General features: G+C 53.5%; 192 protein-coding genes, 8 pseudogenes and 1 riboswitch. Of the genes and pseudogenes, 84 read left to right on the plus strand and 116 right to left on the minus strand.

Annotated features, from left to right (window positions below):
- Positions 1–419 precede the first annotated feature (419 nt).
- Positions 420–986 (minus strand): D-glycero-beta-D-manno-heptose 1,7-bisphosphate 7-phosphatase, encoded by a 567-nt coding sequence (gmhB, locus tag J4685_RS15085; RefSeq protein ID WP_001140158.1) that lies wholly within the window; start codon positions 984–986, stop codon positions 420–422.
- A 189-nt stretch (positions 987–1,175) separates the two neighbouring features.
- Between gmhB and metN the strand changes: the two genes are divergently transcribed.
- The 6 genes from metN (at position 1,176) to proS (ending at position 6,763) form a co-directional block, all read left to right on the plus strand.
- A complete protein-coding gene (gene metN, locus J4685_RS15090) occupies positions 1,176–2,207 on the plus strand; it encodes a methionine ABC transporter ATP-binding protein MetN (protein ID WP_000594015.1) in 1,032 nt (343 codons plus the stop codon).
- Positions 2,200–2,853 (plus strand): methionine ABC transporter permease MetI, encoded by a 654-nt coding sequence (locus tag J4685_RS15095; RefSeq protein ID WP_001287486.1) that lies wholly within the window; start codon positions 2,200–2,202, stop codon positions 2,851–2,853. The genes metN and J4685_RS15095 overlap by 8 nt, the downstream gene beginning before the upstream one ends.
- A 38-nt stretch (positions 2,854–2,891) precedes the next feature.
- On the plus strand, positions 2,892–3,707 hold the full coding sequence (gene metQ, locus J4685_RS15100; protein WP_000874214.1) for a methionine ABC transporter substrate-binding lipoprotein MetQ: 816 nt from the start codon (positions 2,892–2,894) through the stop codon (positions 3,705–3,707).
- 118 nt (positions 3,708–3,825) lie between these two features.
- The gene (rcsF, locus tag J4685_RS15105; RefSeq protein WP_001202315.1) at positions 3,826–4,230 is read left to right on the plus strand and encodes an Rcs stress response system protein RcsF; all 405 of its coding nucleotides are present in this window, start codon (positions 3,826–3,828) and stop codon (positions 4,228–4,230) included.
- A complete protein-coding gene (gene tsaA / locus J4685_RS15110) occupies positions 4,227–4,934 on the plus strand; it encodes a tRNA (N6-threonylcarbamoyladenosine(37)-N6)-methyltransferase TrmO (protein WP_000093991.1) in 708 nt (235 codons plus the stop codon). The genes rcsF and tsaA overlap by 4 nt, the downstream gene beginning before the upstream one ends.
- 110 nt (positions 4,935–5,044) lie before the next feature.
- Positions 5,045–6,763: a proline--tRNA ligase gene (gene proS, locus J4685_RS15115; RefSeq protein ID WP_001260683.1), complete on the plus strand. Its 1,719-nt coding sequence runs from the start codon at positions 5,045–5,047 to the stop codon at positions 6,761–6,763.
- A gap of 73 nt (positions 6,764–6,836) precedes the next feature.
- Here proS and nlpE read toward each other — a convergent pair whose 3' ends face one another.
- The 3 genes from nlpE to J4685_RS15130 are packed head-to-tail and all read right to left on the minus strand — an operon-like array spanning position 6,837 to position 8,534.
- A complete protein-coding gene (gene nlpE, locus J4685_RS15120; protein ID WP_000252574.1) occupies positions 6,837–7,538 on the minus strand; it encodes an envelope stress response activation lipoprotein NlpE in 702 nt (233 codons plus the stop codon).
- 31 nt (positions 7,539–7,569) lie between these two features.
- Positions 7,570–7,992: an alternative ribosome rescue aminoacyl-tRNA hydrolase ArfB gene (gene arfB, locus J4685_RS15125; protein ID WP_000560522.1), complete on the minus strand. Its 423-nt coding sequence runs from the start codon at positions 7,990–7,992 to the stop codon at positions 7,570–7,572.
- The gene (locus J4685_RS15130) at positions 7,989–8,534 is read right to left on the minus strand and encodes a YaeQ family protein (protein WP_001185326.1); all 546 of its coding nucleotides are present in this window, start codon (positions 8,532–8,534) and stop codon (positions 7,989–7,991) included. The genes arfB and J4685_RS15130 overlap by 4 nt, the downstream gene beginning before the upstream one ends.
- A 197-nt stretch (positions 8,535–8,731) precedes the next feature.
- Here J4685_RS15130 and J4685_RS15135 point away from each other — a divergent pair, with 197 nt between their 5' ends.
- Complete coding sequence (locus J4685_RS15135) at positions 8,732–8,932, plus strand: YaeP family protein (RefSeq protein ID WP_001518678.1); 201 nt, start codon at positions 8,732–8,734, stop codon at positions 8,930–8,932.
- On the plus strand, positions 8,919–9,179 hold the full coding sequence (gene rof, locus J4685_RS15140; RefSeq protein WP_000062332.1) for a Rho-binding antiterminator: 261 nt from the start codon (positions 8,919–8,921) through the stop codon (positions 9,177–9,179). The genes J4685_RS15135 and rof overlap by 14 nt, the downstream gene beginning before the upstream one ends.
- An 83-nt stretch (positions 9,180–9,262) precedes the next feature.
- Here rof and tilS read toward each other — a convergent pair whose 3' ends face one another.
- The 21 genes from tilS to rpsB all read right to left on the minus strand — a co-directional run bounded on the left by tilS (position 9,263) and on the right by rpsB (position 34,925).
- Positions 9,263–10,555 carry a tRNA lysidine(34) synthetase TilS gene (gene tilS / locus J4685_RS15145; RefSeq protein ID WP_000210035.1) on the minus strand — a complete coding sequence of 431 codons (1,293 nt, stop codon included), beginning with the start codon at positions 10,553–10,555 and terminating at the stop codon, positions 9,263–9,265.
- A 62-nt stretch (positions 10,556–10,617) separates the two neighbouring features.
- Positions 10,618–11,007 carry a VOC family protein gene (locus tag J4685_RS15150; protein WP_000901088.1) on the minus strand — a complete coding sequence of 130 codons (390 nt, stop codon included), beginning with the start codon at positions 11,005–11,007 and terminating at the stop codon, positions 10,618–10,620.
- A 55-nt stretch (positions 11,008–11,062) separates the two neighbouring features.
- Complete coding sequence (ldcC, locus tag J4685_RS15155; RefSeq protein WP_001021039.1) at positions 11,063–13,204, minus strand: lysine decarboxylase LdcC; 2,142 nt, start codon at positions 13,202–13,204, stop codon at positions 11,063–11,065.
- 75 nt (positions 13,205–13,279) lie between these two features.
- Positions 13,280–15,043, minus strand: coding sequence for a chitinase (locus tag J4685_RS15160; RefSeq protein ID WP_000524182.1), 1,764 nt, complete (start codon positions 15,041–15,043; stop codon positions 13,280–13,282).
- 178 nt (positions 15,044–15,221) lie between these two features.
- Complete coding sequence (gene accA / locus J4685_RS15165; RefSeq protein WP_000055753.1) at positions 15,222–16,181, minus strand: acetyl-CoA carboxylase carboxyl transferase subunit alpha; 960 nt, start codon at positions 16,179–16,181, stop codon at positions 15,222–15,224.
- A 12-nt stretch (positions 16,182–16,193) separates the two neighbouring features.
- Positions 16,194–19,676, minus strand: coding sequence for a DNA polymerase III subunit alpha (gene dnaE, locus J4685_RS15170; protein WP_001294813.1), 3,483 nt, complete (start codon positions 19,674–19,676; stop codon positions 16,194–16,196).
- Between the two features lie 23 nt (positions 19,677–19,699).
- On the minus strand, positions 19,700–20,296 hold the full coding sequence (rnhB, locus tag J4685_RS15175; protein ID WP_000569412.1) for a ribonuclease HII: 597 nt from the start codon (positions 20,294–20,296) through the stop codon (positions 19,700–19,702).
- On the minus strand, positions 20,293–21,441 hold the full coding sequence (lpxB, locus tag J4685_RS15180) for a lipid-A-disaccharide synthase (RefSeq protein ID WP_000741218.1): 1,149 nt from the start codon (positions 21,439–21,441) through the stop codon (positions 20,293–20,295). Before lpxB ends, rnhB begins: the two co-directional genes overlap by 4 nt.
- Positions 21,441–22,229 (minus strand): acyl-ACP--UDP-N-acetylglucosamine O-acyltransferase, encoded by a 789-nt coding sequence (gene lpxA, locus J4685_RS15185; protein WP_000565950.1) that lies wholly within the window; start codon positions 22,227–22,229, stop codon positions 21,441–21,443. Before lpxA ends, lpxB begins: the two co-directional genes overlap by 1 nt.
- A gap of 3 nt (positions 22,230–22,232) precedes the next feature.
- Positions 22,233–22,688, minus strand: coding sequence for a 3-hydroxyacyl-ACP dehydratase FabZ (fabZ, locus tag J4685_RS15190; RefSeq protein ID WP_000210741.1), 456 nt, complete (start codon positions 22,686–22,688; stop codon positions 22,233–22,235).
- Positions 22,689–22,793: 105 nt separating this feature from the next.
- A complete protein-coding gene (gene lpxD / locus J4685_RS15195; RefSeq protein ID WP_001139265.1) occupies positions 22,794–23,819 on the minus strand; it encodes a UDP-3-O-(3-hydroxymyristoyl)glucosamine N-acyltransferase in 1,026 nt (341 codons plus the stop codon).
- A gap of 3 nt (positions 23,820–23,822) precedes the next feature.
- Positions 23,823–24,308, minus strand: a complete 486-nt coding sequence (gene skp / locus J4685_RS15200) for a molecular chaperone Skp (RefSeq protein ID WP_000758966.1) — start codon at positions 24,306–24,308, stop codon at positions 23,823–23,825.
- 122 nt (positions 24,309–24,430) lie between these two features.
- Entirely contained in the window at positions 24,431–26,842 is a 2,412-nt protein-coding gene (gene bamA / locus J4685_RS15205) for an outer membrane protein assembly factor BamA (protein WP_001240922.1), read from the minus strand.
- A gap of 31 nt (positions 26,843–26,873) precedes the next feature.
- A complete protein-coding gene (gene rseP / locus J4685_RS15210; protein ID WP_000949017.1) occupies positions 26,874–28,226 on the minus strand; it encodes a sigma E protease regulator RseP in 1,353 nt (450 codons plus the stop codon).
- Positions 28,227–28,237: 11 nt separating this feature from the next.
- Positions 28,238–29,095, minus strand: a complete 858-nt coding sequence (gene cdsA, locus J4685_RS15215) for a phosphatidate cytidylyltransferase (RefSeq protein ID WP_000922424.1) — start codon at positions 29,093–29,095, stop codon at positions 28,238–28,240.
- A gap of 12 nt (positions 29,096–29,107) precedes the next feature.
- Positions 29,108–29,866: a (2E,6E)-farnesyl-diphosphate-specific ditrans,polycis-undecaprenyl-diphosphate synthase gene (gene ispU / locus J4685_RS15220; RefSeq protein ID WP_000947413.1), complete on the minus strand. Its 759-nt coding sequence runs from the start codon at positions 29,864–29,866 to the stop codon at positions 29,108–29,110.
- 312 nt (positions 29,867–30,178) lie between these two features.
- Complete coding sequence (gene ispC, locus J4685_RS15225) at positions 30,179–31,375, minus strand: 1-deoxy-D-xylulose-5-phosphate reductoisomerase (RefSeq protein ID WP_000811905.1); 1,197 nt, start codon at positions 31,373–31,375, stop codon at positions 30,179–30,181.
- A 141-nt stretch (positions 31,376–31,516) separates the two neighbouring features.
- Positions 31,517–32,074, minus strand: coding sequence for a ribosome recycling factor (gene frr / locus J4685_RS15230; protein ID WP_000622421.1), 558 nt, complete (start codon positions 32,072–32,074; stop codon positions 31,517–31,519).
- A 146-nt stretch (positions 32,075–32,220) separates the two neighbouring features.
- On the minus strand, positions 32,221–32,946 hold the full coding sequence (gene pyrH, locus J4685_RS15235) for a UMP kinase (protein WP_000224567.1): 726 nt from the start codon (positions 32,944–32,946) through the stop codon (positions 32,221–32,223).
- Between the two features lie 144 nt (positions 32,947–33,090).
- The gene (gene tsf, locus J4685_RS15240) at positions 33,091–33,942 is read right to left on the minus strand and encodes a translation elongation factor Ts (RefSeq protein WP_000808107.1); all 852 of its coding nucleotides are present in this window, start codon (positions 33,940–33,942) and stop codon (positions 33,091–33,093) included.
- 257 nt (positions 33,943–34,199) lie between these two features.
- Positions 34,200–34,925 (minus strand): 30S ribosomal protein S2, encoded by a 726-nt coding sequence (gene rpsB / locus J4685_RS15245; protein ID WP_000246886.1) that lies wholly within the window; start codon positions 34,923–34,925, stop codon positions 34,200–34,202.
- A gap of 450 nt (positions 34,926–35,375) precedes the next feature.
- On the opposite strand from rpsB, the gene map reads away from it, so the two are divergent.
- The 3 genes from map (at position 35,376) to dapD (ending at position 39,809) form a co-directional block, all read left to right on the plus strand.
- Entirely contained in the window at positions 35,376–36,170 is a 795-nt protein-coding gene (gene map / locus J4685_RS15250; RefSeq protein WP_001018214.1) for a type I methionyl aminopeptidase, read from the plus strand.
- A 112-nt stretch (positions 36,171–36,282) separates the two neighbouring features.
- Positions 36,283–38,955, plus strand: coding sequence for a bifunctional uridylyltransferase/uridylyl-removing protein GlnD (gene glnD, locus J4685_RS15255; protein WP_001094520.1), 2,673 nt, complete (start codon positions 36,283–36,285; stop codon positions 38,953–38,955).
- 29 nt (positions 38,956–38,984) lie between these two features.
- Complete coding sequence (gene dapD, locus J4685_RS15260; RefSeq protein ID WP_001186673.1) at positions 38,985–39,809, plus strand: 2,3,4,5-tetrahydropyridine-2,6-dicarboxylate N-succinyltransferase; 825 nt, start codon at positions 38,985–38,987, stop codon at positions 39,807–39,809.
- Between the two features lie 36 nt (positions 39,810–39,845).
- Here dapD and J4685_RS15265 read toward each other — a convergent pair whose 3' ends face one another.
- Positions 39,846–41,147 (minus strand): MFS transporter, encoded by a 1,302-nt coding sequence (locus tag J4685_RS15265; RefSeq protein WP_000017190.1) that lies wholly within the window; start codon positions 41,145–41,147, stop codon positions 39,846–39,848.
- 246 nt (positions 41,148–41,393) lie between these two features.
- On the opposite strand from J4685_RS15265, the gene J4685_RS15270 reads away from it, so the two are divergent.
- Positions 41,394–41,780 (plus strand): DUF3461 family protein, encoded by a 387-nt coding sequence (locus J4685_RS15270; protein ID WP_000272193.1) that lies wholly within the window; start codon positions 41,394–41,396, stop codon positions 41,778–41,780.
- Between the two features lie 88 nt (positions 41,781–41,868).
- On the opposite strand, the gene cdaR is transcribed toward J4685_RS15270, so the two are convergent.
- The 3 genes from cdaR to dgt all read right to left on the minus strand — a co-directional run bounded on the left by cdaR (position 41,869) and on the right by dgt (position 46,253).
- Positions 41,869–43,026 carry a DNA-binding transcriptional regulator CdaR gene (gene cdaR, locus J4685_RS15275; RefSeq protein WP_000929465.1) on the minus strand — a complete coding sequence of 386 codons (1,158 nt, stop codon included), beginning with the start codon at positions 43,024–43,026 and terminating at the stop codon, positions 41,869–41,871.
- Between the two features lie 152 nt (positions 43,027–43,178).
- Positions 43,179–44,606 carry a serine endoprotease DegP gene (gene degP, locus J4685_RS15280; protein ID WP_000753958.1) on the minus strand — a complete coding sequence of 476 codons (1,428 nt, stop codon included), beginning with the start codon at positions 44,604–44,606 and terminating at the stop codon, positions 43,179–43,181.
- 129 nt (positions 44,607–44,735) lie between these two features.
- The gene (dgt, locus tag J4685_RS15285; protein WP_000146453.1) at positions 44,736–46,253 is read right to left on the minus strand and encodes a dGTPase; all 1,518 of its coding nucleotides are present in this window, start codon (positions 46,251–46,253) and stop codon (positions 44,736–44,738) included.
- Positions 46,254–46,337: 84 nt separating this feature from the next.
- On the opposite strand from dgt, the gene mtnN reads away from it, so the two are divergent.
- Genes mtnN through J4685_RS15300 form a run of 3 tightly spaced genes read left to right on the plus strand, consistent with a single transcriptional unit; the run spans position 46,338 to position 48,489 of the window.
- The gene (mtnN, locus tag J4685_RS15290) at positions 46,338–47,036 is read left to right on the plus strand and encodes a 5'-methylthioadenosine/S-adenosylhomocysteine nucleosidase (protein ID WP_000689821.1); all 699 of its coding nucleotides are present in this window, start codon (positions 46,338–46,340) and stop codon (positions 47,034–47,036) included.
- Positions 47,029–47,829, plus strand: a complete 801-nt coding sequence (gene btuF, locus J4685_RS15295) for a vitamin B12 ABC transporter substrate-binding protein BtuF (protein WP_001118837.1) — start codon at positions 47,029–47,031, stop codon at positions 47,827–47,829. Before mtnN ends, btuF begins: the two co-directional genes overlap by 8 nt.
- Positions 47,830–47,865: 36 nt before the next feature.
- Entirely contained in the window at positions 47,866–48,489 is a 624-nt protein-coding gene (locus J4685_RS15300; protein ID WP_000964233.1) for a TRIC cation channel family protein, read from the plus strand.
- A gap of 100 nt (positions 48,490–48,589) precedes the next feature.
- On the opposite strand, the gene erpA is transcribed toward J4685_RS15300, so the two are convergent.
- On the minus strand, positions 48,590–48,934 hold the full coding sequence (erpA, locus tag J4685_RS15305; RefSeq protein ID WP_001278668.1) for an iron-sulfur cluster insertion protein ErpA: 345 nt from the start codon (positions 48,932–48,934) through the stop codon (positions 48,590–48,592).
- A gap of 81 nt (positions 48,935–49,015) precedes the next feature.
- On the minus strand, positions 49,016–50,437 hold the full coding sequence (clcA, locus tag J4685_RS15310) for a H(+)/Cl(-) exchange transporter ClcA (protein WP_000845434.1): 1,422 nt from the start codon (positions 50,435–50,437) through the stop codon (positions 49,016–49,018).
- A gap of 169 nt (positions 50,438–50,606) precedes the next feature.
- Here clcA and hemL point away from each other — a divergent pair, with 169 nt between their 5' ends.
- Positions 50,607–51,887, plus strand: coding sequence for a glutamate-1-semialdehyde 2,1-aminomutase (gene hemL, locus J4685_RS15315; RefSeq protein ID WP_000045258.1), 1,281 nt, complete (start codon positions 50,607–50,609; stop codon positions 51,885–51,887).
- Between the two features lie 107 nt (positions 51,888–51,994).
- Here the strand turns inward: hemL and stfH are convergent, their stop codons facing one another.
- The 13 genes and pseudogenes from stfH to hrpB form a co-directional block, all read right to left on the minus strand.
- On the minus strand, positions 51,995–52,840 hold the full coding sequence (gene stfH, locus J4685_RS15320) for a fimbrial adhesin StfH (RefSeq protein ID WP_000691862.1): 846 nt from the start codon (positions 52,838–52,840) through the stop codon (positions 51,995–51,997).
- Positions 52,840–53,370: a fimbrial protein gene (locus J4685_RS15325; RefSeq protein WP_000239533.1), complete on the minus strand. Its 531-nt coding sequence runs from the start codon at positions 53,368–53,370 to the stop codon at positions 52,840–52,842. Before J4685_RS15325 ends, stfH begins: the two co-directional genes overlap by 1 nt.
- Positions 53,370–53,846, minus strand: a pseudogene (gene stfF, locus J4685_RS15330) (fimbrial minor subunit StfF). Before stfF ends, J4685_RS15325 begins: the two are co-directional and overlap by 1 nt.
- Positions 53,843–54,355, minus strand: a complete 513-nt coding sequence (locus J4685_RS15335) for a fimbrial protein (protein WP_001250308.1) — start codon at positions 54,353–54,355, stop codon at positions 53,843–53,845. The pseudogene stfF and the gene J4685_RS15335 overlap by 4 nt, the downstream one beginning before the upstream one ends.
- Positions 54,356–54,373: 18 nt before the next feature.
- A complete protein-coding gene (gene stfD / locus J4685_RS15340) occupies positions 54,374–55,126 on the minus strand; it encodes a fimbrial chaperone StfD (RefSeq protein ID WP_000982724.1) in 753 nt (250 codons plus the stop codon).
- A gap of 17 nt (positions 55,127–55,143) precedes the next feature.
- Positions 55,144–57,801: pseudogene (locus J4685_RS15345) on the minus strand (outer membrane usher protein).
- 85 nt (positions 57,802–57,886) lie between these two features.
- Positions 57,887–58,447: a fimbrial major subunit StfA gene (locus J4685_RS15350; RefSeq protein WP_001090554.1), complete on the minus strand. Its 561-nt coding sequence runs from the start codon at positions 58,445–58,447 to the stop codon at positions 57,887–57,889.
- 940 nt (positions 58,448–59,387) lie between these two features.
- Positions 59,388–61,427 (minus strand): Fe(3+)-hydroxamate ABC transporter permease FhuB, encoded by a 2,040-nt coding sequence (gene fhuB, locus J4685_RS15355; RefSeq protein WP_016504759.1) that lies wholly within the window; start codon positions 61,425–61,427, stop codon positions 59,388–59,390.
- 14 nt (positions 61,428–61,441) lie between these two features.
- A complete protein-coding gene (gene fhuD / locus J4685_RS15360) occupies positions 61,442–62,332 on the minus strand; it encodes a Fe(3+)-hydroxamate ABC transporter substrate-binding protein FhuD (protein ID WP_001208783.1) in 891 nt (296 codons plus the stop codon).
- Entirely contained in the window at positions 62,332–63,129 is a 798-nt protein-coding gene (fhuC, locus tag J4685_RS15365) for a Fe3+-hydroxamate ABC transporter ATP-binding protein FhuC (RefSeq protein WP_001157201.1), read from the minus strand. The genes fhuD and fhuC overlap by 1 nt, the downstream gene beginning before the upstream one ends.
- 48 nt (positions 63,130–63,177) lie before the next feature.
- Positions 63,178–65,405: pseudogene (gene fhuA, locus J4685_RS15370) on the minus strand (ferrichrome porin FhuA).
- Positions 65,406–65,697: 292 nt separating this feature from the next.
- The gene (gene mrcB / locus J4685_RS15375; protein WP_000918207.1) at positions 65,698–68,220 is read right to left on the minus strand and encodes a bifunctional glycosyl transferase/transpeptidase; all 2,523 of its coding nucleotides are present in this window, start codon (positions 68,218–68,220) and stop codon (positions 65,698–65,700) included.
- 140 nt (positions 68,221–68,360) lie between these two features.
- Positions 68,361–70,790: an ATP-dependent helicase HrpB gene (hrpB, locus tag J4685_RS15380; protein ID WP_024131528.1), complete on the minus strand. Its 2,430-nt coding sequence runs from the start codon at positions 70,788–70,790 to the stop codon at positions 68,361–68,363.
- A 72-nt stretch (positions 70,791–70,862) separates the two neighbouring features.
- On the opposite strand from hrpB, the gene thpR reads away from it, so the two are divergent.
- From thpR to J4685_RS15460, 16 genes are all read left to right on the plus strand, one after another.
- Positions 70,863–71,393 carry an RNA 2',3'-cyclic phosphodiesterase gene (gene thpR, locus J4685_RS15385; protein WP_001294173.1) on the plus strand — a complete coding sequence of 177 codons (531 nt, stop codon included), beginning with the start codon at positions 70,863–70,865 and terminating at the stop codon, positions 71,391–71,393.
- Between the two features lie 16 nt (positions 71,394–71,409).
- Positions 71,410–72,114: a DNA/RNA nuclease SfsA gene (gene sfsA / locus J4685_RS15390; protein ID WP_000899408.1), complete on the plus strand. Its 705-nt coding sequence runs from the start codon at positions 71,410–71,412 to the stop codon at positions 72,112–72,114.
- Between the two features lie 176 nt (positions 72,115–72,290).
- A complete protein-coding gene (gene dksA, locus J4685_RS15395; protein ID WP_001155232.1) occupies positions 72,291–72,746 on the plus strand; it encodes an RNA polymerase-binding protein DksA in 456 nt (151 codons plus the stop codon).
- A gap of 68 nt (positions 72,747–72,814) precedes the next feature.
- Positions 72,815–73,711 (plus strand): tRNA glutamyl-Q(34) synthetase GluQRS, encoded by an 897-nt coding sequence (gene gluQRS / locus J4685_RS15400; RefSeq protein WP_001667835.1) that lies wholly within the window; start codon positions 72,815–72,817, stop codon positions 73,709–73,711.
- 161 nt (positions 73,712–73,872) lie between these two features.
- Positions 73,873–75,270, plus strand: a complete 1,398-nt coding sequence (pcnB, locus tag J4685_RS15405; protein ID WP_203225359.1) for a polynucleotide adenylyltransferase PcnB — start codon at positions 73,873–73,875, stop codon at positions 75,268–75,270.
- Entirely contained in the window at positions 75,267–75,746 is a 480-nt protein-coding gene (gene folK / locus J4685_RS15410) for a 2-amino-4-hydroxy-6-hydroxymethyldihydropteridine diphosphokinase (protein ID WP_000150774.1), read from the plus strand. Before pcnB ends, folK begins: the two co-directional genes overlap by 4 nt.
- Before the next feature lie 120 nt (positions 75,747–75,866).
- Positions 75,867–76,658: a 3-methyl-2-oxobutanoate hydroxymethyltransferase gene (panB, locus tag J4685_RS15415; protein ID WP_000805487.1), complete on the plus strand. Its 792-nt coding sequence runs from the start codon at positions 75,867–75,869 to the stop codon at positions 76,656–76,658.
- A gap of 125 nt (positions 76,659–76,783) precedes the next feature.
- Entirely contained in the window at positions 76,784–77,638 is an 855-nt protein-coding gene (gene panC, locus J4685_RS15420) for a pantoate--beta-alanine ligase (RefSeq protein ID WP_000905347.1), read from the plus strand.
- Positions 77,639–77,732: 94 nt separating this feature from the next.
- A complete protein-coding gene (gene panD / locus J4685_RS15425) occupies positions 77,733–78,113 on the plus strand; it encodes an aspartate 1-decarboxylase (protein ID WP_000621526.1) in 381 nt (126 codons plus the stop codon).
- A gap of 276 nt (positions 78,114–78,389) precedes the next feature.
- On the plus strand, positions 78,390–78,995 hold the full coding sequence (locus tag J4685_RS15430; RefSeq protein ID WP_000466117.1) for a fimbrial protein: 606 nt from the start codon (positions 78,390–78,392) through the stop codon (positions 78,993–78,995).
- Positions 78,996–79,081: 86 nt separating this feature from the next.
- On the plus strand, positions 79,082–79,834 hold the full coding sequence (locus J4685_RS15435; protein ID WP_000248433.1) for a fimbrial chaperone: 753 nt from the start codon (positions 79,082–79,084) through the stop codon (positions 79,832–79,834).
- A 67-nt stretch (positions 79,835–79,901) separates the two neighbouring features.
- Positions 79,902–82,499: an outer membrane usher protein gene (locus J4685_RS15440; RefSeq protein ID WP_000898830.1), complete on the plus strand. Its 2,598-nt coding sequence runs from the start codon at positions 79,902–79,904 to the stop codon at positions 82,497–82,499.
- A gap of 22 nt (positions 82,500–82,521) precedes the next feature.
- The gene (locus J4685_RS15445) at positions 82,522–83,106 is read left to right on the plus strand and encodes a fimbrial protein (RefSeq protein WP_001267118.1); all 585 of its coding nucleotides are present in this window, start codon (positions 82,522–82,524) and stop codon (positions 83,104–83,106) included.
- Between the two features lie 26 nt (positions 83,107–83,132).
- Positions 83,133–83,690 carry a fimbrial protein gene (locus tag J4685_RS15450; RefSeq protein WP_000673423.1) on the plus strand — a complete coding sequence of 186 codons (558 nt, stop codon included), beginning with the start codon at positions 83,133–83,135 and terminating at the stop codon, positions 83,688–83,690.
- 18 nt (positions 83,691–83,708) lie between these two features.
- Positions 83,709–84,308, plus strand: a complete 600-nt coding sequence (locus tag J4685_RS15455; protein ID WP_001186617.1) for a fimbrial-like protein — start codon at positions 83,709–83,711, stop codon at positions 84,306–84,308.
- Between the two features lie 11 nt (positions 84,309–84,319).
- Complete coding sequence (locus J4685_RS15460) at positions 84,320–85,381, plus strand: fimbrial protein StkG (RefSeq protein ID WP_000765500.1); 1,062 nt, start codon at positions 84,320–84,322, stop codon at positions 85,379–85,381.
- 1 nt (position 85,382) lies between these two features.
- Here the strand turns inward: J4685_RS15460 and J4685_RS15465 are convergent, their stop codons facing one another.
- The 4 genes from J4685_RS15465 to J4685_RS15480 all read right to left on the minus strand — a co-directional run bounded on the left by J4685_RS15465 (position 85,383) and on the right by J4685_RS15480 (position 88,912).
- Positions 85,383–86,612 (minus strand): polysaccharide deacetylase family protein, encoded by a 1,230-nt coding sequence (locus J4685_RS15465; RefSeq protein ID WP_000245322.1) that lies wholly within the window; start codon positions 86,610–86,612, stop codon positions 85,383–85,385.
- A 61-nt stretch (positions 86,613–86,673) separates the two neighbouring features.
- Positions 86,674–87,114, minus strand: coding sequence for a PTS sugar transporter subunit IIA (locus tag J4685_RS15470; protein WP_000901968.1), 441 nt, complete (start codon positions 87,112–87,114; stop codon positions 86,674–86,676).
- Positions 87,115–87,218: 104 nt separating this feature from the next.
- Positions 87,219–87,989 carry an ABC transporter permease gene (locus J4685_RS15475; protein ID WP_000983418.1) on the minus strand — a complete coding sequence of 257 codons (771 nt, stop codon included), beginning with the start codon at positions 87,987–87,989 and terminating at the stop codon, positions 87,219–87,221.
- Positions 87,986–88,912, minus strand: coding sequence for an ABC transporter ATP-binding protein (locus J4685_RS15480; RefSeq protein ID WP_000150616.1), 927 nt, complete (start codon positions 88,910–88,912; stop codon positions 87,986–87,988). Before J4685_RS15480 ends, J4685_RS15475 begins: the two co-directional genes overlap by 4 nt.
- Before the next feature lie 108 nt (positions 88,913–89,020).
- Here J4685_RS15480 and can point away from each other — a divergent pair, with 108 nt between their 5' ends.
- Positions 89,021–89,683 carry a carbonate dehydratase gene (can, locus tag J4685_RS15485; protein WP_000651590.1) on the plus strand — a complete coding sequence of 221 codons (663 nt, stop codon included), beginning with the start codon at positions 89,021–89,023 and terminating at the stop codon, positions 89,681–89,683.
- 57 nt (positions 89,684–89,740) lie between these two features.
- Here the strand turns inward: can and hpt are convergent, their stop codons facing one another.
- The gene (gene hpt, locus J4685_RS15490) at positions 89,741–90,277 is read right to left on the minus strand and encodes a hypoxanthine phosphoribosyltransferase (RefSeq protein WP_000683338.1); all 537 of its coding nucleotides are present in this window, start codon (positions 90,275–90,277) and stop codon (positions 89,741–89,743) included.
- A 205-nt stretch (positions 90,278–90,482) separates the two neighbouring features.
- On the opposite strand from hpt, the gene J4685_RS15495 reads away from it, so the two are divergent.
- Positions 90,483–92,873 carry a glucose/quinate/shikimate family membrane-bound PQQ-dependent dehydrogenase gene (locus J4685_RS15495; protein ID WP_000829740.1) on the plus strand — a complete coding sequence of 797 codons (2,391 nt, stop codon included), beginning with the start codon at positions 90,483–90,485 and terminating at the stop codon, positions 92,871–92,873.
- A gap of 77 nt (positions 92,874–92,950) precedes the next feature.
- Here the strand turns inward: J4685_RS15495 and cueO are convergent, their stop codons facing one another.
- Complete coding sequence (gene cueO / locus J4685_RS15500; RefSeq protein WP_000946054.1) at positions 92,951–94,561, minus strand: multicopper oxidase CueO; 1,611 nt, start codon at positions 94,559–94,561, stop codon at positions 92,951–92,953.
- Between the two features lie 201 nt (positions 94,562–94,762).
- Here cueO and J4685_RS15505 point away from each other — a divergent pair, with 201 nt between their 5' ends.
- From J4685_RS15505 to speD, 3 genes are all read left to right on the plus strand, one after another.
- Positions 94,763–95,110, plus strand: coding sequence for a YacC family pilotin-like protein (locus tag J4685_RS15505; protein WP_000846613.1), 348 nt, complete (start codon positions 94,763–94,765; stop codon positions 95,108–95,110).
- Positions 95,111–95,216: 106 nt separating this feature from the next.
- A complete protein-coding gene (speE, locus tag J4685_RS15510; RefSeq protein WP_000829966.1) occupies positions 95,217–96,077 on the plus strand; it encodes a polyamine aminopropyltransferase in 861 nt (286 codons plus the stop codon).
- 20 nt (positions 96,078–96,097) lie between these two features.
- The gene (speD, locus tag J4685_RS15515; protein WP_000734294.1) at positions 96,098–96,892 is read left to right on the plus strand and encodes an adenosylmethionine decarboxylase; all 795 of its coding nucleotides are present in this window, start codon (positions 96,098–96,100) and stop codon (positions 96,890–96,892) included.
- 29 nt (positions 96,893–96,921) lie between these two features.
- On the opposite strand, the gene J4685_RS15520 is transcribed toward speD, so the two are convergent.
- The 6 genes from J4685_RS15520 to acnB all read right to left on the minus strand — a co-directional run bounded on the left by J4685_RS15520 (position 96,922) and on the right by acnB (position 104,275).
- Entirely contained in the window at positions 96,922–97,689 is a 768-nt protein-coding gene (locus tag J4685_RS15520) for a DeoR/GlpR family DNA-binding transcription regulator (RefSeq protein ID WP_000678254.1), read from the minus strand.
- A 9-nt stretch (positions 97,690–97,698) separates the two neighbouring features.
- Positions 97,699–98,682, minus strand: coding sequence for a D-threonate 4-phosphate dehydrogenase (locus tag J4685_RS15525; protein WP_000448745.1), 984 nt, complete (start codon positions 98,680–98,682; stop codon positions 97,699–97,701).
- The gene (dtnK, locus tag J4685_RS15530) at positions 98,672–99,943 is read right to left on the minus strand and encodes a D-threonate kinase (RefSeq protein WP_000782192.1); all 1,272 of its coding nucleotides are present in this window, start codon (positions 99,941–99,943) and stop codon (positions 98,672–98,674) included. The genes J4685_RS15525 and dtnK overlap by 11 nt, the downstream gene beginning before the upstream one ends.
- Complete coding sequence (locus tag J4685_RS15535; RefSeq protein ID WP_001022089.1) at positions 99,940–100,893, minus strand: 2-keto-3-deoxygluconate permease 1; 954 nt, start codon at positions 100,891–100,893, stop codon at positions 99,940–99,942. The genes dtnK and J4685_RS15535 overlap by 4 nt, the downstream gene beginning before the upstream one ends.
- A gap of 234 nt (positions 100,894–101,127) precedes the next feature.
- Positions 101,128–101,490 (minus strand): protein YacL, encoded by a 363-nt coding sequence (gene yacL, locus J4685_RS15540; protein WP_000384313.1) that lies wholly within the window; start codon positions 101,488–101,490, stop codon positions 101,128–101,130.
- 187 nt (positions 101,491–101,677) lie between these two features.
- Positions 101,678–104,275, minus strand: coding sequence for a bifunctional aconitate hydratase 2/2-methylisocitrate dehydratase (gene acnB, locus J4685_RS15545; RefSeq protein ID WP_000888968.1), 2,598 nt, complete (start codon positions 104,273–104,275; stop codon positions 101,678–101,680).
- A 388-nt stretch (positions 104,276–104,663) separates the two neighbouring features.
- Here acnB and J4685_RS15550 point away from each other — a divergent pair, with 388 nt between their 5' ends.
- Both J4685_RS15550 and J4685_RS15555 read left to right on the plus strand, forming a co-directional pair.
- On the plus strand, positions 104,664–106,292 hold the full coding sequence (locus tag J4685_RS15550; RefSeq protein ID WP_000174540.1) for a DUF3300 domain-containing protein: 1,629 nt from the start codon (positions 104,664–104,666) through the stop codon (positions 106,290–106,292).
- 12 nt (positions 106,293–106,304) lie between these two features.
- Positions 106,305–107,096 carry a DUF2950 family protein gene (locus tag J4685_RS15555; RefSeq protein ID WP_000757452.1) on the plus strand — a complete coding sequence of 264 codons (792 nt, stop codon included), beginning with the start codon at positions 106,305–106,307 and terminating at the stop codon, positions 107,094–107,096.
- A gap of 37 nt (positions 107,097–107,133) precedes the next feature.
- Here the strand turns inward: J4685_RS15555 and J4685_RS15560 are convergent, their stop codons facing one another.
- The 5 genes from J4685_RS15560 to pdhR all read right to left on the minus strand — a co-directional run bounded on the left by J4685_RS15560 (position 107,134) and on the right by pdhR (position 114,824).
- Positions 107,134–107,418, minus strand: a complete 285-nt coding sequence (locus J4685_RS15560) for an outer membrane protein (protein WP_000765363.1) — start codon at positions 107,416–107,418, stop codon at positions 107,134–107,136.
- Between the two features lie 288 nt (positions 107,419–107,706).
- Positions 107,707–109,131, minus strand: coding sequence for a dihydrolipoyl dehydrogenase (gene lpdA, locus J4685_RS15565; protein WP_011232969.1), 1,425 nt, complete (start codon positions 109,129–109,131; stop codon positions 107,707–107,709).
- A 201-nt stretch (positions 109,132–109,332) separates the two neighbouring features.
- Complete coding sequence (aceF, locus tag J4685_RS15570) at positions 109,333–111,222, minus strand: pyruvate dehydrogenase complex dihydrolipoyllysine-residue acetyltransferase (protein ID WP_000963594.1); 1,890 nt, start codon at positions 111,220–111,222, stop codon at positions 109,333–109,335.
- Between the two features lie 14 nt (positions 111,223–111,236).
- Positions 111,237–113,900: a pyruvate dehydrogenase (acetyl-transferring), homodimeric type gene (aceE, locus tag J4685_RS15575; protein ID WP_000003857.1), complete on the minus strand. Its 2,664-nt coding sequence runs from the start codon at positions 113,898–113,900 to the stop codon at positions 111,237–111,239.
- 159 nt (positions 113,901–114,059) lie between these two features.
- On the minus strand, positions 114,060–114,824 hold the full coding sequence (pdhR, locus tag J4685_RS15580) for a pyruvate dehydrogenase complex transcriptional repressor PdhR (RefSeq protein WP_000331771.1): 765 nt from the start codon (positions 114,822–114,824) through the stop codon (positions 114,060–114,062).
- A gap of 562 nt (positions 114,825–115,386) precedes the next feature.
- Between pdhR and aroP the strand changes: the two genes are divergently transcribed.
- From aroP to J4685_RS15595, 3 genes are all read left to right on the plus strand, one after another.
- Positions 115,387–116,760, plus strand: a complete 1,374-nt coding sequence (gene aroP, locus J4685_RS15585) for an aromatic amino acid transporter AroP (RefSeq protein ID WP_162467022.1) — start codon at positions 115,387–115,389, stop codon at positions 116,758–116,760.
- 163 nt (positions 116,761–116,923) lie between these two features.
- A complete protein-coding gene (locus J4685_RS15590) occupies positions 116,924–118,330 on the plus strand; it encodes a glycoside-pentoside-hexuronide (GPH):cation symporter (protein ID WP_000357547.1) in 1,407 nt (468 codons plus the stop codon).
- Complete coding sequence (locus J4685_RS15595) at positions 118,330–119,280, plus strand: family 43 glycosylhydrolase (RefSeq protein WP_000024787.1); 951 nt, start codon at positions 118,330–118,332, stop codon at positions 119,278–119,280. Before J4685_RS15590 ends, J4685_RS15595 begins: the two co-directional genes overlap by 1 nt.
- A 91-nt stretch (positions 119,281–119,371) precedes the next feature.
- On the opposite strand, the gene ampE is transcribed toward J4685_RS15595, so the two are convergent.
- The gene (gene ampE, locus J4685_RS15600) at positions 119,372–120,226 is read right to left on the minus strand and encodes a beta-lactamase regulator AmpE (protein WP_000172037.1); all 855 of its coding nucleotides are present in this window, start codon (positions 120,224–120,226) and stop codon (positions 119,372–119,374) included.
- Positions 120,223–120,786 (minus strand): 1,6-anhydro-N-acetylmuramyl-L-alanine amidase AmpD, encoded by a 564-nt coding sequence (gene ampD / locus J4685_RS15605; RefSeq protein ID WP_000936329.1) that lies wholly within the window; start codon positions 120,784–120,786, stop codon positions 120,223–120,225. Before ampD ends, ampE begins: the two co-directional genes overlap by 4 nt.
- 87 nt (positions 120,787–120,873) lie before the next feature.
- On the opposite strand from ampD, the gene nadC reads away from it, so the two are divergent.
- From nadC to hofC, 4 genes are all read left to right on the plus strand, one after another.
- On the plus strand, positions 120,874–121,767 hold the full coding sequence (gene nadC, locus J4685_RS15610; RefSeq protein ID WP_001135136.1) for a carboxylating nicotinate-nucleotide diphosphorylase: 894 nt from the start codon (positions 120,874–120,876) through the stop codon (positions 121,765–121,767).
- A gap of 221 nt (positions 121,768–121,988) precedes the next feature.
- Positions 121,989–122,426, plus strand: a complete 438-nt coding sequence (gene ppdD / locus J4685_RS15615; protein WP_000414987.1) for a prepilin peptidase-dependent pilin — start codon at positions 121,989–121,991, stop codon at positions 122,424–122,426.
- Between the two features lie 9 nt (positions 122,427–122,435).
- On the plus strand, positions 122,436–123,821 hold the full coding sequence (gene gspE, locus J4685_RS15620) for a type II secretion system protein GspE (RefSeq protein ID WP_016506155.1): 1,386 nt from the start codon (positions 122,436–122,438) through the stop codon (positions 123,819–123,821).
- Positions 123,811–125,013: a protein transport protein HofC gene (gene hofC, locus J4685_RS15625; protein WP_000114083.1), complete on the plus strand. Its 1,203-nt coding sequence runs from the start codon at positions 123,811–123,813 to the stop codon at positions 125,011–125,013. Before gspE ends, hofC begins: the two co-directional genes overlap by 11 nt.
- 30 nt (positions 125,014–125,043) lie before the next feature.
- Here the strand turns inward: hofC and J4685_RS15630 are convergent, their stop codons facing one another.
- Complete coding sequence (locus J4685_RS15630) at positions 125,044–126,087, minus strand: GMP reductase (RefSeq protein ID WP_001217365.1); 1,044 nt, start codon at positions 126,085–126,087, stop codon at positions 125,044–125,046.
- Positions 126,088–126,312: 225 nt separating this feature from the next.
- Between J4685_RS15630 and coaE the strand changes: the two genes are divergently transcribed.
- Genes coaE through yacG form a run of 3 tightly spaced genes read left to right on the plus strand, consistent with a single transcriptional unit; the run spans position 126,313 to position 127,877 of the window.
- A complete protein-coding gene (gene coaE / locus J4685_RS15635) occupies positions 126,313–126,933 on the plus strand; it encodes a dephospho-CoA kinase (protein ID WP_001270909.1) in 621 nt (206 codons plus the stop codon).
- Complete coding sequence (gene zapD / locus J4685_RS15640; RefSeq protein ID WP_000557441.1) at positions 126,933–127,676, plus strand: cell division protein ZapD; 744 nt, start codon at positions 126,933–126,935, stop codon at positions 127,674–127,676. The genes coaE and zapD overlap by 1 nt, the downstream gene beginning before the upstream one ends.
- A 9-nt stretch (positions 127,677–127,685) precedes the next feature.
- The gene (yacG, locus tag J4685_RS15645) at positions 127,686–127,877 is read left to right on the plus strand and encodes a DNA gyrase inhibitor YacG (RefSeq protein ID WP_001286418.1); all 192 of its coding nucleotides are present in this window, start codon (positions 127,686–127,688) and stop codon (positions 127,875–127,877) included.
- Here yacG and J4685_RS15650 read toward each other — a convergent pair.
- Positions 127,874–128,815: a LysR family transcriptional regulator gene (locus tag J4685_RS15650; RefSeq protein WP_011232968.1), complete on the minus strand. Its 942-nt coding sequence runs from the start codon at positions 128,813–128,815 to the stop codon at positions 127,874–127,876. The genes yacG and J4685_RS15650 overlap by 4 nt on opposite strands.
- An 85-nt stretch (positions 128,816–128,900) precedes the next feature.
- Between J4685_RS15650 and J4685_RS15655 the strand changes: the two genes are divergently transcribed.
- Positions 128,901–129,890 (plus strand): aldo/keto reductase, encoded by a 990-nt coding sequence (locus tag J4685_RS15655; protein WP_001200032.1) that lies wholly within the window; start codon positions 128,901–128,903, stop codon positions 129,888–129,890.
- A gap of 33 nt (positions 129,891–129,923) precedes the next feature.
- Here the strand turns inward: J4685_RS15655 and mutT are convergent, their stop codons facing one another.
- From mutT to leuO, 23 genes are all read right to left on the minus strand, one after another.
- A complete protein-coding gene (gene mutT, locus J4685_RS15660; protein ID WP_000736054.1) occupies positions 129,924–130,319 on the minus strand; it encodes an 8-oxo-dGTP diphosphatase MutT in 396 nt (131 codons plus the stop codon).
- 151 nt (positions 130,320–130,470) lie between these two features.
- Positions 130,471–133,176, minus strand: a complete 2,706-nt coding sequence (gene secA / locus J4685_RS15665; protein ID WP_000905752.1) for a preprotein translocase subunit SecA — start codon at positions 133,174–133,176, stop codon at positions 130,471–130,473.
- A gap of 61 nt (positions 133,177–133,237) precedes the next feature.
- Positions 133,238–133,735 carry a secA translation cis-regulator SecM gene (secM, locus tag J4685_RS15670; RefSeq protein WP_000014336.1) on the minus strand — a complete coding sequence of 166 codons (498 nt, stop codon included), beginning with the start codon at positions 133,733–133,735 and terminating at the stop codon, positions 133,238–133,240.
- Between the two features lie 278 nt (positions 133,736–134,013).
- Positions 134,014–134,931, minus strand: coding sequence for a UDP-3-O-acyl-N-acetylglucosamine deacetylase (lpxC, locus tag J4685_RS15675; RefSeq protein ID WP_000595490.1), 918 nt, complete (start codon positions 134,929–134,931; stop codon positions 134,014–134,016).
- A gap of 100 nt (positions 134,932–135,031) precedes the next feature.
- On the minus strand, positions 135,032–136,183 hold the full coding sequence (ftsZ, locus tag J4685_RS15680; RefSeq protein ID WP_000462785.1) for a cell division protein FtsZ: 1,152 nt from the start codon (positions 136,181–136,183) through the stop codon (positions 135,032–135,034).
- Positions 136,184–136,243: 60 nt separating this feature from the next.
- A complete protein-coding gene (ftsA, locus tag J4685_RS15685) occupies positions 136,244–137,506 on the minus strand; it encodes a cell division protein FtsA (protein WP_000588463.1) in 1,263 nt (420 codons plus the stop codon).
- Positions 137,503–138,333, minus strand: a complete 831-nt coding sequence (ftsQ, locus tag J4685_RS15690; RefSeq protein ID WP_000075728.1) for a cell division protein FtsQ — start codon at positions 138,331–138,333, stop codon at positions 137,503–137,505. Before ftsQ ends, ftsA begins: the two co-directional genes overlap by 4 nt.
- Position 138,334: 1 nt before the next feature.
- Positions 138,335–139,255, minus strand: a complete 921-nt coding sequence (locus J4685_RS15695) for a D-alanine--D-alanine ligase (protein ID WP_000763895.1) — start codon at positions 139,253–139,255, stop codon at positions 138,335–138,337.
- Entirely contained in the window at positions 139,248–140,723 is a 1,476-nt protein-coding gene (murC, locus tag J4685_RS15700; protein WP_001096078.1) for a UDP-N-acetylmuramate--L-alanine ligase, read from the minus strand. The genes J4685_RS15695 and murC overlap by 8 nt, the downstream gene beginning before the upstream one ends.
- A gap of 118 nt (positions 140,724–140,841) precedes the next feature.
- Positions 140,842–141,909 carry an undecaprenyldiphospho-muramoylpentapeptide beta-N-acetylglucosaminyltransferase gene (gene murG, locus J4685_RS15705; protein ID WP_000016620.1) on the minus strand — a complete coding sequence of 356 codons (1,068 nt, stop codon included), beginning with the start codon at positions 141,907–141,909 and terminating at the stop codon, positions 140,842–140,844.
- The gene (gene ftsW, locus J4685_RS15710) at positions 141,906–143,150 is read right to left on the minus strand and encodes a cell division protein FtsW (protein ID WP_001239801.1); all 1,245 of its coding nucleotides are present in this window, start codon (positions 143,148–143,150) and stop codon (positions 141,906–141,908) included. The genes murG and ftsW overlap by 4 nt, the downstream gene beginning before the upstream one ends.
- Positions 143,150–144,466: a UDP-N-acetylmuramoyl-L-alanine--D-glutamate ligase gene (gene murD, locus J4685_RS15715; RefSeq protein ID WP_000796443.1), complete on the minus strand. Its 1,317-nt coding sequence runs from the start codon at positions 144,464–144,466 to the stop codon at positions 143,150–143,152. Before murD ends, ftsW begins: the two co-directional genes overlap by 1 nt.
- A gap of 2 nt (positions 144,467–144,468) precedes the next feature.
- A complete protein-coding gene (mraY, locus tag J4685_RS15720; protein ID WP_000964137.1) occupies positions 144,469–145,551 on the minus strand; it encodes a phospho-N-acetylmuramoyl-pentapeptide-transferase in 1,083 nt (360 codons plus the stop codon).
- Positions 145,545–146,903, minus strand: a complete 1,359-nt coding sequence (murF, locus tag J4685_RS15725) for a UDP-N-acetylmuramoyl-tripeptide--D-alanyl-D-alanine ligase (RefSeq protein WP_000626636.1) — start codon at positions 146,901–146,903, stop codon at positions 145,545–145,547. Before murF ends, mraY begins: the two co-directional genes overlap by 7 nt.
- The gene (gene murE, locus J4685_RS15730) at positions 146,900–148,387 is read right to left on the minus strand and encodes a UDP-N-acetylmuramoyl-L-alanyl-D-glutamate--2,6-diaminopimelate ligase (RefSeq protein ID WP_000775086.1); all 1,488 of its coding nucleotides are present in this window, start codon (positions 148,385–148,387) and stop codon (positions 146,900–146,902) included. Before murE ends, murF begins: the two co-directional genes overlap by 4 nt.
- The gene (gene ftsI / locus J4685_RS15735; protein WP_000642233.1) at positions 148,374–150,140 is read right to left on the minus strand and encodes a peptidoglycan glycosyltransferase FtsI; all 1,767 of its coding nucleotides are present in this window, start codon (positions 150,138–150,140) and stop codon (positions 148,374–148,376) included. The genes murE and ftsI overlap by 14 nt, the downstream gene beginning before the upstream one ends.
- A 15-nt stretch (positions 150,141–150,155) precedes the next feature.
- A complete protein-coding gene (gene ftsL, locus J4685_RS15740; RefSeq protein ID WP_000625651.1) occupies positions 150,156–150,521 on the minus strand; it encodes a cell division protein FtsL in 366 nt (121 codons plus the stop codon).
- Positions 150,518–151,459 carry a 16S rRNA (cytosine(1402)-N(4))-methyltransferase RsmH gene (gene rsmH / locus J4685_RS15745; RefSeq protein WP_000970435.1) on the minus strand — a complete coding sequence of 314 codons (942 nt, stop codon included), beginning with the start codon at positions 151,457–151,459 and terminating at the stop codon, positions 150,518–150,520. The genes ftsL and rsmH overlap by 4 nt, the downstream gene beginning before the upstream one ends.
- 1 nt (position 151,460) lies before the next feature.
- A complete protein-coding gene (gene mraZ, locus J4685_RS15750; RefSeq protein ID WP_000488297.1) occupies positions 151,461–151,919 on the minus strand; it encodes a division/cell wall cluster transcriptional repressor MraZ in 459 nt (152 codons plus the stop codon).
- A 605-nt stretch (positions 151,920–152,524) separates the two neighbouring features.
- Positions 152,525–153,529, minus strand: a complete 1,005-nt coding sequence (gene cra / locus J4685_RS15755) for a catabolite repressor/activator (RefSeq protein ID WP_000762406.1) — start codon at positions 153,527–153,529, stop codon at positions 152,525–152,527.
- A gap of 283 nt (positions 153,530–153,812) precedes the next feature.
- Positions 153,813–154,304 (minus strand): acetolactate synthase small subunit, encoded by a 492-nt coding sequence (gene ilvN / locus J4685_RS15760; protein ID WP_001563086.1) that lies wholly within the window; start codon positions 154,302–154,304, stop codon positions 153,813–153,815.
- Positions 154,305–154,306: 2 nt separating this feature from the next.
- Complete coding sequence (ilvI, locus tag J4685_RS15765; protein ID WP_000425600.1) at positions 154,307–156,031, minus strand: acetolactate synthase 3 large subunit; 1,725 nt, start codon at positions 156,029–156,031, stop codon at positions 154,307–154,309.
- Positions 156,032–156,352: 321 nt separating this feature from the next.
- Positions 156,353–157,297 carry a transcriptional regulator LeuO gene (gene leuO / locus J4685_RS15770; protein WP_001115421.1) on the minus strand — a complete coding sequence of 315 codons (945 nt, stop codon included), beginning with the start codon at positions 157,295–157,297 and terminating at the stop codon, positions 156,353–156,355.
- A gap of 656 nt (positions 157,298–157,953) precedes the next feature.
- On the opposite strand from leuO, the gene leuL reads away from it, so the two are divergent.
- The 5 genes from leuL to leuD all read left to right on the plus strand — a co-directional run bounded on the left by leuL (position 157,954) and on the right by leuD (position 162,809).
- Complete coding sequence (leuL, locus tag J4685_RS15775; RefSeq protein ID WP_001575587.1) at positions 157,954–158,040, plus strand: leu operon leader peptide; 87 nt, start codon at positions 157,954–157,956, stop codon at positions 158,038–158,040.
- Positions 158,041–158,127: 87 nt separating this feature from the next.
- The gene (gene leuA / locus J4685_RS15780) at positions 158,128–159,699 is read left to right on the plus strand and encodes a 2-isopropylmalate synthase (protein WP_000082817.1); all 1,572 of its coding nucleotides are present in this window, start codon (positions 158,128–158,130) and stop codon (positions 159,697–159,699) included.
- Positions 159,699–160,790 (plus strand): 3-isopropylmalate dehydrogenase, encoded by a 1,092-nt coding sequence (leuB, locus tag J4685_RS15785; RefSeq protein WP_000042336.1) that lies wholly within the window; start codon positions 159,699–159,701, stop codon positions 160,788–160,790. Before leuA ends, leuB begins: the two co-directional genes overlap by 1 nt.
- A gap of 2 nt (positions 160,791–160,792) precedes the next feature.
- A complete protein-coding gene (gene leuC, locus J4685_RS15790) occupies positions 160,793–162,193 on the plus strand; it encodes a 3-isopropylmalate dehydratase large subunit (protein ID WP_001140636.1) in 1,401 nt (466 codons plus the stop codon).
- Positions 162,194–162,203: 10 nt separating this feature from the next.
- A complete protein-coding gene (leuD, locus tag J4685_RS15795) occupies positions 162,204–162,809 on the plus strand; it encodes a 3-isopropylmalate dehydratase small subunit (protein WP_000818262.1) in 606 nt (201 codons plus the stop codon).
- A gap of 335 nt (positions 162,810–163,144) precedes the next feature.
- Here leuD and sgrT read toward each other — a convergent pair whose 3' ends face one another.
- Positions 163,145–163,267, minus strand: coding sequence for a glucose uptake inhibitor SgrT (gene sgrT, locus J4685_RS15800; RefSeq protein WP_001248756.1), 123 nt, complete (start codon positions 163,265–163,267; stop codon positions 163,145–163,147).
- Between the two features lie 92 nt (positions 163,268–163,359).
- Between sgrT and sgrR the strand changes: the two genes are divergently transcribed.
- From sgrR to thiQ, 4 genes are all read left to right on the plus strand, one after another.
- Positions 163,360–165,018, plus strand: a complete 1,659-nt coding sequence (gene sgrR, locus J4685_RS15805) for an HTH-type transcriptional regulator SgrR (protein ID WP_001139028.1) — start codon at positions 163,360–163,362, stop codon at positions 165,016–165,018.
- 46 nt (positions 165,019–165,064) lie between these two features.
- Positions 165,065–165,164, plus strand: a riboswitch (TPP riboswitch).
- Positions 165,165–165,195: 31 nt separating this feature from the next.
- Positions 165,196–166,179 (plus strand): thiamine ABC transporter substrate binding subunit, encoded by a 984-nt coding sequence (thiB, locus tag J4685_RS15810; protein WP_000915342.1) that lies wholly within the window; start codon positions 165,196–165,198, stop codon positions 166,177–166,179.
- A complete protein-coding gene (gene thiP / locus J4685_RS15815) occupies positions 166,155–167,762 on the plus strand; it encodes a thiamine/thiamine pyrophosphate ABC transporter permease ThiP (RefSeq protein ID WP_000235647.1) in 1,608 nt (535 codons plus the stop codon). Before thiB ends, thiP begins: the two co-directional genes overlap by 25 nt.
- The gene (gene thiQ / locus J4685_RS15820; RefSeq protein WP_000915976.1) at positions 167,746–168,453 is read left to right on the plus strand and encodes a thiamine ABC transporter ATP-binding protein ThiQ; all 708 of its coding nucleotides are present in this window, start codon (positions 167,746–167,748) and stop codon (positions 168,451–168,453) included. The genes thiP and thiQ overlap by 17 nt, the downstream gene beginning before the upstream one ends.
- Positions 168,454–168,491: 38 nt before the next feature.
- On the opposite strand, the gene J4685_RS15825 is transcribed toward thiQ, so the two are convergent.
- Together J4685_RS15825 and araC are read right to left on the minus strand one after the other, a co-directional pair.
- The gene (locus tag J4685_RS15825) at positions 168,492–169,259 is read right to left on the minus strand and encodes a DedA family protein (protein WP_001148369.1); all 768 of its coding nucleotides are present in this window, start codon (positions 169,257–169,259) and stop codon (positions 168,492–168,494) included.
- A 118-nt stretch (positions 169,260–169,377) separates the two neighbouring features.
- Complete coding sequence (araC, locus tag J4685_RS15830) at positions 169,378–170,223, minus strand: arabinose operon transcriptional regulator AraC (protein ID WP_000852387.1); 846 nt, start codon at positions 170,221–170,223, stop codon at positions 169,378–169,380.
- Between the two features lie 340 nt (positions 170,224–170,563).
- On the opposite strand from araC, the gene araB reads away from it, so the two are divergent.
- The 3 genes from araB (at position 170,564) to araD (ending at position 174,622) form a co-directional block, all read left to right on the plus strand.
- Complete coding sequence (gene araB, locus J4685_RS15835) at positions 170,564–172,273, plus strand: ribulokinase (RefSeq protein WP_000951819.1); 1,710 nt, start codon at positions 170,564–170,566, stop codon at positions 172,271–172,273.
- Between the two features lie 10 nt (positions 172,274–172,283).
- The gene (gene araA, locus J4685_RS15840; protein WP_000151699.1) at positions 172,284–173,786 is read left to right on the plus strand and encodes an L-arabinose isomerase; all 1,503 of its coding nucleotides are present in this window, start codon (positions 172,284–172,286) and stop codon (positions 173,784–173,786) included.
- 140 nt (positions 173,787–173,926) lie between these two features.
- Positions 173,927–174,622: an L-ribulose-5-phosphate 4-epimerase gene (gene araD / locus J4685_RS15845; protein WP_000888638.1), complete on the plus strand. Its 696-nt coding sequence runs from the start codon at positions 173,927–173,929 to the stop codon at positions 174,620–174,622.
- Between the two features lie 5 nt (positions 174,623–174,627).
- On the opposite strand, the gene J4685_RS15850 is transcribed toward araD, so the two are convergent.
- Positions 174,628–175,047, minus strand: coding sequence for a DUF4751 family protein (locus J4685_RS15850; RefSeq protein WP_001103153.1), 420 nt, complete (start codon positions 175,045–175,047; stop codon positions 174,628–174,630).
- Between the two features lie 517 nt (positions 175,048–175,564).
- On the opposite strand from J4685_RS15850, the pseudogene J4685_RS15860 reads away from it, so the two are divergent.
- Positions 175,565–175,963, plus strand: a pseudogene (locus J4685_RS15860) (YdcF family protein); the annotation flags it as partial.
- Between the two features lie 75 nt (positions 175,964–176,038).
- Here the strand turns inward: J4685_RS15860 and J4685_RS15865 are convergent.
- Positions 176,039–177,244 carry an RNA-guided endonuclease InsQ/TnpB family protein gene (locus J4685_RS15865; protein ID WP_014341280.1) on the minus strand — a complete coding sequence of 402 codons (1,206 nt, stop codon included), beginning with the start codon at positions 177,242–177,244 and terminating at the stop codon, positions 176,039–176,041.
- A gap of 22 nt (positions 177,245–177,266) precedes the next feature.
- Between J4685_RS15865 and tnpA the strand changes: the two genes are divergently transcribed.
- From tnpA to rluA, 5 genes and pseudogenes are all read left to right on the plus strand, one after another.
- On the plus strand, positions 177,267–177,707 hold the full coding sequence (gene tnpA / locus J4685_RS15870; RefSeq protein ID WP_000458342.1) for an IS200/IS605-like element ISSen6 family transposase: 441 nt from the start codon (positions 177,267–177,269) through the stop codon (positions 177,705–177,707).
- A 74-nt stretch (positions 177,708–177,781) separates the two neighbouring features.
- Positions 177,782–178,003, plus strand: a pseudogene (locus J4685_RS15875) (YdcF family protein); the annotation flags it as partial.
- Positions 178,004–178,046: 43 nt separating this feature from the next.
- On the plus strand, positions 178,047–180,398 hold the full coding sequence (gene polB, locus J4685_RS15880) for a DNA polymerase II (RefSeq protein ID WP_000035597.1): 2,352 nt from the start codon (positions 178,047–178,049) through the stop codon (positions 180,396–180,398).
- A 173-nt stretch (positions 180,399–180,571) separates the two neighbouring features.
- The gene (gene rapA, locus J4685_RS15885) at positions 180,572–183,478 is read left to right on the plus strand and encodes an RNA polymerase-associated protein RapA (protein WP_001116900.1); all 2,907 of its coding nucleotides are present in this window, start codon (positions 180,572–180,574) and stop codon (positions 183,476–183,478) included.
- A gap of 11 nt (positions 183,479–183,489) precedes the next feature.
- Entirely contained in the window at positions 183,490–184,149 is a 660-nt protein-coding gene (gene rluA, locus J4685_RS15890; RefSeq protein WP_000525201.1) for a bifunctional tRNA pseudouridine(32) synthase/23S rRNA pseudouridine(746) synthase RluA, read from the plus strand.
- 94 nt (positions 184,150–184,243) lie between these two features.
- Here the strand turns inward: rluA and djlA are convergent, their stop codons facing one another.
- Entirely contained in the window at positions 184,244–185,056 is an 813-nt protein-coding gene (djlA, locus tag J4685_RS15895; protein ID WP_001200595.1) for a co-chaperone DjlA, read from the minus strand.
- Positions 185,057–185,309: 253 nt separating this feature from the next.
- Here djlA and lptD point away from each other — a divergent pair, with 253 nt between their 5' ends.
- From lptD to apaH, 6 genes are read left to right on the plus strand one after another with little or no spacing between them, the layout of a single operon-like run.
- Positions 185,310–187,664, plus strand: coding sequence for an LPS assembly protein LptD (gene lptD / locus J4685_RS15900; RefSeq protein ID WP_000746111.1), 2,355 nt, complete (start codon positions 185,310–185,312; stop codon positions 187,662–187,664).
- Positions 187,665–187,717: 53 nt separating this feature from the next.
- Positions 187,718–189,004: a peptidylprolyl isomerase SurA gene (gene surA, locus J4685_RS15905; RefSeq protein WP_000800482.1), complete on the plus strand. Its 1,287-nt coding sequence runs from the start codon at positions 187,718–187,720 to the stop codon at positions 189,002–189,004.
- The gene (gene pdxA, locus J4685_RS15910; protein WP_000093001.1) at positions 189,004–189,993 is read left to right on the plus strand and encodes a 4-hydroxythreonine-4-phosphate dehydrogenase PdxA; all 990 of its coding nucleotides are present in this window, start codon (positions 189,004–189,006) and stop codon (positions 189,991–189,993) included. The genes surA and pdxA overlap by 1 nt, the downstream gene beginning before the upstream one ends.
- On the plus strand, positions 189,990–190,811 hold the full coding sequence (gene rsmA, locus J4685_RS15915) for a 16S rRNA (adenine(1518)-N(6)/adenine(1519)-N(6))-dimethyltransferase RsmA (RefSeq protein WP_001065397.1): 822 nt from the start codon (positions 189,990–189,992) through the stop codon (positions 190,809–190,811). The genes pdxA and rsmA overlap by 4 nt, the downstream gene beginning before the upstream one ends.
- A 2-nt stretch (positions 190,812–190,813) precedes the next feature.
- The gene (apaG, locus tag J4685_RS15920) at positions 190,814–191,191 is read left to right on the plus strand and encodes a Co2+/Mg2+ efflux protein ApaG (RefSeq protein ID WP_000610894.1); all 378 of its coding nucleotides are present in this window, start codon (positions 190,814–190,816) and stop codon (positions 191,189–191,191) included.
- A 10-nt stretch (positions 191,192–191,201) separates the two neighbouring features.
- Positions 191,202–192,050, plus strand: a complete 849-nt coding sequence (apaH, locus tag J4685_RS15925) for a bis(5'-nucleosyl)-tetraphosphatase (symmetrical) ApaH (protein ID WP_000257207.1) — start codon at positions 191,202–191,204, stop codon at positions 192,048–192,050.
- A gap of 105 nt (positions 192,051–192,155) precedes the next feature.
- Here the strand turns inward: apaH and folA are convergent, their stop codons facing one another.
- The 3 genes and pseudogenes from folA to kefF form a co-directional block, all read right to left on the minus strand.
- Complete coding sequence (folA, locus tag J4685_RS15930) at positions 192,156–192,635, minus strand: type 3 dihydrofolate reductase (protein WP_000624382.1); 480 nt, start codon at positions 192,633–192,635, stop codon at positions 192,156–192,158.
- Between the two features lie 198 nt (positions 192,636–192,833).
- Entirely contained in the window at positions 192,834–194,696 is a 1,863-nt protein-coding gene (kefC, locus tag J4685_RS15935) for a glutathione-regulated potassium-efflux system protein KefC (protein WP_000377163.1), read from the minus strand.
- Positions 194,689–195,220 (minus strand): annotated as a pseudogene (gene kefF / locus J4685_RS15940) (glutathione-regulated potassium-efflux system oxidoreductase KefF). Before kefF ends, kefC begins: the two are co-directional and overlap by 8 nt.
- Before the next feature lie 121 nt (positions 195,221–195,341).
- Between kefF and J4685_RS22780 the strand changes: the two are divergent.
- Positions 195,342–195,422: pseudogene (locus J4685_RS22780) on the plus strand (hypothetical protein); the annotation flags it as partial.
- Positions 195,423–195,773: 351 nt separating this feature from the next.
- On the opposite strand, the gene J4685_RS15945 reads toward J4685_RS22780, so the two are convergent.
- Positions 195,774–197,663, minus strand: a complete 1,890-nt coding sequence (locus J4685_RS15945) for a sulfatase-like hydrolase/transferase (RefSeq protein ID WP_000066321.1) — start codon at positions 197,661–197,663, stop codon at positions 195,774–195,776.
- Positions 197,664–198,560: 897 nt separating this feature from the next.
- Between J4685_RS15945 and srfN the strand changes: the two genes are divergently transcribed.
- On the plus strand, positions 198,561–198,851 hold the full coding sequence (srfN, locus tag J4685_RS15950; RefSeq protein ID WP_000710533.1) for a DUF1471 family virulence protein SrfN: 291 nt from the start codon (positions 198,561–198,563) through the stop codon (positions 198,849–198,851).
- Between the two features lie 223 nt (positions 198,852–199,074).
- On the opposite strand, the gene J4685_RS15955 is transcribed toward srfN, so the two are convergent.
- From J4685_RS15955 to J4685_RS15985, 8 genes and pseudogenes are all read right to left on the minus strand, one after another.
- Complete coding sequence (locus tag J4685_RS15955) at positions 199,075–199,491, minus strand: hypothetical protein (protein WP_000767274.1); 417 nt, start codon at positions 199,489–199,491, stop codon at positions 199,075–199,077.
- A gap of 156 nt (positions 199,492–199,647) precedes the next feature.
- Positions 199,648–199,742, minus strand: a pseudogene (locus tag J4685_RS22785) (glutathione-regulated potassium-efflux system ancillary protein KefF); the annotation flags it as partial.
- A 26-nt stretch (positions 199,743–199,768) separates the two neighbouring features.
- A complete protein-coding gene (locus tag J4685_RS15960; RefSeq protein WP_001172089.1) occupies positions 199,769–199,999 on the minus strand; it encodes a YgdI/YgdR family lipoprotein in 231 nt (76 codons plus the stop codon).
- 88 nt (positions 200,000–200,087) lie between these two features.
- Positions 200,088–201,428: an MFS transporter gene (locus J4685_RS15965; RefSeq protein ID WP_001136169.1), complete on the minus strand. Its 1,341-nt coding sequence runs from the start codon at positions 201,426–201,428 to the stop codon at positions 200,088–200,090.
- A 147-nt stretch (positions 201,429–201,575) separates the two neighbouring features.
- Positions 201,576–201,863, minus strand: a complete 288-nt coding sequence (gene fixX, locus J4685_RS15970; protein ID WP_000203737.1) for a ferredoxin-like protein FixX — start codon at positions 201,861–201,863, stop codon at positions 201,576–201,578.
- Positions 201,860–203,146 carry an FAD-dependent oxidoreductase gene (locus J4685_RS15975; protein ID WP_001287786.1) on the minus strand — a complete coding sequence of 429 codons (1,287 nt, stop codon included), beginning with the start codon at positions 203,144–203,146 and terminating at the stop codon, positions 201,860–201,862. Before J4685_RS15975 ends, fixX begins: the two co-directional genes overlap by 4 nt.
- Positions 203,147–203,195: 49 nt before the next feature.
- Entirely contained in the window at positions 203,196–204,137 is a 942-nt protein-coding gene (locus J4685_RS15980) for an electron transfer flavoprotein subunit alpha/FixB family protein (RefSeq protein ID WP_001032189.1), read from the minus strand.
- A gap of 15 nt (positions 204,138–204,152) precedes the next feature.
- A complete protein-coding gene (locus J4685_RS15985) occupies positions 204,153–204,923 on the minus strand; it encodes an electron transfer flavoprotein FixA (protein WP_000692187.1) in 771 nt (256 codons plus the stop codon).
- Between the two features lie 489 nt (positions 204,924–205,412).
- Here J4685_RS15985 and caiT point away from each other — a divergent pair, with 489 nt between their 5' ends.
- From caiT to caiE, 6 genes are all read left to right on the plus strand, one after another.
- Entirely contained in the window at positions 205,413–206,930 is a 1,518-nt protein-coding gene (gene caiT / locus J4685_RS15990) for an L-carnitine/gamma-butyrobetaine antiporter (protein ID WP_000787067.1), read from the plus strand.
- Positions 206,931–206,964: 34 nt separating this feature from the next.
- Positions 206,965–208,107 carry a crotonobetainyl-CoA dehydrogenase gene (gene caiA / locus J4685_RS15995; protein ID WP_000347134.1) on the plus strand — a complete coding sequence of 381 codons (1,143 nt, stop codon included), beginning with the start codon at positions 206,965–206,967 and terminating at the stop codon, positions 208,105–208,107.
- A gap of 111 nt (positions 208,108–208,218) precedes the next feature.
- Positions 208,219–209,436 (plus strand): L-carnitine CoA-transferase, encoded by a 1,218-nt coding sequence (gene caiB / locus J4685_RS16000; RefSeq protein ID WP_001016213.1) that lies wholly within the window; start codon positions 208,219–208,221, stop codon positions 209,434–209,436.
- Positions 209,437–209,498: 62 nt separating this feature from the next.
- Positions 209,499–211,052: a crotonobetaine/carnitine-CoA ligase gene (caiC, locus tag J4685_RS16005; protein ID WP_000355788.1), complete on the plus strand. Its 1,554-nt coding sequence runs from the start codon at positions 209,499–209,501 to the stop codon at positions 211,050–211,052.
- Positions 211,053–211,105: 53 nt separating this feature from the next.
- Positions 211,106–211,891 carry a crotonobetainyl-CoA hydratase gene (gene caiD / locus J4685_RS16010; RefSeq protein ID WP_000004376.1) on the plus strand — a complete coding sequence of 262 codons (786 nt, stop codon included), beginning with the start codon at positions 211,106–211,108 and terminating at the stop codon, positions 211,889–211,891.
- Positions 211,892–212,001: 110 nt separating this feature from the next.
- Entirely contained in the window at positions 212,002–212,598 is a 597-nt protein-coding gene (gene caiE / locus J4685_RS16015; protein ID WP_000122863.1) for a carnitine operon protein CaiE, read from the plus strand.
- Positions 212,599–212,675: 77 nt separating this feature from the next.
- Here the strand turns inward: caiE and caiF are convergent, their stop codons facing one another.
- From caiF to citC, 10 genes are all read right to left on the minus strand, one after another.
- A complete protein-coding gene (gene caiF, locus J4685_RS16020) occupies positions 212,676–213,071 on the minus strand; it encodes a carnitine metabolism transcriptional regulator CaiF (RefSeq protein WP_000333327.1) in 396 nt (131 codons plus the stop codon).
- A 273-nt stretch (positions 213,072–213,344) separates the two neighbouring features.
- Positions 213,345–216,572 (minus strand): carbamoyl-phosphate synthase large subunit, encoded by a 3,228-nt coding sequence (gene carB / locus J4685_RS16025; protein ID WP_001126314.1) that lies wholly within the window; start codon positions 216,570–216,572, stop codon positions 213,345–213,347.
- 18 nt (positions 216,573–216,590) lie between these two features.
- Entirely contained in the window at positions 216,591–217,739 is a 1,149-nt protein-coding gene (carA, locus tag J4685_RS16030; protein WP_000597283.1) for a glutamine-hydrolyzing carbamoyl-phosphate synthase small subunit, read from the minus strand.
- Between the two features lie 860 nt (positions 217,740–218,599).
- Positions 218,600–219,421: a 4-hydroxy-tetrahydrodipicolinate reductase gene (gene dapB / locus J4685_RS16040; RefSeq protein ID WP_000544033.1), complete on the minus strand. Its 822-nt coding sequence runs from the start codon at positions 219,419–219,421 to the stop codon at positions 218,600–218,602.
- 179 nt (positions 219,422–219,600) lie between these two features.
- Positions 219,601–220,509, minus strand: coding sequence for a triphosphoribosyl-dephospho-CoA synthase CitG (gene citG / locus J4685_RS16045; RefSeq protein WP_001103244.1), 909 nt, complete (start codon positions 220,507–220,509; stop codon positions 219,601–219,603).
- Positions 220,487–221,038, minus strand: a complete 552-nt coding sequence (gene citX, locus J4685_RS16050; RefSeq protein ID WP_000679055.1) for a citrate lyase holo-[acyl-carrier protein] synthase — start codon at positions 221,036–221,038, stop codon at positions 220,487–220,489. The genes citG and citX overlap by 23 nt, the downstream gene beginning before the upstream one ends.
- Positions 221,038–222,558 (minus strand): citrate lyase subunit alpha, encoded by a 1,521-nt coding sequence (citF, locus tag J4685_RS16055; protein WP_000665574.1) that lies wholly within the window; start codon positions 222,556–222,558, stop codon positions 221,038–221,040. Before citF ends, citX begins: the two co-directional genes overlap by 1 nt.
- A gap of 10 nt (positions 222,559–222,568) precedes the next feature.
- A complete protein-coding gene (gene citE, locus J4685_RS16060) occupies positions 222,569–223,438 on the minus strand; it encodes a citrate (pro-3S)-lyase subunit beta (protein WP_001247802.1) in 870 nt (289 codons plus the stop codon).
- Complete coding sequence (citD, locus tag J4685_RS16065) at positions 223,435–223,728, minus strand: citrate lyase acyl carrier protein (protein WP_000691461.1); 294 nt, start codon at positions 223,726–223,728, stop codon at positions 223,435–223,437. Before citD ends, citE begins: the two co-directional genes overlap by 4 nt.
- Before the next feature lie 29 nt (positions 223,729–223,757).
- The gene (citC, locus tag J4685_RS16070) at positions 223,758–224,801 is read right to left on the minus strand and encodes a [citrate (pro-3S)-lyase] ligase (protein WP_001181443.1); all 1,044 of its coding nucleotides are present in this window, start codon (positions 224,799–224,801) and stop codon (positions 223,758–223,760) included.
- 244 nt (positions 224,802–225,045) lie between these two features.
- Between citC and citS the strand changes: the two genes are divergently transcribed.
- Both citS and J4685_RS16080 read left to right on the plus strand, forming a co-directional pair.
- The gene (citS, locus tag J4685_RS16075; protein WP_000183598.1) at positions 225,046–226,386 is read left to right on the plus strand and encodes a citrate/sodium symporter CitS; all 1,341 of its coding nucleotides are present in this window, start codon (positions 225,046–225,048) and stop codon (positions 226,384–226,386) included.
- A 158-nt stretch (positions 226,387–226,544) separates the two neighbouring features.
- The coding region (locus tag J4685_RS16080) for an oxaloacetate decarboxylase subunit gamma (RefSeq protein ID WP_061873869.1) at positions 226,545–226,773 on the plus strand (229 nt) is incomplete at its 3' end.

A 226,773-nucleotide genomic window follows, 5' to 3' on the forward strand; every position in this document is an offset into this window, starting at 1 on the left:
AGGCCTGCCGCCAGCGTTCAATCTGAGCCATGATCAAACTCTTCAATTTAAAAGTTTGATGCTCAATGAATTAAACTTCGTAATGAATTACGTGTTCACTCTTGAGACTTGGTATTCATTTTTCGTCCGAGGACGTCAAGAATCCGTATCTTCGAGTGCCCACACAGATTGTCTGATAAATTGTTAAAGAGCAGGTGCGACGCGGCTTTCAGCTCACCGTCGCGAGGTGGCGTATATTACGCTTTCCTCTTTCAGAGTCAACCCTGATTTTCAGGATTTTTCTCTTCAACCGACCGGCTGTTTGTGTGAAGTGATTCACATCCGCCGTGTCGATGGAGGCGCATTATAGGGAGTCGGTTCAGGAAGACAAGCGGAAAAATGCATTTTTGTTTTAACCGCTCATCTTTTATCCATAACGCTTATTTTTGCTGCTTTTTTATCGCTGATGGCAGGTCAGCAAGGCTGTTTAACACCCAGTCCGCCGCGTTTTCTGCTTCTGCCGTGACCGGTTTGCCCGTACGCACCAGCACTTTTGTCCCGACATTTGCCGCCGCTGCCGCCTGCATATCTTCCAGCTTGTCCCCCACCATATAAGAAGCCGCCATATCGATATGCAGGAAATCACGCGCCGAGATAAGCATTCCTGGATGCGGCTTGCGACAATCACATACCTGACGGAACTCTTCTATACTGCCCTGCGGATGGTGAGGACAATAATAGATGCCGTCCAAATCAACATCGCGATCCGCCAACGACCAGTCCATCCATTCGGTTAACGTTTCAAACTGCGCCTCAGTGAATTTGCCGCGCGCGATTCCGGACTGGTTCGTCACCACCACCAGCGCATAGCCCATTTTTTTTAGCTCGCGCATAGCGTCAATAACGCCGTCTATAAACTCAAATGCATCGATTTCATGTACGTAGCCGTGATCCACATTAATGGTGCCGTCACGGTCGAGAAAAATTGCGGGTACAGACTTTGCCACCTTTTATAGCTCCTGAGTAAAGCAAGTGGCGCTAGTATCGCATGTTTCAGCAGGCAAGAAAGTGCTCATCGTATAAAGCCTGATTGATTTAGACGTCTGGATGCCTTAACATCCATTCTGTTGACGGCGTTGACCGTATTAGGCAGACGAAAATGCCTCCGCTCATTTCATTACGATAATAAAGAATCAATGATTAAACTTTCGAATATTACCAAAGTGTTCCAGCAGGGGGCGCGCACCATTCAGGCGCTGAACAATGTCAGCCTGCACGTGCCTGCCGGACAAATTTACGGCGTCATTGGCGCCTCCGGCGCCGGTAAAAGTACGCTCATTCGCTGCGTAAACTTACTTGAACGTCCTACTGAAGGAAGCGTAATGGTAGGCGGTCAGGAGCTGACAACGCTTTCAGAGTCTGAGTTGACCAAAGCTCGCCGTCAAATCGGCATGATTTTCCAACATTTTAACCTGCTCTCTTCCCGTACCGTGTTTGGCAACGTCGCGTTGCCGCTGGAACTGGATAACACACCAAAGGAAGAGATCAAACGCCGTGTCACAGAGCTGCTGGATTTAGTCGGTCTTGGCGACAAGCACGACAGCTATCCGGCAAATCTTTCCGGCGGTCAGAAACAGCGTGTCGCGATTGCCCGCGCGTTAGCCAGTAATCCAAAAGTGTTGCTGTGCGATGAAGCCACCAGCGCGCTTGATCCCGCGACGACCCGTTCGATTCTGGAATTGCTGAAAGATATCAACCGTCGTCTGGGGTTGACGATTCTGCTTATCACTCATGAAATGGATGTCGTAAAACGTATCTGCGACTGCGTTGCCGTCATCAGTAATGGCGAGCTTATTGAGCAGGATACGGTCAGCGAAGTCTTCTCGCATCCTAAAACGCCGCTGGCGCAGAAGTTTATTCAGTCCACTCTGCACCTGGACATTCCGGAAGATTACCAGGCGCGTTTGAAAGCGTCGCCGGAAACTGACAGCGTGCCGATGCTGCGCATGGAGTTCACCGGACAGTCTGTGGATGCCCCGCTGCTTTCTGAAACCGCGCGTCGTTTCAACGTGAACAATAATATTATTAGCGCGCAGATGGATTACGCGGGCGGTGTGAAGTTCGGCATTATGCTAACGGAAATGCACGGCACACAAGAAGAGACGCAAGCCGCAATTGCCTGGCTGCAGGATCACCATGTGAAAGTAGAGGTACTGGGTTATGTCTGAGGCAATGATGTGGTTACTGGTTCGTGGCGTTTGGGAAACGTTGGCGATGACCTTTGTCTCCGGTTTCTTCGGTTTCGTGATTGGCCTGCCGGTTGGCGTATTGCTGTATGTTACGCGCCCGGGGCAGATTATGGAGAACGCCAGGCTGTATCGCTCCCTCTCTGCGGTGGTCAATATTTTCCGCTCGATTCCCTTTATCATCCTGCTGGTGTGGATGATTCCTTTTACCCGAATAATTGTCGGCACCTCCATTGGTTTGCAGGCCGCGATTGTACCGCTGACCGTCGGCGCCGCGCCTTTTATCGCCCGTATGGTGGAAAATGCGTTGTTAGAGATCCCTGCCGGGCTGATTGAAGCCTCGCGAGCGATGGGCGCCACGCCGCTGCAAATTGTACGTAAAATCCTTTTACCGGAAGCGCTGCCTGGTCTGGTAAATGCGGCAACCATTACACTGATCACCCTGGTCGGTTACTCCGCAATGGGCGGCGCCGTCGGCGCAGGCGGCCTCGGTCAAATCGGCTATCAGTACGGTTATATTGGATACAATGCTACCGTGATGAATACGGTGCTGGTATTACTTGTCGTTCTGGTTTATTTAATTCAGTTATCCGGCGATCGCATCGTCAGGGCTGTCACGCATAAGTAACGTTAAACACAACACAAATACTCATTAAGGAAATAAGCATGGCGTTCAAATTCAAAACCTTTGCGGCAGTGGGTGCTCTGATTGGTTCTCTGGCACTTGCGGGTTGCGGTCAGGATGAAAAAGATCCAAATCATATTAAAGTCGGCGTAATCGTTGGCGCAGAGCAGCAAGTTGCCGAAGTTGCGCAGAAAGTCGCGAAAGAAAAATACGGCCTGGACGTGGAATTGGTGACCTTTAATGATTATGTTCTGCCTAATGAAGCGCTGAGCAAAGGCGACATCGATGCCAATGCCTTCCAGCACAAACCGTATCTGGATCAGCAAATCAAAGATCGAGGCTACAAACTGGTTTCCGTTGGTAAGACTTTTGTCTATCCCATTGCAGGATATTCCAAAAAAATCAAATCTCTGGATGAGCTCAAGGACGGTTCCCAGGTCGCTGTGCCTAACGACCCGACCAACCTTGGTCGTTCCCTGTTGCTGCTGCAAAAAGTAGGGCTGATTAAACTGAAAGACGGCGTCGGTCTGCTTCCTACCTCGCTGGATATCGTCGAAAACCCGAAAAATCTGAAAATTGTTGAGCTGGAAGCGCCGCAGTTGCCGCGTTCGCTGGATGACGCGCAGATCGCGTTAGCAGTCATCAATACGACATACGCCAGCCAGATTGGCCTGACGCCAGCGAAAGACGGTATCTTCGTTGAAGATAAAGATTCTCCGTACGTTAACCTGATCGTGACACGTGAAGATAACAAAGACGCCGAGAATGTGAAAAAATTCGTTCAGGCTTACCAGTCTGATGAAGTGTACGAAGCCGCAAATAAAATTTTTAATGGCGGCGCGGTGAAAGGCTGGTAAGTTTTAGGCTGATTCCACAATCTGTAATATTATTCAGGACGGGCTATTGCCCGTCTTGTCATTTATGCAAGCTCCTGATTCAATATCTGGCAATTAGAACATTCATTGAGGAAATATTATGCGTGCTTTACCGATCTGTTTATTGGCACTCATGCTGGGCGGTTGTTCCATGCTAAGCAGATCCCCTGTTGAACCCGTTCAAAGCACCGCAACCCCGCCAAAAGCGGAGCCGGAGAAACCTAAAGCGCCGCGTGCCGCTCCCGTCAGGATTTACACCAATGCTGAAGACTTAGTCGGCAAACCTTTCCGCGATCTTGGCGAGGTTAGCGGCGAATCCTGCCAGGCGACAAATCAAGACTCTCCGCCTAACATTCCAACTGCGCGCAAGCGTATGCAGATTAATGCATCTAAAATGAAAGCCAACGCCGTCCTGCTGCACAGCTGTGAAATTACCAGCGGCACGCCAGGCTGCTATCGTCAGGCGGTTTGTATCGGGTCCGCCCTGAATATTTCGGCGAAATGAGCAGCTTTCAGTTTGAACAAATCGGCGTTATTCGCTCCCCCTATAAAGAAAAATTCGCCGTTCCGCGCCAGCCTGGTCTGGTCAAAAGCGCCTGCGGCGAACTGCATCTGATAGCGCCTTACAACCAGGCCGATGCCGTTCGCGGCCTGGAAGCGTTCAGCCATTTGTGGGTACTTTTCGTTTTTCATCAGACGATGGACGGCGGCTGGCGGCCAACAGTTCGCCCGCCCCGTCTTGGCGGTAACGCCAGAATGGGCGTTTTTGCCACGCGCTCCACGTTCCGCCCCAATCCGATTGGCATGTCGCTCGTTGCGCTAAAAAGTATCGAGTGCCGGAAAGAGAGCGTAATTCTGAAATTAGGCAGTCTGGATCTGGTGGATGGCACGCCGGTGGTGGATATCAAACCGTATTTACCGTTTGCCGAGGCCTTACCGGACGCCGCCGCCAGCTATGCGCAACAGGCGCCGATAGCTGAAATGCCTGTGAGTTTTACCGCTGAAGTGGCTCAACAGCTTACGACGCTGGAAAGGCGTTATCCGCAGCTACGGACATTTATTTGCGATGTGCTGGCGCAAGATCCTCGCCCGGCTTATCGTAAGGGTGAAGAGACGGGCAAAACCTATGCCGTCTGGCTGCATGATTTTAACGTGCGCTGGCGTGTGGTTAACACCGGATTTGAAGTGTTTGCGCTGGAACCACGGTAATTTCACGCCCTTCTCTTTTGACATCTCTTGCACGCTGGTAAACTAAATCACTTTTTTTGTATCAGGCTCACATTGAGCCTGTTCGATCGTTCAACTGGAACCGTAACAACATGCGTACTAGCCAATACCTGCTCTCCACTCTGAAGGAGACACCTGCCGACGCCGAGGTTATCAGCCACCAGCTGATGCTGCGCGCCGGGATGATCCGCAAGCTCGCCTCCGGGTTATATACCTGGCTGCCGACCGGCCTGCGCGTCCTGAAAAAAGTCGAAAACATCGTGCGTGAAGAGATGAACAACGCCGGTGCTATCGAGGTGTCGATGCCAGTCGTTCAGCCAGCCGACCTGTGGCAAGAGAGTGGTCGTTGGGAACAGTACGGTCCGGAACTGCTGCGTTTTGTCGACCGTGGCGAGCGTCCGTTCGTACTCGGCCCGACCCACGAAGAAGTTATCACCGACCTGGTGCGTAATGAACTCAGCTCTTATAAGCAGTTGCCGCTGAACTTCTTCCAAATCCAGACCAAATTCCGTGATGAAGTGCGTCCGCGCTTTGGCGTGATGCGTTCGCGCGAATTCCTGATGAAAGATGCTTACTCTTTCCATACCTCTCAGGAATCGTTGCAGGAAACCTATGACGCCATGTACGCCGCGTATAGCCGTATCTTCAGCCGTATGGGGCTGGATTTCCGCGCGGTACAGGCCGATACCGGTTCTATCGGCGGCAACGCCTCGCATGAATTCCAGGTGCTGGCGCAAAGCGGCGAAGACGATATCGTTTTCTCTGATGTTTCTGATTACGCGGCTAACATTGAACTGGCAGAAGCTATCGCGCCGCAAACGCCGCGCGCAGCGGCGACGCAGGAAATGACTCTGGTCGATACGCCAAATGCCAAAACCATCGCGGAGCTGGTGGAACAATTCAACCTGCCAATTGAAAAAACGGTAAAAACGCTGCTGGTGAAAGCGGTGAAAGACAGCAAGTCTCCGCTGGTGGCTCTGCTGGTTCGCGGCGATCATGAACTGAATGAAGTTAAAGCGGAAAAACTGCCGCACGTTGCCAGCCCGCTGACCTTCGCTACTGAAGAAGAGATTCGCGCCGTAATTAATGCCGGCCCTGGCTCCCTCGGCCCGGTCAATATGCCGATTCCGGTCATCATCGATCGTACCGTTGCCGCCATGAGCGATTTTGCCGCTGGCGCTAACATCGACGGTAAACACTACTTTGGTATTAACTGGGATCGCGATGTGGCGACGCCTGTTGTTGCCGACATCCGTAACGTAGTCGCCGGCGATCCGAGTCCGGATGGTCAGGGAACGTTGCTTATCAAACGCGGTATCGAAGTGGGTCACATCTTCCAGTTAGGTACCAAGTACTCAGAAGCGCTGAAAGCCTCCGTTCAGGGTGAAGATGGCCGTAACCAGATCCTGACAATGGGCTGCTATGGTATCGGCGTAACACGTGTCGTTGCCGCGGCTATCGAGCAGAACTTTGACGAGCGCGGCATTGTATGGCCTGACGCCATTGCACCTTTCCAGGTCGCTATTCTGCCGATGAATATGCACAAATCCTTCCGTGTGCAGGAGCTGGCGGAAAAGCTGTACAGCGAATTGCGCGCGCAGGGTATTGAAGTGCTGATGGACGATCGTAAAGAGCGCCCGGGCGTGATGTTTGCCGATATGGAGCTGATTGGTATTCCACATACTATCGTGATTGGCGATCGCAACCTGGATAACGACGATATTGAGTATAAATACCGTCGTAGCGGTGAAAAATCGCTGATTAAAACCGGCGATATCGTTGATTATCTGGTCAAGGCGATTAAAGGCTAAACGACATTTTGTTGGGATTGCCCGGCGCCATCCGGCAGATATGTAAAGGCCTCGCACCCTGCGAGGCCTTTTATTAGTGAGTGCAATCTTTACCCGGCGCAAACTTCACATTTTTATCAGCTATTAGCGTTTTTACCGGCTCGCCCGTGTCCGGATTCGCGGCAAACACAAAATGCCCTTCGACCGTCAGCAGCACCGGTTTTTCCGCTTCACCTTTCGCCGCCAGATAGCCGCGCTCAAGCTGGGCGTTACTGGCGACCGGCAGCCGTTTTCCGGTCGCGCAATCGGTAAAGGTCGCCGCATCGGCCCTGTATACATACATACCACGCAGCGGCATTGGCGTTACCGGCAGGCTGGCGGTAACAGGCACCAGCGTATAATTAAGCTGCGAAGCCACCGGATTGCCTTCTCTGTCGAGCATCTCCAGCGCATTGCCTTTCGCGCGATAATACGATTTCTCGCCATTGCTGTCGGTTAACACCAGTTTATCCGCCGTCCGCGCCCAGGTACCGTATGACGCAAAAGAGGAAGGTTCTTCGCGCACGCCCTGATAGCGCTCGTTCATCACCCATGTGCCGTCTTTTTCCAGAAACAGTGACGTTTCAATACCTTCACAATCCGCACAGGGCAGCACGCCGCGCCAGCTTTGCTGCATGGGTTTTAATTCCGCCGCCTGCGCAGGTTGCAGGGCGTCAACTTCCGCACGGTTATTACACCCTATCAATGCAAATAGCGTACAGGCTGCCGCTACTGACAATATTGCTGTTCTCACCATAAAATCCTTATGAAATTGCTATTCCTGCCCGTCAATCCAGTGGACGACGAACTTTGCCGCGAAGCACCTTTACAGAAGATTTTTGCGCCTTTGAGGACAAGCGGCGCTCTTTCGAGGCACGCGTCGGACGGGTTGCGCGACGGCTTTTCTGCTCCGCGGTTAATTCTTTTATGACGGCAACCAGCCTGGCGATAGCCGCTTCCCGGTTGAGCTCCTGGCTCCGGAACTCCTGCGCCTTAATGATAATGACGCCATCATCGCTTATCAGATGGTGGCTGGCCGTCAGCAAACGCTGTTTATAATACTCTGGCAGGCCAGAGGCCCGAATGTCAAAGCGCAAATGAATCGCGCCAGAGGTCTTATTTACGTGCTGACCACCCGCGCCCTGCGCGCGAATGGCCGTAATTTCCAGCTCATTATCGGCTATGGAGACCGTCCGGGAGATGGCAATCATGAGGGCTGTTGCCAGGCGGTTAGCTGTATTTCCAGATTATTCCGAGCATCAGAAAGCCAGATTGCGCCGTCCTGAATCGTCGCCTGTAGCGTCATGGTACGATCGGCAAATTCACTGAGCTGCGCCAGCTGCCCGTCATCCAGATACCAGACGGACAGGTTAGCGAACTGCGCGCACTTGCTTTGATGCTGCTGCCACCAGATTTGCGCCGCCCGGGAGTTATAAGCAAAGAGCGCGACGTCGCTCGCCTGAGTACAGGCTTTCTTAATACGGCGCTCATCCGGCAGCCCCAGCTCTATCCAGAGATCGATGCCCAGATGATCGTTACGCAGCCAGGCCTCCGGCTCATCTTCCGCGCTGGGCCCACGTGTAAACTGCAACCGTTCATCAGCATATTTTATCCATGCCAACAGGCGCAGCATCATGCGCTCCTGCGTTTCAGAAGGGTGACGCGCCAGCGTCAATGCCGCATCCAGAAACCGGTTGCGATCAAGGTCAGCCACATTGACGACGGCTTTATAAATTGTCGCTTTAAGCGCCATGAGAAAACTCCTTTCGAATCAGGCGCCCATTGTAGCGAAAACCGCGCTAAAAGGCTGTTAACGAATCTTTTATCCACTCGCGTCAGGCGCTGATATTGCGCAAATGAGTATGGTATAGTCACCTTGCTAAACAAGATTTAACTTCGTAGGCTTAGACTTGCATCCACGGTTAAGTCAGAATGCTGACAGGAGGGCATGTGGAAAAATATTGTGAGTTAGTACGCAAGCGGTATGCGGAAATCGCCAGCGGAGACTTAGGGTATGTCCCGGATGCGCTGGGTTGTGTATTGAAAGTGCTTAATGAAGTGGCGGCAGATAGCGCCCTTTCAGAGTCGGTCAGGGAAAAGGCAGCTTATGCTGCCGCGAACTTACTGGTGAGCGATTATGTCAATGAATGAAACGTATCAACCCATTAATTGCGATGACTACGATAGTCTTGAGCTTGCCTGCATGCATCATTTAATACTGACGCTAACGTTAAAAAATGGCGAGGTTTTGCAGGCAAAAGCGAACGATTTGATCTTACGTAAAAACGTAGAATATCTGCTTGCCGAAGTTTCCGGCGAGTCTTGTGAGCTTCGTCTCGATAAAATCGCCAGTTTCAGCCACCCGGAAATTGGTACCGTGGTAGTTAGCGAATCCTGAGTATTTTGTTGCCGGATGGTGGTGCAAGCACCTTATCCGGCCTACGTTCCATGCGATACGCAGGCCTGATAAGCGCAGCGCCATCAGGCATGCCAAACCAGACTCACCCCTTCTTTATCTTCTGCTGCTCCCTCACGCGTCACAAAAACACCCGCAGCCGCAATCAGCGTTTCGCCGTAAAACAACAACGGCGTGGTATCTCGTCGCCAGGGCGGGATCCCCTGCTCCTGCCAGATTTTCTTTAACTTACGTCCACCGTTACGCCCGACAATATGTAATACGCCTGGCGCTTTAAACCGAATGCTGACGGATTCTTCCTCTCGCGGTCGGCGCAGTTCGCCGCCAGGAACGAGCTGTACCGTCCCTAAGCCGGCAGGCAGCGCCAGCGGTGTTTGCCAGACGGGCCAGACGACCGTCGTTTCGTGTTGTCCGGCCACGGATTTAATCCACCACAGTTGCGACTGATAACGGCGAATCTCGTGATCGCCAAAGCGTAAACAGGGAGAGGCATCGTCGCGCGCCAGCGCCACTTCCTGCCAGATACGTTCCAGCGCGTCGCGAGAGGGCATCGGCGCATTACGCATCGCCAGCCAGCGACGCAAAATCGCTGCCCGCCGTACATCGCTCATCAACATCAATGGAGAGAGCCGCAATGTTCCCTCCGCCGTGATACAGTCCGTAAGATCGCTGGCCAGAAGCTCATCCAGCAGCCTTTCTTGCTCGGCGCAGAGCGTCGCGCTACGGGCTACCGCCGCAGGAAAATGCGGCCAGCGCCGCTGTAAGAGCGGAAGCGCGCGCAGGCGTAAAAAATTGCGATCGTAGGCGTCATCCTGATTGCTTTCATCTTCAATCCAGCATAAGCCATGACGCACAGCCCACTGTTCCAGCGTCTTCCGCGTTTCTCTCAACAGCGGGCGAAGAAGCAGAGTTCCGGCAAAAGGCGAGCGTTCTCCCATCGCGGAAAGTCCGGCCGGACCGCTGCCACGCTTTAACGCCAGCAGGAATGTTTCACACTGATCGTCAAGGTGCTGCGCGGTTGCCAGCACTTCGCCAGGCAATAGCGTCTGTGCGAACGCCCGGTAGCGCGCTTCACGCGCATGGGCCTCGATACCCAGGCCATTATCTGCCAGCGTCATCCGCTCCACTACCAGCGGAACCTGCCAGCGTTCGCATACGGTTTCGCAATGCCGCACCCAGCTATCAGCATGAGGGCTTAAACCGTGATGAATATGGATAGCACGCAGCGTGACGTCAGGATGGCGTTCTCGCCACAACACCAGTTGATGCAGAAGCACCGTAGAATCCAGGCCGCCGCTAAAGGCAGCCAGAATACGGCAAGAAGAGAGTAACGAGGTATTCAACGTGAGAGTGGTCATGATCCATGCTTATAGTGACTTAGCCCGGCAACGTTACCTGGCGAGCGTCTTAATGACAAGCCTTACTGCTCATACAGCTCAAGCGGTAAACCGTCCGGATCGTTGAAAAAAGTAAAGCGCTTCCCGGTATACGGATCGATGCGTATCGGTTCGCACTTAACCTGATGCTTTTCCAGATGCGCAACGGCGTTTTCCACATTTTCCACGCTGAAAGCCAGATGGCGCAGGCCACAGGCTTCAGGTCGGCTTGGACGCGCCGGAGGGAAGGGAAAAGAGAAAAGCTCAATCACATACTGCCCGTTTAGCGCCAAATCGCCCTTCCACGAGTCACGCTCTTCCCGCCAGACTTCGCTTAGCAGATCGAACCCCAGAATATCGCAATAAAACGCCTTGCTCACCGCATAGTCTGTCGCAATGATCGCGATGTGATGAACCTGTTTTAATCCCAGCATAGCGTCTCCTTTATTGATTATCAGTACGTTACTCGTCACATTCCCGTCAGGCAAGCTAGCAGGCGTGTTTTAAGACTCGTACCTGGTACACCCCGTCTTCATTCCGTTTCGCGCCGTGAATATCCGTTTCAAAACCGGGATAATGCTGGCCAATCGAGCAGAGCATCAGCAGAAAATCGAGCACGGCCCGACTCTGTTGCGTGATCCTCTCGCCGGGCATCAACAGCGGAACGCCTGGCGGATAAGGCAGGATCATATTCGCGGAAACGCGCCCTGGCAGTTGATCGAGCGCCACGGTTTCCACCTCGCCTTTGATCTGACGCTGCCAGGCCTGGTGCGGGGTCATGATCATCTCCGGTAAAACCTCGAACGCCCGCGACATCAGCCCCGGAAGATCGTGCTGGCGGATCAGTTTATGGATCCCCTGCGCCAGATCCTGAATGCGCATATTGCGATAAAAATCCGGATCTTCCGCATACAGATCCGGCAACATATTTTTGACGCGCAGGTTAAGATCATAGGCGCGTTTAAATTCCGTCAGTCCGCGCAGCAGCCCCATCGCACGGGTCTTATCAATCCCTATGCTGAACAAAAACAGCAGATTATACGGCCCGGTTTTTTCCACCACCACGCCTCGCTCATCGAGGAACTTCGCCACCAGCGCGGCGGGTATCCCCTCTTCGCTCATGTTGCCCTGTTCATCCATCCCCAGCGTCAGGATTGTCACCTTAACCGGATCGAGGAACATATGATCGTCATCGGCATCGGTGAAGCCATGCCAGGTTTCTCCCGGCGTGACCGGCCAGCATTCGGCCTCATCAACCTCTTCCGGCTGCCAGATATCAAAGAACCAGCTATCGGACTCTTCACGTAACCGCTGTACTTCTTTACGAAAATGGAGCGCCCGTTCCACCGAACGATTAATCAATCTTTTCCCTGGATTGCCGCGCAGCATCGCCGCCGCGGTCTCGATAGAGGCGACAATGGGATAGCTCGGCGATGTGGAAGTGTGCATCATAAACGCTTCGTTAAACGTCTCTTCGTCATATTCCCCTTTGATATGAATAAGCGACGCCTGCGAAAAAGCCGCCAGCATTTTATGGGTGGATTGCGTTTCGAAAATCACTTTTCCGGGCACCCGATCGCCGCTCATCCCGCTTTTCCCCTGGTAGATCGGATGGAAATGGGTATAGGGTACCCAGGCGGAATCAAAATGGATCGAGGGAACGTCCAGCATCTGCTTGATCCAGTTAGTGTTATACAGCAGACCATCGTAAGTCGAATTGGTGATAACCGCATGAACCGGCCATTGCGCCTGAGGGGTCTCCTCTATCTTGCTTTCGATGCTTGCACGGGTAAATTCCCTTCGGGGAATACCGCCGAGAATGCCGAGCGCATTGCGCGTCGGCTTCAACCAGAGAGGCACCACATCGCTCATCATCAGCAAATGCGCCAGCGATTTATGACAATTACGATCAATGAGTAGCGTACTTCCCGCAGGCGCGGCATACATACCGACAATTTTATTCGAAGTCGACGTACCGTTCGTCACCATATAGCTCTGCTCGGCGCCAAAAGTACGGGCGATATACTCTTCCGCTTCCAGATGCGGCCCGGTGTGATCCAGCAGCGATCCCAGCTCAGTCACCGAAATCGACACATCAGCTTTTAAGGTATTGCCGCCAAAAAAGTCATAAAACAGGCAGCCTGGCGGGCTTTTCTGATACGCCGTTCCCGCCATATGACCCGGCGTACAAAAGGTATATTTTCCTTCTTTGGCGTAGGTAAACAGCGCTTTGGTAAACGGCGGCGTAATATTATCGAGATATTCGTTTGTATATTGATGAATGCGCGTCGCGATATCTTCAGCCAGCCCCAACGCATACTCAAAAAACCACAGCGCCATGCGCATATCGTGAACGCTAACGTCCAGCGTGGAGTTGGTATTGATAAAGGCGTAGAGAGGAAGGTGTTCATTTAGCTGGTTGATTTCGCTACAAAGGTCGAGACTGTATTCATCCCAGTCAAAAATAACGCCGCAGATGCGCGGGTTATGTTCAATAAACTTCAACAAGTCAACGCTATTTTGCGGCCAGATAATTTGAAATCCCAGGGATTGTAATGCACGCTCAAGCTCCTTGATGGGTTCATCTTTATAATAAACCCCGTGCGGCCCCATAATGGCGATGATGTTCATGCTTTCTCCTGAAAAAACCTGAGATAAGCATAGTAACAATCCTGCCGATGCAAAGCACCGACAGGATTTATCTTATTACAATGCGTTCCATGCATCGGCCCAGGCAATCCCTACACCGGGCTCATAATAGGCAGGCGCAACATTACACCATGAGCCTTCCGGGAACGGTTTGCACTGGTACAACGCGCCATTACTGTTGACGATGTCGCCCGGATTCCATTTCTGGCTGCTGCTCCAGGCAGGATAGCTGGTGGTCTTATCTTCGTCATCCGCAGCGGCGGCCTTCGCTTTCACATTCAGCGTATAAACCGCTGTACTGGAGAGCGTACCGTCGCTAACGGTCAGATTCACCACATACTGGGTGTTCTGAGCGACATCCGGCGCGTTGAAAATGACAACGGCTTTATCCTGGCCGCTCAGCGTTTTGCCATCCTGAGACATCCAGGTACAGGTGAGCTTGTCGCCATTCGCGTCGGTCGATCCTTCCGCGCTGAGTGAAACCGGGCTACCGGCTTCCACTGCCCCGACCGGCCCGGCAATGCGCGCGACTGGCGCCACGTTTTCATCCGTCACTGGCGCCGGAGTTGGCGTGACATCCGGTTCAGTGGTTCCGTTATCATCGACGACATTAACGTTGAAATAATGCTGTACACATTTCGTGTAGTCGCCCTCTTTAAAGGCGGTATACGGCGTCTGATATCCAACTAACTGGCAGGAATAGGTTTTACCGTCCGCAGTATCGGCGCTCCAGCCCCAGTCTTGTTCCCAATAGATCGGTAACGCGCCAGCGCCGCCTTCATCGAACTGCTTCATCTTTTTACAGCCCAACACTTCGTCAGCCGGCACCGGCACTTTCAGGTAGTTGGCAAACTCTTTGTAGTAGGCGATACGGTTAAGCGACTGCGCATTCTCATCTGCGCCGCCGCACTCCACGCCGCCATTGATGATCTGAATAGTGACGCCGAAACCTGATACCAGGCCGTTTGCTTTATCGCGATCGTTTGGCTGCCAGGTACCGTCAATCACATGTAGCATAGACGGCTTCGGCGGCTGCGGATACACAAAGAAGAAGACGGCGCTCGCCAGGTTCATCCAGGTATCCGCCACCAGCTCGGGTTTATCCAGCAGAGGGCGAACGTCGCCATACATCGCGTCAGAGAAAGGCCCATAGTTGTAGTTATAAGAAAGCTGTTTTGCCCCGCGACCAAAATAGCTGAGGAAATCGCCGTCCTTATCTTTACCGCACGGCCAGGTCTGGCCCTGCCATACATCCGGGTTACATTCGCCGTTGTAGCCGCCTTTCTGCCCTTCAGTCCAGCCGACTTCGCGCAGATAGACCAGCGCCTGACGCCATTCCGGAATGTCACGCCAGCTTTCGTGACCGCCCGTCTCCTGAGCAAAATGCGCAAACATAGTAGCCAGGGTTTTACGGCAGATAGCGTCGCTATCGCGTCCATCGGTGTAGGTACCACAAACCGCCGGGAATTTACCTATCGCTTTCAGGAAGTTAGAGTAAGTGTATTCCGGCGCGCGCATCGGGAACAGATAATCCCAGTCGGCCTCCTTCAGAATACTTTCAACGCGTTTTACGTTTGCCGGGTTAGCGGCGCGCCCCGGTTCGATTTGTTCAACCGCGCTGTTATCCAACGTCTGAATAGAGGATTTCACGGCCTCCATTAACGGAAAATCCGTTAGCGCTTTCTCTTTCACCGCCAGATCGCTGGCGTTAATGGTCATTGGCTCACTACTGCTAAGCAGCGGCGCGGCCTGCGCACCGGATAAGCTCAACATGATCCCTGCCGCTACGGCGCTGAGCGCCAGTGTTTTTTGCAATCCCATAATTTTCTCCTTGAAGGGTAGTTCACTGCCTGCCCTGGCCACACGCCTGGCAGTTGATACAGTGTCAGGGAGAACATGCCGTTGCGTTTAATCACATCAACTCATCGGCATCTCATTTTTCCTCGTCCAAAAAAAGAGGCCGGATTATCCGGCCTCCTGGGAAAAATGAGGTAAATGATTAGGCGTAACCGTAGCTCATCAAACGCTGGTAACGACGGTTTTTTAAATCATCGGTGCTTAACACATCGAGATCGGCTAAATCTTCCAGCAACTGCGCTTTTAGCGATGCCGCCATCGCTTCCGGATTACGGTGCGCGCCGCCCAGCGGCTCCGGAATGATGGAATCGATTAGCTTCAGCTCTTTCAGACGCGGCGCGATGATGCCCATTGCTTCAGCAGCCAATGGCGCTTTGTCGGCGCTCTTCCACAAAATAGAGGCGCAACCTTCCGGGGAGATAACGGAATAGGTGCTGTATTGCAGCATATTCACTTTATCACCCACGCCAATCGCCAATGCGCCGCCGGAGCCGCCTTCGCCAATCACGGTGCAGATGACCGGTACGTTCAGACGAGACATCTCACGCAGGTTGCGGGCGATGGCTTCAGACTGACCACGCTCTTCCGCGCCCACGCCAGGGTAAGCGCCCGGGGTGTCGATGAAGGTGATAATCGGCATGTTGAAGCGTTCAGCCATTTCCATCAGGCGCAGCGCTTTGCGGTAGCCTTCCGGCGCTGGCATGCCAAAGTTACGACGAATTTTTTCTTTGGTTTCACGACCTTTCTGATGACCAATGATCATCACCGGTCGCCCTTCCAGACGCGCGATACCGCCGACGATGGCTTTGTCATCAGCATAGGCGCGATCGCCCGCCAGCTCATCAAACTCATCAAACGCCAGACGGACATAATCCAGGGTGTACGGACGCTGCGGATGGCGCGCCAGTTGGGCTACCTGCCATGCGCCGAGATCGGCGAAGATTTTGCGCGTCAGTTCTACGCTTTTTTCGCGCAGGCGATGGACTTCTTCATCGATATTAATATCCAGTTTCTCATCCTGGCGGCTTACCGCAGTCAGAGAATCGATTTTCGCTTCCAGCTCTGCTATCGGCTGTTCAAAATCAAGGAAATTCAGACTCATAGTATTCCTGTATTAGTCAAACTCCAGTTCCACCTGCTCCGAACCAATGAGGCCACGCAGATCGTTAAGTAAACGATCGCTCGGAGAGACACGCCACGTTGCGCCAAAACGCAGCCGCGCACGCGCATCCGCCCTCTGATAGTAGAGATGTACTGGAATGGTCCCCGAGCGGTGGGGTTCCAGAGACTGACGGAGTCGGTTTAAAAGCTGGTCATCAATTTGCCTGTCCGTCAGCGAGATAGCAAGCCCGCGAGCGTATTTTTCGCGAGCTTCGTCAATATCCATCACTTCGCGGGCGGTCATTTTAAGCCCCCCGCTGAAGTCATCAAAGCTGACCTGTCCGCTGACGATAAGTATGCGGTCTTTTTCCAGCAACTGCTGGTATTTATCCAGCGCGTCGGTAAATAACATCACTTCCAGACGCCCGGAACGGTCATCCAGCGTACAGATGCCGATACGATTGCCGCGCTTGGTGACCATAACCCTTGCGGCAATCACGAGCCCCGCAGCCGTGGTGACTTTACCACGTTCTGTCGGATGCATGTCTTTGAGCCTTACCCCGCCGACATAGCGCTCAATTTCTTTTAAATACTGATTGATGGGGTGGCCCGTCAGGTACAGCCCCAACGTTTCACGTTCCCCATCTAACACCACCTGCTCCGGCCACGGCTGGCAGCTGGCATAGGATTGCTCGATTTGCTCCGGCTCTTCCGCCAGTACGCCGAACATATCCGCCTGACCGATAGCTTCCGCTTTGGCGTGCTGGTCGGCGGCTTTCAGCGCATCGCCCAATGAGTTCATCAGCGCGGCGCGGTGCGGCCCCAGGCGGTCGAACGCCCCGGACATGATCAGCTTTTCCAGCACCCGGCGGTTGAGCCTTTTGGTGTCGGTCCGCGCGCACAGATCAAACAGTTCGCGGAAATAGCCGCCCTGATTACGCGCGTCGATGATCGCTTCGATCGGCCCTTCGCCGACGCCTTTGATCGCGCCGATACCGTAGACGATCTCGCCCTCATCGTTAACGTGGAAATGGTACAATCCGGAGTTAATATCCGGCGGCAGAATTTTCAGTCCCATCCGCCAGCACTCGTCCACCAGGCCGACGACCTTCTCGGTGTTGTCCATATCGGCGGTCATTACCGCCGCCATAAATTCAGCCGGATAGTGCGCCTTTAGCCATAGCGTCTGGTAAGAAACCAGCGCATAAGCGGCGGAGTGCGATTTGTTAAACCCGTAACCGGCGAATTTCTCCACCAGGTCAAAGATTTTCATCGCCAGTTCGCCGTCGATACCGTTCTTTTTCGCGCCCTCTTCAAAAACGGAACGCTGTTTGGCCATCTCCTCCGGCTTTTTCTTACCCATCGCACGACGCAGCATATCCGCGCCGCCGAGAGTATACCCGGAAAGTACCTGGGCAATCTGCATCACCTGTTCCTGATACAGAATGATGCCGTAGGTCGGCTCCAGTACCGGCTTCAGGCTTTCATGCTGCCACTGAACGTCCGGGTAAGAGAGTTCTTCACGACCGTGCTTACGGTCGATAAAGTTATCTACCATCCCTGACTGCAACGGGCCGGGACGGAACAGGGCCACCAGCGCGATCATATCTTCAAAGCAGTCAGGTTGCAGACGCTTGATCAGGTCTTTCATACCGCGCGATTCAAGCTGGAAGACCGCCGTGGTTTCCGAGCGTTGCAGCATGTCGAAGCTTTTTTTATCGTCCAGCGGAATGGCGGCGATATCCAGCGGTGGCTCGCCATTCTTCGCCCGCCGCTTGTTGATCATCTCCAGCGCCCAGTTGATGATAGTCAGCGTACGCAAACCGAGGAAGTCGAACTTCACCAGCCCGGCATATTCCACGTCGCTTTTATCAAACTGGGTAACCGGATGCTTGCCCTCTTCATCGCAGTATAGCGGCGCAAAGTCGGTAATTTTGGTCGGCGCGATGACCACGCCGCCAGCGTGCTTACCGGCGTTACGCGTGACACCTTCGAGCTTACGCGCCATATCGATCAGCGCTTTGACCTCTTCGTCCGCCTCGTAAATTTCCGGTAGTTGCGGTTCCGCTTCAAAGGCTTTTGCCAGCGTCATGCCCGGATCGGGCGGCACCAGCTTCGAGATACGATCGACAAAACCGTACGGATGCCCCAGCACGCGGCCCACATCGCGGATAACGGCTTTCGCCGCCATCGTACCGAAGGTGATAATCTGCGATACCGCATCACGCCCGTACATGTCTGCGACGTGCTCAATCACCTGGTCGCGTTTCTCCATACAGAAGTCAACGTCGAAGTCAGGCATCGAGACACGTTCCGGGTTCAGGAAACGTTCGAACAGCAGGTCAAATTCCAGCGGATCAAGGTCGGTAATTTTCAGCGCGTAGGCCACCAGCGAACCGGCCCCGGAACCACGTCCCGGCCCTACCGGCACGCCGTTATCTTTTGACCACTGGATAAACTCCATCACGATGAGGAAGTAGCCAGGGAACCCCATCTGGTTGATAACCTGTAGTTCAATATCCAGACGCTCGTCATATTCCGGGCGACGCTTTTTGCGCTCTTCTTCGTCCGGAAACAGGAAAGCCAGACGTTCTTCCAGCCCCTCTTTCGATTTTTTGACCAGATAATCTTCGGTGGTCATATCGCCGGTCGGGAACTGCGGCAGGAAATATTCACCCAGACGCACCGTTACGTTGCAGCGTTTGGCAATCTCCACCGTATTTTCCAGCGCCTCCGGAATATCGGAGAACAGCTCGCACATTTCTTCTTCACTGCGCATATACTGCTGCGGTGAATAATTGCGTGGACGTTTAGGATCGTCGAGCGTGAAACCGTCGTGGATCGCGACACGAATCTCATGGGCGTCAAAATCATCGCTTTCAAGAAAACGGACATCGTTTGTCGCGACAACCGGCAAACCACGTGCCTCAGCCAGTTCAACCGCAGCATGGAGATAGGTCTCTTCATCCTGTCTGCCGGTACGGATCAGTTCCAGGAAGTAGCGATCGGGAAAATGCGCTTCATAGAAAGCAACGCACTCCTCCACCAGCGCCTGGTTGCCGCGTAGCAGACAGCGGCCTACGTCGCCCATGCGCCCGCCGGAAAGCAGGATCAAACCATCTTTAAGCTCTACCAGCCAGTCGCGCTCGATAATCGGGCCTGCCGCGCCGTAGCCGCGCTGATACGCTTTCGAGATCAGCAACGTCAGGTTCTGGTATCCCGTATTATTCGCCGCCAGTACCGTCAGATGAGTCAGCTCATCTCCCAGCAGTTCGTTGTGAACGTTAAAGTCCGCCCCGACGATGGGTTTAATGCCCGCGCCATGACCCGCTCCGTAGAACTTCACCAGACCGCAGAGGTTGGTAAAATCGGTGATCGCCAGCGCAGGCATACCTAATGAGGCCGCCTTTTTCACCAGCGGCCCGGTCTTCGCCAGCCCATCGATCATAGAGTAGTCGCTGTGCACCCGCAGGTGAACGAAACGTGGTTCAGACATCTTCAGATTTCTCGATACAAGAATCAGGACACAAGTCCCAGAGCGCGTTTAACAGGCGCAAAACTGCGTCGGTGGTGCGCCGTCGCGCCATACTGTGCCAACTTTTCCAGATGAAAAGCGGTTGGATAGCCTTTGTGCTGCGCAAAGCCATACTGAGGAAAAACGATATCCAGCGCCGCCATTTCTGCATCGCGGGTGACTTTCGCCAGAATAGACGCCGCACTAATCTCCGCCACGCGGCTGTCGCCTTTCACCACGGCCATTGACGGCACAGGCAGTTCCGGACAGCGATTGCCGTCGATCAGCACATATTCTGGCGCAATATGCAGACCAGCGACAGCGCGCTGCATGGCGAGCATGGTGGCGTGCAAAATATTCAGCTCATCAATTTCATGCGCTTCCGCGCGTCCCAGACTCCAGCTTAACGCCTTTTCTTTAATCTCGTCATACAATGACAGACGACGCTTTTCAGACAATTTTTTGGAATCATTCAGACCGACGATCGGACGAGCCGGATCGAGGATCACGGCGGCGGTCACTACGGCGCCCACCAGCGGGCCACGGCCCACTTCATCCACACCCGCCACTAAATGGGTGTGTGGATAAACAAATTCGATCATTGTGCTAACTCCAGGACGGCATCTGCCGCCTGCTCATCGGCATTACAGCGGATCTGCTGATGCAGCTCACGGAAGGTGTCGTGCATCGCATGGCTGGTTTTACCGTTCGCCAGTAGCGGCAACAGCGCTTCGGCGAGTTTTTGCGGTTCGCACTCTTCCTGCAACAGCTCTTTGACTAATTCTCTTCCCGCCAGCAGGTTAGGCAAAGACACATACTCCGTTTTCACCAGACGTTTCGCCAGCCAGAAAGTGAAGGACTTCATACGATATCCCACTACCATCGGGCATTTTGCCAGCATACACTCCAGTGCCGCCGTACCCGAGGCCAGCAGAGCCGCGTCGCTGGCGATCATCGCCTCGCGCGCCATGCCGTCCAGCAAATGAACGGCGAGATCCGGCGCAACCTCCGCTTTAATTTTTTCAAACTGCTCGCGGCGTTTCGCGTTCACCAGCGGCACTACCACTTCCAGATCGGGATAGCGCTGTCGCAGCAATTGTGCGGTTTTCAGGAAATCGGCGCTGAGCATTTCCACTTCCGCGCCACGGCTGCCTGGCAGTAGCGCCAGACAATGGGCGTCATGCGGGATACCCAGCACGTCGCGCGCCGCATTTTTATCCGGGTCCAGCGGCATGGCATCCGCCATGGTGTGACCGATAAAGCGGCACGGGACGTTAAATTTATCGTAAAACGCTTTTTCGAAAGGCAGAAAAGCCAACACCATATGGGTGGATCTGCCTATTTTGAAAACGCGTTTCTGTCGCCAGGCCCAAACGGACGGGCTGACATAATGAATGGTCTTAATCCCTTGTTTTTTCAGATTACCTTCGAGGGTAATATTGAAATCAGGGGCATCAATCCCGACAAAGACATCGGGCTTGAGTTCGGTAAAACGGCGGGTCAGATCGGCGCGGATATGCAACAAACGGCGTAAACGTCCGAGCACTTCAACAATGCCCATGACCGCCAGCTCTTCCATTTCGTACCAAGCTTCACACCCTTCGGCCTGCATACGCGGCCCCGCAACGCCCACAAAACGGGCGTTGGGTACGCGCGCTTTCAGCGCACGAATTAAGCCTGCGCCAAGAATATCGCCGGACGTTTCACCGGCGACCAGGGCAATCGTTAAAGGACGCTGTGCCGCCATTAACGAATCGGACCGCGCGTTGAACGCTCAAAGAACTCGGTAAACGCCTTCACTTCCGGATGCTTTTCAGCAAGTTCAGCGATTTCCAGCTTCGCTTCGTCGAGCGTTTTACCACTGCGGTACAACAGTTTGTAGGCATTACGAATCGCCACCAGCCCTTCACGGCTAAAGCCGCGACGCTTCAGCCCTTCGATATTTACCCCGAACGGCGTCGCATGGTTACCCTGCGCAATCACATACGGAGGGACATCCTGCGCCACGCCGGAGCAGCCGCCGACCATCACATGCGCACCGATAATGCAGAATTGATGAACTGCCGTCATACCGCCGATAATCGCAAAATCATCGACTGATACGTGCCCCGCCAGCGTGGCGTTGTTGGCGAGGATACAGCGATTACCTACCGTACAATCATGTGCGACATGCGCATTGATCATCAGCAGGTTATCGCTACCCACCTTCGTCAACCCACCGCCCTGCACTGTACCACGATGAATGGTGACGCTTTCGCGGATGCGGTTACGATCGCCAATTTCCACACGGGTCGGCTCACCCGCATATTTCAGATCCTGGTTCACTTCACCGATGGAGGCAAACTGATAAATCTCGTTGTCGCGGCCGATTTTGGTTTGACCATTCACGACCACATGAGACTTCAGTACGGTTCCCTCACCAATTTCGACCTGCGGCCCAACAATACAAAAGGGACCAATGTGGGCATTAGCGCCAATTACAGCGCCGTCTTCCACAATGGCGGTAGGATGAATAAAGGCGGATTTATCAATCACGAATCAGGCCTCCCGGCTACGAGCACACATCATGGTTGCTTCGCACACGACTTTACCGTCGACCAGCGCAACCCCTTTAAAGCGGGTCAGGCCACGGCGCGTTTTCTCGAAAGTGACTTCCATGATCATCTGATCGCCTGGCACCACCGGACGCTTAAAGCGCGCTTCATCAATACCCGCGAAATAATACAGTTCGCCAGGTTCCAGTTTACCAACGCTTTTAAACGCCAGAATACCGGTTGCCTGCGCCATCGCTTCCAGAATCAGCACGCCTGGCAAAATCGGTTTGCCCGGGAAATGCCCCTGGAAAAACGGCTCGTTGACGGAGACATTTTTCACTGCACGCAGAAAACGACCTTCTTCAAAGTCCAGCACGCGATCGACCAGTAAAAACGGAAAACGGTGCGGCAGAAGCTCTAAAATCTCTTCAATCTGCAGAGTATGAGTGTTAGTAGTCAAAATACTCTTCCTGTCCAAATATACAAAAAGGCAATAATAACACGGCCTGCCGCAATCGTATGAATGTGACAGGCCGGAAAAGAATGGCAACTACAAGGCGGAACGTTAGTCTTGTTGATTAACCTTGCGCTCAATCGCTTTGAGACGCTTGCTCATATCATCAATGTTCATCACCAGTGCAGCAGTTTTACGCCATACTTTGTTGGGTTGCAGCGGAATGCCTGAGGAGTAGACGCCCGGTTCCGTGATGGGACGCATCACCATACCCATGCCAGTTACCGTGACTTTGTCGCATATTTCCATATGCCCATTGATCACGCTGGCGCCGCCAATCATGCAGTAACGGCCAATCTTCAGGCTACCCGCCATAATGACGCCACCGGCAACTGCCGTATTGTCGCCAATCACGACGTTATGTGCAATCTGGCACTGATTATCAATAATCACGCCATTGCCAATAACAGTATCATCCAACGCGCCACGGTCAATGGTGGTACAAGCGCCGATCTCGACACGATCGCCAATAATGACCCGGCCCAGTTGTGGGATCTTCACCCAGTTGCCACGATCGTTAGCGTAGCCAAAACCGTCCGCGCCGATCACCGTACTGGACTGGATCAGGCAATTCTCACCGATCTGAATGTCGTGGTAAATCGTTACGTTCGCCCACAAGCGTGAACCCGCCCCGATTTTGCTATTTTTTCCGACGAAACAGCCTGCGCCGATAACCACGTTATCGCCCAGTTGTACGCCAGATTCAATCACCGCATTCGCGCCGACTGAAACATTGCTACCCAGCGTTGCCGTCGCATCAATCACGGCGCTTGGCGCGATATTCTGCGCGGGCTGCGGCGTAGTATCTAAAATTTGCGCCATGCGCGCGTAGGTCAGGTAGGGATTTTTAACTACCAGCGCCGCGCTCTTGGCAAAAGGAAGATCGTCCTGCGTCATGACAACCGCAGAAGCCTGGCATAAACCTAAGTGTTCACGGTACTTAGGATTTACCATAAACGTAATGTGGCCTGTTGTTGCAGATTGCATGGACGCAACGCCGGTGATGACGATATCGCCATCACCGTGTAATTCTGCATCCAACTGTTCTGCTAAGTCAGCCAGTCGAATTGAAGGCATTACTTATTTAACCTGTTTCAGTACGTCAGCGGTGATGTCTTTCACATCGCTGCTGTTGTAAGCAACGGTGTTTGCGTCTACCACCAGATCGATGCTCTGGTCGTTAGCCACTTTTTTCACCGCAGTCTGGATACGAGTCACCAGTTTGTTGCGTTCTTCGTTGGAACGACGAGCGCGATCTTTCTCAAAAGCCTGCGCTTTTTGTGCGAAAGTCTGGCGCTGAGACATCACGTCTTTTTCCAGCTTAGTACGATCGCTACCTGCTTTCATGGATTGCAGACGCTGCATTTTAGATTGCAGATCGGTTTCCATTTTTTGCAGTTCAGCCGCACGGCCTTTAAATTCGTTTTCCAGTGTATTGGATACACCCGTCTTCTGCGCAACCTGTTGGAACAGATTGCCCATGTTGACGATTGCAATTTTGTCAGCAGCCTGTGCGGACGTTACCATCGCCAAACCAAGACCTGCAGCTAATAACCACTTTTTCACAATAAACTCCTTACCATCCCATTTGCACCCGAAGGTACAGCTCTTTGCGTGGCCTGGCGATCCCTGGGGGCATCGCCAAAAGTCATCGCTACACTACCAATGCATTCCTTTGCAGTGAACAATTACCAGGTTTTACCAATGTTAAACTGGAACTGCTCGGCTTTGTCTCCATCGTACTTTTTAAACGGCTGGGCGTAGGAGAAGACCAACGGCCCCAATGGGGACATCCATTGTAATGCGATACCCGCGGACATACGGATGTTGCCTGGATCGCTGTAATCCGGTACATCTGACGGCGCAGATGACGGATCCCAGTTCGTATCCCAAACGGTACCCATATCCCAGAAGAAGGAGGTACGAACCGAGTTGGCATACTTTTCGCTGATGAACGGCGTCGGGGTAATAAATTCCAGGCTGGCGACAGCCATGGCATTACCACCTACCGCATCATCTGATTTACAGCCTGATTCCTGAGTACAATCTTCGTAATCATCATTATCGTCCCAACTAGTGTGGGCGCCATTTTTATAGACCGCTTTCGGGCCGATAGTATTCGACTGGAAACCACGCACGGTACTGGAACCACCGGCATAGAAGTTCTCATAGAACGGCATTTCCTTGCCGCCTAAACCATCGCCATAACCCCAACGAGTACGCCCCAAAACCACCCACTTGTGATCGTTATCGATAGGCACATAGGTCGCGGTATCCAGCGACACTTTGTAGTATTCGTTGTCGGAACCTGGAATCGTCACCTTACCCGTCAGGTTGACTCGCGAGCCGTCCGTCGGGAAATACCCACGGTCAAGCTTGTTATAGGTCCAGCCGTAGTTAAAGGTGAAGTCGTCGGCAGCAAAATCGCTGGCATCAGGGTCGCCCATCGATTCAAGATAACGATCCATCGCGATCTGCGGCTGCATGTTGGACAGTTTGTTATGGACATAACCCAGACCAGCACGCAACGTGTTGTACTCGTTGATGGGGAAGCCAAGCGTCACATCCGTACCGTAACTCTTGTTGGTATAGTCGGACAGGTCGGCATCATCCGCTTCAAAGTCGTTATAGAAGATACGACCACCGAGGCTCACGCCGTCAACGGTAAAGTATGGGTTAGTAACGGACAGTTCGCTGTAGGTCTGGTAGTCGTTTTTGGTACCGTTAATCCCCACGGAATAACCGGTACCTAACCAGTTGTCCTGCTGAACGCCGGCCTGGAAGCTAACGCCGCTTTCTGTACCGTAACCGATACCGAAGTTAAAGCTACCGGTGTTGCGCTCTTTCACCTTGTACACAACATCAACCTGATCCGGGCTACCCGGAACACGCTGCGTGTCGGTGTCGACGGTTTCAAAGAAGCCGAGACGGTTCAAACGCTCTTTCCCCTGGTCAACCAGGTCGCTGCCCAGCCACGCCCCTTCCATCTGGCGCATTTCACGGCGCAGAACGGAATCTTTTGAGGTGTCGTTGCCTTCAAAGCGGATCTTACGCACGTAGAAACGGTTGCCCGCATCGACGTTTACGCGCAGTTTTACGGTTTTGTCAGCATCGTTAATTTCAGGCTGTGACTGCACGCGCGGATAGGCGTAACCATAGCGACCCAGAAGCTTTTTGATGTCATCTTCCATTTTGGTCACTTTGGTGCCGTTATAGAGCTCGCCCGGTTCAATTTTCGTCAGTTTCTCAATTTCAGCGGAATGTCCGGCCAGGTTACCGCTCACCTGAACCCCGGAAAGCTTGTACTGATCGCCTTCGGTGATATTGACGGTGATGTAGATCCCTTTCTTATCCGGCGTCAGACTCACTTGCGTGGAGTCAATATTGAAACGCGCGTAGCCGCGATCCAGATAGTAGCTGCGCAAGGTTTCAAGGTCGCCCGCCAGCTTCTGTTTCTGGTATTTACGATCGCCGACGACGTTCCACCACGGCACTTCGTCACGCAACTGGAAATGAGAAATGAGTTCTTCGGTGCTAAAGGCATGGTTACCGACGATGTTGATCTGTTGGATCTTCGCCGATACGCCCTCCTGGAACACCAGTTTAAGATCAACACGGTTGCGCGGTAGCGGCGTGACGACCGCCTTAACGCTGGCGCTGTATTTACCTACGCTATAGTAAAAGTCTTCCAGACCTTTTTCGATATCAGACAACGTGGTGCGATCCAGAGACTCGCCAACACGTACGCCAGACGCTTCGAGGTTTTGCTTGAGCATGTCATCTTTCACCGACTTGTTCCCGGAGAAAGTGATGCTGGCAATGGTCGGACGTTCTTTTACCTGAACCAGAAGGGTATTACCATCGCGCAGGACGCGGACGTCCTCAAAGTTGCCGGTGGCGAACAGAGCGCGAATGGTGTTACTGATATCTTCATCATTAACCGTGTCGCCTGTGCGCACCGGCATACTGAGGAGAGCCGCACCAACGGCGACTCGCTGCAGGCCTTCGAAATGAATGTCCTTCACTACGAACCCTTCAGCACCGTATACGGTGGCGCTGCTGAACAGCAGCGACGCTATGAGCAACTTTTTCATCGCCATCGTTATTATGCGTTCTTCCTAACTAACTCTCTTACAACCGAGAGAAATCATTGAAAAGTGCAAGCCCCATTAACAACACCAGCAAAATCGAGCCAATGCGATAACTAAAGTCTTGAACCCGCTCGGATACCGGCCCGCCCTTAAGCTTTTCAATCGCCAGGAACAGCAGATGACCCCCGTCAAGAACGGGCAGCGGAAACAGGTTAATTATCCCTAAGTTCACGCTGATTAGCGCAAGGAACATCAGGTAATAAATCACCCCGAACTCCGCTGACATCCCAGCCCCCTGAGCGATAGAAATCGGCCCACTGAGGTTGTTCAGTTTCACATCACCGGTTATCAATTTACCCAGCATACTGACCGTCAGCTTCATCAACTGCCACGTCTTATCCGTGGCTTCGAGGATGGCGCTAAAAGGCCCATACTGGCGTATAGTCTTGTACTCTTCCGGCAGAGGAATAATTTTAGGCACCACGCCTGCAAACCCTTCCGCCTTTCCGTTAACCGATTTCGTATCCGGCGTTAACGTCAACGACAAGGCGCTCCCCTGCCTTTCAATCTCTAACGCTAACGGCTTACCGGGATTATCACGTACAAACGTCACGAATTTCATCCACTGCGTTAACGGCTGACCATCGACTTTAACGATCCTGTCGCCTGCTTGCAAACCCGCTTTACTGGCTGCGGAATTCGCCTGCACTTCTGACAGTACCGGTTCAATCTGTGGCCCGCGGGGCCGAATCCCTAAAGAAGATACAGGATCTTGCTTATCAGGCTCAAATGCCCAGTGACGTAAATCAAGCGTTTTGTCCTGCCGCTGGTCGCTGCCAAACGGCGCGACGCTCACCGTCGTCTGCTGATCGCCAATTTTGGACACCAGTTGTAAACGCACGGCATCCCAATCAGGGGTTTCGATACCATCAACGGCTTTAAGTTCCGTACCAGGCGCAATTTGCGCCTGCGCAGCAATCGAGTTGGGCGTTATTTCGCCAATGACCGGACGAACGCCAGGGACGCCGATGATAAAGACCAGCCAGTAAGCAAAGATAGCAAAAATGAAGTTCGCAACCGGACCTGCGGCAATAATTGCGGCACGCTGGCCCACCGTTTTGTTATTGAAGGCGTGACGACGCAATTCCGGCGCTACCGGTTCGGCGCGCTCATCCAGCATTTTGACGTAGCCGCCCAGCGGGATCAGGGCGATGACATACTCGGTGCCGTACCGATCGGTACGACGCCAGAGCGCTTTGCCAAAACCGATGGAAAAGCGCTCAACTCGCACACCGCAGCGCCGGGCAACCCAGAAATGACCAAATTCATGCACAGTGATCAGCACGCCCAGTGCGATGATGAATGCAGCCAGATTCCAGAGAATACTCAGCATAAAACCTTCCGTTAGAGCGTCCTGAACACCAGTAACAACAGGCAAGCAAAGACCGGTACGGCAGCCGTCAGACTGTCAATTCGGTCCAGAATGCCGCCATGGCCTGGAATCAAGTGGCCGCTATCCTTAATTCCTGCTTCGCGCTTAAACATACTCTCGGTGAGGTCGCCCAGTACAGAAGCCAGAGCCGCCACCACAGAGCAAATCAGCAAGATAACAGGCGCAACATTCAGATTCGCCCACATACCGTAACCCCATGAGATCACGGCAGCCGTAACAAGCCCGCCGATAAACCCTTGCCAGGTTTTACCCGGGGAAACTTTCGGCGCCAGCTTATGTTTGCCAAACAATTTACCAAACATATACGCGCCAGAGTCCGCTCCCCAGACCAGGATCATGACATAGAGTAACCATATTGCGCCACTGTAATGATTCTCGTCATAGTGCCAGGCGCGCAGCGCCAGCATGCCCCAGAAAAATGGCACAATAGTTAACAAACCGAAAATGAGACGCAATGTTTTTGAGTTGCGCCAGATTGCCGCCGAACCGGGATAAAATAGCACCAGCAGTAGCGCGACAACCCACCATCCTAACGATGCCCAAAGCGACATCTCAACCAGCGGTTGACGAATGTTGTGATGATACTCAGGCAACAAAAATAACATCAGCGCCAATAACAGACCACACAGCACCGCCAGCCAAACCCGCTGTGAACGCGCGGCGAAACCGCTTAACTGCCCCCATTCCCACGCGGCCAGCATACAGACAACCAGCGTAATAATGGCGAACCCCACCGGCGGCAATAAAAAAAGCGCAGCGATGACCGCGGGTATTAACACAAAAGCAGAAATCAGGCGATACTTCAGCAAAAGCGACCCCCATCAGGCTTTGTCATCACCAGGCTCGGTACCGCCGAAACGACGCTCTCGATTAGCAAAGGCATGCAGCGCACCTTCAAAGTCTTGTTCATCGAAATCGGGCCAGAGAACATCCGTAAAGTAAAGTTCGGCATAGGCAATTTGCCAAAGCAAAAAGTTACTAATGCGATGCTCTCCCCCAGTCCTAATTACTAAATCCACAGGCGCCAGCTCATGCATACAGATTTGCTGGCCTAGTCTCTCTTCATCAATCTGATCGGGGCGCAGCACTCCAGCCTGCACCTGCTCCGCCAGTTGTCGGACTCCCTGGACAATATCCCAACGTCCGCCGTAATTCGCAGCGATATTCAGCGTTAGACCCGTATTATGGGCGGTAAGCGCTTCTGATTTGCGAATACGTTCTTGTAAACGTGAGTTAAATCGGCTGATATCGCCGATAATACGCAGGCGAACGTTATGGCGGTGCAGGCTTTTGACTTCGCTATCCAGCGCCCACACAAACAGCTCCATTAACGCGCTCACTTCCTGCGCCGGTCGGTTCCAGTTTTCACTACTAAAGGCATACAGCGTTAACGCATCAATACCGTTATTGGCAGCAAAAGAGACCGCTCGCCGGACAGACTTCGCCCCGGCTTTATGCCCAAAGGCCCGGATCTTCCCTTGCTTTTTCGCCCAGCGACCATTGCCATCCATAATTATGGCAACATGACGGCAGCCATGTGCTGGCAAATTTTCGCTTACTGGTTGAGTTGCAGACAACATAACGCGTTTTTTGTCCCTGAAAGGATTTAGCGGTACTCAGGAATACTGAAGCCTTTATACACATTCTCTTCGCTCCGCTTCGCGGATGACTGCGCGTCATCGCCCCTGTCGTGCGCTGTCTGCGCACGCCGGGAACGTATCCGCCTGCCGTCCCGATGCGTCCTGAATGATTTTGTGTATCCACAAAAAAGCCGTGTAAAACCACGGCTAACCTGACCGAAAAAAGCCAAAAACCTGCGATCAGGTGGCGCAGACTATATCACCGAAGCCCAACGCTAACAAATAGCACGATCTTCTGTCGCGGGATAATCGTCAGCGTGAGAGCCGTATCACTTGTTTTCTGGCTACTTCACGCGCGATGGCGTCAACCTGCAATACGTCCTCAACGCTTGCCGGTTCCTGTAAATCCATCCTCTCCAGCACCGCTAAATTGAGCCCGGCGATATCGGTAAAACGAATCTGTTGCGCCAGAAACGCGGCAACGGTGATTTCGTTTGCCGCATTGAGCGCCGTCGTTGCCGCCTGACCTTGCTCAAACGCCTCCATCGCCAGCTTCAGGCACGGATAACGCTGATAATCTGGCGCGCTAAACGTCAGCGCGCTGAGTTTGCAAAAATCAAGCGGCTGCGCGCCGGACGTGACGCGATTCGGCCATGCCATCGTATGCGCAATAGGCGTACGCATGTCAGGTTCTCCAAGCTGCGCCAGGACGCTGCCGTCCTGATAACGCACCATCGAATGAATGACCGATTGCGGATGGATCAACACTTCCATCTGACGTGCGCTGGCATTAAATAACCAACGCGCTTCAATGTATTCCAGACCTTTATTCATCATGGTGGCGGAGTCGACGGAGATTTTTCGCCCCATCGACCAGTTCGGATGACGACATGCCTGATCCGGCGTCATCGCTGCCAGATCGCACATGGGCGTTTCACGAAACGGGCCACCAGACCCGGTAAGCAAAATCGACGTTACGCCATTTTGCTCAAGGTCAGCGTATCCCAGATTATGCTGAATAGATTGCGGCAAACTCTGAAAAATCGCGTTATGTTCGCTATCGACGGGTAAAAGCCGGGCGTTGCTGCGTTTTACTTCGTCCATAAACAGCCGCCCGCAGGTCACCAGCGATTCTTTATTCGCCAGCAGAATCGTCTTCCCTGCGCGAATCGCCGCCAGGGTCGGCAGTAAACCAGCCGCGCCCACAATGGCCGCCATCACATGCCCGACCTCATCAAGCGCCGCCATCTCACAGGCAGCCTGCTGACCGCTCAGAACCTCGGTGCGGCTGCCATGCTGCTGAAGCATTATTTTGAGCTGTTCTGCGCTCGACGTATCGTCCATCACGGCATAACGCGGCGAGAACTCCAGGCACTGCTCCGCCATGCGGGCAACATTTTTACCCGCCACCAGCGCGATAACGCGGAAGCTATCAGGATTATGGCGCACCACGTCCAGTGTGCTGCAACCAATAGAGCCGGTCGAGCCCAGAATGGTTAATTGCTTCATGAAACGTCCAGAAGTGTTGAAACGGAATAAAAAGCAAAACGCCGCACAGGAGACCTGATAATGTCTTTTGCGCGGCGCTTTGTACACCACTCATCCGCCAGGTTTAGCGGTGGAATGAGTTTATATCTGCGTACAGATCAATCAGAACTGCATCAGTTCTGCTTCTTTATCTGCCAACGCCGCATCAACTTTCTTAATTGCCGCGTCGGTCATTTTCTGTACTTCTTCCTGAGAGCGACGATCGTCATCTTCACTGATCGCTTTATCTTTCAGCAGAGCTTTTACTTTATCGTTCGCATCACGGCGGACGTTACGAACGGCGACACGCGCCTGCTCCGCTTCGCCACGGACAATTTTCGTCAGATCTTTACGACGTTCTTCGGTCAGCGGCGGCAGCGGAACGCAAATGTCGGTGCCCGCAGAGCTTGGATTCAAACCGAGGTCTGACGCCATGATCGCTTTTTCAACGGCTGGCCCCATAGAACGGTCAAACACGTTAATTTTTAAGGTACGGGAGTCTTCTACCGTTACGCTTGCCAACTGGCGCAGCGGGGTCAGAGTGCCATAGTATTCTACGACAATACCATCCAGCAGGCTGGGAGAAGCACGACCCGTGCGCACTTTGCTGATTTGGGTTTTGAACGCTTCAACGCATTTTTCCATGCGTACTTCAGCATCTTTTCTGATATCGCTAATCACGTTACGAATCCTTGAAAACTAGTCTCAGTCAGACCAGACGGTCACACAATATAAAGATGTGCTAAGTATAGTCTCGTTTAATTTCTGCCAGGTAATAAGACCCGTCAATAGAACAGAATCTTACCCGTATTTGGCGCTCACGGGAATTATTCCGTGATTAACGTCCCTTCTTTTTCGCCCATCACCACACGACGCAGCGCGCCCGGTTTGTTCATGTTGAAAACACGAATCGGCAGTTTGTGGTCACGAGCCAGCGTGAACGCCGCCAGATCCATCACTTTCAGCTCTTTATCCAGCACTTCGCTGTAGGTCAGCTGATCGTACATGGTCGCGGAAGGATCTTTTGCCGGATCGGCAGTGAATACGCCATCCACTTTGGTCGCTTTCAGTACGACATCCGCTTCAATTTCGATCCCGCGCAGACAGGCCGCAGAGTCGGTAGTGAAGAACGGGTTACCCGTACCTGCAGACAGAATCACAACACGGTTATTACGCAGCAGGCTAATCGCCTCGGCCCAACTGTAGTTGTCGCACACGCCGTTTAAAGGAATTGCCGACATCAGGCGGGCGTTCACATAGGCGCGGTGAAGCGCATCACGCATTGCCAGGCCGTTCATGACGGTGGCCAACATGCCCATGTGGTCGCCCACAACGCGGTTCATCCCCGCTTTTGCCAGACCCGCGCCACGGAACAGGTTACCACCGCCAATCACCACACCAACCTGAATACCCAGTTCAACCAGTTCTTTGATTTCCTGAGCCATACGATCCAGTATGCTTGCATCAATACCGAAGCCTTCCGTACCCTGCAGAGCTTCGCCGCTTAATTTAAGCAGAATGCGTTTATAGACGGGTTTTGCATTGGTAGCCATGTTTCTTTCCTGAGACTGTCAACGATTGATATGAGTTAATTCCGGCGACATTGTACGTCGCATTTCAGCGCAGACGCCAGGCGTCGGCTGATTTTACAAGAGAGGCGCCAAAAGAAGCCGCCCTCAGGCGGCTCCTCAGGAAAATCAGGACTGCTTAGACATCGCAGCAACTTCTGCTGCAAAGTCAGTCTCGACTTTCTCAATGCCTTCGCCCACTTCAAAGCGGATGAAGCCAGTCACGTCAGCGTTGTGCTCTTTCAGCAGTTGGCCAACAGATTTGCTCGGTTCCATGACGAAAGGCTGACCAGTCAGGGAAACTTCGCCGGTGAATTTCTTCATGCGGCCTTCAACCATTTTCTCTGCGATTTCTTTCGGCTTACCGGACTGCATCGCGATGTCCAGCTGTACCTGGTACTCTTTCTCTACCACGTCAACAGACACGTCTTCCGGCTTAACGAATTCCGGCTTGCTTGCCGCAACGTGCATCGCCAGCTGTTTAACCAGCTCTTCGTCAGCGCCTTTAGCGGCAACCAGAACGCCAATGCGCGCACCGTGCTGGTAAGAACCCAGAACGTCGCCTTCCAGGGAAGCTACGCGACGAATGTTGATGTTCTCGCCGATTTTCGCAACCAGAGCAACGCGCTCTTCTTCGAACTGCGCTTTCAGGACTTCTACGTCAGTGATTTTGCCAGCAACAGCGGCATCCAGCACTTTGTCAGCAAATGCCTGGAAGCCAGCATCTTTAGCCACGAAGTCAGTCTGGCAGTTAACTTCCAGAATGAAAGCGACGTTGCCGTCGATTTTGGTTTTGATTACGCCGTCAGCAGCCACGTTGCCTGCTTTTTTCGCTGCTTTGATAGCGCCGGACTTACGCATGTTTTCGATTGCCAGCTCAATGTCGCCATTCGCTTCAGTCAGCGCTTTTTTGCAATCCATCATGCCTGCGCCAGTACGCTCACGCAGCTCTTTTACCAGGGATGCGGTAATTTCAGCCATTCTAAAATCCTCGAAAGATTTGATCTGCCCGGCATCAAACCGCACAGATATAAAAGTGAAAAAGGGGGCCATATACAGGCCCCCTAACCAAACGTGATACTACCTGGTCTATAAGGGCTCTCCCCTTCATATTTCGAGCCGCAGGCGCGTTGCCTTCACTCGCTCATCCCGGTCACTTACTGATGTAAGCTCCCGGGAATTCTCGAGCTTGCCGCCTTCCTGCAACTCGAACTATTTTAGGGAGTTATCAAGCCTTATTACTCGGCTTCTACGAAGCTTTCTTCCGCCTGGGAAGCCAGATCCTGAGAACGGCCTTCACGAACGGTTGCAGCGACAGCGCCCAGGTACAGGCTAACAGCACGGATTGCGTCATCGTTACCCGGGATAACGAAGTCAACGCCGTCCGGATCAGAGTTGGTATCAACGATAGCAAATACCGGGATACCCAGGTTGTTCGCTTCTTTGATAGCAATGTGCTCGTGGTCAGCATCGATAACGAACAGAGCGTCCGGCAGACCGCCCATGTCTTTGATACCGCCCAGGCTGTTTTCCAGTTTCTCAAGCTCACGAGTACGCATCAGCGCTTCTTTCTTGGTCAGCTTTTCGAAAGTACCGTCCTGAGACTGAGTTTCCAGGTCTTTCAGACGTTTGATGGACTGACGAACTGTTTTCCAGTTAGTCAGCATACCGCCCAGCCAGCGATGGTTCACGAAGAACTGGTCGCAGCTGTTAGCAGCTTCTTTCACCGCTTCGCTTGCAGCGCGTTTAGTACCAACGAAAAGGATTTTACCTTTACGAGCAGAGATCTTGTTCAGTTCAGCCAGAGCTTCGTTGAACATCGGTACAGTTTTCTCAAGGTTGATGATGTGAACTTTGTTACGCGCGCCGAAGATGAAAGGCTTCATTTTCGGGTTCCAGTAACGGGTCTGGTGACCAAAGTGAACACCAGCCTTGAGCATGTCGCGCATGGAAACAGTTGCCATGATTTAAAACCTCTATAGATTAAGTTGGGGTTATGCCTCCACGTATCCCATATTACCGACCCCAAAGGGCACCCCGGAATATGTGCCGATACGTGTGTGTTGTTACACAAAGTGAGATTTGTCGCTCCCGTCCATCGTGTGTAGTCTTCGAATGGATCGGAAGTCCGGCGCGCTTTATACCACAAATACGCCACCGACACCAATAATTGTTGGCACTCAGTGCTGAATTGAACGATGAATTTCGTGTTACAGGCAGGCGGCAAATTTTTGCATCCCCGGGAGCTTACGGCCAGTAAGTGACTGGGGTGAAAAAATGTCGCCAACGCACCTGTGGCACGAAAGGCGAAGTTCAGAATGATTCTCAATTTGGCAGGGTACACCCCTGACTGATACCATTGTCAGCACTTACACAATTATTGCCGAAATCATCGGCACTGATGGACAGAATTCATGGCTATCTCTATCAAGACATCTGAAGACATCGAAAAAATGCGCGTCGCGGGCCGTCTGGCAGCCGAAGTGCTGGAAATGATCGAACCGTATATCAAACCGGGCGTCACCACCGGCGAACTGGACCGTATCTGTAACGATTACATCGTTAACGAACAACACGCGATCTCCGCCTGCCTCGGCTACCACGGCTATCCGAAATCCGTCTGTATCTCTATTAATGAAGTGGTGTGCCACGGCATTCCGGATGACGCTAAACATCTGAAAGATGGTGATATCGTCAACATCGACGTGACCGTGATTAAAGATGAATTCCACGGCGATACCTCAAAGATGTTTATCGTCGGCAAACCGACTATTCTGGGCGAGCGTCTGTGCCGCGTCACGCAAGAGAGCCTGTATCTGGGCATCAAAATGGTGAAACCGGGCATCCGCCTGCGCACCATTGGCGCCGCCATCCAGAAATATGCCGAAGGCGAAGGTTTCTCCGTGGTACGTGAATACTGCGGACACGGTATTGGTCGCGGCTTCCATGAAGAACCGCAGGTGCTGCATTATGATGCAGACGATGGTGGCGTCGTGTTGCAGCCTGGCATGACCTTTACCATTGAACCGATGCTGAATGCCGGGGATTACCGTATCCGCACCATGAAAGACGGCTGGACGGTAAAAACCAAAGACCGCAGCTTGTCTGCTCAGTACGAGCATACTATTGTGGTAACGGAAAACGGCTGTGAAATTCTGACGCTGCGTAAAGATGACACCATCCCGGCGATCATCACACACGACGAATAATGTTTTGCCTGATGGCGATGCCTTCGCATCTTATCAGGCCTACAAATTGTACTACTTCGTAGGCCGGATAAGGCGTTCACGCCACCATCCGGCTTTTTAATGGGTGGCGCATATGAATACTCTTCCTGAACAGCACGCGAATACCGCACTCCCCACCCTCCCTGACCAGCCGCAAAACCCTGGCGTCTGGCCGCGCGCTGAACTGACCGTCGCCGGTATCAAAGCCCGCATCGACATCTTTCAACACTGGCTGGGAGAGGCATTTGACAGCGGCATTTGTGCTGAACAGCTTATTGAAGCCCGAACCGAATTTATCGACCAGTTGTTGCAACGCCTGTGGATTGAGGCCGGTTTCGGTCAGATTGCCGATCTGGCGCTGGTCGCCGTCGGCGGCTATGGACGCGGCGAACTGCATCCGCTTTCCGATATTGATCTGCTCATTTTAAGCCGCAAAAAGCTGCCCGATGAACAGGCGCAAAAGGTCGGCGAGCTGCTGACTTTACTTTGGGACGTCAAGCTGGATGTCGGGCATAGCGTACGTACGCTGGAAGAGTGTCTGCTGGAAGGTCTGTCTGATTTAACCGTTGCAACAAACCTCATCGAAACGCGCCTGCTGATCGGTGATGTCGCTCTGTTTCTGGCACTACAAAAACATATTTTCAGCGAAGGTTTTTGGCCGTCCGACAAATTTTACGCCGCCAAAGTAGAAGAGCAGAACCAGCGCCACCAGCGCTATCACGGTACCAGCTATAATCTGGAGCCGGATATTAAAAGCAGCCCCGGCGGCCTGCGCGATATCCATACATTGCAGTGGGTCGCCCGACGTCACTTCGGCGCCACCTCGCTCGATGAGATGGTGGGATTCGGCTTTTTAACCCCGGCTGAGCGCGCGGAGCTCAACGAGTGCCTGCATATCCTGTGGCGCATTCGCTTTGCGCTACATCTGGTGGTCAGCCGCTACGATAACCGCCTGCTGTTCGACCGCCAGTTAAGCGTCGCTCAACGCCTTAACTACAGCGGCGAGGGCAATGATCCGGTTGAGCGGATGATGAAAGACTACTTCCGGGTTACGCGTCGGGTGAGCGAACTTAATCAGATGCTGCTTCAGCTATTTGACGAGGCGATTCTGGCGCTGCCTGCGGATGAAAAACCACGTCCTGTTGACGATGAGTTTCAACTGCGCGGCACGCTCATTGATCTGCGTGACGACACGCTGTTTATCCGCGAACCGCAAGCGATCCTGCGGATGTTTTATATGATGGTGCGCAATAGCGCGATCACCGGCATCTACTCTACGACGTTACGCCACTTGCGCCACGCCCGCCGCCACCTGAGCCAACCGCTGTGTTACATCCCGGAGGCGCGCACTCTGTTTCTGAGTATGCTACGCCATCCCGGCGCGGTCAGCCGCGGCCTGCTGCCCATGCATCGCCACAGCGTACTGTGGGCTTATATGCCGCAGTGGTCGCACATCGTCGGACAAATGCAGTTTGACCTGTTCCACGCATACACGGTGGATGAACACACCATCCGCGTAATGCTCAAACTGGAGAGCTTTGCGAAAGAAGAGACACGCCAGCGCCATCCGCTATGCGTCGATCTCTGGCCGCGGCTTCCCCATCCGGAACTGATCCTGATCGCCGCGCTGTTCCACGATATTGCGAAAGGACGCGGCGGCGACCATTCGGTACTGGGCGCGCAGGATGTACTCACCTTCGCCGAACTGCACGGTTTGAACTCACGCGAAACGCAACTGGTCGCCTGGCTGGTGCGCCAACACCTGCTGATGTCAGTCACCGCCCAGCGCCGCGACATCCAGGATCCGGAAGTCATTAAGCAGTTTGCCGAAGAGGTGCAAACCGAAACACGGCTGCGTTTTCTGGTCTGCCTGACCGTCGCAGACATCTGCGCGACCAACGAAACCTTGTGGAATAGCTGGAAACAGAGCCTGCTGCGCGAGCTGTACTTCGCCACTGAAAAACAGCTCAGGCGTGGAATGCAAAATACGCCGGATATGCGTGAGCGCGTGCGTCACCATCAGCTTCAGGCGCTGGCGCTGCTGCGAATGGACAATATTGATGAAGCCGCGCTGCACAAAATCTGGACCCGCTGTCGCGCTAACTATTTTGTTCGTCATAGTCCAAATCAGCTCGCCTGGCACGCACGCCATTTATTGCAGCACGATCTGCGCCAACCGTTAGTGTTGCTCAGTCCGCAGGCCACGCGCGGCGGAACCGAAATTTTTATCTGGAGTCCGGACAGACCCTATCTGTTTGCCGCCGTCTGCGCCGAGCTGGACAGGCGTAATTTAAGCGTCCATGACGCGCAGATCTTTACCACCCGCGACGGCATGGCAATGGATACGTTTATTGTACTGGAACCAGACGGCAGCCCGCTGGCGGCAGATCGCCATGAAGTCATTCGCACCGGTCTTGAACAGACCATTACGCAGCGTAGCTGGCAGCCGCCGCAGCCGCGTCGGCAACCGGCAAAGTTACGGCACTTTACGGTCGAAACGGAAGTCAATTTTCTGCCCACCCATACCGACAGAAAATCATTCATGGAATTGATCGCGCTCGATCAGCCTGGTCTGCTGGCCAGGGTCGGACAAATTTTTGCCGATCTGGGAATTTCGCTTCATGGCGCCCGAATTACAACCATTGGTGAACGAGTAGAAGATTTATTCATAATCGCCACAGCGGATCGGCGCGCGCTTAATAATGTGCTGCAACTTGAGGTACAACAACGGTTGACAGCGGCCCTCAATCCAAACGATAAAGGGTAGTGTGTTTATTTATATGAAAGAGTTTAACAATGCAGCAGTTACAGAACGTTATTGAGACCGCTTTTGAGCGCCGCGCCGATATTACGCCGGCTAATGTAGATACCGTGACCCGAGAGGCGGTAAACCAGGTCATTTCTCTACTTGATTCCGGCGCGCTGCGTGTCGCAGAAAAAATCGACGGTCAGTGGGTCACTCACCAGTGGTTGAAGAAAGCGGTTCTGCTCTCTTTCCGTATTAACGATAACCAGGTTATCGACGGTGCGGAAAGCCGCTACTTCGATAAAGTCCCGATGAAATTCGCTGATTACGACGAAGCGCGTTTTCAGAAAGAAGGCTTCCGCGTCGTTCCGCCTGCGGCCGTTCGTCAGGGCGCATTTATCGCCCGCAACACCGTGTTGATGCCGTCTTACGTTAACATCGGCGCCTACGTTGACGAAGGCACCATGGTTGACACCTGGGCGACTGTGGGTTCCTGTGCGCAGATTGGTAAAAATGTTCACCTTTCCGGCGGCGTGGGTATCGGCGGCGTACTGGAGCCGCTGCAGGCTAACCCGACCATCATTGAAGACAACTGCTTTATTGGCGCGCGTTCTGAAGTCGTGGAAGGCGTCATTGTCGAAGAAGGTTCCGTCATTTCCATGGGGGTATACCTCGGCCAGAGCACCAAAATCTACGATCGCGAGACCGGTGAAGTTCACTATGGCCGCGTACCGGCGGGCTCCGTGGTCGTTTCCGGCAACCTGCCGTCAAAAGACGGCAAGTACAGTCTGTACTGCGCGGTGATCGTGAAAAAAGTCGACGCCAAAACGCGTGGTAAAGTGGGCATTAACGAATTATTGCGCACTATTGATTAAGCGAGTGAAAAGCGGGGGCGACAGCCCCCCTTTGCATTACGGCGAATGCGGTAAAACGGTTTCCGGCGCAATCTTTGCCGCAAACGCCGAAGCCAACGCAGTCAAAACGACATAACCGGCAACCAAAGTCCAACTGTTATCATAGACTGCGCTTAACGCTTTAGCGATAAACGGCGTGAATCCCCCTGCCACAACCGCCCCCAACTGAGCGCCAATTGATGAACCGCTGTAGCATACAGGCGGATGAAACAGTCCGGCGAAAAAAGAAGGTTGCACGGCATTCAGTGAATTATGACCAATGTTAATAAGCAGAACGTAGCCCATTGTCATCAGTATGAGCGAACGGCTTTCCAGCAGCCAGAAAAAGGGAAAAGCCATTGCCGCGACAAAAAGCGCGCCGAAAATATACACCTGACGGCAGCCACGCCGATCCGACATGATGCCAAATAGCACGTGCATGGGATACGCCAGCAGACAGGTGAACATTACAATGTACAGAATAGTCAGGCTGGCAATCCCAAGCTGCGTCGTCGCCCAGGAAACCGCGAAGACGGTAGCAAGAAAAAAGGGAACGCTTTCCGCAAAACGCAGAATTATAATCAGCAAAATGCTACGCCATTGTTCTCGTACTACTTTGACCACCGGCCTTTCTTCTCTTTGCTGCCTATGATTAATGGCCTGCTGCTTTTTAAACGCACGGAAGACAGGCGTCTCATCCAGACGATGACGCATATATAATCCCGGCAACACCAAAAGCGCACTGAGCAGAAAAGGAATACGCCATCCCCACGATAACAACGCCTCCTTCGGTAATTGGGTCACGACTATAAATACGCCTGTCGCCAATAATTGTCCCGTGAGTCCTCCTGTTTGCGATAGCGCGCTTAACCGCCCCCGGTGCTTTCCAGCAGCATATTCCACGACCATCAACATGGCGCCTCCCCATTCGCCTCCAACCATAAATCCCTGTAGAAAACGCAGAATAACCAGTAAAGCAGGCGCCAGCGCGCCAATACTGGCGTAAGAAGGCAGGCAACCGATGAGAAACGTGACCGCGCCCATCCCCCCTAACGTGATTAATAACGTGTTTTTACGCCCAAGCGTATCTCCCCTGTTGCCAAAAAATAGCGCGCCCAGCGGTCGGGAGATAAATCCCACGCCGAAACTGGCAAAAGAAGATAACGTTGCAGTCAATGGGCTGGCGCCAGGAAAAAAAAGCGGGCCAAATACCAGCGCGCTTGCCAGGCCGTATAATAGAAAATCATAATATTCAATGGAGTTTCCTATCCAGGCGGAAACCACCACCCGGCGAATAGTAGCATTATACGTTCCGGACATAGACTCCGCCTCTCAAGGTTATCGACCACTGCCTCCGGTCAATTTCCCACACTGACTTCAAACGCTTTCTCTATAAACGGAATATCGCGTTGAATTACTTAAGCTATCAATAACCGCCGCCCTTTTGCTCATGACGTTGCCGAGACGTCTTCTGCGATCAACCGCGCTTTTTTTGTATACATTGGTGGCGAAAAACCAATTTTTCGTTAATTATTCAAAAGTTATAGTGTGATGAAGGATACCGCTATGTATGACAATCTAAAAAGTCTGGGCATTACCAATCCTGAGGAAATCGATCGTTACAGCCTGCGGCAAGAAGCCAATAACGATATCCTGAAAATCTATTTTCAAAAGGATAGAGGTGAATTCTTTGCTAAAAGCGTGAAGTTTAAGTATCCACGCCAGCGTAAAACAGTGGTGGCCGATGGCATCGGTCAGGGTTATAAAGAAGTACAGGAGATTAGCCCCAACCTACGCTATGTGATTGACGAGCTGGACCAAATCTGCCAGCGCGACCGCTCAGAACTCGATCTCAAACGTAAGATCCTCGACGACTTGCGCCATCTGGAAAGCGTCGTCGCGAATAAGATCAGTGAAATCGAAGCCGATCTGGACAAGCTTACCCGTAAGTAAGCTGTGTGTTGCCGGATGGCGACGTGTTACGCCTTATCCGGCCTACAGGTATATCCCCGTAGGCCTGGTAAGCGAAGCGCCGCCGGGCTTAACGCTGTTCATCCAATTGTAGCGCCACATACAGCAACAGCCGATCGTCAAAATTTCCCAAATCCAGCCCGGTCAGTTCCGAAATACGATTTAGCCGATATTCCAGCGTGTTACGATGAATAAACAGCGCCTTAGAGGTCGCCAGCGGCTGGACATTATGGCGAAACCACGCCGTCAGCGTCCGACGTAATAACCCGTTGTTATCCATCGCTTTGAGTTTTACCAGCGGGCGCGCCAGCTCATTGGCCTGCCAGCCGCCACGCAGGCTATCTAACAGAACCGGCAGCATCAAATCCTGATAAAAATAGCTGCGGCTTTCTGGCATCCGCTGTTTGCCGACCATCATCGTGGTGCGCGCCGTGCGGTATGAGCGTGCAATACTGCCCGGCCCGGTAAAGTAATTGCCCAGCGCCACGCGAAAACGTAGCTGACCATTCTCTTTCATGCGCGAGATAAGCTGCTCTACGCGCTTACGATGATCTTCAGCATCCCAACGACCAAACGGGTTTAAGGCGGGTTTGAGTACCACCATCTCGGTGAGAGAAACAATGGCTATCAGGTTGTTACGCTCCGGCGTGGTAAGCGCATTCTGCAACTGCTGAAGTTCCGCCATTGCGCTATCGACGCCAAGCTGGCCGCTGTCGACTTCCACCACCGCCGCCACACGCGGCTGGTTCAAATCGATCCCCAAACGCTGCGCCCATTCCACCAGCGCCGGCGTATTTTCTTCGGCCTGAATCAGGTTCATCACCAGCTCTTCGCGCAAACGGCTATCCTGCGCCAAAAGGTGCATTAACCGCGACTGTTCCAGCATCATCTCGGCAGTCATACACACCAGTTCGCCATATTTACGCAGATGCTCTGGTTCGCCGGTGAGGCCGATCACGCCGACAATTTCGCCCTCAAGGCGTAAGGGAAGATTAATCCCCTGACGCACCCCGTGCAGGTGTCGCGCCACGGCGTCGTCGATATCCACAACCCGGCCCTGCGACAGCACTAACAGCACGCCTTCGTGCAATTCACCAATACGTTCCCGATCGCCGCTGCCGATAATACGCCCGCGGGCATCCATTACGTTGATATTGGTATCGATGATGCGCATAGTGCGCGCCACGATATCCTGCGCCATTTTGGTATCAAGATGCCAGCCAGCCATAAATCCCTCCTGTGAGCAGAGCACAAGCATAAGGAAGATGACAGGTCTCGACATTGTGCAAATGCACAAAACGGTGCAAATAAGTATGGAGTTGTGGGGGGTTTCACAGAAAAGTGTTGCCCCCTTCCATGATGGAAGGGGGACAAAGGTGATTACTGCATCAGCAAATAAATAGAACTATCACCACGCTGAATATTCAGCGCCAGCACCGACGGTTTGCTGTCGAGAATCTTACGCAGCTCGGCGATATTTTTCACCGGCTGCTGGTTAGCGCCGATAATGACATCGCCTTTTTTGAGGCCAATTTGCGCGGCGGGTGAGTTCGCTTTCACGCTGCTCACCACAACGCCTTTATCCTGGCCTTTATTGCTCATTTCAGCGCCTTCAATCCCGCTGAAGATGGTGCTGGAATCAACCTGACTCTGGCTGCTCTGCTGCAATTCCAGATTAACCGTAATCGCTTTACCTTCACGCAGCAGACCGAGGCTGATTTTGCTGCCGACCGGCATAGTGCCGACCTGAGCGCGCAGCGCCGCAAAGCTGCTGATCGGTTTACCGTTCAGCGAGGTAATGACATCCCCGGCTTTGATACCCGCTTTCGCCGCGGACGAATTCGGCATCACCTGGCTGACGAACGCGCCACGCTGGGCATCGACTTTCATCGCTTTCGCCAATTCGGAATTCAGCTCAGTCCCCATGATCCCCAGTTCGCCGCGTTTCACCTGGCCGTATTCCACCATCTGCGACGTCAGGTTTTTCACCATGTTACTGGGGATAGCGAAGCCGATACCGATGTTACCGCCGTCCGGCGCCAGAATCGCGGTGTTAATACCGATCAGCTCACCGTTCAGGTTCACCAGCGCGCCGCCGGAGTTACCACGGTTAATCGCGGCGTCGGTCTGAATAAAGTTCTCGTAATTTTCTACGTTCAGGCCGCTACGCCCCAGCGCCGAAACGATACCTGACGTCACCGTTTCGCCCAGACCAAACGGGTTACCAATAGCGACGGTATAATCCCCCACGCGCAGCGCGTCGGAGTCCGCCAGCTTAATCGCCGTCAGGTTCTTCGGATTCTGAATTTGAATCAGCGCGATATCAGAACGCGGATCTTTGCCCACTACTTTAGCATCGAATTTACGCCCATCGCTAAGCTGTACTTTAATCACGCTGGCGTTATCAACCACGTGGTTGTTGGTGACGACGTAGCCCTTCGCGGCGTCAATAATTACGCCGGAGCCCAGCGCCATGAATTTCTGTTGTTGACCGCCGTTGCCGCCGTTACCGCCGCCCTGGCAGAACGGAGAATTCTGGAACGGAGAACCGTCCTGGCAGAACGGGGAGTCATCGCCAAAGAACTGCTGGAAATTACGCGGCATACGCGGCGTATTCACCGTGGTGCTACCTTCTACATTAATACTGACCACCGATGGCATCACTTTTTCGAGCATCGGTGCCAGGCTTGGCATCTGCTGGGCAGTCATTGCTGAAGAGGACGTTTCAGCCGCCGTGGCAGACAGAGGCGACAATGCCAAACCTAAACTCAGAGCCAGTGCACTCATTGCTAATGTGGTTTTTTTCATGTGTTTCAATCTCGATTAACAGGTAACGCAAAATTGCTGTGTACGTCAGATTCATTTTATAACGCGAAGTTCCGGAATAAAGTTTCTGGAAAAAGTAAAAATTTATTGTCCATCTTTACAAAAGTCCATTTACTGTTCGACCGCCATCAAACGCCGATATTCATCCCATGCGTAAAGGTCAGTCATCCCGCTGATATAATCCTGAATCAACCGACAGCGATAATAATATTCCAGTACCGGGTACTCCGCCGAATCCGTGGGTAATTTACTGACGACTTCCACGTAGGCCAAACGATGGCGCGTAGAAAGTTTCTGAAATAAGCGCGATTCTATAGGGAAGCGTTTCAACCGTTCTTTTTCCACCAGCTCGCGAAAGTCGTTAAGCGACAAGCTTAATAGCGGCTGATAGATATCTAATAACCCGCTGATCACCCGGTATCCCTGTAGTTCAAGCTGTTCTACATCCGGATGGCTAAACACATGTTCAACCGCCACATTCTTATAGAGTTCAAGCAGGCGGCTAAAACCGCTGGCATCTTCCAGTAACGCCTGATTGAAGGTACCGGCAAAAATCTGCGGCAAATTATCAATAAAACGCTGAGCGGCATAGGACACCAGTTTATTTAATGTATTTACCCGTAAATACATAAAAAACTGATCTTCGGTACTGCGGCTTAATGTATTGGCGCGTGATTTTTCCCACGCATTTCCTACCACCAGCTCAAACAGCGAATCCTTCTCATGGTGGCCCCACGCGTGATATAAATGGTGATAAAGCTGCTCAACGCTAAAGATTCTTTTCTCTACCGCGTCTTCAAGATCGGCGACACAATAAGAAATATCATCTGCGGCTTCCATAATCCACGTTAATGGAAAGCGACTGTAAGGCGCTAACTGAAGTTCTTTACGTAACCTCGCAATATACTTCTCTTCAGAAAGATAATAGCCCGGTTTCTTCATTAAATAGCGATGGGAATCCGGCACCGGCCCTCGCCACCATGCCGGACGGGTATATTTTAAAATTCCGCCAACCTGCGCCCAGGTAAGGTTCATCCGCATGAGCGTATGTACCAGACGAATTCCCTGTGCATTGCCTTCAAAATGGCAGATATCCTGACGTACCTTGCGGCGAATATCGTTCAGATTTTCTTCACCTTCCTGTAACCGTAGCGAGGAAACCACACAGCGATCATGCGTGAGCGGCTGGCTTTCCGCATCTTCCGGATGCAGCCACTGACGAAACCAGTCATTGATCGCCGCCTCGCCAAAATGACCGAACGGCGGATTACCGATGTCGTGCATCAGGCAGGCCATTTCCACAATACTTTCAAAGGGACCGGTCAGCGCATCCAGACCGTACTCCTCCAGCCGGTTTTGCTCTTTCAGGCGGCTTAAAATCTCTTTCGCGATATAACGCCCTACCTGTTGCACCTCCATTGAATGCGTCAGGCGAGTACGCACCGCGGCATTGCGCTCCAGCGGGAAAACCTGCGTTTTTTGCTGCAAACGGCGTATAGCCGGAGAGTTGATAATCCGCCCGCGATCGCTTTCAAAAATCCGCAGGATCTCATGTTCCGTCTTTACGCCCTGCGGTGAACGATAACGACGATGCCAGTTAATTTTATTTCGGAAATCGATCGATGCCATATCCTCTCCCCGCCTGAGAAATGCGCTTCCCCATAAGCGCATGATAAACTATGCCCCCAAAACTGACTTATCGCGAGTAAATCTATGAAAATCGGCATCATTGGCGCAATGGAAGAAGAAGTTACGCTGCTGCGTGACAAAATTGACAACCGTCAGACGATTACGCTGGGCGGCTGCGAAATTTACACTGGCCAGTTGAACGGCACCGAAGTGGCGTTGCTGAAATCCGGTATCGGTAAAGTCGCGGCGGCGCTGGGCGCAACGTTGCTTCTGGAGCACTGCAAGCCGGACGTGATCATCAATACCGGTTCCGCAGGCGGTCTGGCGTCCACGCTGAAGGTCGGCGATATCGTCGTCTCTGACGAAGCACGTTACCACGACGCTGATGTGACCGCTTTCGGCTATGAATACGGGCAATTACCGGGCTGTCCGGCCGGATTTAAGGCCGATGATAAGCTGATCGCCGCCGCGGAATCCTGCATCAGGGAGCTGAATCTGAACGCGGTACGCGGCCTTATTGTTAGCGGCGACGCGTTTATTAACGGTTCCGTCGGGCTGGCGAAAATCCGGCATAACTTCCCCGACGCGGTCGCCGTAGAGATGGAAGCCACCGCTATCGCCCACGTCTGCCATAACTTCAACGTGCCGTTCGTGGTGGTACGCGCTATTTCTGACGTGGCCGATCAGCAATCGCACCTCAGCTTTGACGAATTCCTCGCGGTGGCGGCGAAACAGTCGACTTTGATGGTCGAAACGCTGGTACAGAAACTGGCGCATGGCTAAGCAAATGTTCAGGGCGCTGGTCGCCCTGCTGCTTACGCTCCCGGTGTGGCTTTACGCTGCGCCGCGCGTCATTACCCTCTCTCCCGCCAATACGGAGCTTGCTTTTGCCGCCGGGATTACGCCCGTTGGCGTCAGCAGCTATTCCGACTACCCGCCCGAAGCGCAAAAAATAGAACAGGTCTCTACCTGGCAGGGAATGAATCTGGAACGCATTGTGGCGCTGAAGCCGGATCTGGTCGTCGCCTGGCGCGGCGGTAATGCGGAACGCCAGGTAAACCAACTGACGTCATTAGGTATTAAGGTCATGTGGGTGGACGCGGTAAGCATCGAACAGATCGCCGACGCGCTCCGCCAACTGGCCGTCTGGAGCCCGCAGCCGGAAAAGGCTCAGCAGGCAGCGCAGACATTGCTAAATGAGTACGCCGCGCTCAAAGTCGAGTATGCCGGTAAAGCTAAAAAGCGCGTCTTTCTTCAGTTTGGCATGAATCCTTTGTTTACCAGTGGTAAAGGGTCTATTCAACATCAGGTTTTGACCACCTGCGGCGGAGAAAACATCTTTGCTGACAGCCGCGTGCCGTGGCCGCAAGTCAGCCGTGAGCAGGTGCTGGCAAGGCATCCCCAGGCCATTATCGTGGCCGGAAAAGCGGGCGAAATTCTCAAAATTGAACAATACTGGGGAAACCTGTTAAAAATTCCGGTTATTCCGCTTAACAGCGACTGGTTTGAACGCGCAAGCCCGCGTATTATCCTCGCCGCAAAACAACTCTGTAATGCGCTTTCACAGGTGAATTAGAGCCTGTCTTACCAGGCTCCCAGTGGGGATTCGACAATGCTCGTCTATTGGCTGGATATTGTAGGCACGGCTGTATTTGCTATCTCTGGCGTGTTGCTGGCCGGGAAATTACGTATGGACCCGTTCGGCGTCCTGGTGCTCGGCGTCGTTACTGCCGTCGGCGGCGGGACAATCCGCGATATGGCGCTGGATAACGGCCCGGTATTCTGGGTTAAAGATCCTACCGATTTGGTCGTCGCCATGGTCACCAGTATGCTGACCATCCTGCTGGTTCGCCAGCCAAGACGTCTGCCGAAATGGATGTTGCCGGTACTGGATGCGGTCGGGCTGGCGGTGTTTGTCGGCATTGGGGTGAATAAAGCCTTCCTCGCTGAAACAGGGCCATTAGTGGCCGTCTGTATGGGCGTGATTACCGGCGTCGGCGGCGGGATTATTCGCGATGTTCTGGCACGCGAGATTCCCATGATCCTACGCACCGAAATCTATGCCACGGCCTGTATTATCGGCGGGATTGTTCACGCCACCGCGTTTTATACGTTTTCAGTACCGCTGGAAAGCGCCAGCATGATGGGTATGGTCGTCACGCTGTTTATTCGGCTGGCGGCCATTCGCTGGCATTTGAAATTGCCGACGTTTGCCCTGGATGAAAACGGACTTTGATATTGTTTTGCCCGATGGCGCTACGCTTATCGGGCCTGGAACATCTTTCCTGTAGGCCGGATAAGACGCTCGCGTCGCCATCCGGCACAACGAACAGCGATCAAATGCTGAAGGAAGAGCCACACCCGCAGGTACTTTTCGCATTCGGGTTGGTTACAATGAAGCGGGAACCTTCCAGACCTTCGGTATAATCTACCGAACCACCCACCAGATACTGCAAACTCATCGGATCAACCACCAGGCCAACGCCCTGTTTTTCGATGGTCATATCCCCTTCGTTAACCTGATCGTCAAAGGTAAAACCATACTGGAAGCCGCTGCAACCACCGCCGGTGATATACACGCGCAGTTTCAGATTCGGGTTATCTTCGTCAGCGATAAGACTTTTTACTTTATTCGCTGCTGCGTCGGTAAACTGCAGCGGCAGCGCTACGTCATCACTCATATTTTGCTCCAAACGACATCGGTAATTGGATAAATTTTCACCCAATATTGGCAGTCATTATCTAATACCCTGGTAATTCGTTCAAGTATTCTCGCCCGCAGGCGCATTCTGGTTTTTCGCCGCCTGTTCCGCATCCTGCTTCGCCAGAGTGCGCGCCAGGATGGTTGAGTATAACGGTTTCCCGCCCAAAAACTGGGCTAATAGTGTCGCGCCAAGACAGGTGATAATCATTGGCAAAATGAGCTGATAGTTATCGGTCATCTCCAGCACCAGCACAATCCCTGTCAACGGGGCGCGCACCGACGCCGCCATCAGCGCCCCCATCCCGGCAATCGCAAAGGTACCGGCCTCCGGGTGATACTGCGGGAAAAGCACTGCCGCCGCCATACCGAAGGCCGTACCAAGCAGCGTTCCCAGCGCCAGCATCGGGGCGAAAATGCCCCCCGGCGCGCCGGAAGAAAAGCAAAGCAGCGTCGTGACAACCCGGGTAATAAAGATGAACAGCAGTAGCCCGACGCTAAAATTACCTGCCGCGGCGATAGGAATAAGGTTAAATCCGCCGCCTGCCGCGGCCGGCTCAATCAACCCCAGAATACCGCACAGGCCGCCGATCGCGCCGCCCATAAGCACCCATTTTTTAATTTCGCCGCCATGAAAGCGCTGAAACATATCCTGGGTACGCAGCACCAACGAATTAAATACCGGCCCGACGCAGCCAAAAATAATACCGAGGATAAGGTATAACCACAGCGTGTTAACCGGCGCATCAGACAGTTTGCCGACTTCAATAATCGGCGCTTCGCCGTTAAATATGCGGAACACAATGCTCGACATGATGACGCCGGTAAACACCGCTTTAATCGAAATCAGGTTGTAGCGAAACTGCGGGCGCATCTCTTCAATAATAAACAGGATACCCGCCAGCGGCGCGTTAAACGCCGCAGAGAGCCCCGCCGCCGCGCCGGTCGCCAGCAACGTATGCCGCGCTTCGGCGCTGCGCATACGAAAAACATCCAGCACCATGCGCCCCAGGTTGCCCCCGATTTGCACCGTTGGCCCTTCGCGCCCTAATACCATTCCTGCGCCCAACGTTCCCATCCCGCCGATAAACTTCACCGGCAACACGCGCCACCAGCGCACCGGACGTAACTCCTCCAGCGCGCCTTCAATTTCCGGGATACCCGAGCCGCCGGCTTCCGGCGCAAATTTTCGCACCAAAAAGTAGCCGACCATCGCCAGTAACGCCGAAAGGATAAAGGCCAGCGGCCAAAGCAAAAACGCATGGTCCGCGACCTGAACCAGCGCGCCAATGCGCATGTTTTGTACCCAGGAAACCGTCTTTTCAAAGGCGACGCCAACCAGTCCGGTAAGCGTGCCGACAACGGCCGCCATGAACAGAATGGCCAGCGGCGTTTTATCCCGCTGCATTAACCGGCGAATCTGATCTCTGCGCCGTAAGCGCACAATTTGCTGAGCTAAAAAGGTGGAAGTGTCTGTTTTCATCAGAAGATCATTAATTGGTAATACAAATCTAAAGTCGGCATTCTACTCGCCAACGCCGTGAAAATCCCCTGCAAATAGTATTGTTTCAAATGCGTAAAACTTTCATAACCTTCTCTGAATAACTTAGAATAGCGGGTATTCACTTTTTCTACGAACCAGGAATCTTTCCATGAGTAAGTCTGAAAATCTCTATAGCGCGGCCCGCGAGCTGATCCCCGGCGGCGTGAACTCCCCTGTTCGCGCCTTCACTGGCGTGGGCGGCACCCCGCTGTTTATCGAAAAAGCGGACGGCGCGTATCTTTATGATGTCGATGGCAAAGCATATATCGACTATGTCGGTTCCTGGGGGCCAATGGTACTGGGGCATAACCATCCGGCTATCCGCAATGCGGTGATCGAAGCTGCGGAGCGTGGTTTAAGCTTCGGCGCGCCAACCGAAATGGAAGTAAAAATGGCGGAACTGGTGACCAACCTGGTGCCGACCATGGACATGGTGCGCATGGTAAACTCCGGCACCGAAGCGACGATGAGCGCTATTCGCCTGGCGCGTGGTTTTACTGGCCGCGATAAGATTATCAAATTCGAAGGCTGCTACCACGGCCACGCAGACTGTCTGCTGGTCAAAGCCGGTTCTGGCGCGCTGACGCTCGGTCAGCCGAACTCGCCGGGCGTGCCGGCGGATTTCGCGAAACATACGCTGACCTGCACTTATAACGATCTGACGTCAGTGCGCGCGGCGTTTGAACAATATCCGCAGGAAATCGCCTGTATCATCGTCGAACCCGTGGCAGGTAATATGAACTGCGTCCCGCCGCTGCCGGAATTTCTGCCAGGTCTGCGCGCCTTGTGCGATGAGTTCGGCGCGCTGCTGATTATCGACGAAGTAATGACCGGTTTTCGCGTAGCGCTGGCCGGAGCCCAGGATTACTACGGCGTCGTGCCGGACCTGACCTGTCTGGGTAAAATCATCGGCGGCGGGATGCCGGTAGGCGCGTTTGGCGGTCGTCGCGATGTAATGGATGCGCTGGCGCCGACGGGCCCGGTTTACCAGGCGGGCACTCTTTCCGGCAACCCGATTGCGATGGCGGCCGGTTTCGCCTGCCTGAATGAAGTCGCCCAGCCCGGCATTCATGAAACGCTGGATGAGCTCACCACCCGTCTGGCGGAAGGGTTGTGCGAAGCGGCGCAGGAAGCGGGGATCCCACTGGTCGTCAACCATGTCGGCGGCATGTTCGGGATTTTCTTCACCGATGCAGAAACCGTAACCTGCTATCAGGATGTGATGGCGTGTGACGTGGAACGCTTTAAGCGTTTCTTCCACCTGATGCTGGAGGAAGGCGTATATCTGGCGCCGTCCGCGTTCGAAGCAGGCTTTATGTCCGTGGCGCACAGTGAAGAAGATATCAATAACACCATCGACGCCGCGCGTCGGGTGTTTGCGAAACTGTAAAAGAGAACGTCCAGAAACAACGTAGGCCGGGTAAGGCGAAGCCGCCACCCGGCTTTTTTTTGGTTCATACCAGGTTAGCGAGAATCTTCGCTAAACACTCAGACAACCTAAATCTCATCAATAATATACTGGAAGCTACAGGTCGACGTGAACTGCCCTGAGCCGATGTTGCTGGTGTTCACCGACACATTAATATCATGAAGTTCAACATCGGTTATCGGATGAACAACGGCGCTCGTCTTGACGAGTGACCGATCGCAGCCCAGCACATTCAACGTAATCCCCGATGAGACAAAACGACAATAACTGCCACGCTTGTCAAACTTACTACCATCGCAAAGTTTTCCACCTTCCATCAAATAGGTATGTAGCGTGCTGTTAACCGTGCCACCGGTGGCATCAAACATGAGCGTTGTTTTCTGTTTAGATACGTTCGGATCCCAGGAGATATCAAAAGTTTCGACTGGCACCTTCGGACAAGCCGAGCTACGCGTGTCCGGCGCGCTATAGGTTTCCCCAGAAACCAGATCCTCAGCGGTGCTATGAGTGGCGGCCAGCCACGGGCAACCATAATTGTCGCTTTGTACGGTAATATCAACGGTATAATAACCGCAGCCATTCCAACTTGAGGGGAGGTTTTTACAGTTGGATTTCGAAATGCTGTTATCAAAATCCCGCAGAACAATAGTCGGTGCGGGGTCAGGCCCGGTCCAGGAGAGTAAGGTCGCAGTAGCTCCTTTTCTTGCCATTCCTGAGAATTTCCAGGAACCATAGTACACGCCATCAGGCGTGGTTACTGTAGAGTTCAGTATAACCGCTCTATCCGCATAACTAGGGCCAATACCATAATATAGCGTGGTGCTCCCAAACGTCGCTTTCAGCATGGGTCTGGCCGATACCGAACCACCATAAACGGCAATCAGCAGCAAAAATAAAGTCCGTATTATTTTCATTATAAATACTCAAATGTGGCTAGCGCACTTGCAGAGAACCTTCCCGGAATCAGGTCCTCGCCGGGAAGACGTTGTACCCAGGCATTCAGGCTTAGCGTATTTTTCCCCGTCACCAGCGTAAATACCGCACCGCTTTCGTTATTAATGCCCACGGGAACGCCGGATAATGTTTCAATGCCAATCCCGATCCCGGAAGCGCCTGAATAGCTATCGATGGCCAGGATACCGCGCATTCCGGTCGCTTCGGTTCCAGTGAAAATTACCTGCACTCCGTTACTCAGCGCCGAATCGCAATCCGTTAGTTCAAACACCACAGGTTTGCGGGCAGACTGGCCGCCGGGAATAAAGTCAGAAGCATCAAGCGATGAAAAATCGACTTCAGCAATATCGGCTCCCTGCATTGTTAAGGTACACGGACTGGCGACCAGACTACCGGAAAAATGCAGATTATCTGCCGCTGAGACCGGCAATATCAGCGTCCCCCAGAGGATGAAGGCCACGCCGTGTAATAACGTCTGTTTTTTAACCATTACTGATAATCCACCTGTAATGTTGCCGTCGCATCGAAGTCACCTTCTGTCAGCGAGGCTCCGCCCTTTTTAACCGGTATGGCTTTCAGAACAGGTGCCGACTACTCATTTACAGTAATGGTGGACCCCAACGTAAACGGTTGGTCGTTCTGCCGAAGTTCAATCCCCAGCCCCGCCACACTGGTGTTTATCGCCGCCTGATTAAAATCAGTCACAGAGCCGCTTAGTGTCAGGGTCATTGTCATCGTATCGTCGCGCACCGCTGAATCACAGGTGATCTCATACGGAACATTCTGTGCGTAACGCGCACCATCTATTTTACTAATCAGCATGTTACCGAACTTAACTTCGATCGTCTGATTATGGCTAATCGTGCAATTCGGCGGTGATATTAACGTACCGTGAAACTTAAGATTCTCAGCCGACTGCGCGGCAAAACTGCTGCTTATTAACACCATCAAAGCCATTTTTTTCATTGGTAATCCACCACCAGCGTAGCACCTGCGTTAAACGCGCCACCTGTTAACGTTACGCCATTATCTTTGACAGGAATCGCCTCGATGGCCGGACCGCTGCCACCGCTGTATTGAAATGACAACCATTGCGTATTGCCGGGTGAAACCAGCGCGCCATCCGTGGCGGTTTGCAGACGGATACCCAATCCATCGACATCGGTTTGCAATACCGACTCACCATTGATAGTCACCGCATTCCCCTGAATCTGTAACTTCAGGTAATCGCTCACTCTGCCGTTACAGCTCAGGCGATAGCCCACCGCCTGCCGGTAATTCACCCCATCCACTTTCGTCGTCAACACATTGCCAAATTCCACCTCACCACCAGTCACAGTACAGGGCGGCGCGGCATTAACGACTATCGTCAGCGTCATGTTGACCGTCTTACTTTCCGCTGCCAGCGGCATACTGACCGCACTCAGCATGGCCGCACACGTTACCGTGCCCAGCCGTAACCGCCATTGCCTCATCTTGCGTCTCCTTGTCGGTTACGACTTTCTGCTTTTTGCTTCATCTACCGCACAACTGTTGCCAGTACAGTTAAAAATCAGCGGTAACCGCGCGCCATAATCGTTGACGTAAGTCAGCACAGGCGAGCGACCTAATTCACTGGCGTCCCCTCCCAGCGTCACGTTGCTTTTTGGTGCAATCACTAATGGGCTAAAGCCTCTGGCTGGTGTGCCGTCCATGCGGTTACTGGCGTTACTTAACACCACGTAGTAGCCGGTTGTGTTGCTCACCTGATAGCCATTGCCCTGACGCTGAAGGGTGATTTTGTATTGCCATGGATGCTGCATATCGATTTTCGACAGCGCCTGCGGGCGATAAAAAACTTTGATGCGCGTTTGCAGGGCGATTTGCAGTGTATTGGGCTTGTCGCTTTGCGGCGGAATTTCGCGCACGTTGTAATAAAAAAGGGTTTCCCGATCCTTAGGGAGCGACGCCAGCGCCGGCATCCCCTGAATTTTGACCTGTCCGATTGCCGACGGCTCAATGCGCTGGACCGGTGGGACGACGATTAAAGGCGAGGTGATTTTGACGCCCTTCTCATCTTCCACCCAGGACTGCGCCAGATAGGGCAGTTTGCTGTTGGCGTTTTTCAGATCGACGCTTATCGATTTATCTTCGCCGCGAAACACCAGGCGGGTGCGATCGGGCGCGATGGCAGCCTGGGCGCTACCGTAGCCGCCCAGCAAAAGCAGCAAAACAGCGGCCAGGTTATAACGTTTTAATGGCATCATGAATGCGGTTTCCTGAATCAATGTGTTGGATAACGAGAAGAGAGCGCTTCGGGTTGCGTCGAAGACGTCCGCCGCTGCGTATGAAGCTGGAGTAATGGTTTCTCTTCGGGCTGCGTTGCCTCAGGTGATGAAGCGTCGCCGATGCACGGCAGCAACAGGCCGCTAAACAGATCGCCCGGCAGCGGATCGGGCAACGCCGCTTCACACTGCGTTTTACCTTCCCATGTCACCTGCAACCGCTCGCCGGGGTTAATGCCGATCAGATAAACGCTGCCGCCTTCGCCGACGATCCCTAACTGTTGCTGGCGGCTGTTGTAAACTTCCGCACCGAAGGGGGGTGTGCCGCCATCGCGCAGGCGGATACTGGCCATGGCTTTTTTACTGCTGAGCACCTCCATGCGGCGATAACCGATTGCCCCTTCCGTCAGGGTCGCCTGAGCAACAGAGAGGATTGCTTCCGCGTCTTCCGGCAACTGGGTAATGTCGATTTTCACCTGGTTGCGGTAGTAGTCGTTGACGTCGACAATGACGGCTTTACCAAACACGTTGGTATATACTGGCGTGCTGTAGCCGGAGATGGGTACGTTCGCTTCATCGCCGACATCCACCAGCAGCCGCGAGCCGCCGTTGACGCTGGTGCGGTGCAGCGCCCCGCCTTTAGCAGTCAGCGTCGCGCCGCCCTGGATGTTCAGCCCGCCGGAGGTATAGTCGCCTTCCTGATAGTTCGCACTGACGTCAATGTCGGCATAGCTCGCTTGATGACGGTAGTAGCCGTCGAGAGTCGCGCCGTTATCCGCACGCCCTGCATTAATCTGGTAGTTATTGCGATCGTCAATGCGCTCGTAATAGCCGACCTGATTGCTGTTGTTGTCATCGCTAAAGGAGCCGTTGTAGCTTAGCGTGCGATCGTTGCCCCACGGAATACTGAGCGAGACGTACACGCCGTCATCTCGCTCATCATCATATTCATTGCGAAAACCGTTCACCGACAGACTGATCCCGCGCACTTCACCGACATCGAAATAGTGCGACAGCGTCAGGTTATAGCTGTCCTGGTTGGGTTGATTCCAGTAGGTGCGATGGGTGTAGTTGATATAGGCGTTAACGTTTATTGCCGAAAAGTTCTGGCTGTACGTCAGGGTATACATCTCTTTATCATGGCCGGTGCGCTGACGATCGTTATCGTCATTATGCGTATCGATAAACTCGTCCATCGTCATGTAGTTTTCTTCGGAAAAGCGATAACCAGCAAACGTCAGACGGCTGTCTATATCATCAAAATCTTTAGCGTAGCTGGCACGGAACGAGTTACCCTGAATGGTGCCGTCGCCGTAGGCGCTACCCTCTGGCAGCGTCGCACGGGAATGGGTGACATCGACGGAAAACGCGCCCAGCAGCGCCAGATCGCGCCCCAGTCCTAACGCCAGCGCCTGATAATCCTACTCACCGATGGCACCGCCGTACAGCGACCAGCCGTTAGCGATCCCCCAGGAGGCTTCGGCTGAGGTGAAAAAGCCGCCTTCCATATTGTGATCCCAGTCCTGCGGTCGCCCGGCTGCCAACTTGTAGCGCACCTGGCCGGGACGGGTCAGAAACGGAATGGAGGCGGTGCTGACGTCATATTCCTGTACCTGACCGCTTTGTTCTTCAATTTTGACGTGTAGATCGCCGGATACCGTTTCATTAATATCCTGAATGCGAAACGGCCCAGCCGGGACTTGCGACTCATAAATCACCCGCCCGCGCTGGGTCACGGTGACTTTGGCGTTGGTGCGCGCCACGCCTGATATATCCGGGGCGTAGCCGCGCAGATTAGGCGGTAACATCTGATCGTCGGTGATAAGGCTGCCGCCAACATAGTTAAAGCCATCGAAAATATCGGACTCCAGCGATCCTTCGCCCAGCGTTAGCTGCGCCCGGAGCTGCGGGATCGCCCGCCAGGCGTAATAGCGGTTCCAGTCCCAGTTCTGTTCGGAACTGGAGCCAAAGTTGTCTTTATCTTCGCTGTCATTTTCGTGACGATAGTTAGCCTGCCAGTCCGCGCGCAAACGCCACGCGCCGAGGTTGGCACCCACCATGCCGTTGCCGCTGATGTCATATTCATCGCCGTCATCATGTTCAGCATGTCGCCACTGGCTGTTAACGTTGTAGTCAAATAATACGCCGGGAATCCCTTCATCCCAGCGGGAAGGTGGATCCCACTCTTCATCGCTGTATTCCAGATAGGCCTGCGGAATAATCACCGTCAGCGTTGACTGGCTTAAATCCGTTTGGGTTTCCATCCCTTCCAGTTGATCTGGTTGCAGACACTGACCGGCATTTATCCAGATCATTTTATCTGCTATTTCAGGTTTTAACCCCAGCAGTGATACCAGTTCAGGCGGTAAACAGGGATATGTGTTATCAGGATCGTTATTATCAACGGAATACGTAATAACATTATCCTGGGCAATTTGACTCTGGTTGACCAACACCTGGAGATTATAGCTCCCCGGCATAATGTAGCCTTTACGGGAAAAACGGGAGAGATCCAGGCTGGCATCATCTTTAACATCAAGAAATCGGGTATTAAATTGAATGAGCGCTTCCGCATAGCTATTCCCCTGGCCAACAGTCAGAATAATACCCACCACGGATGCAAGCGTGCTCAGACGAAATTTTTTATAGTGAGCCATCAGACAATCTATCCCTGAAATATATAATCTATTTTTTTATTTTGAGCCTTATCCTGCGGCAGACTGCCGCAGGATGATATTTCACTTACAGATAGCTGATCGTGAAGTTTACGGTGCTGCTGAATTCGCCGGTATCGATAGTGGTGGCAGCAGAATCGCCTTTCACCCAGGCTTTGAAGTTAAGAGTCTGTTTCGCCGCCGCAACGCTGCCGTTCATCGTCAGATTTTCGCTGTAAGCGTCGCCCAATTTGATCGCGGAACCCAGGTGGTTGCCGATGACAATGCTGGAACCCGCCATTTCGCCGCCGCCGATACGCATCAGCGCAACGCTGCCCGGATTAGCGCTGGATTCGTTACCGATGGCAGAGAAAACGGTAGACGCTTCTTTCTCAGTGGTGAATGCGCAGTTTTCCAGACCGATATGGAAATCGACTTTTGAAGATTCTTTACCGCCCATCAGAGAACCGGTACCGATATGGCCCAGGTTAACGGTCTGGTGTTCGTCGCCAACCACGATTGAACACGGTGAATCTTCAATAGTACCGGTAAAAGTCACCGTACCAGTATTACTGCCTGCAGCATTGGCAAAGCTGGAAACACCCATAACCAGTGCGGCAGCAACCGCAGCTTTTACTGCTGTATTCATTTTTCATCCTTATTAAAAGTTGGTGAGTATTTTTACGCTATTCACACGGAGCTATACTCAACACCCCATGTTTATATGGGTAGATATATATTATATGACGAGTTATGAAATTCCTGATGCAACATTCAAAAGAAGCAAACAACACGTTAATAAATAACATCCCTTAGGCGCGGTGAAGTATTTTCCATTAAAAACCCAAAGACAAGTATTTTTTATTTAAAGGATCATCAGAATTAAATAATAAATATTTTTTACCGTTCAAAAAACAAACAAAGCAAGCAAGACGGGAGAGCCCAAAAAGCAATAAACATGTCAAAATGAATAAAAAAGATCAGAATTACAGTACTGAGTGTATAGCAATGATGCATAAGATTTATTTTTGGTATAAATTCCATTAAAAAAATCAAAAAATGCTAAGTTACATTTTTTTTGTTTACTCGTGGCAATTAATTTATTTTAATAGAGTTGTTTTTTATTACTTCGATGAAAAAACAATATTCTATTATCGAAGTTTTATAATGGAAACTTATTATTAAATTAAAATTGATTTACGAGATGCATTAAAGATGCGGCATCCACATCTTAATATTTAAAAAGGATTTAATACCGAAACCGGTAATTCTTATTATTGGAGAGATCATGCCGCAATTTATCATCAACGTTTCGGGCCTGGATATGTTGAAATTAGTCACCCTGTTCAGGAGACAGCGGCGCGCCACTGAAATAGCTCATGACTTATCGATACAAAAATAACACCTGCTTCTTGCTGAAAATAAAAGCAGAGTTCCCTCGATAAAACGTGATAGGACAGCTCTCGCACCTGATAGCGTTCAGCTATTTTTAGGCCTACAAAATATTATCACAACATATTGATATTGTGTAATTTGTAGGTCGGGTTGAGCATGGCTGCCACCCGACATAAATGTGGCACAGCTTTTTTTTACCGGCTCTGTTTACGTAGCAAATAGATAAAGTACGGCGCGCCAATAAAGCTTGAAAGCAGTCCCGCCGGGATCTGATACGGAAATAGCGCCATCCTGCCGCACCAGTCGGCAAAGACCAGTAAAACGCCCCCTGCCAGCGCCGAGATGACCATATGCGGCATCGTCCGGCGAAAACCGAGCATCCGCGCAATATGCGGCGCCATCAGTCCAACGAAACTCAGCGGCCCAATGGTCATCGTCGCGGTTGCCGTCAAACACGCTGCCAGCGCCAGCAGCGCGATACGCGACGGCGTAAGCGCCATGCCCACCGCGCGCGCGGCATCGCCGCCCAGTGGCAAAATCGTTAACCAGCGGCGACACAACGGCACAATGGCCAGCAAAATCACCATTACGATCGCGGTTCGCGTAACCTGCCCGCCAGTGGCGTTATAGGTAGATCCTGAGATCCAGGTCAACACATCCGCCATCCGCGGATCGCCGCTCGCCTGGAGCATCATTAGCAGCATGGTAAACGCAGTGCTGAGCGCCATCCCCGCCAGCAACATCCGTTGCGGCGAGAAACCGCCGCGCCCGGCGGCTATCATAATAATCAGCAGTGTCGCCGCCGCGCCCAGGCTTCCGGCAGGCAGTAGCCAACCGAAAGCATTCCCCGGCACCAAAAACAGCATCAACACCACGCTAAACGCGGCTCCGGAACTGATCCCCAGCACTTCCGGGCTGGCCATTGGGTTACCGGTCAGACGCTGAATAATGCAGCCCGCCACCGACAGCATGACGCCCGCCATTAACGCCGCCAGTATCCGCGGCCAGCGCCACGGCATCAGTTCTTCAAGCAGCGTTCCGCTCGCCCACGTCCAGCCGTGCGCGTCGCGACCAAAAGAGAGCGCGACCCATGTTGCCAGCAGCAGGAGCGCGCCACCGGCAACGGCAAAAGCGAGGACATGCCGACGCTCCGCCGCCACACGATCGCTGGCGTTCATATCCGGCGCGCTCATGCTTTTAAGCCGCGGCAGCAGCCACAGGAGCAGCGGCGCGCCGATTAACGCCGTCACTGACCCGGTGGAGACTTCCATCCATACGCGGGTTAGCCAAAGGATAATCTGATCGGATAGCCATAAAATAAGCGCCCCAATGAGCGGCGCCAGCATCAGGCGCGCCAGCAGACGTCTTGCGCCAAGCATTTTCGCCAGCAGCGGCGCAAACAGGCCGATAAAACCGATAATGCCCACCGCGTTGACCAGCAGCGCGCTCAACACAATCGCCAGCGACAACGCCGCCAGACGCGCTAACGACAGCGCCAGACCCAGATTACGCGCAACGCCGTCATCCAGCCCCATCAGCGTCATCGGGCGTAACAACAATAACGTGAGCATCACGCCGCCCAGCAACTGCGGCCACAGACGCTGCACGCCGCTCCAGTCGGTTTGCGTTAGCGTTCCAGTGCTCCATAAAAACATGCTTTGCAACTGATCGTGGTGGAAAATCACCAGTAACTGGTTGATTGCGCCACAATAGAGGCTGACCACCAGCCCGGCGAGGATCAGGGTCACTGGCGACAGACGTTTGCCCCACGCCACGCCGAACACCAGCGCGCCGACGATGCAGGCTCCCGTCAGGGCGGCAAACTGCGTGGTCAGCGCGCCGGGAATCGCCCAAAGCGTAGTCACCGTGATCCCCAATTGCGCGCCGGTCGCCACGCCCAGCGTGGTCGGTTCCGCCAGCGGGTTACGTAATACTTGCTGGAACAGGACGCCTACCAGCCCAAGCCCCGCGCCCACCAGCAGCGAAATCGCCAGTCTTGGCAGCAGGCTGTAATGAAAAATCATCTGCTCAATGATGTCGATATCCGGTGACCAGATAGCCTGTTGCCACTGACTGCGCGGTAGCGCAACGGAGAAGTTAACCCATGTCAGCCAGCAGGCGGCAACCAACAGCGCCAATAACAGCAACGCCGGATGGCGGCTTCGCCTTATCCGGCCTACAAAGCGCCCGAACCGTAGGTCGGTTAAGGCGTTTTTCGCGCCGCCATCCGGCATTTCACGTTTTCTGCTCACGCTTTGCCTCCCAACACGTTATTCAGGATGCGGACAAAATGCATCGTGGAGAGGGTCGCGCCATAGAACCAAACGGCGGGCACCCGATGAAAACGCCCGGCGCGGACAAACGGCATGGCCTGCCACAGCGGCGTTGCCATCAGCGCGTTCATATCGGTGTTATTCCCGTGATCGAAGCAGATTACATCCGCTTCTTTATACATCGCCAGCCGATCGATGCTGACCGCCGTACTGCCCCAAAAGTTGGTTTCACCCTGCCAGGCATTGACAATGCCATACTCGTCCAGCACCTCCTGGAACAGGCAATTCGGGCCGAGCACCAGCATATGCCGCGGATCGATAAGCGTCGTCATCAGTAACGGACGTCCCCCGCGGCGGATAAAACGTGGCTTCTGGCTGGCGATGAAGCGATCGTATTGCGCCAGATGTTTTTCTGCCGCAGCTTCCAGATTCAGCGTCTGCGCCAGTTCAACCAGCGAGCGTCGGGCCACCGCCAGCGGCTTTTTGCCGTCGCTAAAATCGAACCCGCGCCCCGGCGCGATCCGCGCCAGTTTCTCCGGCGAGGGTCCGTAACCTGCCGACCAGACCATAAACGACGGCTTCATCTCCGTCAGCAGTTCGAGATTGGGTTCAGTGCGAAGCCCCACATCAATCACCGAATCCGGCAACGGCGGTTCGCTAACCCACAGCTTATAATTTGGCACGTCCGCCACGCCATACGGCGTAATACCGAGCGCCAGCAGCAGCTCAACCGGCAGCCACTCCAGCGCCACAATCCGGCGGGGATCGATAGCGGCAGCCTGCGCCGTATTCATTTGCCACAGCAGCGGCGAGAGCGCCATCGCCGTTAATAAACGGCGGCGAGTAAGAGGATATAACTCACGCATTAATACACAAAACTCACAGGTGCGGCGCCCGCCGGATGCGGAAGGATACCCATCGGGATACCGTAAATCTGTTCCAGCGTGTCACTGCGCATCAGTTCCGCAGGCGTTCCTTGCGCAATCATTTCACCGCCGCGTAGCGCGACTAAATAATCACAGTAGCGGGCCGCCATGTTGATATCGTGCAGCACCGCAACCACCGTCAGCCCGCGCTGTTGGCTTAAACGATGCACCAGCGCCAGCACGTCAACCTGATGGGCGATATCCAGCGCTGACGTCGGCTCATCCAGCAGCAGACAACGGCTGTCCTGCGCGACCAGCATGGCAATCCACGCTCGCTGGCGTTCACCGCCGGACAGGCTATCGACCAGACGATGCGCCAGCGGTTTTAAGCCGACCAGCGTAATCGCCTCGTCTACTTTTTCCCGGTCCGCGACGCCAAAGCGTCCCAGCGCGCCGTGCCACGGATAGCGGCCAATCGCCACCAGTTCGCGCACCGTCATTCCTTCCGCTTGCGGCAATTGTTGAGGCAGATAGGCAACTTTGCGGGCAAACGCCTTGCCGCTCCAGCTCGCCAGCGGCTGATTGTCGAGCAGAATATCCCCTTCGGAAGGCGGCTGATGGCGGCCCAGCATTTTTAACAGCGTGGATTTACCGGAACCATTATGGCCGATAAGTCCGGTGACGCGACCTGCGGGAAACGTTAACGAGAGGGGGTGTAAAAGCGTGCGGCCCGGCACACGAAAGGCGACGCTTCGCAGCGCAAAGGTGGTATCGGAATGAATGTGGTTTTCCTGCATAGCAGCCAACTTGTAAAACGGGCACGGCAAGCCGTGCCCAAAAAGAAATTAGAAACGGAAGGTTGCCGTTGCAACGACCTGACGTTCTGCGCCCCAGAAACAGCCGTACGTCTGGAAGCAGCTGGCGACGTATTCGCGATCAAACAGATTATTGACATGGAGAGCAACGTTGGAGCCTGCCATGCCTACGCGCGCAAGGTCATAACGTACCAATGCATCGACAACCGTATAACTTCCTACTTTAAAGGAGTTTGCCGGATCGCCATAGCTTGACCCCGTGAAACGCCCGCCGGTCCCCAGCGTTAAACCGGACAATGGGCCATCAAAGAAAGTGTAATCGCCCCACAACGACGCCATATGCTTTGGCACCTGTGCAGGAGTATTACCTTTATAGGTCGTATCCGTCGTGTATTCGGCGTCAGTATAGGTGTAAGAACCCACGACGTTAATGCTTGCAGAAAGCGCCGCTTTCGCTTCTAATTCCACGCCGCGGGCGCGAATTTCACCGCCTTCAACCGAGAAGAAAGACCCCGCAGGATCAGCCATCAGGTTGTTGGTTTTGGTCAACTGATAGACCGCACCGGTAATGACTATCGGCCGATCATTCGGTACATATTTAACCCCCGCTTCATACTGCTTACCTTTCGAAGGTGCGAATATTTTACCGTTCTCTCCCGTCTGTGAAGCTGGCTCAAACGATTCACTATAACTGAAGTAAGGCGTTATTCCATTATCAAACAGGTAGTTAACGCCACCACGCCAGGTAAACTGCTTATCATCACGTTTAGATGTGATGCCAGTAGTGCGGTTAAGAGACTCTTGATCGGCCCAGTCGTAACGCCCCCCCAATGTTACCAGGACTTTATCCCACTGTGCCTGGTCCTGGACGTACAGACCCGTTTGCTTTTGCTTATTCAAAATCTGGTACGGGCCGGATGTTGCCGGATCTCGTGAAGCAAAGTCGAAATCAGTGTACACCGGGTTATAGAGGTCAAGCAGAGGTACGGAGTCGTCGTAGCCAAACCAGGCATTGATATCGTTACGCATACGCATAAAGTCGACGCCGGTCAGCAGCGTGTGATCCACCTCACCGGTGGCAAATTTACTTTGCAACTGAGTATCAACGGAGAAGTTTTGCAGTTTCTCGTCGTCAACAACATATTTACGCGCCAGATAATGACCTTTGTCCGCTGGCGCTAACGCCGCGCACTGCTTGCTGTAACCGTTTGCCGGATCGGAACAAACGCCATAACCATAGACGCTATTTTGCGAGACTTTATTCTCGGCATAACGCAAATTCTGGCGCACGGTAAAGATGTCGTTGAATTCATGATCGAAACTGTACCCTACCATCTTCTCATTTCGAGAATAGGTATTGTTTTTCGCCCCTTCGTTGAAATCTGTTGGCAGACGTTTACCGTTTGGCAGCGGCTCAACCGTTCCCTCTTTCGGCAGCCAGCCGTAGTAACCCGTCTCTGGTTCATTCTGGAAATAAGAGAGAAACGTAAAGTTCGTCTTGTCATCCGGACGCCAGGTGAACGCTGGCGCAATCGCATAGCGCTGCTCTTCCGCTCGATCCTGCTGCGCATTGGCGGAACGCGCCAGACCGGTCAAACGATAAGAATATACGCCCTCTTCATCCAGCGCGTCGCTGAAGTCAAAACCAGTCTGGAACAGGCTGTCAGTACCCATCTTGAACTGAATTTCTTTCAGCGGCTCCGTCGTCGGGCGCTTGCTAACCATATTCAGCAAACCGCCAGGGCTACTTTTCCCGTACAGAACGGAAACCGGACCACGCATCACTTCCGCGCGTTCCAGCATATAAGGGTCTATCACCGCATCATTATAGAAGTTGCCCTGCATTTTCAGGCCATTCAGATAATTATTCTGGCTTTGGCCATCAGCGGCGAAACCGCGTAAGTATTGGACGCGCCACGAGTGCCCACGGCAACGCCAGGGGTATAACTCAACGCTTCTTTAACCGACTTTGGCTGATGCAACGCCATCTCTTCGGCGGTAACAACGGAAATAGACTGCGGCACCTTTTGAATCGGCGTGTCCGTTTTGGTTGCCGTGGCGGATTGTCTTGCAGCGATGGTTGCCGCCGGTCCCCAGGCACTTTCCTGCGGCGCGGGCGCTGCGGTTACGGTAATGGTTTCTTCTTTCGGTTGAACCGCCGCCTGTGCATAGACAGACATGCCGCTAACCGCTGTGGCTACTACAACTGCGATTTTACGCAGTGAGGAGTTTGGCTGAGCAGTTTTAAGACGCGCCATTGGTATATCTCTGATGAAAGTGAATGATAACGTAAACGATAATTATTATTGTAACCGCAGCATGATAGGCGAAATATCGTCGCAATGGCAAGCGATACGCGGCCCTACGAAAACTAAGGGGTTAAGAAATAACCAGATGAAAAGGAAGGGTTAATAAATTAGACTGAAATGTTATTTATGGAGGATTTGCCGGATGGCGACGTAAGCGTCTTATTCGGCCTACGTCGCACATAATGGGGTCGTAACGGTGTAGACCGGGTAAGCACAGCGCCACCCGGTACTATTACCGTGATTAATTGCCGCCGAACATCTCCTTAATCCAGCCGGCAACGCCGTCGCTCTTCTCTTCTTTCGGCGGCTGTTGCTGCGCTGGCTGCTGCGGCTGAGACGACTGATCGAACGGATTGCCTGACGGCTGCTGTTGCTGCTGCATCATCTCGCCCTGCTGGCACAGCGTATTTGGATCGTCCGTCCAGACCGGCAGAGTGCGCATACCGCCGCTACAGACAAAATTACCGTCGTAATCAACGCCCATATCCACCACATCTTCCGGCGGCGTCAGAACTAAAGGCGTCGGCGTCTGGTTCGCCAGATAGCGCTGGTAAATCGCCATCGCGCCGCTGGCGCCGTACAATTTCGTCGGCTGGTTGTTATCACGGCCTACCCAGGTGATAGTCACCTGGCTGCCGTCGATACCGGCAAACCAGGTATCGACATTGTTGTTTGTCGTCCCGGTTTTACCCGCCAGATGCAGACCCGGATATTTCGCGCCAAGCTGACGCCCCGTACCACGCTGGACGACCTGCTGCATTGTCCAGAGCGTCAGGTAAGCCGCCTGTGCCGGTACGGCGCGTTCAGCTTGCGGATAACTTTGGTACAGCACTTTACCATCTTCCGCAATAACCGAACGCAGCGCTGATAACGGAGCGCGATTTCCGCCGCTGGCGATAGTCTGGAACGCTTGCGCCACTTCGATCGGCGTCAGGTTCAGCGCCCCTAACAGCATCGCCGGAACCGGATTGAGCTGATCTTTCGGCACGCCGAGCTTCGTCCAGGTATCGGTTACCGCCGGTAAACCTAGCGCCATCCCCAGATTGACCGTCGGTACGTTCATTGAGCGAGTTAACGCATCCACCAGCATCACTTTCCCGCTTTCGCTGTAGCGACGATCGTCGTTCTGCGGCGACCAGACCTGACCATTCGGCTGGCGCAGAGAAATCGGCGCATCGGCAATCCAGGTGTTCAGACGGTATAAGTTCGGCTGACTTAACGCGGTCAGATAGGTCGCCGGTTTCGCCAGCGACCCGATGGAACGGCGCGCCTGCATGGCACGGTTATAGCCGGCATACTGCGGCTCCGCCCCGCCAACCATCGCGCGTACCTCGCCGCTAAAGCGATCCACTACCACCATCGCAGTTTCCAGATCGCTCAATTTACGCTGCTTCTTCAACGCCGGAATGCCTTCGACAACGGCTTTTTCTACGGCATCCTGCGCCACGGAGTCAAAGGTGGTGAAGATCTTCACGCCGGAGAGATCTTTAATTTTATCCCCCAGCTTCGCCTGCAGTTCCTGACGAACCATCTGCATAAACGCTGGCTGCGGTGAAATAACGCCGCCGCGCGGCTGTACGCCAAGCGGACGCGCGCTCAGCATGTCATAGAGTTCCTGATCGATGATTTTCTGCTGCTGTAACAGGCGTAACACCAGGTTACGACGCTCCAACGCCAGTTTCGGGTTACGCCACGGGTTATAAATCGACGCCCCTTTTACCATCCCCACCAGTAACGCCTGCTGATCGAGGCTCAGTTCCTCTACCGGACGGCCAAAGTAATACAGGCTCGCCAGCGGAAAACCGCGAATTTCATTGTCCCCGCTTTGACCGAGGTAGACCTCGTTCATGTACAGCTCAAGAATACGATCTTTACTGTAACGGGCATCCATGATCAGCGCCATGTAGGCTTCATTCGCTTTACGCCAGTATGATCTTTCGCTGGAGAGGAACAGGTTCTTCACCAGCTGCTGGGTCAGCGTACTGGCCCCCTGCACCGTGCGTCCCGCCGTCAGGTTGGCCAGCACCGCACGCCCGATAGAGTAAAGACTAATGCCATCATGCTCATAGAAATGACGGTCTTCTGTCGCCAACAGCGTATCGACCAGCAGATCCAGGAAACCGCTGCGCGGGACGAATAAACGCTGCTCGCCATTTGGCGAAGAAAGCATGGTGATAAGCCGCGGATCGAGACGGAAGAAGCCAAACTGGCGGTTGTTATCCAGATTGACGATGGTTTCCAGACGCCCGTCACTGAACGTCAGCCGCGCGCGCACCTGCCCTTCTTTGCTGTCCGGGAAGTCAAACGGACGACGGATCATCTCAATGCTATTGGCCTGCACGGTAAATTCGCCGGGACGGGTCATCTTCGTCACCAGACGATACTGCGTCGCTTCCAGCAATTTCACCATCTCGTTTTTGCTGACAGGCATGTCTGGCTCAAGGTTCACCATCCTGCCATATACCGCCGCCGGAAGCTGCCAGACCTTGCCATCAATACGGCTGCGGATTTTTTGATCCAGATAGACGCCGTAAATGGCGAACAGCACCACAAAAACGATAAACAGTTTTAGCAATAGCCACAGCCAGCCGCGCTTGCCACGAGGCTTACGCCCTTTGCCCTTACCTTTACGCGGCATCGGTTCTTCATCCTCATAGTCATCATCATAATCGTCGTCATGCTGCCGACGACGGCTCACCTTTTGTTTCACAGGACGTGACGATTTCCCCTTACGTCCAATCGGCTCGCGGTCATTCCCCGCCATGCTTTTTCTCCGCAACATACAGGCGCAAAGGCCCGATTCTCTATTCTTCCGCCAGACGACAGAAGAAGAAATCTCTCAATTTACCCTTTCGCCGGAGGGCGATTAACGCCTTATCCGGCCTGGAGGCAACGTATAACACGTCACGAATACTTCTTCGTGCGCCGCGTTGGGGCCGTATTCGCCGGATCGTCCGGCCAGACATGTTTGGGGTAACGACCCTTCATCTCTTTTTGCACTTCGCGATACGCCCCCTGCCAGAAAGCGCTTAAATCGCGCGTAATCTGTAGCGGTCGCTGCGCTGGCGAAAGCAGTTCCAGCACCAGCGGCACTCGCCCCTGCGCAAGCGTCGGCGTACTTGCCTCGCCGAACATTTCCTGCATTCTGACCGCCAGTGCGGGCGGGTTATCTTCATGATAACGAATCGTTATTCGGCTTCCCGTCGGCACAGTGTAATGCCCAGGCAGTTCACTATCCAGACGTTGCAGCAGGGGATAGTCAAGCAGTCCCCGTAATGCCTGAGTCACATTCAGAGATTTCAGACTCCGTAACGACTGTACGCCTGTCATGTGCGGCAGCAACCAGTTTTCCAAAGTCGCCAGCAGCGACGCCTCATCCACGGCAGGCCAGTCATATTCCGGCAGCCATTTCGCCGCGCAGTGCAGACGCAGACGGAACTGCTCCGCTTCCGGCGTCCAGTTAAGGACGGACAGGCCTTTATCGCGGATGCCGTTCAGCATCGCCTGATGAAGCTCCTCTTCAGACGGCTTCGCCAGTGGCTGAACGTTAACCGTCAACTGTCCAATACGCATTCTGCGCCACGCTTTCAACGTTCCCTGCGCCTCGTCCCATTCAACCGTGTCAGACTGGCGCAGTAAATCAGGACACGCCTGAATCAGCGAGGCAATATCCAGCGGCTGCGCCAACAATATTCGGGCGTCCGGCGAGGCGCTACCTTGCAGCAACAGCGGCGCGATCAGCCATTCATGACGTCCCAACGCGTCATCCACATCTAACATCGCGCCCATACCATTGGCTAACTGATAGCGCCCTTCCTGACCGCGACGCCGCGCGATGCGGTCGCTAAACGCTCTGGCCAACAGCGGCATAATAAGCGTGCTATCCGGCTCGCCATTACGCACCTGCAGCCGTTTTAAAAGCTGCTGGCTACGCTGCTGCCAGCCCGGCTGTCGCCGCGAAAATACTACGCTTAAATCCGTACCGCCGCCGCGCGGCGGGTCCTCAAGGATGGCCGCGAGCATGGCGGCAGTGGCGGCGCTATCGCCCTCGCCGGCGTTGACTAACATTGCCGCCAGGCGCGGATCGTTACCCATTGCCGCCATTTTCTGCCCCCGCGCGCTTAATCGCTCGCCCTCCAGCGCGCCTAACACCAATAATAAACGGCGGGCGGCCTGAAGATTCACTTCCGGCGGCCTGTCCAGCCAGAAAAGCGATGCCGGATCGTGACATCCCCACTGCAACACTTCCATCAACAAACCGGAGAGGTCGCTGTGTAAGATTTCCGGATCGCTTTGCGCCGCCGCCCGCTCCGCCTGTTCTTTGGCCAGCAGATGTAAACAGATCCCCGGCGCCAGTCGTCCGGCGCGCCCCGCGCGCTGCGTCATTGACGCCTGACTGATACGCTGCGTAACCAGCCGCGTCAGTCCCGTTCGCGCGTCGAATCGCGCCACGCGCTCCTGAGCGCTATCGACGACCAGACGAATCCCTTCAATCGTCAAACTGGTTTCGGCAAGGTTAGTCGCCAACACCACTTTACGCATCCCGGCGGGGGCGGGAACAATTGCTTTGCGTTGCGCCTCCAAAGACAATGCGCCATACAGCGGACAAAGCAGGACATCGCTGCCTACCCGCGACGCCAGATGTTCATGAACGCGCTGTATTTCACCTACGCCGGGTAAAAATAGCAGCAGCGAACCGTTTTCATTGCGCAACAGTTCCGCTGTCGCCATCGCGATGGCTTCATCAAAACGCAAATGCGTCGCGAGCGGCTGATAACGTCGCTCCACCGGGAACGCGCGCCCCTCCGAGACGATCGTCGGCGCATCAGGCAGTCGCTGACAAAGCCTGTCGTTATCCAGCGTCGCAGACATGATTAACAGCCTGAGATCGTCACGGAGCCCTTGCTGGATATCCAGCAACAGCGCCAACGCTAAATCCGCCTGTAAACTGCGCTCATGAAATTCATCCAGTATCACCAGCCCCACGCCGCGTAATTCGGGATCGCGCTGAATCATTCTGGTCAATACGCCTTCTGTCACCACTTCCAGCCGGGTACGCGGCCCCACGCAGCTTTGCGCGCGCATCCGGTAACCTACCGTTTCGCCAGGCTTTTCATTCAACGCTTCCGCCAGACGCTGCGCGACATTACGCGCCGCCAGACGACGCGGTTCAAGCAGAAGGATTTTTCCAGCAACTGGCCCCTGTTGCAGGAGTTGCAACGGCAGCCAGGTGGATTTCCCCGCCCCGGTAGGCGCGGACAACAAAACCTGCGGCGCGGTTTTTAGGGCTGTCAACAATTCAGGCAATACGGCGGCAACGGGCAATGACGTCACAAACGGCTCCACGGGGTTAACTTTCTTTGCGCCGCATTGTAGCATCGTGTTAATCCATAACCGAGTATCCCTATGTCTGAGCCAAAACGGCTGTTTTTTGCTATTGACTTACCCGACGACGCGCGCGCGCAAATTATCGCCTGGCGCGCCGCCCATTTTGCGTCTGAAGACGGACGCCCCGTGGCAGCGGCGAACCTACACCTGACGCTGGCCTTTTTAGGCGACGTCAGTAACGATAAGCAGTGCGCGCTTGTGCAACTGGCCGGACGAATTCGCCAGCCGGGCTTTACGCTACATCTGGATGACGCCGGTCAGTGGCTGCGTTCGCGCGTAGTGTGGCTGGGGATGCGCCAGCCGCCGCGCGGGTTGTTGCAGTTGGCTAATATGCTGCGCGCGCAGGCCGCCCGCAGCGGTTGTTACCAAAGCCCGCAGCCTTTTCACCCGCATATTACGCTGCTGCGCGACGCCAGCCATACGGTGGCTATCCCGCCGCCGGGCTTTTGCTGGTCATTTCCGGTCACATCGTTTGCGCTTTACGCCTCTTCGTATGGGCAAGGCCGTACCCGCTATGCCGAACTGCAGCGCTGGACGCTGAGCGAATAATAATCAAGGAATGTCGATGCTATTCTCACCCCCTTTACAACGCGCTACGTTGATTCAGCGCTATAAACGTTTTTTAGCTGATGTCATCACCCCTGACGGTACGACGCTTACGCTGCACTGTCCTAATACTGGCGCGATGACCGGCTGCGCCACGCCTGGCGATACCGTCTGGTATTCGACATCAGAAAATACTAAACGCAAATATCCGCATACCTGGGAATTGACTGAAACGCAATTCGGCGCATTCATTTGCGTGAATACGCTGCGGGCGAACCAGCTAACGAAAGAAGCAATTCAGGAGAATCGCCTGCCGGCGCTGGCGGGGTACAATATTCTGAAAAGTGAAGTCAAATATGGCGCCGAACGCAGCCGTATAGATTTTATGTTACAGGCAGATTTCCGCCCGGACTGCTATATTGAAGTGAAATCGGTCACGTTAGCGGAAAAAGAAAACGGTTATTTTCCCGACGCCATCACCGAACGAGGGCAAAAACATCTTCGGGAGTTGATGGGCGTTGCGGCGGCAGGTCATCGCGCGGTGGTGGTGTTCGCGGTGCTGCACTCCGCCATTACACGTTTTTCCCCCGCACGTCATATCGATATAAAATACGCGCAGCTATTGAGCGAGGCTCAGAATAAAGGCGTGGAAGTTTTAGCTTATAAAGCAGAACTTTCAGCCCAAAAAATGGAACTGAACGAACCAGTACCCATAACGTTGTAGTGGAATAACAGCCTGATTATTAAGTATTCTGGCCGCGTGCGTAAATACGCTTTTCCTCACAGGGTTGTCAAGTGTTACGTTTAGATAATTGCTATCCGGAAAAGCATCTGCTATTTATAGCGACCTGATTTTCCCCCGAACATGGGGATCGATAGTGCGTGTTAAGGAGAAGCAACATGCAAGAAGGGCAAAACCGTAAAACATCGTCCCTGAGTATTCTCGCCATCGCTGGGGTGGAGCCGTACCAGGAGAAACCGGGCGAAGAGTATATGAACGAAGCCCAGCTATCGCACTTCAAGCGTATTCTTGAAGCATGGCGTAATCAACTCCGGGATGAAGTCGATCGCACTGTGACGCACATGCAGGACGAAGCCGCCAACTTCCCCGATCCGGTCGATCGCGCCGCGCAGGAAGAGGAGTTTAGCCTGGAGTTACGTAATCGTGACCGTGAGCGCAAACTGATCAAAAAGATCGAGAAGACGCTGAAGAAAGTGGAAGATGAAGACTTCGGTTATTGCGAGTCCTGCGGGGTGGAGATTGGTATCCGCCGCCTGGAAGCGCGTCCAACAGCCGATCTGTGCATCGACTGCAAAACGCTGGCTGAAATTCGCGAAAAACAGATGGCGGGTTAATCCCGTTCGTTTCTACCCTATTTATGACAGGCGGGAGTTTTCCCGCCTTATTCTTTATTGCCCGCAGCATGACTGACTCACACTATATTGGCCGTTTCGCGCCATCGCCATCCGGCGAACTGCATTTCGGCTCGTTAATCGCCGCCCTCGGCAGCTATCTACAAGCCCGTGCGCAACGCGGAATTTGGCGCGTTCGCATAGAGGATATCGACCCCCCACGTGAAGTTCCCGGTGCCGCAGCGACCATTCTGCGCCAGCTGGAACATTACGGCCTGCACTGGGATGGCGAGGTCTTATGGCAATCACAGCGTCATGAGGCTTATCGCGAGGCGCTGGCCTGGCTTCACGAGCAGGGACTGAGCTACTACTGCACTTGCCCCCGCTCGCGCATTCAACGTCTGGGCGGTATTTACGACGGCCATTGCCGGACGTTATGCCACGGGCCGGAGAATGCCGCCGTCAGAATTAAACAGCAGCATCCGGTGATGCATTTCCATGATGCCTTGCGCGGCGACATCCAGGCTGACCCGCAGCTGGCTAGCGAAGATTTTATTATCCACCGCCGCGACGGACTGTTTGCTTATAATCTGGCCGTGGTGGTCGACGATCATTTTCAGGGGGTGACGGAGATCGTCCGCGGCGCAGATTTAATCGAACCCACTGTCCGACAACTTTCTCTGTATAAACAGTTTGGCTGGCGTGCGCCTGGTTACGTGCACCTTCCGCTGGCGCTCAACGAACAAGGCGCTAAACTTTCCAAGCAAAATCATGCCCCTGCGCTTGCGACAGGCGATCCGCGCCCGGTACTGGTCCAGGCATTGCGCTTTTTAGGCCAACGCGACGTCGTAGCGTGGCAGGAGATGTCGGTTGAGGAGTTGCTGCGCTTTGCGGTGACGCACTGGAGGCTTACAGCCGTACCCACATCGGCTAATGTAAATCCGGCATTCTCAAATGCGTCTCGCTGAGCTATGATTAGCCGCTATTTTTGCTCATCGTCTTTCGCATTGCTGCGGCGTTAATGATGCTTACAGCCCAGGTCGCGTTGCTCTCTTACGCCCGTCTGCCGTAATGCGAAAGACATAGAGTAAGTTGATCTTATTAATGTATGACACTACCGAGGTGCGCTATTTTTACCCGAGTCGCTAATTTTTGCCGTAAGGTGTTAAGCCGCGAGGAGAGCGAGGCAGAACAAGCCATCGCCCGTCCACATATGACGATTATCCCGCGTGAACAGCACGCTATCTCCCGCAAAGATATCAGTGAAAATGCCCTCAAGGTACTGTACAGGCTGAACAAAGCGGGCTATGAAGCCTACCTGGTCGGCGGCGGCGTCCGCGATCTCCTGCTCGGTAAAAAGCCGAAGGATTTCGACGTGACCACCAACGCAACACCGGATCAGGTACGGAAATTATTCCGCAATTGCCGTCTGGTGGGGCGTCGTTTCCGCCTGGCTCACGTGATGTTTGGCCCGGAAATTATCGAAGTGGCAACGTTTCGTGGTCATCATGAAGGCAGTGAAAGCGACCGTACGACCTCCCAGCGTGGGCAAAACGGTATGCTGCTGCGCGACAACATCTTCGGCTCTATCGAAGAAGATGCCCAGCGCCGCGATTTCACCATCAACAGCCTTTACTACAGCGTGGCGGATTTTACCGTGCGCGATTACGTCGGCGGGATGCAGGATCTGAAAGAAGGCGTGATTCGCCTGATCGGCAATCCGGAAACGCGCTACCGCGAAGATCCGGTTCGAATGCTGCGCGCCGTGCGTTTCGCTGCGAAGCTCAATATGCGTATCAGCCCTGAAACGGCTGAGCCAATCCCGCGTCTGGCAACCTTGCTAAACGACATTCCTCCCGCGCGCCTGTTCGAAGAGTCGCTGAAGCTGTTGCAGGCGGGGAACGGTTACGAAACCTATCAACAACTGCGGGAATACCACCTCTTCCAGCCGTTGTTTCCTACCATTACGCGTTATTTCACCGAAAACGGCGACAGCGCAATGGAACGCATCATTGCGCAGGTGTTGAAGAATACGGATAACCGCATCCGTAACGAGATGCGCGTTAACCCGGCATTTTTGTTTGCCGCCATGTTCTGGTATCCGCTGCTGGAGATGGCGCAAAAAATCGCTCAGGAGAGCGGCCTTGCCTATTACGATGCTTTCGCGCTGGCCATGAATGACGTGCTGGATGAAGCCTGCCGTTCACTGGCGATCCCGAAACGCCTTACCACGCTTACCCGTGATATTTGGCAGCTTCAGTTACGCATGTCGCGACGTCAGGGCAAACGCGCCTGGAAACTGATGGAACATCCCAAATTCCGCGCCGCGTTTGATTTACTGGAGCTGCGCGCTCAGGTGGAAAATAATACTGAACTGCAACGTCTGGCGCAGTGGTGGGCCGAGTTTCAGGCTTCCGCGCCGCCGGAACAAAAAGGGATGCTCAACGAGCTGGACGACGATCCTGCTCCACGCCGCCGTCGTTCACGTCCGCGCAAACGCGCGCCGCGCCGCGAGGGCACCGTATGACGATCGCGTATATCGCGCTTGGCAGTAATCTGGCCTCTCCGCTGGAGCAGGTCAATGCCGCCCTGAAGGCTATCGCCGACATTCCCGATAGCCGTATCGTCGCGGTTTCTTCGTTTTACCGCACGCCGCCGCTTGGCCCACAGGATCAGCCCGATTACCTGAACGCTGCGGTGGCGCTGGATACCGCTCTCGCCCCCGAAGAATTGCTTAACCATACCCAGCGCATTGAGCTGCAACAGGGCCGGGTGCGCAAGGCCGAACGCTGGGGGCCGCGCACGCTGGATCTCGACATTATGCTGTTTGGCGATGAAGTCATTAACACCGACCGTCTGACCGTGCCGCACTACGACATGAAAAACCGCGGTTTTATGCTGTGGCCGTTATTCGAAATCGCTCCGGAGCTGATCTTTCCGGATGGTACCAGCCTGCATCAGCATCTCACCCATCTTGGTGCTGCAAAACCCGCCCACTGGTAAAACATCGCCTCCACTTTAGCGTTTACTGCTTTAGCGCCAAACGATTGCTTAAATCAATTGCCCCCCTGAATATGACTGTTAGAATGCCGGGAAATATAACTTTTACCATCAGGAAACGTTATGAAACCCACCACCATTTCACTGCTGCAGAAATGCAAGCAAGAGAAAAAACGCTTCGCGACAATTACCGCCTACGACTACAGCTTCGCTAAGTTATTTGCCGACGAAGGTATCAATGTGATGCTGGTTGGCGACTCACTGGGCATGACAATTCAGGGGCACGACTCCACCCTGCCTGTCACCGTGGAAGATATCGCCTACCACACCCGCGCGGTACGCCGCGGCGCGCCGAACTGCCTGCTGCTCTCCGACCTGCCGTTTATGGCTTACGCCACCCCGGAACAGGCATGTGAAAATGCGGCTATCGTGATGCGTGCGGGGGCCAATATGGTCAAAATTGAAGGCGGCGCCTGGCTGGTTGATACGGTGAAAATGCTCACCGAACGCGCCGTGCCGGTTTGTGGTCATCTGGGGCTAACGCCACAGTCGGTGAATATCTTCGGCGGCTATAAAATTCAGGGCCGCGGCGACGCCGGGCAGGTACTGCTGGATGATGCGCTGGCTTTAGAAGCCGCTGGCGCTCAACTGCTGGTGCTGGAATGCGTGCCGGTTGAGCTGGCGAAGCGCGTCACGGAAGCGCTGTCGATTCCGGTGATCGGCATCGGCGCGGGCAACGTCACCGACGGTCAGATCCTGGTGATGCACGATGCGTTTGGCATCACCGGCGGTCATATTCCAAAATTCGCGAAAAATTTCCTTGCCGAAGCGGGCGACATGCGCGCCGCCGTACAGCAGTATATGGCTGAAGTGGAGTCCGGCGTTTATCCGGGCGAAGAACACAGCTTTCACTAATTTTTCTGACCGTGCCGGATGGCGACGCGACGCGTCTTATCCGGCCTACAGATCCTCAACGGATGTAGGCCTGATAAGCGCAGCGCCATCGGGCAGGATCATCAAGCAACTCAAGGAGTTTTGTTGTGCTAATCATTGAAACCCTGCCGCTGCTGCGCCAGCATATTCGTCGTCTGCGTCAGGAAGGTAAACGCGTCGCACTGGTTCCCACCATGGGCAACCTGCACGACGGCCATATGAAGCTGGTCGATGAGGCAAAAGCCCGGGCTGATGTGGTGATCGTCAGCATTTTCGTCAATCCGATGCAGTTTGATCGGCCGGACGATCTGGTGCGTTATCCGCGCACGCTGCAGGAAGATTGTGAAAAGCTGAACAAACGCAAAGTCGATTATGTCTTTGCGCCAGCCGTTGAGGAAATCTACCCACAGGGGCTGGAAGGCCAGACGTATGTTGATGTTCCCGGCCTCTCCACCATGCTGGAAGGCGCCAGCCGTCCGGGCCACTTCCGCGGCGTCTCGACTATCGTCAGCAAGCTGTTCAACCTGATCCAGCCGGATATCGCCTGCTTTGGCGAGAAGGATTTCCAGCAACTGGCGCTGATCCGCAAAATGGTGGCGGATATGAGTTATGACATTGAGATCGTCGGTGTGCCGATTATTCGCGCCAAAGACGGTCTGGCGCTCAGCTCACGTAACGCTTATCTGACCGCAGAGCAGCGCAAAATTGCGCCGGGTCTATACAACGTGATGAATAGCATCGCTGAAAAACTGATTGCGGGTAATCGTGAGCTGCAAGAGATTATTGCCATTGCCGAGCAGGAACTGAATGAAAAAGGCTTCCGTGCCGACGACATTCAAATCCGTGATGCCGACACGCTGCTGGAGCTGACGGAAACCAGCAAACGCGCAGTGATTCTGGCTGCCGCCTGGCTGGGACAGGCGCGTCTGATCGATAATCAAAGCGTTACATTAGCCCAGTAGACAGGGGTTAAAAATCGGGCAATACTGCCTGAGAATTTCCAAAGCAGGCCACAAGCGCCTGCTTAGCCAAGGTAAACGACAGGGTAAAGAAGTTATGATTCGCACCATGCTGCAAGGCAAGCTCCACCGTGTAAAAGTCACGCAGGCGGACCTGCACTACGAAGGTTCCTGTGCCATTGACCAGGATTTCCTTGATGCCTCCGGTATTCTGGAAAACGAAGCGATTGATATCTGGAACGTGACCAATGGGAAACGTTTCTCAACCTATGCGATTGCGGCTGAACGCGGCTCCAGAATCATCTCGGTGAACGGTGCGGCGGCGCACTGCGCTGAAGTTGGCGACATTGTGATTATCGCCAGCTTCGTCACCATGTCTGATGAAGAAGCGCGTACATGGCGTCCGAAAGTGGCCTATTTTGAAGGCGACAACGAAATGAAGCGCACCGCGAAAGCCATTCCGGTTCAGGTTGCCTGATTTTCAATAATAGGACAACCCTTCCAGAAAAACATATTTTGGGACGGGTTGTCTTTTTTTAAATCACCAATAAATAATATTATTTATTATTTATCTTATTGCTTAAATAATAAAGCATTAGTTTTACTTAAAAAAAGATAAAGTATTTCTAATGGATGGCTTCATTCCCTTTCATCGCCACTCTCTATAAAATCCGTCTCGAAATTTAATATTTCAACAAATAAGATATATAAATATATTTTATTTATATTTATCACTAAAATATGGATATTCTAAATGTTTTTCAGAAAATATGGCGTAGCCGCTTTTATTGCAATGACTTTGAGTGCCGGGTCTGCAATGGCAGCAGATCCAGATACGGGTACTATTACTTTCCACGGTCTGGTTTCTAACAATACCTGTAAAATCTCTCTTGATAATAAAATAGATCAAGACGGTAATGATTTTGACATTACGCTGGATACCGTTTTTGTTAAAAACTTCGCTACCGCACTGGGTGATAATAGTACTCTGGGCGAAAAACAGTTCACTCTGAATCTGAGCGAATGTGATAACGCAACGGTAAAAGATGCCTCCGCGCAATTTAATTCCTGGGGCGGTTCCAGCTCAACGTCAGGTGGTCTGTTAGTACCACCGGCTAATCTGCAAGGAGCAGCAGAAAACGTTAACCTGGTGCTGGCTAACAACGGTAACGGCGCTACCGATCTGATCAAAATTGACCAGACTAACAACACGCAGAAAGCCACTATTTCCGCTGATGGCACTGGTGACCTGTTCTACCGCGTAGCCTACACCCAAGGCCAGAAGTGGAATGCAGACACCAGCCCGGTAACGGCAGGAACCGTACAGGCACAAGTTGCCTTCACCGTTATTTATAACTAATCCTTTGTATTTAAAAAGATTAGCCAATCCCTCAGCGGCTGTGCTGGGGGATTTTAATTTTAAAGTATACCTACAGGGAGGGTAAAATGGTCAATACGGTTATTACAAAGGGATTTAAAACCACCTGCTTCGCTGCCGCGGCCTTCACGGCATTTGCCACATTCCAGGTAAACGCGGATATCGTCATTTCCGGAACACGTATTGTGTACCCAGCGTCATCAAAAGACGTGATTGTGAACCTGGATAACCGGGGCAATAAACCTCTACTGGTGCAAACCTGGCTGGATGACGGGCGTGACGGTGTTGACCCGCAGGAGCTAAAACTGCCGTTTGTCATTACGCCTCCGGTATCTCGTATCGATCCACAAAAAGGGCAATCCTTGCGTATTACGTATATGGGTAGCACATTACCTCAGGATCGGGAATCGCTGTTTTGGTTTAACGTGCTGGAAATTCCGCCAAAATCAAAAGCGAAAGAAGGCGAGAGTTTAAATCAACTTCAACTCGCCTTTCGCACGCGGATCAAATTATTTTTCCGCCCGGATGGCCTGAAAGGCACGCCTGGCGATGCGGCTGCAAACCTGAAATGGTCGCAGAAAAAAGAAGACAATACGCTTTCACTATTTGCCCAAAATGACAGCGCGTACAACGTTTCTATTTCCAACGTAAAATTAAAAGTGGGCGGTAAAGAATATACTGTCGACAGCAAATCCGTTTTACCCTTTAGCGGGGTCAGCATGCCCGTAAAAGGCCTTTCGAATAATATTAACGGTACCGTTATCTATAGCACCATTAATGACAATGGTGGCACAAATAAACGAGAAGCCAAAATAGACTAATCAATTATAACAATTACGTACCAATGTAGTGGGCCATTCTGGTCCACGTTAATTATTCGGAAAAACAATGCTATTTCAACGCTCATTATTATGTCTTACTATTGGCGCTGCACTCCCTTTTTCCGTTTCTGCTGCAAATTCAGCAGCAGAAAAAACCGTTGTTGAGTCGGACGAAGCCGTAGAATTTAACGAGCAATTTTTACTTAATAGCAGCGCTAATATCGATATTAGTCGCTATGCGTATGGCAACCCGGTGCTTGCCGGAACCTATCGTGTGAAAGTGAATCTTAACAATGCGTTGAAATCTACCTCTGAAATTACCTTTAATGAAAACGGTACGCCACGCGCCAGTGCATGTCTGACGCCGCTTTTACTCACCCAGGCAGGTGTTGATCCCGCCGCAATGCGCGATGACGTCGAGGTCGACGACAACACCACGTGTCTGGATATAAAAAAATACTACCCCGGTGCGACGGCGAATTACGATTCCGGCAAACAGGCGATGGATCTCAACTTCCCGCAGATTTATATCCTGAAACGTCCTGCCGGGTATGTTGACCCCTCACTGTGGGAAGATGGCGTTCCGGCGGCCATCGTCTCTTATGATATGAACGCCTGGCACAGTGAAGGCAATGGCACAACGTCCGATACCGCTTACGTGGAGCTACGTTACGGTTTAAATATGGGACCGTGGCGTTTGCGTTCCCGAGGTAGCCTTAACTGGAACAAAGATACCGGTAGCGAATACAACAATCAGGACGTTTATTTACAGCGAGATATCACCGCGCTGAAAGCGCAAATGGTGATAGGCGACTCCTACACCCGTGGCGATGCGTTTGACTCCTTCAGCCTGAGCGGGATACGGATGTATAACGATGACCGCATGTTACCGATGGGCTCCAGCAACTACGCGCCTGTTATCCGCGGCGTCGCCAACAGCAATGCCAAAGTCACGGTGATGCAAAGCGGCAATAAAATCTACGAAACCACCGTACCGCCGGGGGCGTTCGAGATTAACGACCTTAGCACCACAGGTTATGGTAACGATCTGCTGGTCACCGTAGAAGAAGCGGACGGCAGCAAACGCAGCTTTACCGTTCCCTTTTCGTCAGTCACCCAAATGTTACGCCCCGGCGCGACACGCTGGGATATCGGCGTCGGCGAGCTGAACGATGATTCTTTACATGATAAACCGCAGGTGGGTTACGCGCAGTTTTACTATGGCCTGAACAACACCTTTACCGGCTATATCGGCGCGCAGTATACCGATATGAATTTCTATGCTGGGTTATTAGGTCTGGCAATGAACACCGGTATTGGCGCATTCGCCTTTGATGTGACGCAATCTCACGCCAGTATTGATGATTTAGGCACGCTCAGCGGGCAAAACTACCGGCTGACCTATAGCAAAATGATCGAGGCGACCAATACCTCATTTAACGTCGCTGCTTATCGTTTTTCTACTGAAGACTACCTCAGCCTGAATGACGCCGCGTCTTTGCAAGACAGCGTTAAACATCAGCAATATGCGCAGCAAAGTTATCGCTCAGGTGATGAGTTATATGACGATTACCAGCGTACCAAAAATCAGGTGCAAATCAGCATCAACCAGCCCTTAAACCAGGGAGAAACAACCTGGGGCTCTGTGTATGTCAGCGGAACATGGCAGGACTACTGGAATGATGCGGGCTCCACGGCCAACTATAGCGTGGGTTACAACAACAGTTTTGCCTACGGCAGCTATAGCGTGTCATTACAACGCGCCTATGACCAGAACGGCAGTAAAGACGATAGCGTCTATTTAAGTTTCAGTATTCCGTTGAGTATGTTCTCCCACAACGGGGAACGCTCTGGCGGTTTCTCCAATATCAACATGGGCCTGCGTTCTGACATGAAGGGCGGTACTAACGTCAACTCCACCGCCAGCGGTAATACCAAAGATAGCGACATCAGCTACTCCGTGAGCGCCACCTCCAGCAGCGGTAATTACGGCAACCTGAATCAGGTAAGTGGCTTTGGCTCCCTTAACAGCAGCTATGGCCCATTAGGGCTTTCCGCCTCGTTTGGCGACGACAATAGCCAGCAATATTCCGCCAGTTACAGCGGTGGCATGGTGCTGCATTCTGGCGGCGTAGCGTTCACGCCGGGCAGCATTGGCGAAACCGACGCCGTCGCACTGGTGAAAGCCAGCGGCGCACAAGGCGCAGGACTGGGCTACAGCAGCAGCGAAATCGGCAGCTCAGGCTATGGCATTTTACCGTATATGTCAGCCTACCGCGAAAACCGGGTGTCGCTGGATATCAGCACACTGGAGAACGATGTTGAAATCAAAAGCACCAGCACGGTTACCGTACCGCGCAGCGGCGCCGTTGTGCTGGTGAATTTTGAAACCGATGAAGGTCGCTCACTGATTCTGGAATTACTGCGTAGCGATAAAGGCTTTATTCCTTTAGGCGCAGATGTCCTTAACGAGAAAAATGAAACTGTCGGTACCGTAGGCCAGGCCGGACAGGCGTACGTGCGCGGCGTAGAACCGCAAGGCGAACTTCGCGTGGTGTGGGGCAGTGGTAAAGAAAGCACCTGTACGGTGCGTTACCAATTAGCTGAAACCACGGCAAAAGCGGGACTAACCCCCGTATTGAGCAATCAACTTTGTCACCTGTAATGACCTGTTTAGGGAAAAACTAATGAGAGTTTATATGAAAAGAAACCGCCTCAGTCTTCCCATCGCGGCACTTGCCGTAATGGCAGCTTCTGGAAGCGCGCTTGCCGCTAACTCCACTAACCTGGATGTTAATTTCACGGCCACAATTTTAGAGACGACGTGTAACATGAAACTGGTCGGTGGTACAGGCTCCGACACGGTACAGGAATTAATCATTGGTAATAGTAGTGGTGAAGTTCGTATTGATGATGTAAGAGCGGGAACAGCAACGGCAGATTTTAAATTAGTGATTGTTGAATGCCCGGCATCGCTTCAATCATTAAAGACATCAATCAACGGAACGCCATCCGGGTATTCAACAAAAATATTAACGAATGGAACAAAAGGCTCAGCCGACTATATAGGGGTGTCAGTAGCGCGCGCATCCAAACCAGATGAACCTTTTGTTATTAACTCCACCGCCGATTCAGAACGTCTGGTCTGGAGTGAGGTAGAAATTAACAGTAAAGAGGTTCCGCTGATCGCCATCATGAAAGAGACCAAGGCAAATTCGGCTACCACAGGGGCTTTCTCAGCCGTTGCGACTTTCGTATTTAGCTACGAGTAATTAACGCAGATCTACGGAGCATCACTATGAAATTTACATCCGCTTTAATCACATTATCCGTTTCTGCCGTCTTATTCTCTGGAGTGGTCAGAGCCGCTATTACCGGTACCGACAGTGTACAAATGACCTTTAAGACCACAGTGACAACCGGTACCTGTAAAGCTATCGTCGTTAATGGTGACGGAAAAAATGTTAGCACCATTGGCTATGGTGAGACATATAAATCGGATCTTAACAAGAAAGCGATGCCACTGAGCATTGTCTTCAGCAATTGTTCCGGCGTAACCATCGCAGAAGTAGAAGCAAAAGCGGGCACCGGCGGCACCTGCTCCGGTGATAATTTAGACGGCGATTCTTACGCGGCGGGCCTGAATACCGCCTTCGAAATTTGGGGCGGCGATGCAGACACGGGGGTGAAACTGTCTTGTAAAACGCCACCAGCCGCACAGGAGGTGACCATTACCAACGGTGCGGGTACCTACCCAATGACGTCACGCATTGTGGTGGCAAACGGTAAAAGCCTGAGCGACGTCACCGCCGGCGATGTCACGGCTCCGGTCACCTTTGTTGTGACATACCCTTAATTTTCAGGTGCTTTGTTTATGCAACAATTACTGTTTCTTTTACGCCAGCCCGGTCTTGTGTTGCTTATGGGTCTGACAGGCGGGTTTTGGTCTGGCATCAGCCAGGCGGGTTCCAATTTGGATATCAATCTGACCGCCAGTATTGTTAACAGCACCTGCAAACTCAGTCTGGTAAATGGGGGGGAAGTCTACCTTCCCAACGTCACGCGGGCATGGTTTTACAATAACGACGGCAGCAGTAAATATGCGCCTACCGACGAGGCGGGCGGCACGCCTTTTAACGTGCGTCTCGAAGACTGTGCAGATAACAGTAGCATCAAGCAGTTGATGTTCAGCTTTACGCCGCAATCCGGTTTTTGGAGCAACCAAAACCAGGTTTTCAAAAATGATGCCACAACAGGCGCGGCGCAAAACGTTGGTATCGTCATTTTCTCGGCAGACTATAAAACTAACGTCTTAAACAGCGATGGCAGTTCTAACGTAGTTTACGACGTCAGCGGAAAAAGCAGTTCGCTGTATTTAACGGATTATCAGTTTTACGCGCGCTATCAGAATACGGGCGCAGTTGTCAGCGGCGTTGTCACCAGCAACGTGTTGGTTGACGTCAGCTACGAATAAAAGGATTTATGATGAAGCTATTCCCTTATCTGGCCGCACTGTTATTGTTGAGCGCATCCGGCGTAGCCTATGGTGCCCTGGAATGTAAATTTTACAATGGCGATACACGACAGATAATGTCGCCAGGCGTTCAACCAATCATTACCTTTCACCCCTCGGTGCAAACCGCCACGCTGCTGGCTAGCGGTATTACGATGGAATTAACGCCGGAAATGCATAGCCACTGTGCAGTGGGGGATGATGGAGAGAACATTTACCAGATGACGGACAACACCTTACTTGAAGGGTATGTCGACGGTAAGGCGTTGTTTCGCACCAATATACCCGGCATTACGTATGCCATTGGGTTATACCCCGCAGGGAAAGGCATTACCGGATGGTTTCCCGTCAATCCTGGTCAATATTATATGACCGCTTATGCTGACGACAACGAAGGCTATTTCGAACATGAAAAAAAATGGTACGCCGTGATGGAAATCTACCAGATGCCCGGCTTTAATGGCGTGCCTTCGGGAGTCGGTTTTATTAGCTCAATCGGCGGCCCATTGGGGCACATTGTTCTCGGAGACCCCATAGGTTCTGAATCTGACCATCCTCGCCCGCTAATCACCATTTCTGATATGATGTTTAACATTCCATTCTCCGAACCGACCTGTATTCTTACCGCGCCCACCACCGTGAATTTAGGTGATTGGTACCGAAGCGACGTGGAGAAAGATCAGACCACCGAGGTGCCTTTTCAGATTACCGGAACCTGTACCGGGACGATTGCAGTCTCGTTCGTGGCGAAATCCTCATATACCAATGCGGATAAGAACCTGTTTACCAACTCGATTACCAGCAACTCAAGCGTTACCGCGGCTGGCGGCGTCGGCGTAAAAATAAGCTCACCGGCCTATTCGCAAATTCATGCCGACAGTTCGCCAGAAGCCATTGCCGTGGGCGAGATAATCGGGATGCCTGTGACCTCAGTAAACGCCAACTTTAAAGCAAAGCTGGTCAAAACAGGGACGGAGGCCGTGACACCCGGTATTTTCGGATCGTCTGTCACCTTCCAGGTAACCTACGAGTAAACTACCCCTGCGGCTGATTGACTATCAGCCGCGACATCGTTTCCAGCGAATCTGTGCGTAAAATATACAGCCTTTTGAGCAGCATCGGATTATCTCCCGGCTTCACCTTCCCTCTCACCGTGGTGACCGCCAGATGGAAACCGGCGTCTTTTGCTGCTTTGATCGCGGTCGCGTTATAGCCGCCAAAGGGATAAGAAAGATAAAATACGTGCGGAGTAAACTGTGTGAGCGCCCGCCGCGAGCGTTCAAAATCAAACAGAATATTATGGTAGCTGCGGCTATATAAAATCGGGCGGCGATGCCCGTCTACCCGGTGTAAAAAATGGGTATGCGACTGAAAATCAAAAACATCGCTTATCTTGCGCAATTCGGACACGCTCATAAATTGCAGCGACCTGGGATTCCATTTTTGCGGATGGCGCTTAATACGCGATGAGATAATAAATGCCGTCGCTTTCATATCATACTGCTTTAATACCGGATATGCATAGCGACTCACCGATTTAAGGCCATCATCAAAGGTGATAGCCACCGCGCGCGCCGGGAAATTAGCGCGGTTATAGATGTAATCCTCCAGTTGGTACATCGTCAACGTGGCATAGCCGCGATCGCGAAGCCAGGTCATTTGGTTGCTGAATGCCCGAACCGAAGTCGTGGTGGAGGTATGGCGAAAACGGGTATTCTCTTCATCACGTAAAATGTGATGATAGGTCAAAATCGGAATGCCGTTGTCTTCCTGCGCATCCATGGCGTTGACATAAGCCAGCCTGTCGCCAATACGGATCTGATACCAGGTTTGATGTAGCCGGCCTTTCAGCTTGCTAATAATGGGGTAACGCAAATTATCCACCAATACGCCAAACGGGGCGCTACTGATGTCCGGCGCGTTATACACCGGCGTGTCCTTCCAGGTCACCAGATTCTGATTGCTGAGCGGCTTGTTAAGATCGCCCAGCCCATCTTCCACTTTTTGTTTTCCCTGCACGGGTTCCAGATGGCCTTTATCGATAAACCCCACACCGAAGCCAAATTTAAAGGCATAATAATCAACCGCAACAGGCGTTACGGAAAGAATTTGTCCGGCGCGGATATTCCCTACGGTCACCATTTTGTCGCCAATCTGCGACCAGATGGCGGCATCTTTCGTCGTTTGCATATAACGAGCGGGCAAGGCAGCCAACACATTACCGGCGAAAAAGAACAGCAAGATAAGAACAACGCGCATAACCATATATCATAACCGAGGCGAAAAAACGCCGTTATTGTAGCAAAAGCGTCGTCAATGGTATTGATCAAAACTCATACAAATCATGCAGCAATACAAAAGGCGGATTTTTCTGCTGCTGATGCCAGAGACTGGTGACATCCGGCGCGCCAAGCGCGACAATCTGGTCGCGAAATGCTGAACTGCTCATCGACTCTCGCAAAGGAATCATTTCCTCTATCAATGAATAGCTAATGCCTGAAATAACTTCACATTGAGGATGTTTATGGCTCATCAGCGACGCTACACAATAAGGCGTCGCGCCGGAAATGTCGGTTAAAAATATCACGCCTTCACCAGAATCGGTGGCATGGAGGGCATCACACATCATGCGGCTCAGCATGTTTGAGCTCAGACCGCGCCAAAAATTGACCGCCCGGCATTGCGCCAGCGGACCATTTTTTCTCTCCAGGCGATCAAGCATATCCTGTGCACGATCGTCATGGCAGGTAATCACCCAACCTAACATAGCCTACCTCCTTAGCAGGCAAGTAGTTTATCAGGGTTACCAATCAGGAATGATGACAGCCGTCAAAAGTCTCCTCTTCCCTCCAGGAGAAGAGGAGAATCGTATCAGCTACGCAAACCGCGTCCGCGCTGGATCAGCGACCAACACAGCAGATAGAAAGCAGCGATAAAGATCACCAGTACGCCAAACGTTGTCACCAGCGGCACATCATGGATACCCAGAAAACCATAACGGAAACCGCTGATCATGTAGACGATCGGGTTCAGGTGCGACAGCCCTTGCCAGAACGGCGGCAGCAGCGTCAGCGAGTAAAATACCCCGCCGAGGTAGGTCAGCGGCGTCAGCACAAAGGTCGGGATCAGACTGATATCGTCAAAGGTTTTGGCAAACACGGCGTTCAGCAGTCCGGCCAGCGAGAACAGAATCGCGGTCAGAATCAGCGTTAGCGCGACAAATACCCAGGAATGCACCTGGAAAGGCACGAAAAAGAGCGAAATCGCCGTCACCAGAATCCCCACGCACAGCCCGCGCGCCACGCCGCCGCCGACAAATCCGGCGATGATCACGTGCGTTGGCACCGGCGCGACCAGCAGTTCCTCAATATTGCGCTGAAACTTGGCGCTAAAGAACGAGGAGGCCACATTGGCGTAGGAGTTAGTAATGACCGCCATCATGATCAGGCCCGGCACAATAAATTGCATATAGCTAAAGCCATGCATTTCGCCGATGCGCGAACCAATCAGGTTACCGAAAATAATAAAATAGAGCGTCATGGTGATGACAGGCGGCACCAGCGTTTGCACCCAGATCCGCATAAAGCGGTGGATCTCTTTCGCCCAGATGCTTTTAAGGGCAACCCAGTAAAGCTGCATCATGCGCGATCTCCTTGTTTTTCATGCACCAGCGACACAAACAGTTCTTCCAGACGGTTGGCTTTATTACGCATACTTAATACCTGAACCCCCTGCTCGCTCAGTTGGCTAAAGACGCTGTTAACCCCCTGCTCGCGTAACACTTCCACCTCCAGAGTCGAGGTATCCACCAGACGATATTGATAACCCGTAAGCTTAGGTAGCGGGCTTTTTGGCGCTAAATCCAGAATAAACGTCTCCGATTTCAGCTTTGAAAGCAGATTTTTCATGGAGGTATTTTCCACCAGCTCGCCGTGCTGAATAATACCGATATTGCGGCACAGCATTTCTGCCTCTTCCAGATAGTGGGTGGTGAGAATAATGGTGGTGCCTTTGGCGTTTAAATCTTTCAGGAACCCCCACATTGAGCGACGCAATTCGATATCGACGCCCGCCGTCGGCTCATCGAGAATCAATAACTTAGGCTCATGCATCAGCGCGCGGGCGATCATCAGGCGGCGTTTCATCCCACCGGACAGCATCCGCGCGCGTTCATTACGTTTTTCCCACAGATCGAGCTGTTTTAAATACTTTTCGCTACGTAAAACTGCCTCTTTATGTTCCACGCCGTAATAACCGGCCTGATTCACTACGATCTGTTGCACCATTTCAAACGGGTTAAAGTTAAACTCCTGTGGCACCAGTCCAAGCTGTCGCTTGGCGTTAACCACGTCTTTTTCCAGGTCGTAACCAAAAACGTTAACGCGCCCGGACGTTTTATTAACCAATGAGCTGATAATACCGATGGTGGTCGATTTCCCTGCTCCATTTGGCCCCAAAAGCGCGTAAAAATCCCCCGCTTCGACCTGCAAATCTATGCCGCGCAGCGCCTGAACGCCGCCGGGATAGGTTTTTTTAAGTTGTTGAAGTTCCAGCGCAATGGTCATAAATTCTCACTTACTTTACGTTCTTACACTTTATATATGGTTTAAATAATTACGGAGTTGCCCTATATTAGCCCAACGCACTTATTTGGTTACAGGTCGTTAACTTCCATGAAAGACATAGATACACTCATCAGCAACAATGCACTATGGTCAAAAATGCTGGTGGAAGAGGACCCCGGATTTTTTGAGAAACTGGCGCAAGCGCAAAAACCGCGCTTTCTATGGATTGGATGTTCCGACAGCCGCGTTCCCGCAGAGCGTTTAACCGGGCTTGAACCGGGCGAATTGTTTGTTCACCGTAATGTGGCTAACCTGGTTATTCACACCGATCTGAACTGTCTCTCCGTGGTTCAGTATGCGGTTGATGTTCTGGAAGTTGAGCATATTATCATTTGCGGCCACTCCGGTTGCGGCGGTATCAAGGCTGCGGTAGAAAACCCTGAGCTGGGCTTGATTAATAACTGGCTGCTGCATATCCGCGACATCTGGCTTAAACATAGCTCGCTGTTGGGAAAAATGCCCGAAGAGCAACGTCTGGACGCGCTCTATGAATTGAACGTCATGGAGCAGGTCTATAACCTGGGGCATTCCACCATTATGCAGTCAGCGTGGAAACGCGGGCAGAATGTGACCATTCACGGCTGGGCGTACAGTATCAATGATGGCCTGCTGCGCGATCTTGACGTCACCGCCACCAACAAAAAAACGCTGGAGAACGGCTATCATAAGGGTATCTCCGCCCTAAGTCTGAAATACATTCCCCACCAATAAGCCATTAGCTATAGGCCGGATAAGTCGCTTTAGCGACGCCATCCGGCATTTCTGCGCTTACTCGTCCAGCAGCACCACTTTACCAACATACGGTAGATGGCGATAACGCTGGGCGTAGTCGATACCGTAACCGACTACAAATTCGTCCGGAATCGAAAAGCCAACGAACTCAACCGGCACGTCCACTTCGCGACGAGACGGTTTATCCAGCAGCGTACAAATCGCCAGCGATTTCGGCTCGCGCAGGCCCAGGATTTCACGGACCTTCGACAGCGTATTACCGGAATCAATAATGTCTTCGACAATCAGCACGTCTTTACCACGAATATCCTCGTCCAGATCTTTGAGGATTTTCACGTCGCGGGTGGTGGACATACCGCTACCATAACTGGAGGCGGTCATAAAATCGACTTCATGAGGAATCTGAACTTCACGGCACAGGTCCGCCATAAACATAAATGAGCCACGCAACAGACCTACCAGCACCATTTCACTGCCGCTGTCTTTATAACGTTCGGTAATCTGACGACCCAGCTCGGCAATACGTGCTTTGATCTCCGCTTCGGGGATCATGACTTCAACAGTATGTTTCATATTTATAACCATATGATTTAAAAACAAATCACTCAATGCCGGTGACTAATAACGCCGCATTGACGCGCAAGGCACGCAGTATAACAGCAAACGTATTCATTCGCGGCATTTGATAAGAAAGCTCATTTTGTGATGACGATCACACATGTTAATTCCTATACTTAATTGCTACTAAAAAATTAACAATTTGGGATGGTGTCTTTTTATGGCAGAAAATAACGCACGATCGCCACGATTACTCGTGACGCTGACGGCCCTCTTTGCAGCACTTTGTGGGCTGTATCTTCTTATCGGAGGTGTCTGGCTGGTTGCTATTGGCGGTTCCTGGTACTACCCCATCGCGGGCCTCGTGATGCTGGTTGTGGCCGGATTGCTATGGCGCAGTAAACGTGCCGCGCTGTGGCTGTATGCCGCCCTGCTGCTGGCGACAATGATTTGGGGCGTGTGGGAAGTCGGGTTCGACTTCTGGGCGCTCACGCCGCGTAGCGATATCCTGGTGTTTTTCGGCATCTGGCTAATATTACCGTTTGTCTGGCATCGGCTGGTGGTTCCTTCCAGTGGCGCAGTGGCGGCGCTGGTCGTGGCGCTGCTGATTAGCGGCGGCATTCTGACCTGGGCCGGCTTCAACGACCCGCAGGAGATCAACGGTACGCTTCGCGCCGACGCCACGCCCACCGCAACAAGTTCGTCGATCGCCGACGAAGACTGGCCGGCCTATGGACGTAATCAGGAAGGCCAACGCTATTCGCCGCTGAAACAGATCACTGCGGATAACGTTCACCAACTGAAAGAAGCGTGGGTCTTCCGCACCGGCGATCTGAAACAACCCAACGATCCGGGTGAAATCACCAACGAAGTGACCCCGATTAAAGTCGGCGATACGCTTTATCTGTGTACAGCTCACCAGCGTCTGTTCGCGCTGGACGCCGCCAGCGGTAAAGAGAAGTGGCATTTTGATCCTCAGTTGAAGACCGATTCGTCTTTCCAGCATGTGACCTGCCGCGGCGTCTCTTATCATGAGGCCAAAACGGATACCGCCTCGCCGGAGGTCATCGCCGACTGTCCGCGCCGCATTATCCTTCCGGTCAATGACGGTCGCCTTTTCGCGGTGAATGCCGAAACCGGCAAGCTGTGTGAAACCTTCGCCAACAAAGGCGTCCTGAATCTGCAAACCAATATGCCGGACACCACGCCGGGACTGTATGAACCGACGTCGCCGCCGATTATCACCGATAAAACGATTGTCATTGCCGGTTCGGTCACGGATAACTTCTCTACTCGCGAAACGTCCGGCGTTATCCGTGGTTTTGATGTTAATGGCGGTAAACTACTGTGGGCCTTCGATCCTGGGGCGAAAGATCCGAACGCGATTCCAGCCGATGAGCACGCTTTTACCTTTAACTCGCCGAACTCCTGGGCGCCTGCCGCCTATGATGCGAAACTGGATCTGGTCTATCTGCCGATGGGCGTGACCACGCCGGATATCTGGGGCGGTAACCGCACGCCGGAGCAGGAACGTTATGCCAGCTCCATCCTGGCGCTGAATGCCACCACCGGGAAACTGGCCTGGAGTTATCAGACCGTCCATCACGATCTGTGGGATATGGACCTGCCGGCACAGCCGACGCTGGCGGATATTACCGTTGACGGTACTACCGTTCCGGTTATCTATGCGCCAGCGAAAACCGGTAATATCTTTGTGCTGGACAGACGTAATGGCGAGCTGGTCGTGCCCGCTCCGGAAAAACCGGTCCCGCAGGGCGCGGCAAAAGGCGATTATGTCGCCAAAACTCAGCCGTTCTCTGATTTAACCTTCCGCCCGAAAAAAGATCTCTCCGGCGCGGATATGTGGGGCGCGACCATGTTCGACCAACTGGTGTGCCGCGTTATGTTCCACCAGTTGCGCTATGAAGGTATCTTCACCCCGCCATCCGAGCAGGGGACATTGGTCTTCCCTGGCAACCTGGGGATGTTTGAATGGGGCGGTATTTCCGTCGATCCAGACCGTCAGGTCGCTATCGCTAACCCGATGGCGCTGCCGTTTGTCTCGAAGCTGATCCCACGCGGCCCGGGTAATCCAATGGAACCGCCGAAAGACGCGAAAGGTACCGGTACAGAAGCGGGTATTCAGCCGCAGTACGGCGTACCGTTCGGCGTCACGCTGAATCCGTTCCTTTCGCCGTTTGGTTTGCCGTGTAAACAACCGGCCTGGGGCTACATTTCCGCGTTGGATCTGAAGACCAATGAAATCGTGTGGAAGAAACGTATAGGGACGCCGCGCGACAGTATGCCGTTCCCGATGCCGGTTCCGGTGCCGTTCAACATGGGGATGCCCATGCTCGGCGGGCCAATCTCAACCGCCGGTAACGTGTTGTTTATCGCCGCGACCGCCGACAACTACCTGCGCGCTTATAACATGAGCAACGGGGAAAAACTGTGGCAGGGACGTTTACCCGCCGGAGGCCAGGCAACGCCGATGACCTATGAGGTAAACGGTAAGCAGTACGTGGTCGTTTCTGCCGGAGGCCACGGTTCGTTTGGTACGAAGATAGGCGACTATATCGTGGCCTATGCTTTGCCTGACGACGCGAAATAACCATTAATGCCCGGCGTATGCCGGGCATTGTGCCGGGTGGCGGTTTCGCCTTACCCGGCCTGCGTCGCAGACATCGATTAGACCGTAAATCCTAACATCATTCCCGTATCTTCATGTTCTAACAGATGACAGTGCGCCATATAGGCATGTTCCTTCGGCGCGTCGTGATCGAACTTGACCAGCACTTCGCTGATGCCGCCCTCAACGCGTACCGTATCCTTCCAGCCCGTTCTGTGCGCCGCTGGCGCTTTGCCATTCTCTGACAGAATACGGAACTGCGTGCCGTGAATATGGAAAGGATGCAGCATCATGTCGCCCACGCCGGAAATCACCCAACGTTCATGTCGGCCTTTTTGCGCCGCGAACATCGGTTTGTTCATATCGAAGACCTGGCCGTTGATAAAGTTAGCGTTATGGAAGTCGAATTTTCCGCCGTGATTCATATTGCCCATCGCGCCATGATTCATCCCGCTGTGATCCATGTTGCCATGATCCATCTCGCCATGCCCCATATTGCCGCCCTGCATATGCGCGTTCATGCTGTCATGATCCATACCGCTCATCGCCTGAGCGCCATATTTCTTCATCAGCATTTGCATCCCCATCATATCAAGGCGCGGATCCATCGACAGTTTCAGGTTGCGCACCGTCAGCCCTTCCAGCAACGGCAACGCCGGCATCGTCGTCAACGTATCCGGCAGCGTACCGGAGGCGGTAATCCGCAGCGGCTGGATACGCATCACCGGATGCGGTTTATCAAACGGAGCGATCGCCATTCCCATCTGGCTGACCGGCAGCGTCACCAGGTCAAAGGCTTTCCCGTCGCTGATATCCACCAGCACTTCAAAACGCTCGCCCATTAATAACGGCAGTTCAGTGACTTTCACCGGCTCCGCCAGCAGGCCGCCGTCGCTGGCGATCACATAAAGCGGGCGATTATCGCTGGCGGCGATATTCAGCGAACGCGCATTACAGCCATTCAGCAAGCGCAGACGTAGCCAGCCTTTCGGCGCGGAATGCTGCGGATAGATAGCGCCATTGGTCAGCAGCGTATCGCCAAACCAGCCGACGGCGGCGGTCATAATATCCAGTTGATAATCAATCTGGCCATCGGCGGAGAAGCGTTTGTCCTGAATGATCACCGGTACATCGTCGATGCCCCACTGTTTCGGCAGGCGCAATTTGCGAATCTCGTCATCTTCAATCAGCACCAGTCCGGCAAGGCCCATCGCCACCTGGCGCCCGGTTTTGCCGTGTTTGTGCGGATGAATCCAGCAGGTCGCGGCGCGTTGCTGCGGCGTAAACGTCACCGTGCGGGTTCCGCCAGCGGGAATAATCCCCTGCGGGCCGCCGTCGACGATGCCCGGAATCTCCAGGCCATGCCAGTGAAGCGTCGTGTCTTCGGCCAGTTGGTTATGGATATCAACGGTCACGCTTTTTCCTTTGTGAAGCTGTACCGCTGGCCCCAGCAAATTACCGTTGTAGCCCCAGGTTGTCGCGTTCTTACCGGCGAATGTCGACTGTCCGGCTTTAACAATTAACTGCATACGGTTGCTCGCATCTGCCGTTAACAGGTCAGGAATAGGCAACGCGGGACGTTCGGCGGCAAAAGCGGCGCGGCTCCACAGCGGCAGCGCTGATGCAACCCCCAGCGCCACTGAATATTTTAAGAAATCACGGCGTAACATAATCATTTCCTTATAATGAACAGGCGGGTGTCTAAGCTTAGACCCTGCCCTAACGGGAAGGTCAAGCCAGCAACACGTCTTTACCGTTCCTGACAGCAATACAACAAGAATGAAAACGCCGCGACCAATCCTGATAATAAAAGTCGTCGCTACGTTCTCAGTATGCTAACGTTGACTTTCCCTGATGCCGTGGTAGAAGCAATGAAGACGTTTTTCAGACCCGTGTTGTTTGGCAGCCTGATGGCCTTATGCGCAAATAGCTATGCGCTTACTGAATCCGAAGCTGAAGATATGGCCGATTTAACGGCGGTTTTCGTTTTTCTGAAAAATGACTGTGGTTACCAAAATTTACCCAACAGTCAGATTCGCCGTGCGCTGGTCTTTTTTGCCCAGCAAAATCAGTGGGACCTGAGTAACTACGACACCTTCGATATGAAATCGTTGGGCGAAGACAGCTACCGCGATCTTAGCGGCATCGGCATTCCGGTCGCTAAAAAATGCAAAGCTCTGGCCCGCGATTCTCTGAGCCTGTTAGCCTACGTTAAATAATCCTCCGCGATCCTATTGCTGAAATAATGACCGTGCATCCACGGTCATTGTTAGCTATGATGTTGCGCCCTTTTTTTACGGGTGTTAACAATGGAGGTATCAGCCAATGGCCGAAAATACGATGTGGCATGAAACGCTACACGACCAGTTTGGTCAGTACTTTGCCGTAGACAACGTTCTGTATCATGAAAAAACCGATCACCAGGATTTAATCATCTTTGAAAACGCCGCTTTTGGCCGCGTGATGGCGCTGGACGGCGTGGTACAGACCACCGAACGCGACGAGTTTATTTATCATGAAATGATGACCCACGTCCCGCTGCTGGCGCACGGTCATGCGAAACACGTTCTGATTATCGGCGGCGGCGACGGCGCAATGCTACGTGAAGTTACCCGGCATAAAAACGTCGAAACCATCACCATGGTGGAGATCGACGCTGGCGTAGTCTCGTTTTGCCGCCAGTATTTACCCAACCACAATGCCGGCAGCTACGACGATCCGCGCTTTACGCTGGTAATCGACGACGGCGTGAATTTCGTCAATCAGACCCATCAGACCTTTGATGTAATCATTTCCGACTGTACCGATCCGATAGGCCCCGGCGAAAGCCTGTTTACCTCCGCCTTTTATGAAGGCTGTAAGCGTTGCCTGAATCCGGGCGGCATTTTTGTCGCCCAGAACGGCGTGTGCTTCCTGCAACAGGATGAAGCGATCGACAGCCACCGCAAGCTGAGTCATTACTTCAGCGATGTCGGCTTCTACCAGGCGGCGATTCCGACCTATTACGGCGGCATCATGACCTTCGCCTGGGCGACGGACAACGATGCTCTTCGTCACCTGTCGAGCGAAATTATTCAGGCGCGTTTTCATGCCGCCGGCCTCAAATGTCGCTATTACAACCCGGCTATTCATGCCGCTGCATTTGCGCTACCGCAATATCTACATGACGCACTGTCCGCACAGTGACGTTAAGGAGGTGATAAAAATTGAAAAAGCTGAAACTGCATGGCTTTAACAATCTGACGAAAAGCCTGAGTTTTTGTATTTACGATATCTGCTACGCCAAAACCGCAGAAGAGCGCGATGGCTATATCGCCTATATCGATGAACTCTATAACGCCAACCGACTGACCGAGATCCTGTCGGAGACCTGCTCCATTATCGGCGCGAACATCCTGAACATCGCCCGTCAGGATTATGAACCCCAGGGCGCCAGCGTCACGATTCTGGTGAGCGAAGAGCCAGTCGACCCGAAACTTATCGACCAAACCGAACATCCCGGCCCGCTGCCGGAAACCGTGGTGGCGCACCTCGATAAGAGCCATATCTGTGTGCATACCTATCCGGAAAGCCATCCGGAAGGCGGGCTTTGTACCTTTCGCGCCGACATCGAAGTGTCAACCTGCGGGGTGATTTCACCGCTAAAAGCGCTCAATTACCTGATCCACCAGCTAGAGTCCGATATTGTCACCATCGATTACCGCGTGCGCGGCTTTACCCGCGACGTCAACGGTATGAAGCACTTTATCGATCATGAGATTAATTCCATTCAGAATTTTATGTCGGAAGATATGAAATCGCTGTATGACATGGTGGATGTAAACGTGTATCAGGAAAATATTTTCCATACCAAGATGCTGCTTAAAGAGTTCGATCTTAAGCACTACATGTTTCACACCAAACCGGAAGATCTCACTGAAACAGAACGCCAGCAGATCACCGCCGCGCTGTGGAAAGAGATGCGCGAGATTTACTACGGCCGCAATATTTCTGCGGTCTGATTCATCACTGACAGCGCCTGACGGCGCTGTCACTCCGGCTGCACCAGCGTTAGCGCAAAAGCGCGCCCTTTCAGTTCAACCTGCGCTGACGGCGGCAGATTGACGTCGGTAATCACGTCATTAAAGCGCTCAAGCGGCACCACATTAAAGAGCGAATGTGCGCCATACTTACTGCTGTCCGCCAGCAACACTTTGCGCTGCGCATTAGCAATAATCTCCTGTTTAAGCCCGGCCTTATCTTCCGTTGGGGTCGTCACGCCCGTTTTTACCCCCCATGAATTACAGCTCATAAACGCGATGTTCGGATACACGCTGCGCAACAGCTTACGCCCATGCTCACCGATACAGGACTGACTGCTGTCATCGATACGACCGCCGACAATCGTCACTTCAATTTGCCGGAACTCAGCTAAAAACAGCGCAATATGCAGATCGACGGTGATGACCCGCAGCGGAAGATGGGTTAAGCATTTCGCCAGCTCCATCATTGTCGTACCGGCATCCAGCACGACGGCATCGCCAGCATTCACCAGCGATGCGGCAACGCGTGCGATCGCCCGTTTTTCAGCGGGCGATCGCAGTTGTTTTTCATTGGTGGTGGGCTGGGCGGGTTCAAAACGCCGCAGCGCCACGCCGCCATGACTACGGCTGATCACGCCCTGCTCATCCAGCTTGATCAAATCGCGACGGATAGTGGCTGGCGATGCGTCAACCGCCTCAACCAGCTGTTCTACCGTAACCAGCGTATGGTTTTTCAGATACGCCACAATGAGATCCAGACGGTGTTGTCCTTTCATAACAGGGAATTATGCCAGTTGCATTGCCAGTTTGATCGATACGGCCATGCTCTCAGATTTTGCTTTTCCCGTCCAGGCGATATCAAATGCGGTGCCATGATCGGCAGAGGTCCGGATAAACGGCAGCCCCGCGGTGATATTCACGCCATCATAAAAACCAAGCAATTTCAACGGGATATGCCCCTGGTCATGATACATCGCCACCACCATATCATACTGCCCCTCATAAGCCTGGAGAAATACAGTATCCGGCGGGCACGGCCCATAAACGTCCATACCTTTTGCACGGGCATCGGTAATGGCTGGCGTCAGGATACGCGTTTCTTCATCGCCAAACAGGCCATTCTCGCCCGCATGAGGGTTCACGCCTGCCACGGCGATACGCGGTTTAACGTAACCCACACGCTTGAGGAAAGTATCAGCAATACCAATCACCGTTTCGACACGTGCAGTACTTAACGTATCAAGGAATTTACGTAGCGCGATATGCGTTGAAACGTGAATCACTTTTAGTTTATCGGTGTAAAGTACCATCGCGTAATCGCGGCTATGGGTCAGGGTCGCGAGCAGCTCGGTATGGCCCGGATAGTTGTGCCCCGCCAGATGCAGCGCCTCTTTATTCAGCGGCGCGGTAGCGATAGCCTGTACGTCGCCCCGTAACGCTAACTCGGTGGCGCGCTTCACGCAGCGATACGCTAAATCCCCCGCCTGCGCCTGAACTTTCCCGGCCTCCAGCGCCTCCGGCTGCGCCAGCGGCTCATCAATCACATGAATGATGCCGGGCGCAAAACGTGCTTCGGCGACCCGTTCAATGGCCCGTAACTCGACGTTCGGCGTGATGCCCTTCGCCTGTAAACGTTTCAACGTTGCGAGGCATCCAATAACCACCAGCGGCGCGCCGTTGAGACCGTCTTCGCTTAGCGCTTTAACAATAATTTCCGGCCCAATGCCCGCGGGATCGCCCATAGTAATGGCAACGGTTTTAGTCTCCACAATACATCTCCTCAATATAATAAAGCGCGTCACACAACGTACTGTCTGAACCGAATCCGCCCGCTTTGGTAATGACCGGCAGATCGTCAATTTCGCTGTTTACAAACGTTCCACAGGGAATACAGGGCGCCACCTCGCTCTGAATGCGATAACCTTCAGCGCCAAGCGCGCCGGCGACGGCGGTAGCGATATCGCCGCCGGTCAGAAACAGCCCGCCAATCCGCGCCTGCTCGATAATGTTTAACGTGACGACGCCAAGCCGCTGGCTCAGTCGCTCGCCCAATTGCTGACGGCTCATCGCGGATTTTTCGCACAGCGCGTCGATTAACTGTCGATCTTCTGCGCGACGGCTGGTGCGTAAAATCGTATGTCGATGCTGACTTAACAGCGCGCAGGCCTGCTCTACGACAGACGCGATTTCCTGTTCCGCGCTATCCGACACCATGCGCGCGGCATCGATATCCACGACCTCCGCACGTCCCCGGCACAGCGCATTATCCACCTGACGTCGCGTGGCTTCGCTCATCGAACCGGCTACCACCAGTACCGGTAGCCGCTGCCGGTCTTGCATAAAAAGTTCAACCGGCAACGCATTCGCCAGACCAGCTGCGCCGACGAGCAGCGGCATCGACGGTTGTTCGCACGCCGCTTGCGCAATCAACGTCAGGTCCCGCTCTTCTACCGCATCCACGACGATAATCCCTTCGCCCTCAGCCGCATAAGCCGTAAGTAAGGCGCTTAACCCGCCGCGTCGGACATCCTGTAAAAAGACTTCATACACAGGGATCTCACTTTGCAACGCCACTATCTCGGCAATACGGGAAGAGACAATGGGCGTTTTCGGATCGCTGGCAAATTCGGTTTCCAGTAGCGGGACGCCATTAACCAGACATTTTCCTTCGAGCGTCGTGCGTCCGGCCGCAGGGATCGCGGCGGCGATAACGGCCAGTTTTCGCTGACTGGCGCGCATGGCCGCCGTCACTTCGGCGCCGATATTACCGCGAAATGTGGAGTCGATTTTTTTGTACACCAGCGGCGCTGGCGATGTCTCACACCACGGGGAAAGCGCGGCATAAACGGCAGATGCCGCCTGATCTGCGGGCATCGCCCGGCTTTCGGTGTTAATGACTAACACATCGGCGCGGCGGGACGGTTTTTGCGACGCGCTCAACATGACTTCCGTTCTCGCCCCCTTCTTCGCCAACTGGACGCCGGTATCATTCGATCCGGTAAAATCATCGGCGATAACTATCATTTTCATGCGTTTTTCTCCAAAGAAGCCTGACGCGCCTGTTTTTTCGCAACCCAGGAGGTCAACACTGGCGTCAGGATTGCCGTGGTGATCACCGAGGCGGCAATCAGCGGAGCGGCAGCAGCGGCCACCTCGGCGAGCGAAGGGTCGGCCTGCGCAATAGCCAGCGGCGTCGCAACGGCATTACCCGCGGTGCTGGAGGCCGCCGCCCCGGCAATGCCAGTTCCGCCAACCAGACGATCTGCGCGAATATTAAAGAAACCGCCAACGAACGTTGTCAGCACGCCGAGCAGAATTCCGGCAAGTCCGCCTTGTAGTAACATTTCCAGATTGATGCCCGCCCCCAGCGCAAAAGCAAAGAAAGGAATGAGCAGCGGGCCGCCTTTGGTCAAAAAATCGCGCATATGAGGATCAAGATTGCCGAGGATCATGCCGACAACCAGCGGAACCAGCACCGCCACCAGCGCCATAATGGGAATGTTCGCCATCCCTGCCGCGCCCAGCGCAATCATCGTAAAGAAAGGGCCATCATTAAGAGACAAAATAGAGATAGCGCCGACGTCGCGCTCATTGCCGAATTCGCCTACCAGCGCAGCATAAAGTCCGCCATTCGAATTGCTCATCGCCGCGATAATCGCCACGCCGCTCAGGCCAAAAATACCCTCCGCGCCGAAAAGATGCTCCACGCCCAGGCCAATGCCGATGGCGACAAGCAACTTGGTGAGCGTAATCGTCCCGCCCTGCAATAACGCCTGGGGCGCAGCTTTCACACTGATACCGGCTCCCATACACAGCAGAAAAGCGCCAATTAGCGGCGCCGCGCCGTTTTTAAATAAGGCGGTGGTAAAACCGCCGATCTCAAGCGCCTGCGGGGCGAAGGTGTTAATGACTGCGCCAATAACGAGCGGTACGACCATCATGCCGCCGGGTACGCGCTCTATTGCTTTTTTGATGTTCATGGTCTTACCGCCTGTTGCTTGTTGTGATTGAATAAAATCATAACGATTATATTCAATCAAATTAAGATCACGAACGCGTCAGATCACAGTTTTAAAATGATTAATAAAAATCAAAAAATCATTCTGCTATAAAAAAGCCGGGATACTCCCGGCTGGAATGTGTGGTGATTTCGTTTCCACTACCGCCCCCAACTGTCCGTCGACTGGCGTTGCGGGACAATAACGAAGAGAGGGTCAGGCTTTACTGACGAATTCCCGATACGCGGCGACGACCCGCAGAAAATCCTCCATGCCGCACAGGGATAAACTCTCTTCATCGTAATAACTCATCCCCTCTTCCATCTCATCGCCGGAAAAATCCAGCTGATTGGCGCGAATCATCACTTCTTCGCCGTCTATCCAGATCGTGTACTCATGCCCCGCTCGTTGCCAGGAACGTTCGCTGCCTTTGACCGTACGCGCGGCTTGTTCTACTTCATCCAGTAGCGAGAGGTTGTCTTTAACCTCTTCATTAAACCAGTGACCGACCACCTCGTGGCCCATCGACATTCGTACCAAAACCCGTCCGGTCACATCGCGCAGAAATTCGTAATCCATAATGTGTTCCTCTGCAAAGCCCTTACAGTCATTATCGCAGCAGCGGAGAAGAAAAAAAGCGGGAACAGCAGGCGGAATGAAAATAAAAACCCACCGCAGTTGCGATGGGTTTTGTAGGCCCGGTAAGCGTAGCCGCCACCGGGCAATAAGAGGCGTAGACATGGTAAGCCTGACGCCGTCAGGCAAATTACACCGCAGTCTGGAAAATCACGCCGTCCGCTTTCTCGGTGTACTGAGAAAGCTGGTCAAAGTTCAGATAACGGTAGGTATCTACCGCTGTTTTATCCACCTGCGCCACATAGGTCTGATACTCTTCCGGCGTCGGCAGTTTGCCGATCAGCGCTGCCACCGCCGCCAGCTCCGCAGAAGCCAGGAAGACGTTCGCACCGGTACCTAAACGGTTCGGGAAGTTACGGGTAGAAGTGGAAACCACCGTTGCACCGTCAGCCACTCGCGCCTGGTTACCCATACACAGGGAACAGCCAGGGATCTCAATACGCGCACCGCTCTTCCCGAACACGCTGTAGTAGCCCTCTTCCGTGAGCTGCGCGGCGTCCATACGGGTTGGCGGCGCTACCCACAGGCGGGTTGGCAACTGGCCTTTGTGGCTATCCAGCAACTTACCGGCAGCACGGAAGTGGCCGATGTTGGTCATGCAGGAACCGATGAACACTTCGTCGATCTTCTCGCCCTGCACGTCAGACAGCAGACGCGCGTCGTCCGGATCGTTCGGCGCACAGAGGATTGGCTCTTTGATATCCGCCAGATCGATGTCGATCACCGCCGCGTATTCCGCGTCGGCATCGGCTTCCAGCAGCTGCGGGTCCGCCAGCCATTTTTCCATGCCCTGGATACGACGTTCCAGCGTACGACGGTCGCCGTAGCCTTCCGCAATCATCCACTTCAGCAGGACGATGTTGGAGGTCAGGTATTCAACGATCGGCTCTTTGTTCAGCTTGATGGTACAACCCGCAGCGGAACGCTCGGCGGAAGCATCGGTCAGCTCAAACGCCTGCTCGACTTTCAGATCCGGCAGACCTTCGATTTCCAGGATGCGGCCAGAGAAGATGTTTTTCTTGCCTTTCTTCTCAACGGTCAGCAGGCCCTGTTTGATGGCGTACAGCGGGATGGCGTGGACCAGATCGCGCAGGGTGATGCCCGGCTGCATTTTGCCTTTGAAGCGCACCAGCACCGATTCCGGCATATCCAGCGGCATCACGCCGGTCGCGGCGGCAAACGCCACCAGACCAGAACCCGCCGGGAAGGAGATACCGATCGGGAAACGGGTATGGGAGTCACCGCCGGTACCGACGGTATCCGGCAGCAGCATACGGTTCAGCCAGGAGTGGATCACGCCGTCGCCCGGACGCAGAGAGACACCGCCGCGGTTCATAATGAAGTCTGGCAGCGTGTGGTGCGTGGTGACGTCAACCGGCTTCGGATAGGCTGCGGTGTGGCAGAAGGACTGCATCACCAGATCGGCGGAGAATCCCAGACAGGCCAAGTCTTTCAGCTCGTCGCGGGTCATCGGGCCGGTCGTATCCTGAGAACCGACGGAGGTCATTTTCGGTTCGCAGTACGCGCCCGGACGGATACCTTTCACACCACAGGCGCGACCGACCATTTTCTGTGCCAGCGAGAAGCCACGGCTGCTTTCCGCCACGTCTTTTGCCTGACGGAAAACGTCTGAGTGCGGCAGCCCCAGCGCTTCACGCGCTTTGGTGGTCAGGCCACGGCCGATAATCAGCGGAATACGACCACCGGCACGCACTTCGTCAATCAGCACGTCGGTTTTCAGTTCGAAGGTTGCCAGCAGTTCGCCGGTTTCATGATTGCGTACTTCGCCTTTGTACGGGTAGACGTCAATCACATCGCCCATATTCAGGTTAGAAACGTCAACTTCAATCGGCAGCGCGCCCGCATCTTCCATGGTGTTAAAGAAGATAGGCGCAATTTTGCCGCCGAGGCACAGACCGCCGCCGCGCTTGTTCGGCACGTTCGGGATGTCATCGCCCATGAACCACAGCACGGAGTTGGTCGCGGATTTACGGGAAGAACCGGTGCCCACCACGTCACCCACGTAGGCCAGCGGGTAGCCTTTTTTCTGCAATGCTTCGATTTGTTTGATGGGGCCGACAACGCCTGGCTGATCCGGCTCAATGCCTTCACGGGCGTTTTTCAGCATCGCCTGCGCATGTAACGGGATATCCGGTCTCGACCACGCATCCGGCGCCGGAGAGAGATCGTCGGTATTCGTTTCGCCGGTCACTTTGAAAACGGTGACGGTGATTTTTTCCGCCAGCGGCGGACGGCTCAGGAACCATTCGGCGTCGGCCCAGGATTGCATCACCTGTTTGGCGTATTCATTGCCCGCTTTGGCTTTCTCTTCTACGTCGTAGAAGTTATCGAACATCAGCAGGGTGTGGGACAGCGCTTTGGCCGCAATCGGCGCCAGTTTCACATCGTCCAGCGCATCAATCAGCGGATGAATGTTGTAACCACCCTGCATGGTGCCCAGCAGTTCAATGGCTTTTTCTGGGGAGACCAGCGGGGAGGTGGTGTCGCCTTTCGCGACAGCAGCGAGAAAACCGGCTTTAACATAAGCGGCTTCATCTACGCCAGGAGGAACGCGGTTGATCAACAGGTCTAACAGGAATTCTTCTTCGCCCACAGGCGGGGTCTTCAGCAGCTCGACAAGCGCAGCCATTTGGGTTGCGTCTAAAGGTTTTGGCACAATCCCCTGGGCAGCACGCTCAGCTACGTGCTTACGGTATTCTTCTAGCACGACGATATCTCCTCGCTCTCATTGTCATAATGCGGCGCTTTTGTTGATGGGCGATTCTCTTCACGCTCCTGTGAGACAGTAGTTAGTAGGGTAAATGCCCGGTACCGCATAAGGCACAATAACAGGATTTTCTTTAAGTGTTAATCTGTTTACAAAAAAGCAACATAAAAAAGTGGCTGAATCGTTAAGGATGGTCTAATGCTCTACTGAGACGGGAGCTGCAGCCATAAATGCTTATCTCATTTCGTGCTTTGATCGTCACGTAACGTTACCGATCCCAACATTAGCTAAAAATTAAACTATCGTCCCTTTATACTCACGCGAAACTGCACCCCGTCGGCGGCAGGCATAATGACCATAGCGATTCTCGGGAATCGGGAGAGATAAAATGACGTTGCCCTTTAAACCCCATCTCATTGCCCTTGTGTGCAGTGCCGGGTTATTTGCCGCTTCGGGCGTACTGTATGTTAAAAGCCGCGCTCCCGAAGCGCCCGCGCAGGCGGCGACTCCCGCCCCTGAGCAAACGCAGACCGCTGTGCCCGCGCCTGTCGCGAAAACGACCTTTACCACTGCGCAAATTGATCAATGGGTCTCGCCTGTCGCGCTTTATCCCGATGCCCTGCTTTCTCAGGTGCTCATGGCCTCCACCTACCCGGCGAACGTGGTTCAGGCCGTCCAGTGGTCGCGGGATAACCCCACGCTGCAAGGCGATGCCGCTATTCAGGCGGTGGCCAGCCAACCGTGGGACCCCAGCGTCAAATCGCTGGTCGCCTTTCCCCAGTTGATGGCGCTTATGGGCGAGAATCCGCAATGGGTGCAAAACCTGGGCGATGCGTTCTTAGCCCAGCCACAGGATGTGATGGATGCGGTGCAAAGGTTGCGTCTGCTCGCTCAACAAACCGGTTCGCTAAAATCAACGCCGCAGCAAACCGTCACCAGCGTGCCGAAGTCCAGCGCTTCTACCGCCGTCACGACGACAACAACCACCACCACATCCGCCAGTACGCCAGCGACACCGTCGACCGTCATCAAAATTGAACCCGCGAATCCGCAGGTGGTGTACGTGCCGAACTATAACCCCGCGACGGTGTATGGCGCCTGGCCCAATACCGCTTATCCGCCGGTGTATTTACCGCCCCCTCCGGGGCAGCAGTTTGCCGATAGTTTTGTTAAAGGTTTTGGTTATAGTCTGGGCGTCGCCACCACCTATGCGTTGTTCAGCAGCATAGACTGGGATGACGACGATCATCACCACCATGACGACGACCATCATGATGATGATTACCATCATGGTGGTAACGGTTATCAACATAATGGCGATAATATCAACATCAATGTCAATAATTTCAACCGGATATCCGGGCAAAACCTGCCGGGCCAAACGATGGGCTGGCAGCATAATCCCGCCTGGCGCAATGGCGTCCCCTATCCGAATAATACCGTTGCGCAACGGTTCCATCCCACCAATGTTAGCGGCGGGTTAAGCACAACGCAGCAAGCGCCAGTGTCTCGCGACAGTCAGCGCCAGGCGGCCATGACGCAATTCCAACAGCGCAGCCATACGGCGAACGCTTCTTTGCCAGCGCCAGGCACCCGCGATGCCCAGCGCAAAGCGGCATCGCAGCAGTTAAATCAAATTGCCCAGCGTAATAATTACCGTGGCTATGACGGAACACAAAACAGCAGTCGTCGCGAGGCGGCGCAGCAGACACTGAATAAATCCACCACGCAGCAGCATCGTTCCGAGCTGAAGGCTAAAGCCCAGCAGCACCCTGTTTCACAGCAGCAGAGAGACACCGCCCGCCAGCGTATTGAATCCTCTACGCCGCAGCAGCGTCAGGCATTTCGCCAGAATATGCACGCCAATGTGTTTAGCGGGAACGACAGTCGATCGCCGTCATGGCAATCGCAACAGCTACGCGGCCTGGAAAGCCGTCGCGGCAGTCACTTAAACACCGAGCAACGCGCCGCCGCGCGGGAACATTTTTCTGAACATCATGAATTTCATCGCCGTTAACCGGAGCAGATAATGAAAAAGGTTATGTTAAGCGCTCTGTTACTGTCGTTACCCTTGCTGGGCTACGCGCAGGAACGGTTCCCCTCCCCGGAAGCGGCCGCCAGCGCCTTCGCCGCGGCGGTAGCCGGAAAAAACGAAACGCAGCTTACCGCGCTACTGGGCGATGACTGGCGGCAATTTCTGCCGCCGGAAGGTGCCGATCCCGAGGCCGTGGCCCGCTTCAATCGTGACTGGCGCGAAGGCCATCGCATTGTACAAAAAGACAATACGGCGCACCTGAATGTCGGACGAGAAGACTGGCAGCTCCCGGTGCCCATGGTGAAAGAGACTGGCGGCTGGCGCTTTGATATGGCGGCAGCCGGAAATGAGATCCTCACCCGTACTATTGGGCGAAATGAACTTTCTACCTTACAGGCCATGCATGCTTACGTTGATGCGCAGCAGGACTATTACTTACAAAACCATCGCTGGGCGCACAGGATAATCAGTAGCGAAGGCCAAAAAGATGGCCTGTACTGGCCAACCAAAGCAGGCGACGTCCCCAGTCCGTTAGGCCCAAACTTTAGTCCCGCAGCGCCAGACGAGGGTTACCACGGCTACCATTTCCGTATTATCAGCGATAACGACGGTCACGGCGCGGCGCTTCTGGCCTGGCCGATGCATTACGGCGAAACCGGGGTGATGAGTTTTATGGTCAACCAGGACGATCGTATTTATCAGGCGGATTTAGGCAAGGAGACGGAGAGTAAAGTTCAGGCTATCACGCGTTTTGCGCCAGACGCGCAGTGGCAGGTCGCCGAATAACCCGTAAGCGCCTGGCGTTATCGCCAGGCCGTGATCATTAGCCCTGATGCGGCATCAATTCCGGGTGGCCTTGTACCGGCGGCTTGTTGCTGGTCAGCGCGGCTTCATCAGCCTGAATGCTGCCGGAATTGGCCGCCCATACGCCTTCATGCGTGTGGGTGATCTGCTGATGCTGCGCATTCAAATCCTCGCCCATTGCCGCAATATGCGTGCTTTCCGTACCGCCGCTGTTAGTCGCCCAGGGGATGACGGGATCGCTGGCAAATGCCATGCCGGAAATCAAGGTCGCAGTTAGCGCTGCTGTTGTCAGAAAAAGTTTCATATATCAAACCTAATAATTAGCTCTATATTATTTTATAGCGTTACTAGTTTCAGGGGGATGACAAAGTAAGGAGAGGTATTTCTTACGAAACAATTAGTTGGTCGAAAATGACAGACAAAGGCACTACCGACGGCATAAGATTTGAAAAACGTACTGCTGCGGAAAAGATAAATTTTGCGGTTTCGTTATCCTTCGCCATCATTTGACACATCTGATTTGCCATGCATAAAAAAAGCGGCTGTAAAGCCGCTTTTCTGTATCGGGTGGCGCATTGCCACCTACAGAAGATTATTTCTTCTTCGCTTTCGGGTTCGGCAGGTCGGTAATACTACCTTCGAACACTTCAGCAGCCAGGCCCACGGACTCATGCAGAGTCGGGTGAGCATGGATGGTCAGCGCGATATCTTCCGTGTCACAGCCCATTTCGATCGCCAGACCGATTTCACCCAGCAGCTCGCCGCCGTTGGTGCCGACAATCGCCCCGCCGATCACACGGTGAGATTCTTTGTCGAAAATCAGTTTGGTCATACCGTCTGCGCAGTCAGAAGCGATAGCACGGCCAGAAGCTGCCCACGGGAAGGTGGCGGTTTCATAGCTGATGCCTTTTTCTTTCGCTTCTTTCTCGGTCAGGCCAACCCATGCCACTTCTGGCTCGGTGTACGCGATAGACGGGATAACTTTCGGATCGAAGTAGTGTTTCTTACCGGCGATAACTTCAGCGGCAACGTGACCTTCGTGAACGCCTTTGTGCGCCAGCATCGGCTGACCGACGATATCGCCGATAGCGAAGATGTGCGGCACGTTGGTGCGCAGCTGTTTGTCCACGCGGATAAAGCCACGGTCGTCAACTTCCACGCCTGCTTTGCCCGCGTCGAGGTTTTTACCGTTCGGCACACGACCGATCGCTACCAGAACCGCATCATAACGCTGCGCTTCAGCCGGGGCTTTTTTGCCTTCCATCGAAACGTAGATACCGTCTTCTTTCGCTTCAACGGCAGTCACTTTGGTTTCCAGCATCAGGTTGAATTTCTTGCTGATGCGCTTGGTGAAGACTTTAACGATGTCTTTATCAGCCGCCGGGATAACCTGGTCGAACATTTCAACCACGTCAATCTCTGAACCCAGTGCGTGGTATACGGTACCCATTTCCAGACCGATGATACCGCCGCCCATGACCAGCATACGCTTCGGCACTTCTTTCAGTTCCAGAGCGTCGGTAGAATCCCATACGCGCGGGTCTTCATGCGGAATAAACGGTAATTGGATCGGACGAGAACCTGCCGCGATGATCGCGTTGTCGAAGTTGATCACGGTTTTGCCGTTTTCGCCTTCAACTTCCAGGGTGTTCGCCCCGGTGAATTTACCCAGACCGTTGACCACTTTCACCTTACGGCCTTTGGCCATACCCGCCAGACCGCCGGTCAGCTGCGTGATCACTTTCTCTTTCCAGGTACGAATCTTGTCGATATCGGTTTTCGGCTCACCGAAGACGATACCGTGTTCAGCCAGCGCTTTGGCTTCTTCGATAACTTTTGCTACGTGCAGCAGCGCTTTAGAAGGGATACAGCCGACGTTCAGACAAACACCGCCAAGGGAGTTGTAGCGTTCTACAATTACGGTTTCCAGACCTAAATCAGCGCAACGGAAAGCGGCAGAATAGCCTGCCGGGCCCGCCCCAAGTACCACGACCTGAGTTTTGATTTCAGTACTCATCATGACCTCTTTATTTGTATCCGGCGGTCCGGGGTACTTGATCGCCCATCATCCACCGGGTCGTTCTATCCGCCCGTATCTTACAAAATTGTTAACAATTTTGAAACAACAAACGGATCACGAATTATCGCTTTCGCTAATAACCTCACAAAATACATGAGATTATCAAAAAAAAGCCGGCCGTCGGGCCGGCTTTTTCGCTTACATCACCAGACGGCGAATGTCAGACAACATATTGTTGATAATGGTAATGAAACGCGCACCATCAGCACCATCGATCACACGGTGGTCGAAGGAAAGAGAGATAGGCATCATCAGACGCGGCACAAACTCTTTCCCATTCCACACCGGTTCCATCGCCGACTTAGAAACGCCGAGGATAGCCACTTCCGGCGCGTTAACAATCGGCGCGAAGTGGGTAGTTCCCAGACCGCCGATGCTGGAGATAGTGAAGCAACCACCCTGCATTTCGCCAGCGGTCAGCTTACCATCACGCGCTTTTTTGGAGATGGTGGTCAGTTCACGAGACAGCTCGGTCACGCTCTTCTTATTCACGTCTTTAAAGACCGGAACCACCAGGCCATTCGGAGTATCAACCGCCACGCCGATGTTGATGTATTTTTTCAGGGTCAGACGCTGACCGTCTTCAGACAGCGAGCTGTTGAAGCGCGGCATCTGTTCCAGAGCAGCGGCAACCGCTTTCATGATGAAGACCACTGGCGTGTATTTCACATCCAGTTTGCGCTTCTCAGCTTCGGCGTTCTGCTGTTTACGGAACGCTTCCAGATCGGTGATATCGGTTTTGTCGAAGTGCGTAACGTGCGGGATCATCACCCAGTTACGGCTCAGGTTCGCACCAGAGATTTTCTGGATACGACCCAGTTCGACTTCTTCAACTTCACCAAACTTGCTGAAGTCCACTTTCGGCCACGGCAGCATACCCGGGATACCGCCGCCCGCAGCAGCCGGTGCAGCTTCCGCGCGTTTGATAGCGTCTTTCACGTAAGCCTGAACGTCTTCGCGCAGAATACGGCCTTTACGGCCAGTCCCTTTCACTTTCGCCAGGTTGACGCCAAACTCGCGCGCCAGACGGCGAATCAGCGGAGTAGCGTGAACGTACGCGTCGTTTTCAGCGAACTCAGATTTGCCTTCCGCTTTGGCAGCCGGGGCAGCAGGCTTCTCAGCTTTCGCCGCCGGAGCCGGCGCCGCCGCTTCCTGTTTAGCCGGAGCGGCCGCAGGCGCTGCGCCTTCCACTTCGAAGACCATAATCAGCGAGCCGGTTTTCACTTTATCGCCGGTGCTGATTTTGATTTCTTTCACGGTGCCCGCGAACGGCGCAGGCACTTCCATAGAGGCTTTGTCGCCTTCCACGGTGATCAGCGACTGTTCAGCGGCAACTTTATCGCCGACTTTGACCATCACTTCGGTGACTTCAACTTCGTCGCCGCCGATGTCCGGTACGTTAACGTCTTTCACGCCCGTCGCTGCTGCTGGAGCAGCCGCAGCCGGAGCGGCTTCCGCTTTCGCTGGTGCTGCTGCGCCTGCTTCACCCGCCACTTCGAAGACCATAATCAGTGAGCCGGTAGACACTTTATCACCGGTGTTCACTTTGATCTCTTTCACGGTGCCCGCGAACGGCGCCGGCACTTCCATAGAGGCCTTGTCGCCTTCGACGGTGATCAGCGACTGTTCAGCTTCAACGGTGTCGCCCACTTTCACCATCACTTCAGTCACTTCAACTTCGTCACTGCCGATATCCGGAACGTGAACGTCTTTCGCCGCTGCCGCAGCAGGTGCTGCTGCCGGAGCCGCTTCTTTCTTCTCTTCTGCCTTAGCAGGCGCAGCGTCAGCTGCACCGTCGGCGGAATCGAAAATCATGATAAGTGCACCGGTCTCAGTTTTGTCGCCGACAGAGACTTTGATCTCTTTCACGACGCCAGCCTGCGGAGACGGGACTTCCATAGAGGCTTTGTCGCCTTCTACGGTGATCAGCGACTGTTCAGCTTCAACTTTGTCGCCCACTTTGACCAGAATCTCGGTGATTTCAACTTCATCTGTCCCGATGTCCGGTACTTTGATTTCGATAGCCATTATTCTTTTACCTCTTACGCCAGACGCGGGTTAACTTTATCTGCATCGATGTTGAATTTGGTAATCGCATCCGCTACCACTTTCTTGTCGATTTCGCCACGTTTAGCCAGTTCGCCCAGCGCTGCGACAACCACATAAGAAGCATCAACTTCGAAGTGGTGACGCAGGTTCTCACGGCTGTCGGAACGACCGAAGCCATCCGTACCCAGTACGCGATAGTCGTCAGCCGGTACGTAAGTACGAACCTGCTCGGCGAACAGTTTCATATAGTCAGTAGATGCCACTGCCGGAGCGTCGTTCATCACCTGAGCGATGTACGGTACGCGCGGGGTTTCCAGCGGGTGCAGCATGTTCCAGCGCTCACAATCCTGACCATCACGCGCCAGTTCGGTGAAGGAGGTTACGCTGTACACGTCAGAACCTACGCCGTAGTCTTTCGCCAGGATCTGTGCCGCTTCACGCACGTGACGCAGGATAGAACCGGAGCCCAGCAGCTGAACTTTACCTTTGCTACCTTCAAGGGTTTCGAGTTTGTAGATACCTTTACGGATACCTTCCTCGGCACCTGCTGGCATGGCCGGCATGTGGTAGTTTTCGTTCAGGGTGGTGATGTAGTAGTAAACGTTCTCTTGTTTCTCACCGTACATACGCTCCAGACCATCATGCATGATGACAGCCACTTCGTAAGCGTAAGCCGGGTCGTAAGAGATACAGTTCGGGATAGTCAGCGACTGAATGTGGCTGTGACCATCTTCGTGCTGCAGACCTTCGCCGTTCAGCGTAGTACGACCGGAAGTCCCGCCGATCAGGAAGCCGCGAGCCTGCTGGTCGCCAGCCTGCCAGCACAGGTCGCCGATACGCTGGAACCCGAACATGGAGTAGTAGATATAGAACGGGATCATCGGCAGATCGTTGGTGCTGTAAGAGGTCGCCGCAGCCAGCCAGGATGCGCCTGCGCCCAGCTCGTTGATCCCTTCCTGCAGAATCTGGCCTTTCTCGTCTTCTTTGTAGTAAGCAACCTGCTCACGGTCCTGCGGGGTGTACTGCTGGCCGTTCGGGCTGTAGATACCAATCTGACGGAACAGACCTTCCATACCGAAAGTACGCGCTTCGTCGGCGATGATCGGTACCAGGCGATCTTTGATCGACTTGTTCTTCAGCATCACGTTCAGGGCGCGCACGAAAGCGATCGTAGTGGAAATCTCTTTGCTTTGCTCTTCCAGCAGCGCGCCGAAATCTGAAAGTTGAGGCAGCTCTAACTTCTCGGTGAAGTTCGGCTGACGGCTTGGCAGGTAGCCATGCAGCGCCTGACGGCGTTCATGCAGGTATTTGTGTTCTTCAGAACCTTCCGGGAAGGTAATGTACGGCAGTTTTTCGAGATCAGCATCGGCAACCGGCACGTTGAAACGATCGCGGACGTAACGCACGCCGTCCATGTTCATTTTCTTAACCTGGTGAGCGATGTTTTTACCTTCCGCGGTGTCACCCATGCCGTAACCTTTAATGGTATGGGCCAGGATTACGGTCGCTTTGCCTTTGGTTTCCTGCGCTTTTTTCAGTGCCGCGTAAACTTTCTTCGGATCGTGACCACCGCGGTTCAGCGCCCAAATCTGCTCGTCAGTCCAGTCAGCCACCAGCGCGGCGGTTTCCGGATATTTACCGAAGAAGTGCTCACGTACGTAAGCGCCGTCTTTGGATTTGAAGGTCTGGTAGTCACCGTCAACGGTTTCGTTCATCAGCTGGATAAGCTTACCGCTGGTGTCTTTACGCAGCAGTTCATCCCAACGACCGCCCCACATGACTTTGATCACGTTCCAGCCAGCACCTGCAAAGATGCCTTCCAGTTCGTTAACAATCTTGCCGTTACCGGTGACCGGGCCGTCAAGACGTTGCAGGTTACAGTTGATAACAAAGACCAAGTTGTCCAGTTTTTCACGGGTGGCGATGGTGATCGCGCCTTTGGATTCCGGCTCGTCCATCTCGCCGTCGCCGAGGAAGGCGTAAACGGTCTGTTTAGAGGTATCTTTCAGGCCACGGTGTTCCAGATATTTCAGGAATTTCGCCTGGTAGATAGCACCGATTGGGCCCAGACCCATAGAGACGGTCGGGAACTGCCAGAATTCCGGCATCAGTTTCGGGTGCGGATAGGAAGAGAGGCCATTGCCATGCACTTCCTGACGGAAGTTATCCATCTGTTCCTGGGTCAGACGACCTTCCAGGAACGCGCGAGCGTAGATGCCCGGAGAGATGTGGCCCTGGAAGTACACCAGGTCGCCGCCATCCTGTTCGTTGCGCGCACGGAAGAAATGGTTGAAACAGACATCATAGATCGTGGCGGAAGACTGGAAGGACGCCATGTGGCCGCCCAACTCAAGGTCTTTTTTAGACGCGCGCAGCACGGTCATGATGGCGTTCCAGCGGATCGCAGAACGAATGCGACGTTCCAGCTCCAGATTGCCCGGGTATTCCGGTTCGTCTTCAACGGCAATAGTGTTGATGTAATTACTGGCCCCTGCGCCTGCCGCGACTTTCACGCCGCCTTTACGAACTTCAGAAAGCAGTTGGTCAATCAGATACTGAGCGCGCTCAACACCTTCTTCACGGATGACCGATTCGATCGCCTGTAGCCAGTCGCGAGTTTCGATCGGATCCACGTCATTTTGGAAACGTTCTGACATGGGGGTATTCCTTATCTATCTAATACGTTGAGTTATCTGGAACCTGTCCCATTAAACTTTCGTCAGAAAGCTTAATAAGACAGGTTCTGCGTTTAGTTGCCGCGCACATTTTTGCGCTTTATTCACAACATCTTCTGGTTAACGTTCTGCCAGAAAAAACTAATTCTTGCGCTGTTCCAGGCGGCGTAAAGCGCGTTCACGACGGCTCTCCTCACGGCTTCTGTCCAGCATAATCTCTTCGATAAACGCCAGATGTCGGTGTGACGCTTCACGCGCTTCTTCTGGTTTTCCGGCCATAATGGCTTCAAATATACGGGTGCGATGCGTACTCACCAGCGGCAGCATCTCCCGACGCGCATACAGCAATTCGAAGTTCTGCCGCACGTTTTGCGCCAGCATCGGCTCCATACACCTTAGCAGATGAAGCAATACCACGTTGTGCGCCGCTTCGGTGACGGCGATTTGATACTGGAGCACGGCTTCGGACTCGGCATCCAGATCGCCGGACTCTTGCGCCAGCTCAATAGCATGGTGCAGCTCGCGAATACGGTCTTTATCTTCATCGGTGCTGCGCAGCGCCGCGTAATAAGCCGCAATGCCTTCCAGAGCATGGCGCGTTTCGAGCAGGTCAAACTGGGATTCAGGGTGATCGGAGAGCAGTTCCACCAGCGGGTCGCTAAAGCTCTGCCACAGGCTGCTCTGCACGAAGGTTCCGCCGCCCTGGCGACGAAGCAACAATCCCTTCGCTTCGAGACGTTGAATCGCCTCGCGCAAGGAGGGACGGGAGACGTCGAACTGTTTTGCCAGTTCACGTTCCGGTGGGAGTTTTTCTCCGGGACGCAATGTTCCCTCAAGGATTAAAAACTCCAGCTGCTGCTCGATCACATCGGAGAGTTTTGGTTGGCGGATTTTGCTGTAGGCCATGATTTCCTGTCTTAAGCCATTTGCCCGGAGTCAATTGGTCTTACCAATTTCATGTCTGTGACGCTAAAGTAACAAAGTATTCACCTTCTGTCCATACAGGTTTTGATTGAAATCAGTAAAGGAGGCACATTTTAACAATTTTACAGAAATCATGTTTCAAAACTGTAACTGTGCACAAATGTTAAATTTACCCACCTGGAGGTAGATTTAACGTATTTGAAACGATAAAAAATCTCATCTGAACCGATTCAACAGCAGATTAAATGCATTTTTATGCATAAATAATGAATAAAAACAAATCAACCTTTGTAAGGGAAAATAAAAGGAGGTATTTACAAGTGCTTTCTTTTTACGCAACTCGTCATCACCCCTGCACAAAGCAGGTGCATTCCCGGCCACATACCATTATTCTGATCAAGACGAAAGAGTTGAAGTGACATTTTAAAAAGCGAGCTTGTAAATAAATCAATACAAAAAGCGGAATTGCAAACTTACACACGCACTACTGCATCGTTCAAAATAAGCGCGTTATGAATAAACCGCGCCCGATACACGAGGTTTTATAATGGACAGTCAGCAGCACAGCGAGCAGCTCAAGCGCGGCCTGAAAAACCGCCATATTCAGCTTATCGCATTGGGCGGCGCGATAGGGACAGGCTTGTTCCTGGGAAGCGCCTCCGTTATTCAGTCGGCGGGGCCAGGAATTATCCTGGGCTATGCGATTGCAGGCTTTATTGCCTTTCTGATTATGCGCCAGCTGGGGGAGATGGTGGTTGAAGAACCGGTCGCCGGCTCTTTTAGCCACTTCGCCTATAAATACTGGGGCGGCTTTGCCGGATTCGCTTCCGGCTGGAACTACTGGGTGCTGTACGTATTAGTTGCCATGGCGGAACTGACCGCAGTGGGTAAATATATCCAGTTCTGGTATCCGGAGATCCCCACCTGGGCTTCTGCGGCAGCCTTCTTTGTGATTATCAACGCCATCAACCTGACCAACGTTAAAGTGTTCGGTGAGATGGAGTTTTGGTTCGCCATTATTAAAGTGATCGCCGTCATCGCTATGATTCTGTTCGGCGCGTGGTTACTCTTCAGCGATACCGCTGGTCCGCAGGCCACCGTGCGCAACCTGTGGGAACAGGGTGGCTTTCTGCCGCATGGCTGGACCGGGCTGGTGATGATGATGGCCATTATTATGTTTTCGTTCGGCGGACTGGAGCTGGTAGGGATCACCGCCGCTGAAGCCGATAACCCGGAACAGAGCATCCCCAAAGCCACTAATCAGGTTATCTATCGCATCCTGATTTTTTATATCGGCTCGCTGGCGGTTCTGCTTTCGCTGCTGCCATGGACTCGCGTCACCGCCGATACCAGCCCGTTTGTCCTTATCTTCCATGAGCTGGGCGATACGTTTGTCGCCAATGCGCTGAATATCGTGGTTCTCACCGCCGCGCTATCGGTTTATAACAGCTGCGTTTACTGCAACAGCCGTATGCTGTTCGGTCTGGCCCAGCAGGGAAATGCGCCGAAAGCGCTGCTGAACGTCGACAAACGCGGCGTACCGGTGAGCTCCATTTTGGTTTCCGCCGTCGTGACGGCGTTGTGCGTGCTGCTCAACTACTTGGCCCCAGAGTCCGCATTCGGACTGCTGATGGCGCTGGTGGTCTCCGCGCTGGTCATTAACTGGGCGATGATTAGCCTTGCCCATATGATGTTCCGTCGCGCGAAACAGCAACAGGGCGTGAAAACCCGCTTCCCGGCCCTGTTTTATCCGTTCGGCAACGTTCTCTGTCTGCTGTTTATGGCGGCGGTATTGATCATTATGCTGATGACGCCAGGTATGGCGATCTCCGTGTGGCTGATTCCGGTATGGCTGCTCATCCTGGGCGTCGGCTACCTGTGTAAAGAAAAAACGGCAAAAACGGTGAAAGCCCACTGATCGTGGCGTTACTTTTCCGCCCTCCCCGTCCGGGGAGGGTGTTATCTGCCTCACAGTTTCCCACGTATAACCATTTTATCCATATCAGCGGCGTGATCCTGCTACGCAAATAAAAGCTCGCAGGCGAATAATTACCGCCATCATCTGATGGGGAGAAGTCTCAATGGATAAGGGCAGACTTTCGGTAAGAGAGAAAATCGGGTATGGTATGGGCGACGCCGGATGTAACATTATTTTTGGCGCTATCATGCTGTTTGTTAATTACTTTTATACGGATATTTTTGGTCTTACCCCGGCGTTAGTCGGTGTTTTACTCCTTTCAGTACGCGTTATCGATGCCGTTACCGATCCGGTGATGGGCGCGCTTGCCGATCGTACCCAAAGTAAATATGGTCGTTTCCGCCCCTGGCTACTGTGGATTGCATTTCCCTACGCGCTGTTCAGCGTTCTGATGTTCACGACGCCGGACTGGGGCTATAACAACAAAGTTGTCTATGCTTTCGTCACCTATTTTCTGCTTTCCGTGACCTACACCGCCATCAATATTCCCTATTGCTCACTGGGCGGCGTGATCACTAACGATCCAAAAGAGCGCGTGGCCTGTCAGGCTTATCGCTTCGTGTTAGTCGGCATCGCGACGCTGTTGCTATCGTTAACGCTATTGCCGATGGTGGACTGGTTTGGCGGCGGCGACAAAGCCAAAGGCTATCAGTTGGCGATGACCGTGCTGGCGATTATCGGCATGGGTATGTTTCTGTTCTGCTTTGCCAGCGTCCGCGAACGCGTTCGCCCTGCCGTTCCGACGCACGATGATATGAAGAATGATTTCAAAGATGTGTGGAAAAACGATCAATGGGTACGCATTCTGCTATTGACCTTATGTAACGTCTGCCCGGGGTTTATCCGTATGGCGGCGACCATGTATTACGTCACCTGGGTGATGGGACAAAGCACCCATTTCGCTACGCTTTTTATTAGTCTTGGCGTGGTCGGTATGATGATCGGCAGTATGCTGGCAAAAGTCTTAACCGATCGCTGGTGTAAATTGAAGGTATTTTTCTGGACCAATATCGCGCTGGCGATTTTCTCCTGCGCGTTCTATTTCTTTGATCCGAAAGCCACCGTGATGATAGTGGCGCTCTACTTCCTGCTCAATATTCTGCATCAGATCCCTTCCCCGCTGCACTGGTCGCTGATGGCGGACGTCGACGATTACGGCGAATGGAAAACCGGCAAACGCATTATCGGTATCAGCTTCTCCGGTAACCTGTTCTTCCTGAAACTGGGCCTGGCGATTGCCGGGGCGATGGTCGGCTTTTTGCTCTCCTGGTACGGTTATGACGCCAGCGCCAAAGCGCAAAGCGCCTCGGCGATGAACGGTATTATGCTGTTGTTTACCGTTATCCCCGGCGTTGGCTATCTGATTACCGCAGGCGTGGTACGTCTGCTGAAAGTTGACCGTGAACTGATGAAAAAAATCCAGGACGATTTGGAAAAACGTCGCACTAATTACCGCGAATTGAGTGAGTTGCAGGAGCTCAACGCCGCTGAAAGCGTAAGGAAAGCCTGATGGCAAACTGGCCAAACCCGTTTATTGAACAACGTGCCGACCCATTTATTTTACGCGACGGCAGCGATTACTACTTTATTGCCTCCGTACCGGAATATGACAGACTGGAAATCCGCCGGGCTAATTCGCTGGAAGGGTTGCGCGCCGCCGACCCCGTTGTCGTCTGGCGCAAACCGAAAACAGGCCCGATGAGCCAGCTTATCTGGGCACCGGAAATGCACCGCATCAACGGTAAGTGGTACATCTATTTTGCCGCTACCCATACTCAAGCGCTTGATAAGCTGGGAATGTTCCAGCACCGCATGTTTGCCCTGGAGTGCGCCGATGCCGACCCACTCACCGGCAAGTGGACGGAGAAAGGTCAAATTAAAACACCGTTTGATACCTTCGCCCTCGATGCCACCACTTTTTATCATCAGGGAAAGCAGTGGTATCTGTGGGCGCAAAAAGCGCCGGATATTGCCGGTAACTCAAATATTTATCTGGCTGAACTGGAAAATCCGTGGACGATTAAAGGCGAGCCGGTAAGGCTCAGTAAGCCAGAGTACGACTGGGAGTGTCGGGGTTTTTGGGTTAACGAAGGTCCGGCCGTCGTGGTGCATGGCGACAAGCTGTTTATCAGCTATTCGGCCAGCGCCACCGATGAAAACTACTGTATGGGGTTACTGTGGATTAACGTAAACGACGATCCGCTCACCCCGCAGAACTGGCATAAATCACCGCGCCCGGTCTTTACCACCAGCTATGAGAATCGCCAGTATGGGCCGGGACACAACAGCTTTACGCAAACGCCGGAAGGTGAAGATGTACTGGTGTACCACGCGAGAAATTACACCGAAATTGAAGGCGATCCGTTGTACGATCCCAACCGCCATACGCGTCTGAAACGGGTGCGCTGGGACGAAAACGGGATGCCTGATTTTGGCGTGCCGCCAGCCGATACGATCTAAGCCGTTGCACTGCCCGGTGGCGCTAGCGCTTACCGGGCCTACAGATTTTTCCATTGTAGGCCGCATAAGCGTTAGCGCCATCGGCACAACATTACACTAATGCCCCATAAATGGTGAGCAACGCAATAATCACCACCACCACAAACGAGGCCTTCTTCGCCATCGACACCGCCGCTTTGGGGGTTTCTACTTTGTCAGTATGCGGTTCGCGCGCCAGTGAGAACTGCGCCAGACGTGTGAGCACCTGATATTGCGAAGTATGCAGATCCGCCAGCGAGGCAAACCAGGCCGGCAACGCTTTCTCGCCATGCCCCAGTAATGCATACACTACGCCCGCCAGACGTACCGGAATCCAGTCCAGCACATGAAGAATAGCGTCAATGCCGGATTGCAAACGTTGGTGCGGCGTCTGATAGCGCGCCAGCCAAGTCTGCCAGGCCCGTAAAAACGCATAACCCACCAGCGTTACCGGCCCCCACGGACCGCCAACGATAAACCAAAATAGCGGTGCGAGGTAAAAACGGAAATTTATCCATAACAACGCATTTTGCAGATCACGCAAAAACTCACGCTCATTACAATCCGGCGGCACGCCGTGAATCAGCGTAAGCTCGCTGGCCATCGCCTCGCAAGGATGCGGATCGTTACGGGACGCCGCTTTCAGCCAGGCGTGATAATGTACTCGCACTTTGCCCGCGCCGATACACAGCACGCCCAGGAGAATCCACACCACCAGCGTCGGCACGTTAAATAGCAGCCCTTTTAACGCCTGGAGCAGTAGAAAAGTCACCACCATCGCGATCGCCGTCATTCCCATCGTGCGTAACATCGAAAAATGCGTAATCCGACGGAATAGCGCCTCCAGCCGATGATCGAGCTGCCAGTGCTCGCCCAGCTTAAACAGGCGCTCGACAATCAGCACCAGTAATGTCGTAAACAGCGTCATGTCATCTCCTTGTGCGACGAGAGGGCTACCAAAGCGCGAAAGCGCGGCCAGTCAAAGGCAGGGCCAGGGTCCGTTTTGCGGTCAGGCGCAATGTTGCAGTGTCCGGTCATATTGTCGGCGATCGCCGGATAGCTAGCGATAAGCGTGCGCGTCACGGCGGCTAGCTGCTGATACTGCGCATCGGTATAAGCCAGCGTATCCGTCCCCTCCAGCTCAATACCAATGGAGAAATCATTACAACGTTCCCGCCCCTGATAGTTTGACACGCCCGCATGCCACGCACGCTTATCAAAAGGCACATACTGGACGATTTCACCGTCGCGACGAATCAGACAATGGGCCGAAACACGAAGATGAGCGATTTCTGCAAAAAAAGGATGGGCGTCTGGATCTATCGTTCCGGTGAATAATGCATCGATCCACGGACCGCCAAACTCGCCGGGGGGCAGGCTAATATTATGCACCACCAGCAAGGACGGTTTTTCGTCATCCGGACGGCAATCATAATGCGGAGAAGGGACGCGTCGCGCCTCTACCAACCAACCCTTATCTGGCAACATGCGGAGTCTCCTTTTGAGTGGTGCTTATAGCTGCTTCAGAGTAGCATGTTTCTACCTTATGATTCGTTAGCAATTTGGAGTTTTATCATGCCGCCTCGCCGTTATAACCCAGACGACCGACGTGACGCGCTACTGGAACGCATTAATCTCGATATCCCTGCCGCCGTTGCTCAGGCGCTGCGTGAAGATTTAGGTGGAGAAGTCGATGCTGGCAACGATATCACCGCGCAACTTTTGCCGGCAGATACGCAAGCCCATGCCACGGTGATCACTCGTGAAGACGGCGTTTTCTGCGGCAAGCGCTGGGTTGAAGAGGTCTTCATCCAACTGGCGGGCGATGATGTGCGCCTCACCTGGCATGTCGATGACGGCGACGCCATTCACGCCAACCAAACAGTGTTTGAACTGAACGGCCCGGCTCGCGTATTGCTGACCGGCGAGCGCACGGCGCTAAACTTTGTCCAGACCCTTTCCGGCGTCGCCAGTGAAGTACGCCGCTACGTTGGACTGCTGGCTGGCACCCAAACCCAGTTGCTCGACACGCGTAAAACGCTGCCGGGTCTGCGCACCGCGCTCAAATATGCAGTTTTATGCGGCGGCGGCGCCAATCATCGTCTGGGCCTCACTGACGCGTTCCTGATTAAAGAAAACCATATCATCGCCTCCGGTTCTGTTCGTCAGGCGGTGGAAAAAGCGTTCTGGCTACATCCGGACGTGCCGGTAGAAGTCGAGGTCGAAAATCTGGATGAACTGGACGATGCGCTGAAAGCAGGCGCGGATATTATCATGCTGGATAATTTCAACACCGACCAGATGCGCGAGGCGGTGAAACGCGTCAACGGCCAGGCGCGGCTGGAAGTATCCGGCAACGTCACCGCGGAAACCTTACGCGAATTTGCTGAAACCGGGGTGGATTTCATCTCCGTTGGCGCGCTGACCAAGCACGTACGCGCGCTCGATCTCTCCATGCGTTTTCGCTGATCCTCTCCGCCCGATGGCGCTGCGCCGTCGGGTCTATAAATCACCTGTCCGTAGATCCGCGTCGTGATTCGGTAAAATATTCGTAGCGCCTCGCAATAACGTTGCCGTGTCATGTAACGCAGCGAAAATCTTCAGAATCCGCCTTCCCGTTTTACCTTTTGCCGCTCGCCCGCTCTTTCCTCGTTTGCCACAGTAGCGCCAGCTAACTCAAGGAGCGAACAATGGAAAAACAACGCGGTTTCACGCTTATCGAACTGATGGTCGTTATTGGCATCATCGCCATTTTAAGCGCCATTGGCATTCCGGCTTACCAGAACTATCTGCGTAAAGCGGCGCTGACGGATATGTTGCAAACGTTTGTCCCCTACCGTACCGCCGTCGAACTCTGCGCTCTGGAACATGGTGGGACGAGCACATGCGATGCGGGCGTCAACGGTATCCCCTCGCCCGTCATCACCCGTTATGTTTCGGGCATGAGCGTGGAAAAAGGCGTCATCACGCTTACCGGCCAGGAGAGTCTGAGCGGGCTTAACGTCATCATGACGCCCGCCTGGGACAATGCTAACGGCATTACCGGCTGGACGCGTAACTGCAATATTCAAAGCGACAGCGCGTTACAACAGGCTTGTGAAGATGCCTTCCGTTTTGACGCCAACTAAGGAGACAAGATGAAAGACGCTCAGCTCAACACCTTGTGTCAACGTCATCAGGCTGTACTGATCAATAGCGCCAGCAACAGTATCACTGTTGCAGTGGTCGACGCGCCCTCTCATGCGTTACTGGACGCTCTGCATTTCGCCACGCAAAAACAGATTGATATTGTGTGCTGGACTCGCCAGCAAATGGAAAATCATCGGCATAAGCCGGATCAGGCTCCCTCGGCAAACGCCGCGAAAGGCGGAGAAACCGCGGCCCAGCTTCTCAATCAGACATTACGCTCGGCGATGGCGAAACGCGCCTCTGATATCCATCTCGAACCAAGCGCCAGCCGCTACCGAATAAGACTCCGCATCGACGGCGTTCTTCATATTCTGCAGGACATCGCCAAAGAGACGGGGCTTGCGCTGACGGCCAGATTGAAAGTCCTGGGAAATTTGGACATCGCTGAACATCGACTGCCGCAGGACGGGCAATTTACCGTTGACCTGACGGGCGACAGCATCTCTTTTCGTATCGCCACGCTTCCCTGTAAAGAAGGCGAAAAAGTCGTCTTACGGTTGTTGCATCAGGTTGAACAAACGCTGGATCTGAACACGCTGGGCATGTACGGGGCACAACTTACCGCTTTTAGACAAGCCCTACAGCAACCTCAAGGGCTGGTACTGGTGACTGGCCCCACCGGTAGCGGAAAAACGGTCACGCTATACAGCGCGCTACAAACCCGGAATACGCCGGGTATCAACCTCTGTAGCGTTGAGGATCCGATAGAAATTCCACTGGATGGGATTAACCAGACGCAGATCCATCCCCGCGCCGGGCTCACCTTTCAAAATGTGCTGCGCGCGCTTTTACGCCAGGACCCTGACATCATCATGGTAGGTGAAATTCGTGACGGCGACACCGCAGAAATCGCCATTAAGGCGGCACAAACGGGCCATCTGGTACTTTCAACGCTCCATACGAACTCCACCAGCGAAACCCTGATACGTTTGCAGCAAATGGGCGTAGCACGCTGGATGATCTCATCGGCGCTTACGCTGGTGGTAGCGCAACGCCTGGTAAGAAAGCTTTGCCCGCACTGCAAACAGCGCCTGAACGATCCCGTGGTACTATCGCCCAATCTTTGGCCCAGCGCGCTGCCGCGCTGGCAGGCAAGCGGCTGTCAGCATTGCTACCACGGCTTTTATGGCCGAACCGCGTTATTCGAAGTGTTAACCGTTACCCCGGCATTACGTCAGTTAATTGCGAGCGGCGCATCGGCGCAAGCACTGGAAGCCCACCTCCAGCAGACCGGTACAGAGACGCTTTTTGAAAATGGCTGTCGCGCCGTTGAGCAAGGCATGACGTCCTTTGAAGAGATACTGCGCGTTCTGGGAATGCCCCATGAGCGTTAAACAGCTCTGGCACTGGCAAGGCGTTAACGATAAAGGTCAACTGGAACAAGACGTTGTATGGGTGGACAATCGTCTGGCGCTGATCATCACCCTGCAACATCAGCACATTATGCCGCTTCGCATCAAGCGCATAGGCGTTAACGCCGCACTGTGGAAAGAAGAGCAAAGCGCTGAAATTATTCATCAGTTGGCCACGCTCATTCATGCCGGGCTGACGCTTTCTGAAGGGCTGGAACTCCTTGCGAAACAGCATCCCCACCGACAATGGCAAGCGCTGTTGCGCACGCTGGCTCACGAGCTTGAACAGGGCGTCCCTTTTTCCAGCGCATTAGTCTCCTGGCCGCAGGTATTTCCGCCGCTCTACCAGACGATGATCCGCACCGGAGAGCTGACCGGCAAACTGGCCGAATGCTGCTTTGAACTGGCCCGTCAGCAAAAAGCGCAACGGCAGATTACGGTTAGCGTGAAAAAGGCGCTACGCTATCCCGTCATTATTCTGACAATGGCCGCCCTGGTCGTTTTCGCCATGCTGCACTTTGTCCTGCCGGAATTTGCCGCCATTTACCGTAGCTTCAATACCCCGCTCCCTCTTCTGACGCGCGGTATTATCGCGATAGCGCAATGGGGGTCGGCATGGGGTTGGCTCATCTTGTTCCTGACGATGCTCATTGCTATCGCTCACAGCAGGGTAAAACAAAAACCGTCCTGGCAAGCGCAGCGGCAGCGTCTTCTGCTACGGCTCCCCGTTATGGGTCGCCTGATAAGAAGCCAGAAACTAGCGCAAATATTCACCGTACTGGCATTAACCCAAAGCGCAGGCATTCCTTTTCTTCAGGGACTGGAAAGCGCTATCGATAGTCTCGGCTGCCCTTACTGGTCACAGCGTTTAACGCAGGTACATCAGGAGATCGCCGCGGGCAATCCGGTCTGGTTGGCGCTAAAAAATACCCAGGAATTTAGTCCGCTATGCCTGCAACTGGTCAGAACGGGCGAAGCGTCCGGCTCACTCGATATCATGCTGCATAACCTTGCCCGTCACCACAGTGAAACTACGCTGGCGCTGGCCGATAATCTGGCGTCGCTGTTGGAACCGGCGTTATTGATCATCACCGGCTTAATTATCGGTACGCTGGTGGTGGCGATGTATTTGCCGATTTTTCATTTGGGAGACGCGATGAGCGGGATGGGATAAGGCTGGCGCACATGTACGCCAGCCAGAATATTAGAGGCTATTGAAAATGCGGTTTTCTTGTTCCTGCACCCGAATAAAGGTGGTGCGTTTGGTCAACTCTTTCAGGCGAGACGCGCCGACATAAGTGCAGGCTGAGCGTAGACCGCCCAGGATATCGCGGGCGGTATTGCCCACCGGCCCACGCAGCGGCAATTTAACCGTTTTACCTTCTGCCGCGCGGTATTTCGCAACGCCGCCGACATGACGGTTCATCGCAGATTCCGAACTCATGCCGTAGAACAGCATGAATTTCTCGCCATTCTCTTCTACCACGCTGCCGCCGCTCTCTTCGTGACCCGCCAGCATACCGCCCAACATAACGAAATCCGCGCCGCCGCCGAAGGCTTTTGCTACGTCGCCTGGCATGGTGCAGCCGCCATCGCTGACGATCATGCCGCCCAGGCCATGCGCCGCGTCAGCACATTCGATAACCGCCGACAGTTGCGGATAACCAACGCCGGTTTTTACACGCGTCGTGCATACGGAGCCGGGACCAATTCCCACTTTCACGATATCGGCGCCGGAGAGGATAAGCTCTTCGCACATCTCGCCCGTTACCACATTGCCTGCGCAGATTGTTTTTGTCGGCCATGCTTCACGTGCTTTCGCGACGAACTGCACAAAATGTTCTGAATAGCCATTGGCCACATCAATACAGACAAAGTTCAGCGCAGGATTCAGCGCCAGAATCTGCACGGTTTTTTCGAAATCAGCATCAGAGGTCCCGGTGGAAACCATCACATGCTTGAGAACATCAGCCGAAGCCGTGTTGATAAAAGCTGCCCATTCTTCAACGGTATAATGTTTATGTACAGCAGTCAGAATATCAAACCCGGCCAATGCTTGCGCCATTTCAAACGTCCCGACGGTATCCATATTGGCCGCGATAATCGGTACGCCAGACCAGGTCTGACCTGAGTGTTTAAAGGTGAATTGACGTTCCAGTTCGACATCGGAACGGCTTTTGAGGGTAGAACGCTTAGGACGGATAAGAACGTCTTTGAAACCTAACTTCAGATCTTCTTCAATACGCATGTACGGATTCCTGGGGTTAATGGCGAAAAATCGAAACTCACAACTCCAGTGACGTTATCATACGCACTAATCATGGCCGTACAAGACTGCGAAATTCTCTTTTTTTACGTTACAATCCCATAAATTTACCTGGCGAATAGTAGGTTAATGCTCAGAGCGTATCGTCTTTGTATGCTTAAAATTTAATCTTTTGATTGTCAAACTAAAATTCCGGAAGCTGGAGATATGAGGTATACCGTAGCCTTAACCGGCGGTATTGGCAGCGGTAAAAGTACCGTCGCTGATGCCTTCGCTGACCTCGGAATAACCGTCATCGACGCGGATATTATCGCGCGCCAGATGGTTGAGCCAGGGCAGCCCGCCCTGAACGCAATAGCGGAACATTTTGGTTCTGAACTTATCGCCGCCGACGGCACGTTACGTCGCCGGGCGCTGCGTGAGCGTATTTTTTCGCATCCGGAAGAAAAAGCCTGGCTTAACGCTCTGCTTCATCCCTTAATTCAGCAGGAAACCCAACAACAGTTTCAACAGGCTACGTCGCCCTATGTGTTATGGGTTGTGCCTCTGCTGGTTGAAAACAGGCTGTATCAAAAAGCCAACCGCGTACTGGTGGTTGACGTGATGCCCGAAACGCAACTCATACGCACAATGCAGCGTGATGATGTTACGCGCGAGCATGTTGAACACATTCTCGCTGCGCAGGCGACGCGTGAAGCGCGCCTTGCCGTGGCGGACGATGTTATTGATAATAACGGCGCACCGGATGCTATCGCATCAGATGTGGCCCGCCTGCACGCCAGTTATCTTAAGCTCGCGTCGCAGTTTGTCTCACAGGAAAAACCGTAATGCACACCCAGGTCCTATTTGAACACCCTCTCAATGAGAAGATGCGTACGTGGCTGCGCATAGAGTTTTTGATCCAACAGCTCTCCATCAACCTGCCAATTGCAGACCATGCTGGCGCACTGCATTTTTTCCGTAACATCAGCGATCTACTGGATGTGTTCGAACGGGGCGAAGTCCGTACCGAACTGCTGAAAGAACTGGAGCGCCAGCAGCGTAAATTACAGGCCTGGGTTGAGGTTCCCGGCGTCGATCAAGACCGTATTGAAGCCCTGCGCCAGCAGTTAAAATCGGCGGGCAGCGTGCTGATCTCCGCCCCGAGGATTGGCCAGCAGCTACGCGAAGATCGCTTGATTGCCCTTGTGCGTCAACGCTTAAGTATTCCTGGCGGCTGTTGCAGTTTCGATTTACCCACTCTGCATATCTGGTTGCACCTACAACAGGCGCAGCGCGACGCCCAGATTGAAAGCTGGCTTGCCAGCCTGAATCCCCTCACCCAGGCGCTGACGCTGGTGCTTGATCTGATCCGTAATTCAGCGCCTTTCCGTAAGCAAACCAGCCTGAACGGTTTTTATCAGGATAACGGGGACGACGCCGATTTGCTGCGTCTTATGCTGACGCTCGATTCACAACTTTATCCGCAAATTTCCGGCCATAAGAGCCGTTTTGCCATTCGCTTTATGCCGCTGGATAGTGAAAATGGTCTGGTGCCGGAGCGTCTTGATTTTGAACTGGCCTGTTGCTAAGGAGTAAAAATGTCTGACGTGACCGTCGTAAACTGTCCGACCTGCGGTAAACCGGTCGTCTGGGGGGAAATTAGCCCCTTCCGCCCATTTTGTTCTAAACGCTGTCAGCTAATTGATTTGGGCGAATGGGCCGCCGAAGAGAAACGAATCGCCAGCAGCGGCGACCCGTCTGATAGCGACGACTGGAGCGAAGAGCGCTAACGGTGATGGCTCTGTTGAGACGGCAATATCGCCTTATGACAAAAATAATCAATAAATACGCGTAGTTTTGGCGCCATATGCGCGCGGCCGGGATAATACAAATAAAACCGGTCCGCCGCAGGCAGCCACTCCTCAAGCACGGAACACAACCGCCCATCCTGTAAGTCTTCGTGGACATCCTGTTCAAAAACATAGGTTAGCCCTGCCCCATCACGCGCGGCGGAGAGACGCAACGCTTTATCATTCACCATTAACGCGGCTTCCGGCGTAATTTCCAGCCGTTGCGCTCCATGAACAAACTCCCACCGATATAGCCCGCTCTCACGCGTAAAACGATGGCAAAGGCAGCGGTGATTGATGAGTTCCTGAGGGTGCAGCGGCGTGCCAAAACGCGCAAGGTATGCAGGGGATGCTACGATCGCCGGGCGTAAAACATCACCGAGCGGAACGACATTCATATCAAGTTGTACCGCATCGCCAAAGCGAATACCGGCATCAAAGCGTTCGTTAATTAAATCCACAAAACCGTCATTCACATCGATATCCAGCCGAATATCGGGATAATCGCGCATGAAACCGGCGAGATTAGGTTGTAACAGAAGCGTGGCCGCCGTGCGCGGTACGGTCAGGCGTAATGTCCCTCCGGGTATATCGCGGCTCTGGCGGGCATGTTCCATCGCCTCATCAATATGGGCCAATGCGGGTCTGATACTGGCAAGAAAGGCATGTCCTGCTTCTGTCAAACCGACACGCCGGGTGGTTCGGTTCAACAATTTCACGCCAAGTTCATCCTCCAGTTGGCGCATATTCTGACTTAACGCCGACGTGGAAATATGTAACTGCGCCGCTGCCCGCGTGAAGCTATGGTTTTCAGCAATCATGCAAAAAGCATGCAATATGGACATCACATCATGACGCATTATTAAGCCAGCCTTCATAAACCATGCTTATTCCCCCTATTTTTCATGTTATACGCCAGGTATAGACTACCTGCCATGCACAAAATATCCTCATGGAGGCAGTATGCAATATCGTACATTAGGCGCAAACGGACCGCGAGTGTCAGCCATCGGACTGGGATGTATGGGCATGAGCGCATTTTACGGCGCTCATGACGACAGCACCTCAATTAAGACGCTACATTATGCGTTAGATCAGGGGGTAACACTGCTCGATACCGCAGATATGTATGGCCCTTATACCAATGAAAGGTTAGTCGGAAAAGCCATCGCCGATCGTCGCGATCGGGTATTTTTAGCGACGAAATTTGGTATCGTTCTCGACCCTGCTAACCCTATGGCGCGTGGCGTCAATGGCAGACCGGAGTACGTTCGCCGTAGTTGTGAGCAAAGCCTGCAACGCCTGGGGGTCGATCATATCGATCTGTACTATCAACATCGCGTTGATCCATCAGTTCCCATAGAAGAGACTGTCGGTGCAATGGCGGACCTGGTGCGCGAGGGAAAAGTGCGTTATCTCGGGCTATCCGAAGCATCAACGCAAACGCTGGAACGCGCCCATAACGTTCACCCTATTACCGCGCTGCAAAGTGAGTATTCGCTTTGGTCCCGCGAAGCGGAAATTTCAGCACTTTCCACCTGTGAACGGTTGGGTATAGGATTCGTCGCTTACAGCCCGCTGGGACGCGGATTTCTGACCGGTACGATTAAAACGCCAGAAGATTTTGCTGCGAATGACTTCCGTCGCACAAATCCCAGGTTCATGGGTGAGAGCTTCTCGCGCAATTTACGTCTGGCTGAAGCAATAAAACAAATGGCACGCGAAAAAGAGTGTACCCCCGCACAATTAGCGCTGGCCTGGCTGCTGGCCCGCAACAGGCACATCGTTCCCATTCCCGGCACCCGCCACTGCGCCAGGGTGGATGAAAACCTCGGCGCGTTATCACTGACCCTAAGCCCGCAGGAGCTGACGGCAATTGAGGCGGTTTTTCCTCACGACACCGCGGCCGGCCCCCGCTACTGGCCGGAAATTATGTCGACATTAAATCGCTAATAAGATCGATGGGGATCGTGTTGCGATCCCTCACTAAAGCGCAAATTGGCGTAATTTACGAATAATCGGTTCATTGGCCGGCGGAAAATCGTCCGTATTCAACGCGTTCTGCGCGATCCACCGTCCCGGCTGTCCTTCTTTCCCCCACGGTTCGCCCTCCCAGCGTTCAACCAGCCAAAACCACAGCGTGATGTGTCTATCCGGGAATTGATATTCCAGAGTGTCGAATAATGTCACCTGTGTTGGCGTAATCCCCACCTCTTCCTGTAGCTCCCGGATCAACGCCTGCTCTGGTGTTTCGCCGGCTTCAATTTTTCCGCCGGGAAATTCAAGCTTGTTCGCCATATGCGCATCAGCGGCGCGTTGGGTAATAAAAATTTCGTCGTTCGGGTTGCGGATAATCCCAACCGCGATTTGCAGTTTTTTCATCTTGTTGCATCCATAAAAAAGGCGCAGTCGCCTGCGCCTTTTTACCTGTGTTCAATGCCAGGCCGAATAAGCGTAGCGCCCTTCGGCAATAATGCCAGCACCGACCTGATGGCAACACATTATGTCTTATCAGGCCGGTAAGGTTATCGCATTAGCTCAGGCGACCGTGACACTGTTTGTATTTCTTACCGGAACCGCACGGGCAAGGATCGTTACGTCCAATCTTACGTTCGCCTGTTTGGGCGGCCAGATCGGCAGCCACGGCGGCATCGTCATCCTGATGGCTTAGCTGCTGCATCTGCGCCAGTCGCTCCGCCTCTTCGCGACGCTGCATTTCCATCGCTTCGACCTCTTCAGGCATACGTACCTGGACTTTGCTCAGGGTACTGATCACTTCATATTTCAGCGATTCCAGCATCGCGGCGAACATAGCGAAGGATTCGCGCTTGTATTCCTGCTTCGGATCTTTTTGCGCATAGCCGCGCAGATGAATACCCTGACGCAGGTAATCCATCGCCGCCAGATGCTCTTTCCACAGGGAATCGAGCGTTTGCAGCATCACGCCTTTTTCGAAATGACGCATCATTTCAGCGCCAACCACCTCTTCTTTACGCTGATACACCTCGATGGACTGCGCCAGGATGCGCTCACGCAGCGTCTCCTCATGTAGCTCCGGCTCTTTATCCAGCCATTCGGCAATCGGCATCTCCAAGTCGAAGTCGTTTTTCAGGCGTTCTTGCAAACCCAGGATGTCCCACATCTCTTCCAGCGACTGCGGCGGAATGTAGGCGTCGATAGTCGCCTTAAAGACATCTTCGCGAATGCTGTTAATGGTGTCGCTCACGTCAGACACATCCAGCAGTTCGTTACGCTGGGTATAAATTGCACGGCGCTGATCGTTCGCCACATCATCATATTCCAGCAGTTGCTTACGAATATCGAAGTTACGGCTTTCTACTTTACGCTGCGCGTTAGCGATAGCTTTCGTCACCCACGGGTGCTCAATCGCTTCGCCCGGCTTCATCCCCAGTTTACGCATCATACCGGAGACACGATCGGAGGCGAAAATACGCATCAGCGCATCTTCCATCGACAGATAGAAACGGGAAGAACCCGGATCGCCCTGGCGACCGGAACGGCCACGCAGCTGGTTGTCGATACGGCGGGATTCATGGCGCTCGGTGCCAATGATATGCAGACCACCGGCAGCTAGAACCGCGTCATGGCGTACCTGCCAGTCCGCTTTAATCTGCGCAATCTGTTCTTCCGTCGGCGCTTCCAGCGCGGCGACTTCCGCCTGCCAGCTACCGCCCAGCATAATATCGGTACCACGACCCGCCATGTTAGTAGCGATAGTGACCGCCGCTGGATAACCAGCCTGCGCAACGATGCCTGCTTCGTTGGCGTGGAATTTTGCGTTCAGTACGTTATGTTTGATGCCCGCTTTGGTCAGCTCTCTGGAGACCACTTCAGATTTCTCGATAGAAATCGTCCCGACCAGCACTGGCTGACCGTTCGCGGTACGTTCTTTAATATCTTCGATAATGGCCTGGATTTTTTCCGCTTCGGTCATGTAGACCAGATCCGGCAAATCTTTACGGATCATCGGACGGTTGGTCGGAACAACGACGGTGTCCAGCTTATAGATAGAGCTAAATTCGAAGGCTTCAGTATCCGCCGTACCGGTCATACCGGCCAGCTTTTCATACAGACGGAAGTAGTTCTGGAAGGTAATAGACGCCAGCGTCTGGTTTTCATTCTGAATTTCAACGCCTTCTTTCGCTTCTACCGCCTGGTGCAGACCGTCAGACCAGCGACGCCCCTGCATGGTACGACCGGTATGTTCATCAACAATGATGACTTCGCCGTCTTTCACAATGTAATCCACGTCACGGGTAAACAGCGCGTGCGCGCGCAGCGCGGCGGTGACGTGATGCATCAGCATAATATTGCCAGGCGAGTAGAGCGACTCGCCTTCATCCATAATGCCTTCTTGCACCAGTAGCTCTTCAATCAGCACCAGACCGCGTTCGGTCAGGTTAACCTGGCGCGCTTTCTCATCAACGGAGAAGTGGCCTTCGCCCTGGAAAGTGTCAGAATCTTCTTTCTCCTGACGAATCAGGTGCGGAATGATTTTGTTCACTTTTTTGTACATTTCCGAGCTATCTTCCGCCGGGCCGGAAATAATCAGCGGCGTACGCGCTTCATCGATCAGGATGGAGTCGACTTCATCCACCAGCGCATAATGCAGTTTACGCTGCACGCGCTCTTCCGGGCTGAATGCCATGTTGTCGCGCAGGTAGTCAAAACCGTATTCGTTGTTAGTGCCGTAAGTGATGTCGGCAGCGTAAGCTTCACGTTTGGCTGGCGCAGGCATACCTGGCAGGTTGATACCAACGGACATACCGAGGAATTCGAATAGCGGACGGTTGTTTTCGGCGTCACGCTGCGCCAGATAGTCGTTCACGGTTACCACATGAACGCCTTTGCCGGACAACGCGTTCAGGTAGGCTGGCAGCGTTGCGGTCAGCGTTTTACCTTCACCAGTACGCATTTCGGCGATACAGCGATCGTTGAGCACCATACCACCCAATAGCTGAACGTCGAAGTGACGCATCCCAAAGACGCGTTTACTGGCTTCACGCACCACCGCGAACGCTTCCGGAATCAGGCTCTCTACGCTTTCGCCTTTTTCAATACGGGCGCGAAATTCGTTGGTTTTCGCTTTCAGTTCGTCATCGGAGAGTTTTTCCATCTCCGGTTCCATCGCATTAATAAGGCTGACGGCCTTACGCATACGACGCAGCGTACGATCGTTACGGCTACCGAATACTTTGGTTAATAATTTGATTAGCATAATAAAGTCTCAAATGCCCCGCGCCGCGGAGCTACAAATAAAGTAAAAGGGTCTTTTTTCGTTAGCTGAGACGTTGCGGACCGGCGCGGATACCCTGCGCCTGACTTATCCAGGCCGGGATGCTAAATGCGGTTTGTGGCGCAAAATACGCCAGGGAGAGGCGACGAACAATCGCCGGCGGCGTGCCCTCCTGCGTGAGCATCGCGCTGAGCGTATTCAGTAAGGCGATATGATGCGCCTGTAATGGCGACGGCGCGTCGGCAACGGGCAGCGTTTGCGGCGCCATTGCAAAAGAAAGGTGGCGAATCACCGTGCGAATAGCGTGCTGATGCCAGTAATCTACGGTGAAATTGGGACGACGGTTAGAGGCTTCTAACAGCGCAAGATGGCTAAAGTTAACTTTAGACGCGGTGCTGGCGGTCGTCCTTGCAGGCGTATTGGTTTCAGCGGCGTTACTGAGCGCGGGCAAACCAAAACTCGCCGCGACCATCCCTAATAAGAGATGCGGCCAGAAGTATCGTCTGCCTAACTGTCGCCAGCGCGTCAGTATTCCACTCACGTCATTGCCACCTGATATGCCCCTCATGGGCTTACGGAATCAAAACAATTTGCGCACAAATCTTATCATTAAAGCGTACGCGCTACAGCAGTAATGACGAGAAGCTAAGGTGAAAATCGGCTAAGAAAACAGCGAACGCGCCGTGTTTCCATTTAACCCTGTCAAAATGGCTGTATTAAGGAAAGCGCAGATAAAGGATAGTAAAAAAAACGACTGGCTCGCCTGGCCGGAGAGAGTGCCAGGTTAACCAGTCGAATTTTATACGACAGCGTATGTCGTTATGCCAGTACCGTCGAAGGCGCTTTGAAAGCCAACGGCAGTTCTGCGTCGTCCTGGAAGGTCACAAATTCCCAGGCTTCCTGTTTTGCCAGGACTGCCTGTAACAATTTGTTATTCAATGCGTGACCGGATTTATACGCGGTAAACGCACCAATAATATTGTGACCACACATGAACAAGTCACCGATCGCGTCGAGCATTTTGTGACGAACGAATTCATCTTCAAAACGCAGGCCGTCTTCGTTCAATACGCGATAATCGTCAACAACGATGGCACAATCGAAGCTGCCGCCCAGGCACAGGCCGCGGGACTGCAGATATTCGATATCACGCATAAAACCGAAGGTACGCGCACGGCTGATCTGGCGCATGAACGCATCCGCAGAGAAGTTCATCGCGTAGCGCTGGCTGCTGGAATCGATCGCCGGATGGCTAAAGTCGATGGTGAAATCCAACGTAAAACCATTGTACGGTCTGAATTCAGCCCATTTATCGCCATCTTCAACCCGAACAGTCTCTTTGATGCGTACGAATTTTTTGGCGCAGTTCAGTTCATCAATACCGGCGTCAAGCAGCAGGTAGACAAACGGAGCGGCACTGCCATCCATGATCGGGATTTCCGGGGCATTAACCTCAATAACGATGTTATCGATACCTAAGCCCGCCAGAGCAGCGTTCAGGTGCTCAACGGTTGAAATCCGTACATCATGCTCATTCACCAGACACGTACAGAGCATGGTATCACGCACAGATTTGGCATCGGCCGGGAAATCTACCGGTGGATTCAAGTCGGTGCGACGATAGATGACCCCGGTATTGGCCGGCGCAGGGCGTAATGTCAGGGTGACTTTTTTGCCGGTGTGTAAACCGACGCCAGTCGCCTGAACGATACGTTTAAGTGTCCTTTGTTTGATCATCGTATAATCTCGCCAAATTACCTATCCAACCGAAGTGTACTATACATTCGGCGGGCCAGTTTAGCACAAAGAGCCCAGAATCCCAAATTCCAGCTAATTCTTAATCAGCTTGCTTACGCAGGAATGCGGGGATATCCAGATAATCCGGCTCTTTCGCCGCCTGTGGTGTATTGTCGTTAACCACTTTCGCGACCGTTTTTTGCTCCTGCGTCAGCGGCGCCATACCGTGCTGCTGATAACGATCCAACACCGGCTGCTGCACCTGTTTATTGGTGACCAGAGTGATTTCCGGACGTTTGTCCATACCAATACCGGTCGCCACTACCGTCACGCGCAGTTCATCATTCATATCCGGGTCCAGAGAAGTACCGATAACCACGGTGGCGTTATCCGACGCAAACGCGCGAATGGTGTTGCCGACGGTTTCAAACTCGTCCAGACGCAGGTCGAAGCCCGCCGTAATGTTGACCAACACGCCGCGCGCGCCGGACAGATCGATATCTTCCAGCAGCGGAGAAGAAATAGCCATTTCAGCCGCTTCTTCCGCACGATCTTCACCGCTCGCCACGCCGGAGCCCATCATTGCGTAGCCCATTTCAGACATCACGGTACGCACGTCAGCAAAGTCGACGTTCATCAGGCCCGGGCGGGTGATCAGCTCTGCGATACCCTGAACCGCGCCTTTCAGCACGTCGTTAGCCGCGCCGAACGCGTCGAGCAGGGAGATGCCACGGCCCAGCACTTTCAGCAGCTTGTCGTTCGGGATGGTGATCAACGAGTCCACATGCTTGGACAGCTCGGTGATACCCTGCTCCGCAAATGCCATGCGCTTTTTGCCTTCAAAATTGAAAGGCTTAGTCACCACGGCAACGGTCAGAATACCTAAATCTTTTGCCACTTCAGCAACCACTGGCGCCGCGCCGGTTCCGGTACCGCCGCCCATGCCTGCCGCGATAAATACCATGTCTGCGCCTTCAAGCGCCGCACGCAGCGCTTCACGGTCTTCGTCCGCCGCGTTACGACCGACTTCCGGGTTAGCGCCGGCGCCCAGACCTTTGGTAATGCCGCTACCAATTTGAATGGTCTGGCCAACCGCCGTTTTACGCAACGCCTGAGCGTCGGTATTCACCGCGAAGAATTCAACACCTTCGATGCGCTCGCGCACCATGTGTTCAACAGCGTTACCGCCGCCACCACCGACGCCGATGACTTTAATCACCGCGTCGTTGGTTAGTTCCATAGGTTCAAACATAATCTCTCTCCGTCATGTGCCTATCGCCTGAGGCCGTAATATCTGGCGGCCTCATAAAAATTAAAACTCTTTTCGCAGCCAGCTATTAAGTCGCTTGATCCACGAGCCAACTGATGCCGTAACACGTTTTTCCACTTCTGCTTCACCGTTTAAGTGGGACTCTTTCCCGTAGTGAAGCAATCCCACCGCCGTTGAGTAATACGGCTCCTGGGCATAATCCGTCAGACCGGTGATATTCAGCGGCGCGCCGATACGCACCTGCGTATGAAACACGCGCTGAGCGCAAGCAGCAAGCCCTTCGATTTGCGCCGCGCCGCCGGTTAACACAATCCCCGCCGCCAGGTGATGTTTTACCCCTTGTTGGCGAAGCTGTTCCTGTAATTGCAATATCTCTTCGTTGACCAGATTGAGCAGCTCGGTGTAACGCGGCTCAATCACTTCCGCCAGCGTCTGACGTTGCAGGCTGCGCGGCGGACGCCCGCCTACGCTTGGTACTTCAACGCTCTCGTCTTTACCGACGATGGAACCCAGCGCGCAACCGTGGCGGACTTTAATGGCTTCAGCATCGCTCGGCGGCGTACCAAAGGCATAAGCGATATCGCTGGTCACCACGTTCCCCGCGTAAGGGATCACTTTGGTATGACGCAGCGCGCCGCCAGTATAAACGGCGATATCCATTGTACCGCCGCCGATATCCACGACACAGACGCCCAGTTCACGTTCATCTTCCGTTAACACGGAATAACTGGCCGCCAGTCCGGCAAATATCAGTTGGTCAACTTTCAGACCACAACGTTCAACAGCTTTGACAATGTTTTTTGCCATATCGTTGTGGCAGGTAATCAAATGTACTTTCGCCTGCATACGCACGCCGGAAAGACCGACCGGATTTTTAATGCCTTCCTGGTAGTCAATGGCGTACTCCTGAGGAATCACATGCAGCACGCGATGTTCATCGCGCACGCGCACTGACTTCGCAGTATGCACGACGTTTTCCACATCTTCCTGCGTCACTTCCTCTTCGGAAATGGGCACCATACCAATTTCATTCTGACAGCTAATATGTTTGCCGGAAAGCGCCAGATATACCGAGGAGATCTGGCAATCAGCCATCAATTCCGCCTGGTCAATGGCGCGCTGAACGCATTTCACCACTGACTCAAGGTCATTCACCCCGCCTTTATCCATACCCCGCGATGGGCAACTGCCCACGCCAATGATATTGACCATACCGTCGGGCAGAACTTCCCCTACTAAAGCGGCAACCTTCGCGGTGCCAATCTCCAGTCCTACTACCAGTTTTCTGTCCGTCGCCTTGATCATTGTTGTTCTGCCTGTGCCTGATTCTGTTGCTGATTAGATTCCTCAGGGGGGAGCGGCGCCCAGCCAACTGCCGCACCTGAGTCATAACGCAAATCAACGTAGCTAATCCGTTTGCCATCGGTTTGCGCCTGCTGCTGTAAAACCGGATAGAGTTCTACAAAGCGAGCCAACCTTTTCATCGTATCGCCCCTGCCGAGATTGAGCTTAATACCGTTATTAAGCGTCAATTGCCAGGAGCGACGTGCGGTCATCGCCGCTTCCTTCAGAGTGAATTTATCCTTAGCCAGCACCTGCCCCATCTCGCGGTATCCCTGCAACACTTCACTCGCGCTGCCTTCCGGGCCATACAACATGGGTAAAACCTGTTTGCCGATGCGGTCTGACGGCACGCTGAAGGTATTCCCTTCAGCATCGACCATATGTTGATCATTCCAACGCGCAATCGGCACATATTCAACCAGATGAATCTTCAATTCATCAGGCCACTGTTTTCTGACGCTGGCCTGTTTAATCCACGGCAAACGCTCAATCTGGCTCTGGATAATGTTCACATCCTGCGTCATGAAGGTTCCCGGCGCGCCCAGAGCCAGTATCGCCTGACGGATATCATCGTTACGCGTGTAGTGACGCTCGCCGGTTAATACCAGCTTTGATAACGGTAAACGCTGCGCATCTTCCATCCACCCTAACACGACCCACCCGCTAACAAACACGGTGCACAGTACCGTCAGCAGGAATAAAATTCCTGCAAGACGCGTTCCATTATTGCGGCGTGAAGAAGGCGTCTCTTCATCACTGTTTCGCGTGTTCAGCGCAGCCTGCGACATATCAGTCCGCCAACTCCAGAATTCGTACCACTAACTGCGAGAAGCTCATTCCCGCCTGACGCGCCGCCATCGGCACCAGACTATGGCTGGTCATCCCCGGAGAAGTATTGGCTTCCAGCAGATAAAACTGACCATCGCTGTCCAGCATGACATCAATACGCCCCCATCCCGTGCAGCCTAAAGCTTTCCATGCCTGCAGGACGAGAGACTGTAGCGCGGCTTCCTGGGACGCTTCTAAACCGGCAGGGCAGAAATACTGAGTCTCATCAGAGAGATACTTCGCCTCATAATCATAGAAGGTTCCTGCCGGTTGGATACGAATTGACGGTAAAATTTCTTCGCCAACTATCGCCACCGTAAATTCCGGACCGCACAGCCATTTCTCAATCAGTATTTCGTCATCATGCTGAAAAGCCAATGATAACGCACCCTGTAAAGCATTTTCTTCTACTACTTTCGTCATACCGACGCTGGAGCCTTCACGGCTGGGTTTGACGATCAGCGGTAAACCCAGCGCCGAAATTCGCGCTTTTTGTTCTTCGCTAAGGCCTTTTTCAAACTCAGCGCGCGTCAGCGCGACCCACGGCGCAACCGGTAAGCCTGCGCCCTGCCACAGCAATTTACTGCGCAGTTTATCCATGGAAAGCGCCGAGGCCATCACGCCGCTGCCGGTATAAGGCAGGCCGAGCAGTTCAAGCATTCCCTGTAAGGTGCCATCTTCACCGCCGCGGCCATGCAACGCAATAAAGACCTTCTGAAAGCCCATTGCTTTAAGCTGCGCGACATCGACCTCTTGCGGATCGACGGGATGCGCATCAATGCCGCCTTCACGTAACCCGGCCAACACTGCCGCGCCGGAATTTAACGAAACGTCCCGCTCCGCAGAGGTTCCGCCCAACAGGACCGCGATTTTATCAGCCATGTTGCTCTTCCTCCTGGATTTGCGGCTTCAGCTTGATTTCAGATAAGTAACGCGCAATTTTGCCAACATTTCCTGCGCCTTGCACTAATATCAAGTCGTTACCCGTCAGCACCGGCGCTAACATTGTCGCAACCTGAGCTGGATCGGAAACCAGAATCGGGTCAATTTTTCCCCGATTACGAATCGTACGACATAAAGAACGGCTATCCGCGCCCGGAATCGGCGCTTCGCCCGCCGGGTAAACGTCCAGCATCAGCAGCGCATCGACCTGGGTCAGCACATTGGCGAAATCGTCATACAGATCGCGCGTGCGCGTGTAACGGTGCGGCTGAAACAGCATCACCAGGTTTTTATCCGGCCACCCTGCTCGCGCAGCTTTAATGGTGGCGTCTACTTCGGTCGGATGATGGCCATAGTCATCCACCAGCATCGCCGTCCCGGCTTTACCATTCACCGGCTCAAGCGGGAACTCGCCGAGGAAGTCAAAACGACGCCCGGTCCCCTGGAAGCTTTCCAGCGCGCGCAGGATAGCGTCATCGTCAATGCCTTCTTCGGTCGCTACCGCCACTGCCGCGGCGGCATTCAGGGCATTGTGGCGACCCGGCGCATTCAACGTGACATGCAGATCCGGCATTCCCTGGCGCAACAGCGTAAAGTGCCCCTGCGGCCCTATCTGCTGATAATCTTCTACGCGGACGTCAGCATCCTCGCTAAAGCCATACGTCGTGGTCTGACGCCCCACCCGCGGCAGCAACTCGCGGATGACCGGATCGTCGACGCACATTACCGCGCGACCGTAGAACGGCAGGTTATGCAGGAAGTTAATAAACGTCTGCTTTAAGTTTTCAAAGTCGCCATGATAGGTATCCATATGGTCGGCTTCGATGTTGGTGACGATCGCGACCATCGGCTGCAAATGCAGGAAGGATGCGTCGCTCTCATCTGCCTCGGCAATCAGGTAACGACTATGGCCCAGACGCGCATGAACGCCTGCGGCTTTCACCAGTCCGCCATTCACGAAAGTCGGGTCCAGCCCCGCTTCGGCATAAATACTGGACACCATCGCGGTCGTTGTGGTTTTTCCGTGCGTCCCGGCAATGGCGATGCCGTGGCGAAAACGCATCAGTTCCGCCAGCATTTCCGCACGGCGAATAACCGGAATACGCGCTTCATGCGCCGCGACAATTTCCGGGTTATCCGAGGAAATTGCGCTGGAAACGACGACCACGCTGGCATCACGCACATTTTCCGGACGATGGTTAAAGAAAATCGTTGCCCCCAGGCTCGTCAACTGCTGGGTCACCGGATTCGGCGCTAAATCGGAACCACTGATCTGATACCCTTCATTGGCCAGAACTTCGGCAATACCGCCCATACCAGCACCACCGATGCCGACAAAGTGAATGTGCCGAACGCGACGCATTTCGGGCACGATGGAACGCAGTTTTGCCAGTTGTTGTGTATTCATTCTTTACGCCATTAACTCCAATACCCGCCATACTTCAAATTGCAGATGCGTTGGCTTGCCTGCAACCCAAATTATTGAGGGTAGAAAAACCCTGCGATGCAAAAGGCACCGCCACAAATTATGTCCGGGCAACCCGGCTGACTTCACTGGCGACGCGTTCGGTAGCATCCGGAATGGATACCGCGCGGGCACGCTCCGCCATGGTTAACAACGCCTCGCGCGACCACCCCGCCAGGGTGTCGGCGACAGCCTCTACAGTAAACTGCGGCTGCTCAAAAATCTTAGCTGCGCCGGCGTTTTCTAACGGCAGCGCATTCCAGTACTGCTGCCTGTCTTTATGCTGAAACGGCACGAATATCGCCGGTAACCCGGCGGCGGCGATCTCGCTCACCGTTAAAGCGCCGGAACGGCACACCACCACATCCGCCCACGCATAGGCGGCGGCCATGTCATCGATAAATTCCGTTACCTTATGCTGCGGTTGTCCCGTCCCGGCATATGCCTGCTCTACCGTGAGCTGCGCGCCTTTTCCGCTTTGATGCCAGATTGTAACCGTATCGCCCAGTCTGGCGGCAACCTGCGGCATCGTCTGGTTCAGGACTCGCGCCCCCTGAGAACCGCCGACCACCAACACGCGAATCGGGCCGTCACGACCGGCCAGACGCACCTGCGGCAACGGCAACGCCAGTACGTCGGTACGCACCGGGTTACCCACCACTTCCGCGTTCGGAAACGCACCGGGAAACGCCTGCATCACCGTGGTCGCGATTCTGGCCAGCCACTGATTGGTTAGCCCAGCGATACCGTTTTGCTCATGCAAGACGACCGGAATACCCAATGACCAGGCGGCAAGACCGCCGGGGCCGGAAACATAACCGCCCATTCCCAGCACGACATCCGGCTTAAACCGCTTCATGATCGCCCGCGCCTGCCGCCAGGCGTTAAAAATCCGCAGCGGCGCCGCCAGAAGCGCTTTTACGCCTTTACCGCGCAGACCGGAGATCCGAATAAAGTCAATGTCGATGCCATGCTTCGGCACTAAATCCGCTTCCATACGATCGGCGGTACCCAGCCAGCGAACCTGCCAGCCCTGGGCCATTAAATGATGCGCAACGGCCAGTCCGGGGAACACGTGCCCGCCGGTACCGCCCGCCATCACCATTAACCGCTTCGGTTGACCACTCATCGAGAACCTCGTGTAAACGCCTGCGCTTTTTCCAGACGCGTTTCATAATCAATACGTAATAAAAACATAATGGCCGTCGACATAATCAACAGACTCGACCCGCCATAACTGATCAGCGGCAGCGTAAGACCTTTGGTCGGCAGCATCCCCGCGGCCGCGCCAACGTTTACCAGCGCCTGGAAACTAAACCAGATACCGATAGAACACGCTAAAAATCCGGAAAAACGGTGGTCAATCTCCAATGCCTTACGGCCAATCGACATCGCGCGAAAAGCGACGAAGAATACCATTAAAAGCGCCAATACCACACCGATATAACCCAGTTCTTCCCCAATAATGGCGAAGATGAAATCGGTGTGCGCCTCCGGCAAATACTCCAGTTTCTGCACCGAATTCCCCAGCCCTTGCCCCCATATCTCACCGCGACCAAAAGCCATCAGCGACTGCGTCAGCTGATAACCGCTGCCGAACGGATCTTCCCAGGGGTTCCAGAACGAAGTAACGCGACGAATACGATACGGTTCGGCGAGGATTAACAGAATCACCGCCGAGATGCCCATCCCGATAATGGCGATGAACTGCCATAATTTCGCCCCGGCGAGAAACAGCATCGCCAGCGTGGCGACAAACAGTACGACCACCGTCCCGAGGTCAGGCTGCGCCAGCAGTAACACCGCCAGCACCAGAATCACGCCCATTGGTTTTAAAAAGCCGCGCAGGTTATTTCGCACCTCATCAACCTTACGCACCAGATAGTTCGCGAGGTAGCAGAACAGCGACAGCTTGGTAAACTCCGCAGGCTGAATACGCAGCGGTCCCAGCGCAATCCAGCGCGACGCCCCGTTAACCGAGCTCCCGACGACCAACACGATAAGCAGCATAATGATCGACGCAATCAGCATCGTCGTGCTGTATTTTTGCCAGAAGGTCATGGGCAAACGTAGCGTGACCATCGCCAGACAAAATGCCAAGAAGATATAGAGCGCATCACGTTTGGCAAACAAAAACGGATCGTTCGCCAGGCGCTGCCCGACTGGCATGGAGGCCGACGTCACCATGACAAAACCAATCGCCGCCAGCCCGAAGGTCAGCCATAGCAGCGTGCGGTCATACATGATCAGACTGTCGGCGTCTTTATCGCGCGAAGCCATCACCCAGCCTTTAAGCGCCGCAAACAGCCAGGCCAGGAGGCCAAAGCCTGGTACGCGCGGCATTCTCAGACGGGGGAGAGATAAACGCATCAACCTAACTCCTTCGCCAGACGGGTAAAGACATCGCCCCGTTGCTCAAAATTTTTAAACTGATCGAGGCTGGCGCAAGCGGGCGACAGCAGCACCATATCACCCGGCTGAACGCGCGGCGCCAGCAAACGCATCGCCTCTTCCATCGTCTCAGTCTGTTGGGCGATTTCGGGACGCAGTGCGGCAAGCTGCGCGCCATCGCGCCCAAAGCAATACAGGCGGATACGGTCGCCGGTCAGATAGCGCGCCAGCGGAGAAAAGTCTGCCGACTTACCGTCGCCGCCCAGCAGCAGATGCAGCGTACCGTCCACATGCAAACCGTTTAGCGCCGCTTCGGTACTGCCGACGTTGGTCGCTTTCGAGTCGTTGATCCAACGTACGCCGTTATGCTCCAACGCCAGCTGGAAGCGATGCGCCAGACCGGTAAATGTCGTCAACGCCTTCAAACTGCTGGCGCGCGGCAGACCTACGGCATCCGCCAGCGCCAGCGCCGCTAACGCATTGGTATAGTTATGCTGCCCGGAAAGCTTCATCTCTTTCACGTTCAGCACCTTCTCGCCTTTGACTCGCAGCCAGGTTTCGCCCTGCTGACGATTAAGGTGATAATCACCCATATTGACGCCAAAGCTGACGCAGCGCTCATCGGCCCCACGAACCGGCATCGTCAACGCATCATCGGCATTCACTACGCACACTTTCGCCTTCTCGTAGACGCGCAGTTTCGCCGCCCGGTACTGTTGCAAACCAAACGGATACCGGTCCATATGATCTTCAGTGACGTTGAGCACCGTTGCCGCCGCCGCTTGCAAACTTGACGTGGTTTCCAGTTGGAAACTGGATAATTCCAGCACGTACAATTCGCGATCGGCATCCAGCAGCATCAGCGCCGGAAGACCGATATTGCCGCCAACGCCGACATTGACGCCCGCCGCCTTCGCCATCTCGCCCACTAAGGTGGTCACGGTGCTTTTGCCATTCGAGCCGGTGATGGCCACAATCGGCGCTTGCGCTTCGCGGCAAAACAGTTCGATATCGCCGACAATTTCCACTCCAGCGCTGGCGGCAGCGCTAAGAGAGGGATGCGCCAGAGCGATGCCAGGGCTGGCGACGATTAAATCCGCCGCTAAGAGCCACTCGTCGTTCAGGCCGCCAACGTGACGCTCAACCTCTTGCGGCAGCTTATCCAGACCCGGCGGCGTCACGCGAGTATCCATCACCCGCGGCGTCACGCCGCGGGCGAGAAAAAAGTCCACGCAAGAGAGTCCGGTTAAGCCCAGACCAATAATGACGACGTTTTTGTCCTGGTAATCAGCCATGATTAACGTACCTTCAGCGTTGCCAGGCCAATCAGCACCAGCATCAGCGAAATAATCCAGAAGCGCACAATCACGCGCGGTTCCGGCCAGCCTTTCAGTTCATAGTGGTGATGGATAGGCGCCATACGGAAAATACGCTGTCCGCGTAGTTTAAAGGAACCCACCTGCAGGATGACCGACAGAGTTTCCACCACAAAGACGCCGCCCATGATCACCAGCAGGAACTCCTGACGCAGCAGCACGGCGATAATGCCCAACGCGCCGCCCAACGCCAGCGATCCGACGTCGCCCATAAAAACCTGCGCCGGATAGGTGTTAAACCACAAGAATCCTAATCCCGCGCCGACAATCGCCGTACAGACAATCACCAGCTCGCCCGCATAGCGTAAATACGGAATATGCAGGTAATTGGCGAAGTTCATGTTCCCGGTCGCCCAGGCCACCAGCGCAAAGCCGGCGGCAACGAAAACAGTCGGCATAATCGCCAGACCATCAAGCCCGTCGGTCAGGTTTACGGCGTTACCCGTACCGACGATGACAAAGTAGGACAGCAGAATGTAAAACAGCCCCAATTGCGGCATAACATCTTTAAAGAACGGCACCACCAGTTGGGTCGCGGGCGTGTCTTTCCCGACGAGATAAAGCGCAAAGGCCACGCCGAGCGCGATAACCGACATCCAGAAATATTTCCAGCGCGCAATCAGCCCTTTGGTATCTTTCCGCACCACTTTGTGGTAGTCATCGACAAAACCGATAATGCCGTAGCCAATCAATACCACCAGCACGCACCAGACGTACGGGTTAGACGGGTAAGCCCATAACAGAACGGAAATCACAATCGCCGTCAGGATCATGATGCCGCCCATCGTCGGCGTACCGCGTTTACTGAAGTGCGATTCCGGGCCATCGTTACGTACCACCTGGCCAAAAGAGAGTTTTTGCAGACGAGCGATCATACGCGGGCCCATCCATAAAGAGATGAACAGCGCGGTCAACAGGCTGACGATGGCGCGAAACGTCAGATAAGAAAAGACGTTAAAGCCGGAATAATATTTGACCAAATGCTCGGCCAGCCAAACTAACATGAACCTTTCTCCTGTAACGCATGAACCACATCTTCCATCGCGGCGCTGCGTGATCCTTTCACTAAAATAGTCATCATTGGTTGCTCCTGAAGCAGAGCGTGTAAACGCGCAATGAGCGCGGCTTTATCGGCAAAATGTTCGCCGACGCCGCTGGCGTGGCTGATAGCCTGACTGAGTTTTCCGGTGCTTAACACGCGATCAATACCCGCCGCTTTTGCGGCCTCGCCAACCTGGATGTGGCACGCTTCGCTTTCTGCGCCCAGCTCGGCCATATCGCCTACCACCAGCACGCGGTAGCCGGGCATTTCAGAAAGGACCTGCACTGCGGCGGTCATCGAACCGACGTTGGCGTTATAAGCGTCATCCAGTACCAGTTGGTTTTCACTTAGCTGAATCGGGAACAGACGCCCGGGTACGGCTTTTAACGCCGCCAGCCCTGCTTTAATCGCCGTCAGCGTCGCCCCCACCGCCATTGATAAAGCAGCGGCCGCCAGCGCGTTGGCAATATTGTGCCGCCCCGGCAACGGCAGCAGCACATCAATGCTGCCCATCGGCGTTTGCAGGGTAAATTCGGTACCGTGTGACGTCACGTGGATATTCGCAGCGGTAAAGTCGCTGTTTGCCGCATTCGGCGAAAAGCGCCACACCTGACGATCGCCAATAATGCTTTGCCAGTTCAGCCAGTCATTATTATCGGCATTCATAATCGCAATACCGTTCTCAGGCAAACCGGTATAGATTTCGCCTTTCGCTTTCGCCACGCCGGCCAACGAGCCGAAACCTTCCAGATGCGCCGCCGCCAGGTTATTGACCAGCGCCGCTTCCGGGCGCGTCAGGCTAACGGTCCAGGCGATTTCTCCCTGGTGATTAGCGCCTAACTCGATTACCGCATAGTCATAATCATGGTTTAAGCGCAGCAGCGTTATCGGCACGCCGATGTCGTTGTTAAAATTACCTGCGGTATACAAAGTATTTCCGCACTGGCTAAGAATCGCGGCGGTCATCTCTTTGACCGAGGTTTTGCCGGACGAACCGGTCAACGCCACCACCCGCGCCGGTACCTGCATACGTACCCAGGCGGCCAGTTGGCCAAATGCCTGACGCGTGTCTTTTACAATCACCTGCGGAAGATCGATATCCAGAGGACGACTGACCAGCAGGGCGCCAGCGCCGTTCGCTTTTGCTTTATCAGCAAAATCATGCGCATCAAAGCGTTCCCCTTTCAGCGCCACGAACAGGCATCCCGGCGTCACTTTCCGTGTGTCGGTAATGACCGTATCGAGCGTGAGATCCGCCCCGCGGTGTTCGGCGCCAAGGACATCGGCAATTTTGCTGAGCGTTACGCTAATCATGCGATCACCCCCAGCAAACGCGCTGCGGTCACGCGGTCTGAATAATCAAGACGCTGCGTGCCGACAATCTGGTAATCCTCGTGCCCTTTACCTGCAATCAGCACGACGTCATTGTCTTTTGCCTGCATAATGGCATTGGTTACCGCCTCAGCGCGGCCTTCCATTACCCTGACCTGCCCGGCGTCCAGCATTCCGGCCAGAATATCGTTGATAATGGCGCGCGGCTCCTCGGTACGCGGGTTATCGTCAGTCACCACGACGATATCCGCGAATTCTTCGGCAATGGCCCCCATGAGTGGGCGCTTACCTTTGTCACGATCCCCGCCACAGCCAAAGACGCACCACAATTTTCCGGCGCAGTGCAGGCGCGCCGCCTGCAACGCTTTTTCCAGCGCATCCGGCGTGTGCGCGTAATCCACCACCACCGTCGGTTTGCCTGGCGCAGTGAACACTTCCATACGCCCGCAAACCGGCTGCAAACGCGCAGCGGTTTTCAGCAAATCCGTTAACGGATAGCCCAGCGCCAGCAGCGTCGCCAATGCCAGCAGTAAGTTGCTGACGTTAAACGCGCCCATCAGGCGGCTTTCGATTTCGCCTTCACCCCAACTTGAAGCAAAACGAATCGTCGCTCCGCGGTCGTGGTACTCCACCGCCTCCGCTTTCAGCCAACGACCGTGACAGTTAGGGTTGATATGCCCTTCCATTGATACCGCGACCGCATCGGGTAGCGATGCCAGCCAGCGGCGTCCAACTTCATCATCGGCGTTGACGATTGCCTGACCGTGATGGTGGGTGGAATAAAGCATCCATTTTGCCGCCTCGTAATGCGCCATATCGCCATGATAGTCGAGATGGTCGCGGCTCAAATTAGTAAACACGGAGGCGGCAAATTTCAGCGCCGCCACGCGATGCTGCACCAGGCCGTGAGAAGAGACTTCCATCGCGCCGAAGGTCGCGCCCTGCGCAACCAGACTGGCCAGCACATGCTGAACATCCACAGCGGAACCGGTTGTGTTCTCCGTCGGGATCACTTTACCCAACAGTCCGTTGCCTACCGTTCCCATCACTGCGCTGGTTTCGCCGAGCAACTGGCTCCACTGCGCCAGTAGTTGGGTGGTGGTGGTCTTGCCATTGGTGCCGGTCACCGCCACCAGACGCATGTTTTCAGATGGCTCATGGTAAAAGCGGCCCGCCAGCGCAGATAAACGCTCATTGAGCTGGCTGAGATAGACAACCGGTACGCCGTGCATTTCGCGAATCTCACCGTCGGTCGCCTCGTCTTTCGCCTCTACAATAATGGCAGCTACGCCTTGCGCTATCGCCTGCGGGATATATCGACGCCCGTCCGCCTGATGACCCACCACTGCCACAAAGAGATCGCCCGCCGCAGCCACACGGCTGTCGAGCGTCATCTCTCGCAGTTCTCGCGCGGGTAGTCCAGCCACCCACGGAGCAAGAAGGTCGCGCAAATTACGATCTGCCACCTGTTCCCTCGCCTTGATTAATTACGAATTCATTTTTTTCGCCCGTTGCCAGCGCGTCCGGTTCGATGTTCATGGTGCGCAGAACGCCGCCCATGATGGCACCAAATACCGGCGCGGAAACGGCGCCGCCGTAGTATTTACCCGCCTGCGGATCGTTGATGACAACCACCAGCGCGAAGCGCGGCTGACTCGCAGGCGCGACGCCTGCGGTGTAAGCAATGTATTTGTTGATGTAGCGACCGTCCGGCCCCACTTTTTTCGCCGTACCGGTTTTAATCGCGATACGGTAGCCTTTAATTGCCGCCTTCACGCCGCCGCCGCCCGGCAGCGCCACGCTTTCCATCATATGCACCACGGTGCGTACGGTGGATTCAGGGAAGATGCGTTCGCCGGGTACAGGCGGATCAACTTTGGTAATCGACAGCGGGCGATAAATGCCATAGCTGCCGATCGTTGCATAGGCTCGCGCTAACTGTAACGGCGTTACCATTAGCCCGTAGCCGAAAGAGAAGGTGGCCCTCTCTATGTCGGACCACCGTTGTTTTTGAGGATATAAGCCACTGCGTTCTCCGACCAACCCCAAATTGGTCGCCTTTCCTAGCCCAAAACGTGAGTAAGTATCTACTAACGCTGAGGACGGCATCGCTAACGCCAGTTTGGATACACCGACGTTACTCGACTTCTGTAGAACCCCGGTCAGGGTTAATTCGCTGTAGCGCGCCACGTCTTTAATTTCGTGGCCGTTAATTCGGTATGGAACGGTATTCAACACCGTATTTTCGTTGACGATACCGCGCTGAAGCGCAGTCATCACCACCATCGGCTTAACCGTAGAACCTGGTTCAAACACGTCGGTGATGGTACGGTTACGCATCGCGTCTTTCGGCGTACCGGCAAGGTTGTTGGGGTTATAGGAAGGGCTATTCGCCATCGCCAGTACTTCACCGGTATTGACATCGACCAGCACCGCGCTACCGGATTCCGCCTTGTTAAACGCCACCGCGTTGTTCAGTTCGCGGTAAACCAGCGCCTGTAAGCGTTCATCAATGCTTAACGCCAGGTTGTGCGCTGCCTGACTATCAGTGGAGGAGATATCTTCAATCACGCGGCCATAGCGGTCTTTACGCACGATTCGCTCGCCAGGCTGACCGGTAAGCCACTTATCAAAGCTCTTTTCAACGCCTTCAATCCCCTGACTGTCGACGTTGGTAAAACCGATGAGGTGAGCGGTTACTTCTCCTGACGGGTAGTAGCGGCGGGACTCTTCACGCAAATGAATGCCCGGCAGTTTGAGTTTTTTGATGTAGTCCGCCATGTCAGGATTTACCTGGCGCGCCAGATAAATAAAACGCCCTTTCGGGTTGGCGTTGATACGGGCGGAGAGCTGATCGAGCGGGATATTGAGCGCAGTAGAAAGCGCTTTCCAGCGATCGCCAACGCTGATGCCGCCGGCGTCATGAACTTCTTTCGGGTCGGCCCAGATCGCCTTAACCGGTACGCTGACCGCCAGTGGACGCCCGGAACGGTCGGTAATCATACCGCGTGAGGTAGAGACTTCCTGAACACGCAGCGAACGCATATCACCCTGACGCACCAGCATATCCGGGGCGATAATCTGTAGCCACGCCGCGCGTCCAAGTAAAAAAACCAGCGCCAGTAAAATACAGCCGCACAGCAACGCAAAACGCCAACTGATGAAGTTGGTCTGTTCTTCCTGGCGTTTCGATTTTTGCGTTTTTGCCGCTGCTTTCATGCGTCGCGTTTATCCTTATTTTTGCACTACGATATTTTCTTGAGACGGATCAACATGCTGCATTTGCAGCTTTTCCGTTGCGATCCGCTCTACCCGGCTGTGATCGCCGAGCGCATTTTCTTCAAGGATCAGGTTGCGCCATTCAATGTCCAATGCATCGCGCTCCAGAACCAATTGTTCACGCTGCGCGGTGAGTAAACGAGTATGGTGCGCCGTCGTGACCACCGTCACCGCCGTTAAAATGATGCAAATGAACAAGCAGAGTGGCAGCTTCCCGAACCGCAAAAGATCGTCACCGATCACGCCAGGCAAGGCATGGCGCTCGTTGCTTCCTATCGATCCCTTCACTTTGCTTAGGGCTTCTGTCACTCTGCTGATCATGCGTTCGTCCTCTCTGCGATACGCAGAACTGAACTACGGGCCCGAGGATTTTCAGCTACCTCTTTTTCACCCGGCATCAACTTGCCTAACGCTCGTAACTCACGACCGCCCAGTTTTTTGAGCTGCGCTTCCGTCATCGGTAATCCCGCCGGTACCTGCGGACCGCGGCTTTGCTCACGCATAAAGCGTTTCACAATACGGTCTTCCAGCGAGTGGAAACTGATGATTGAAAGCCGCCCGCCTGGGGCCAGTACGCTGAGCGAGCTTTTTAGCGCCTGCTCTATCTCCTCCAGTTCACTGTTTACCCAGATGCGCACCGCCTGGAAGGTACGGGTCGCGGGATGTTTGAATTTGTCTTTTACCGGGGTCGCCGCCGCAACCACTTCCGCCAGCTCTTTGGTGCGGGTCATCGGCTGTTCGCGATTGCGCTCAACAATGGCGCGAGCAATACGTTTGGCAAAACGCTCCTCGCCGAATGTTTTCAGCACCCAGGCGATATCCGCCTCCTCCGCCGTTTGTAACCACTCGGCGGCAGACTGGCCGCGCGTCGGGTCCATTCGCATATCCAGCGGACCGTCGCGCATAAATGAAAAACCGCGCTCCGCATCGTCAAGCTGCGGAGAAGAGACGCCAAGATCGAGAAGGATCCCGTCAATCTTGCCGGTAAGCTCGCGCTCGGCGACATAATCAGCCAGCGCGGAAAAAGGTCCATGAATGATGGAGAAGCGAGGATCACTGATGGCCTGCGCAACGGCGATCGCCTGCGGATCGCGATCGATCGCCAGCAAGCGCCCCTCTTCGCCCAGTTGCGAGAGGATCAGGCGCGAGTGGCCGCCGCGACCAAATGTGCCATCAATATAGATACCATCCGGACGAATATTCAGCCCATTAACGGCTTCATCCAACAGTACCGTAGTGTGTTTAAAATTTTCCATCATCTTATAGAGACAAGTCCTGCAGCCGCTCCGATAACGTTTCGGTAGCTGACTGTTCAGCGTCGATATCTTCCTTGACCTGTTGATACCAGGTCGTTTCATCCCACAGCTCAAATTTGTTGAACTGTCCAACCAGCATCACTTCTTTCGTCAGTCCGGCATGTTGCCGCAGAACTGGCGCGATCAGTAATCGACCTGCACCATCCATCTGACATTCGCTGGCATGGCCCAACAGTAAACGCTGTACGCGACGTTCTACCGGGTTCATGCTCGACAGACGAGATAACTTTTGCTCAATAATTTCCCATTCAGGCAGGGGGTAAAGCAGCAGGCATGGGCGATGGATGTCAATGGTACATACCATTTGACCGGTAGCGCTCTCGATCAGTTGCTCCCGATAACGGGTCGGCACGGTCAGGCGCCCTTTACTGTCGAGATTGACTAACGTTGCCCCCCGGAACATGCCAGTCTCACCCCTTCTTACCACTTTATCCCACAAATTCCCACTCGAAGGAGTTTACGGAGCGGAGGAAAAGCTTGTCAAGCAAGTCACAACGCTTACCGAAGTAAAAAAGCCAATGTTTACGGCGAATATCTGCGTTGATTAATTTCCGTCCAGCGCGCAAGCCAAATTAACGTTATGAATATTTGTAAGAAAAAAACCAAAGACCCACCGCCGTTTAAAACGGACTCAATATAATCCGAGAAAAATATAAAGTGTCAGTTTGCGACGCGAGCGGCATTTTAGGACATATTGCACCGTGTTAACAGTGCCTGTTTAACGTGTGCAGCGCCTGCTATACCAGCGCCTACGAGCGACTGTCGCGCCAAAGACAAAAAGTGGCTGTTAATTCGACGATTTCTTGCCTGCTTGTAACAAAACAAGACAAAGGAAAAGACTCGTTACGTCTTAATTAGTGGAATATGGACGATTTCGGACAAAAGAAAGGTAATAAAAAAGAATTTTCGGATAATTTTAAGGAATAATCTTAATTATTTGAGGGATATTTTTACTGATACGCATTTGTTTGACGGCGGCAGAAGAGAGAGTCTTTTACCGCCGGTCCTTTAGCTACGGCTCAGAATGCCGCGACGATACAGGTTTCGCCGAATACGCGTTAAGCCGGGTTTCGGTTTACGCGGTTCATCAAGACTTGCCAGCACAATCTCCAGCACGCGTTCCGCGACATCACGATGACGCTGCGCCACCGCCAGCACCGGGCATTGCAGAAAATCCAGCAGCTCATGATCGCCGAAGGTCGCAATCGCTAAATCCGAAGGCAGTTTTCCATCGCGCCGCAGCGTTACGTCCATCACGCCCTGTAATAGCGCGAACGATGTCGTAAAGAGCGCCTGCGGCATAGGATGCGTTTCCAGCCATTTCTCAAACAACTGCGCGGCGGCTTCGCGCTCATAGCTGTTGGCATATAAGAAATTCACCTCCCGCGGATCGTCTTTCCATGCGGTGCGGAACCCCTGCTCGCGCAGGAAACTGACGGACAACTCCGGCAGCGCGCCCAAATAAAGCACCGTTTCCGCCGGGAATTTACGCAGCTCTTCCGCCAACATCTCGGCATCATCCTGATCGGCGCCGACCACGCTGGTGAAATGTTCGCGATCCAGCGCGCGGTCGAGCGCGACGATGGGGAACGGATCGTTGGCCCAGCGCTGATAGAAGGGATGCTCCGGCGGTAACGAAGTTGAAACAATGATTGCATCCACCTGGCGTTGCAAAAGGTGCTCAATGCAGCGCATTTCGTTATCCGGCTGATCTTCAGAACAGGCGATCAGCAGCTGGTAGCCACGCTGGCGTGCCTGGCGCTCAAGATAGTTTGCGATACGGGTGTAGCTCGTGTTTTCAAGGTCCGGGATCACCAGACCAATGGAACGTGTGCGTCCAGCACGCAGCCCGGCAGCCACAGCGTTAGGATGGTAATTGTGCTCACGCACTACCGCCATGACTTTTTCTACGGTTTTGTCGCTCACGCGGTATTGCTTTGCTTTACCGTTTATAACGTAGCTTGCAGTTGTGCGCGAGACACCGGCCAGCCGAGCGATTTCATCCAGTTTCACAATTGCCCCTTGTGTAAATTGTACAAACCATAACCTTTATGTCGGCATGGGTTAAAATCGTTAACATCTAAGCGCAGTTTGATCACTCCGGCAACCGCTTTTATTCCGGGTTACCACGGATTTCGCAAAAAAAAGCCCAACCGGTGATATTGGGTTGGGCGATAATTCCTGTTGGCTGATATCCGGCAAACCTGCCTGATGGCGCTACGCTTATCGGACCTGGGCCAGATATCAGCCTGTAGACCGGATAAAACGCAAGCGCGTCGTCATCCGGCGAATCAGCTCAGCGCATAATCTTATCGCCGCGCGAAAGCCCGACGACGCCTGAACGCGCCACTTCAACAATTTTCGCCACGTCGCGCAGCGAGGCCAGAAAAGCATCCAGTTTATCGCTGGTGCCCGCCAGTTGAACGGTATACAGCGTTGGCGTAACGTCAATAATCTGACCACGGAAAATTTCCGTATTACGCTTCACCTCTTCCCGTCCGTAGCCGCTGGCCTGGATTTTCACCAGCATGATTTCCCGCTCAACGTGCGCTCCCTGACCCAGCTCGCTGACGCGCAGCACATCAACCAGCTTGTGCAGTTGCTTTTCAATTTGCTCAAGCACTTTTTCATCGCCTACCGTCTGGATAGTCATGCGCGACAACGTCGGATCGTCTGTCGGCGCGACGGTCAGGCTTTCAATATTATATCCGCGTTGCGAAAAGAGGCCGATAACCCGCGATAACGCCCCAGATTCGTTTTCCAGTAATACCGATAAAATCCGGCGCATCATCAGGTCCTCTCCGTTTTGCTTAACCACATTTCGTCCATCCCGCCCCCGCGAATCTGCATCGGATAGACATGCTCGCTGCCATCAACGGTGACATCGACGAACACCAGTCGGTTATTACGCACATGCTCAAGGGCTTCGCTGAGTTTACTTTCCAGCTCATCCGGACGGTTAATCTGCAGCCCGACATGACCATATGCTTCCGCCAGGCGCACAAAATCCGGTAACGACTGCATATAAGACTGAGAATGGCGACCGGAATAGATCATATCCTGCCACTGTTTCACCATCCCCAGATAACGGTTGTTCAGGTTCAGAACCAGTACCGGCAGTTCATACTGTAAGGCTGTCGACAGCTCCTGAATGTTCATCTGTATACTGCCATCGCCGGTCACGCAGACCACCATTTCTTTCGGCAGGGCCATTTTAACGCCCAACGCAGCCGGTAGGCCAAAACCCATCGTGCCGAGCCCGCCGGAATTAATCCAGCGACGTGGTTTATCGAACGGGTAATAGAGGGCGGCAAACATCTGGTGTTGTCCTACATCGGACGTCACGTACGCGTCGCCCTTCGTCAGACGCCAGAGGGTTTCAATCACCGCCTGGGGTTTAATGCTTTCGCTTTCCGCGTCATATTTCAGGCACTGACGGGCGCGCCAGATCTCTATCTGCTGCCACCAGTCGCGAATATCATCCTGCGGCTGAGACGGCGCATCCTGCGCCAGTAGCTCCAGCATTTGTTCCAGTACCAGGCGGGCATCGCCCACCACCGGGATATCAGCGTTAACCGTTTTGGATATGGACGTCGGGTCAATGTCGATGTGTAATACCGTCGCGTTCGGACAATATTTAGCGAGATTATTCGTCGTGCGGTCGTCAAATCGTACGCCAACAGCGAAAATCACGTCGGCGTTATGCATGGTCATATTGGCTTCATAAGTGCCATGCATTCCCAGCATTCCTAACGACTGGCGATGAGTAGCAGGAAACGCGCCCAGTCCCATTAATGAAGAGACCACCGGCAGGTTAAAGGTTTCAATGATGTGGCGCAGCGGCGCATAGCAGGCCGCGCTTATCGCCCCTCCCCCAACGTAGACCACCGGCTTTTTTGCCGACGCCAGCGTTTGCAAGGCACGCTTAATTTGTCCTTTATGTCCTGATGTTGTGGGATTGTAAGAGCGCATACTGACCGTCTCCGGCCAGGCATACGGCATTTTTTTCGCCGGATTCAAAATGTCTTTCGGCAAATCCACGACCACCGGCCCAGGACGTCCGCTTGCCGCCAGCCAGAAGGCCTTTTTAAGCACCTGGGGAATATCTTCCGTCTGTTTGACCAGGAAGCTATGTTTGACCACCGGTCGGGAAATCCCCACCATGTCGCACTCCTGAAAGGCATCATAACCAATCAATGAGGTGGCGACCTGGCCGGAAAGAATCACCAGCGGAATGGAATCCATATAGGCCGTAGCAATCCCGGTAATCGCATTGGTCGCTCCCGGTCCGGAAGCCACCAGCACCACGCCAACGTCGCCAGTGGCTCGCGCCAGGCCATCCGCCATATGCACCGCGGCCTGCTCATGACGCACCAGCACATGATCGATCCCTCCAACGGTATGTAGCGCATCATAAATATCAAGCACTGCGCCTCCAGGATAGCCGAACACCTGCTTTACGCCTTGATCGATAAGCGATCGGACGACCATCTCGGCTCCAGACAACATCTCCACGGCTTGCCTCCACTTTATACCTGTCATCACGGTTTGACGGACACCTTAACCGCTCGCTATCACGCCTGGCAATTGGGTGGAATGACGTAAAGATGGGGAAGGTTAGAATAATCAGGAGGCAAGAAGAGAAGAAATGGAGAAATACTCCGTCTGAATCACACCAGGTAATAAATAATCGCTTATAAATGCAGACTTACAGCAATTCATCTATTTTTCACAGCGACGAAAAGAATCGCTCACCGTTAATTCAGCATAAAATTTTTGATATACGCTAAAAAGCAGAATAAACCAGAATTTGTTTCTGATTTATTCTGCCCGGTTTTATCGCTTACAAACAGAAACTAATAAATCTTCCATCCATTGATGCCCTTTATCACGCCCAGCCGCTTCATGCCAGGAAAGGTAGCATGTCCGGCTATTCAGTTTTAAAGGCAACGGCAGTATTTGCAGCTCCAGCGACTCCGCAAACTCTTCCGCCAGCCAGCGCGGGGCAATAGCGACCAAATGCGTCTGCGAAACCACGTTCAGAACGCTGATAAGCGCCATGCCCTGATAAGCCACGCTCGACTGTTTATCCGGCGTGTCATACCACGGCTGACTAAATGACGCATAACGATCGAGAGAAACAACCGCATGTTGTTCATTATAAACATCGCCTTCCAGTAGCGGGCCGCTAATACGCGGGTGTTTTCGGCTGGCGACTAAAACCATTTCATCTTTAAATAGCGGTACGCTGGTAAACTCAGGACGACGGAATTCTTCATAACTAATAACGAACTCGGTTTCCTGATAGCGTAACTGATGCTCAGTATTCTGATTCAACGACGCTTTAAAAACGACATGAATATTTGGCGCAATTTTTTCTACACGATTATAAATCTGTGACGTCAGGATATTATCCAGCGGACTGCACACGCAAAGATTGAATACACGTTCGCTGCTGGTCGGCTCAAACCCTGATCCCGGCAATTCATTTTGCACCAATTGCAACGCCTGACGGACTGAACCAAATAACTGAAATGCACGGGCAGTCGGCTGAATTCCTCGTCCATATCGAACAAAAAGTTCGTCATTAAACATAACCTTCAGACGCGCTACGGCGTTACTGACCGCAGGCTGCGACATTCCCAGCGTGTGGGCGGCGCGCGTAATATTCTGCTCTTGCATTACCGCATCGAACACGGTCAATAGGTTCAAATCAACCATGCGAAGCTGTGGTTTGCCCATATCTAAAAGATGCGGCTTTTCGGTTTTGACCTCTGGCATATTTAACTCCACTGTCACGCTTAACTCCCTTTTTCTGGCTGAAGGCAGAAATAATTCCTGAAAATATGATTTACCATGCATATAAAATAAGAAAAAGGGAAAGCGTTAAAATTCGGAAAACATAAAGACGCTGACAGAGACAAATAGAATGCCAGCGCAAGCGTAATGTGTCCTGAGTCACACCATTGCGATTCATAATGTTTAAATTACGCAAGCAATATAATCATAACTATGGCGAATACACAATCATACACCAAGTGAATGATCATTTAAGTTTCAATTAAATGTTTATATTATTAATAGCTAAAAAGTTAACATTAATTTATCAATAACTTTATCCTTATCCATTAAGCAAACAAGGTTATTTGTTAAAATATAAAACAAATCAAAAAGATAAACCAAACCTTTTGCATACCTTTAACAGGCCATTCCCCTAACCAATTTGCAAACAAAAATGCCTAAATATTTCAAACAATGAAAAGTATGAATGTCCACTCGTTCTTTTATCCTTTATTGGACACGCAGCCCAGCACAATTAGCTAAAGTACGTATCCGGATATCGTCAACAAAATGCAATGGCGACAGAAATCAGAGTTGACATTAAACGGCATATCCAGTACCACTAAAAGCATATCGCATTCGCTGGAGCTGAATTAATGTCACATATCGTTCGTTTCACTGGGCTACTACTACTCAACGCATTTATTGTGCGCGGTAGACCGGTGGGCGGCATTCAACATTAAGTCAGCTCGAAGTCAAACAAAACCCGCGCCGTTGCGCGGGTTTTTTTATGCCTGACGCAAGGCGCCCCTGGAGACAAGGACCACATCATGAGCCAGCAAGTCATTATTTTTGATACGACCTTACGCGACGGCGAACAAGCGTTACAGGCCAGCCTGAGCGCGAAAGAGAAGCTGCAGATTGCCCTGGCCCTTGAGCGCATGGGTGTTGATGTCATGGAAGTAGGCTTCCCGGTCTCTTCTCCGGGTGATTTTGAATCTGTCCAAACCATCGCCCGCACCATCAAAAACAGTCGCGTTTGCGCCCTGGCGCGTTGTGTAGAAAAAGACATCGACGTCGCGGCACAGGCGCTGAAGGTCGCCGACGCGTTTCGCATCCATACTTTTATCGCCACCTCGCCAATGCACATCGCCACCAAGCTGCGCAGCACGCTGGATGAGGTTATCGAACGCGCGGTATACATGGTTAAGCGGGCGCGTAATTACACTGATGACGTAGAGTTCTCCTGCGAAGATGCTGGCCGGACGCCTGTTGACGATCTGGCGCGCGTGGTGGAAGCCGCTATAAACGCCGGCGCGAGAACCATTAATATTCCCGATACCGTGGGCTATACCATGCCGTTTGAGTTTGCGGGAATCATTTCCGGCCTGTATGAACGTGTCCCCAATATCGACAAAGCTATCATCTCCGTTCATACCCACGACGATTTAGGGATAGCAGTAGGCAACTCGCTGGCGGCAGTACATGCGGGCGCGCGTCAGGTTGAAGGCGCGATGAACGGTATCGGAGAACGTGCCGGTAACTGCGCGCTGGAAGAAGTGATCATGGCGATTAAAGTGCGCAAAGACATCATGAACGTACACACCAACATCAATCACCACGAAATCTGGCGCACCAGCCAGACCGTCAGCCAGATCTGTAACATGCCGATCCCGGCCAACAAAGCGATTGTCGGCAGCGGCGCTTTCGCCCACTCTTCCGGCATCCACCAGGATGGCGTCCTCAAGAACCGCGAAAACTATGAAATCATGACGCCAGAGTCCATCGGTCTGAACCAGATACAGCTGAACCTGACCTCCCGCTCTGGCCGTGCCGCCGTGAAACATCGCATGGAAGAGATGGGTTACAAGGACACAGACTACAACATGGACCACCTGTACGACGCGTTCCTGAAGCTGGCGGACAAAAAAGGCCAGGTGTTCGACTATGACCTGGAAGCGCTGGCGTTTATTAATAAACAGCAAGAAGAACCAGAGCATTTCCGTCTGGATTACTTCAGCGTGCAGTCCGGCTCCAGCGATATCGCCACCGCTTCCGTGAAGCTGGCCTGTGGTGAAGAGATCAAGGCCGAGGCGGCGAACGGCAACGGCCCGGTCGACGCCATCTATCAGGCGATTAACCGCATCACTGGCTACGACGTTGAGTTGGTTAAATACGACCTGAACGCCAAAGGCCAGGGCAAAGACGCGCTGGGTCAGGTCGATATCGTCGTAAACCATCATGGTCGCCGCTTCCACGGCGTCGGGCTGGCGACGGATATCGTCGAATCCTCCGCCAAAGCGATGATGCACGTACTGAACAATATCTGGCGCGCCGCCGAAGTTGAAAAAGAATTGCAACGCAAAGCTCAAAATAAAGAGAACAACAAGGAAACCGTGTAATGTCGAAGAACTATCATATTGCCGTACTGCCGGGCGACGGTATCGGCCCGGAAGTCATGGCGCAAGCCCTGAAAGTTATGGATGCGGTACGCAGCCGTTTTGATATGCGTATCACCACCAGCCGCTATGACGTCGGCGGTATTGCTATCGACAATCATGGTCATCCACTGCCGAAAGCCACCGTTGAAGGGTGCGAGCAGGCGGATGCCATTCTGTTTGGCTCCGTCGGCGGCCCGAAATGGGAAAATTTGCCCCCGGAAAGCCAGCCAGAGCGCGGCGCCCTGCTGCCGCTGCGCAAACATTTCAAATTATTCAGTAATCTGCGCCCGGCGAAACTGTATCAGGGACTGGAAGCATTTTGCCCGTTGCGCGCCGATATCGCCGCTAACGGTTTCGATATCCTGTGCGTGCGCGAGCTGACCGGCGGGATCTATTTCGGACAGCCAAAAGGCCGTGAAGGCAGCGGTCAGTACGAAAAAGCCTTTGATACCGAAGTTTATCACCGCTTTGAGATCGAGCGCATTGCCCGTATCGCCTTTGAATCGGCGCGTAAACGCCGCCGTAAAGTCACCTCTATTGATAAAGCCAACGTACTGCAAAGCTCTATCCTGTGGCGTGAGATCGTCAACGATGTCGCGAAAACGTATCCCGATGTGGAACTCGCGCACATGTATATCGATAACGCCACCATGCAGTTGATTAAAGACCCGTCGCAGTTTGACGTCCTGCTGTGCTCTAACCTGTTCGGCGACATTCTGTCCGACGAATGCGCCATGATCACCGGCTCAATGGGGATGTTGCCCTCCGCCAGCCTGAACGAGCAAGGGTTTGGCCTGTATGAACCGGCTGGCGGCTCCGCGCCGGATATCGCCGGGAAAAATATCGCCAACCCAATTGCGCAGATCCTGTCGCTGGCGCTGCTGCTGCGCTACAGCCTGGATGCCAACGATGCGGCAACGGCCATTGAACAGGCGATCAATCGCGCATTAGAAGAGGGCGTTCGCACCGGCGATTTAGCCAGGGGCGCTGCCGCAGTCAGTACCGATGAGATGGGCGATATTATCGCCCGCTATGTCGCAGAAGGGGTGTAATCATGGCCAAAACGTTATACGAAAAATTATTTGATGCCCACGTGGTCTTTGAGGCGCCAAACGAAACGCCGCTGCTGTACATCGATCGCCACCTGGTACACGAAGTGACCTCGCCGCAGGCGTTTGACGGTCTGCGCGCGCACCATCGTCCGGTACGTCAGCCGGGGAAAACCTTCGCCACGATGGATCACAACGTCTCGACGCAGACCAAAGACATTAATGCCTCCGGTGAAATGGCGCGTATCCAGATGCAGGAGCTGATTAAGAACTGTAACGAGTTCGGCGTCGAGCTGTATGACCTGAATCACCCATACCAGGGCATCGTCCATGTGATGGGGCCGGAACAGGGCGTCACCCTGCCGGGCATGACCATCGTCTGCGGCGACTCCCACACCGCCACCCACGGCGCGTTTGGCGCGCTGGCCTTCGGCATCGGCACTTCTGAGGTAGAACATGTACTGGCGACGCAAACCCTGAAACAGGGGCGCGCTAAAACCATGAAGATTGAAGTCACGGGCAGCGCCGCGCCGGGCATTACCGCCAAAGACATCGTGCTGGCGATCATCGGTAAAACCGGTAGCGCCGGCGGCACCGGACACGTGGTTGAATTTTGCGGCGACGCTATCCGCGCGCTGAGTATGGAAGGCCGCATGACGCTGTGCAATATGGCGATTGAGATGGGCGCCAAAGCCGGTCTGGTCGCCCCGGATGAAACCACTTTCAACTACGTAAAAGGGCGTTTGCACGCGCCGAAGGGCTGCGATTTTGACGAAGCCGTCGAGTACTGGAAAACGCTGAAAACCGATGACGGCGCGACCTTTGATACTGTCGTCACCCTGCGAGCAGAAGAGATCGCGCCGCAGGTGACTTGGGGCACTAATCCGGGCCAGGTGATTTCCGTCACCGACATCATCCCCGATCCCGCCTCCTTTAGCGATCCGGTTGAGCGCGCCAGCGCCGAAAAAGCGCTGGCTTATATGGGCTTACAGCCTGGCGTACCGTTAACGGACGTTGCTATCGATAAAGTCTTTATCGGCTCTTGTACCAATTCACGCATTGAAGATTTGCGCGCGGCGGCGGAAGTCGCCAAAGGGCGCAAAGTTGCGCCGGGCGTGCAGGCGCTGGTGGTGCCGGGTTCAGGTCCGGTGAAAGCGCAGGCGGAAGCGGAAGGTCTGGACAAGATCTTTATCGAAGCAGGATTTGAATGGCGCTTACCAGGCTGTTCCATGTGCCTGGCCATGAATAATGACCGCCTGAACCCGGGCGAGCGCTGCGCATCCACCAGCAACCGTAACTTTGAAGGCCGTCAGGGCCGCGGGGGTCGCACTCACCTGGTTAGCCCGGCGATGGCCGCCGCTGCCGCCGTTACCGGCCACTTCGCCGACATTCGCAGCATCAAATAAGGAAACTACCATGGCAGAGAAATTTACCCAGCATACCGGCCTGGTTGTCCCACTGGATGCCGCCAACGTCGATACCGATGCAATTATCCCTAAACAGTTTTTGCAGAAGGTTACGCGCACCGGTTTTGGCGCCCATCTGTTTAACGACTGGCGCTTCCTGGACGAAAAGGGCCAACAGCCAAATCCGGAATTCGTGTTGAACTTTCCGGAATATCAAGGCGCGTCGATACTGTTGGCGCGGGAAAACTTTGGCTGCGGCTCTTCACGCGAACACGCGCCGTGGGCGTTGACCGATTACGGCTTTAAAGTGGTGATCGCGCCAAGCTTCGCCGACATCTTCTACGGCAACAGTTTCAATAACCAACTGCTGCCGGTGAAGTTAAGCGACGAACAGGTCGATGAGCTGTTTACGCTGGTGAAAGCCAATCCGGGCATTAAATTTGAAGTGGATCTGGAAGCACAGGTGGTGAAAGCAGGCGATAAGACCTACAGTTTTAAAATCGACGACTTCCGCCGCCACTGCATGTTGAACGGTCTGGACAGCATCGGGCTGACGCTGCAGCACGAAGACGCGATTGCCGAGTACGAAAATAAACAACCGGCATTTATGCGGTAACCTTTCACGCCTTACCGGGCCTACAGGGTATGCAATATCACCAGGTTGCCACTATATTCTGTAGGCCTGATAAGCGTAGCGCCATCAAGCGCCTGGTTACTCATCAGTCGCTCATGCCGGGGATATTCCGGCATTTTTTATACGTCTTTTACTCGCCCGGTCATCACCCGCGTGACCACAGAAACCGCCGCAGAAATCCCGTTGAGACGCCGTCCCATCGTCGTCATCCAGAAACAGCCGAAATAAAAAAAGCCAGCAGATATTATCTGCTGGCGGGTGATTTTAGGCTATCGCCTACACCAATACTCAGTCACACATGATGTCTGCAATTGGCTTCAATCGGTCGCCTCCCACTGCATCAGTTCCGCGAGCATTTTTAAGCGCTGCGTCGCGCTCAGGCAAGCCAGCCAGGACGTTTTTTCCGTCGCGGCAAAATATCTCAACCAGAACTGGCGCATAGTGACCTCTTCCTCTTGCTTCATCGAAAGATATTATTGGCCTAATATAGGGATAATAAAATTGCTGAGTTTTTCATCGGAGTTCCCCTTTTATGCCCTCAGGTCGCCTGCAACAACAATTTATCCGTCTCTGGCAATGTTGTGACGGTAAAACGCAAGACACCACGCTTAATGAGCTGGCGGATCTGCTGAACTGTTCGCGTCGCCATATGCGTACGCTGCTAAATACGATGCAGGCGCGCGGTTGGCTAACATGGGAAGCCGAGGTCGGACGCGGAAAGCGTTCGCGTCTGACGTTCCTGTATACCGGACTGGCGCTGCAACAGCAGCGGGCGGAAGACCTGCTGGAACAAGATCGAATCGATCAACTGGTACAACTGGTCGGCGATAAAAGCGCTGTCAGGCAAATGCTGATTTCCCATCTGGGACGCAGCTTCCGCCAGGGGCGGCATATTCTGCGGGTTCTTTACTATCGTCCGATGCACAATCTCCTGCCGGGAACCGCATTACGTCGCTCGGAAACTCATATTGCCCGGCAAATTTTCAGTTCGCTCACGCGGGTAAATGAGGAAAACGGGGAACTGGAAGCGGACATTGCGCACCACTGGCAGCAAATTTCCCCTTTACTGTGGCGCTTCTACCTGCGCCCCGGCATTCATTTTCATCATGGCCGCGAGCTGGAGATGGAAGATGTCATCGCCTCGCTGACGCGTATCAATACGCTTCCGCTTTACTCGCACATCACAAAGATAGACTCCCCTACCGCGTGGACGCTGGATATTCATCTTTCCCAGCCGGATCGCTGGTTGCCGTGGCTGCTGGGCCAGGTCCCGGCGATGATTTTGCCGCGGGAGTGGGAAACGCTGGCTAATTTCGCCAGCCACCCTATCGGCACCGGGCCTTATGCCGTGCGGCGTAATACGCCAAACCAGCTCAAGATACTCGCCTTTGATGATTACTTCGGCTATCGGGCGTTGATAGACGAAGTGAACGTCTGGGTACTGCCGGATATCAGTGAAGAACCGGCCTGCGGCTTGATGCTGGAAGGGCCAATACAAGGCGGTGAAAAAGCGATAGAAAGCCGACTGGAAGAGGGGTGCTATTACCTGCTATTCGACGCCAGAACGCCGCGCGGCGCGCATCCGCAGGTCAGAGAATGGGTAAGCCACGTCCTCTCCCCCACCAATTTACTCTATCATGCCGATGAACCGCTACAGCAGCTCTGGTTCCCGGCCTATGGGCTTTTACCGCGCTGGCACCACGCCCGTCCAGGCCCGGGCGAAAAACCCGCCGGGCTGGAAACCCTCACGCTGACCTTCTATCGCGAACACATTGAGCACCGGGTTATCGCCCGTATCATGAGCGCGCTTCTGGCTGAACATCAGGTGCATCTGCATATTCAGGAGATCGACTACGATCAATGGCACGCCGGCGAGATCGAAAGCGATATCTGGCTCAATAGCGCTAACTTTACGCTGCCGCTGGATTTCTCGCTGTTCGCGCACCTGTGCGAAGTACCGCTCTTGCAGAACTGCATTCCGCGCGACTGGCAGGACGACGCCGCGCAGTGGCGCGCTGGCGAGATGAACCTGGCGAACTGGTGCCAGCAACTGCTGGCCAACAAAGCGATTGTGCCGTTGATCCACCACTGGCTGATTATCCAGGGACAACGCAGTATGCGCGGGCTGCGCATGAATACCCTCGGCTGGTTTGATTTTAAATCGGCGTGGTTTGCGCCGCCAGATCCTTAACGCCAGCTCTTGATTGCTGCCCGGCAACAAAATCACTACACTAACGCCGAACTCAACGGGGTGCCGCGCTCATGCGCGCGCTGAGAAAATACCCGTCGAACCTGATCCGGATAATGCCGGCGAAGGGATTTGAGGCTACCTCTCAAGTCCTTTGCCACTCTTTAACTGAGGTGCAAAGTGTTAAAAAAATATCTTTCGCTTTTACTCCTGTGCGCGGCGCCTGCTTTCGCCAAACCCGTTCTCACCGTCTATACCTACGACTCGTTCGCCGCCGACTGGGGGCCAGGCCCGGCGGTGAAAAAAGCGTTTGAAGCCGATTGCAACTGCGAGCTGAAACTGGTGGCGCTGGAGGATGGCGTTTCGCTGCTCAACCGCCTGCGGATGGAGGGGAAGAACAGCAAAGCCGATGTGGTGTTGGGGCTGGACAATAATCTGCTGGAGGCGGCCACGCAAACTAAACTCTTTGCCAAAAGCGGCGTGGCGAATGAGGCGGTCAAGGTGCCCGGCGGCTGGAAAAACGACACATTTGTGCCGTTCGATTACGGCTATTTCGCCTTTGTCTACGATAAAAGCAAGCTGAAAAATCCGCCGAAAAGCCTGAAAGAACTGGTCGAGAGCGATCAAAAATGGCGGGTGATTTATCAGGACCCGCGTACCAGTACGCCAGGGCTGGGGCTGTTACTGTGGATGCGCAAAGTCTATGGCGATAACGCGCCGCAGGCCTGGCAAAAACTGGCGGCCAAAACGGTGACGGTGACGAAAGGCTGGAGCGAGGCCTACGGTTTATTTCTGAAAGGTGAAAGCGATTTGGTGCTCAGTTACACCACCTCTCCGGCGTATCACATTATTGAAGAGAAGAAGGACAATTACGCCGCCGCGAACTTCAGCGAAGGCCATTACTTACAGGTAGAAGTCGCGGCGCGTACCGTCGCCAGTAAGCAGCCGGAACTGGCGGAGAAATTCCTCAAATTTATGGTTTCTCCGGCGTTTCAGAACGCCATACCCACCGGCAACTGGATGTACCCGGTAGCGGACGTCGCCTTACCCGCAGGGTTTGAATCATTGGCCAAACCCGCCACAACGCTGGAATTCACGCCGCAACAAGTGGCAGCACAACGCCAGGCATGGATTAGCGAATGGCAACGCGCCGTCAGCCGTTAATTCCCGGCTGGCTGATTCCGGGGCTGTGCGCCGCCGCGCTGATGATAACCGTCTCGCTGGCGGCCTTTCTGGCGCTTTGGCTGAACGCGCCGTCGGGCGCGTGGTCGACACTCTGGCGGGATAGCTATCTGTGGCATGTGGTGCGCTTCTCATTCTGGCAGGCGTTTCTGTCCGCAGTGCTGTCTGTGGTTCCGGCGGTTTTTCTCGCCCGCGCGCTTTATCGACGCCGTTTTCCTGGACGTCTGGCGCTGCTGCGTCTGTGCGCCATGACGCTGATTCTGCCGGTACCGGTTGCCGTGTTCGGCATTCTTAGCGTGTATGGACGTCAGGGCTGGCTGGCCTCGCTGTGGCAGATGCTGGGGCTTCAGTGGACATTCTCCCCCTACGGCTTGCAGGGCATTTTACTGGCGCACGTCTTTTTTAACCTGCCAATGGCGAGCCGTTTGTTGCTGCAATCTTTGGAAAGCATTCCCGGCGAGCAGCGCCAGCTCGCCGCCCAGCTCGGTATGCGCGGCTGGCATTTTTTCCGTTTTGTCGAATGGCCGTGGCTGCGCCGCCAAATTCCGCCCGTCGCGGCGCTGATTTTTATGCTCTGCTTCGCCAGTTTCGCAACGGTTCTGTCGCTCGGCGGCGGCCCGCAGGCCACCACTATCGAGCTGGCTATCTTTCAGGCGCTCAGTTATGACTACGATCCCGCCCGCGCGGCGATGCTGGCATTAATCCAGATGGTCTGCTGCCTGGCGCTGGTACTGCTAAGCCAACGGTTGAGCAAAGCGATTGCGCCGGGGATGACGCTGACGCAGGGTTGGCGCGATCCTGACGATCGTCTCCACAGCCGTCTGACGGACGCCTTATTAATCGTGCTGGCGCTGCTGCTGCTTCCGCCGCTGGTCGCCGTGGTGGTCGATGGCGTCAACCGCAGCCTGCCGGAGGTGCTGGCGCAACCCATTCTGTGGCAGGCTGTCTGGACATCGCTACGCATTGCGCTGGCGGCGGGCGTTCTGTGTGTGGTGCTGACCATGATGCTGCTGTGGAGTAGCCGCGAGCTACGCCAACGCCAGCAACTATTCGCCGGACAAACGCTGGAACTCAGCGGGATGTTGATCCTCGCGATGCCGGGGATCGTGCTGGCGACAGGCTTCTTTTTACTGCTCAATAACAGCGTTGGCTTACCGGAATCCGCCGACGGCATCGTGATTTTCACCAATGCGCTGATGGCAATCCCCTACGCGCTAAAAGTCCTGGAAAACCCAATGCGCGATATTACCGCCCGTTATGGAATGCTGTGCCAGTCATTAGGAATTGAAGGCTGGTCGCGGTTAAAGGTCGTGGAACTGCGGGCGCTGAAACGTCCGCTGGCGCAGGCGCTGGCGTTTGCCTGCGTACTTTCTATCGGTGATTTTGGCGTCGTCGCGCTTTTCGGCAATGACAATTTCCGCACGCTGCCGTTTTATCTGTATCAGCAGATCGGCTCCTACCGCAGCCAGGACGGCGCGGTGACCGCGCTGATACTATTGCTGCTCTGCTTTACGTTATTTACCCTCATAGAGAAACTACCGGGCCGACATGCTAAAACTGATTGATATCACCTGGCTTTACCATCATTTGCCGATGCGTTTTACGCTGGCGGTAGAACGCGGCGAGCAGGTGGCGATTCTTGGCCCCAGCGGCGCGGGGAAAAGCACGTTGTTGAATTTAATTGCCGGTTTTCTTGCGCCTGCCAGCGGTACGTTACTGATTGCCGGTGAAGATCATACGCTTACGCCGCCCTCACGCCGTCCGGTCTCAATGCTGTTTCAGGAGAATAATTTATTCAGCCACCTGAATGTGCAGCAAAATATCGGTCTGGGGCTAAACCCCGGGTTAACGCTCAACGCCAGCCAGCGGGAAAAACGGGACGCTATCGCACGTCAGATGGGCATTGAGAGTCTGATGACGCGTTTACCGGGCGAACTGTCCGGCGGCCAGCGTCAGCGGGTAGCGCTGGCGCGCTGCCTGGTACGTGAACAGCCGGTACTGCTGCTGGATGAACCGTTCTCCGCGCTCGATCCCGCGCTGCGCCAGGAGATGCTGACGTTGGTCAGCGATATCTGCCGCGAGCGACAGCTCACGCTGTTGATGGTCTCGCACAGCGTGGAAGATGCGGCGCGAATTGCGCCCCGGTCAATCGTCGTCGCCGACGGACGCATTGCGTGGCAAGGCAAAACAGACGAGCTACTAAGCGGTCAAGCCAGCGCCTCAGCGCTATTGGGCATCAAATCCCATATTTTGTAGGCCGGATAAGGCGAAGCCGCCATCCGGCAAAGGAATCGTTAGTAACCCACAACTTTGCGCAGAATATCGATATATACCGGCATCAGCGGGTGGCGAACTAGCACCACCAGCGCGACCACGCCGATCCCGAGCGTCAACGGCGCCAGATACAGCAAACGGCTGCGGGGGAAATACGCGGTTAAACGATCGACTGCCGCTTTGCCGCTGCGCCACAGCCGCCAGCATAGCCAGCCTCCGACCCACAGCAGCAACGCCGTCGCCAGCAGCAGCCATTTGAAATCTCCGCTCTGCATATCGGAAGGAATATCGATTGCCGCTCCCGCCAGAATGCCCGGCAGGAAATAAAACGGCGGCCACAGCAAACAGCCAATCAAGTTCGGCCCAATAAATTTCGCCACGGGAAGATCCAGCATCCCTGCCACCATCGGCACCAGCGGCCTCGTCGGACCGACAAAACGTCCGACCAAGATCGTGAACATACTGTGCTGATGCAGCGCGTGTTCGGTTTTATCCAGCAGCGACTTGTTCTTTTTCATAAAAGACCAGCGGTGTAGCGGCTTTTTAAAGCGCCACCCCAGCCAGAACGAAATCCAGTCGCCCATCAGACAGCCGATAATACCCACCAGCCAGGCATGCCAAAAATTGAGCTCGCCGCTGCCGATAAGCGCGCCCAGCCCCGCCATCAGTACCGTGCCGGGTAAAATCAACCCCACCAGCGCCAGCGATTCCAGGAAGGCGACCAGCAACACGGCGATAAGCGAATACAGAGTGGATTGGGTGATAAAGTGTTCCAGCAGTGCTTGCATAGTGTGTCCGTCAGCGTGATGAAGCAGGGATTCTGCTTACCCCGTCCCCCTTCGTCAAGCCGTCAATTATCCGAATAGTTACGGCTTATGACATCTTTGTGGACACATCATTCACTTTTTATTCACATCCGGCCCTGAACTCGCTAGGACTTGCCCCGGTGCATTTTTTAAATACCCGAGAAAAATAGAGCTGATCGTCAAATCCAACATTGCGCCCAACGGTCGCTATCGGCATTCGCGTGGTGCTAAGCAGGAGTTTCGCCTGGCTGATACGCTGATCTTCGCGCCAACTCAATACGCTAATGCCTAACTGCTGGCGGAACAGATGCGATAACCGGGAGGGCGACAGGCAGACATGCTGGGCGACGCTGGCGATATCAAAATGACTGTCCGCCAGATGGTCGCTGATATACTGGCAGGCATCGCGCACACGGCTATCCATCGGCGGGTGCAACGACTCATTAATTACCGCCATACGTCTGAGCAACAACTGCTCCAGCAGATTGATCGCCAGTAGCTCAGAATAGCGACCTTCCCCTTGCCCGGCGCTGATGATCTGCCCGAACAGTTCGCTGAAATGCGGCTGGCGCGCCTCGTCCGGGCGGAAAAATCCTGTCTGAGCAAAGATTGTCGGCCAGGTCAGCCACTCCTGCCAGTAGGCGCGAGGCCGGAAATAAACCCACTGGTGATACCACTCGCTGGCATCCGGATGCCGTCCATAGTGATGAATCTCGCCCGGCGGAAACAATAATATATCGCCAGGCCGACAGACAAACTGCTCGCCATTATTATTAATGACGCCCTCTCCGCGGATGGTCAGGTTAAGAATATATCCCTTCATGCCCAACGGACGATCGATAAAAAAATCCAGATATCCATTCGCTTCAATTGGCGTCAGCCCGGCGACCAGATGGGCATTAAATGAATATCCCGGCAATAGCGGATCATTTTGCGTTTCAGCCATGATTTCTCTACCCCCCGATGTTCAGAGAAGAAACAAATTGTCCATATTGACCAGGACGACAGAGCTTCCGTCTCCGCAAGACCTTGCGCTTGATGAAAGCACGTATCAACCCCGCTTGTGAAAAGCGCTTTGTAACAAAAGCGTACAGTTCAGGCGATAAAATTAAGTAACAGAAGTGTCTATAACTATGGCTGGAATGTCCACATTGAATATTTGCACAGCGTCACACTTTGCAAAGCATTAGCATTTTTGTCCATAAGATTAGCGGATCCTGCCTGACGGTTTTTGCCGCGACTCTCTACTGTTTCTCCATACCTGTTTTTCTGGATGGAGTAAGACGATGGCAATTGCAATTGGCCTCGATTTTGGCAGTGATTCAGTGCGCGCTCTGGCAGTGGACTGCGCCACCGGCGACGAGATCGCCACCAGCGTAGAGTGGTATCCGCGCTGGCAAGAAGGCCGTTATTGCGACGGCCCGAACAACCAGTTCCGTCATCATCCGCGCGACTACATGGAGTCAATGGAGGCCGCGCTGAAAGCCGTTCTGGCACAATTAAGCGCCGCGCAACGCGCAAATGTCGTTGGCATTGGCGTTGACAGCACCGGTTCTACGCCAGCGCCGATTGACGCCGACGGTAACGTCCTGGCGCTGCGTCCGGAGTTCGCCGAGAACCCGAATGCGATGTTTGTGCTGTGGAAAGATCACACCGCCGTGGAAGAAGCCGACGAAATCACTCGTCTGTGCCATAAGCCAGGTAAGGTCGACTACTCCCGCTATATTGGCGGCATTTACTCCAGCGAATGGTTCTGGGCGAAGATTCTGCACGTCACCCGCCAGGATAGCGCCGTCGCGCAGGCCGCCGTCTCGTGGATTGAACTGTGTGACTGGGTGCCGGCGCTGCTTTCCGGCACCACTCGCCCGCAGGATATCCGCCGTGGCCGCTGCAGCGCTGGGCACAAAACACTGTGGCATGAAAGCTGGGGCGGTCTGCCGCCCGCGAGCTTCTTTGATGAACTCGATCCGTGCATTAACCGTCATCTGCGCTACCCGTTATTTAGCGAAACCTTCACCGCCGATCTGCCCGTGGGCACCCTGTGCGCCGAATGGGCGCAGCGCCTCGGCTTGCCGGAAAGCGTGGTGATTTCCGGCGGCGCGTTCGACTGTCACATGGGCGCGGTCGGCGCGGGCGCACAGCCCAATACGCTGGTAAAAGTCATCGGCACGTCAACCTGCGACATTCTGATTGCGGATAAACAGAGCGTCGGGGATCGCGCCGTGAAAGGCATTTGCGGTCAGGTTGACGGCAGCGTGGTGCCGAACTTTATCGGTCTGGAAGCGGGCCAGTCCGCTTTCGGCGACATCTACGCCTGGTTTAGCCGCGTGTTGAGCTGGCCGCTGGAACAACTTGCCGCGCAGCACCCGGAACTGAAAACCCAGATTAACGCCAGCCAGAAGCAGCTATTGCCAGCGCTCACCGACGCCTGGGCGAAAAATCCGTCCCTGGATCACCTGCCGGTGGTGCTCGACTGGTTCAATGGTCGCCGTACACCCAATGCCAACCAGCGTCTGAAAGGCGTCATTACCGATCTCAATCTCGCCACCGACGCGCCAGCGCTGTTTGGCGGTCTGGTCGCCTCGACCGCCTTCGGCGCGCGCGCCATTCAGGAGTGTTTTACCGAGCAGGGTATCGCGGTCAATAACGTGATGGCGCTTGGCGGCATCGCCCGTAAAAATCAGGTCATTATGCAGGTCTGCTGCGACGTACTGAATCGTCCGTTGCAGATCGTCGCTTCCGACCAATGTTGCGCATTAGGCGCCGCTATCTTTGCCGCCGTTGCCGCGAAAGTCCATGCCGATATTCCTGCCGCCCAGCAAAGCATGGCGAGCGCGGTAGAACGCACTCTGCGTCCCCGCCCTGAACAGGCGCAACGCTTCGAACGGCTTTACCGCCGCTACCAGCAGTGGGCGCTAAGCGCAGAACAACATTATCTTCCGACTGCCGCGCCGGCGCCAACGACCCCGGCCAATCAGGCAATCCTGACTCATTAAGGACACGACAATGACGATTTTTGATAATTATGAAGTATGGTTTGTGATTGGCAGCCAGCATTTGTATGGCGCAGAAACCCTGCGCCAGGTCACCCAACATGCCGAGCATGTGGTCAACGCGCTGAATACCGAAGCCAAACTGCCATGTAAACTGGTATTAAAACCGCTGGGCACCTCGCCGGATGAGATTACCGCCATTTGTCGTGACGCCAATTATGACGATCGCTGCGCGGGGCTGGTGGTCTGGCTGCACACCTTCTCCCCGGCCAAAATGTGGATCAACGGGCTGAGTATCCTTAACAAACCACTACTGCAATTCCATACCCAATTTAACGCCGCCCTGCCGTGGGACAGCATCGATATGGACTTTATGAACCTGAACCAGACTGCGCATGGCGGCCGAGAGTTCGGTTTTATCGGCGCGCGGATGCGCCAGCAGCACGCGGTCGTCACTGGCCACTGGCAGGATAAAGAGGCCCATACGCGTATCGGCGCCTGGATGCGCCAGGCGGTCTCTAAACAGGATACCCGCCAGCTAAAAGTCTGCCGCTTCGGCGACAATATGCGTGAAGTCGCAGTGACTGACGGTGATAAAGTGGCCGCGCAAATCAAATTTGGCTTTTCGGTCAATACCTGGGCGGTCGGCGATCTGGTGCAGGTGGTGAATTCTATCGGCGACGGCGATATCAGCGCTCTGATTGACGAGTATGAAAGCAGCTATACCCTGACGCCCGCCACCCAGATCCACGGCGATAAACGCCAGAACGTGCGGGAAGCGGCGCGCATTGAACTGGGGATGAAGCGTTTCCTGGAACAGGGCGGCTTCCACGCATTCACTACTACTTTTGAAGATTTACACGGTCTGAAACAACTTCCGGGTCTGGCCGTACAGCGTCTGATGCAGCAGGGCTACGGCTTTGCGGGCGAAGGCGACTGGAAAACCGCCGCTCTGCTTCGCATTATGAAAGTGATGTCAACCGGTCTGCAGGGCGGCACCTCATTTATGGAGGATTACACTTACCACTTCGAGAAAGGCAACGATCTGGTGCTCGGCTCGCACATGCTGGAAGTGTGTCCCTCCATCGCGGTGGAAGAGAAACCGATCCTCGACGTCCAGCACCTCGGCATTGGCGGCAAGGAAGATCCGGCGCGTTTGATTTTCAATACCCAAACCGGCCCGGCGATCGTCGCCAGCCTGATCGACCTCGGCGATCGTTACCGCCTGCTGGTCAACTGCATTGACACCGTAAAAACGCCGCACTCCCTGCCGAAACTGCCGGTGGCTAACGCGCTGTGGAAGGCGCAGCCGGATCTGCCGACCGCCTCCGAAGCGTGGATTCTGGCTGGCGGCGCGCACCATACCGTCTTCAGCCACGCGCTGGATCTGAACGATATGCGCCAGTTCGCAGAAATACACGATATCGAAATCGCGGTGATTGATAACGATACCCGTCTGCCAGCCTTTAAGGACGCGCTGCGCTGGAACGAGGTGTATTACGGTTTAAAACGCTAAAAGTGGTGTCTGAATGCCCGGTGGCACTGCGTTTACCGGGCCTACGGTCCTGTAGGCCGAATAAGGCATTTATGTCGCCATCCGGCACACCGTCGCTCGTAGGCCGGATAAGCGAAGCGCCATCCGGCAGGGAGAAAACAATGTTAGAAGATCTCAAACACCAGGTACTGGAAGCCAATCTGGCGCTGCCAAAACACAACCTGGTCACCCTCACCTGGGGTAACGTTAGCGCCGTCGATCGCGAACGCGGCGTACTGGTGATTAAGCCGTCCGGCGTCGATTATAGCGTCATGACCGCTGACGATATGGTGGTGGTCAGCCTGGAGACCGGTGAAGTCGTTGAAGGTCATAAGAAACCGTCGTCCGATACGCCAACCCACCGTCTGTTATATCAGGCATTTCCGACTATCGGCGGCATCGTACACACCCATTCGCGCCACGCGACTATCTGGGCGCAGGCGGGTCAGCCGATTCCGGCGACGGGCACCACCCACGCCGACTATTTCTACGGTACGATTCCCTGCACTCGCAAAATGACCGAAGCGGAAATTAATGGCGAGTATGAATGGGAAACGGGCAATGTCATTGTTGAAGCCTTTGAAAAACAAGGCATTAACGCCGCTCAAATGCCCGGCGTGCTTGTCCATTCGCACGGCCCGTTTGCCTGGGGTAAAAATGCCGAGGATGCCGTGCATAACGCCATCGTGCTGGAAGAAGTGGCCTATATGGGGATCTTCTGCCGCCAGCTTGCGCCGCAGTTGCCCGACATGCAGCAATCCCTGCTGGATAAACACTATTTACGCAAACACGGCGCAAAAGCCTATTACGGGCAGTAATGCCTCTAAAAACGCGTCCCATGGGGGGCGCGTTGATGAATCTGGTCGGTGATATATTCAGCAAATGCGCTTTGATAGACGTAATGATCAGAACTCACATATTCAATAATATTATCATAATGTCCCTGCCACGCTTTTCCTTCCAGCGCATGGAAGAAAATATAATCTTCGATTGTTGACTGCCAGCGTTGCCCATTTAACAGATAATTAATAATGGTATCCCGATGTCCGTCTTTTCTGTCGTGTCCTTGCCAGTGAAAAAAAGCATTGCCGTTTTCAATAATCTCGGTACGCCAAATCTGTTCTGTCCATGTTTTATACTCAAAAAATCGACTCACGGTTTTTATGGAAGGGTTAGCGCGTTGAGTATTGACGAAAAGATAACGGTCGCTCCCTACCAGACGCGCCTGCATACTCACATTCATAAAAGATCATTCCTGAATACCACAAATTTTGATAAAAACACCCGCACCCGAAAGTCAAAATAAAATTATATTCTAAAATAAAAATTAAATTATGCAGAGAGTTCCCGACGAATTCGCACTGTAATCCATTTTTATTTAACCATAGCGGCCAATTGGAATATTATATTTCTACCTGACGATGCGGATGTTCCAAATGAAATTGTTACACTTTTCATTAATTAAAACAAACAAAAAATATCGCTTTTTTGTTAATCCGAGAAATAAGTAACAGATTCGAACAAGCGCCTTTCTGAAAAATACTTAATGTATGAAAACAGACTTGACACAAAGCGGCTAATACATGGGTAAAAACTGTAAATAAACATGATTCAAAATTAGCAGTTATAGGATAATTATATCTGCTGTATATACCGGCATCATTATATTGATAAATATACGTCAGCAAAAATATCTGACGCTAAAAGCCATTTTATCGTTAAAATATTCATTACACCCGTCACGGGGAACGAACTCATTCATGAAATATCGCTACATCCTCAGAATCGCGGCAGGCATCATTCTCATTATGGCCATGGTGTTTATCCATAACGTTATCGCTATTTATCAGTTCAGTCAGCAAAACCAGACGCGCGTAGCTGACTGCGCGATTGTCGCAGGAGCAGGCGTTAGCGGAAAAACGCCTTCTCCCGTTTTTCAGGCCAGACTGGATCATGCCATCTGGCTTTACCAACAACACATTATCCGCGCGTTGGTATTAACCGGCGGCTACGGCGCTGGCGCAACGGTTTCCGACGCGGCGATAGCCCGTCAATACGTTCTGGAAAAAGGCATTCCGGCTAAGGCGATTTTTATTGAAGAGCGCTCTACCGTGACGCGCGAAAATATTCGTTACGCAAAACAGATACTGCGACAACAACATTGACATCCTCCCCCACCTTCGCACTTCGTGACTCAGGTGGGGAATTCCCATTAGTGGGTGACGACTGATTGCTCAGCGTCTGGTTCCTGTTTCAGACGGGCGGCCTGACTGCACCATCCCTCCACAGGCAAGAACGGCGTGCCCCGCCGCTAAAATGTTACGAGCGCCGTTTACATCAGCGTTCGCTGTATATCCGCATGCCTGACACACAAATTTACTTTGTGACAGGCGATTTTCTTTCGCGGTATGACCACAGCACGCGCAACGCTGGCTTGTATATGCTGGCGGAACCGCAAGCACCTGACCGCCACGCCAGAGCTGTTTGTACTCAAGCTGGCGGCGCATTTCATACCAGCCCTGATCCAGTATCGAACGGTTCAGACCTGATTTGGCCTTGACGTTTCGTCCGTGCTGTTCTGCTGTACCTTTTGCCGATTTCGACATGTTACTAACCTTCAAATCCTCAATGACTATCATCGCGTGGTTTTTGCTGATTTCACTGGTAACTTTATGAAGGTAGTCGCGCCGGATATTGGCTATGTGCGAGTGCAGATGCTGGACTTTTCGCTTTTGTTTCTGCCAGTTACTGCTGAATCTGACTTTACGGCTTAACTGCCGCTGGAGTGTTGCCAGCTTGCGCTGACTTGCTTTAAAACTGTTGACTGGTTGGTATACCGTACCGTCTGAAAGCGTGGCGAGTTTTGTTACTCCTGCGTCCAGACCGACTATCGTTGTGCTTGTGTGATTGGGTTCTGCCGTTTCAACTTCAACCTGAAACGAGATATACCACTGTCCCGCTAACTGACTGATTGTCGCATTTTTGATTTTACCGTTCACACGTTGAGATTGCCGGAATTTTACCCACCCAAGACCTGACGGTAGCTTCACTCTGCGATTTTCAAGGCGGCAATATTTCTCAAAGTTCACAAAACGGATTGAGTCTCTGCCCTCATTTTTTCGTTTCCATACCGGGGCCTTAGCTGCGAGCTTTTTATCAAAGCAACGTTTCCATGCAGTATGCAGGTCTTTCAACTTTTGTTGCAGATTGTCGGTATAAGCATCCTGTAAAAAGATGTGTCCCGGCATTTTTTTCCACACTGTAAGCATCCTGTTCAACTCGAAAGCCGAAGGTAACTTTTCGCCTGAACCAAGGATGCGCTTTGTCTCCGCAAGACCTAAATTCCAGACAAAACGGGCGCAACCACATAACTGCCGCAAACGCTGCGACTGTTCAGGCGTTGGTTCCAGTCTGAATTTGTAGGCTTTCAGGATTAGCATCATCACTCAGTGTGTAGGAGATTTGTTTGCTACGTTACTGTTTTTACGGTCAACTTCAATACAAAAACATAAAATTAATCGTTCAAGACATGCCGCCTTCCTTTTGCATGTTCATCTTGTCTTTGTAACAAAATACCGTCGAAAGATACTGGGTGAGTCACACTATGCTGCATTCCATCAGTATGCAGCAGAAGTCTGCCGTGATTTTGGCGGAGAACTTAAAGAAAGTAACGGAGACGTCGATCATGTCCACATGCTGATCGAATACCCACCAACAGTGCAGCTTTCGGTACTGGTTAACTCACTGAAAGCTGTGACATCCCGCCGTCTGCGAAACGAATTTATTGATTTGCGGGGAGCATACGGAAAAGCCGTGCTCTGGTCGAGGTCATACTTTGCTGGCTCGTGCGGAGGTGCGCCGCTGGAAGTTGTGAAGCAATACATTCAACATCAGCGTGGCTGATGATCCTTCGGGCTTTTCAAGCCCGTCCAAATTCCCCTCCCGCCTTATGTCGGCGGGAGTACCCTTTGGAGTTAAGATGGTGCACAGCGTTACTGGTCAGCGATCCGCTGCATATGCTGCGTCTGAAAACTATCGCTCAGGATAATGGTATCGATAGCCGCTCATCACCCACGCGATCCACCCGCTATAAATCCTAGTGGGCGCAAACCCGCTTCTTACTGCGAGAAACTTTTTATTACAGCGGATATCGGCTTTTACGTTATATGCCTGTACAAAATAACAGTATTACCCCCTAAAACAGGTTATAATTAGCGTGAATTTTTTAGACAGGTAATCATCGTGGCGCAGGCAGGTTTCATTTTAACCCGGCACTGGCGGGATACGCCGCAAGGGACGGAGGTCTCTTTCTGGCTGGCGACAGACAACGGCCCTTTGCAGGCGACGCTGGCGCCGCAAGAGTCCGTGGCGTTTATTCCGACCAGCCAGACCTCCCGCGCCGCCTCGCTGCTACAGGCGGAAAAAGACTATCGCCTGACGCCGCTCCAGCTGCGAGACTTTCACCGTCAGCCGGTATCCGGTCTGTATTGCCGCACTCACCGCCAGCTTATGCGGATGGAGAAACTGCTGCGCGAAAACGGCGTCACCGTTTATGAAGCGGATGTCCGCCCGCCGGAGCGTTACCTGATGGAACGTTTTATCACTTCGCCTGTTTGGGTAGATGGCGAGATGCGCAACGGCGTTATCCGCAATGCGCGTCTTAAACCCCACCCCGACTATCGACCGCCGCTAAAATGGGTCTCGCTGGATATCGAAACCACGCGACACGGCGAGCTGTATTGCATTGGTCTGGAAGGCTGCGGCCAGCGTACCGTTTATATGCTGGGTCCGGCGAATGGCGATGACCGCCAACTGGACTTCGAGCTTGTGTATGTCGCCAGCCGCCCGCAGTTGCTGGAAAAACTCAACGCCTGGTTTGCCGAACATGATCCTGACGTCATCATCGGCTGGAACGTGGTGCAGTTCGACCTGCGTATGCTGCAAAAACATGCCGAACGCTACCGTATCCCTTTACGGCTGGGGCGAGACAATAGCGAACTGGAGTGGCGCGAACATGGCTTCAAAAACGGCGTTTTTTTCGCCCAGGCCAGAGGGCGAGTCATTATCGATGGTATCGACGCGCTTAAATCCGCGTTCTGGAATTTTTCGTCTTTTTCGCTGGAAGCCGTCTCGCAGGAACTGCTCGGCGAAGGAAAATCCATTGATAATCCCTGGGATCGTATGGATGAGATCGATCGCCGCTTTGCCCAGGATAAACCCGCCCTCGCCACCTACAACCTGAAAGACTGCGAGCTGGTCACGCGCATTTTCCATAAAACCGAGATCATGTCGTTTTTGCTGGAACGCGCGACGATCAACGGCCTGCCGGTCGATCGCCACGGCGGTTCAGTCGCCGCATTCGGGCATCTTTACTTTCCGCGAATGCACCGCGCCGGCTATGTCGCGCCCAATCTCGGCGAAGTGCCGCCGCTGGCAAGTCCCGGCGGCTACGTAATGGATTCACAACCCGGATTATACGATTCAGTACTGGTGCTGGATTATAAAAGCCTGTACCCGTCGATTATCCGCACGTTTTTGATTGATCCCGTCGGGCTGGTCGAAGGCATGGCGCAGCCGGATCCGGAACACAGTACCGAAGGTTTCCTTGACGCCTGGTTTTCACGAGAAAAGCACTGCCTGCCGGAAATTGTTAGCCAAATCTGGCACGGGCGCGATGAAGCCAAACGTCAGGGCAATAAACCGCTCTCGCAGGCGCTTAAAATCATTATGAACGCCTTTTATGGCGTACTCGGCACCACGGCCTGTCGCTTTTTCGATCCCCGTCTGGCGTCGTCAATCACCATGCGCGGTCATGCGATTATGCGCCAGACCAAAGCGCTGATTGAGGCGCAGGGTTATGACGTGATCTATGGCGATACCGATTCCACTTTCGTCTGGCTCCGGCGCGCGCATTCAGAAGCCGACGCGGCGGAAATCGGGCACAGGCTGGTGCGTCACGTGAACGAATGGTGGGCGCAGACGTTACAACAGCAAAATTTGACCAGCGCGCTGGAGCTGGAGTTTGAAACCCACTTTTGCCGTTTTCTGATGCCGACCATCCGCGGCGCGGATACTGGCAGTAAAAAACGCTACGCGGGCCTGATTCAGGAAGGCGACAGCCAGCGCATGGTATTTAAAGGTCTGGAAACGGTGCGGACCGACTGGACGCCGCTGGCGCAGCGCTTTCAACAGGAGCTGTATCTGCGTGTTTTTCGCAATGAACCTTATCAAGACTATGTGCGTGAGACTATCGATAAACTGATGGCGGGCGAACTGGACGCGCAGCTGGTTTATCGTAAGCGTCTGCGTCGCCCTTTACATGAGTACCAACGTAACGTTCCGCCGCACGTTCGCGCCGCCCGGCTGGCGGATGAACAAAACCTGAAGCAGGGTCGTCCGGCGCAGTATCAGAATCGCGGCGCCATAAAATATGTCTGGACTGTTAACGGCCCCGAGCCCGTGGATTACCAGCAGTCGCCGCTGGATTACGAACACTATCTTACCCGCCAGCTACAACCCGTGGCGGAAGGAATTCTTCCCTTCGTTGAAGATAATTTTGCTACACTACTGACCGGGCAACTGGGGCTATTTTGACGCGTGACGAAAGCGCCGCCTTCCAGTACCATAGCGCCCTTTCCATTCCTGGACCTAATTAACGCCACTACCACATTAGCCTGGTAGCGGGGTCGTATACTCGCAATTATCCAGTGCTGTCGCCTGGGAATGGCGAGTAATGCCTGCAATTAAAGATATAGAGCCGAACACATATGCCTTTTACATTTGGTCAACGCTGGATCAGCGATACAGAAAGCGAGCTGGGACTTGGAACCGTTGTTGCGATGGATGCGCGAACCGTCACCTTACTTTTCCCGTCCACGGGGGAAAACCGCCTGTATGCGCGCAGTGATTCTCCCGTGACCCGCGTCATGTTCAACCCTGGCGATACGATTACAAGCCATGAAGGCTGGCAGCTACATATCGATGAAGTAAAAGAAGAAAATGGCCTGCTTGTTTATGTCGGCACCCGCCTGGATACCGAAGAGACCAATGTGACGTTGCGCGAAGTTCTGCTCGACAGCAAGTTGGTTTTCAGTAAGCCCCAGGATCGTCTGTTCGCCGGTCAAATCGATCGAATGGATCGGTTCGCGCTGCGCTATCGCGCCCGTAAATTTCAGAGCGAGCAGTACCGGATGCCATACAGCGGTCTGCGCGGTCAGCGGACCAATCTGATCCCGCATCAGCTTAATATCGCTCATGATGTAGGTCGTCGCCACGCGCCGCGCGTACTGCTGGCGGATGAAGTGGGCTTAGGTAAAACCATTGAAGCCGGGATGATTCTGCATCAACAGTTATTATCCGGCGCGGCGGAACGCGTATTGATCATCGTGCCGGAAACCCTGCAACACCAGTGGCTGGTAGAAATGCTGCGCCGTTTCAACCTGCGCTTCGCGCTGTTCGATGACGAACGCTATACCGAAGCGCAGCACGACGCGTATAACCCGTTTGAAACCGAACAACTGGTGATCTGCTCGCTGGATTTCGCCCGCCGTAATAAGCAGCGTCTGGAACATTTGTGCGACGCCGAGTGGGATTTGCTGGTGGTCGACGAAGCGCATCATCTGGTGTGGAGCACCGATGCGCCGAGCCGTGAATATATGGCCATCGAACAGTTAGCTGAACGCGTACCGGGCGTGCTACTGCTGACCGCCACGCCAGAACAGCTGGGGATGGAAAGCCATTTCGCCCGTCTGCGTCTGCTCGATCCGAACCGTTTCCACGATTTCGAACAGTTTGTCGAAGAACAGAAAAACTACCGCCCTGTCGCCGATGCGGTGGCCATGCTGCTGGCGGGCAATAAACTCAGCAACGACGAACTGAACAGGCTGGGCGATCTGATCGGCGAACAGGATATTGAACCGCTGTTGCAGGCCGCTAATAGCGATCGCGACGACGCGCAGGCCGCCCGTGATGAGCTGGTGTCGATGCTGATGGATCGCCACGGCACCAGCCGCGTTCTGTTCCGCAACACCCGTAACGGCGTCAAGGGGTTCCCGAAACGTGAACTGCATACGGTAAAACTGCCGCTGCCGACCCAGTATCAGACCGCCATTAAGGTCTCCGGCATTATGGGCGCGCGTAAAAGCGCGGAAGATCGCGCCCGCGATATGCTCTATCCGGAACAAATTTATCAGGAGTTCGAAGGCGATACCGGCACCTGGTGGAACTTCGACCCACGCGTTGAGTGGCTAATGGGCTATCTGACCAGCCATCGTTCGCAAAAAGTGCTGGTGATCTGCGCCAAAGCGACCACCGCGTTACAGCTGGAGCAGGTGCTGCGCGAACGCGAAGGCATCCGTGCCGCCGTGTTCCATGAGGGCATGTCGATTATCGAACGCGACCGCGCCGCCGCCTGGTTCGCCGAAGAAGATACCGGCGCGCAGGTGCTGTTATGTTCCGAAATCGGCTCCGAAGGACGTAACTTCCAGTTTGCCAGCAATCTGGTGATGTTCGACTTGCCGTTTAACCCGGATCTGCTGGAACAGCGTATTGGTCGTCTGGATCGTATCGGCCAGGCGCATGATATCCAGATCCACGTCCCGTACCTGGAAAAAACCGCCCAGTCGGTGCTGGTTCGCTGGTATCACGAAGGGCTGGACGCCTTTGAGCACACCTGCCCGACCGGTCGCGCGATTTATGATTCAGCCTACGCCAGTCTGATTAACTATCTGGCCGCGCCTGAAGAAACCGACGGGTTTGACGATCTGATCAAATCCTGCCGCGAGCAACATGAAGCGCTAAAAGCCCAGTTAGAACAGGGCCGCGACCGCCTGCTGGAGATCCACTCCAACGGCGGAGAAAAAGCCCAACAGCTCGCACAAAGCATTGAAGAACAGGACGACGACACCAACCTGATCGCGTTCGCCATGAACCTGTTCGATATCGTCGGCATTAACCAGGACGATCGCGGCGACAACCTGATCGTGCTGACGCCGTCCGACCACATGTTGGTGCCGGATTTCCCCGGCCTGCCGGAAGACGGCTGTACTATCACGTTTGAACGTGATGTAGCCCTGTCTCGCGAAGATGCGCAGTTTATTACCTGGGAACATCCGCTCATCCGTAACGGACTGGATCTGATCCTCTCCGGCGATACCGGCAGCAGCACCATTTCGCTGTTGAAAAATAAAGCGCTGCCCGTCGGCACGCTGCTGGTCGAACTGGTTTACGTCGTGGAAGCGCAGGCGCCGAAACAGCTACAACTGAACCGCTTCCTGCCGCCGACGCCGGTACGTATGCTGTTAGATAAAAACGGCAACAATCTGGCCGCCCAGGTCGAGTTTGAAACCTTCAACCGTCAGCTCAGCGCCGTGAATCGCCACACCGGCAGCAAACTGGTTAACGCCGTACAACAGGACGTCCACGCCATTTTGCAACTGGGCGAGACGCAGATTGAAAAGTCCGCCAGAGCGCTGATTGATAACGCGCGTCGCGAGGCGGATGAAAAACTGTCCGGGGAACTGTCGCGTCTGGAAGCGCTGCGCGCCGTCAACCCGAACATTCGCGACGACGAACTTGCCGCTATCGACAGTAACCGTCAGCAGGTACTGGAGAGCCTGAATCAGGCAGGCTGGCGTCTGGACGCGCTGCGTTTTATCGTCGTCACGCACCAATAACGGAGCCGTACATGGGGATGGAAAACTACAATCCGCCGCAGGAACCCTGGCTGGTTATCCTGTATCAGGATGAGCACATTATGGTGGTCAATAAGCCCAGCGGCCTGTTGTCCGTGCCGGGGCGTCTGGAAGCGCACAAAGACAGCATTATGACGCGTATCCAGCGCGACTACCCGCAGGCAGAGTCGGTGCATCGTCTGGATATGGCTACCAGCGGCGTGATTGTAGTGGCGCTGACCAAAGCTGCGGAGCGGGAGCTAAAACGCCAGTTCCGCGAACGTGAGCCGAAAAAGCAGTATGTGGCGCGCGTATGGAGGCATCCCTCCCCGGCGGAAGGACTGGTTGACTTACCGCTCATCTGCGACTGGCCGAACCGGCCAAAGCAGAAAGTGTGTTATGAAACCGGCAAACCGGCGCAAACGGAATATAACGTGGTGGAGTTTGCGGCGGATAATACCGCCCGCGTGGTGCTCAAACCGATCACCGGGCGTTCGCATCAGCTTCGTGTGCATATGCTGGCGTTAGGCCACCCGATTTTAGGCGATCGGTTTTACGCTTCGCCGGAAGCGTTGTCGCTGGCGCCGCGTTTGCAGTTACACGCCGAAATGCTGACCATTACCCATCCCGCTTACGGCACCAGCATGACGTTTAAAGTCCCGGCAGATTTTTAAATTCAGAGCCAATTTATGCCGGGGCGCTTCGCCTATCCGGCCTACATTCATTAACGTAGGCCGGATAAGGCGCTAGCCGCATCCGGCAATTCAATCACTTGAAGCCTTTCTGTTCTTTGATTAGCTCATACGCTTTCTGAATTTCCTGCGCTTTTTGCTTCGCCATTTCCATCATTTCCGGCGGTAAACCTTTCGCGACCAGTTTGTCCGGATGATGCTCGCTCATCAGTTTGCGATAAGCGCGTTTAATGGTGGTTGCATCGTCGGTGGTTTTAACCCCCAGCACATTACAGGCATCTTCCAGCGTCGGGCCGCGCTGCGCCTGCTGCCAGCCGCCGCCGGACTGTTGATGATAACCGCCGCCAAACTGCGCGCCGCCCTGCATCATGCGCAGAAACTGATCGAACTGTACGCGGGAAATACCTAACTCTTCCGCAATCACATACAGCACTTCCCGCTCATTAGGGTGTAGCGAGCCATCGGCAAACGCCGCCTGGATCTGAATTTCCAGAAACATCCGGATCAGATCAAAACGCCCGAAGCAGACGCTACGAAACTGCCGCATCTTTTCACGTAATGGGTAATTATCCGCTTTTCCGACCCGAAAGGCGTTCTGCGCGGCAGTACGTGAATCGCCGTGTAAATTCATACGATCCATCAACTGACTGGCGATATGAATATCCGCTTCCGTCACCCGTCCTTTTGATTTGGTTAAGTGGCCCATCACCTCAAAGGTGGTGGCAAAAAACAGCGCCTGCCGTTCCCGCTGGTTGGCAAACCACGCCATTTTTCGGCTGCGGGCTTTGTCGAACATATGGCCCACCAGCAGACCCAGGACCACGCCCCAAAAGCCGCCGCCCATCATCAGGGCTACGGCGACGCCAATTATCTTTCCCCAGTACTGCATAGACTCCCCAAAACGTTACGCTATCGGTGAGGCTATCTCCCACAAAATAAGGTGCTTTTCTGCGAATGAAGGCTACGGTCAATTGTGGGACATCGCCTATAATTTGCATTATCATACCTGTCATTCAATGCCGTGCCTAACACCACAGACGCTAAACGGCAGGATTAACACTGGCGCAGCGAAGATGAGTAAGTTAGGCTGTGACCGTTTGTCACGCGCAACGCTACCGATGATGGAACAATAAATACAACGTATGAAAAAACGTATTCCCACTCTTCTGGCCACCATGATCGCCAGCGCCCTTTATAGTCATCAGGGGCTGGCAGCCGATCTCGCCTCACAGTGTATGTTGGGCGTGCCGAGCTACGATCGTCCTCTGGTAAAAGGCGATACCAACGATCTGCCGGTTACTATCAATGCCGATAACGCTAAAGGTAACTACCCGGACGATGCCGTTTTTACCGGCAACGTGGACATTATGCAGGGGAATAGCCGCCTGCAAGCGGATGAAGTGCAGCTTCATCAGAAGCAGGCGGAAGGTCAGCCGGAACCTGTACGCACCGTCGATGCGCTGGGTAATGTGCATTATGATGACAATCAGGTCATCCTTAAAGGGCCGAAGGGCTGGGCGAACCTGAACACCAAAGACACGAACGTCTGGGAAGGCGATTACCAGATGGTGGGCCGTCAGGGGCGCGGTAAAGCCGATCTCATGAAGCAGCGCGGCGAAAACCGCTATACCATTCTGGAAAACGGCAGCTTTACCTCCTGTCTGCCTGGCTCCGATACCTGGAGCGTGGTGGGGAGTGAAGTCATCCATGACCGCGAAGAACAGGTTGCGGAGATCTGGAACGCCCGGTTTAAAGTAGGTCCGGTTCCGATCTTTTATAGCCCCTATTTACAGCTACCCGTCGGTGACAAACGTCGCTCAGGTTTCCTGATCCCGAACGCGAAATACACGACCAAGAACTATTTCGAGTTCTACTTACCGTATTACTGGAACATCGCGCCCAATATGGACGCCACCATCACCCCGCACTATATGCACCGCCGCGGCAATATTATGTGGGAGAACGAATTCCGTTATCTCATGCAGGCAGGCGCCGGGTTGATGGAATTAGATTATCTGCCTTCTGATAAAGTCTACGAGGACGAACATCCCAAAGAGGGCGATAAGCACCGCTGGTTATTCTACTGGCAGCACTCAGGCGTGATGGATCAGGTGTGGCGTTTTAACGTCGATTACACCAAAGTCAGCGACTCCAGCTACTTTAACGATTTCGACAGTAAGTACGGTTCCAGTACCGACGGCTACGCAACGCAGAAATTCAGCGTCGGCTACGCCGTACAAAACTTTGACGCTACGGTGTCGACCAAACAATTCCAGGTCTTTAACGATCAGAACACCAGCAGCTATTCAGCGGAGCCGCAGTTAGACGTTAACTACTACCATAACGATCTCGGCCCGTTTGATACCCGGATTTACGGTCAGGCGGTGCACTTTGTCAACACCAAAGACAATATGCCGGAAGCGACCCGCGTCCACCTGGAGCCGACCATTAGTCTGCCGCTCTCCAACCGCTGGGGCAGTCTGAACACCGAAGCGAAGCTGATGGCGACGCACTATCAGCAGACGAATCTGGACTGGTACAACGCCAATAACAGCAAAAAACTGGAAGATTCGGTTAACCGCGTCATGCCGCAGTTTAAAGTCGACGGTAAGCTCATCTTCGAACGCGATATGGCGATGCTGGCGCCGGGGTATACCCAGACGCTGGAACCACGCGTGCAGTACCTGTATGTGCCGTACCGCGACCAGAGCGGCATCTATAACTACGATTCTTCTTTGCTGCAATCCGACTATAACGGCCTGTTCCGCGACCGCACTTATGGCGGTCTCGACCGTATTGCTTCCGCCAATCAGGTCACGACCGGCGTCACAACACGCATTTATGATGATGCCGCCGTTGAACGTTTTAACGTTTCTGTTGGTCAAATCTACTATTTCACGGAGTCTCGCACCGGCGATGACAACATTAAATGGGAGAATGACGACAAAACCGGTTCGCTGGTTTGGGCAGGCGACACTTACTGGCGTATTTCAGAACGCTGGGGGCTGCGTAGCGGAGTGCAGTACGATACCCGTCTGGATAGCGTCGCCACCAGTAGCAGCAGCCTCGAATACCGTCGGGATCAGGATCGTCTGGTACAGTTGAACTACCGCTATGCCAGCCCGGAATATATTCAGGCTACGTTGCCTTCGTATTATTCCACGGCAGAGCAGTATAAAAACGGCATCAACCAGGTGGGCGCGGTGGCAAGTTGGCCGATTGCCGATCGCTGGTCGATTGTCGGCGCGTACTACTTCGATACCAATTCGAGCAAACCTGCAGACCAGATGCTCGGCTTGCAGTACAACTCTTGCTGCTATGCGATCCGCGTCGGATACGAACGTAAGCTGAACGGTTGGGATAACGATAAACAACACGCGATTTATGATAACGCGATTGGCTTCAACATTGAGCTGCGCGGTTTGAGCTCTAACTACGGCCTCGGCACGCAAGAAATGTTGCGTTCGAACATTCTGCCGTACCAAAGCTCTATGTAATCTGATTGATTTACAACGTAATCCGCATTGCGGTTAATTGAAATGGAAAAAGTATGAAGAACTGGAAAACGCTGCTTCTCGGTATCGCCATGATCGCGAATACCAGTTTCGCTGCCCCCCAGGTAGTCGATAAAGTCGCAGCCGTCGTCAATAATGGCGTCGTGCTGGAAAGCGACGTTGATGGCTTAATGCAGTCAGTCAAACTCAACGCGGGTCAGGCAGGTCAGCAGCTTCCGGACGACGCCACGCTGCGTCACCAGATCCTGGAACGTTTGATTATGGATCAAATTATCCTGCAGATGGGTCAGAAGATGGGGGTGAAGATCACGGATGAGCAGTTGGATCAGGCCATCGCCAACATCGCCAAACAAAACAATATGACGATGGATCAGATGCGCAGCCGTCTGGCTTACGATGGGCTGAACTATTCAACCTACCGTAACCAGATTCGTAAAGAGATGATTATCTCTGAAGTGCGCAACAACGAGGTTCGTCGCCGTATCACCGTTTTGCCGCAAGAAGTTGACGCGCTGGCAAAACAGATTGGCACCCAAAACGATGCCAGCACCGAGCTGAACCTGAGCCATATCCTGATTGCTCTGCCGGAAAACCCAACCTCCGAGCAGGTTAACGACGCGCAGCGCCAGGCGGAAAGCATTGTTGAAGAAGCGCGTAACGGCGCAGATTTCGGCAAACTGGCGATTACCTACTCTGCCGACCAGCAGGCGCTAAAAGGCGGTCAGATGGGCTGGGGCCGTATCCAGGAGCTGCCGGGGATTTTCGCCCAGGCGCTGAGCACCGCGAAGAAAGGCGACATTGTCGGCCCGATTCGCTCCGGCGTCGGTTTCCACATTCTGAAAGTAAACGACCTGCGCGGTCAGAGCCAGAGTATCTCCGTGACCGAAGTTCACGCTCGTCATATTCTGCTTAAGCCGTCGCCGATCATGAACGATCAGCAGGCGCGCCTGAAGCTGGAAGAAATCGCGGCTGACATTAAGAGTGGTAAAACCACATTTGCCGCTGCGGCGAAAGAGTACTCTCAGGACCCGGGCTCCGCTAACCAGGGCGGTGATTTGGGTTGGGCTACGCCAGATATTTTCGATCCGGCGTTCCGCGACGCGCTGACGAAGCTGCATAAAGGCCAAATAAGCGCGCCGGTACACTCCTCTTTCGGCTGGCATCTGATCGAATTGCTGGATACGCGTAAGGTAGACAAAACCGATGCGGCGCAGAAAGATCGCGCTTATCGTATGCTGATGAACCGTAAGTTCTCAGAAGAAGCGGCGACCTGGATGCAAGAACAGCGCGCCAGCGCTTACGTTAAGATTTTGAGTAACTAATGAGCAGTGCGCAACGCGTTGTTATCACTCCCGGCGAACCCGCCGGGATTGGCCCCGATCTTGTCGTCCAACTGGCGCAACGCGCGTGGCCGATTGAACTGGTCGTCTGTGCGGACGGCGCGCTCCTGACGGAGCGGGCCGCCATGCTCGGCCTGCCCCTCTCGCTTCTCCCTTACTCGCCTGATGTCCCCGCTGCGCCGCAGCCCGCGGGAACGCTGACCCTATTGCCGGTCTCGCTGCGCGCGCCTGCCATCCCCGGTCAGTTGACGGTAGAAAATGGCCCCTACGTGGTAGAGACGCTGGCGCGAGCGTGTGATGGCTGTCTGAACGGTGAATTTGCCGCGCTGATCACAGGCCCCGTGCACAAAGGCGTTATTAACGACGCAGGCATTCCGTTTACCGGTCATACCGAGTTTTTCGAAGAGCGTTCGCAGGCGAAAAAAGTCGTGATGATGCTGGCAACCGAAGAACTTCGCGTGGCGCTGGCGACCACGCATCTGCCGCTACGGGCGATTGCAGACGCCATCACCCCTGCGCTTTTGCACGAAGTGATTGCTATTTTGCATCACGATTTGCGGACCAAATTTGGTATTGCCGAACCGCGCATTCTTGTCTGTGGCCTGAATCCGCACGCGGGCGAAGGCGGTCATATGGGCACAGAAGAGATAGACACCATCATTCCGGTGCTCGACGAGCTGCGGGCGCAGGGGATGAAACTCAACGGGCCGCTACCTGCTGATACGCTGTTTCAGCCCAAATATCTCGATAATGCCGACGCGGTGCTGGCAATGTACCACGATCAGGGCCTGCCCGTGCTAAAATACCAGGGATTCGGTCGGGGAGTGAATATTACGCTCGGCCTACCTTTTATTCGAACCTCCGTTGATCACGGCACCGCGCTTGAACTGGCGGGCCGAGGAAAAGCGGATGTCGGCAGTTTTATTACGGCGCTTAATCTCGCCATCAAAATGATTGTTAATACCCAATGAATAATCGAGTCCATCAGGGCCATTTAGCCCGTAAACGCTTCGGGCAAAACTTTCTCAACGATCGGTTTGTGATCGACAGTATTGTTTCTGCTATTAATCCGCAAAAAGGCCAGGCGATGGTTGAAATCGGCCCCGGTCTGGCGGCGCTGACGGAGCCAGTCGGCGAACGACTGGATAAGCTCACGGTCATTGAACTTGACCGCGATCTGGCGGCGCGTTTGCAAACCCATCCGTTCTTAGGGCCGAAGCTGACTATTTATCAGCAGGACGCCATGACCATGAACTTTGGCGAACTGTCTGCGCAGTTGGGCCAACCGCTGCGTGTGTTCGGCAATCTGCCCTATAATATCTCCACCCCGCTGATGTTCCATCTCTTTAGCTATACTGATGCCATTGCCGACATGCACTTTATGTTGCAAAAAGAAGTGGTAAATCGTCTGGTTGCAGGGCCGAACAGCAAAGCGTATGGTCGTTTAAGCGTGATGGCGCAATATTACTGTCAGGTGATCCCGGTGCTTGAAGTGCCGCCATCCGCCTTCACGCCGCCGCCCAAAGTGGACTCCGCCGTGGTGCGTCTGGTTCCACACGCAACAATGCCTTACCCGGTTAAAGATATTCGCGTGTTGAGCCGTATTACCACCGAGGCCTTTAACCAGCGCCGTAAAACGATCCGTAACAGTCTCGGCAATCTTTTTAGCGTTGAGACATTGACGGAAATGGGTATTGACCCGGCAATGCGCGCGGAAAATATCTCTGTCGCGCAGTACTGCCAGATGGCCAACTATCTGTCGGAAAACGCGCCTTTGAAGGAGAGTTAAACATGATCAATTCGCCCAGAGTGTGTATTCAGGTGCAAAGCGTCTACATTGAGGCGCAATCCTCACCTGACGATGAACGTTACGTTTTTGCCTATACCGTAACCATCCGCAATCTGGGCCGGGCGCCAGTGCAGCTATTGGGCCGCTACTGGCTGATTACCAATGGTCATGGCCGTGAAACCGAAGTCCAGGGCGAAGGTGTGGTTGGCGTCCAGCCGCGCATTGCGCCTGGCGAAGAGTATCAGTACACCAGCGGCGCGGTAATTGAAACGCCGCTGGGCACCATGCAGGGTCATTACGAAATGATCGATGAAAATGGCGACGCCTTTACCATCGACATTCCCGTGTTTCGACTCGCCGTCCCTACACTCATTCACTAAAATTATAACAATGGCAACTTATCTCATCGGCGACGTTCACGGTTGCTACGACGAACTGATCGCCTTATTACAGCAAGTGGAATTTATGCCAGATACAGACACTCTGTGGCTGACTGGCGATTTGGTCGCCCGCGGTCCCGGTTCGCTGGACGTGTTACGCTACGTCAAATCACTTGGCAATAGCGTGCGTTTGGTGCTGGGGAATCACGATTTACACCTGTTGGCCGTATTCGCCGGGATTAGCCGCAACAAACCTAAAGACCGGCTGACCCCGCTTCTTGAAGCGCCGGACGCCGATGAGCTGTTGAATTGGTTACGCCGTCAGCCGCTGTTGCAGGTAGATGAAGAGAAAAAGCTGGTCATGGCGCATGCGGGTATTACCCCGCAGTGGGATTTGCAGACGGCAAAAGAGTGCGCCCGCGATGTTGAAGCGGTGCTGTCGAGCGACTCGTACCCCTTTTTCCTCGACGCGATGTATGGCGATATGCCGAATAACTGGTCGCCGGAGTTAAGCGGTCTGGCGCGGCTACGCTTTATTACTAATGCCTTTACCCGTATGCGTTACTGCTTTCCTAACGGTCAACTGGATATGTACAGTAAAGCGTCGCCGGAAAATGCCCCTGCGCCGCTGAAGCCGTGGTTCGCCATTCCGGGACCGGTGAGCGAGGCTTACAGTATTGCGTTCGGGCACTGGGCGTCGCTGGAAGGGAAAGGGACGCCGGAAGGTATTTACGCGCTGGATACCGGCTGCTGCTGGGGCGGGGAGTTGACCTGTTTACGCTGGGAAGATAAACAGTATTTTGTGCAGCCGTCAAACCGCCAGATGGATATGGGCGAAGGCGAAGCGGTCAACGCCTGATAGGTTTATGCCTGATGGCGCTACGCTTATCAGGCCTACATCTGTCTACATCTGGCTCAAGAGTAGGCCGGATAAGGCGTTTCGCCGCCATCCGGCACTACAGCGTTAACGACGTTCCAGAATCTCGAAACAATAGCTGTGAGAATTCTGCGCGTCGGCATCGTGAAACTCACTGAATACCGATTCCCAGTCATCCGGTTCATAATCCGGAAAATGGGTATCGCCTTCGACTTCCGCATCAATATGCGTCAGATAAAGCTTCTGCGCCTTTGGCAGGAACTGCTCGTACACGCGCCCGCCGCCAATGACCATAATTTCCGGCGCATCGCCGCAAGCGGCAATCGCCTCATCGACAGAATTCACCCACTGCACGCGATCGTCGGTGCCCGGCTGGCTGCTGATAACAATATTTTTACGTCCCGGTAAGGGGCGTCCGATGGACTCCCAGGTGTGACGTCCCATGACGACAGGTTTATTTAACGTGTTACGTTTAAACCAGGCGAGATCGGCAGGCAGGTTCCACGGCATGGCGTTTTCCATACCGATGACGCGATCCACCGCTAACGCCGCAATCAGACTGATCATTAATTATTTCCTGATACAAAAAAAATTGCCGCCACTATACGTAAAGCGCAATCTTTCGTCGACTGACGAAAAGAGGATGAGCACGAAAATTTTTCGTTCTGCTGGCGACGCCACTCATTTGATGTGGAGCGCCAGCATTACAGTAGTTCAAAAACAGCCAATTAGCAGTAAAGTTTGCAGAACATCACATTTTTTACTTTAGATTGACGGTTTGACCTCGGGTTCATCGGCGGCCTCCCCGGAATGTTTGCCCTCAGCCGTTCCCTGCCAGCCGTGGCGCTGAATCAACGACAGATGCTCCCGGTCCTCGGTAATAATTTCGCTCAACATCGCGCTGGTACGTTTATAGGCGGCGGCGCGAGATAACGGATCGTTTTCCCCTTTCGCCATCTCTTCCACCATCCGGGTATTAAAATGGCGGAACAGATCCGCGCGCTCGCGGGCTTCATAACGCCCCAGCCCCAGCGCTTCCAGCGCCTGTCTCCCGCTTTTGAGCGCGCCTTCGAAGGTTTCACGTTCGGGCATCGCCACACCAGCCTGGCGCAGGCGAATATAATGATCGACATCACGGGCGCGGGCGATAATCTGCAGATGCGGGAAATGCGACTTCACCAGTTCACTCAGTTGCAAATTGGTTTGCGGATCGTCAATGGCGTTAATCAATACCTCCGCTTTCGCCGCTCCGGCAGATTCCAGTAAATCCATACGCGTCGCGTCGCCATAAAAAACCTTCATGCCGAATTTACGCAGCGTTTCGATATGATCGGGGTCGTGATCGAGCACCACCATCTTCACCCCGCTCGACAGCAGCAGACGCCCGGCTATCTGCCCAAATCGTCCAAACCCGGCCACAATAACCCGCGGCTGCTCTTCGTCGATTTCATCCGCCTCGCGCGCTTCACCCGTCGCGGTCTTCTCCATGCGCGTCAGCAGCACCAGAAAAATCGGCGTAGCCGCCATCGACAGCGCGACCGCCAGCGTCAGCGCTTTTGCCCATTCCGGCTCAAGTACATCCGCCATTTGCGCCGCGCCAAAAACCACAAACGCAAACTCACTTCCCTGGCCTAATAAGACGGCAAACCAGCGACGCTGTTTTGCCGGTACGCCCAGCGGCCTCGCGACCAGCCACAACATGACGATTTTGATTGCCAGAAAACCGGCCAACAACAGCAGAATGCGCAGCGGATTCTCTACCAGCGTGCCGAAATCAATCGACATGCCGACGCCAATAAAGAACAGCCCCAGCAGCAACCCCTTAAAGGGTTCAATATCGCTTTCCAGCGCATGACGATATTCTGAACTCGCCAGCAGAACGCCCGCCAGGAACGCGCCCATCGCCATTGACAGCCCAACCTCTTCCAGCAACAGGCCGAAACCAAACACCAGAAATAGCGCCACGGCGCTGAACACTTCCCGCAAACCAGAACGCGCGACAAAGCGCAGCGCCGGGCGCGTAACGTAGCGTCCCAGCAACACCACCAGCGCCAACGCGCCAGCGACTTTCAACGCCGACAGCGCAAACGCGCCAAGCGTGGTGGATGCGCCGCTGGCGGCCAGCAGCGGAATCATCGCCACCAGCGGGATCGCCGCGATATCCTGGAACAAGAGCACCGCAAATGCGCTACGCCCTACTTGCGAAACGGTCAGGTTACGCTCATTCATTGCCTGCATGGCGATAGCCGTGGACGAAAGCGCCAGCGTCATACCAATCAGTTCCGCCACCTGCCAACGCAGGCCAAGAAACATGCAGAACAGACCGATCAGTCCGCCGCAGACCACCATCTGTAACGCGCCGCCGCCAAATACCGAGGCGCGCAGCTTCCATAACCGTTGCGGGTCCAGCTCAAGCCCAATAACAAACAACATCAGCACGACGCCGATTTCCGCAAAATGCAGAATAGATTCGGCGTCCGTCACCAGCCGTAGCCCCCAGGGGCCGATAATGCAACCCGCAATCAGATACCCCAACACCGATCCTAAGCCCAAACGTACCGCAATCGGCACAATCAGCGCCGCCGAACCAAGATAGATCAGCGCCTGCAGTAGAGTATGGCTATCCATGATTCACCTCCTGCCATGTCAGTAAACGCTGTTTATACTGACGCGCCTGCGCCTGTAAGGTGTCGTCATCGCAAATGAACGTGCAGTGCATAGCAAACGGCGGCAGCCATTTGAGGCCGCAATAGAGCGCCGTCGCCTGTAGCGGCTGAGAAAGGACGTCAAATCCGGGATGGGAGCCGATAGCAAAGTGGTTTTCACCACCGCCGGTCGTTACCGCCCACAGCAGATGTTTACCGTGCAATGCCGTACCGCCATGACCGTAAGCCCAGCCGTGGGTGAGGACTTTATCCATCCATAATTTGAGTAAAAGGAGGGACGCTGTACCACTGCATCGGATGCTGCCAGACGATAAGACTCGCGCGCGACAGCGCCTCTTGCTCGGCGGCAACGTCAATATTGAAATCGGGATAGAGGTGATAAAGCGAACGTATTTCGACGTTTTCCAGCGTCCCTGCCTGTTCAAGCATCTGCTTATTCGCATGAGAATGATGCGGATACGGATGCGCATAAATAATGAGGATCATGATTAGCCTGTGATGATCTGTTTTTTATCACAAAGTGTAGTGACAAATTCGCCAGGCTAATAGTGAATATTATTGAGCGGCTAATCAGAAAAAATTGAATTAACGCCAGCTAGGAGTTGACGCCATCCTGCCCCCGGAAGACGCTCTCGAAGGGCCGCAGGCGTTTGCGGAAAAGCGCGATCCGGTGTGGAAAGGTCGGTGATGATGGCGGCCTTAAATCGCTGACAAATTGGTTTAAGGCCTTCTTGTCGGGCGGCGCTGCGTTAAATTTGCCTGTAATGATTGTAATATCAATCCATTACATGATGACACAGGCCCAATAAGCGCAGCGCCAACAGCATCTGAACCTCCAGACACGGTGGATGCCAGATCGCCGACGCATAAATTAACCTAATGGGTCAGGTACTTAGAGCCTGGCCCAGTAGGCGTAATTGTTGAAGCCAGTTTGGAGCCGACCAGCGCGCAGAAACCGGAGCGTACACGTAGTACGTGAGGATTTTGAGCACTGCCCGGTCCCAAAATGGCGAATAAAATAGCCTAATGGGCCAGGCTCTTAATCTTTCGCCATGCGGTTAAACTGCTCAATAGTAAGATCCCACGGCTCACGGGCCGCATCCGGCATAAAACTGCCGTCATCCACGCCAATTTCGTCTTTGATAATTTTATTCAGTTTTTCATTCATCGTAAGAATGAGATCCTGATATTTCTGTTTATCAGCAGCAAGGTTATGGTTCTCATCGGGATCATTTTTAAGATCGTAAAGTTCAAGATCGTTGTACTTAATAAGATCCTCCCAGGTTTCCGGCGTATTATGCTCCCTTAGCGAGAAATAACGCGCAAACTTATAACGGCCATCGTTAATCATCCGCGTCCCTGAACGATGGCTAAAATCAGGATGCAAATGGGATATTTCCTGCTTGATTTGCGCCACCGTTTTTTGTTTATCTCTTTGTAGCGCGATAACGCGGTGGAGATAATGGGCATCGGTATACAAGATCATGCCATAGCAATATAAGCTGGCATTTCTCACCGCATTAACCGCAACGCCCTCCGGGTTTTTTAGCAATCCGCTAAAATTAACGCCTTTGCGGTTGCCTAACGCCTGGTGCTGTTTTTCTTCCGGCAAACCGGTCAGCCCAACTAATGTCGGCGCGATATCAAGATGACAGGTCAACGCCTGACATTTCTTATTACCGGGGTACGCCGGGTGGGAAATAATCATCGGTACATGGATCTGTTCTTTATAAACGGAAGCGCCTTTACCGTGCATCTGATGGCTTCCGCCTAATTCGCCATGATCGGCAGTAAATACAACAATCGTTTTATCAGTTAACTTGAGGGCATCAAGTTCATTTAATATCCGGTCAAGGTGAGTATCACAATCGCGGATACAGTTGAAATAGTAGTCAAGCAGTTTACGCCAACGACGATCTTCATCAGGAAACTGCCCTTCCAGCGCAGCGCGCGCCGTCTGGTATTCAAGATGCGCCGGCGGTCTTCCCTGCTCATTGAATGATTGATGCCTGTTTGCCGGCAGCGGATAGTTCGGCCAGCTTGCCTGATAAAGCTTGTTTTCCGGCGGCTGCGTGGGCGCCAGGGTATTATCATCCTGATCCAACTCGCCACGCCACTGTACCTTTTCTCCCTCTTTATCGGTATCAATAAACATGACGTCATGAGGATTAACGAGGTTAACGGCCAGGAACCAAGGCTTGTGTTGGTCATTCAAGGGCTGCCCCTTGCATCTTAACCAATTTATAGTCTGAGCCGTGGTGGTTGAATCATAAAAATAGCCGCCTTTACTATGGCCTATAATATCGCCGATGCCGTGATAGTCAGAAAAACCATATTTTTCCATAATTTTATGTAATTCTGGTTCAGGAATATCTCCGACATCAATATCTTCATCTTTTTCGTCAGGCAAAGGCTTCTCCAGTTTTTCTGTAAGATGCCACTTACCTTTATAGGCCGTATAGTATCCCAGTTCCCGCATCATATGGCCTGTGGTTCCAAGAGCGGGGTCAAGGTCATAAGGCATCCAGGGTAATCCCAGATTATCAAACATCTTTGTCTGGGGCATATGTAAGCCGGTATACAATACGGAGCGGGAAGGCGTACAGACATTACTGGTATTCTGATGATTACAGAATGTCACCCCCGTTTTCATGAGCCGCTCTCTGCCGGGTACCGGGAAAGGAAACGTAGGAAAAAAACGCTCCTGGTCGGTCACGACTAACAGAATATTATATCCTTCTGGCAATTTTTCCGGGATTTCGCCAGTAAACGGTTTATCCCACGCCGGTTTCGCCTTGACGGCGCATTTTTCATCAGCCTTTACCGCGCCGGATAACATACCGCCTGCGGCAAGAATACCGGCACTGGTTAACAGTTTCCTACGCGTAAGATCCGTCTCTTCTGCGGACAGATTTTTTTTATTACTCATATTATTATACCTGTAGTCAGTAACTTTATCACATATTCATTTATTACTGTACGAGGAAGCGTGGATATGTATCAATGCCTTCCGGGTAAGAATATGTGTTATAAATTGATTTGTATTTCAAATTAGAAATATATTAATAAATAACCATAATTCACTGAAAAATTATTTAGATGAAAAGTTCATTTTTTTATTTTAGAGATACAACTGCAGACATTACTTCATAAAAAAAATACATTATTAAACATACTCTATAGCTCTGTGTTCGCGCCTTTTCCCTTCAGCTACGGTGATTACCCTATGCCGCTACAATAAAATCCCCCCGAAAGAAACACTATCAGTAACAGGCCGCGTAACCATAGACATACAACCGGTAATATCACTCTGTGAAATTAAAACATAACTCAATTCTGTTATGTTGCTTATGAATAAAACTAGCGTATTGCCGTGTGATTCAATAAAAATTCCGTCATTACAAGAAATAATATAAAAATTATTATTTACAGGGGGTTAAGTTTCTTTTTAACTGGCAGCGCATTATTTTACATTGACAACAACATAAATAGGTGACTATAACAAGATATAAGACGGTCACACCAAATAAGGCTATTTTCAGATAATCAACCGAGGTTATTACCCAAAATAATTCGAGTTGCTTAAAGGCGGTAAGGGAGTGAGTTACCAGGAGCATAGATAATTATGTGACTGAGGTGAGCGACAAATCTGCCGGGAGCAGATTTGAACGTCGCGTGCGACGGCCCGTCAGGGCGAGGCCCATGGATGGGCCGGGTAATCCGTAGCCAACCCGTAAGCCACTTGAAGTATGAAGGGGATAAATAATTTCGTTACGGATTACTGATATTGCGCAAACCTTATCATCAATGCAACAGGAACAGAACCATGAAAAAATGCATTATTGCCGCCGCATTACTGGCAACGGTTGCTTCATTCAGCACACTTGCGGCAGAGCAGGTCTCTAAACAAGAAATCAGCCACTTCAAACTGGTTAAGGTCGGCACCATAAATGTGTCCCAGAGTGGCGGGCAGATTTCCTCACCCTCTGATCTACGCGAAAAACTGTCAGAATTAGCCGATGCGAAAGGCGGAAAATATTACCATATTATCGCTGCACGTGAGCATGGTCCGAATTTTGAAGCCGTTGCCGAAGTTTATAACGATGCGACGAAATAAAGCTCTGATTGCGCCATAACGAGGGCACAGGCATGAAATAATAAGAGAGCGCCAGCAAGGTGCCATGTTACGTCACAATCCACTCAGGGCCGTCTGGAAACAGATGCTGGCCCTCTTTTTTATCAACAGTTCATCCGGGGCAGGCAAGCCGTTGGAATGTGCGCGCGCAGGCAGTAAGCCCTTCGTGAATAAGACGGTTTTGCGGGCTGTTTTAAGATGATGTTTAGTGCGCTTTTACCTGCCTGAACCAGTAATTTTCCATTTTCGTTATCCATTTCCCCTTTTTATTTTTCGGTATTACGCCAGCCCACAGTAATTGCAGCTGTCGGTTATAGGTTCCAATAGCGTGTCCACCATACGCCCCTTCAAATGCTATCACCATGGGTCCCTGCCCTTTTACCCCCTCTTGTCCTTCATGGCAATAAAGCGCGTTGCGGTGAGTCACGTCAAGTTCATACTGTACGTTCAGTTTCACACATTTTTCCCCGCAGCCTTCTACTGGCGGCAATATTGTCATGGTATAAGGCGGGTTATCTGCCGTGGTTTTCCATGTTCCGATAAGGTCTTTGCAGGCGTTTATCTCCGTAGCCCCGGAGGCGGCAGAAAATAGCGCGAGTAAATAAAAAGGTATTAGTTTCAGTTTCATTACAGACTCCTGTTCCTTATACCTAATCATAAGGATAAATGCCTTGCGATATGTTTTTTTCCGGGAAATGTTGAGCCGCTGTTCAGAGAAATGTCGATGAGTGTAACCTCATGTAAGCGGACAGCGCGGTGGGGAAAGCGGGAACACGGGCGAACGTATTTCGACGTTTTCCGGCGTCCCTGCCTGTTCAGGCATCCGTTTATTCGCATGGGAATAAATGGATGCGCATAAAGAGAGAATATTATTGAGCGGCTAACCAGAAAAAATTGAATTAATTATCCAGCTCGCTCATATTTTTCAGCTGATCGCGGTTAATCTGTTCGGTTTTCCCGGTGGCGGCGTTTTTGTAAGACACCATACCGGTATCGTTATCGACCTCGGGTTTCCCGTCGGTGACAATAGTTTTGCCATCCGTGGTTTCAACCGCCTGGTTAGAAGAGCATCCTGCGACGGTGAATAGTGTTGCTGCGGTAAACAGTGCGGTCATAAGACGTTTTTGCATGGTGTTCTCCCTGCTTTTCAGTTGTTTTAGCATGTGACTGTTAACTGTAGCGTTATTGGCGAAAAGCAGGGAGAAATGCAGAACACTCTTAACGAGGGTTATCCGATGGCGTTCCGCGCAAAGTCATGTTTCCGGTCTGTGTTAGCGTCAAGCCGCGGGTTTCCGGGGCAAACATCACCGATACGCCAAGCCCGACTAACGAAATCAACGCGCCAATCAGCATGACGTTATTAATACCGTAACGAGTAATAAAAATCGGTAATGCCCAGGTGGAGACAATGGTTCCGATACGGCTTAATGACATGATGACCCCCACGGCCGAAGCGCGAATATCCGTAGGGAAGAGTTCATTAGGATAAAGCCATTGCAGTATGCCCGGTCCGCCGGAAAAGAAGGCGTATACCGCAAACGCCACCACGACCAGTATGATGCCCAGATTTGACACCAGTCCCAGCAGCGCCAGCGCGATAGTCATCATGGCGAAGCTGCCAATAAGCAGAGGGCGACGGCCAATACTGTTTAGCCAGAACATCGCCGGTATACAGCCCAGCATAAAAAAGAGGCTAATCACCACATTGCCGAGCGCCGCGTTGCGCCCCTGCTCCCAGCCGAGTAACCCGACGATCTGCGGCCCAAAGGTATAGATAGCGAACATCGGGATTACCTGACAGGTCCAGATAGCCGCAACGAACAGTACAAACGGGAAATGACGGCGATTAAACAACTGCAGGAAGCGGGTCTCCTGCGGCGGCTCATCGTCAAAGCAGACCGGTTCGCCGAACAGTTTGATCATCATTTGTTCGCACTCTTTTACCCGTCCTTTTCGCAATAGCCAGCGTGGCGATTCCGGCAGGTCAAAGCGGCCAATCAAAATGATTAAGCACGGGATAAAGGCGCTGCCAAGCATCCAGCGCCAGCCGCCTTCCATGTCATACAGCCAGTAACCCACCAGGTTGGCGCAGGTCGCGCCGACGTACCACATCGCGGCGATAAAACCGATGGAGAACGCACGCTGGCGGGTGTTGGAAAACTCCGTAATCATGGAAGTGGCGATAGGGTAATCCGCGCCGATAACAATGCCAATTAAAACGCGCATCACCAGCAATTCAAGCGGCGTGGAAACAAACATGGTCGCCACGGAGATAACGCCGATAGCGATAATATCAAGCAGGAACATTTTACGCCGCCCGACTTTATCGCAAATATAGCCAAACAACGAGGTGCCGATAAACAGTCCGGCAAGCGTAGCCGCGCCGAGCGCGCCAATCCATTCAGCATCAAGGTGCAATAGCGGCGTCAGTTGTTCCAGCGCCACGCCAATGATCACCAGCACGTAGCCATCAAGGAACGGGCCGCCGCTTCCCCACAGCATAATTCTGCGATGGATGGAGGAGAATTTAAGGTCGTCAAAGTTCCTGGGCTGCGGCATGGTGATGTCCTGTTTCAACACGGGCAAAGCGTCATCTGTAGGCCGGATAAGGCGTTTACGCCGCCATCCGGCATTGGCGCCACATGATTGCCGGATGGCGACGCTACCGCATCTAATCCGGCCTACGGGGGCACAAACTCGTACTTATTAGCCGTAGCGGAACTCCACGCCAAACGTCCCGCGTGGGTATTCCCATTTTTCCAGCGCCGTATCAAGGCCGAGGATCCGGCACGTTCCGCACTCCAGGCACCCGGCGTAATCAAAACGAACGCTACCGTCGTCCTGCTTTTTATACAGTCCCGCCGGACAGGCCTTAACCAGCACCTCCAGCGCCTGTTTATCAGGATCGGTTTTGAGAATGATGTGCGGGCTATCTTCATCCACATTGAACTTATTGACGCCCAATTTGACGTCCACATTGACGGGAGATGTCATAATACGGTCACTCCTTTCAGGCCATCTTTCATCAGGTTGATGAAGCCCACTTTCTTCGCATGGCGCAGGATTTTTTTACGCATGGGCACCGGCGCGGAGCCATCCACGGTGAACAGGTCGCGCGCGATACTGACCGCCATTTCGGGATAGGCGGTAAACATGCGGGGATTATCAAGAAAAGCTGGCAGTTTCTGATACATGCGCATATCGCGCATCGGACCTTCGTCCAGATGCTGACGGTATTCACCCAACGACTGCTTGCTAAAATCGTCGCGCTTCATCGCCGAAAGCACCGTCTTCGCCGCCGCTTCGCCTGCGGATATGGCGAGATCCATACCCCGGATGGTAAAGCCGAGGTTCATACACATGCCGGCAGCGTCTCCGGCAATCAGTACACCATCGCCCACCAGTTCAGGCTGCATATTCATTCCCGCCTCGGGTACAACGTGTGCGGCATATTCCACCAGCTTGCCACCGGCGATCAGCGGCGCAACGGCCGGATGCTGTTTGAAATCTTCCAGCATTTGCGGGACCGATTTTTTCGCGTCTTTCAGATGATGAAGACCGCAGACCAGCCCCAGGGAAAGGGTTGTTTCATTCGTATACAGGAAGCCACCGCCCATCAGACCATCGGTTGGCGCCCCGGCAAACAGACAGGCGGCACCTTCGTTGCCCTGTAGCTGGAAACGATCTTCAATGACCGACTTCGGCAATTCGATCAGTTCCTTCACACCGACGGCAACATGCGATGCCTCAACACGCTTGGCCATGCCCAGCTTTTCAGCCAGCAGAGAATTCACCCCGTCAGCGAGGATTACGACTTTGGCTTCCAGAATATCGCCATCGGCTTCCACGCCCACGACTTTGCCATCACGCTGAACAACGTTATCCACGCGAATACCGGTGATCAGTTGCGCCCCCGCCTCTTCGGCCTGCTCCATCAGCCAGGCGTCAAATTTACTACGCAAAACGGAATAAGAAACCTGCGACGCTGAAGCATCTTCACCATTGCAGTAGTCGATAGTCATCGCCCCGTTGTCGGTCATAAAGGCGAGTTTTTCGTGGGTGATCATGCGTTCAATGGGGGCCTGATCCGCAAAGCCGGGAATGATGCGCTCCAGGCTATGTGCATACAAACGCCCACCGGTGACATTCTTCGCGCCAGCAGAATTGCCGCGCTCGATAACCAGCACCTGTGCACCTTCGCGAGCAAGCACCAGCGCCGTAACCGAACCGGCCAGACCTGCACCCACGATGATGGCATCAAAGATATCTTCGGACATACGTACTCCTGTCAGCGGCAGGATACCTTCGTATCCTGCCCGAAATGGTTTATCGCGCTAAGGCAGCCGTCAGCGCAGGCAGGATCTTCAGCGCATCGCCAACGATGCCAAAATCCGCATACTGGAAGATTGGCGCGTTTTTATCTTTGTTGATGGCGAAAATCGTCTGCGCGCCGTTGGCGCCGACCATGTGTTGGATCTGCCCGGAGATCCCCACCGCCAGATACAGTTCAGGTTTGAGCATCAGGTTGGAGATACCGACGTAGCGCTCGTGCTCCATCCACTTCTCGTTTTCCGCCACCGGGCGGGAACAGGCCAGCTCGGCGCCGATGGTCTGGCACAGCGCTTCGGCCAGCGAGATATTCTCTTTGCTGCCGATGCCGCGTCCCACGCTGACCACCAGACGCGCTTTGTCGAGGTCAACGCTGTTGCTCTGACGCGCCTGGGTTGCGGTGCGGGTCACGGCAGTGGCCGGAGCCTGCCACTGCACGGTGTGCATCTCGCCGCTGCGAGAAGCATCCGGTTGTTGTGCGTCAAACGTTCCGCTGCTGAGTGTGATCACGGCAAACGGCGAAGCGATGGTCTCTGCCCCTATCGCCAGACCGCCGTAGACCATATGTTTGACCGCCGCTTTTCCATCCTGCAGGGAGACGTCGCTGGCGTCGTTGGAAACCGCAGCCGACAAGCGATAGCCCAGTTTTGCCGCCAACAGCTTGCCCCGACGCGTATTCGGCAGCAGCACCGCGCCGCCCTCGCTATGCTGACGAATAGTCTCAGCCATCGCAGCAGCGTAGTCTTCGATCATGCGATCTTCTGGTTTGCCGCTGAGCAGCCAGACATGATCCGCGCCCAAATGACATGCTGTCGCGCTGTCCGCTTCGTTCAGTACGAACGCGTTAACTTTTTCACCTACAGCCTGCGCACCACTCATCAGTTCGGGCAGACGAGAAGGGGTATCGCTGAATACCCAGACACTGGAAAATTTGTTCATAACATCCCCTGATAATTAAATGATTTTGCGCAGATTCTCGACAAACGCGGCGATTTGTTCTTCACCGTCACCTTCAATCACCACACGCTGACGCTCGCGCTGCTTCGGTGCGGCAACCTGTTGTGTGGAATACGCGGGTACGCTGTTCAGCCCGATATCCGCAGGCGACCAGACCTGAACCGGTTTTTTCGCCGCGCCAAGAATGGCTTTCATCGAAGGGATTTGTGGGGTGTTAATGTCGGTGGAAACCGCGATCACCGCCGGGAGCGGGATGCTCAGCGTTTCAACTTCATCTTCCAGTTCGCGTTCTACCGTCAATGTGCTGTCGGTAAGAGAGAGGATCTTACTCACGCCGTTAATCGCCGGAATGTTCAGCGCTTCGCCCACCAGCAAACCAACCTGCTGAGCATAAAGATCGGAAGAACCGTCACCGCAGATAAGTAGATCGAAACCTGATTTTTGCGCCGCGGCGGCCAGCGCGGTAGCGGTGTGTTGCGGCAGCGCCTGCTCAAATTGATCGTCAATCACGACAATCAGTTCATCAGGGCCACGAGAGAGGACATCTTTGCGCCCTTTTGCATTGGTCAGCGCTTTGCCGCCAACGCTCATGGCGACAACCTGAGCGTCTCCCAACTGCTGTTTTAACTGGCAAGCAGCTTCAATTGCATTCAGATCATATTGGCTGATTTTGCTATCCGCTTTGCTGAAATCGAGTGTTCCGTCAGCATTATTAATCGCAATATCCTGCTCATCAGGTACGCATTTGTAGCAAGTAATTATCTTCATTGCATCTCCAGAAATCATGAAGGAAACGTATTTATATCGGCGGTGTTAAATACAGATATCACGCTCTTTAATTCGGAAATAAAACCTTAATCACCAATATTGAAAATGTCACACATTGATATTCGTAACTTTCAATAGTGTTACGCACCTCACCAATATTGAAAGAAATATGCCAAATATGAAAATTTTCAATATTGTTTGCTGGCTCAACAATATTGAACGTCAGACACTTAAAAAACTTAAAAAACTTAAAAAATCACAATCAAGCAATTGACAAATAAAGAAAAAGTCAAAATTTAAACACAAAACAATCAACGCAAAAAAGTGTGACACAGATAACAGAATCACCCGAAATGAATACCCATTATGAGTCACTCATTGAGGCGTCCCAGAGGTTAAAAACTTATCAACAAACCATTAATAATAAATAAACAAACGTTCATGGACTGGCACGCTAAATAAATTTCGTTTTCACACTGGAATTCACTTATGAAAAATGAAAAGAAAAAATCGGGAATTGAACCGAAGGTTTTTTTTCCGCCATTAATAATTGTCGGGATACTTTGCTGGCTAACAGTCAGAGATCTTGATGCCGCTAACGTCGTTATTAATGCGGTATTCAGTTATGTCACCAACGTCTGGGGTTGGGCATTTGAATGGTATATGATCGTCATGCTCTTCGGCTGGTTCTGGCTGGTTTTTGGCCCCTATGCCAAAAAGAGATTAGGTGACGAAAAACCGGAGTTTAGTACCGCCAGCTGGATTTTCATGATGTTCGCCTCCTGTACATCCGCTGCGGTTCTGTTCTGGGGCTCTATTGAGATCTACTACTATATCTCCACCCCGCCGTTCGGCCTGGAACCAAACTCCACCGGCGCGAAAGAGATAGGTCTGGCGTACAGCCTGTTCCACTGGGGGCCATTGCCGTGGGCAACCTATAGCTTCCTTTCCGTGGCCTTCGCCTACTTCTTCTTTGTACGCAAGATGGATGTCATCCGCCCCAGCTCCACGCTGGTACCGCTCGTCGGTGAAAAGCATGCGAAAGGGTTGTTCGGTACCATCGTCGATAACTTCTACCTGGTGGCGCTGATCTTCGCGATGGGCACCAGCCTCGGTCTGGCTACCCCGCTGGTCACCGAGTGTATGCAATGGCTGTTCGGTATTCCGCATACGCTGCAATTGGATGCCATCATCATTACCTGCTGGATCATTCTGAACGCGATTTGCGTGGCCTGCGGCCTGCAAAAAGGGGTCAGAATCGCCAGCGATATGCGTAGCTACCTGAGCTTCCTGATGCTCGGCTGGGTGTTTATCGTCAGCGGCGCCAGCTTCATCATGAACTACTTCACCGACTCCGTCGGGATGCTGTTAATGCACCTGCCACGGATGCTGTTCTATACCGACGCCATCGGTAAAGGCGGCTTCCCACAGGGCTGGACCGTTTTCTACTGGGCGTGGTGGGTTATTTACGCCATCCAGATGAGTATCTTCCTGGCCCGTATTTCCCGTGGTCGTACCGTACGTGAACTGTGCTTCGGGATGGTGATGGGTCTGACCGCGTCTACCTGGATCCTGTGGACAGTGCTGGGCAGCAACACGCTGCTGCTGATGGATAAAAACATCCTCAACATTCCGCAACTGATTGAGCAACACGGCGTGGCGCGCGCCATTATCGAAACCTGGGCCGCCTTGCCGCTCAGCACCGCCACCATGTGGGGCTTCTTCATCCTCTGCTTTATTGCCACCGTCACGCTGATTAACGCCTGCTCTTACACCCTGGCGATGTCGACCTGTCGTGAAGTTCGCGATGGTGAAGAGCCGCCTCTGTTAGTGCGTATCGGCTGGTCGGTGCTGGTCGGCATCATCGGTATCGTTCTGCTGGCGCTGGGTGGGTTGAAGCCCATTCAGACCGCGATTATCGCCGGAGGATGCCCGCTGTTCTTCGTCAACATTATGGTGACGCTGTCCTTTATTAAAGACGCCAAAGTGCACTGGAAAGACAAGTAATTCTTATTAACCCAATTGATCAAGAGGCTGAAAGATGGATTTCAACTTAAATGACGAACAGGAGCTGTTTGTCGCCGGTATTCGCGAACTGATGGCCAGTGAGAACTGGGAAGCTTATTTTGCCGAGTGCGATCGTGACAGCGTCTACCCTGAGCGTTTTGTAAAAGCGCTGGCGGATATGGGTATTGATAGCCTGCTGATCCCGGAAGAACACGGCGGTCTGGAAGCGGGTTTTGTTACCGTCGCCGCCGTCTGGATGGAACTGGGACGTCTTGGCGCGCCAACTTACGTGTTGTACCAATTGCCGGGAGGTTTTAACACTTTCCTGCGTGAAGGGACTCAGGAGCAAATTGATAAAATCATGGCGTTCCGGGGCACCGGTAAGCAGATGTGGAACTCTGCTATCACCGAACCGGGAGCGGGATCGGATGTTGGTAGTCTGAAAACCACTTATACACGCAAAAATGGTAAGGTTTATCTCAATGGCAGTAAGTGCTTTATCACCAGTAGCGCCTATACCCCGTACATCGTGGTCATGGCGAGAGACGGTGCATCGCCGGATAAACCGGTTTACACCGAGTGGTTTGTGGACATGAGCAAAGCGGGTATCAAGGTCAACAAACTGGAGAAACTCGGTCTGCGCATGGATAGCTGCTGTGAAATCACCTTTGATGACGTTGAACTGGACGAGAAAGACATGTTCGGTCGGGAAGGTAACGGCTTCAACCGCGTGAAAGAAGAGTTTGACCATGAACGCTTCCTCGTCGCGCTGACCAACTACGGTACCGCAATGTGCGCTTTTGAAGACGCTGCGCGTTACGCGAATCAGCGCGTGCAGTTTGGTGAAGCTATTGGCCGTTTCCAGCTGATTCAGGAGAAGTTTGCGCATATGGCGATCAAACTGAACTCCATGAAAAATATGCTGCTGGAAGCCGCGTGGAAAGCAGATAACGGCACTATTACCTCCGGCGACGCGGCCATGTGCAAATACTTCTGCGCCAACGCCGCGTTTGAAGTGGTAGACACCGCCATGCAGGTACTGGGAGGTGTTGGTATCGCGGGCAACCACCGCATCACGCGTTTCTGGCGTGACCTGCGCGTTGACCGTGTTTCTGGTGGTTCTGACGAAATGCAGATCCTGACGTTGGGTCGTGCGGTACTCAAGCAATACCGCTAATCGATCCCTTGTAGGCCTGATAAGACGCGGGGCGTCGCCATCAGGCAATCATGCCGGATGGCGCTGTGCTTATCCGGCCTACATACCGCAAAAAATGCCAGGAGAAAAACGATGAATCATTTACCAATGCCAACCTTTGGCCCGCTTGCTGGGGTACGCGTTGTTTTTTCAGGAATCGAAATCGCCGGTCCGTTCGCCGGACAGATGTTCGCCGAATGGGGCGCCGAGGTTATCTGGATTGAAAACGTCGCATGGGCCGATACCATCCGCGTACAGCCTAACTACCCGCAGCTCTCACGCCGCAACCTGCACGCCCTGTCGCTGAATATTTTCAAAGATGAAGGTCGGGAAGCGTTTCTGAAACTGATGGAAACCACCGATATTTTCATTGAAGCCAGTAAAGGCCCGGCCTTTGCCCGCCGCGGTATTACTGATGAAGTGCTGTGGGAGCATAACCCGAAACTGGTGATAGCCCACCTTTCCGGCTTCGGCCAGTATGGTACCGAGGAATACACCAATCTTCCGGCGTATAACACCATCGCGCAGGCATTCAGTGGTTATCTGATCCAAAACGGCGACGTTGATCAGCCGATGCCAGCCTTCCCGTATACCGCCGATTACTTCTCCGGGATGACCGCGACGACAGCCGCGCTGGCAGCCCTGCACAAAGTACGCGAAACGGGTAAAGGTGAAAGCATCGATATCGCCATGTACGAAGTGATGCTGCGCATGGGTCAGTACTTCATGATGGACTACTTCAACGGCGGCGAAATCTGTCCACGTATGACGAAAGGGAAAGACCCCTACTACGCCGGTTGCGGCCTGTATAAATGCGCCGATGGTTACATCGTCATGGAGTTGGTCGGCATCACGCAAATCAACGAGTGTTTTAAAGATATTGGCCTGGCCCACATTCTCGGTACGCCGGAAGTTCCGGAAGGCACGCAGCTCATCCATCGCGTGGAATGCCCTTACGGCCCGCTCGTCGAAGAGAAACTGGACGCCTGGCTGGCAACACACACTATCGCCGAAGTTCAGGCGCGCTTTGCTGAGCTGAATATCGCCTGTGCGAAGGTGCTCACCATTCCGGAACTGGAAGGTAATCCGCAGTACGTTGCCCGCGAATCGATTACTCAGTGGCAAACAATGGACGGTCGCACCTGTAAGGGGCCGAACATCATGCCGAAATTTAAAAACAACCCGGGGAAAATCTGGCGTGGCATGCCGTCACACGGCATGGATACCGCCGCCATTCTGAAAAACATTGGTTATAGCGAAGCAGATATTAAGGAACTGGTCGGCAAAGGCCTGGCCAAAGTTGAGGATTAAACGCGATGCGCTAATCGGTTTTCCGGTTAGCGCTCACGCCTGATTTCAGTGGATAAAGCAATATGGATATCGTTGGCGGACAAAACTTACGTCAGATGTGGGACGACCTGGCCGAAGTGTACGGAGATAAAACGGCGTTAATTTTCGAATCCTGTGAGGGAATCGTTCGGCAGTTTAGCTATGCCTCGCTCAATGAAGAGATTAACCGCACGGCGAACCTTTTTCATTCCTTAGGGATTCGCAAGGGCGATAGAGTCGCACTGCATCTGGATAACTGTCCGGAATTCATCTTTTGCTGGTTTGGACTGGCAAAAATCGGTGCCATTATGGTGCCGATTAATGCCCGCTTACTGGGCGAAGAAAGTGCCTGGATCCTGCAAAACAGCCAGGTGAGCCTGCTGGTTACCAGCGCCCAGTTTTATCCTATGTACCGTGAAATACGCCAGGGAAATAGCACTCCGCTTAATCATATCTGTCTGATTGGCGAGCAGCTTCCGGCTGACGATGGCGTGAGCCTCTTTTCCCAACTGCAAGCACGTCAGTCGGCCACGCTGTGCTATACGCCAGCGTTATCCACTGACGATGCGGCGGAAATTTTGTTTACCTCCGGTACCACCTCGCGTCCAAAAGGGGTGGTTATTACCCACTATAATCTGCGTTTTGCGGGCTACTACTCTGCCTGGCAAATCGCCCTGCGCGATGATGACGTGTACATGACGGTGATGCCCGCTTTTCATATCGACTGTCAGTGTACCGCGGCAATGCCAGCCTTTTCCGCCGGCAGTACCTTTGTGCTCTTGGAAAAGTACAGCGCCCGGGCATTCTGGGGTCAGGTACGTAAATATCAGGCGACGGTGACCGAGTGCATCCCGATGATGATCCGCACGCTGATGGTCCAGCCCGCCGCACCAACGGACAGGCAGCACCATCTGCGTGAAGTGATGTTCTATCTCAATCTATCCGCACAGGAAAAAGACGCCTTTACCGAACGCTTTGGCGTCAGGCTGCTGACCTCTTATGGTATGACTGAAACCATTGTCGGAATTATTGGCGACCGTCCAGGAGACAAACGACGCTGGCCTTCCATTGGTCGCGTGGGTTTTAGCTATGAAGCTGAAATTCGCGACGATCAAAATCGCCCGCTACCCGCCGGAGAAATTGGCGAAATCTGTATTAAAGGCATCCCCGGCAAGACTATCTTCAAAGAGTATTACATGCAGCCGGAGGCAACCGCCAGGGCGCTGGAACCAGAGGGCTGGTTACATACCGGTGATTCGGGTTACCAGGATGAGGATGGCTATTTCTATTTTGTCGACAGACGCTGCAACATGATTAAACGCGGCGGGGAAAATGTCTCCTGCGTCGAGCTGGAAAATATTATTTCTGCACATCCGAAAATTCAGGACATTGTAGTGGTTGGTATTAAAGATGCGATCCGTGATGAAGCCATTAAAGCATTTATTGTCCTTAATGAAGGTGAAACATTAAGCGAGGCCGAGTTTTTCAGCTTCTGCGAAAACAATATGGCGAAATTCAAGGTTCCCTCTTTTATGGAGATCAGGACCGACCTGCCGCGCAATTGTTCAGGAAAAATAATCAAAAAAAATCTGAAATAAACCTTCCGGCAGGAATCCCTCCCGCCGGGAAACTATTTATCTGGAGATGAACTATGAGTGAATCATTACATCTGACCCGTAACGGCCCGATCCTGGAAATTACCCTCGACCGACCTAAAGCGAATGCCATTGACGCGAAAACCAGTTTTGCGATGGGTGAAGCTTTTCTTAATTTCCGTGACGACCCGGAATTACGCGTAGCAATCATTACCGGCGGCGGTGAGAAATTCTTTTCTGCTGGCTGGGACTTAAAAGCGGCAGCGGAAGGTGAAGCGCCGGATGCCGATTTTGGTCCCGGCGGCTTTGCCGGTTTAACCGAAATATTTGACCTCGATAAGCCGGTCATCGCCGCGGTGAACGGCTATGCGTTTGGCGGCGGTTTTGAACTGGCGCTGGCGGCAGACTTTATTGTCTGCGCCGAAAACGCCAGCTTCGCGCTGCCGGAAGCAAAGCTTGGCATCGTGCCTGACAGCGGCGGCGTTTTGCGCCTGCCTAAGCTGTTGCCACCAGCTATCGTCAACGAAATGGTGATGACAGGCAGACGAATGAGCGCCGAAGAAGCGCTGCGTTGGGGAATCGTGAACCGCGTTGTCAGCCAGAGCGAACTGATGGATAGCGCGCGCGAACTGGCGCAACAACTGGTCAATAGCGCTCCGCTGGCGATCGCGGCGTTGAAAGAGATTTATCGCGCAACCAGCGAAATGCCGGTTGAAGAAGGCTACCGCTACATCCGCAGCGGCGTGCTGAAGCATTATCCGTCGGTACTGCATTCGGAAGATGCGCTCGAAGGACCGCAGGCATTTGCCGAAAAACGCGATCCGGTGTGGAAAGGTCGTTAATGTGACCTGGCCGGATGGCGTTTCGCTTATCCGGCCTACAACACATGCACAACCGTAGGCCGGATAAGGTGTTTACGCCGCCATCCGACAAAAAAAACCGAGGTACAACCATGAGCTATTACGCCTTTGAAGGACTGATCCCGGTGGTGCACCCGGATGCGTTTGTCCATCCCAGCGCCGTGCTGATTGGCGATGTCATCGTGGGTGCTGGTGTTTATATTGGCCCACTCGCGTCATTGCGTGGGGATTATGGTCGCCTGATCCTGGAGGCAGGATCTAATCTACAGGATGGCTGCATTATGCATGGCTACTGCGATACCGATACCATCGTGCATGAAAACGGCCATATCGGCCACGGCGCTATTTTACATGGGTGCGTGGTGGGACGGGACGCCCTGGTCGGCATGAACAGCGTCATTATGGACGGCGCAGTGATTGGCGAAGAGAGCATTGTCGCCGCCATGAGTTTTGTCAAAGCCGGATTTCAGGGTGAGGCAAGGCAACTTCTGGTGGGTTCACCTGCGCGCGTACTACGCCAGGTCACGGACCAGGAGCTGCACTGGAAACGCCTCAACACCAAAGAATATCAGGATCTTGCGATCCGTTGTCGAACGGGGTTATCTGAAACGAAGCCGTTAACGCAGGTCGAAGAAAACCGGCCGCGCCTGAAAGGCACGACGGACGTGAAGCCAAAATCAGCACAGTAATTGATGCCGGATGCGCTCACGCTTATCCGGCCTACGCGTCAATTACCGTTTACCCCGCCATCAGGTTAAACAGACAATTAGCGACGCATACTTTTTGACAGCATCATCTGCCATTTCTGCTCACGGTTTAGCTCTGTGGGGGGAACGGCAGACAGTCGCGGCGCTTTCGCCACGCTCACTTTTCTTTCCTGCAAATTATGATTCAATCGGCGATAGAGTTGAGAGTCGATACTCACGACTTTCACCAGACGCTGGCACTGGCAGCCTCGTCCTGCAATTTGGTTAGGGATCATCTTCACTTCACAAACAATTTCCCCCACTTTTGACAGAATATAGGAGAGCGTATTAATTGCTTTGCAATGTTCAATATCAAATTGACGGGAAATCTCCCTGGCAGTGATCCATCGGTTCTCTGCCATCATCCAGTCAGCAATTAACAAATAAAGCGGTCTTTCAACATATTTTTCACACATAAGCACACCATTTCACAAATTAAAAATCTGGCTACGGCCTGTCCAAACTAATAAAAACTAAGCCATATTAAAATTGTGGATATGCAAGATAGTATGCGACTTAAATATTGATTAGTGTGAGCAATATCGTGCTTATTACATTGAAAATGTGGTTACGGAAACGGACTTCTCCAGGAATGACCTTACGCAAGATAAAAAAAGGGTTTCTTTACAGAAACCCTTTCAACATTATATTACAGGTCCGGTTAGAGCAATATCCGCCGGACCCTTTGTTTACGACTTTTTGATCTGCGCGTGCATTTCCTGCACCGAGGTTACCTTCTCGGTGGCATCGGCATTGAGCGCCATCGTCGTTGCAAAACCGCCGTTCAGCGTGGTGTCATAATGCACTTTATACTGCAGCGCGCTGCGGCGAATCACCCTGGAGTCTTCAATCGCGCGGCGACCTGCGGTGGTGTTGATGATATAGGTATATTCGCCATTCTTGATACGGTCCTGAATGTGCGGACGACCTTCGTGCACCTTGTTCACCAGACGCGGGTTGATACCGGCTTCGCCCAGCACAATCGCCGTACCGTGGGTGGCATCCAGCTCAAAGCCCTGTTTCAGCAGCTTAGCGGCCAGGTCCACCACGCGCTCTTTGTCGCCTTCGCGGACGGAGAGCAGCGCACGGCCCTGTTTCTTCATGGTGGAGTTACTGCCCAGCTGCGCCTTAGCGAACGCTTCCGCGAAGGTACGGCCCACGCCCATCACTTCCCCGGTGGAGCGCATTTCTGGCCCTAACAGCGGGTCAACGCCGGGGAATTTGTTGAACGGCAGCACCACTTCTTTCACCGAGTAGTACGGCGGGATAATTTCTTGGGTCACGCCCTGCTCGGTCAGCGATTTGCCGGCCATCACGCGCGCCGCCACTTTCGCCAGCGGAACGCCGGTGGCTTTGGAGACGAACGGTACGGTACGCGCCGCACGCGGGTTGACTTCAATCAGGTAGACTTCGTTGTCCTTGACCGCAAACTGCACGTTCATCAGGCCGCGCACCTGCAACTCGAAGGCCAGCTTCTGCACCTGCTGGCGCATCACGTCCTGAATTTCCTGGCTCAGCGTGTAGGCCGGCAGGGAACAGGCGGAGTCGCCGGAGTGTACGCCCGCCTGCTCAATGTGCTCCATAATGCCGCCAATCAGCACCATTTCGCCGTCGCAGATAGCGTCCACGTCCACTTCAACCGCGTCATCAAGGAAGCGGTCCAGCAGCACCGGCGCATCGTTAGAGACGCTGACCGCCGTCTGGAAGTAGCGACGCAGGTCGGCTTCGTCATAGACAATTTCCATCGCCCGGCCGCCCAGCACGTAAGAAGGACGTACCACCAGCGGGTAGCCGATCTCTTTCGCTTTTTCGACAGCCTGTTCAATGGCGGTGACGGTGGCGTTGGCCGGTTGCTTCAGCTTCAGACGGTCAACCGCATGCTGGAAGCGTTCACGGTCTTCCGCGCGGTCGATGGCGTCCGGGCTGGTGCCGATAACCGGCACGCCTGCCGCTTCCAGCGCGCGCGCCAGCTTCAGCGGGGTCTGGCCGCCGTACTGCACGATAACGCCTTTCGGCTTCTCGATACGCACGATTTCCAGCACGTCTTCCAGCGTCACCGGCTCGAAGTACAGGCGGTCGGAAGTGTCGTAGTCGGTAGAGACGGTTTCCGGGTTACAGTTGACCATAATGGTCTCGTAACCGTCTTCGCGCAGCGCCAGCGAGGCGTGTACGCAGCAGTAGTCAAACTCAATGCCCTGGCCGATACGGTTCGGGCCGCCGCCGAGGACCATGATTTTGCCGCGGTCAACGGACGGGTTCGCTTCGCACTCATCTTCATAAGTGGAGTACATGTAGGCGGTATCGGTGGCGAATTCCGCCGCGCAGGTATCCACACGCTTGTAGACCGGATGCAGGTCATACTGGTCACGCAGCTTACGGATTTCCGCTTCGCGTACGCCCGCCAGTTTCGCCAGACGCGCATCGGCAAACCCTTTACGCTTGAGCTGACGCAGGAAGTCGGCGTTGAGGCCGGTAATACCGACTTCAGCCACTTTCTCTTCCAGACGCACCAGTTCTTCAATCTGTACCAGGAACCAGCGGTCGATGTTGGTCAGGTTGAACACGCCGTCGACGGAGAGGCCTGCGCGGAAGGCATCGGCGATATACCAGATACGATCTGCGCCCGCATCTTTCAGCTCGCGGCGGATTTTGGTCAGCGCTTCCGGGTCGTCGAGGCTGACTTTCGGGTCGAAGCCGGTGGCGCCCACTTCCAGGCCGCGCAGCGCTTTTTGCAGGGATTCCTGCTGGGTGCGGCCAATCGCCATCACTTCCCCGACCGATTTCATCTGGGTGGTCAGACGGTCGTTAGCACCGGCGAATTTCTCAAAGTTAAAGCGCGGAATTTTGGTGACAACGTAGTCAATAGACGGCTCAAACGACGCCGGCGTACGGCCACCGGTGATGTCGTTCATCAGCTCGTCGAGGGTATAACCCACCGCCAGTTTGGCGGCCACTTTGGCAATCGGGAAACCGGTGGCTTTCGACGCCAGCGCCGAGGAGCGGGAGACGCGCGGGTTCATTTCGATAACGATCAGACGACCGTTTTTCGGGTTCACTGCGAACTGGACGTTAGAACCGCCGGTTTCGACGCCGATTTCACGCAGAACCGCCATCGAGGCGTTACGCATGATTTGGTATTCTTTGTCGGTCAGAGTCTGCGCGGGCGCCACGGTGATCGAGTCACCGGTGTGGATACCCATGGCATCGAAGTTTTCGATAGAGCAGACGATGATGCAGTTGTCGTTTTTATCACGCACCACTTCCATCTCGTACTCTTTCCAGCCGATCAGCGATTCATCAATCAGCAGTTCGTTGGTTGGCGAGAGATCCAGACCGCGTTCGCAGATTTCTTCGAACTCTTCACGGTTGTAAGCGATACCGCCGCCGGTGCCGCCCATGGTAAAGGAAGGACGGATGATGCACGGGAAGCCCACGTCAGCGGCAACCGCCAGCGCTTCTTCCATAGTGTGCGCGATACCGGAACGCGCGGTGTCGAGACCAATTTTCTTCATCGCGATATCGAAGCGACGACGGTCTTCGGCTTTATCAATGGCGTCGGCGGTCGCGCCAATCATGGTCACACCGAACTCTTCCAGCACGCCCTGACGCTCCAGCTCCAGCGCGCAGTTTAGCGCCGTCTGGCCGCCCATGGTCGGCAGCACCGCATCCGGACGCTCTTTTTCAATGATTTTGCGCACCACTTCCCAGTGAATCGGCTCGATGTAGGTGGCATCGGCCATTTCCGGGTCGGTCATGATGGTGGCCGGGTTGGAGTTCACCAGAATAACGCGGTAGCCCTCTTCGCGCAGCGCTTTACACGCCTGAGCGCCGGAGTAGTCAAACTCACACGCCTGACCGATAACAATCGGGCCCGCGCCCAGAATCAGGATACTTTTTATGTCTGTACGTTTTGGCATGGCTCTTATTACTCCTGATTATTTCGCGGACTGACGGTATTGCTCAATAAGCTCGATAAAGTGGTCGAACAGCGGCGCCGCATCGTGCGGGCCTGGGCTCGCCTCCGGGTGACCCTGGAAGCTGAACGCCGGTTTATCGGTACGGTGAATCCCTTGCAGGGTGCCGTCGAACAGCGACTTGTGGGTCACGCGCAGGTTGGCTGGCAGCGAGTCTTCATCCACCGCAAAGCCGTGGTTCTGCGCGGTGATCATCACCACGTTTCTGTCCATATCTTTTACCGGATGGTTGCCGCCGTGATGGCCGAACTTCATCTTAACGGTCTTCGCACCGCTCGCCAGCGCCAGCAGCTGATGGCCGAGGCAGATGCCGAACACAGGAATGTCGGTCTGGAGGAATTTCTCAATCGCCTCGATGGCGTAGTCGCACGGAGCCGGGTCGCCAGGGCCGTTTGACAGGAAGATGCCGTCCGGATTCATTTTCAGCACCTCTTCAGCAGAGGTCTGCGCTGGCACCACCGTCAGGCGGCAGCCGCGATCCACCAGCATACGTAGAATGTTGCGCTTGGCGCCAAAATCGTAGGCCACCACATGGAACGGCAGGTCATCCTCAGATTTCGCTTCCGGTAAACCGTCTTTCAGCGTCCAGCTACCCTGCGTCCAGCGGTAAGTTTCCGTCGTGGTCACTTCTTTCGCCAGATCCATACCGTTCAGTCCAGGAAATGCTTTCGCTTTTTCCAGCGCCAGCTTCGCATCCGGGCTATCGCCTGCAATGATGCAGCCGTTCTGTGCGCCTTTCTCACGCAGCAGTCGGGTCAGCTTGCGGGTATCGATATCAGCAATCGCCACAATGTTATGCCGTTTGAGGTAAGAAGAGAGGTCTTCTGTGTTACGGAAGTTGCTGGCAATCAACGGCAGATCGCGAATCACTAAACCTTGCGCATGAACCTGAGAAGATTCTTCATCGGCTTCATTGGTGCCGACATTACCAATATGGGGATAAGTAAGAGTGACGATTTGGCGGGAATAGGAAGGATCAGTGAGGATTTCTTGATAACCGGTCATTGAAGTATTGAAAACGACTTCCCCAACCGCCGAACCTGTTGCCCCTATGGCCCGACCGTGAAACTGGGTTCCGTCTTCCAGAACCAATAGCGCTGACTTAATCAAAATACCCTCCAGAGAATATTCACTCACTTTATTTGCATATTAATTCATTCAGTCAGTATGAAGCAATGCAAATTTGCTTACCCGTGGATTTCTGGCAAACGGCGGCATTCTGAAGTTAAGCCGGATAAAAGTCAACTTAAAGCGGGTATTTTTTATGTTATTTTGCACATTATAAGTAAGTTATTCTGTTTAAGAGGCAAAAAAATCAACTAAGTGACGATAGAAAACGCTTGCGCTTCCTTGAGTTCGCAAAAAACTGACTGTCATGATAAAAAGTGGACCAAATGGTCAAATTTCACATTAAAACAACAAAAAACAACGATAAAAATCCATTTAATAGCCATTAATGTTATTAAATTAATAAAAATTCAAAATTAAGCAAATTAACAACAAAAAGAGCTTAAAAATCAACTTGTTATAAAAAGAAAAAATCAAATTAAACACATCATAAAATCACAAAAAAAAGCAAGTTAAGACAATATAATGATAACTCCAATTTCGATATTAATATCTAACTTCTTTTTCTTTAAGACAGGCGCATACGATTGGACCAAAAACAGCCTCACTACAGCATAAAAAAGCTAACTTATTGAAGCAAAAGAGATAAAACGATCCCGTGGAACAGCACTAACCCCCCAATGGATATCAGTCTTATCAGTCTGGTCGAGGTGCCTTTTGCATACGGTAAGCCACTGCGGCAGAACATGTCGTGGGAGAAGAAACTGTCGAAACATGAATGGTGAAAGGCGTTATTTATCTGACCGAATAACCGGGGGCAAAAACAAAAGGGCAATAATATATTGCCCTTTGTAATCAATTAATCTTGATTACCACAACCACATCACGAAGGTATTTAGTCGCTATAATACATCCAGCCCCAGCACATCCCGCATGTCAAATAGCCCATTTTTCTTCGTTTTTAGCCATAACGCCGCTCGCAACGCGCCATTTGCAAACGTCATGCGGCTGGAAGCTTTATGCGTAATCTCTACGCGCTCGCCAATATCGGCAAACATCGCGGTATGTTCGCCGACGATGTCGCCCGCGCGTACGGTTGCAAAGCCAATCGTGCCCGGTACGCGCTCGCCGGTATAACCTTCACGCGAGTAGACCGCGCAGTCCTTCAGATTTTTATCCAGCGCCCCGGCGATTGCCTCGCCCATTTCCAGCGCCGTACCCGACGGTGCATCCACTTTATGGCGGTGGTGCGCTTCAATAATTTCAATATCGCTATAGTAGCCCATTACCTTCGCGGCTTTCTCCAGCAGCTTGAGCATGACGTTAACGCCGACGCTAAAGTTTGCGGCGAAAACGATCGCAATCTCTTGTGACGCCTCGCGAATGGCTTGTTTACCGGCGTCGTCAAAGCCGGTAGTACCAATCACCATCCCTTTACCATGCTGGCGGCAAAACGCCAGATGCGTCAACGTGCCTTCCGGACGGGTAAAATCGATGAAAACGTCAAAATCATCTTTTACCGCCTCAAGGCTGCTTTGAACGATCACGCCGGACTTTCCCGCCCCTGCCAGTTCGCCAGCATCGCTGCCCAGCAAGGAAGAGCCTTCGCGCTCCAGCGCGGCACCCAGCTGAACACCTTCCATCGCCATGGCGGCCTGGATTAACTGCCGTCCCATGCGGCCACCGGCGCCGGCAATGGCGACGCGGATTTGTGCTTCATGCATAGCTATTCTCTTTTGTAAAAATTGCGTAAACCGTTTTCAGAGTAGCCAGCGCGCCCGGAGGCCGCCATCTAAAATCGCCGATAATTAGAAATTAATGATAAACAGGGAGCGATATCAGTAAAAGACATGATTCATCCCGCAGGATGAATCATTGCTGGAGAGAATGAAAGAAGAGAAACTTACTCAGGATAGAGGGAACCGGCAGGAAAATGACTTAAAAACCAGGTCACTGCCAGTAAATCCGCGCTACCGCCAGGGCTTAAGTTACGCAGGATGAGTTCATCATCGAGGGACTGCATCGCTTCAATGCCCCCCTCAACCAATACGCCCCCTTGCCACAACAATTTTTGTGCCTGCTGCTGCACGTAGTAAAGCCCTTCCAGGCCTCCCCGCGACACCAGATTGGTATCATCATTCCACGCCATCAGATGCAACAATGTTTGCAGTAGGGCAAGATGGGTATCGTCATGCTCCTGCACGACCCGGTTAAACACCGGCAAAGCCTGCGTTCTGACGGTTCGAAAACCGCTTTCCGCTTCTCCCCGCGCGCCCGACAGGCCATAGCACTGGAAATGGGTTTCACTCTTTGTCAGTTTTCCCGCTTTTTTTGTTGAGAGCTCGTGGGCAACAATATTCCGACTCAGGCGGGCAACCTGGTCGCAGATACGATTTTGCTCCAACGGTTCTCCCCGCGCGAGAAGTCGGCCAATCGCTGCGCTCAGCAGGCCAAAAGCGAAAATCGCCCTGCGATGGGTATTCACACCATTGGTCGCCTGTAGCATATCGTTCTCACAGGCCATCCCCAGCGGACGCAGCATCACCAGGACATTTTCTGCCGCCAGCGCCGCCGTGTTGTTGCCCATGATAAAAAACTTTTCCATCCATGGAGCAATGGCGGTAGTGCTACGTTCAAATGCCGCCAGATCCATATCCCTATGCGCTCCCGAATTACGAATATCGACCAGACCGGGTTTTGGTGTCAGCCTGGCTTCCGTCAGCAGCGCTCTTGCAACCAACCCATTAAGTTCGCCAGCCGCCAGCGATGAGTACGCTGGCGTACGCCGTTCAGTCACAACGCTCACGTTCATAGCATTCAATCCTTCGTGCAATTTCATCCAACAAAAGGTCAAGGGTGTGATGCTTGCCCCGGGCACAGAGATGAGCATCCTGCTGGCATATCAAACATGGCCGGGCAGGATGCCCGAGTTCACGGCGTGATAGCGACTTACCGTCGCTATCAATAATGTCGATGTCCCAAAGCCGCCCTAACGGATGGCTCATCTCTAGTGTCGACATGTGCTGTTTCAACGCCATTGCCGGCGCACAGACCGCTGCCATCCATTCCGGGCCGCTGCGTTCATTTACCTGCATTTCCCAGACGTTGACCCACTCCTTCTGTTCGCAAAGCGCCAGTATTTCGGCAATTGCGTAATCGGCGACACGCCGCCAGACCGCTGAGTTTTTAACGGCGCCCGGTGCAACCAGCGTGAGGGAAATCAACGGTAGCCGATAGCAGTTCAACGCCTGACGCTGCCTGGCGGCACGTTTATCGCGCGCTTGTAGCGTCTCCTCCAGCGTAACTGCCTGGCCCTGGTACAGCAGGTCTGTGCCCTTCATCAGCCTTTAACCTGGCGAATCACGTCAATCACTGAACCGTCGCGATAACGCACCACAGCCACCACCCGATCGGTAAACTCAATCGGCTGCGGTTTACCGGTCAGTTGCTCAGCGCGCTGTTGCAGTTGTTCGATGGTCGTCAGCGCCACGCCCGCAGCACGCAGGTTATCAAGCAGATCCTGACGCGCAGGGTTCACCGCAATACCATGGTCGGTAACCAGCACATCAACACTTGCCCCTGGCGTGACGGTAGTCAGCACTTTTTCCACTACGCATGGGATTCGGCCACGGACCAGCGGTGCGGTAATAATGGTGAGATCGGCCCCTGCTGCCGTATCGCTATGGCCGCCCGATGCGCCACGCAGTACGCCGTTTGAACCGGTCATCACGTTAACGTTGAAATTCACGTCAATTTCCAGTGCGCTCAGCATCACCACGTTCAGGCGTTCGCATGCCGCGCCTTTAGAGGCGGGGTTCGCGTATTGATTGGTTGAGATTTCAATATGATGCGGGTTCTGCGCCAGCGAACGGGCGGCATCGCCATCGAATGATTGCGTATCCAGCAACGCTTTGATCAACCCTTTCTCATGCAGATCCACCATCGTGCCGGTGATCCCGCCCAGGCCAAAACTCGCCGTAATGTTGTGGCGACGCATTTTGTCTTCCAGGAAACGGGTGACCGCCAGAGATGCGCCACCGGTGCCGGTTTGCAGCGAGAAACCGTCACAAAAATAACCTGAGTGTTCGATCACATTGGCCGCCTGCCGGGCGATCAACAGTTCACGCGGGTTGCTGGACAGACGAATCGCGCCCGCGGTGATTTTTTCCGGATCCCCTACCTCATCCACCTGCACGATTAAATCAACCTGATCCTGCGCGATACTGGCCGGATAATTGGGGAATTCGACCCACTCTTCAGTCAGGAGCACCACACATTTAGCGTACTGCGCATCAACCTGCGCATACCCCAAAGAGCCGCAGCGTGACTTGCCGCTAAAGCCGTTCGCATTACCAAATTCGTCGCAGCACGGCACGCCGAGGAAAGCGACATCAATATTCAGCTCACCGCTCTGAATCAGTTTTACGCGGCCGCCGTGAGAGTGGATCTGTACCGGGTTTTCCATCAGGCCAGCGGAGATCTCTTCCCCTAACTTGCCGCGCAGCCCGGAGGTGTAAATCTGCCGCACCACGCCATTTTTAATGTGTTCGATAAGCGGCCAGTGGGCATCAATTAATGAGCTGGAGGCAAGCGTCAGATCGCGGAATCCCATTTCCGCCAGCTTCGCCATCACCATATTGACGACTTTGTCGCCACCACGAAACGCATGGTGGAAGGATATCGTCATGCCATTTTTAAGCCCGGAACGACGGATAGCCTCTTCAAGCGAGTCACAAATTTTACGCCGACGCTTTTCCGTTTCACTGGCAAGCCACGGGCTGTTCGCTGTTACCCCCTGGTAGGGCTGTAATCCTTCCGGTACGACATATTGCTGGTTGAGCATGGTTACAGTCTCTTTCATGGTTCCTTCCTTAATCACGAATACCGGAAGCCGACAGCGCCACCACTTTGCGCGCATGGTCGATAATCGGGCCGTCAATCATTTTGCCGTTGAGTGAAACGACGCCCAGACCGCGAGACTCAGCCTCTTCAGCGGCGGCAATCACCTCATACGCATGCTCAACTTCTTTACGTGTCGGAGAATAAGCCTGATGTAACAGCTCAATCTGACGTGGGTTCACTAAGGACTTACCGTTAAAACCAAGCCCTTTCGCCAACTGCACTTCTTTCAGGAAGCCTTCTTCATTATTGATATCCGACCAAACGACATCATAGGCGGCAATACCCGCAACGCGCGCCGCATGTAGCACTGCGCAGCGGGCGTAGAACAGCTCGGTGCCATCGCCCCGGCAGGTGCCCATATCCATCACGTAATCAAATGCCGCCAGCGCAATCGCCACCATGCGCGGGCTGGAGGTGGCGATGTCGACGGCATTGACCACGCCTTTCGCTGATTCGATCGCCGCCATCAGCCTGGTACTGCCGACTTCACGTCCACATTCACGTTCGATCCGTTCGACCTGCGCTTCCAGCTCCAGCACATCGTTTTTGCTGTCGGTTTTCGGCAGACGCACAATATCCGCGCCACCACGCACGACGGCTTCAAGATCGGCCAGACCGAACGGCGTGTTCAGTGGATTAATGCGCACCACTTTTTCAACATCCTGATAGAACGGATGTTGAAGCGCGTGATGGACTAAAAGACGGGCGGTATCTTTCTCACGTAATGCTACGGCGTCTTCTAAGTCGAATATCACCGCGTCCGCACCATAGACAAACGAGGTGCTCAACATGGCCGCATTTGCGCCGGGAATAAACAACATACTGCGACGAGGTCTCATAGCGCACTCCATTGAATTTCCGTTTGTTCTGCAGCGCGTAACGCCGCCGCCTGCACTCGGGCGCGTAAAATACACTCCAGCGCGCCTTTGTCATCGACGCTAACCAGCGCGCGTTCAACGCCGAGTTTCGCCAGCGTTTCCCGAACCACCTGCTCAATCGCCGCGCCAAACTGCTGCTTCACCAGACTCTCTAGCTCCAGCCGAATTCCTGGCTCGCTGGATGGACCAATCCTGATCATCACATCGCTGGATTCCAGCGTGCCTGCCAGGGCATCTTTAATGATTTTCATTAGTTATGTTCCTTGTTAACGGTGTTACGTCATATGGTTTCAGTGTGTCTGGCGGCATGCCGCTGCAGATATGCCAGGGTGCCAGCAGGCACCAGCGCGCTTATCGCCGGCCAATTACGTTCGCTATACAGTTTTCTGACGCGAGAGGCGGAAATAGCCACGCCGTTTTTCTCCACCCGCGCCAGCTCGACGACCTCAATAACCGGGCCGCTGCGCTTCGGATCGTGCAAAATGTCGTGCATTCGCTGGTTATAGGCACAGGTCAGCGGACAAAACGGTTCACTGCCGACAAAACGATGGGTAATTCCCAGCGCTGGAGCCAGATGTTCACGGAAGAGTTGCAGATCGATCTGGCAATGGCAGTCGTCCACAACCCCTTTTTCTTTGAGGAAATAGCCGGGAAAGGTCGCACGCGAGATCATATAAGCGGAGCCGGGATGCAACGTGACGTTGTCAATGCCCGCGATTCCTTGTTCGATCAGCGCCCAACGGTCGGTATAGGAAAAAAATGAAGCATCTTCTTTGAGCACAAACAGATGCAGCCAGTCACAGGCTGCCGCTGCTTGCTCCACCAGATAACGGTGGCCCAATGTAAACGGATTGGCGTTCATGACGATGGCGCCGATCGTTTTTCCCGGTTGACGATAAAGCGCCAGTTGGCGACAAAAGCGCGCTAACCGTTCACTGCTGTTCTCCATTAACACCGCCAGCTCACCTGCCTGCGCAATGGGCCAAAACCCCGCGCCAGAAAACAGCAACCGATTTTGCGGCTTAGTGAACAGGAAAAGCTCGCTGCGGTTTAACTCGTAGGCCAATGTAAGCAGCTCGGTCAGCAGTTTGAGGCTGAGCCCTTCCCCTTGTAAAACCGGGGAAACGGCGATGCATTTCAGTACGTTCCCGGCCAGAGAACCGCACCCGACTATCTCACCCTGCCAATATGCGCATACCGCGATTTCACAATCGTCTTCCAGGGCGAGTCCCACGCCCTCCAGAAACATGGCGACCGACTCGCGACGCAATACATCCTTTTGCAAATAAATGCGTTTAAATATTAGATTCACTCTATTCTGCATCCGTCAGCAAATAACGCCGCATATTTCGCCAGTGTTTATATTATTCGTCTGGAATAGACATCACACTTTCCCCCTTGCTTTTATAAGCTTTATGGTTTTTATTTCCTTAATTAACCAGAGTTAATAAAAATAATTAAATTAATTAAAAACACAACCATTCAGTGAAGATAGTCACATCTCACGGTTCATTGAATTTATTAGTATGCGCGGGTCTTGTTACCCATCAATACACAGGAAAATGTTTATGACCAACATGACCCAGGCTTCGGCGACGGAGAAAAAGGGGGCCAGCGATTTACTCAGATTCAAAATCTTTGGTATGCCGCTACCGCTTTATGCCTTTGCATTAATTACTTTATTACTGTCTCATTTCTATAACGCTATACCGACTGACTTAGTCGGTGGTTTTGCCCTTATGTTTGTGATGGGGGCCATTTTTGGTGAAATCGGCAAACGTTTACCGATCTTCAATAAATATATTGGTGGCGCACCGGTTATGATATTTCTGGTTGCGGCTTATTTTGTCTATGCTGGCATATTTACGCAGAAAGAAATTGATGCGATCAGCAACGTAATGGATAAAAGCAACTTCCTTAACCTGTTTATCGCAGTGTTGATCACAGGCGCGATCCTGTCGGTAAACCGTAAGCTGCTATTAAAATCACTGCTGGGCTATATCCCAACCATCCTCGCCGAGATTGTCGGCGCGTCCCTTTTCGGTATCGTCATTGGTCTGTGCTTCGGTATCCCGGTCGACCGTATCATGATGCTGTACGTTCTGCCGATTATGGGCGGTGGTAACGGCGCGGGCGCCGTGCCTCTGTCTGAAATTTATCACTCGGTTACCGGACGTTCTCGCGAAGAGTATTACTCAACGGCTATTGCTATTCTGACCATTGCGAATATCTTCGCCATTATTTTCGCCGCCCTCCTCGATATGATAGGCAAAAAATACACCTGGCTTAGCGGTGAAGGTGAGTTGGTTCGTAAGGCTTCCTTCAAAACCGAAGATGATGAAAAGGCCGGTCAGATTACCCATCGTGAAACGGCGGTTGGCATGGTGTTATCCACCACCTGCTTCCTGCTGGCCTATGTTGTTGCCAAGAAAATTCTGCCAAGCATCGGCGGCGTCTCTATTCACTACTTCGCCTGGATGGTTCTGATTGTTGCTGCGCTGAACGCATCAGGTCTTTGCTCACCGGAGATTAAAGCCGGGGCGAAACGTCTTTCTGACTTCTTCTCCAAACAACTGCTGTGGGTGCTGATGGTCGGTGTGGGTGTTTGCTACACCGATCTGCAAGAGATTATCGATGCCCTGACGTTCGCGAACGTAGTTATCGCCGCGATCATCGTGGTCGGCGCAGTCGTTGGCGCAGCTATCGGGGGCTGGTTGATTGGCTTCTACCCGATTGAATCATCCATTACTGCGGGTCTTTGTATGGCCAACCGCGGCGGCTCTGGCGATCTGGAAGTGCTCTCCGCCTGTAACCGTATGAACCTCATTTCATATGCACAAATTTCCTCTCGTCTGGGCGGCGGTATTGTGCTGGTTATCGCTAGCATCGTGTTCAGCATGATGGTGTAAAAAAACGCACGGCGGTGTCTTTGCCGCAAACGACCTGGAGAAAAGTAGAGGCCAAAGCCAGAGGTGGCCAAGGGAAATCCACTCTACTCCTTAGCCGGATTCACCAGGAAGGCTGTCGTCAAGGCCACCGTCGTGCCTCTCATTATGGAAAATGATTCATGAATGAAGCTGTATTACTGGGTGAAGGTTTCACCCTGATGTTTTTAGGGATGGGGTTCGTACTGAGCTTTCTGTTCCTGCTGATCTTTGCCATTCGCGGCATGTCTGCCGTGATTACTCGCTTCTTCCCGGAACCCGTCGCCGCGCCAGCACCGCGCGCCGTTCCCGTCGTGGACGACTTCACCCGCTTAAAGCCGGTGATTGCCGCCGCCATTCACCATCACCGCC

The sequence above is a fragment of the Salmonella sp. 32100201201700099SM genome (assembly GCF_017572645.1).
Lineage (GTDB): Bacteria > Pseudomonadota > Gammaproteobacteria > Enterobacterales > Enterobacteriaceae > Salmonella > Salmonella enterica.

Excerpts from the sequence above, each read along its gene's own strand:
- metN (WP_000594015.1), top strand. The coding sequence starts at position 1,176 with ATGATTAAACTTTCGAATATTACCAAAGTGTTCCAGCAGGGGGCGCGC.
- J4685_RS15095 (WP_001287486.1), top strand. The coding sequence starts at position 2,200 with ATGTCTGAGGCAATGATGTGGTTACTGGTTCGTGGCGTTTGGGAAACG.
- metQ (WP_000874214.1), top strand. The coding sequence starts at position 2,892 with ATGGCGTTCAAATTCAAAACCTTTGCGGCAGTGGGTGCTCTGATTGGT.
- rcsF (WP_001202315.1), top strand. The coding sequence starts at position 3,826 with ATGCGTGCTTTACCGATCTGTTTATTGGCACTCATGCTGGGCGGTTGT.
- tsaA (WP_000093991.1), top strand. The coding sequence starts at position 4,227 with ATGAGCAGCTTTCAGTTTGAACAAATCGGCGTTATTCGCTCCCCCTAT.
- proS (WP_001260683.1), top strand. The coding sequence starts at position 5,045 with ATGCGTACTAGCCAATACCTGCTCTCCACTCTGAAGGAGACACCTGCC.
- nlpE (WP_000252574.1), bottom strand. The coding sequence starts at position 7,538 with ATGGTGAGAACAGCAATATTGTCAGTAGCGGCAGCCTGTACGCTATTT.
- arfB (WP_000560522.1), bottom strand. The coding sequence starts at position 7,992 with ATGATTGCCATCTCCCGGACGGTCTCCATAGCCGATAATGAGCTGGAA.
- J4685_RS15130 (WP_001185326.1), bottom strand. The coding sequence starts at position 8,534 with ATGGCGCTTAAAGCGACAATTTATAAAGCCGTCGTCAATGTGGCTGAC.
- rof (WP_000062332.1), top strand. The coding sequence starts at position 8,919 with ATGTCAATGAATGAAACGTATCAACCCATTAATTGCGATGACTACGAT.
- tilS (WP_000210035.1), bottom strand. The coding sequence starts at position 10,555 with ATGACCACTCTCACGTTGAATACCTCGTTACTCTCTTCTTGCCGTATT.
- J4685_RS15150 (WP_000901088.1), bottom strand. The coding sequence starts at position 11,007 with ATGCTGGGATTAAAACAGGTTCATCACATCGCGATCATTGCGACAGAC.
- ldcC (WP_001021039.1), bottom strand. The coding sequence starts at position 13,204 with ATGAACATCATCGCCATTATGGGGCCGCACGGGGTTTATTATAAAGAT.
- J4685_RS15160 (WP_000524182.1), bottom strand. The coding sequence starts at position 15,043 with ATGGGATTGCAAAAAACACTGGCGCTCAGCGCCGTAGCGGCAGGGATC.
- accA (WP_000055753.1), bottom strand. The coding sequence starts at position 16,181 with ATGAGTCTGAATTTCCTTGATTTTGAACAGCCGATAGCAGAGCTGGAA.
- dnaE (WP_001294813.1), bottom strand. The coding sequence starts at position 19,676 with ATGTCTGAACCACGTTTCGTTCACCTGCGGGTGCACAGCGACTACTCT.
- rnhB (WP_000569412.1), bottom strand. The coding sequence starts at position 20,296 with ATGATCGAATTTGTTTATCCACACACCCATTTAGTGGCGGGTGTGGAT.
- lpxB (WP_000741218.1), bottom strand. The coding sequence starts at position 21,441 with ATGGCGGCACAGCGTCCTTTAACGATTGCCCTGGTCGCCGGTGAAACG.
- lpxD (WP_001139265.1), bottom strand. The coding sequence starts at position 23,819 with ATGCCTTCAATTCGACTGGCTGACTTAGCAGAACAGTTGGATGCAGAA.
- bamA (WP_001240922.1), bottom strand. The coding sequence starts at position 26,842 with ATGGCGATGAAAAAGTTGCTCATAGCGTCGCTGCTGTTCAGCAGCGCC.
- rseP (WP_000949017.1), bottom strand. The coding sequence starts at position 28,226 with ATGCTGAGTATTCTCTGGAATCTGGCTGCATTCATCATCGCACTGGGC.
- ispU (WP_000947413.1), bottom strand. The coding sequence starts at position 29,866 with ATGTTGTCTGCAACTCAACCAGTAAGCGAAAATTTGCCAGCACATGGC.
- ispC (WP_000811905.1), bottom strand. The coding sequence starts at position 31,375 with ATGAAGCAATTAACCATTCTGGGCTCGACCGGCTCTATTGGTTGCAGC.
- pyrH (WP_000224567.1), bottom strand. The coding sequence starts at position 32,946 with ATGGCTACCAATGCAAAACCCGTCTATAAACGCATTCTGCTTAAATTA.
- tsf (WP_000808107.1), bottom strand. The coding sequence starts at position 33,942 with ATGGCTGAAATTACCGCATCCCTGGTAAAAGAGCTGCGTGAGCGTACT.
- rpsB (WP_000246886.1), bottom strand. The coding sequence starts at position 34,925 with ATGGCAACTGTTTCCATGCGCGACATGCTCAAGGCTGGTGTTCACTTT.
- map (WP_001018214.1), top strand. The coding sequence starts at position 35,376 with ATGGCTATCTCTATCAAGACATCTGAAGACATCGAAAAAATGCGCGTC.
- glnD (WP_001094520.1), top strand. The coding sequence starts at position 36,283 with ATGAATACTCTTCCTGAACAGCACGCGAATACCGCACTCCCCACCCTC.
- dapD (WP_001186673.1), top strand. The coding sequence starts at position 38,985 with ATGCAGCAGTTACAGAACGTTATTGAGACCGCTTTTGAGCGCCGCGCC.
- J4685_RS15265 (WP_000017190.1), bottom strand. The coding sequence starts at position 41,147 with ATGTCCGGAACGTATAATGCTACTATTCGCCGGGTGGTGGTTTCCGCC.
- J4685_RS15270 (WP_000272193.1), top strand. The coding sequence starts at position 41,394 with ATGTATGACAATCTAAAAAGTCTGGGCATTACCAATCCTGAGGAAATC.
- cdaR (WP_000929465.1), bottom strand. The coding sequence starts at position 43,026 with ATGGCTGGCTGGCATCTTGATACCAAAATGGCGCAGGATATCGTGGCG.
- degP (WP_000753958.1), bottom strand. The coding sequence starts at position 44,606 with ATGAAAAAAACCACATTAGCAATGAGTGCACTGGCTCTGAGTTTAGGT.
- dgt (WP_000146453.1), bottom strand. The coding sequence starts at position 46,253 with ATGGCATCGATCGATTTCCGAAATAAAATTAACTGGCATCGTCGTTAT.
- mtnN (WP_000689821.1), top strand. The coding sequence starts at position 46,338 with ATGAAAATCGGCATCATTGGCGCAATGGAAGAAGAAGTTACGCTGCTG.
- btuF (WP_001118837.1), top strand. The coding sequence starts at position 47,029 with ATGGCTAAGCAAATGTTCAGGGCGCTGGTCGCCCTGCTGCTTACGCTC.
- J4685_RS15300 (WP_000964233.1), top strand. The coding sequence starts at position 47,866 with ATGCTCGTCTATTGGCTGGATATTGTAGGCACGGCTGTATTTGCTATC.
- erpA (WP_001278668.1), bottom strand. The coding sequence starts at position 48,934 with ATGAGTGATGACGTAGCGCTGCCGCTGCAGTTTACCGACGCAGCAGCG.
- clcA (WP_000845434.1), bottom strand. The coding sequence starts at position 50,437 with ATGAAAACAGACACTTCCACCTTTTTAGCTCAGCAAATTGTGCGCTTA.
- hemL (WP_000045258.1), top strand. The coding sequence starts at position 50,607 with ATGAGTAAGTCTGAAAATCTCTATAGCGCGGCCCGCGAGCTGATCCCC.
- stfH (WP_000691862.1), bottom strand. The coding sequence starts at position 52,840 with ATGAAAATAATACGGACTTTATTTTTGCTGCTGATTGCCGTTTATGGT.
- J4685_RS15325 (WP_000239533.1), bottom strand. The coding sequence starts at position 53,370 with ATGGTTAAAAAACAGACGTTATTACACGGCGTGGCCTTCATCCTCTGG.
- J4685_RS15335 (WP_001250308.1), bottom strand. The coding sequence starts at position 54,355 with ATGAGGCAATGGCGGTTACGGCTGGGCACGGTAACGTGTGCGGCCATG.
- stfD (WP_000982724.1), bottom strand. The coding sequence starts at position 55,126 with ATGATGCCATTAAAACGTTATAACCTGGCCGCTGTTTTGCTGCTTTTG.
- J4685_RS15350 (WP_001090554.1), bottom strand. The coding sequence starts at position 58,447 with ATGAATACAGCAGTAAAAGCTGCGGTTGCTGCCGCACTGGTTATGGGT.
- fhuB (WP_016504759.1), bottom strand. The coding sequence starts at position 61,427 with ATGCCGGATGGCGGCGCGAAAAACGCCTTAACCGACCTACGGTTCGGG.
- fhuD (WP_001208783.1), bottom strand. The coding sequence starts at position 62,332 with ATGCGTGAGTTATATCCTCTTACTCGCCGCCGTTTATTAACGGCGATG.
- fhuC (WP_001157201.1), bottom strand. The coding sequence starts at position 63,129 with ATGCAGGAAAACCACATTCATTCCGATACCACCTTTGCGCTGCGAAGC.
- mrcB (WP_000918207.1), bottom strand. The coding sequence starts at position 68,220 with ATGGCGGGGAATGACCGCGAGCCGATTGGACGTAAGGGGAAATCGTCA.
- thpR (WP_001294173.1), top strand. The coding sequence starts at position 70,863 with ATGTCTGAGCCAAAACGGCTGTTTTTTGCTATTGACTTACCCGACGAC.
- sfsA (WP_000899408.1), top strand. The coding sequence starts at position 71,410 with ATGCTATTCTCACCCCCTTTACAACGCGCTACGTTGATTCAGCGCTAT.
- dksA (WP_001155232.1), top strand. The coding sequence starts at position 72,291 with ATGCAAGAAGGGCAAAACCGTAAAACATCGTCCCTGAGTATTCTCGCC.
- gluQRS (WP_001667835.1), top strand. The coding sequence starts at position 72,815 with ATGACTGACTCACACTATATTGGCCGTTTCGCGCCATCGCCATCCGGC.
- folK (WP_000150774.1), top strand. The coding sequence starts at position 75,267 with ATGACGATCGCGTATATCGCGCTTGGCAGTAATCTGGCCTCTCCGCTG.
- panB (WP_000805487.1), top strand. The coding sequence starts at position 75,867 with ATGAAACCCACCACCATTTCACTGCTGCAGAAATGCAAGCAAGAGAAA.
- panD (WP_000621526.1), top strand. The coding sequence starts at position 77,733 with ATGATTCGCACCATGCTGCAAGGCAAGCTCCACCGTGTAAAAGTCACG.
- J4685_RS15430 (WP_000466117.1), top strand. The coding sequence starts at position 78,390 with ATGTTTTTCAGAAAATATGGCGTAGCCGCTTTTATTGCAATGACTTTG.
- J4685_RS15435 (WP_000248433.1), top strand. The coding sequence starts at position 79,082 with ATGGTCAATACGGTTATTACAAAGGGATTTAAAACCACCTGCTTCGCT.
- J4685_RS15440 (WP_000898830.1), top strand. The coding sequence starts at position 79,902 with ATGCTATTTCAACGCTCATTATTATGTCTTACTATTGGCGCTGCACTC.
- J4685_RS15445 (WP_001267118.1), top strand. The coding sequence starts at position 82,522 with ATGAGAGTTTATATGAAAAGAAACCGCCTCAGTCTTCCCATCGCGGCA.
- J4685_RS15450 (WP_000673423.1), top strand. The coding sequence starts at position 83,133 with ATGAAATTTACATCCGCTTTAATCACATTATCCGTTTCTGCCGTCTTA.
- J4685_RS15455 (WP_001186617.1), top strand. The coding sequence starts at position 83,709 with ATGCAACAATTACTGTTTCTTTTACGCCAGCCCGGTCTTGTGTTGCTT.
- J4685_RS15460 (WP_000765500.1), top strand. The coding sequence starts at position 84,320 with ATGAAGCTATTCCCTTATCTGGCCGCACTGTTATTGTTGAGCGCATCC.
- J4685_RS15465 (WP_000245322.1), bottom strand. The coding sequence starts at position 86,612 with ATGGTTATGCGCGTTGTTCTTATCTTGCTGTTCTTTTTCGCCGGTAAT.
- J4685_RS15470 (WP_000901968.1), bottom strand. The coding sequence starts at position 87,114 with ATGTTAGGTTGGGTGATTACCTGCCATGACGATCGTGCACAGGATATG.
- J4685_RS15475 (WP_000983418.1), bottom strand. The coding sequence starts at position 87,989 with ATGATGCAGCTTTACTGGGTTGCCCTTAAAAGCATCTGGGCGAAAGAG.
- J4685_RS15480 (WP_000150616.1), bottom strand. The coding sequence starts at position 88,912 with ATGACCATTGCGCTGGAACTTCAACAACTTAAAAAAACCTATCCCGGC.
- can (WP_000651590.1), top strand. The coding sequence starts at position 89,021 with ATGAAAGACATAGATACACTCATCAGCAACAATGCACTATGGTCAAAA.
- hpt (WP_000683338.1), bottom strand. The coding sequence starts at position 90,277 with ATGAAACATACTGTTGAAGTCATGATCCCCGAAGCGGAGATCAAAGCA.
- J4685_RS15495 (WP_000829740.1), top strand. The coding sequence starts at position 90,483 with ATGGCAGAAAATAACGCACGATCGCCACGATTACTCGTGACGCTGACG.
- cueO (WP_000946054.1), bottom strand. The coding sequence starts at position 94,561 with ATGTTACGCCGTGATTTCTTAAAATATTCAGTGGCGCTGGGGGTTGCA.
- J4685_RS15505 (WP_000846613.1), top strand. The coding sequence starts at position 94,763 with ATGAAGACGTTTTTCAGACCCGTGTTGTTTGGCAGCCTGATGGCCTTA.
- speE (WP_000829966.1), top strand. The coding sequence starts at position 95,217 with ATGGCCGAAAATACGATGTGGCATGAAACGCTACACGACCAGTTTGGT.
- J4685_RS15520 (WP_000678254.1), bottom strand. The coding sequence starts at position 97,689 with ATGAAAGGACAACACCGTCTGGATCTCATTGTGGCGTATCTGAAAAAC.
- dtnK (WP_000782192.1), bottom strand. The coding sequence starts at position 99,943 with ATGAAAATGATAGTTATCGCCGATGATTTTACCGGATCGAATGATACC.
- J4685_RS15535 (WP_001022089.1), bottom strand. The coding sequence starts at position 100,893 with ATGAACATCAAAAAAGCAATAGAGCGCGTACCCGGCGGCATGATGGTC.
- yacL (WP_000384313.1), bottom strand. The coding sequence starts at position 101,490 with ATGGATTACGAATTTCTGCGCGATGTGACCGGACGGGTTTTGGTACGA.
- J4685_RS15550 (WP_000174540.1), top strand. The coding sequence starts at position 104,664 with ATGACGTTGCCCTTTAAACCCCATCTCATTGCCCTTGTGTGCAGTGCC.
- J4685_RS15555 (WP_000757452.1), top strand. The coding sequence starts at position 106,305 with ATGAAAAAGGTTATGTTAAGCGCTCTGTTACTGTCGTTACCCTTGCTG.
- J4685_RS15560 (WP_000765363.1), bottom strand. The coding sequence starts at position 107,418 with ATGAAACTTTTTCTGACAACAGCAGCGCTAACTGCGACCTTGATTTCC.
- lpdA (WP_011232969.1), bottom strand. The coding sequence starts at position 109,131 with ATGAGTACTGAAATCAAAACTCAGGTCGTGGTACTTGGGGCGGGCCCG.
- aceF (WP_000963594.1), bottom strand. The coding sequence starts at position 111,222 with ATGGCTATCGAAATCAAAGTACCGGACATCGGGACAGATGAAGTTGAA.
- aceE (WP_000003857.1), bottom strand. The coding sequence starts at position 113,900 with ATGTCAGAACGTTTCCAAAATGACGTGGATCCGATCGAAACTCGCGAC.
- pdhR (WP_000331771.1), bottom strand. The coding sequence starts at position 114,824 with ATGGCCTACAGCAAAATCCGCCAACCAAAACTCTCCGATGTGATCGAG.
- J4685_RS15590 (WP_000357547.1), top strand. The coding sequence starts at position 116,924 with ATGGATAAGGGCAGACTTTCGGTAAGAGAGAAAATCGGGTATGGTATG.
- J4685_RS15595 (WP_000024787.1), top strand. The coding sequence starts at position 118,330 with ATGGCAAACTGGCCAAACCCGTTTATTGAACAACGTGCCGACCCATTT.
- ampE (WP_000172037.1), bottom strand. The coding sequence starts at position 120,226 with ATGACGCTGTTTACGACATTACTGGTGCTGATTGTCGAGCGCCTGTTT.
- ampD (WP_000936329.1), bottom strand. The coding sequence starts at position 120,786 with ATGTTGCCAGATAAGGGTTGGTTGGTAGAGGCGCGACGCGTCCCTTCT.
- nadC (WP_001135136.1), top strand. The coding sequence starts at position 120,874 with ATGCCGCCTCGCCGTTATAACCCAGACGACCGACGTGACGCGCTACTG.
- ppdD (WP_000414987.1), top strand. The coding sequence starts at position 121,989 with ATGGAAAAACAACGCGGTTTCACGCTTATCGAACTGATGGTCGTTATT.
- gspE (WP_016506155.1), top strand. The coding sequence starts at position 122,436 with ATGAAAGACGCTCAGCTCAACACCTTGTGTCAACGTCATCAGGCTGTA.
- hofC (WP_000114083.1), top strand. The coding sequence starts at position 123,811 with ATGAGCGTTAAACAGCTCTGGCACTGGCAAGGCGTTAACGATAAAGGT.
- J4685_RS15630 (WP_001217365.1), bottom strand. The coding sequence starts at position 126,087 with ATGCGTATTGAAGAAGATCTGAAGTTAGGTTTCAAAGACGTTCTTATC.
- coaE (WP_001270909.1), top strand. The coding sequence starts at position 126,313 with ATGAGGTATACCGTAGCCTTAACCGGCGGTATTGGCAGCGGTAAAAGT.
- zapD (WP_000557441.1), top strand. The coding sequence starts at position 126,933 with ATGCACACCCAGGTCCTATTTGAACACCCTCTCAATGAGAAGATGCGT.
- yacG (WP_001286418.1), top strand. The coding sequence starts at position 127,686 with ATGTCTGACGTGACCGTCGTAAACTGTCCGACCTGCGGTAAACCGGTC.
- J4685_RS15650 (WP_011232968.1), bottom strand. The coding sequence starts at position 128,815 with ATGAAGGCTGGCTTAATAATGCGTCATGATGTGATGTCCATATTGCAT.
- J4685_RS15655 (WP_001200032.1), top strand. The coding sequence starts at position 128,901 with ATGCAATATCGTACATTAGGCGCAAACGGACCGCGAGTGTCAGCCATC.
- mutT (WP_000736054.1), bottom strand. The coding sequence starts at position 130,319 with ATGAAAAAACTGCAAATCGCGGTTGGGATTATCCGCAACCCGAACGAC.
- secA (WP_000905752.1), bottom strand. The coding sequence starts at position 133,176 with ATGCTAATCAAATTATTAACCAAAGTATTCGGTAGCCGTAACGATCGT.
- lpxC (WP_000595490.1), bottom strand. The coding sequence starts at position 134,931 with ATGATCAAACAAAGGACACTTAAACGTATCGTTCAGGCGACTGGCGTC.
- ftsZ (WP_000462785.1), bottom strand. The coding sequence starts at position 136,183 with ATGTTTGAACCTATGGAACTAACCAACGACGCGGTGATTAAAGTCATC.
- ftsA (WP_000588463.1), bottom strand. The coding sequence starts at position 137,506 with ATGATCAAGGCGACGGACAGAAAACTGGTAGTAGGACTGGAGATTGGC.
- ftsQ (WP_000075728.1), bottom strand. The coding sequence starts at position 138,333 with ATGTCGCAGGCTGCGCTGAACACGCGAAACAGTGATGAAGAGACGCCT.
- J4685_RS15695 (WP_000763895.1), bottom strand. The coding sequence starts at position 139,255 with ATGGCTGATAAAATCGCGGTCCTGTTGGGCGGAACCTCTGCGGAGCGG.
- murC (WP_001096078.1), bottom strand. The coding sequence starts at position 140,723 with ATGAATACACAACAACTGGCAAAACTGCGTTCCATCGTGCCCGAAATG.
- murG (WP_000016620.1), bottom strand. The coding sequence starts at position 141,909 with ATGAGTGGTCAACCGAAGCGGTTAATGGTGATGGCGGGCGGTACCGGC.
- ftsW (WP_001239801.1), bottom strand. The coding sequence starts at position 143,150 with ATGCGTTTATCTCTCCCCCGTCTGAGAATGCCGCGCGTACCAGGCTTT.
- murD (WP_000796443.1), bottom strand. The coding sequence starts at position 144,466 with ATGGCTGATTACCAGGACAAAAACGTCGTCATTATTGGTCTGGGCTTA.
- mraY (WP_000964137.1), bottom strand. The coding sequence starts at position 145,551 with ATGTTAGTTTGGCTGGCCGAGCATTTGGTCAAATATTATTCCGGCTTT.
- murF (WP_000626636.1), bottom strand. The coding sequence starts at position 146,903 with ATGATTAGCGTAACGCTCAGCAAAATTGCCGATGTCCTTGGCGCCGAA.
- ftsI (WP_000642233.1), bottom strand. The coding sequence starts at position 150,140 with ATGAAAGCAGCGGCAAAAACGCAAAAATCGAAACGCCAGGAAGAACAG.
- ftsL (WP_000625651.1), bottom strand. The coding sequence starts at position 150,521 with ATGATCAGCAGAGTGACAGAAGCCCTAAGCAAAGTGAAGGGATCGATA.
- rsmH (WP_000970435.1), bottom strand. The coding sequence starts at position 151,459 with ATGATGGAAAATTTTAAACACACTACGGTACTGTTGGATGAAGCCGTT.
- mraZ (WP_000488297.1), bottom strand. The coding sequence starts at position 151,919 with ATGTTCCGGGGGGCAACGTTAGTCAATCTCGACAGTAAAGGGCGCCTG.
- ilvN (WP_001563086.1), bottom strand. The coding sequence starts at position 154,304 with ATGCGCCGGATTTTATCGGTATTACTGGAAAACGAATCTGGGGCGTTA.
- leuO (WP_001115421.1), bottom strand. The coding sequence starts at position 157,297 with ATGCCAGAGGTCAAAACCGAAAAGCCGCATCTTTTAGATATGGGCAAA.
- leuL (WP_001575587.1), top strand. The coding sequence starts at position 157,954 with ATGTCACATATCGTTCGTTTCACTGGGCTACTACTACTCAACGCATTT.
- leuA (WP_000082817.1), top strand. The coding sequence starts at position 158,128 with ATGAGCCAGCAAGTCATTATTTTTGATACGACCTTACGCGACGGCGAA.
- leuB (WP_000042336.1), top strand. The coding sequence starts at position 159,699 with ATGTCGAAGAACTATCATATTGCCGTACTGCCGGGCGACGGTATCGGC.
- leuC (WP_001140636.1), top strand. The coding sequence starts at position 160,793 with ATGGCCAAAACGTTATACGAAAAATTATTTGATGCCCACGTGGTCTTT.
- leuD (WP_000818262.1), top strand. The coding sequence starts at position 162,204 with ATGGCAGAGAAATTTACCCAGCATACCGGCCTGGTTGTCCCACTGGAT.
- sgrT (WP_001248756.1), bottom strand. The coding sequence starts at position 163,267 with ATGCGCCAGTTCTGGTTGAGATATTTTGCCGCGACGGAAAAAACGTCC.
- sgrR (WP_001139028.1), top strand. The coding sequence starts at position 163,360 with ATGCCCTCAGGTCGCCTGCAACAACAATTTATCCGTCTCTGGCAATGT.
- thiP (WP_000235647.1), top strand. The coding sequence starts at position 166,155 with ATGGCAACGCGCCGTCAGCCGTTAATTCCCGGCTGGCTGATTCCGGGG.
- thiQ (WP_000915976.1), top strand. The coding sequence starts at position 167,746 with ATGCTAAAACTGATTGATATCACCTGGCTTTACCATCATTTGCCGATG.
- J4685_RS15825 (WP_001148369.1), bottom strand. The coding sequence starts at position 169,259 with ATGCAAGCACTGCTGGAACACTTTATCACCCAATCCACTCTGTATTCG.
- araC (WP_000852387.1), bottom strand. The coding sequence starts at position 170,223 with ATGGCTGAAACGCAAAATGATCCGCTATTGCCGGGATATTCATTTAAT.
- araB (WP_000951819.1), top strand. The coding sequence starts at position 170,564 with ATGGCAATTGCAATTGGCCTCGATTTTGGCAGTGATTCAGTGCGCGCT.
- araA (WP_000151699.1), top strand. The coding sequence starts at position 172,284 with ATGACGATTTTTGATAATTATGAAGTATGGTTTGTGATTGGCAGCCAG.
- araD (WP_000888638.1), top strand. The coding sequence starts at position 173,927 with ATGTTAGAAGATCTCAAACACCAGGTACTGGAAGCCAATCTGGCGCTG.
- J4685_RS15850 (WP_001103153.1), bottom strand. The coding sequence starts at position 175,047 with ATGAATGTGAGTATGCAGGCGCGTCTGGTAGGGAGCGACCGTTATCTT.
- J4685_RS15865 (WP_014341280.1), bottom strand. The coding sequence starts at position 177,244 with ATGCTAATCCTGAAAGCCTACAAATTCAGACTGGAACCAACGCCTGAA.
- rapA (WP_001116900.1), top strand. The coding sequence starts at position 180,572 with ATGCCTTTTACATTTGGTCAACGCTGGATCAGCGATACAGAAAGCGAG.
- rluA (WP_000525201.1), top strand. The coding sequence starts at position 183,490 with ATGGGGATGGAAAACTACAATCCGCCGCAGGAACCCTGGCTGGTTATC.
- djlA (WP_001200595.1), bottom strand. The coding sequence starts at position 185,056 with ATGCAGTACTGGGGAAAGATAATTGGCGTCGCCGTAGCCCTGATGATG.
- lptD (WP_000746111.1), top strand. The coding sequence starts at position 185,310 with ATGAAAAAACGTATTCCCACTCTTCTGGCCACCATGATCGCCAGCGCC.
- surA (WP_000800482.1), top strand. The coding sequence starts at position 187,718 with ATGAAGAACTGGAAAACGCTGCTTCTCGGTATCGCCATGATCGCGAAT.
- pdxA (WP_000093001.1), top strand. The coding sequence starts at position 189,004 with ATGAGCAGTGCGCAACGCGTTGTTATCACTCCCGGCGAACCCGCCGGG.
- rsmA (WP_001065397.1), top strand. The coding sequence starts at position 189,990 with ATGAATAATCGAGTCCATCAGGGCCATTTAGCCCGTAAACGCTTCGGG.
- apaG (WP_000610894.1), top strand. The coding sequence starts at position 190,814 with ATGATCAATTCGCCCAGAGTGTGTATTCAGGTGCAAAGCGTCTACATT.
- apaH (WP_000257207.1), top strand. The coding sequence starts at position 191,202 with ATGGCAACTTATCTCATCGGCGACGTTCACGGTTGCTACGACGAACTG.
- folA (WP_000624382.1), bottom strand. The coding sequence starts at position 192,635 with ATGATCAGTCTGATTGCGGCGTTAGCGGTGGATCGCGTCATCGGTATG.
- kefC (WP_000377163.1), bottom strand. The coding sequence starts at position 194,696 with ATGGATAGCCATACTCTACTGCAGGCGCTGATCTATCTTGGTTCGGCG.
- J4685_RS15945 (WP_000066321.1), bottom strand. The coding sequence starts at position 197,663 with ATGAGTAATAAAAAAAATCTGTCCGCAGAAGAGACGGATCTTACGCGT.
- srfN (WP_000710533.1), top strand. The coding sequence starts at position 198,561 with ATGAAAAAATGCATTATTGCCGCCGCATTACTGGCAACGGTTGCTTCA.
- J4685_RS15960 (WP_001172089.1), bottom strand. The coding sequence starts at position 199,999 with ATGCAAAAACGTCTTATGACCGCACTGTTTACCGCAGCAACACTATTC.
- J4685_RS15965 (WP_001136169.1), bottom strand. The coding sequence starts at position 201,428 with ATGCCGCAGCCCAGGAACTTTGACGACCTTAAATTCTCCTCCATCCAT.
- fixX (WP_000203737.1), bottom strand. The coding sequence starts at position 201,863 with ATGACATCTCCCGTCAATGTGGACGTCAAATTGGGCGTCAATAAGTTC.
- J4685_RS15975 (WP_001287786.1), bottom strand. The coding sequence starts at position 203,146 with ATGTCCGAAGATATCTTTGATGCCATCATCGTGGGTGCAGGTCTGGCC.
- J4685_RS15980 (WP_001032189.1), bottom strand. The coding sequence starts at position 204,137 with ATGAACAAATTTTCCAGTGTCTGGGTATTCAGCGATACCCCTTCTCGT.
- J4685_RS15985 (WP_000692187.1), bottom strand. The coding sequence starts at position 204,923 with ATGAAGATAATTACTTGCTACAAATGCGTACCTGATGAGCAGGATATT.
- caiT (WP_000787067.1), top strand. The coding sequence starts at position 205,413 with ATGAAAAATGAAAAGAAAAAATCGGGAATTGAACCGAAGGTTTTTTTT.
- caiA (WP_000347134.1), top strand. The coding sequence starts at position 206,965 with ATGGATTTCAACTTAAATGACGAACAGGAGCTGTTTGTCGCCGGTATT.
- caiB (WP_001016213.1), top strand. The coding sequence starts at position 208,219 with ATGAATCATTTACCAATGCCAACCTTTGGCCCGCTTGCTGGGGTACGC.
- caiC (WP_000355788.1), top strand. The coding sequence starts at position 209,499 with ATGGATATCGTTGGCGGACAAAACTTACGTCAGATGTGGGACGACCTG.
- caiD (WP_000004376.1), top strand. The coding sequence starts at position 211,106 with ATGAGTGAATCATTACATCTGACCCGTAACGGCCCGATCCTGGAAATT.
- caiE (WP_000122863.1), top strand. The coding sequence starts at position 212,002 with ATGAGCTATTACGCCTTTGAAGGACTGATCCCGGTGGTGCACCCGGAT.
- caiF (WP_000333327.1), bottom strand. The coding sequence starts at position 213,071 with ATGTGTGAAAAATATGTTGAAAGACCGCTTTATTTGTTAATTGCTGAC.
- carB (WP_001126314.1), bottom strand. The coding sequence starts at position 216,572 with ATGCCAAAACGTACAGACATAAAAAGTATCCTGATTCTGGGCGCGGGC.
- dapB (WP_000544033.1), bottom strand. The coding sequence starts at position 219,421 with ATGCATGAAGCACAAATCCGCGTCGCCATTGCCGGCGCCGGTGGCCGC.
- citG (WP_001103244.1), bottom strand. The coding sequence starts at position 220,509 with ATGAACGTGAGCGTTGTGACTGAACGGCGTACGCCAGCGTACTCATCG.
- citX (WP_000679055.1), bottom strand. The coding sequence starts at position 221,038 with ATGAAGGGCACAGACCTGCTGTACCAGGGCCAGGCAGTTACGCTGGAG.
- citF (WP_000665574.1), bottom strand. The coding sequence starts at position 222,558 with ATGAAAGAGACTGTAACCATGCTCAACCAGCAATATGTCGTACCGGAA.
- citE (WP_001247802.1), bottom strand. The coding sequence starts at position 223,438 with ATGAGACCTCGTCGCAGTATGTTGTTTATTCCCGGCGCAAATGCGGCC.
- citD (WP_000691461.1), bottom strand. The coding sequence starts at position 223,728 with ATGAAAATCATTAAAGATGCCCTGGCAGGCACGCTGGAATCCAGCGAT.
- citC (WP_001181443.1), bottom strand. The coding sequence starts at position 224,801 with ATGCAGAATAGAGTGAATCTAATATTTAAACGCATTTATTTGCAAAAG.
- citS (WP_000183598.1), top strand. The coding sequence starts at position 225,046 with ATGACCAACATGACCCAGGCTTCGGCGACGGAGAAAAAGGGGGCCAGC.